Raw genomic sequence first — 209053 nt, 5'->3', positions numbered from 1 at the left:
GTGCGTATACAGGACTTACCTTTCTAAATATTAAAACTATAGCAACTATTAAACCAAATATTGCTCCACTCCAATTAATCACAGCCATTTTACTTCCCCCTTATTGTATAATGTAGTTGTATCTTTGATAATAAATTATCTCATCTAATGTTAACCATAAATTCAATTAGATAATTTTTTAAATTTGTTTTATAATAAAAATATAACGTTTTCATATCTTCTATATTAATAATAGTATTTTTATAAACCAGTTGATATTGGTTATTTAACATTTTTCATCGTTCATTTGCACAACAGTTAATGAATCTCTATCTTTTATGCTTACTGATGGAATTGCTTTTAAATAGTCTCATTAAATCATCTCCTGCTGAGCTGCAAAATTAATTTAACTCTTATGAAATATCACATATATTTTAATATTTTTAATATATATGTAAAGTAACTTACTATTTCCATTAATAAAAATTATAGTTTTTTTAACTAAATGTATTCAAAAGAAGACACAAGAAGGTTTTAATATGATCTGTAATGAAATTGTAATAATTTTGTAATCTCTTAGTTTATAATAAGTAGTATTATAAGTATATAGATTAAAAGAGGGTTTTATGGGATAGTATTCATAGTAAAATATTGTCATATAAATGACTTTTATGTAAAATAATTACATTATTATAACTATACCAAGTTTTACCTATTTTGTCATGTTTCAAAAAATGTGAATAATTTAAAATTATGGGGGGTAATTAAATTCAAAAACATATTTTGAAAGCAATAATTTATAGGGAATAAAAAATATACAATAACATTTCACTATATACAGTCATATTATATAAAATAAAATTATAAATACTAGTTAATGGAGTGGTGAATATGAAGAAAAAGAAAAGAATTAATAAAAGACCTTTAAAAATAAGTTTAATATGTAGCTGCATTTTTTTAATTTTAATAGGTACAATCATAATAGGTAAAAGTTTTACTAAAGATGAAGTTAATGCTGAACCAGTAATTGTACCAATTACTACTACGGTAACTGCTACAGCTACTTCTAAACCTAACGCTACTAGTACATTAAAGAATAATGAAACTAATAACGAACCAACAAAAAATTTCACTGTAAATAAAGAAGGGGAAAAGTATATTTATGATGCTGCAAAAGTAAGTGATATATTAAATTACAAAGGGAAAAATGATAATCAGAAAATAGCATTTCTTACCTTTGATGATGGTCCATCTACTACTGTGACACCCAAAGTACTAGATATTCTAAAAGAAAATAACGTTAAAGCAACATTTTTTTTGCTTGGTCAAAACGTAGAAGCAAATGAAAAAAGCAAAGAACTTGTAAAACGTGAATTTAATGAAGGACATGCAATCGGAAATCATACTTATAATCATAATGAACACAATGCATTATTCCCTAACAACATAATTAATGTACCTATCTTCATGAACGATGTGAAAAAAAACGATGATGCATTAAAAAATATACTTGGTCAAGATTTTAGTACAAGGATTTTAAGAGTGCCTGGAGGATATATGTCAAGAGCATATTATAGAGATCCGAATTTACCAGAGTTCGATGCAAAGCTAAAAGAAAAAAATATGATTAGTATAGATTGGAATGCAGAAATTAAAGATGCAGAAGGTAAGCCAAATAAAACTCCAGAAGAGTTACTTAACGTATTAAAGGAAGAGGTTGGAACGCAAGAAAAATTAGTTATATTGATGCATGATACTTATGGTAAAATGCAAACTGCTAATGCATTACCTCAAATTATAGAATATTTAAAAGATAAAGGATACGAATTTAGAACAATAAAATAAGCGCTAACGCGCGTAGCCGCGTTAGCACTTATTTTACTTTTTTTTGCCATTCATCCACATAACTACCTGTAGCCCATTGGGACATTACTGGCATTTCTCCTGCTTTAAACTTCAAAGTTAATGACTTTTCTCCCAGATTATATCCTTTTATAGTAAATACCATCAATTCTGTATTAGTTAGAACAACAACAAAATCTCTATTAGGAGATGAATAAGCATCCACTGCGCTTGGTACCTTTGTTTTTATTACGTTAAAAGAAGGAAACAAATTATCATAGGTAGTTAACGATTTAGGTGTAGCATAAGGAATATCAAAGTCTATAAATGAATCTCCGCTATTTGCTTGGGACATTCTTCCTCTTAGTATCCATCGTCCACTTCTTCTTATTACACACAAATTATTATCCACTTTTTCTAGTTTTTCATCTTGTGTACTTTTATTTATGTGTAAAATTGTACCTGGCAAAGTAGCTTTTTCTATTTCCCTTGGAAGTATGCTTGTAAGTTTTATAGGTTCTCCCATTAGATTATCCATTGGAAATATTTTAAGCTTATTATTAGAGTACTTCTTTTCTAAATCATTATTATTTACATCCTGCACAGTATCAGTAGAAACATAATTGCTGCCTACAAATTTAATAGCTATACTACCTTCTGTTTTAGTATACTTTATTTTTTTTGAATTTATGGGTTTGGTGGGATTAAGTAAATTGATTGGATAAGACCAAAGTATGTCCTTCGAATCTCCATTTTCTATTTTATTACTTATCCCTACCTTCCAAAACCCATCTTGCCTTGGAAGTAACAAATCTTTAGTTTCCCGAATGGGAAGAATTTTATCATTTACTGAACTAATCCATAATGTTTTATATGAATATTTACTCTGCCCATCTTCACCTTCAGGATTTTCATATCTTAGTCCAAGTAATAATCCTGACTTAGATCGTATTTCTTTTTCTGCCTTGCTGATTAAAATTTTTGTATTGTTATCTTTATTATATGAATGGGTATTAGAAGAATCTTTTGCTTTGTGAAAATATAATAAGGTACCCTCGTAGTTTTTTATAAGAGTTAACTCATCCAGTTTTATGTACTCATCAAAAAAAGTTTCATTGGAGTTAATAGTAATAATTTGTACATCAGTATTTTTTATTCCTAAGCTTTTGGCACTTATTTTTATACTATTCCAAAAATAACTTTTAGTATTCACGGACTTAACTTTATATTTAACATCCTTGGATATATTGCCATTAAACTCAACTGTATCTCCCCTAAAATAAGCAACCTTTCCAAGTAATTGTTTTGCTTTTTCATCATCAATTGTAGTGCCCCCAATAGAAACATATTTTTCTACTATCCAACTTCCTTGTATAGGCGACACAGTAAGCTTTTTATGTAATACTTGAGAACTTAAAGTTAATCCTGCATATTGACTCCATATAAAAATTATAATAGAAAATATAATAACAAATAAACATAATACTTTTTTCACCAGGAGTCACCTCTTATATATATAAATTTTATTGTTTCTTATGTCAGAGGTAAAAATATTTTAACATCTGTACCCTTACCATATTCGCTTGAAATTTCAAGTTTACCATTATGCATTTCTATAATTTCTTTGCAGAGGGAAAGTCCTATCCCATTTTGTGACATACTTGTTCTACCCTTGAAAAACTTTTCTGTGACTTTAGGCAAATCCGCCGGTGAAATTCCTATTCCATTATCCTTCACAATAATGCAAATATTATTACCATCAATACATGCTTCGAGTGTTACTTTGCCTCCTTCTTTTGTAAAGTTAAAGGCATTATCTAAAATGTTGCTAATAACTTGATTTAACCTTTTCTCATCCGCAAAAACAGGGACTAAATCCTCTTGTATTTTACAAGTAAAGTTAATATTGTGACGTATTGACTTGGGCATAAACTGTTTTTCTATGTAGGTTATAATACTTTGAATATTTACATATTCTTTTTTAAGTGGTGCTTTTCCAGATATAAATTTGGAAAAGTCCAACAATTCTTCCACCATTACTGTAAGTCTATCACTTTCTTTTTCTATAATGTTAAGTCCGACTAGAATTTCTTCCTTATCCTCTAAACTACCAGATCTAATAGTCGAAGCCCACCCTTTTATGGATGTCAGAGGAGTTCTAAGTTCATGAGAGACAGACGCAATAAATTCATTTTTTAGCTTCTGACTTTTTTGAATTTCTTCAGCCATAAAATTAAATGTATCGGATAATTCCCCAATTTCATCATTTCTTCTTTTTTCAAGTCTTTCATTAAAGTTTCCAGACGCAAATTTTTTAGCTAGGGTATTTACTTCATCTAATGGTCCCACAATAGTATTAGAGATAAATATACTAGAAACACCAGAAATAACAATTACAAGAGTTCCAACTCCAAAAAAAAGAATTACTATTTTATGAATAAGTGCATCTACCTCTGATAAAGAAGTAACAAAACGTAGTACACCCTCTATTTTATTAGCTGATTTTAAGGGATAAGAAACGTACATAAAATTTTCCTTTGTATCCTTATCTTTCTTAGTAAATGTTCCAAGTTCTCCTTGCAATGCTTTTTCCACATCATCATCTTCGATATGTTCCTTATTAAAATTACCAATGGAATCCATTAGCATCATTCCTGAGTTATCAATAATTTGGACCTCTGCAGAGGTGTTTTTCCAAAAAATATCATCATTATTCTCCACATTTTCTTTTAAGCTAGATGAAGAAAAATAATTATTATAAAAATCGACAGATCCCTTGATTTGTTTTGAAAGTAATGATTCCGTATTTTGATAGTAATATTTTTCTAAAGAAACGGTAAGAAAAACTTCTAATGTGATTACAGTGAAAACAATCACTAATAGATAACTCCAAACAAGTCTGGCTTTTATTCCCCTCAAAATATCACCTCTTTCTCCATCTATATCCAACCCCCCATACCGTCTCTATATATTCTGGCTTAGAAGGTTTAGTTTCAATTTTTTCTCTAAGGCGCCTTATATTAACATCTACAATTTTAGAGTCTCCAAAGTATTCATAATTCCATACTAAGTTTAATAAATCATCTCTACTAAAAGCTTTTTCCTCATTTTCCATAAATGTCTTCAAAATCAAATATTCTTTAGGTGTTAAATCTAGAAGTTGTTGATCTTTATATACCTTCATGGAAACAGTATCTATTATAAAGCACCCGGAGATTAATTGCTCAGGATTTTTCTCTTCACTATGATTCATTCGTCTAAGTAAAGAATTTGCTCTAGCAATAAGTTCTAAAGGATTAAATGGTTTTACCATGTAATCATCAGCACCATACTCAAGGCCCATAATTTTATCCATATCTTCTCCCCTAGCGGTAAGCATGATAATGCCTAAATTCGGGAAATCATTTCTTAACAATTCACAGGTTTTAAACCCATCCATACCAGGAAGTGTTATATCTAAAATTATTAAATCTGGTCTCTCCTCTTGGACTTTTTCTAAACCTTCTTCTCCAGATACAGCTTCAAATACTAAAAAGTTGTTTCTTTGAAAGTTAATTTTAATAAACCCTCTAATAGATTCCTCATCTTCTATAATGAGCACTTTTTTCCCCATAATTTCACCTCTTACTTTAAAATAAATATTTTAACTTCCATATTATCAGTTATGATTATAACATAATAGAGCTCCAAAATATTGTATGTGGTAATATTGTAATTACTTTGTAATACTTTTTCACGACAGTTCAAGTATCTTTAAACGATTAAAATAATGATAAAACATAATAAGTTTTATCAAAAATGCTAAAGTTATTCCATAAAACAAAGATAATATAATAGTGGAATTGCCTTTTATAAATATATTATATATAAGGAGTGACTATTAATTACATCAATACTTAAAAATGAAAGGGGAAATTGTAACATGCTTTTTAATGAAGACAATGAATCAGAATATATAATGAATTTTATTTTGGAGTTAGCTCCGGCTCTTCAGAAACTAATCCCACTAGATTGCATAATAGGAGTAAGTGACACCAAAAAATTTCTAGCAAATATATCAGGCAAAAAAATTAAAATGCCTATTGGATCTACCGGAATGGATATTCCTAAAGAAGATACAGTATATAAAGCTATTATTTCCGGAAAACCTCAAAGAGCTTTAGTACCAAAAGAAGCATTTGGTTTTGAATTTGAATCTACGGCTATTCCCATATTCGATAGCAAAAGGAACATAATAGGAGGGTTAGGCTTAGGTATTAGCGTAGAAAATCGTGATAAGCTTATAAGTACTGCTAAATTGGTTGCAGCATCCTCAGAACAAACATCAGCTACCATTGAAGAACTTGCAGCTTCTGCAGTCGAACTGTCGACCCTTCAATCATCTCTTCAAACTTTATCACATGAAATAAATGAACAAATAAATGAAACCGAAAAAATAATAGAGGTAATTCGTGGGGTGGCACATACTTCAAATATGTTAGGCCTTAATGCTGCAATCGAAGCAGCTAGAGCTGGAGAGCATGGTAAAGGATTTTCAGTAGTAGCCACTGAAATCCGTAAAATGGCTAGCAATAGTTCAAGCTCCATAGTAGATGTAGAAACCATCATAAACAATATAAAAAATAAAGTTAAAGAGATTGATGAAAAAATTGTCCAAACATCAGATATAGGGCAACAACAGGCCACTGCTACAGAAGAACTGGCCAGCAGCATGGAAGAATTAGTTATTTCAGCAGATTCCCTCAACCTAGTCGCTAATGAGGTTATTGGTTAATCCCTATAATAAAGATAGCACAAATTTTAAATTCATTCCATATAATTTGATAAAATTACATTTTTCGACAATTTTATTGTGACAATATAAGAAATATGTTATGATTCCCATGTAAGCTAACTATTACTGCTAAATAGACATAATACTAAACTAGAAATAATATTAGGAGTGATTTCATGGGATATAACGTTATAGATTTAATTAACAAGTCTATAAATATTGCTATTAGAAAAAAGGATATATATGAAAGCATAGGACAAATAAAATGTGATATTCCATTTATAGAAACAATGTCAAAGGTCTTAGCAAAAGAAATAAGCAACTCTATTAACTATTATGAGGAGTTGAAAAGTGCAGTAAGTGAATCTAACACCGAAGAAATTGATTTCTATATATATGATAAAATGTCTTTTTTAATAGATGAGTTTAATAAAAAAATATGTGCTACAGATATTAATAATATTAAAGAGTATTTAAAGTTTTCTCTTAACTTAGAGCGAGATGCAAAGTCTTTACTTATGGACATTCAAGGCAGGTTTCTTAGAGATGCAAGTGATATAAATACAAAAACATATAAAACGTTATCTGATATGATTATTAATAAAGAAAAGCTTGTTACGTCTCTTGAAAAGATTGTAAAATAACAAGGGAACTTATTGTCCCCTGTTATTTTTACCAACTAAACCTCCACCATTACCTGATGATGAACTTTGTGTTCCATGGATTGATGCTCGTCTACTATTTTTTTGCATAGAAGATTTTGCTTTTTTTTCTTCAATAACTTTCTTCATTATTTCCATATTTTTATTTATATCATTTTTCATGTTTTCACCTCTTTTTTTTATTTTTCACATCTTTAAAAATATCTTATTCCGATACCTTCTAAATTAATATTCACAATAAATACTACCAAGGTATGTCTTGTTATTTTACTGATTCATTATACCTTACAAACATTCCTTTGAATAGTACAAAATAAATTCTATTTTTCTATTAATAACTTAAATTGATTATATTGTTTTACATTTTCAAAATCTTTTTCGTTTTTTGCTTCATTTTTAATGTTTGGATTAATAGCAATAGCTAACTTCAGATACTTAACGGTATTATTAATATCACCTTTTCTTCCATAAATACTGGCTATACCATAATAAGTCCATTCATATTCTTCCAATTCCAAATCCTTTTCGTACCACTTGATAGCTTCAGTATAATATCCGTATAATTCATAAGCTAGTGCTTTATTAAATCTTGCATATCCATAATCAGGTTTCAATTTTAAGGAGTTATCAATCTGCTGCATACCTCCCTTGAAATCTCCATTATAAGCTAATGCAATTCCTTTTACAGCATATGCTTTATAAAATTTAGAATCTTCCTTTAAAACTTGGTTCTCAGTTGCAATAGCTTTCGCATATTCACCTTCAAAAAATTGGTCATATCCTATCTTCCATCTCTTTTCTAAATCTGCTTGGTTTTTAATTTCACATTCCTGTAATTGCTTATTTTTAATTTCGTTTTTATCATTTATTTCAATCACATTACTATTCTTAATTTTGGCATTGACTACTATCCCTGCTGCCATAGCACAAATAACAGTAAAAATTATTAACTTAATTTTAAATGTTTTTACTTTCACTTTCTCCACCTTCCCTCCCGGTAAGAGGTTTTACAAGCCATTTCATTTTACAACCTAGGATATATATTACTACTATAGTATCCTCAGTAGCTTTTGAAATTATGCCGATTCTCTCAAAAATAGCTTATAGTGGAGTGATTTAAATTTTAAATGGTATAAAATTATATTTCATCGAATACTGTTATACCCTATAAATGAATAAAGATTGATAAAACAATTCCAATTATTCCACAGGCTATCCATTCAATAATTTTTCTACTTAGTTTATTTTGGATTCTGTATTGTTGTATAGTTTCTTCTAATGTAATTGTAAGTTGCGAAATTTGCTGAGCCATTTCTCCAACGGTATCGTTAATTTCATCTTTTTTAACCGCACTTAGCTGTTTGCTCTTTATCTCTTCTGTTACCATAATTTCTTCTGAATTGTTGACTCTTTTAAATACCCCTAAACTAGACGAAATTATTTTTTCAGTTTTCTCTATAGAAATGATAGCCAGTACTTTTTTATTTATTTCAATAAATTCTATTGAAACAATAGGACATGGTATCAATTTTTCTTTAGCTTTATTAAAAGTTTCCATTACATCATTTTTATTACATCCATTGATTTTGCCCTTATTATTTACCCCCAAAATCAATTTACCACCTGATGCATTTGCAAAAGAAGAGATAATCTTACCTAATAAATTGGGTCCCCCACTATGATTTTTAAATTCTACTCTATCAGAGTCTCCCTTATTAATAAGATTAACAATTTCATCTTTTAAATTTTCATGGTTAATTGACAAAACTCTCACCACCTCTAAGTTACCTTTTGGATAATAATAGTTATCGTTTGAAAATAGTTCTTTACGACCATATATTATTATGTTGTTATTACTTTATAAACAAAAAAACAAAATTTAAACAATATAAAAAAAGTCTAGAAAGTGATTATAATCCCTTTCTAGACTTTTCTCAATTACTTTTTTTTAAAATATTTCTTAAACTGTAAATTAAAACCTTTAATCTTTAGAATAATTCTACTTGAGATCCACCTTCTATCTCTATTATTTGATCATTAAAACTAATCCATGCAGATTTAAAAGAAGGATTATAAACAAAATTACCTTTTGATGAAAATTTCAAATTATCAAGCAATTTCATATAATCAACTATTTCTATATTAGTTGCATACCAAATATCATCCTTATTAGATACATAGCTACAAAACTTTTCTATCAAATCCCAATTATTATCCCTATCAAATTCATAACTATGTCCCCAAACATACATAAGGTACAGATACTGTTTTTTAAATAATGGAACAAATTTTTCAGCATTTTCCATCAGATTATGGTTATGGTGACAAGTTGCTTGCCAAGCATAAAAATCATCTGGCAAATCAAAATTGTCCTTACTTCCAACTACTCTAGAATACTCAATTCCTAAGTATTTCAACATAGATTTTATATTTGAATTATATGATCCATTGGGATATGACATCCCCCTTACTGTATATCCTGCAAGCTCCTCAAGATTTTCTCTATCACCTAATGTCTGTTTTACTATTTCTTCGTTAGAACATCTAGCTATTGTTGGATGAGTTAGCGTATGTGATGAAATCTCATGACCTTCATATAGCTTTTTTACTTCTTCTTTCTTTACGTGGTCTTCTGAATCCAAGAAACCTGAATTTAAATGAAATGTACCCTTTATACCATATTTATTAAAAATCTTGACTAGCCTTTTATCAGCCAATTTTCCGTCATCATAACTCATGGTTAATGCTTTAAATTTTCCATTAGGAAAACATTTTATAATAGTATTCATTTTAAAATCCTCTCTTTTCTAATTTAATATGCCTTTTTAATAATAAGAAATATTATTTTTACTAGCCTTGTTTATTAATTTGTACTCTATTTTCATGCTCATATTTTAATAAATTGTTATTTCCCCAACACTCTTCATAATTAAATCCAGTTAAATCTTTAACTATGACTTTGATTTCTTCAGTGGCATCTTCTTTTAATCCACCATTCTTCAATCTATTTACTTCTTCTTCTAATATCATATGTGATTTTACAGTTAAGTTAAGTTTATAAGATGATATTATACCTATTATAACTAATATAATCGGAACAACTGTATACAAAATCAAAAGAGCATGTACTGTAATCTGTGGTTGAACTTTCGCACCTTTAAGAAAACCTGCTGCTTGCAAAATTAGTCCAATTATCATTACTTCAATAGTAGAAAAGATTACATCTAAGAAAGTGTTAACCCCAGCATATGCACCTTCTCTTCTTTTCCCCGTAATCATTTCATCAATGTCTGGCATAAATGTAAATAAAAATTGTGCAGCATTAACTAAGCCTGTTTTTCCAAAATTCAATGCAACGGTTAAAATAACTAGGAATATATTAGTGTTTGTAGGTCTAATTATACCAAGACTCATAAAACATACAAGAACTATTATTGTTGCAAAACCTCCTATTCTATAGGTAAATGTACCAGTTTTTTTAGCTGTTAACCATATATAAAAGGTTAAAAACATAATTCCAAAAACAAATCCGACACTAGTTGAAATTGAAACTGACTTTGGATTTAAAAGTAATACAAAAACTATAAAATAAGTATTTATTGTACCTGCTAAAGATCTAAACATTTGTTCTGATAAATACATACATAGATAAAGTCTATAGGATCTTATCTTTATAGTAGATGCAAAATCATTAATTATACCTAAAAAACCATTTTTTAATGACATTTTTCCTCTTGCAACTTTAACATTCGATTCATTTACAGGACGTTCGTATACCGACAAATAGAAACATGTGAACGCTATAAGTGATATTACATCATATATAATAGCTGCTATAAAAAACGTTCCAGCATTGTTTTGTCCAAAGACATCAAATAATTTTATTATAATCAATGAAGAAGATATACCTGCTATTGCAGCACCAATCTGATTAAAACCAATTAGTTCAGCACGTTCAACTGGATTTTCTGACATTTCAGCTGCAAAAGTTGCCTGTGGAACGGCAAGTAAAGGATTTATAAAGGACGTGATAATTATTATTGAAGCATAATAAGCTATAGGCATATTAGGTATCCAATATAACGGGAAAGTTAGTACCTTTAATGGTATTCCAATTAATAGAATACCTTTCCTTCTTCCAAATCGTTTACCATACCTTGTCTTGTACAAATTATCACTAATATATCCAACTACAGGTGTAAGCGTAGCCCCTATAAGTTTACCTATTGTAATCATCAAAGTAACTGTAACTATAGATGCATTACAAAAGGTTGTGTAAAAGTACATTTGCCAAGCATTTACTAAAACATCGCTAACACCTGCCAATTGATATGATGAAAACCCTATTTTATTTATCATTTTAAGTTTGCCATTAGTCTTTAATAACATATCCTAATCCCCTTTTTAAAAATTTTATTTTATAATTCAGTTAAATCATCTCCTGGGTAGCTGCATTATTTAATTACTCTCTAATATTATGGTGTCATACATTATAGCTGCATTACATGTTGTAAATGTGATAACGTTTTCCCCAAGGTTTAAAATATTAGAACCAAACTCCACCTCTTCTAAATGATACCAGCCACTTTTCATTGCTGACCTATAAATAGATGTATCACTAATGTAATCAGTAGATTTAACAACTTTACCATTAACTTTAACAATTAAAGTAGGCTCCACTTTTCCATCAATTTTGTTTTTAGTAGCCGATGCAATTGATATTGTAAGATAGAATCTTTTTTCATAATTTTTATCCATATTAAATTTTATATTCCAATTTCCCGGCTTTGTTTGCGCATAATACCAATCTTCACTTTCTTTACTTTTTCCTATAACATAATCTAAATTCTCAGGAACCATATCCTTCCACTTATAGTTTCTTAATTCATTTCCAAATTTAAACTCTTTCGCCGTACGATTAGCCTTTCCAATTTGCCATAGTTTATTTTTATGATATGGTGGATTCCAAATAATCTCCCCCAAATCTAAATTATCATTTCCAACAACTATATAATCTTTACTTAATTGCCTTGTAACATCACCTTTGGTAGCATAAGCATATAATGTATATGTGCCCGGTCTAACGTTATTAATTAAAAACTTACCCTCTTTATCAGATTGTGAATAGAATATATAATCACCTTTCTGCCTTATAAATTCTCCACCCGATTTAGCTAGTACTACCATAGCCTCTTCACTCGATCTATTATGAGTTATAATTAATTGCCCACTAACATTACTTCTGTCTAAAGGATATAACGGTTCATTTATACATGTATAAGGCCATTTTTTTTCTTCTGTATTCGCTTTTTTTCTAGCGTCATTAATCATTTCTTCTTCATTACCACAATTTATATAAATATACCAAGGTCCATACATCTTTTCCCAATCCGTTGGAACATTAAAATCCCCTGTTCCGAAATGAGCACCAGTCATATAATTTAATATAATAGAATCATAATGTACTAATAGCTCTTGTTTTAGAGGACCACTGGGATAGTATTCTGTACTTACTGGAATAAACCAAAATCCAAATTCCTTACCATATTGACCCCAAAAGTGATTATCTTTAAAATACCCTACATAATCATACTTAGAATATACTTTTCCATTGGTATACATTTCTCCATCTGGTAACTCATAAGTTTCATCTTGAATTTTTTTATTTTTATTCAAATAATCATGGGTTGGTTGTTTTCCCTTTCTTTCTGAATTATAAGCATGATCAAAAATATTATAATCTAATCTATACACCGTTCTTAACTCGCTTAACCTAAATTCCTTTTTTATGTTATTTTTTACAACTGCATAAGAGTAAATACCACTTTCACCTTTTTTCATAATTATGTTATATTCTATATACAATAAGCTTGTCCTATCAATATATGTTATATGCACCTCATCTTTATTATTCGTTATTACTTTTAATTCCGCTGCTTTAAAATTTCTGAATTTTCCTTCTGCATGATAATCAAGATAAAATGTATGATTTTTATCTGGATCATTATCTGCTCCATTAAGATTTTTTATTAACTCCTTATTGTTTTTAACTAAAGATGTAGCTACGGCATTTTCATTAAATTCCACAGTTAATATTCCATTTGATATTATACTTTTTAGCCCATTTACAATTAGTTTAACTTCATCATCCATTATTTCACATCCTTTAATATAATAGTTTCTTAAAATCATCATATGAATGATCTATATAACCATACCTATTTACGTAGATATTTGTTAACGTTAACATGAACTAAATAAATTAAGTCTTAATTTTACACTTCCTACAATACCCGATTTAAGTTTAGCATTACAGATTTTGTTAGCTAATGAATTCGTGACCTCAATAGTCAATATATTTAAGCCTGAACTAACATAATCTAAGATGTCAAAGATATATGGTGCCCACATTTTAATCTCTACTTCTTTTTCGTTTATGAATACTTTCACGATTTCGTGGGCTTCTTCTAGTTCGAGTTGTATTTCATTTATCCCTTCTCTATTTTCAATTACAAATTGATTGCTATATATCATGGTTCCAGAATAATTTTTAAATCCTTCCCATTCGTTCCAAGGTGTTGGTTTTCCTTCTTTTACAAGCCTATTTTCTTGGTCATAAACCTTCCAATCTGATTTTATATCCATAGTATAACAATTGCTGAATTTTTCTTTTTTATCACCAATCATTGGAACCTTCGAAGTATCTAAAACGAATATAACACTTTCTCTTCTATTTATTTCTATAGGTATTTTTATATATTCACCATTTATTTCTAATACCTTTTGTTGAAAGGTTTTCCCTTTCCATGCATCCCATTTCTCAACATATCCAATATTTTTTATATTTAAAATATCTTTTATCTTTTCTTCACCTTCATTTACAAGAACATAATAATGCACACCATCTTTAACTACGTGGCTTACTCTTAATGATTTTTGATTATGATTAGTAAACAAATCACGGCTATTTAAACCATCAATCACGTTTAATATCTCTATTGCTTCTTTAATAACTATAGTATCTTTTATTTTAATGTTATATCCCTTTGCATTGTTTATAATGATCGTTCCGCCACCCTGCGAAAATTTCTCCAATGGTTTTATTATTTCTTCAGTAACACTACTTACATCCTCAATAATAATAACCTTATATTTTTGTTTTTGAATGTAAACAGCTCCATCACTTATGTCGCATAAATCGCACATTAGCAATTCCTTTTCAAAATAATTAAATTCAATAGAATTTTCATACAACGGCTTAACGCTCTTCCAAGGCAAATTATGATTTTCACATAATACAGCAATATCCGTTACGTTGTAACTATCCGTCATTATAAAACTCATTCTCTTCATATATTGTGAAATTTGGTTGTAATACGGCCACCATATATTATTTGGTCCTACATCCGGTGGTCTTTCTCCTATTCTTCTCTGCCCTCTTATTGAATAGAAAAAAGCATGAGGATATAAAAGGTTTACACCTCTTACAAATAACCAATCCATAAACCATTTCATATCGTCAACTGCAAATGACCATTCTATTTTATTTGCTCCACAACAAGCAAAACATTCATTTCCATTTTTTCTTTTACCTCTATGTCTAGCTGAATCAGAAGTACACTTAGCCATAGTAGTATTTTCTCCCTGAATAGCCTTATTATCCTCTGGAGCTACCCATCTCCATACAATATCTTGAGCTGGCACCTGAAAATACTTAAGTAATCCAATATCATCACTTTCATGAGGATGTCCTGTAAGTTCAATATTATGTTTTTCACACCATTCGCTTATAGGTTTATAGTAAGATAACTCTAATTTTTTGTTTATGGCTCTATTATATCTAGTTTTAATATTGATATTTTCTGTAGTGCCTTCTAACCACAATGCTGGTAAATCTTCCTCTCTTCCACCCTGGTTAATATAAAATTCAAGAAACCCTCTTGTCCAAGCTATCATATTACCGTGATTACCTCTACCCATTATGTCTGGTTCATCAGTGAACACTCCTGTTATTACATTCCCAAAATATTCGCTAAATTCTTTATAATACCTCTCATGCGTTAAACTGATAAAAGATTGTACCGCATAAGGATTAAGTAAATCACTTGAAGCTGGAGCTTCTAGTTCACCATCATCCTCACCAAAATGTATTCCTCTTATAGTCCCTTCGGTATATGCCTCTACAAAAATAATTATGTACCAATCACCCAAACCTGGAGGCACAAATGTTACTTTATTATGCTTACATATTATTTTTTTTATCTGGGAACTATCAAATTTATTATCTTCAACTTTTTTAATTGCTAAAGCTGATACTAAACTTTCCCCATCTTTTTCATGAAATTCTATTATTGTTTCATTGTGACATTTATATTCAATCATTTTGAGTCCTCTGCTTGCATACTCCGGATTATTTTTTACAACCATCCCATGAGCCGACCCTGAAGGATACATAGCTTCATCATATAGTACTACCTTCATATTAAGTTTTTCTGCTTCCTCAATAGCTGAGCGCACAAAACCCATAAATTTATCTGAAAGATATTCAATATTTTTAGGTATTCCTATCCTTGGATGAATAACAAATGCACTAACTCCCTTATTTGAAAAATCATTGATTTGCCTTATAATTTCATTTTTATCTAGATCATCATTCCAAAACCAAAAAGGGATTGGCGTATATTCATTTAAAGGATTAATAAATTCATTTCGTTGATTTTCAATCATTATCAAACATCCCTTCATAATAAAATGTATTATCATCCTACATTTTTTCTAATTTTTCTTTTACTTTATATTTTATCGTGTGTTATCTATTACTTTAAACATTTATATTCCTTTATTTACACAATCATACTTTTCTTCCAACACAAAGTCAATAGTTTTTTTGTTTGTTTTGTTTGTTTTTCCTTTCTTTTCTTTGTTTTAGTCAATCATAGTAAATTTATTTTATAAAATAAATGAAAAAATCAAGAACATGTAATTTTCTACAATACCAAGAGATTACAAAAAAATTAAACGGCCTTAGCCCCATGTAATTTAGGACTTTAGCCGCTTAAGTAGTTTTTATTCTTAATTTTACACTTCCTACAACTCCTGATTTAAGTTTGGCATAACAGATTTGTTTTCCTGATTTGATTTAACTAATCTATTAGAAATTACAAAAGCAATTATAGCTGGTATAATCCATCCAAATCCTACACTAGATAGAGGAACATATTTGAAAAATCCAATGCTATTTGCTGTTAAATCATTTATAGTATTTAAAACACTTACTATTAAAACTGTGTATGTAGTTATAGTAACTACCTTATTATTTTTCACTATATCACCAAGTAAAGTAGTAACTATTAAAACAATTACAATTGGATATATGATTTTCAAAACCGGATTTGCCAATTTAATTAAACTATCAACATCCTTCGTAGCCATTACCCCACTTACTAAAGCAATTCCAATAGCAATGCTTTCGTAAGATAATTTGCCCTTGAAAAGCTTAGCAAAGAATTTTGATCCAGCTGAAAGGATTCCTATCGCAGTTGTTAAGCATGCAAGAGTAACACATAAACTAAGTATAACACTACCAATACTACCTAGGTCTAATCTAACAATTGATGTAACCAAACTAGTTCTGGATACACTTTTTGAAAACAATGTAGTTGTTTGAGTTCCAAGGTACATAAGCCCAGTATACACAAAAGATAAACCGATTAAAGACACTAAAGCTGATTTCAAAGTTATCTTCATTATATCCTTTGGGCTTTTATAACCTTTTGCTCTAATAGACGAAATAATTATTGATGAAAATATAACACCAGTCATAGCATCCATTGTCTGATATCCTTCTATTAATGCTTTTGAGAATCCACCTTCGTAAGATGTAGTTACAATTGGTCCAATAGGCTCTATTATTCCTTTAACTATAATTATAGCTAGCATTAATAAAAGTGCTGGTGTAAGTACTTTACCTATATTATCAATTATTGAAGAAGGTTTAAGCGCAAATGCAAGCACTATTACAAAAAACACTATAATTGATATATTTTGTCCAATTGATGGAAATAAGGGATGTATCCCCAGTTCGAAAGTTGTTGCGGCAGTTCTTGGAATTGCGAATAAAGGCCCTATAATAAGAACTAAGGCTATAGAGACTATTACAGAAAATATTGGGCCTACTCTATCTGCCATTTTTTTGAAATCACCATTGATTTTAGCACAAGCAATTATAGCACATATGGGAATGCCAACTCCTGTAATAAGAAAGCCTATAATTGAATACAGAATTGAATCTCCAGCTGCCCTTCCTAATGCTGGTGGGAAAATTAGGTTTCCTGCACCGAAGAACATTGCAAATAATGCAGAACCTATAACGATTGAATGTTTTGTTGAATTTTTGATTTAAATAACCTCCGTCTTAATTAACATAAATAATTTTAAAAAATTTAATCTTTATTTTATGTATAAATGTGATTTTACTATTTTAATGTTGCTTTAAATAATAATTACTTTATAATATATATTATACAACAAAAAGAACGGATGTGTTATAGTGAATTTTCCATTTAATAAAATTATATCAAAAAAAGACCATAAACCTAAACTTATGGCATTAGATTTTTTTAAATACATTGGACCTGGGTTATTAGTAACCGTAGGATTTATAGACCCTGGAAATTGGGCCGCAAACGTTTCTGCTGGTGCTAATTTTGGATATACTTTACTTTGGATGGTAACTCTTTCAACTATTATGCTTATTGTTCTTCAGCATAATGCTGCCCATCTCGGGATTGTTACAGGAAATTGCATATCAGAAGCATCTACTGCTACATTAAAACCAAGACTGAACAAATTTGTACTTGGTTCCGCTGTGCTAGCTGCAGTATCTACTGCCCTTGCAGAACTTTTAGGTGGTGCTATTGCTTTAAATATGTTATTTGGTATACCTATAAAACTCGGAACAGTGTTAGTTTTAGGTTTGATCTTATGGATGCTCTTTACAAATTCTTATAAGAAACTAGAAAGATGGATTATTGGCTTTGTTTCTATAATAGGAATATCTTTTATATTCGAATTAAGCCTTGTACATATCGAATGGGGAAAAGCTATGATAAGCTGGGTTAAACCTTCTTTTCCTAAAGGATCTATCCCAATAATAATGAGTGTTCTAGGCGCCGTTGTAATGCCCCATAATTTATTTCTTCATTCGGAAATAATACAAAGTCGTCAATGGAATCTAAAAGATGAAAATGTAATAAAAAAACAACTTAAATATGAATTTATGGATACTTTTTTTTCAATGATGGTAGGTTGGGCTATAAATAGTGCTATGATACTTATTGCCGCAGCTACTTTCTTCGCACAAAAGGTTCAAGTTACAGAGCTTAATCAAGCTCAGCAAATGCTGACGCCATTACTTGGAAGCATAGCTTCAGTAGTCTTTGCTTTAGCGCTACTCTTTGCCGGAATATCTTCGTCAGTTACTGCTGGTATGGCCGGTGGTAGTATTTTTGCGGGAATATTTGGGGAACCATATGATATTCATGATATTCATACTAAGCTAGGCGTAGGAATTACTTTAGTTGGTGCTACAATAGCTATATTTTTTATATCGGAGCCCTTTAAAGGTCTCATCTACTCACAAATGTTCTTAAGTATACAACTTCCTATAACTATATTCCTTCAGATATATTTAACTTCTTCTAAAAAAGTTATGGGCAAATATGCTAATACTAGATTTGATAAAATTACTCTTTGGATTATTGGACTTATAGTAGCTGCACTTAATATAACGCTATTATTAAGTTATATATTGTAAATTTAAATAAGAATCAAAAAAAGGCAACTATTAGTTGCCTTTAGTATTTCATTTAGTCATATAGTCTCTGGTCAAAGGTAATTCATTATTTACACCTTTTGCAAACAATATTTGATGAACATTAATATTACCACAATTAAATGATGCAGCACAGGCATTCAAATATAATCTCCACATTCTTATAAATGTCTCGTCTTTAGTCTTTTCTATTACAGGAAGAGCATTTTCAAAGTTTTCAGCCCAATGTTCAAGTGTCTTTCCATAATGCCTTCTAAGACTTTCTATATCAATTAATTCAAGTTCTAGTTCTGCTATATCTGAAATTATAGTTTTAATCGCAGGTACATGTCCACCTGGAAAAATGTATTTATCTATCCACGTATTATTACCACCTTCATTTACCGCTGTTATACAATGAAGTAAAGAAAGTCCTTTATCTTTTAATAAGTCATTTACTATATGAAAATATTCAGATAAATTTTCTAGTCCTACATGTTCGAGCATTCCTACACTAACAATTCTATCAAAACTCATATTTTTTATTTCTCTGTAATCTTGAAGTTTAACTTCTACTAAATCTTCTAGTCCCTCAGCTTTTATTCTTTCATTAGCCTTTTGTAGTTGTTCTAAACTTAAAGTAACTCCAACAGCCTTTACCTTATATTGTTTTGCTGCCCTAATTATAAGTTCTCCCCATCCACATCCTATATCAAGTAAACTTTGTCCTTCTTTTAAGTTTAATTTTGTTAAAATATGATTTATTTTATTGTTTTGAGCTTCGTCTAAAGTATCCGTATCATTTTTAAAATACCCACAGGAATAATTCATAGAATCATCAAGCCATAGTTTGTAAAAATCATTTCCAATATCATAATGAAATTGTATATTATCCTTACTTCTTTTTATACTGCTTTTAAACTTCTTTATGAGTTTTTCGTATTTTTCACTTTTACAAAGAAAGCTTTCTTCGTTATTGTATAGGGACTCTATAACCTCTTGTACATTACCCTTTATGTCTAATTTTTTTGTCATATATGCTTCTCCAAGCGTTATGGACGGATCATTTACAACATCCCCCTTTGATATCGGTTCATTAAAAATAAGTTGAAACTTACTTTCACCCTCACCGAATTTTTCTATATCCCCGTCCCAAAATTTAATTTCAAAGGGATTAGAAAATATATCTTTGAATAAAGTTTTATAAAATAATTTATCACCAACCAAAATTTATCACTCCTTAATTAAATATTAAATCTAATTTACTTATTTATTATTTTAAAAAATATAATTGTATTAGTTATGCATTTACACAAATCCACTATATCAATTTGTACAATATTAAAATATAATTAACCTTGTTCACCCCTATTTAAATTAATATAATTCTAATAATAATAGTGCTTTTTATAGTAAAATCAAAAGATTACTTAACGTTATATATATATTATCATGCTTTTTAATTTAATAATCAATATCTAATTGTACAAATAATGAACGTTAATTTTGTTTATATGCACATCGATGATTTAATTTATCGTATCTATTTTTATAACTTAAAAGGAGATGTACTTATTGGAAATCTTAAGCAGCAAATTAGCTAAAAATATTGTTGAAAGGACTATGAGCGCTGTTAATTATAATATAATTATAACCAATACATTAGGCATTATTATAGCGTCAGGAGATAAAAACAGAATTGGAGATATACATGAAGGAGCAATAATAGCACTTAAAAGAAATTCAGAATTTAGTGTTAGTGAACACGGAAGTGAGAAATTAAACGGCGTGCATTCCGGAACTAACCTAGTTATAGAATTTCAGAATAGAGTAGTTGGAGTAATTGGTATTACAGGGAAACCTAGTGATGTTTTAGGCTATGGTAAATTAATTAAAATGACAGCAGAAATGATGATTGAACAAGAACATGTATTGACAGAATTCGAAAGTAACAAGAGAATGAAGCAAGAAGTTATGCTAGCACTTATATATAATAAACAAGATTCTCTTTCTTTATTAAAAAAACATATAAAGGGATTTGAAATTCCATACAATTATCCTATGTTTATATTTATAATTGAAGTAAATTTTGACGATAATTCAGATAAAATTGATTTAAATATACTAAATGTAATAATAAACCTATTAGAAGTAACATTTATGGAATCATTAGCAACAATAATTAATTCGCAAACCATTGTTGTATTACATAAATGTCTGCATATTAACAATGAAATTGAAGATTATAATGAAAAAATAAAGGAAATCAATCAAAAAATATGTGTTCAACTAGGAATTACTGTAAAGATATCAGTTGGAAAAACGTATGACAACTTAAATGACATGTATAAATCTTATAGTATTGCTAAAGAAACACTTATATTTGGTGAAAAAATCTACCCTAACCATAATATTTATTTTTTTAATTCACTAAAATCTGAGATGTTATTCTCTCAAAACAATGAAAAATGGAAGATCGATGAATTAGCAGAAACCTACAAATTAGTAGCTTCAAATGATAATGATGGAGTATTAAGAGAAACTTTAAAAGTTTTAATAGAAGAAAATGGAGAGCTTAACAATGTATCAAATAGGTTATTCATTCATAGAAATACCATTAGATATCGTTTAAATAAAATTCACAAAATTACAAATAAAAACCCTAGAAACTACACTGACCTATTTTGGCTTTATAGTGCTATGCTTAACTCTTAATTCAACTTTATTTGAACGATAAATCGTCCATTTGTTTAACATAAATATCATAAGTGATATTCCTATGAAAATAATTGCGCTTTTCCACCATAGTTCACGATCTTGATTAATATTTGTATAATATAAATTTGAAATATAAATATTAAATATGGAATATCTATTAGCAACTGCAGTGGAAGTAAAAAGAAAATTAATTAAAAAGCCTCCAACTATGCCTCCTATACCAGTACAGAAAAAATTAGAAATTGTCATGGAACACACCCCGAAAAAAAGCGAACATGACATGCAAGTAATAACCGTCTTAAAATAGCTAATTAAAATAACTGTACCTATAACACTACCTGGTTTATCAACTAAGAATAAATCAATAAAAAATACAACACTGACCATTATAAATATAAAACATAAGTTGATGAATATTCTCCTAGCCATGATTCCCAATTTATTTCTATTAGTTAAATAAAAATTATCCATAGTTTTATGTGAATATTCTATACTGTAAATATTTGAAAATACAATTACCGATGCCCATGCTATATTCCCTAAAATTGACATGCCTATTTCTGTTACTCCCCTGTTTTCAGTAAGTATTGTGGTTATAGTAAAAATTAGTAATATAAATGCAACAGATAATTGAATTGGTGAGGCCGCTATCTTGGCATTATATTTTACAAACGCAAAAGCTCCACTCTTTTTTTGTGGTTTTGAATCTCTTACTAAGCTAGTATGAAAAAATTTAAACTTTTTACTTTGTTTTCCAGCCTCGCTAGTTCTAGCCCAAATATGACAAGATGTTAAAAGGAAAATCACACTTAAAATACAAAGCCCAATACGATTGATAATATAGGCTTGCATTTGACTATGTGGAACTAACTGATAAAAATTATCATATGATATAATTGGGGCAAGCCACATCCATTGCACTGAAGTACCATCTGATAATGTTGTTGTCATCATAGAAGATAATATAGTTATAAAAAAAAGTGGTATTGCAGCAAATCCATTTCTAAATAAAAGAGAAACTAAAACCATAAGACTTGCGTAAAATAAAATGGTTGGAACGGTATAGAATAATATATTTGTCCATAATGCACCTAGATATAAGGGCATTCCCAATTTAGAACAAAATATTATATCCCATACACTAAAAATCAGAGTATCAAATGCTATTGCAAATAAACACATTGAAAATGCACCTGCAAATTTTCCTGTAATATACGTTAAATTTGATATTGACTTTGAAAGTAACAGATCATGCAGCGATGGTTGCAGTTCCTTTTGGAAAAGAAATGCAAAAAAGAGTATAAAGATAATTGATACATACATAGCAGTATCTTGGGCATATTGACGTGCAAAAGAATTAGAAAATGTTTGATTCGTTTTATGTAAATAACTCATAAATTCAGTATATGTTGCGTCCAGTTTATCCGCACTCAATGTATAATTCTTATAAAGCATATCCTGACTGTATTCATTTTGGTTAACTGAGGGAAATTTCTGATACAGCTGGCTCTGAAGATCTATAAGACTATCCCTTGTCCATGTTTCGCGCGAGTAAATTTTTAGTGATAGCCATTTAATAATTTTATCTGAATCCTGCTTGTTATTCTCTATAAATCTATTGGAAATTCCTTTTATAAAATAGGTATTTCGATCTTTACCTGAAACAGGTATTGAAACATCACCTGCTGTACTAGAACTTAATATACTAGTTAAATCTGCTGGCGTCTTAAGTTGATAATGATTAAAATATTTAATACTAGCACCAATAGATAACACCAATAGCATACAAGTTAATAGCCAAAAGAATTTGCTTTTAGCTTGAATCTTTATTTCAAAACCAACAATTTCTAACCAAGATTTCATTTACTCACCTTCTTCTGTATTATATTTCTTACATAAATATAAGCGTCCTCTATGTTAGGATTTTCAGTTACCGAATCTTCTACTTTAAAATCACTTATAAAACGAACACATATACCTTTGCTGGTGTAAACACTATTTGTAATAGTATGTTGTTTGCTAAATTGAATTAGTTCAGCTTCATTCTGAACATTTTTTGTAAAAACATGATTGTTTGCAATATTAATTAATTCAGGAACCGATCCAGTAAATATTATTTTACTTTTTTCCATGATAGCTAGCTTATTGCAAATACTTGCGACGTCTTCCACTACATGGGTCGATAAGATTATAGTTCGCCCTTTAGAAACCTTGCTTAAAAGCATTCGAATTCTAATACGTTCTTCTGGATCAAGACCAGTAGTTGGTTCATCTACTACTAATAGTGAAGGATTATTTAGCATTGCTTGAGCTAATCCTACTCTACGCTTCATTCCGCCTGATAAATGCTTGATTTTCTTATTGGCATGTTCTTCTAGATTTGTTTCAACCAGTAATTTATCAATTTGCTGCTTCCTATCTGAAAGACTCATTAAAGATAATATTCCGAAGTAATCCAAGGTTTCACGAACTGTTAGGTTAGGATGTAATCCCAGTTCTTGAGGTAAATAACCAATTTTACATTTTATTTTTGAGGCGTTTTTTGAACTAATAATTGTACCATCCATATTAACTGTACCACTAGTTTGATTCATTAACGTTACAAGAATTCGCATTAATGTAGTTTTCCCTGCACCATTTTCTCCCAAAAGTCCAAAAACTCCTTCTCCAATGGGTAGAGATATGTCATTAAGCGCCATTGGTCCATTATTATATTGCTTTTTTAAATTAGATATTTCTATGAACATGTTTATCCCCCCTGTTTTGTCTATTCATAATTCCTATTTAGCTAAGTAATATCCGTCTTTAAATAATAAGTAATACACATTGTAATTCCAATTATAAAAGTTAAAATTGCAAGCACTATGCTTACACTTGATAATGGAATTGAATTATTTATTATCATTATATCTTGCCTATAAATATTAGTTTTGAAAGAATTGGTCATTATTTGTATAGGATAAGTAATTGGCAGGTATTCTATAATTCCTGACTTAAGCTGGGGTACACATATATTAAATACGGTTATAATCCCCCCATAAACCATTGGCAAAATAATATTTCTACTTACTTGTGCTATAAAAATAGCAATTGGTAAAATTGCATATTGGGCAACTAAAATGTATATATTTATTTTCAAATAACCTAGGACTATTCCCATAGTAAGGGGCTCATGAGGAAGTAATAACCCTGCCAAAACAGCAAATAAAAGCTGCAAAATCATAATACATGATGTCATTATTACTATAGTTAAAAACTTTGATATAAATATTTGGGGCCTGCTAATAGAATAGGAAAATAAGGTCTGAGCAGTATTATAAGAGAATTCTCTTGTGTAAATATATGAAGAAATAAATACATACATAGGCAAATTAATCAATGCTGTTGAGCTTATTTCTTCTTGAAAAAGATACATATCCCAGATTATTAAATTATACTCAGAATGCCATTTTATATATAACAATATCGGGGGAATCAAAATTATTATCGCTATGGTTAAAAACAAATATGATTTCTTTAATTTTAGAAATTCACAATGAATAAGATTAAACATTACCCTCTCCCCCTGTTAGCCTTACAAAATAATCTTCTAGATTGTCCACACTAAGCTGCATCTCATGAAGTTCCAGATCATTGTTAATGAAAAGTTTAGCTATTTGTGACCCCTTATCAAGATTTTCATAAATTCTTAGAACATTTTTTTCTAATACATCAAAATCCTTAATATTAAGTTTGTTTTCAAGCAAGAAACAAGCTTTTTTATCATCACTTACTTTTACCCTAAGATATTTTCTGTTTCTTCTCTGAAGTTCCCTATAGTCTATTTCTTCAAGTAGTTTCCCCCTATGAATAACTCCTATCTTTGTTGCTAAATATTCAATCTCACTTAAAATATGGCTTGATATAATAATAGTTATACCCTTTTTATTTTTTAGTTCTAACAATATTTCTCTAATATCTCTTATGCCAAGAGGATCTAACCCATTAGTTGGTTCATCTAAAATAAGTAGTTCTGGCTTATGCAGTATCGCCCTTGATATGCCAAGTCTCTGCTTCATACCTAGAGAATAATTTTTAACCTTTTTATTCTTAATTTCGTCATAATTTAGTCCCACTATTTCTAAGGCTTCCTTTATATACTCTATATTTTCTATACCCGCCATTCTTCTATGTATCTCTAAATTTTCCTCTGCAGTTAAATTTGGATAGAATCCAGGATACTCTATTAATGAACCTATTTTTTTATATATTTTCTTTGAATAATTATTCTGTCCAAACAGTTCAACTTCCCCTTCTGAAATTCTTATAAGTCCCATAAGCATTCTTAAAGTTGTAGTTTTTCCCGCACCATTTTGTCCTAAAAATCCATATATCTCTCCCTTTTCTATATTAATATTTAAATTATCTACTACGGACACGCCCTTGTATTTTTTAGTTAAATTATGCGTTCTTATTGCATATTCCACAAAATCACCTCATTACATATTAAAAAGGACTATGCTTTAATAATAAACCATAATCCTTAACTCTCACTAACACGCTTCTTACACGTTTCTTAACTTTTTAATAATAAATCTTAAGGAATATTCCTAAGTGTTATCTTAAACGTTGTTTTTTCATAGGGCTTACTACTAACTTCAATGGTTCCTTCATGCTTTTCTACTAGTTTTTTTACTATAGCTAAGCCCAGACCACTACCTGTTTTTCTATTATTTTTTGATTTATCCACTGAATATAAGCGTTTAAAAATATATGGTATTTCCTCCTGGGGTATTCCTCTACCCATATCCCATATTTCCAAGACCACGCTATCCATTTCCCCCTCTAAACTCACTCCAATTACTTTTCCCTCTGCTCCGTACCTTAGAGCATTAGCTATTAGATTTTGTATTACTCTATAAATAGCCCCTTCATCAGCTCGGATAAATAAATCCACACTAGAAATATCTATTACTAATTCAATACCATTAACTTCAAAATCCTTTATGAAGGATAATATACACTGTCTCATAATTTCACTGATATTAACTCTTTCAAAAGTTAGTACAACATCACTAGAGTCAAACTTTGATAAACTAAAAAATTCTTCAATTAGCCCCCTTAAGATTTCTCCCTTTGTACTTATTATCTCTAAATATTCCATGCATTCTTCATCATCTAAGCTATTATCATCCCTTAGCATTTCAATATATCCTAGCATAGTTGTGAGTGGAGTCCTAAAATCATGGGATATATTTGATATCATCTTTTTCCTAGCCTCTTCATATTGTTTATTCAATGATACTATTTTTTGAAATTCATCTATAAGTTTATTCAAATTAATAATTAAATCTTTAACTCTAGGATTATAGTCATAAATCCTAATTCTTTCATTAAAATTTCCATCCATAACTTCTTTTATATTATCTGAAATACTATGTATTTTTATATTTTGAAATACTATAACTAAAGCTAGAATAATAGTTGTGAGCACAAATATGTATATCATTTTAAACTCCCCAACCTATACCCTATTCCCCAGACAGTCTCTATATATTTGGGTTTGTCAGGGTTGTCTTCAATTTTATTTCTTAATCTCCTGATATGAACCATCACAGTATTATCATCTCCCAAATATTCTTCTCTCCATACAGAACTGAATATTTGGGACTTCGTAAAGACTTTATTGGGATTTTTAAAAAATAACTTTAATAGCTCATATTCCTTTGCCCTAAGATTAATTGTTTTGTCCTTTTTTATAGCTGTATAATTATCTAAATCAAACTTTATTTCTCCATACTCTATGATATTCCCCATAATATCATCCCTTGAACTATAATACATATATCTTCTAAGCAGAGCTTTTACTCTTGCAATAAGCTCTGCTATTGCAAAAGGCTTTACTAAATAATCATCTGCGCCAAGCCCTAAACCTATGATTCTATCACTCTCTTCGGCTTTTGCAGATACCATAAGTATAGGTACCATACTTTTCATTCGTATTCTTCTCATAACCTCTATTCCATCAATTTTGGGAAGCATTATATCTAAAATAAATAATTTAAAATTTTCTTTTCCCCAGACATTAAATGCTTCTTGTCCGTCAAATGCACATGAAACTCCATAACCTTCTTTAATCAAAGCTCTTTTTATCATATTGCTTATGTCCTTATCATCCTCAACTATTAAAATTTTAATATCTTCCATAGTAAGCCACCTCTTTTATTCTCTAATCAACCAGTTTGAGTTAAATCATCTCCTGGGTCGCTGCAATATTCAACTGTTATAATTGTAATTATATACTTAATTGGTAACAATTTAAATAATATAGAATTTAATAAAATTTAATGTGTCTAAAGTCGTAGAACCATATATAACAATAAAAACTTTATAAAATCAAAAACACTCTACCACTAATTATAATGGTATAATTTATTATATGTATGCGTGGGAGACCCATTCCCTAATACAGTAGATACAAGGAGGGGAATGAAATTAAAAATAGTGATTTGATTTATAAAACTTATTTACAGATTTTAAAAGAAGAACTAGTACCTGCAATGGGATGTACTGAACCAATTGCAATTGCATATGCGTCGGCAAAAGCTAAAGAAGTATTAGGTCATACGCCTGATAGAACTATTGTAGAAGTGAGCGGCAACATTATTAAAAATGTTAAAAGTGTTATAGTTCCTAATACAGGTCATTTAAAAGGAATTGCTGCTGCAACAGCAGCTGGTATTATAGCAGGCAACCCTGAAAAGAAACTAGAAGTTATTTCAGATGTATCTAATGAAGATAAAGAAAAAATTAAAGAATACTTATCTACTTTTCCTATAGAAGTTAAACTTATAGATACGCCATTTATATTTGATATACAGATAACTGTATTTTATAAAGAAACATATGTAAAAGTAAGAATTGTAAACTATCATACCAATATTATTTTAATTGAAAAGAATGGTGAGATACTTTACCACAAAGAATCAACATCATCAAAAGAAGAAGGTCTTAGTGGTAAAGAATTATTAAGCGTAAAAGATATTGTTGATTTTGCAGATTCTGTGGATATAAAAGATATAGAAGATATTATTGGTAGACAGATTGAATATAATTCCAAAATTGCAGAAGAAGGATTAAAAAACAGTTATGGTGCCAATATAGGAAGTGTTCTAATTTCGACATATGGCTCTGATGTTAAAGTAAGAGCAAAGGCGAAAGCAGCTGCAGGGTCAGATGCCAGGATGAATGGATGTGAACTACCTGTCATTATAGTTTCCGGTAGTGGTAATCAGGGAATGACAGCTTCACTTCCCGTCATTGAATATGGTAATGAATTAAAGGTTTCAAAAGAAAAACTTTATAGAGCTTTGGTTATTTCAAATTTAGTTACAATACATCAAAAGACTGGTATAGGAAGACTTTCAGCTTATTGTGGCGCTGTTTGTGCAGGCGCTGGAAGTGGAGCAGGCATTACTTACTTGTATGGTGGAGGGTATAGAGATATTTCTCATACAATTGTTAATGCATTATCAATAGTTTCTGGAATAATTTGTGATGGTGCCAAAGCATCCTGTGCGGCTAAAATTGCTACATCTGTAGATGCTGGAATTCTAGGCTATCATATGTTTAAGCAGGGGCAACAGTTTAAGGGTGGCGATGGTATTGTGAAAAAAGGTATTGAATCTACTATATCAAATGTAGGTAAACTTGCAAAAGAAGGAATGAAAGAAACCGACAAGGAAATCATCAAAATTATGATGGAAGATTAAAAGGTAGAGACTTTTTTAGCCTCTACCTTTTAATTTAAATTTTTCTTTTCACATATTTACTTATATTATAGGTGTTACTTAATACTCCAGAAATATTCCCATCAGAATCTACCGCTATAACTTTTAAAGTTTTGGTAGAATTTATCTTAATATATCCCCTATAAGGTGTACTTTTAGTTGTTGGAGTACTACCATCTAAAGTATAAAATGCCCTCAACGGTTGTGAATACCTAGCATAAAGTTGAACCATTATGCCCCTATTATATGAGCCTGAAGCCATACTAGCTATCGGTGTAGGTATTAATGTAGGTAATAGTGTAGGCAATGTTATAGGTGTTGTTACAGTAACTGGTACCGTAACAGGCGTAATAACAGAGGTTGTACTACTTATACCTTGTATTAAGCCATATCCGTATAAAGAATCTCTACCTACCACTCCAAGATCTGCCACATTAGTATCCAGTAATTTTCTTAATTGAACATTAGTATACTCTGGATATTTTTGTTTTAAAATAGCCAAATCCCCTGCTACAAAAGGGGTTGCCATAGATGTACCACTCATTTCTTCATATGCACCATTTAAGTAAGTACTCATTATATTAACCCCTGGTGCGCTTACTTCAACCTTATTTCCAGTTGACGAAAAATATGCTCTAGTATTTGTAGAATCCACTGCACCAACTGCAATAACGGAATCATAATTAGCAGGGTATTCAACATTAGTCCCGGTTCCTTTAGCATTTCCATCATTACCAGCTGCTGCCACTATCAGTATTCCCGCTTTATAAGCTGTATCAACAGCATTTTGTAGAGTAACATCTGACTGATCTGATCCCAAACTCATGGATATGATATCCATTTTATTTTCTATAGCCCAATCTATACCAGATATTATGTCTGAAGTATAACCAATACCCGTTGAGTCAAGTGCTTTTACAGCATATATTGACGCATCCGGTGCTACTCCTTTAACTCCACCATTTAATCCTTGACCAGCAATAATTCCTGTTACAACTGTACCATGTCCATTATCATCAGCATATGATGTTGTCTTTGAACCATTTATTACATTAGTCCCACCAGCAACTGTCAAATCCGTATGCGTAGCTACTCCTGAATCTATAATTCCAATTTTTACTCCTTTACCAGTTAATCCAGATTGAAAGGAGGCCGCTGCATTTATATCACTTATGCCCCAATCAGCATAGGTAGTTGATGACATTTTAACTACTTTATCTTCTTCAACGTAGGCTACGTTTGAATCCTTTTTTAAACTTGCAAGACTTTGGGTAGTCATATCAGCTACAACTGCATTAACATGTTTAAATTGATGTTTTAATTTTCCACTATGCTTTGCTACAGTTTGGCTTTCATTAATACTGCTTGTCTTAAATTTAACTATGTATCTTTTCGTACCACTCTGCACTGTGGTCGCCGCAAAAACTGTCCCACAAGTTAATATAATAAATAATGTTGTCGCTAAAAATATTGTAAATAGCTTTTTTGACTTCACTCTACCCCACCCCTTTAATTTCTTTTAACACTTATTACTAATAATACTAATAATACTTTATAAATGTCAAAGAAATATGTGAACATTATGTAATAATATTCTTTAACACACTCATTACTGTTACGGCTCAATAAGCAGCTGAGAAAACGATGGAATTATAACCTTAGCTTTAAATAGGTCTCCGTCAATTTCAATACTAAGTCTCCCCCCCTGAAGCTCAATGATGCTTTTAGCAATTGAAAGTCCAAGTCCTGAGCCTTCAGTGTTTCTGGACTTATCTCCCCTAATAAATCTCTCAAATATTTCTTCATTATCAAAATCCATCTCATAAGATGAGATGTTTTTCATATTTATAATTATTTGATTATCCCGTTCAATTAAATCAATATATACTCTAGTTTTAGGAAGTGTATACTTTAATATATTATTTATGAGGTTTTCAAATACTCTCCAGGTCTTTTTTCCATCTAAATTAGCATAAATCTTTTGCTTTGGAACTTTCACTTTAAATATTAAAGATGAATTATTAATTTTATCATGAAGTTCAGCTAATGATTGTTGCAAAAGTGCAGTTATATCTACTTTTTCTACATTAAGTTCCACCGCACCACTTGCCATCTTAGAAGCTTCAAATAAGTCATCTATTAGTATCTTAAGTCTCTGGGATTTCCTATCTACTACATCTATATACCCTTGTGATTCTTCTTTAGATAAACCTTCTTTTTTTAGAAAATCAACATAATTTATAATGGAAGTGAGTGGAGTTTTTAAATCATGAGATACATTAGTTATGAGTTCAGACTTAAGTCTTTCACTTTTTATCTCATTCTCAAGAGACTTTTTAAACCCAGCCTTCATATTATTTATATTGTGGGCAAGCTTAAAAAGATCTCCTCCCCCTTTTTCTACTATTGTATAATTAAGATTTCCTGAAACTATTTCTTCCGTTCCTTTTATAATACTTCTCAAAAATCTTATTTTATTAAAGGAATAAATGAATATAAATATCAAGTAACAAAGTATATACATCATCGGTATTATTATAATCCTAGGGGATAGCATGAGGGTGATATATGCTCCAAATATCGCTACTCCAGCGAACATTGTAAGTATAATAATGCCTCTTTTAGATAATTGATAAAAAGCACATTTTTTTACTTGTTCTCTAAATTCTTCTCTATTTTTATATAACCTATATGCCATAATAATATTGGAAATAGAATAAACCGTATAAAATGCCATAATAGTGAATGTGTAAAATTGTGCGTAATTATATGGTTTGTAGAAAAATGACACCTTATCTGTATATATAGTCATTATAAAAGAAAATATTATGAATATAAATATTCTCACATCTAACGGTATTTTATTGTACCTCTTTTTCAGTTTTTTAATAAAAGGCATCTGCTCTTTATTTTTCTTTAATATAAGAAAAAGCATGGTAATCCCTATAATAAATGCCACAAAGCCTATGATAATCTCTTTAATAATTCTTTGTCTCACAGAATTATAATAATTGTAATTTTCATATATATAACTCGTTTTATCTATATCCTTTGGAATAATGAAATATGCTTCTCCGCTAGTACCTACCCACTGATTTATTGTAAACATATCATTATTAATCTTTAAAGATTTATCCGGAAATTTCATACTATAAAATGCACTATTTTTTACATATAAATTTATATCTGAAACATTTACTATGTTTGTATATATAACATTGTTTTTACCCTTTGTTATATAATATTTTATTATAGTTTTCCCCTCTACAGCTCTTTTAATATTTTCATAGTCTTGATTTTTATATAGAGCAATTTTCTTTTTCGCATTATCTAACGTTTTTTCATTTTCCTTTTTAAATTCATTAAGCTCCTTATCTTTTGCATCAGTTAATCTACTAATCTCAACATTATTACCTTTTTTCTCTGCTGCTAATAGATCATTTTTATACTTATTACTTAATTGATCTTCCTTAGTTCTCAAATTAGCATCATATGTTGTTTTTGATGGCATTATTTCTTCATTTGTAACTTTTTCGTCATCTGACTTGTGTGAATAGTCTTTATATATAACATTTAACGCTTCTATATTATTAAAATAACCAACTATTTCAGTCTTGAACTCTGAACTAGTAAAATAGGGCTCCATTCTTAAATAATTTTTATTTTTTATAATATCCATTACTGACAAGTTTGAAAGAGCCAACATATATGCGCCTATAATAAAGGCTATGACCCAATATTTATTTTTCGATTTTATACCCAATCCCCCACACCACCTTTAAGTATTCAGGTTCCTTTGGATTTATCTCTATCTTCTCTCTTATTCTCCTTATATGAACTGACACAGTATTTTCTCCATTATAAAATGTTTCTTCCCAAACTCTCTCGTATATTTCTTCAATTGAAAACACTCTCCCTTTATTTTCCATCAAAAGTTTCAATATTCTATACTCTATGGGAGTAAGACTCATTTCTTTTTCATCCACTGTTACCATTTTCGAACTTTTATTTAATATAAGTCCTCGCACATTTATCTCATCATCGCATTCTTTATAATTACCAAGGCTTGTATATCTTCTAAGTCCAGATTTAACTCTTGCTATAAGTTCCATTGGATTAAACGGTTTTGTAATGTAATCATCCGCACCTATATTAAGACCTAGTATTTTGTCTGTATCTTCTGATTTAGCTGAAAGCATTATTATTGGAATATTTTTATTTTCCCTAATTTTAAAGGTAGCCTTAATTCCATCCATTCTAGGCATCATTATATCCATTAATATAAGGTGAATTTCTTCTTCTTTCAAAACCTCCAAGGCCTCTATACCATCCACCGCTTGAAACACTTTTATCCCTTCATTTTTCAAATATATCTCAATAGCTTCCCTTATTTCATATTCATCATCTACAACCAAAACATTAAATTTAGTCACTCCAATCACCCCATTATATATATATTATATATGTTAATATGAGAACTTTACAACTAAGCCTTTCTCATAAAGAATGCAAAAGGATCCTTAGCTAAACCATTAGATTTAACCGTAATGTTTATATTCCGAATGTGATAAATTTTACCCTTATAATCTTTTGCTTGATTATCACATATATATGCATAATCATAACTTCCTTCTTTTACCCATTTCATAAATACATAAGTATGAGTTGGAAAACCACTTTGCTGTCCATTAGCATCTGTAGTAAAGCATATATCTCCAGGCATTAATTTTTTATAGTTGCTTTGTTTTTTAAAACCTTTATCGGAAAGTAAAGATATCATTTGCTCTGTATTACTTGTTTCTAACGGCACGCTAAAATTGTTTTTCCTTAAAACTTCAGATAAAAAATAAACACAAGTATTTTTTGAACTGCCCTTATTTAATTTTACGGATGTATTATAAATATCTGTTCGCTTCCCTTTATCTTGTAGAAAATTATATATATTTTCGTTTAAGTGTGGATATTTATTTTGTATAATATTATTTTTTAAAAATATTACTACTATACTCGTAAAAACTAGAACAAGTAAAATGAGCATAACTTTTTTCATTTGGTATTTCCCCCTTTAATATCAGTTACTATAACCAATTATACAGGACACTTTTTACAAAATACTTATCATAATTCTTACAAATTTATTAAGAAAATGCAAATACCCCTCTTTATAGTAACAGATTTTTATAACAAATTCGCCTTGATTATAAAAACCCATATAAAGTAACTTTTAGTTACCTCATATGGGTTCTACTTAAACTTCTAAAAATGCATGATAACTACTCAACTTTTTTCCCCACTCATTTATAATTACTAATGCAGGTAGCAAATCATGACAGGTATCTGTTAAAGAGTACTCTACATGAGGTGGAATTTTATTATATTCGATTCTTTCTACAAGACCATGCTCGTGCAAAGCCTTCAAAGAACGTGTTAACATAATATTAGTGATTCCAGGTATTCTTCGTTTAAGTTCATTATATCTAACGCTTTTTTCAGAGGATAATTCCCATATAATAGCGATTCTCCACTTACCGCCAATAATCTCAAGTGCATGAACAACAGGACACTGCTTAGAATAAATATGTGGTGTTTTCTTTAGTTGATCTTTCATAAATAATACCTCCAAATTCAGGGCACAAAAATGTGCGTACTTGATATTATGTTCCTTAGTAAGATATAATAACAACATAACATATAAAGGGTTATATGTAAATGAAATAGTGAAATAGGAGCGTGTTATTTTTGAAAAAATTATTTACCGAATTTAATATTAAAAATATAAAATTGAAGAATCGTATTTGTGTTCCTCCAATGGTTGTTGGATTCAGACCTGATGGATATGTAGCAGTTGAAAATGTAGAACGTTATGAAAAGTTAGCTAAAGGTGGAGCAGGACTTATAATTCAAGAGGCTACTTGTGTTAATAATGATGGAAAATTATCTGGAAATCAACTTGGAATATGGGAAGATGATCAGATTGAAGGACTAAAAAAAATTGTAGATGTAGTTCACGAAGAAAACTGTCCAATATTTCTTCAAATTCATCATGCAGGAGTTGTTGGAATATCAAACGACCCAATGTGTCCAAGTCCTTATGAATATAAAAATTATGCAGGAAATATAGTTGTTGGACGCGTTATGACTAGTGAAGATATAAAATCTATACAAAATGATTTTGTGAAAGCTGCAGGAAGAGCTTACAAAGCCGGATATGATGGTATTGAACTTCATGGATGTCATGCATATTTAATAAGCCAATTTTTAGATAAAAAAGTAAATAAACGAACTGACAAATATGGCACTAACCCTGAAAAATTTGTGATAGAAATACTAGATGAAATTAGAAAAACAACACCGAAAGAATTTATTGTCGGAATTCGTTTGGGAGGATTTGAACCACTAATAGAAGACGGAATACATTACGCTAAAATATTAGAAAAAAGTGGAATAGATTTCCTTGACATTTCTTATGGATTTATGAGCGAACAGGAAATGCACGTAAATGAGGAATATAAATACTCTAATGCTGTTTATGCAGCCCAGAGGATTAAAGAAGTAGTTTCAATTCCAGTATTTGCAGTTGATGGAATTAATTCAGGTGAAATTGCAGAACAAATATTAACTGATACAAATGTTGACATTGTAGATATTGCTAGAGGATTTCTTATAAATCCTAATTGGGCAAATGATGCCAAGGAAGGAAAAGATACCGGCAAATGTTTGAAATGTGCAAAATGTATGTGGTTTGGTCAGTCTAAGGTTTGTGCAGGTAAGGTTATATTTGAGAAAAATAATAAATAAGATTAATAGGCTTTAGGATTGTCATCCTAAAGCCTATTATAATTTTTCTATTATTAATCTAGCCGTCTCCTAAGCTTTTTTCATCTCTACAATAATAAAATGTGAAAGCGCATCTGCCTTTATCTTTATATCCTCTTCAACAATTTCCATGGCATCTCTTTCATTTAGAATAATACCATTAATATTTGATTTTCCTTCTATTTGAACTAAATAAGCTTGCCTATCTGCTTTTACACAATAATCAATTACACTTCTCTCATCTAATTCTAATGTAAATATATTTATATCCTGGTTTACCTTTACAACTGCTTCACCTTGGTTACTTGATACCATATGAAGCCATTTGTTTTTTCTATCATTCCATTCAAATTTATATTCACCATAATTGGGTTTATGTCCTTCTTTATCAGGCAATATCCATATTTGAAGAAATCTCGCTACCTCTTTTCCTAAATTATGCTCACTGTGATAAACTCCTGTACCTGCGCTCATATATTGCACATCACCACGCTTTAGTTTACCTTTATTACCCATACTATCACCGTGAGTTAACTCTCCTTTAACAACATAGGATATAATCTCCATATTTTGATGAGGATGCATATCAAATCCAGTATTAGGATTAATTAAATCATCATTTATCACTCTTAATACTCCAAATCCCATGTTATTTGGGTTATAATACTCTGCAAATGAAAAGTGAAATTTGCTCCTTAACCATCCTAAATTACTTGACCCCATTTTTCCGCTTTCTAATTTTCTTAACATTGTAACCTCTCCTTTCAGTTTATTACTAATTAGTACTATTTAATCGAAATATATGGTGTATATATTTATACACCTGATAATTTTTTCAATAAACTTATTAAATTTATCTTTTCTTCTGATGTTAAGTTACTGAAAATTTCATTTATATTTTTTATATGTTTTGGGAATATATTGCTTATGAGGTTTCTTCCTTCCTCAGTAATACTTATCAAATTAACTCGTCGATCTTTTGGGTCAGAACATCTCTTAACAAGATTTACCTTAGCTAAATTATCTATAACAACAGTCATATTTCCACCTGTTGAAAGGATCTTATCCATTATTTCACTAATTCTTAAATCTCCTTTATGATATAATATCTCAAGCACTGCAAACTGAGAAACTGTTAACCCTCCCCCTTTGATAGTTTTATATTCTTTTTTATGAACATCATGAGTACATCTACTTAATGCTATTAATGCCTTTAAATTTAAATCTACTAATTCACCATAAGTATTTTTTTCTTTATCCATATTTATAATATACTACTAACTAGTAATATCGTCAATCTTTTTTGATTATAATAATAAAAAATAATAAATAAAATTAATTGTTTATTGACAAATTATTTATAATATGGTATATTTCATTACAACATAAATAACAAATTTGATGACGAGAAAGAGTACGTTTTAGTATCTGTTCTAAAGAGAGTTGACAATTGGTGAGAGTCAACGTTCAGTCTATAATCGAAAATCATCTCTGAGAAGTAAACCTGAAGTATAATAAGGTTTAATGGTCGTCCACCATTAAAAGGAACAGATATTGATTGGTATCTTGCTAAGTGCTATTAAAGTTAGACATTATAATTTTAATGGATTTTGGGTGGTAACACGTGCATATTTTGCTCGTCCCTTTTATAGGGACGGGCTTTTTTTATTTTAAAGGGGGTGGTTTAGTGGACAGTGACATTAGCGATATAATAACATACACAAAAAATAAAATTTTTGGAGGAATTAATATGAATAAATTATCAAGAAAAAATTTACTGCTAGTTAGTTTAATGTTATTTTCAATGTTTTTTGGAGCTGGAAACTTAATCTTCCCACCAGTCCTCGGACAAATGTCTGGTACAAATCTTTTACTTTCGCTCTCCGGCTTCCTTGCCTCGGCAGTAGGTCTACCAATTCTTGCTGTAGCTGTTGTTGCAAAAGCTGATGGTCTTCAAAATTTAGCTAGTAGAATTAATAAACCCTTCGCACTTATTTTCACATTATTAATCTATTTATCAATAGGACCATTTTTAGGCATACCTCGTGCCGCTAGTTTATCTTTTGAAACTAGCATAGCACCATTTTTACCTACATCAGTTACTGGTGGAGCTTTACCTCTTTTTTTATATACAGTGTGCTTCTTTGGTTTATCATTTTGGCTAAGTATGAATCCTAATAAATTAGTAGATCGTTTTGGAAAGATACTAACCCCTGCTATCTTAATACTAATATTTATAATATTCATAGGTAGTTTAGTTAACCCTCTTGGTAGTTTTAGTGCCCCAATTGGAGATTATGCTAGCTTCCCTGTTTTAAAGGGATTTTTGGATGGATACATGACTATGGATGCCATCGCTGCACTTAATTTCGGGATAGTTGTTGCATTAGTTTTAAAGAAACAAGGCATTACAGATAAAAAAGCTTTAAGCACTTATACAATAAAAGCTGGACTTATAGCTGGTCTTGTTTTAACTGTAATATATTTAATGCTTTCCTGCCTAGGCGCTGCTGCTCAAACTAAATTTGGCAATACAACAAATGGAGCACAAACATTAACAAAGGTAGTTTCTTATCTTTTTAATACAAATGGCCTAATAATACTTGGATTAACTTTTGGATTAGCTTGCCTTACAACCTGCGTTGGTCTTATAACATCATGCAGTGAATATTTTTCAAGGATAATTCCAAAGGTTAGTTATAAAGTTTGGGTTACTACAATAACACTATCTAGTATGCTATTTGCAAACGTAGGCTTAACTAACATATTAAAGATATCGGTACCTGTTTTATCAGCTATATATCCTATGGCAATAGTGCTTATTATACTAGCATTCACCCATAACTTATTTAAAGGTTATAACTCAGTATATTCATTCAGCATGCTATTTACTGCTGTTTTTAGTATATCTGATTCATTAAATCAAGTTGGACTTAAAATATCATTTTTAAGTTCTATGCCTTTAGCAAAACAAGGTCTTGTTTGGGTAATACCAGCTTTAGTTGGTACTCTATTGGGATTGCTATATAGCATTATAAAAGAAGTTTCTTTTTCAAAAGAAACCCCTTTAAATGAATATAACAAATAAAATAACAAGCTAATACCTACTATAGGTGTTAGCTTGTTATTTTTTATAAATATATTTAAGTTCCACCATCTAAATATTATAAGGCCAGCCCCCTTAACTTAAAAACTACATGAAGACTATTAATGACGAATTCTAAAATTTATTTTCCTTTGAGAAATCTTATAGGATAAAAACAATAAAATTATTGAGATAAGCATATATATTAATTTAACCTTTAATATTCCACCTTTCTCATAATCATAGTAAGAATATATATGTCCTAATATCCCATTTGTTTTTGTAATCTTACATCTCCATAAACCCTCTTCAATTAAGTAATAAGCAGTAATTAAACATGTACTTACTGCTATGTCTCTTGAGATAAGCAATATAAATATACTTAATGATATAACAAAAATATTAGTGGTGATTGAATATAGAAGTATTTCATTTATTGGAGGTAGTGTTTCATTTGCCCTAATCATTCCTTTATATAAAAAGTAAATATTGAAGAAGGAAATAAGATACAAAATTGTATACATTATTAATATTGAACCCAACTTCCTTATCATAAATTTGTTAGGCTTACTTCCACCAACCACTAAAGCTATTTCTTCCATGCTGTTATTAAAATCTGAACCTAAAAAGAAAAATATCAGTATTATAAATAACATTAGAAGATATACATCACAATAAACGTATAGATTTTGTGGAATTATATTTCCAACCCCTGCAGGCCCATTGTATGAAGGAATAAATTTATCTGGCATTATTCTTATAATTATATTAAAAAATAGCACAAGGTAAGTTATTATATACAGTAAATTCTTAGTTAGCATATTATTTTGAAACTTTAAATAGAATTTAATCATTTCTTTACTCCATTTCCTTTTAGCCTACTATGTATTATATACGCATCCTGTAAATTCACCTTAACTTTTACAGAATCAGGTGTTAAAGGCTCTTCACTTATATATTTTATGTGTGAGAAATTCGAAGAATTTAATGTTGTAAGAATATTACCAGAAGCATTTATTTTATTAAGTGTATCAACATCTACATCACTTTCCCATAACAATTCACTTACTTCATTTATAAAATTTTCTTTTGTACCCTTATAAATTAATTCACCTGCTTTTATTACTAGTAAGTAATTGCAATAGTATTCAATATCTTCAACTATATGAGTTGTAACTAATACTATTCTATTTTTACTTATAACTGGAAATAGTTCTCTAATAATATTTCTTTGTTCCGGGTCAAGTCCCACAGTAGGTTCATCTACTATGATTAAGTTAGGGTCACCAATGAGCACCTGTGCAAACCCTAATTTTTGTTTCATTCCGCCTGAATATTGTTTAATCTTCCTATCTATATACTCATTCATATCTAACTTATCTATAATTTCATCAAGATGTTTTTTTATGTTCTTTTTATTCCAATCAAGTTTTAAACTACCTATTATTTCTAAAAACTCTCGACCTTTTAAATTTTCATAGGTAGAAAAATCCTGAGGTAAATACCCTATATTTTTTCTTACTTCTTTTAAATCTTTTTTATAATTTAAATCATTTAAAAAAATATCTCCACCCTGAATCGCAAATAGCGTTGTTAGAAGCTTAAGTGTTGTAGTTTTACCTGCGCCATTAGGTCCGAGTATTCCTACTAGACCCTCTTTCACTTCAAAAGAAATATCTCTTAGTGCCTCTACATTTCCATATTTATAATTTAAATTACTTACATTTAAAGTATTCATTCCCACTACTCCTCACTCTATCATTCTGCTGAATATAAAAACATTTTTTCATAAGGCTTATCCATTTTAGCTTCTGGAATAAACGGTGATAGTAAAATCTTATTTATTGGGTTGTTTTTTGTTTTAAGATAATCAATTAAATCATTACATTTATCGTTGCTATTAATATATTCTTCATTACCAATAAATAAATACCCTTTATACGTTCTATCTGATATATTACCACTAATTAAAACAACTTCCCTATCTTTCCCTTGAAATTCATATTGATTTGCTTTGCTTTTTTGATTTGCTTTGCTTTTTTCATTTAGATTAGAATATATTTTGTTTTTTCCAGCATACTTTATATTTATATTATATTCTTTATCTGTATCATCGTTTAATTTTGGGTACCATTCAAAAGCATCAGCCAAAAAAAACGAATTATTCCTCACATAAAATAACTTTTGACCTTGTAACCAACTTGTGTTTATTTCTCCTTCATAAGATACTTTCATGTTTATTATTTCATTGTTTTTATATTCTCTTGGAAGCGTTACTATAAAGCTATGGTTAGTCCTTTTAAATTTCAATTTTTTTCCCTGAACTTCTATTTTGGATATATCTAATTTTTCATATAATCCTAATTCTAAAGAATTAACTCCAGATCCATTAACTTTTATCTCCATTTCACAATCATTCTTTAATTTATTAGTAATATCGAGATTCATATTATATTTATCAATATAATAGCCGCATTTATTTTCACTAAAGAAAGTTTCATGTTTATTGTTACTATATTTAGCCGCCATACCATTATTTCTTGATGTTATATCATAATAACTGGGCCTCATTAAATATATACTCCTACCCAAATATATACAAGAAATAGCAATTAAACCTAAAACACCTATCCGAAATAAAGTGTTTTTTATATTTTCCTTTTTTCTGTATTGGTAAGCATAAGGTAATATTAATAAACTAAATGAAATCATTAGCCATAAAATATTATGATATAAATAACTCTTATCATAACTTATAACATCAAAAACACCTGGAAATGTTCTTATATTAATAAGAGGAACTATAATATTTGATGTTTTATAAAAATTACATAATATTAAAAATACTAAAATTACGGATATGAACCCTATTACCTCACCCAGATACTTGCTAATAGTTTGTCCTATAAATAGCCCAACACAAGTGCATACCACTAAGAAAACTATAGTATTAATAATATATCCTATGCTTTGATACAAAAAATACCCTATAGAAACTTTACAAATAACCCCAAATACCACAAGTACTATTATATTTAAAATCAAAAGGAATCCCTCAATTATTGATAATGTTAGAAGCTTGCTTAACATTATTCTTTTATGAGAAATATCCATGATTTCAAAAATATCATTGTGACTTTGTCCAATTTTCATGCACAATAGCAAAATAGGTACCATTATCAAATTTAATGGTAGCCAAGAAAATTTAATTAACCCAACTACTGATAAAAATGTAACATCTCCTAATTTCATGCTACTTATTGTTTGCTGAATACCAAAAGCATATAAAGCAGCAATAACCCATATAAGTTTTCCTCTTTTAAAATTAGTAATTTCATATTTAATTAGAGCATTAATCTTTCTCAATGTTCTCACCTACCCTTTTACATACTTGGTAAAAGAATAGCATACCGCCCATTAACTGTCAATTGCATTATAAATATGTTATATTATATACTAATAGTATGTTTTATTGCTTTTTTATACCTATTCATTTTTAAGCGATTCAATATACTTATCTCCCCAAATTCTAAACTGTTCTAATACTGGATCGAACGCTTTTCCTAGGTCTGTTAGTGAATACTCCACCTTTGGTGGAATTTCCGAATAAACATGTCGACTAATCAATCCATAATCTTCTAACATTCTTAATTGCTTTGTTAATGTAGCCTGTGTTATATCGCCTATTCCTCTTTGTAACTCGCCATACCGTAATGCTCCATCACTCAAATGATACAAAATTAGTATTGACCATTTTCCCGAAAATATTTTTTGCGCTGTAAAATATGGGCATTTCCCAAAAAGACTATTTTTACTCTCCATCATAGTTCCCTCCATAGTATCTTTTATATACTAACATTAACAAAAGATCGTACTTGTTATTTTAGATATACATGGTATTATTAGTGTGTAATCAATCTTAACACACATATATGAGAGGAGCAACAATTATGAATAAAGCATTAGAATTTTTACAAGAAAGTGGTATTTTTTACTTAGCAACTACTGAAGGTAACCAACCAAGAGTTAGACCATTTGGTGCTGTTTTTGAATATGAAGAAAAATTGTACATTGTCACAAACAACACAAAAAAATGTTTTAAACAAATGTTAGAAAATCCTAAAGTTGAGATGTCTGGTATGAATAAAAAAGGACAATGGATTCGTGTTACTGGAGAAGTCGCAAATGATGAGAGACGTGAAGTAAAAGAATTGGCACTTCAAGCTGTTCCATCTTTAAAAACTATGTATAACATTGATGATGGAATTTTTGCAGTTTTATACTTTACAAAAGGAACAGCTACTATTTCTTCTTTTACAGCTCAGCCTGAAACATTCTCACTATATATATAAACCAATCCACCCGTAAGCCAGGTTGTTGGTTATATAAAAAAGCTATTCCAATCTTTTAAAGGTTGAAATAGCTTTTTTATTTTCTATTTCATTACTGTTTATATTGAAAATTTCTCCATTGTTCAAATGAATTAATTTAGTTGATAATTTTTTCGACCTAATTTTATCATTTAACTCGTTTATGGCTATTGTTGAATTAGCGAATTGAAATCTTTGAATAATATCTTGATGCATTGGTATTAAAAATCTTGGATTTAACTCTCTTAAACATAATAATGCACCTCTTTCTCCCATCGTCATTGGAGGAAGATAATGTGTTATAGGTAACATTGCAATATTAATTGTATACTTTTCAGATATATCTTTCATAAATTTCCCATAATAAGTATCGCCAGCAAAATATAATGTTAAATCCTCTGACTTAATGATATATCCAACCGCTGGACATATGTGATTAGCCCGTACAACAGTTATTGAAAAATCGCCAACAACAAATTTATCACCTATCCAAACTGGCTTACTCCTAAATATTAGTGGTTTTAATGACCACTTCGGAGCATATATACTACATTTATCTTTAAATTTGCTCAAAAACTTAATATCCATATGATCAAAATGATCATGACTAAGTAGAATTGCATCTAGATGCTTAATATCTTTATAATAATTGGAAACATTAGTAGTTCTTTTATATAATAGATTCCCAAAATTATTAAAATATGGGTCGAACAATATTTGTGAATTTTTACTTGATAATAATATTGTACAGTTCCCCAATAATTGTATTTTCATATTATTCCTCCTAATACAGTTTTTTTAATCTCAATTTAATTATATATCGTTTTATTCGCATATGAAACAGGTGATATAAAATCTATTCATTACATTTTAAGCACCTGTTAATACAATACAATAAACTATCTAGCATTTATTACGATACAATCATTGACGGGATTATTTATGTTATTATTTAAATAATTATTTCATATAAATACATCCTAAAATATAGTATAGGGAGGATTACATATGAATATTTCTAATTCATTAACTACAAGTCCTGCTTCTAAGGATAATATAGCGAAAACTGAAAAATCAAATAATATAAAGAAAAATAGAAATTCATCTTTGGGAGGAACTAATAAAAATAAAATATTGGACCAACTAATGAAGCAAAAACAAAATTTAACAGACAGTAAAAATGATCTTGTAGATCGAGCTTTAAAAAGTGGTGAGAGCATATCTTCAATAAAAGATAAATTGGAAAATATCGATAGTCAAATTAAAAAAATTGATGCACAAATAAGTAAAATTCAGATGGAAGATCAGCGCAAGCTTCTTGATACCGATGAAAAAAGTAAGGAAACTAAAAAGAAAAAAGAAAAATCAAAGACTAATTCTTCTAATAATATAAAAACAGATGTTGTTTGTGATCAGATGGACAGCCTGTTAAACCTTTCAGGGAATCTAGCAAAAATCCATGTTCTATCTTCTGAAAAAAAGTCTATGACAGGAGAAACAAATGTTTTGGAAAGTGAAATAAAGCTAGATATAGGGAGAGGACTAAACCCCATTGCCAAAAAAAAACAAGTTGCAAAATTAGCGGATCAAATGGTCAATATTGCTGAAAATATTGGAAACAACTTAAGTACCATAAACAATGGCCTTAAGGATATTAGAGAAAAAACCACTTCTAATGAGGTAATTGATAAAAATAAACAAAATAAAAGCACTGTTAATATAAAAGGTGAAGATAAATTATCACCACAGCAACAACAAATTGTTAAAAATATTCAGTATTATAATGATAATATGCCTGAGAATGCCACGCATGATGGCCAGAATGTAGACGCTACAGCTTAAAAATAATTCATGTTATAATAAAAGCTGAGGTGTTTCTATGTTGAAAATAGCTGTTTGTGAAGATGATCAAAATCAAAGACAAGACTTGGTGAAAATGCTTGAAAGAAATCTAAATAAAGAGCAATATGACATATCTGAATTTAGTAGCGGAGAAGAATTACTTCTTAGTATAAAAAAATTTGATATGTACTTTTTAGATATCCAAATGAATGGACTTACTGGAATAGAAGTCGCTAAAAAAATTAGGTCTATAAATGAAATTTCAGTCATTATATTTATAACAGGTTTTAAAGGCTATGTATTTGAGGCATTTGACGTAAGAGCTTTTCATTATATTTTAAAACCAGTTCAAGAAGAAAAGTTCAAAGAAATTTTACGTTCTGCTTTAACACAGTTTGAGAAGAATGATAAATTTATTATTACAAAAATTATGGGTAATCTAAATAAGATTTTTATTAAAGATATACTGTACATAGAATCAGAACAAAGAAAATTAAAGGTGCATACCACCTATAATGTAATTGAATATTATTATAAAATATCTAACATGGAACATGAACTGCAAGGGTGCGATTTTTTTAGATGTCATAAGAGTTATATTGTGAATTTAAAATATGTTCAAAGCTTTGATAGCGGCTCCATTACTTTAAGAAACTGTGAAAAAATTTATTTATCAAAATATAAGTCAGCTGATTTCTCCAGGAAATTTATGTACTATTTAAAAAATGAGGAGCAGTAACCATGGAAAATCAGCAAATATTTCAAATAGCTAATCTTTTATCTATATACTGTGTCCTACCTTTGCAATATGTAGTTGAATACTACTTTTATAAGAATTTTTTAGGATTTAAAAATAAAGCTTGGAGATTCATCTTGGGTTTTGCATTTATAACGGCAATAGACTTTTTTAGTATGAAACTACAGGGATTAATATGGCGAATACTTATATATAATGTGGTTTGGTTTATTATTATTTACATTTTATGTAATGGTGATTTTTTCATAAAGCTTTATGCTGTTCTTGTAAATGATACCATACTATTACTAATTAGCTTAAGTTTCTTAACTTTTGATTTCGGATTGATTCCTATGGTAAGTAATATGAATATATTATTTCGTGAAAATGTGATACTCTATTTCACAAAAAATGTGGTCACTGATAGCATACGCTATATAGCGCTCTTTCTATTTTTAAAAAATATTTGTAAGTTCTTAAATTTAAAAGAAAAATCAATAAATATATATCAAAGTTTATATTTACTCATTCCCTGCTTAGCAAGTTATAGCTTAGCAATTATTTTTTTTATGATTCAAACTATTAAAATTGGAGATAAACAATATTATTTACCTTACCTATTCCCTAAAATTTATTATGCGTTGCCCTTTGTAAGCTTTACATTGCTATTTTCTATAGTAATTACTGCTTATACCTTTAAAAAAATGCTAGAAGGAGAAGATGAAAAACAAAGAAATATGATTATGGAACAACAATTTAAGCTGCAGTTAGAACATAGCAAAAATATAGCACAATTTTATAGTGGCATAAGCAGTGTAATCCATGATTTAAACAATCATCTTGCTTGTTTAAAATCTTTGACTGAAGACAACAATATTGAAGAAATAAAAAAATATCTGAATAATATAGGGAATACTGTAAGTAAATTAGATTTTAAAATTAAGACAGGCAATTCTATATCTGATGCAGTAATAAATGAAAAATACAATATTGCACAAGGGGAAGGAATAGAATTTATATGTGATTTTATACTTCCTACGGAAAGCTTGTTTCAACCTATAGATTTATGTGTGATTTTAGGTAACTCTTTAGATAATGCAATAGAGGCTTGCAGAAAAATCACAGATAATACTATCGATAAAGTAATTGCGGTTAAATCTTATATTAGAGGTATGTACTTGATTATTGAAGTTTCAAATACTACTACGGGTAAACTTCAATATAGTGAAAACCAAATTACCAGTACTAAACTGGATAAACGTAATCATGGTATTGGAATTTCTAATATAAAAATGGCTATTAAAAAATATGATGGAATTATGGACATAGTACTAGAAAAGAATAAATTCAGTATGAATGTTATGATAAAGATAAGAGGCGATTAAGATCTCCTCTTATACAATCCTTTGCAAGAGTCACCAGCCACGAGTTCAAATCCATTTTTGCCAAAGTCAAAGATTCTAGCAGTTTTGCTAGGACCTGTTTAATATTTTTTTTTAATATATATGGTAACATCACAATAATTTGTAGCCTATTTCTCTAAAGCAAATTCAACCGCAGAGATAGCATGTATTGTTGTTGTATCAAAAACTGGTATATTAACATCTTCTTGCTTTATCAATAAAGGTATTTCTGTACACCCTAGCACTATTCCCTCAGCACCCTTCAATGCTAAGTTCTTTATAACACTTATATATTTTTCCTTTGAAGCCTCATTTATTATACCCTTACATAATTCATTATAAATAATTTCATGAATGATTTCTCTCTCATTTTCATCTGGAATAATTACATCAATATTACATTTCCTCTTTAGCACTTGTTTATAAAAATCTTGTTCCATAGTAAATTTAGTTCCAAGTAATCCTACCTTTTTCATTCCCTTTTCAATTATTTTTTCACCTGTTACCTCGGCTATATGTAAAACTTTTATTCCTACTTTATTCTCTATATCACTTGCCATTTTATGCATTGTATTAGTACATATTATAATAAAATCAGCACCGCCATTTTTAAGCTTTTCAGCAGCATTAACCATAATATTAGTTAATTCATCCCATTTATTTTCATGCTGTAATACTTCTATTTCTTCAAAATCTACTGAATACATTAAGCATTGTGCCGAATGAAGTCCTCCTAATTTTAATTTGACTGTTTGATTTATAATTCTGTAATATTCAAGTGATGATTCCCAGCTCATTCCACCTATTAAACCAATTGTTTTCAAATTAATTCTCTCCTCTACATTTTCAAATCATTATTATACGATTTTTTATAAATTTGTCATAAAATATTTGAAACTATTATATGCTAACCCTATAATAATTCATTACAGACATTTCTTCAAAGCCACAAACTTTGTATAAATTAAGTGCAGTGTTGTTTTTAGATTCCACATCCAACTCTACATCACTTATGTTTTCTTCCTTAATTATACGTAAAACTTCTTTTAAAGCTTGTTTCCCATAACCTTTACCTCTAAAATTTGGCAATATTCCAAAGCCACATATAAAGGCAGAATTATCGCTATGTTCTATCCTAATTTTACCTATAATAGCTTTATTTAATTCAATCATATATGTTGTCATATTTATGATTTCCTCTTCCTCTGGAAAACTTTCACCCTCTTCTGAACCATAGAAAAATATTGCATTTTGTCTCGCTATTTCCCTTTTGTCTGCTTTCTCAGCTTTTCTTAAACTGATTGAATTTATGTTTTCTAAAATAGTTTTGTTAAATAACTTCATTCTATACTCTGAAAAATCATATTTCCCACATACAGCCTTTATAAAAAAGGTTCCCGATCTAGATTTACCATCTGATAATAAAAATATATTATTAAAGTTTCTTTTCTGGCACTCCTCTGTTGCAAGTTTAAAAAGCTTTGTAAATAAGCCTTTTCTACGAAAGTCTGGATGAGTCATACCGTTAATTTCACCATTATTACCTCCAAAGCTTGAAATACCAAGGTAGGCCACTAAAACATCTTCTACATAATATAAATATTCATTAATTTCCTTTAAACCTATATAATCATTTTTGGTTACACTTACTTTATAATCTAATTCTAATTTTAAATTGGTTTTGTCTTTCAAACTACAAAGTACTTCTAGTTGATTTATTTCTTTATACTCCCTTTCTGATATGTATTGTTTTAAACAAATAGTTTGATTTAATATTTTTTCTGACATTTTCTAATCTCCTTTTTATATGAATAATTTATTTATATTAATATACAGTCAATTTTAAAATACCATATATGTTTTATAATTACAATTTATAATTTTCAATTAATTGACTAATATTAATGCCAGTACTATTATTAATATTAGTTATATTAATAATATGTTGTCAAATGTAAAATTTAATTTATTAAAACCAAAGCATATTATGATTATGAATTTGAACTGTTAATAAAAAAAGTTTTTATCTGAAAAGGGAGATATTAATGAGTAGCTTATCTGTAGTTAGAAGAAATTTAGGTAATACTTTTCCAGCACTTAAGGAAAAAAACTTTATGTATTTTTGGACCGGACAGTGTATATCTCTACTCGGCACTTGGGTGCAGCGAACAGCTCAGCAATGGTTAGTATATAGTATTACAAAATCCCCATTATTATTAGGGCTTTTAGGTGTGGCCCAATTTACCCCCGTTCTTTTCTTCTCTCTATTTGCAGGTGTGTTTATAGATAGATTTAACAAGAAAAAAGTGCTTATATTTACTCAAAGCATTTTAATGATGCTAGCATTTACACTATCCTTTCTAGTATGGAGTGGTAAAGTACACTATTGGCACGTACTTGTTATTGCAATCATAATGGGTTTTGTAAATACGCTAGATATGCCTACAAGACAATCTTTTATACCAGAATTGGTTGAAAAGAAAAACATAATAAATGCCATTGGACTAAATTCCTCTGTATTTAATATGGCAAGAATTATAGGACCCGCAATTGCAGGCTATTTAATGATACGTTTTGGAACCGCACTGTGCTTCTTTTTTAATGGTTTAAGCTTTATAGCTGTAATTATAGGTATAGTTTTGATTAAACCAACTCATTCATATATAAGAAAACAAAGTGGTAACATATTTTTAGGTATTTCTGAGGGTTTAAAATATATTATATCAAATAAAACAATTTTAGCAGCAGTGTTATCCATGTTTGCAGTAGGAACCTTCTCTATGAATTCTGATGTCATTATTCCTGTCTTTTCTACAATAGTTCTACATCAAGGAGCTGGTGGATATAGTACTCTTTTATCAGTCATGGGAGTAGGTTCTCTTATCGCCGCTTTAACCGTTATAACTACAACTAGAAAAGGTCCAAATAAGAAATTACTCTATGGTAGTTCAATATTAGTTTGTTTGTCTCAAACTGTTTTGCTATTTACACATTCTTACTTAATATCTTCTGTAATGCTTGCATTAGTCGGGTTTTTCACTGTAGCTTTTTCAACTTCAGTAAATTCAACAATCCAGTTAAACACAAGTGATGATTACAGGGGTAGAGTAATGAGCGTTTATTCCTTGGCTAATAATGGAACCACTCCTCTTGGGAATCTTTTTGCAGGCACCATTACAGAAAAATTTGGACCTAATTTAGGATTTTTCGGTTGTGGTTTCGTGGCACTAGTTTTGATGGTTACAGTACTTGGGTCATTGAAAATTAACATATTTTCAAATGCAAAAGATAAAAAATAATATACATTTTTTATGTTTTTTAAAATTAATCATAATTATTACTCCTTTAAAATATGTTTATCAATTTTATCATAACTATATTACAGCACCATAATCTATAAGTGTTTACTAAAACCTAGTTCGTTTCATACTATATGAAATCATAATTTCAATTATAAGGTATTTCATTTAAACATTTCTTTCTCAAAAACTAACTTTTTATCTTTTAATCTCGATAACAATAGTATGATTTATTTTTTTAATCTTATTTGAAGGGAGAAAACATAAAATGATTATTGGGAATATAAAAAATCCATATATAAATAATATTAGTAACCAACAACTTAAAAAGGTACTGAGTAACAATAATATTATTACCAATGCCAAAAAATCAAGTTCTGAAGAAATTATGAAACAGAAAATAAGGAATATGAATAGTCAATTGGCACTTAGTCAAAATTCAGAACAACAAATAGAAATTGGAATGTCCACTTTACAAGAAAAAGAGGTAGGATTAGACAATATAAAAGATATAGGCAACCAAATCAAAGAACTGTCAAAGCAATATGCAAGTTCTGATTTGAGTGAAAATGATAAGTCAAAAATTGAAAAGCAAGCAGATGAATTATTAAATAATTTAGGCAGTCTTATGAATCAAAAAGAAGAAAATAATATAGTAGGAGATAAGACAATTAAGATAAATGGATCTGATGGTAAAACCAGTGTTATATTGTCTAAGAGTCTTAATATAACACTTGATTTTGGAAAATTAGATGACACTAAACCAGATAATACAGACAAAACAAATAATGATAAGCACTTTTCAAACAATGTTAGTGTAACAACTTTACTTAAGAACCCTTCTATAATTGAAGAAAGAATATTAAATCCAGTTCAAAAATCTATAGAAAAAGTAGATGATGCAAAGTCAATTGTATATAGCAATTTTATGAAAGAGTACTCATCAGCAACAAGTTCAATAGATGGATTGTTTAAAATAGGTGGAATAAGTGCTTATGCAAAGGATTCAAAAATGTTACAACAGGAATCAATTTATATTAGGATGTCTGCATTATACTCTCACCCTTTAAATAAATAAAATCTCAAATATTCATAAAATATTTTCAACTTTCTCCAATCACACTTAATCAACAAACTCCATATATTATTTGTATATAGAAAACCTATCAAAGATATATAATTGTTTAGGTACATTCAAATAAAAAAATAATAAGGAGGGAATAAGATGAAAATTTGTGGGGGATGGACAATTCAAGAACCTGTTAGTAAAGAAAATAAAAAAGTACTTGATATTGCTCTAAAAGGATTCGTAGGCTCTACTTTTGAACCTATAGTAGTTGCTACTCAAATTGTAAATGGAGTTAACTATGTATTTATAGCTAAGTCTACCACTGTAACATTACCACCTAAAACTGGCCTAGTAAAAATATATGTTTCTGCAACACCTGCTGGCACGGAACCTAAGCTCGTTAATATTGAGACAATAGTATAAATAAAATATAATACAAAACAATATAGCTAGGTGATAAATATTTATTACCTAGCTATATTTCTATAAATTGCGACAACTATATTTAACTTCATTACATAATTCGCTAATATAGTGGACAAACCCTTTTACGAATCATACAGTGTTATTTTTAAAAGTATTAAGCATATATGTATTGCATGATTACATATTAATGGTAAACTTATCAGTATAGTTAAATGTTCAGAATTTATAAACATTTAAAACAAGGAGGTTTCAAATGAGCACAAAAGTCGAAATAAAGACAAAGAATGAAGTGGAGCACCATGGTGAACTCAAAAGGAGTTTACAAGCCAGGCATTTAAATATGATTGCAATTGGTGGTGCAATTGGTACTGGGTTATTTTTACTTAGTGGCGGCACAATAAGCAAAGCGGGTCCCGGTGGCGCAATTGTCGCATATTGTGTTATGGGTATTTTAGTATATTTTTTAATGACATCTCTTGGAGAGATGGCAACACTATTACCAGTTTCGGGTTCCTTTGAAACATATGCTACAAGGTTTGTAGATCCTGCATTTGGATTTGCTTTAGGTTGGAACTATTGGTTTTGCTGGGCTACATGCGTTGCTTGTGAATTAGTGGCAGGATCCATCATTATAAAATTCTGGCTTCCGAATACTAATGCAACTTTGTGGAGTGTATTATTCTTAGTTGTTCTATTTATACTTAATCTTACATCAGCAAGAGCTTATGGAGAAGGTGAATATTGGTTTTCCAGTATTAAAGTTATTACCATAATAGCATTCATAATAGTAGGTACTCTGATGATATTTGGTATAATGGGTGGTCATTCGCCAGGTTTCTCTAACTTTACACTATCTGACGTTAATGGTAATAAGGGCCCCTTCATAGGTGGCATATTTGGAATGGTAAATGTGTTTCTACTCGCAGGCTTTTCTTTCTCTGGTACTGAACTTGTAGGCCTTGCTGCAGGTGAGTGTGAAAATCCACAGGTTAATGTTCCAAAAGCCATCAAGATGGTATTCTGGCGTATCCTTTTATTTTATCTTGGTGCAATTATAGTAATTGGGTTCCTCGTTCCTTTTAATGATCCCAACCTTTTAAAAAGTGGTACAGACCAAATAGCTTTTAGTCCTTTCACTATGGTGTTTGAAAGGTCAGGCTTAGCATTTGCTGCAAGCCTCATGAATGCAGTTATTCTTACAGCTGTGCTTTCAGCAGGAAACTCGGGATTATATGCTTCATCACGTATGCTTTATTCAATGGCAAAGGAAGGAAAGGCACCTAAACTTTTTGGGAAAGTAAATAAGAGGGGGGTTCCAATGAATGCGCTTTACCTTACAACTCTTGTTGCTTGTTCAGCTTTTTTTGCATCTCTCGTTGGTGATGGTAAAATATACTATGCACTAGTTAATATTTCTGGTATTACAGCTTTCTTTGCATGGTTAGGCATAGCAATATGCCACTATAGATTTAGAAAAGCATATATTGCACAAGGAAGAAAACTTGAAGATTTAAAATATCGAGCTAAGTGGTTTCCATTCGGCCCAATTATGGCTATGATACTTTGTACTATTGTTATATTTGGCTCAAACATATGGATATTTCAAGAACCCAAATTCGATTGGTTTAGTTTTATTACAAATTATATGACTATTCCATTATTCGCAATTTTCTATTTTGGTTATAAGTTTATAAAGAAAACCAAGATAGTTCCTCTTATGGAATGTGATTTTGAACATAAAGAATATCAAGAAACAGAATAAACACTTAAAAATTAATCTATAAAAAGAAGGAGAGTTATTATGAATCCAATAACGAATATTTTAAAAGATTTTCCATTAATCATTTTAGACGGTGCATTAGCTACAGAACTTGAACGATTAGGGTGCGACATTAACGATTCTCTCTGGTCAGCAAAAATACTTGCTCAGAATCCTGAAATAATAGAGAAAGTACACTATGACTATTTTGCTTCTGGAGCTGACTGTGCAATTACCTCAAGTTATCAAGCTACTATTGAAGGATATGTAGAAAAAGGTTTCACCAAACTCGAAGCAATATCCCTTATTAAGAAATCTGCTACTATTGCTATAAAGGCTAGGGATGATTTTTGGAAGGAACCACTACATAGAATAAATAGACCACTCCCCTTAGTTGCAGGTTCTGTAGGCCCCTATGGTGCTTATCTTGCAGATGGTTCTGAATACCTTGGAGATTATGAAATTGGTGAAGAAGAATTAATTGAATTTCATAGACCACGAATAAAAATCTTAGTAGACGCAGGTGTAGATATTCTTGCTTGCGAAACAATACCTAGTCTTATAGAAGCTAAAGCTATTACTAAACTACTTAAAGAATTTCCCAATGTATATTGTTGGATGAGCTTTAGTGCTAAAAATGATTTTCAGATAAGTGATGGTACATTAATTTCTGATTGTGCCAAATATTTAGATTCCTTTACTCAAGTGGCTGCCATAGGAATAAATTGCAGCGCACCTAACCATATACAATCATTAATTGAAGAAATCAAAAACAATACAAAAAAACCTATAGTAGTTTATCCAAACTCAGGAGAAGAATATGATGCCTCTTCTAAAACTTGGCATGGTAATTCCTCTAGTGAAATTTATAGTCGTAGTGCCAAAGGCTGGTTTGACAAAGGTGCTCAGCTAATTGGTGGTTGCTGTCGAACAACCCCTGACGATATTAAAGCTATTGCTACATGGGCTCGAAAATGCAATGATTAACAAAATACATTAATATTCATTTTATACCCTATGCAAGGGAGTTTTCCGAAAGGCATCTTCCTTGTATTTTATTAACCTAAACTATTTATATTAAGATCTTTTTTATAGAATCTTCAATCCAGTCTATGTAATCTTTTTCTCTCATAATTGCACCATTTAAAACAATATACTCTCCAAATCTTGGAGAAGATACTTTTGATATATCATTTATCTTTAAAAGCTCTTTCATAGTATTTTCAAGATATTCTAATCTCTCGGAATGTTTGATTAATGCGCTTTGAAATTGTTTTACTAAATCTTCATTAGATATTTCATCACAAAAATATGCTTTAAGTCTAAAAACATCTTTAGGAGTGTGTTCTAAGGGTTCATCTTTCACTAGCCATTTTTGTAAACATACCTTTCCCTCTTGGGTTATTGTATATAATTTTTTTTCAAGTTTTTCACCTTGGATAATTATTTCATATGAAATTAGACATTCATCAGTTAATTTCCTTAATTCAGGATAGATTTGACTATGATTAGCATACCAAAACTCCACTAATCCACTATTAAATTCTTTAGTTATATCGTACCCAGTTAATGGTTTTCTATTTATCAATCCTAAAATTGCATATTTTAAAGTTCTCATTTAACAACACCTCATTCTTTCTTATAATTTTACCATAATTAATTGAAAAGTAAAGTACAACATAGTATATATAACATGTTATCATTGACATATATAAATATAAAAGCGCATAATGTATATAAAGGCATTACATAATTGTCTTACTATAGATAATTTAAGGAGGGTATATATGAACAAGTATAAAAAATTGTTTGAACCAATTAAAATTGGTAAATGTGAAATTAAAAATCGTTTTGCATTAGCACCAATGGGACCACTCGGACTAGCCGATAGTGAAGGTGGATTTAATCAAAGAGGAATTGATTATTATACCGAGAGAGCAAAAGGCGGTACAGGGTTAATTATTACAGGAGTTACTTTTGTAGATAATGAAGTTGAAGAACACGGTATGCCAAATTGTCCATGCTCTACATATAATCCAGTTCAATTTGTTAGAACAGGTAAAGAACTAACCGAAAGAATACATGCATATAATGCAAAGGTGTTTATTCAAATGTCAGGAGGATTTGGTAGAGTTACTATTCCCACTAACCTTGGGGAATTTCCACCAGTTGCACCATCACCAATTCAGCACAGATGGCTCGATAAAACTTGCCGTGCAATTACAATAGATGAAATTAAGTCTATAGTTAAAAAATTTGGAGATGGAGCTTATAATGCAAAGAGAGCTGGTTTTGACGGAATAGAAATTCATGCTGTTCATGAAGGATATCTTATAGACCAATTCGCTATGTCATTATTTAATCATAGAACTGATGAATATGGTGGAAGCTTAGATAATAGACTTCGTTTTGCTCGTGAAATAGTTGAAGAAATCAAAGATAGATGTGGAGAAGATTATCCTGTAGTTCTTAGATATTCACCAAAGAGCTTTATTAAAGATCTCAGAGACGGAGCACTTCCAGGAGAAGTATTTACTGAAAAAGGTAGAGATCTTGAAGAAGGAATTAAGGCTGCTAAATTACTTGTATCCTATGGATATGATTCATTAGACACAGACGTTGGATCTTACGATTCATGGTGGTGGAGTCATCCCCCAATGTATCAAGATAAGGGATTATACAGACCATACGCTAAATTAATGAAAGAAACTGTAGATGTACCTATTATGTGTGCTGGAAGAATGGATAATCCAGATATGGCACTAGATGCTATCGAAAATGGAACATGTGATATTATAAGTCTTGGTAGACCACTTCTTGCAGATCCTGATTATGTAAATAAATTGCGATGCAACAATCTTAAATCAATTAGACCTTGCATATCATGTCAAGAAGGATGTATGGGACGTATACAACATTATTCAATGCTTAACTGTGCTGTAAATCCTCAGGCATGTAAAGAAAAAGATAATGCACTTACACCAATATTAAAGAAGAAAAAAGTTTTAATAGTTGGAGGTGGAGTAGCAGGATGTGAAGCCGCAAGAGTTTTGACTCTTAGAGGGCACGAAGCCGTTATTTTTGAAAAGAATAATAAATTAGGTGGAAATCTTATACCAGGTGGAGTTCCAGACTTTAAAGAAGACGATATCGCTTTAGCTAATTGGTTTGAACATACATTAAAAGAATTAAAGGTTAAGGTTAATTTAAATACTGAGGTTACAAAAGATCAAATTTTAAAAGCTGATTTTGATAGTGTAATAATTGCTACAGGCTCTACTCCAAAAGTATTTCCACTTGGAGATGACGCAAAAGTATTTACAGCCGCAGATGTTTTACTAGGAAAGAAAGACTGTAAAGATACAACAGTTATAGTTGGCGGAGGATTGGTTGGATGTGAACTTGCACTTCACCTTGCTAAAGAAGGCAAAAGTGTAACTATAGTAGAGGCATTAAACAAAATACTTGCATTAAATGGACCTTTATGTTCTGCAAACAGTGAAATGCTTGAGAAATTAATTCCATTTAATAAGATTGCTGTAAAAACAAATTCAAAAGTTAAAGCATATAAAGATGGATTACTTGAAATGGAAACAGAAAATGGAATTGAGAAAATTAAATGTGATTCAGTAATACTTTCAGTAGGCTATAAAGAGGAAAATTCTTTATATAAAGAATTAGAATTTGAAGTTCCTGAAATTTATCTTTTAGGAGATGCACGTAAAGTTTCTAATATCATGTATGGTATTTGGGATGCTTATGAAGTTGCAAATCATATTTAATTAAATTATTTTTAAATTTGTACAAAAACATAAAAACTCTGAGTGCTTTAACTCAGAGTTTTTACTATAAAAGCTTCTATAAATTTTCAGCAATATTATAAATTAATTTTTCAGTTTCTTCCCATCCTAAACATGCATCTGTTATGGATTTACCGTAAGTGCCAGACCCTACATCTTGTTTACCTTCTACAATATAACTTTCAATCATAAATCCTTTTATCATTTTTTTAAGTAGAGAGTCATCTTTCCTACTCATTAACACTTCTCTAGCTATTCTTGGTTGCTCTTTGTAAAGCTTCATTGAATTTGCATGATTAGTATCCACAATAATAGAAGGATTTAAAAACTTCTGTTTTTCATATTCTTTAGCAATATTTATTAAATCTTCATAATGATAGTTTGGAATATTTTTACCATAAGAATCCACGGCTCCTCTTAAAACAGCATGTGCAAGTGGGTTTCCTGATGTTTCAACCTGCCATCCGCTATATATAAAAGTATGAGCACCCTGTGCTGCTTTAATTGAATTTAGCATTACAGTTAGATCTCCACCAGTTGGATTCTTCATACCTACAGGCATATCAATACCACTTACGGTAAATCTATGTTGCTGATTTTCTACAGAGCGAGCTCCAACTGCATGATAACTTAATAAATCTGAAAGATATGTATAGTTTTCTGGATATAACATTTCATCTGCAGCAGGCATATGATATTCACTTAATGCTTTTAAATGAAGTTTTCTAATAGCTCTTAATCCTGCATCCATATCAGGTGCTTTATTTGGGTCTGGTTGAGAGGCCATGCCTTTATATCCTTCACCAGTAGTTCTAGGTTTATTTGTATAAATCCTAGGTATAATTATTATAGAGTCTTTTACTTTTTCCTGAACTTTTGCAAGCTTCCCTATGTATTCACACACCGAGTCTTCGTTATCAGCCGAGCATGGTCCAACTATAAGTAGAAACTTATCAGATTTATTCTCAAAAACTTTCCTTATTTCAGCATCTCTGTTTTTTTTAATTTCTTTAATTTTATTTGACAGAGGCATTTCTTCCATAATTTCCTTTGAAGTAGTCATCTTTTTTATATATTTAATATTCATTTCACTTTTCCCCCACTTTGCTTATTTATTATTAACTTCACTCTTGGATTCTTAAAAATAGCCACGACATCAATAATACATTTATTGAACGATATCTGAAAGTTACGAATCATTAGTTAATAGGTCTCATTATACTTATAACTCCATACATTTTCAATTATTATTTTCTTTTTATTTTAAATTTCTGCTTTAATTATTTTTTTAATAAATAATTGCCTAAAAAATATGTATCGTATGATAGTTGTCATTTGATACATATATTGTTATAATAATTTCATTACAATTTACAAAATAAAGGAGAATAAGATGAATAGTAAAGAACATCAAAAACTAATATTAAGTATGGTTAACTTTTATAGCATATTCAATATTGAATTTATAGACCTTATCCCAGACCTTAGTAATTTAGGAGTTAGCCCTTTGCTCTCAAAAATTTTAAATACAATTCATATGGAGGGTAACACTACTTCATCATTTTTAAGCAAAAAACTTAATATCTCTTCTTCGAATGTAAGTAGAAGTATTAATACATTAAATTTAATGGGTTACATAAATAAAAGACAAGATTCTATAGATAAACGAATTACATATTTATCTCTGTCTAAAAAGGCTGTAGAACTTGTTTCTAAAACTATGTCTAATTCAGAAGAAATGCTTCTAAAAAAATTCAATGTACTATCTTCTGAAGAAATAGAAGAACTTTCTTATTCTTTTATTTCAATACAAAATCTACTTATAAAAATGCGCGATTTGAATATTAGCAATCAAAACAAATAAGGGAGTTGATTTAATAAATGATTACAAAAAGTATAAAATCAAAATTAATTATTTTAATTGGCATATTATTAATAATTATATGTTCAGGTCTAGGAATTATTTCTTACATAAATGCCTCTAATGCCTTGGTGTCAAATATAGAGAAAACACTACCACAAATAGCTACTCAAGCTTCAAACACAGTTCAAGCTTCTCTAGACAGTCAATTGAATTCAATGGAAGTAATTGCATCAACTAATAGTATTACTACACCTGAAAAAACAAAATCTATATTACAGGGTGAAACTGCCAGAAGTAAAAGTTTAAAAATGGGATATGCAGATATCCATGGCAATATTTTATATACAACTGGAGAAAAAGGTAACATAAAAGATACTATTTCATTTCAAAAATCCATTTCCGGAGGAAGTTATATAGCTGACCCCGTTGTTAACAAAGATAAAACCACAATAACTATGACATATTCAGTGCCAGTAAAAAAGAATAATTCAGTAGTAGGTGTATTAGTTTCCGTTCGAAATGGGTTAGAACTAAGTGAAATGATTAAAAAAATCACCTTTGGTAAAACTGGCAGTGCCTACATGATAAACAGTAAAAGCAATAGTATTGCTTTTATGGATAAAAACATGCCATTAAATCAATATAATTCTATAGAAGAGGCTAAAAAAAATCCAAGTCTTAACGCTATTGCAGCTATGCAAAAAAAGATGATAGCAGGACAAACAGGTTTAAGTGCATATAGTTTTGGTGAAAAAAAATCCTACGGAGGATACGCACCAGTAAAAAAAGAAAATTGGTCCATAGTAGTTATATTAGATAAAAGTGAACTATTATCAGAGCTTGATTCTTTAAAATCATCTATAGTGATGTCCTCCTTACTGTTTTTAATTATTGGACTTTTAATAGTTTATATTATTGCTCAAAGCCTATCCAAAAGAATTAAATATTCCTCAAAATCTCTAAATGTATTATCAACTGGAGACTTTACTAATGAAGTAAGTACCCTATATTTAGGTTACAAAGATGAAATAGGTGATATGGCTAATTCTATGAGCACAATGCAAACCTCAATTAAACAGATGATTACCGTTTCAAAGAAGACTTCCGCAAGTATAGATACAGACTCTACAGTATTATCTAGTATATCTCAAAAGATGGTTTCCTCATCAAATAATGTAGCCCATTCAGTTCAAGAGGTTGCTAGTGGTATCAGTGCTCAAGCAGAAGATTTAGTAGAAACAACTTATATATTAAATAGGTTTAGTAGTAAAATTGAAGATATAGTTGCATACATTGAAGATGTAGATAAAAACACTTTAACAATGAGTGGCCTTGCAACTGACAGTAGTAATAATATGAAGTTATTAATGCAGGCCGTAAATGGTATAAGTTTATCCTTTAAAGATTTATCAGATAAAATAATTACCTTTAGCAGTAGTATAAAGGAAGTTCATAGTATAATTAATATAATCAATTCTATTGCTAATCAAACTAGTCTATTAGCCTTGAATGCTTCTATTGAAGCAGCAAATGCTGGAGAAGCCGGCAAAGGTTTTTCGGTAGTTGCAAATGAAGTTAAAAAACTAGCTGAACAAACAAAGACTTCTTCAACGCATATTACTCAACTAATATCTAATATTTCCAAAAATACTGAAATTGTTACAGGAAATACTACCACTATGAAAACAGAACTTGGCGACCAAATAACCATAATAAATAAAACAATGAATTCTTTTGAAAAAATTATAGAAGTAATTAAAATTATAATTCCAAAGGTACAATCCATAAATTCATCCGCCCTAGATGTAAAAATAGAAAAAGATAACATACTTAGCAAGGTAGAAAGTGTATCTGCTCTAGCTGAAGAAATATCAGCTTCTTCTCAAGAGATAACTGCTTCTACAGATGAGATGAATAATTTAGCTGCTGAAGTAGCTTCAACAGCTATTACCTTAAATAGTATGACTAAAACCATGATTGTTCAAGAAAAGAATTTTAAAATATAATTCAATTCAATGCATACTAAAAACTGACATCTCTTTACTATTATGTCATTTTATACACACATTTATAAATATGGAAGTTATATTATAATGAAAAAAATAACGTGAAAGATAAACAAAGGAGGTAACTATTAAAAGTTACCTCCTTACTAAATAATAAAATATAAAACTTCTATAAATTTTCAGCAATATTATAAATTAATTTTTCAGTTTCTTCCCATCCTAAACATGCATCTGTTATAGATTTACCATAAGTGCCTCGCCCCACATCTTGTTTACCTTCTACAATATAACTTTCAATCATAAATCCTTTTATCATTTTTTTAAGTAGAGAGTCATCTTTCCTACTCATTAATACTTCTCTAGCTATTCTTGGTTGTTCTTTATAAAGCTTCATTGAATTTGCATGATTAGTATCTACAATAATAGAAGGATTTGCAAATTTCTGTTTTTCATATTCTTTAGCAATATTTATCAAATCTTCATAATGATAGTTTGGAATATTTTTACCATAAGAATCCACAGCCCCTCTTAAAACAGCATGTGCAAGTGGGTTTCCTGATGTTTCAACCTGCCATCCACTATATATAAAAGTATGACCATCCTGTGCTGCTTTAATTGAATTTAGCATTACAGTCAGATCTCCACCAGTTGGGTTCTTCATACCTACAGGCATATCAACACCACTTACTGTAAATCTATGTTGCTGATTTTCTACTGAGCGGGCTCCAACAGCAATGTACCCTAACAAATCTGATAGATATGTATAATTTTCTGGATATAACATTTCGTCTGCAGCAGGCATGTGATATTCACTTAATGCTTTTAAATGGAGTTTTCTAATAGCTCTTAATCCTGCATCCATATCAGGTTCCTTACTTGGATCTGGTTGAGAGGCCATACCTTTATATCCTTCACCAGTAGTTCGAGGTTTGTTTGTGTAAATTCTAGGTATAATAATGATAGAATCTTTTACCTTTTCCTGAACTTCTGCAAGCTTTCCTATATATTCGCACACCGAATCTTCGTTATCAGCTGAACATGGTCCAACTATAAGGAGAAACTTATCAGATTCATTCTCAAAAACTTTCCTTATTTCAGCATCTCTGTTTTTTTTAATTTCTTTAATATTATTGGGTAGAGGCATTTCTTCCATAATTTCCTTCTCAGTAGGCATTTTCTTTATATATTTAATATTCATATCACTTTTTCCTCACTTTACTTATTTATTATTTTGTTAAGCTAAAATTATAAGAGTATTTTTAATTCAATTTGTTATATTAATGAATTATATCACAAATTCAGTCAATTGGAAGAATATTTTCATTTTTCATTCAATTCTATGAAATATAGAGACTTAAACTTGTTTAAAATCATTAATAATTATATCAGTAGCCACCATATTTGCATTTATTATATCTTTGACCTTTGGTTACTTTACAACCTTGACAATATTGTCATTATAGTGTTAATATTGACAAAATTAAGAAAACAATAAATATAAAAAGGATGTGTAAATATGTTAAATGGCAAAAGGATTGTAGTTTGTGTTACTGGTTGTAGCCCTGCCGTGCAATCTTTGAATGTAATTAGTGAACTAAAAAAACACCATGCGGACGTATATGTTATTATGACTGAAAATGCCACAAATTTTGTTACACCACTCATGTTGCAACGAAGTGTTGATCATCCCATCCAAATACACTCCTTTGATCTCCCTAAAACATGGGACAATAGCCATAAATCACTTTCCCAAAAGACAGATTTACTTTTGATTGCTCCCGCTTCCGCTAATATTTTAGGGAAAGCTGCTAATGGAATTTCGGATGATTTACTATCAACTAAAATTATGTCCATGCGTGGACCAAAAGTCATTGCCACACATATCAACGACATGATGTACAATAGCCCAAGCGTACTTCGTAATGTGCAGACATTGAAAAATGATGGTTTTATTTTTATCGAAAATGGTAATCCGCAGCACCCGTCTTATTTTCCGGCAATTGATCGAATTGTAAATGCAGTTATAGAAATTTTAAAAGATACAGACTAAAATAAAATATAAAAAAAACAATTTGTTAATTTACCCTATCGCTAACATGCAGCAAATTAACGAATTGGGATTTCTATTGTCACCTGTGCTCCACCAGTGATAGACGAGTTAGCTATATAAAGTCTCCCACCATGCAGATTTACGAATGATTCAGTAATATATAATCCTATTCCAAAATGAATTTTTGATGCCCTGCTAGAATCACCCATGTAAAATTGTTTTGTGGCGGATTTAATATCTTCACTTGAAAAACCATTACCACTGTCTGTTGTAATGAATTTGATTTTATTATCTACTGACTTTACCTCAAAACAAATTTTCCCATTATTTGGGCAATAATTAACTGCATTTGATATGACATTCATAATTGCACGGTAAATCAATGACTTATCAATCATAATTGACTTAGGTACACCAGTTTTAATAAATTCAACTTTAAGTCCCTTTGTATTTGCAATTGCTTCAAGCTGGTCCTTAATTGTATTAATAAAATTCATAGAATCTATTTCTTCAAGTTGTAGAAATAGAGGTTTTTCTGAATTTGAAATCTCTATTAAGATTTTAATATACTTCTCAATCTGTATGCTGTTTTTCAAAATATAGTTGACGTATTCTTGCTGCTCCTCACTTATTGTTGAATCAGATAACAATTCAGTATTTCCTTTGATAATTGTTAATGGAGTTTTAAGATCATGTGCAAGAGCTGAAATTTGCTCCTTCTTTGCTCCTTCAATATTCCATTGCTTCTCTAGTGACTTTTTTAATTCCATTTTCATCTCTGATATTGATAAAAGCACATCATTAAATTCTTTAATTCCTGAATATTTTATGTCAAAGTCCAAATCCTGCTTCTTGATTTTTTCAGTAGCCTGCAATAGAGGACTTAGCTGTTTATTTAGTTTTTTTGCACATATAGCAGTAATAATAAAAACAATAAAAAAATATATTATAGCAAAAATTACAACCATGGTTTTTTCTGGATCTGGTAAATGTTTATTTAAAACCTCAGATTGATAACTCATTTGAAGATAGTACTGCAAAACACAAAACCCATCTTGCCTTTCAATAAAGTAGTAGTTCTTTTTACCTCCATTTTTTGAGTAAGTACCCTTAGCATATTCTATTGAGGTCAGCAAATCCTTACCCTCTAAATTTGTTTTTATAACTTTGTATTTTTTGTTAAGGACAACAAATTTACATCCATATGGTATCATATTCTCTGTAATTTCAGGGGCCTTTGCAAGCAATGGTTTAGCGTTTCTAGCCAAATCCTCACTGTAATTCGGTGGAAGAATCACACTTCTTTGTGCCAGACCAAAAATCCCCAAATAAAGTCCGGCGAAAACAATAAACGTAACTCCTAAAGTTAATAAATACTTAAAAAAGACCGCCTTTAACGTAAAAGCTTTTTTCATTTCCATTTGTATCCTATCCCCCATACTGTCTCAATCGGGAGCATGTTAAAAACGGCGAGTTTTGCCCGTATGTTTTTAATATGTTCCGTAATAGCTGAGCTATCACTTACACCGTCATACCCATAAACACCTTCATATATTTTATCCTTTGAAAAAACCTGTCCTTGGTTTCTTGCAAGAAATTCGCAGATATTGTATTCACTTTTAGTAAATGGAATTTTTTTATCATCCACTAAAATTTCTTTACCTGATAAATTAAACTTTACTCCCGATATACAAAGCGAACTATACTTTTCACGATTTTCTCGCCTTAAGTAAGCATTTACTCTAGCTCTAAGTTCCCCCATACCAAAGGGTTTTGTAATGTAATCATCCGCGCCAAGGCCTAGTCCGTACATAATATCTGCTTCCATAGTTTTTGCTGTAAGAAAAATAATGGGGCAGTCCACAATGCCACGATTTTCCTTACAAAAGGTAAATCCATCCATACCCGGCATCATGACATCAAGTAAAATCAAATCGAAATTTGAAAATTCACTAGTTAAAATTTTTTTAGGATTTACAACCGTAGTTACCAAATGATTATCCTTATGAAGAATATTTTTAATTAAAGCCAAAATATCAGGTTCATCATCGATAACCAGAATTTTTGCCATGTTACCAACCCCTTTATCTTTTATATAAATAGTATAACGTCAAAATATTATCAAATCAACTTCTATTATCCATAAATTTCAAAACAAAATGCTGATTCTAATTAACATATTTCCTTATTCATATGACTTTCTTCCTTCCCACTTTTTGAACCAAAACAAACTAACAACGAAGGTTATACATAGGGCAAATAACATGATAAGTGCGCCCTTTTGCATATCAAGTGCTATTTCAGCACTGAAAGCAGGATTGTTCAACTTTTCAAACATACGATGGCAAAACCTGACGCTCCATGCCCATGGAACAAAGTACCATATATAATCACCAAGACCTGTAAGCATAAGAGCAGAAATCAGACTTCCGGAAACTCCAAGCCCTGTAGATGCTCCCTTTCCAAATTGAAGACTAATGAACACATGCAAGATATAAAGAAATATGTTTCCTATAATTAATGCTACACCTGCTTTTAAATAAAATAAGTAGGGCAATACGTGAAATCCAAGTGCAAATACTCCTACAGCAATTGTAATAGAAAAAGTTCCCAATAAAATCAAAAGAATTGACTTGCTTAAATACGGAGTACATTTTGACTTTGAAGTACATAGCATTACTTGAAAATTTCCAGCTAATTCCTCCTGCTCAATAACTATCCCACTGATTAATCCTATGAGCAAAGGAAAAGCAATTGCCAGTGCCTCCAGATACGTTTCTATATCCGTGATTGAGTTTTTTGCTGTGGTATGATAATATAATAAAAATATAAATGCTCCCGCTAGTGGAATGAGTAAATGAATCCACAGAATAGAAGTATGTCTTAATTTATAAAAATCAGATTTTATACACCTAAGTAAAGCAATCATATTAATTAACCTCCTGTTTTTTAAACCAATTAGCGGTAACAATCAGTAATAAGGCAAATAGAATAAGGGACAGAATAATTCCAATTGGAATCACGCTTTGATCTAGCATTGGAGATCCTATTTCCGCTAGAGTTCCATTTGGCAAAATCCCAAGAATGGGACACATAATACGTGCTGTCCAACTATAAGGAGAAATCCACCACATTGATGTACTTACAACCATAACATTTAATACCATTCCAACTCCAACATTTATCAAAACCGTCCCTAGCATTCCCAGTTTCTTCGCTAAAAACATACAAAGTGGAATCTGCCACAAAAATGTAACTGCAATCAAAACAGCTCCGGCAAATGCACTAAAAACCGGTACGGGAGTGATCCTTAGATAACTTCCTAAAAAAATTCCAACTATAAAAACCATACATGAGAAAGTCATATAAATCCCATTTACCAAAACTTTTGAAATCCACACTTTTTTTAGAGAAATTGGCAGACCAAATACAGCCCTATAGTGTAACTTTTTTTGCTCCTTTTCGTTAGTCATTACTGCCATTATTGAAATATATCCTGGTAGTATCATCATGTACCACCAATTGAAGCTATCAGCTTCAAAATATTTTCCAGTCATAAATCCAACTAACAAAGTAACTATAGGTGCGATAAGAATCAGTTTTTTTATAAATGTTCTCTTACATTTCAAATTTTCTGCTTGTAAATATTTAAGCATTATAAATCCTCCTTCCTGTTATTTTTCACAACCTCTGTGAAAAGTACTTCCAAATCTTCTCCAGGATTAATCTTGCCGTTATACCCGAGTACCCCATTGCTTATGATACCGATATGGTCTGCAATAAGTTCAACCTCGGACAATATATGACTTGATAGAATGACCGTTATTCCCTGCTCTGGAAAAGAACGTATTAGCTCCCTTAAGTCTTGTATTCCAAGAGGATCTAGTCCATTTGTAGGCTCATCCAAAATTAGCAATTTGGGTTTGTTCAGAAGTGCAATTGCAATTCCAAGCCTTTGCTTCATTCCCATAGAAAACTGTCCTGCTTGCTTTTTCTTTGTGTTTGTCAAATCCACAATTTCCAGTACTTCTTTAATACGAGAATCTGGAAGGCCTAAAAGAATAGTTCGTACTTTAAGGTTTTCAACCGCCGTAAGATTTTCATAAAGAGGTGGAGATTCAATCAAAACTCCTATATTATAAAGATCATCTCTACTCCAAGGATGATCCTCAAAAATAATTTCTCCTGATGTTGGATGAAGCATTCCCGTAATCATTTTTAATAGAGTTGATTTTCCGGCCCCATTTGGTCCTAACAATCCATAGACAGAATTTTTCTCAATAGATAGTGAAATCTTGTTTACCGCACACTGTTTTTTAAAAGATTTGCAAAGATTTTTTGTTTGTAAAATATAATTATTCATAATCTTAATCATCTTCCTTTCATTTACTATAGTTTTATAATACTAAGAATTTATAAGGATTCTATAAGGATTTCAATATTAATATAAAATAAAAACTCCACTCCATTAATAAGTACTAATACTTATTAATGGAGTGGAGCACAGAATAATTAACTTATTATCATACATAACTTGCTATAATTATATAATAAAACTCATTACCTTTTGGGATATATCTTTCACTTTTCCCTGTAAAACATTGCTTAAGCCAAGATTTATATCTATTTTAGAAATTTCTATCCCTATAAAATAACCTTTTATATCCATATTGTACATGTTTATGAGATCCATTAACCCTAGAGAATGAATAGACATACTGTAATCCTTAGTTTTCTTTATGTCATCTAAATTTTTAAAAGTCAATGTACCTGGGACATTACCATAATACGTTGAGTCCATAATATAAAATACATCTATCTCATTTAATAAAGAGAAACAAAATTCTACATCCGTTTCTCCCATAATACTTTCAATACCTTTATCCTCTAATCTTTTCCTTATTTTATCTAAAATCAGAAGTGCTACTCCATCATCCATCATTAAACTATTACCTATAGCTATAACCTTTTTACCTATAATAGAGCTCAGCCCCTTACTTTTTCTTTTACTTGTTTCAAAATCCATTCACTTAATTCATCTATTCCATCATTTCTAGTGCAAGAAGTTTGAAAAATCTTTGCCTTATTATTCAACAATTTAATATCCTCATAAAACTCTTCTACCTTAAAATCAGTAAATGTAAGTAAATCAATTTTATTTAAAATTATCGCGCTGCTTTTTTCAAACATCAATGGGTATTTTAAAGGCTTGTCATTACCTTCTGTAACACTAAGAAGACAAATTTTAATATCCTCACCAATTTCAAATTCAGCGGGAGATACTAAACTTCCTACATTCTCTATAATAATAAGATCTATATCTCTTAAATCAAAATTTAATGATGCTTCCCTTACCTTAGCTCCTTCTAAATACGAAGTTCTAACAGTATTGACTTGTACTACTGGAACTCCATTAGCTTCAATTCTCTGTGCATCTTTAGTAGTATATAAGTCTCCTTCAATAACCGCCATATTCAAGTTTTGTTTAATCTTTGGAATTAATTTCTCAAGTATAGATGTTTTACCAGCTCCTGGAGATCCCATTAGATTTATAACAAATATGCCCTCTTCATCAAATAAATTTTTGTTTTCCGCGTGAATCTCTTCATTAGTATTTAACATATTAATACTAATCTTTATTTCGCTCATTTTACTATTCCCCTAACCATTTTATTTCAACTGGATCAAATAATATTTATATAATATGGTTCACCATATTCCGTAATAACATGTGTAGCACAAGATATGCAAGGATCAAAAGAGCGAACTATACGCCCTATCTCAGCTGGATTTTTAAGATTATCGATTTCAGTACCAATAAGAGCGCTCTCAAGGGCTCCATGTTGACCCATCTCATCTATTGGTGAAAGGTTCCAAGCAGTAGGTGTAACTATATCGCAATTTTTTATAACCCCTTTTTCTATTGTAAGAAAGTGTCCGAGAGCTCCCCTAACAGCATCACAAAGTCCTACCCCCTGTGCACTCTCTGGAATAATATACTTTTTCTGAACTGCTGGTATCGGCTCTATAGACTCAAGTATTATAAGCATTTTTTCACAAAGCTTTTTCCCCTCTAGCACCCGAGCAATAAGTCTATCCATAGTAGATATACTATTTTTATATGACCCTGATAAAATCATACGAGCAAGTGGACCAACCTGTACAACTTTACCTTCATACCTAGGTGCTTTAATAAATGTATATGCTCCCGGCTTTTTAATATCTGTTTCAGATGGATAATTTGCTGGAACCTCAGTAGGTTTAGATTCTTTATACCAAGAAAATGCTGAGCTCTCTGTTATTGCTTTTGGGTTTAAAGTAGCTGCCTCACCATCAATATAACTTGAAGGCAAAACGTACTGCATTTCTTTATTTGGTAAATCATGAAATAATCCATAGGTTAGAAGATTTTTTGTCCCACCACCAATATTGAAGTACTCTGGATAACAATGAGCTATAATATTTATATCCTCGACCATATTTTTGCACATAAATTCACTTATAGAATGTAGTATAGATTTCAATCTCATAATTTTAGAAGCATCCATATTTGCAGTTGTACCACCCACGAATACGCCGTGGGTATGTGGTACCTTCCCACCTATTAGAGCTATAATTTCATGGGCAAGACGGCTACATTCTAGCGCCTTCACATAGTCTTTATTGATTTTTTCTGTATAATTCTTAGGTATTCTAAAATCATAACCCACATTTCCTGGAGTAAGTGTTATATCTACATAATCAGGAAATACAAAAATACAAATTTGCCTCATAATATTTTGAAGAAACTCAGCCCCATGTGCAAAATCTCTGATTTTTACTCCGTTCTCATTTGGCTTTACTTTTAATGCATCTTCTAGTGCAAGACTTGCTACCAGGCCATGCGATGTAGAACATATACCACATATCCTCTGCGTAAAATATACCGCATCTAAAGGTTGACGTCCTATTAACATCTTTTCAAAACCTCTAAATTGAATTCCACCACTTTTAGCTTCTACTATTTTATTTTTCTTAATTTCAACTTCTATACTTAAAGGCCCCATAATTCTAGTTATAGGGTCTATAGTTATCTTGGTAGTCACCACAATCACCTCACTCTAAAATATATTTTAAATAACAATATTTACATAACTATGTTTAGCTCATCTCATTACTTAACAAATGGCTCTGTGCCATCCGGAAAAAATTCACTAGCACAACCTATACAGGGTGTATTAGCTTCTACTGGCCAATTGATTCTTGAATTCCATAATCCAAGTGGACAATAAGCTTTTGTAATAGGGCCTTTACATCCAACTTTTATCATACACTCTTTATCTCCTAGCTTCTGCGCAAATACTTTATTATCAAAATATGAGCGTCTTGAACAATTAGTATGATTGGTCTCTTTAAAAAACAATATTGGACGTCCTTTTTCATCTACCTCAACCTTTTTATTAAGAATAATACTAGCTATAGTTCCCATAACCCACAGTGGATTCGCAGGACATCCCGGGATATTTATTACTTCACGTCCAAGGAACCCGCCTAAACTTGTGCATCCTGTTGGATTAGGTCTAGCTGCTGATATTCCTCCGAATGAAGCACAAGTTCCAATAGCTATTATTGCTTTCGCTTTCTTTGATGCTAGACTAATAGCTTCAACTGTAGGTATCCGTACGCCTTTATATGTTGCAAATATGTTATAGAAACCCTCATCCATATTAGTTAGTGCACCTTCTACTCCTAATATAAAGTTTGTATCTAAAACTTCTAAAAACTCTTCATATGCAACTTCACCTTCTGCCTGCATAAGGCTAGGGCTAAATTTCAAATTAACCATTTCTTCCAGAAAATAAAGAACATCCGGTTGATCTGCATTGAGGAAAGAAATTATATTCCCCGTACAACCATTAGCCTCCATCCATACAAAATTAATCTTTTTAGCCTCTCCATTATGAATTTCATCTATGGCCCTATTTATAAGTCTTCTTTCATGCAAAATATTCCCTCCTATTTAACATATTCTTGGCAGCTGAATTCCAGATGGCATATCAACTAATCTTTTCCCACCTACTACTGTATTTAAATAAACCATTTGTCCTATTTCTTCCGTTACTTTTCCTATAATTGTTGCATTAACTCCTAGTGGGTGCTTTTGCATTGCACTAAGTACCTTCTGCGCGTGTGATTCCGGAACGAAAGCACAAAGTTTCCCTTCATTAGCAATATATAATGGATCGAGTCCAAGCATCTCAGTAACACCTTTTACCTCTTTTTTAACTGGTAAATTATTCTCTTCAAGGGCTATGGTTACATTGCTAAATTCACTAATTTCATTAAGCACTGCTGCGATTCCACCTCTTGTAGCATCACGAATAACGTGGATACCCCCATATGCTTCAAGCATTGTATCTACTAATGAGTTAAGGCATGCGCAATCGCTCCTTAAATCCCCAACAAGCCCAAGTTTGTTTCGTGCACACATTATTGTCATTCCATGGTCTCCCAGGGTTCCATTTACTATAACAATGTCTCCTTCTCTTGCATTGGCGCAGTTAATATTAACATTTTCATAAATTCTACCAATGCCAGAGGTGTTAATAAAAATACCATCCACATTTCCTCTTTCTACAACTTTTGTATCCCCAGCTACAATTTTCACCCCTGATTTTCTCGCTTCATTTGCCATAGACATCACAATTTGCTCTAGTTTTTTAATAGAGAAACCCTCTTCGATAATAAAAGCACTTGTTATGTAAAGTGGTTTTGCTCCACTTACTGCTAAATCATTTACAGTACCACAAACTGCTAATTTACCAATATTACCTCCATTAAAGAAAAGTGGATTTACTACAAAAGAGTCCGTTGTAAACGCAAGTTTTTTAAAATCTATTTCTAGTTGTGCTGCATCATTCATTTGATTTAAAATATCATTGCCAAAATATTTTAAAAATACTTCATTAATCAATTTATTTGATTGTAAACCGCCACTTCCATGACTTAAAGTTATAGTGTCATTCATCTAATCCCTCCTGTATTCCTTATAAGTACGTAACTATTATATAGTTTCTTTGTGATATCTATAATATGTAGCGCAGGCACCTTCTGATGAAACCATGCAGGAACCAACCGGATTTTCTGGGCTACAGATTTTTTTGAAAAGTGGACAATCCGTTGGTTTAATTTTCCCCTTAAGTATTTCTCCACATTTGCAGCCAGGACTACCATCATAATCCTCATACTCAATTTCAAAATGCTTAAATGCATCAAAATCCTCATACTTACTATTAAATTCCATGCCACTTGCATGTATTCTTCCAATTCCTCTCCAACTACTATCCACGATCCTAAATGTTTTATTCAAATATTCTAAGGCATAGGGGTTACCACCAGTTTTAACTACTCTTTTATATTCATTCATAATCCTATAATTTTTTTTGCTTATTAAATTTACTAATGTATTTAAACCTTGAAGTATATCTAATGGTTCAAACCCTGTAACTACTCCAGGAATATTATAATCCTCACTTAGAAATTCATATGGTTTCGTTCCGCTAATTACACAAATATGCCCTGGCAATAAAAAACCATCTATATTTAATTCTTTATCCTGAGCTAAAATTTTCATGACCGGTGGAACTATTTTATGGGCAATCGCAAAAAATAAATTTTTTATGTTGTTTTTTTTAGCCTCAATAACAGTAAGCGAAGTCATCGGCGCTGTGGTTTCAAAGCCTACTGACAAAAACACTACTTTTTTAGAAGGATTTTGTGAAGCCATAGTAAGACAATCCATTGGTGAGTATACTATTCTTATATCAAAACCTTTTTCTTTTTTCTTATTCAGCGATCCCTTTTTTCCAGGAACTCTCATCATATCTCCAAAAGTCGCAATAATTACATCTTTCTTTGTACTAAGTGTTAGTACAGCATCAATATAGCTCTGAGGTGTAACACACACAGGACAACCTGGCCCTGATATCAGATTTATATTTGGTGGTAGAACGTCCCTAATACCATATCTGAATATAGCCATAGTATGAGTGCCGCAAACCTCCATAATATTTATCTTTTCAGTAGAAATATTGTTTAGCTTTTCTACAAGTTTCTTAGCATATTCGATATTTCTAAATTCATAAGCAAACTCCATTTAAAGAAGCTCCTTAAAAATATTCAAAGTTATTTTTGCTTCTTCTTCATCTATAGTTTCAATTGCGCACCCTGCATGTACAAGTACATATTCATCCACGCAAACATCTGGCACAAGATGCATAAATACTTCTCGTTTCATATTGCCAATCTCTACAATTCCTTTATTCCCTTCTATTTTTAATACTTTTCCTGGGACTGCAATGCACATTCTTTTTCCTCCTTTTTCTTCTTTAATTAAATTCTCATCTGCGATGCTTTAATATTATTCAATTTTTTATTTTTAATTTTCTGCATTAACCATGAACATACTTCATCTATACCCTGATTTTTAACACAAGATGTTTCAAATATATGGGCATTAGCATTTAGGGATTTTATATCTCTATAAAACTCTTTTTTATCAAAATCAGTAAATTCTATTAAATCTAATTTATTTAAAATAATAACACCGCTTTTTTCAAACATTAGTGGATACTTCAAAGGTTTATCATTCCCTTCTGCAGTACTCAAAACACAGATTTTTATGTCTTCACCAATTTCAAATTCTGCGGGGCAAACTAAATTACCTACATTTTCTATTACAAGCAGATCAAGTTTATCAATGGTTAATGAATTTAATGCACTTTTTATCATTGACCCATCAAGATGGCAAGCTCCGCAAGTGTTGATTTGAACCACTGGAACCCCCTGTGCTTCTATCCTCTGTGCATCTTTGGTGGTATAAATATCTCCTTCTATTACAGCAATATTAATATTATCTTTAAGGTTTGTTATTATTCTTTCAAGTAGCGAAGTCTTACCTGACCCAGGCGAACTCATTAGATTTATTACATAGATCCCCTTATCATCCAGTAATTTTTTATTTTTAGCTGTTATCTCATTATTTGTTTGAAGAATGTTCGTAACTATGTTTATTTTACTCATATTTTAATCTCCTTCTATTGTATTTACATAAAGCTCATATCCACGAATAATACTAGAACAAAATTTGTTACAGCATGGACAAAGTTTATTAAAATGATCAATGTGAAATTTTTGTTTGCAATCAAAACATTCAGCTACTGCATCAACTTTCTCTATCTCTAAAGTTGATCCTTCAAGCATTGTATCAATAATACATATGTTAAATGCAAAATCTAAACATTCTGCATTAACGCCCGATAACTCACCTATTTTTAGTGATACCTTCTTAACTTTAGTTAGTTTATTTTCCTTTGCTTTATCTGTTACTATTTTAATAACATTTTCAATTATTGAAACTTCATGCATATCTATCTCCTAATTAGTTGCTATTCTTCTTAATTAATATATATGTGAAATGTTTCACTAAAATGTTTATATGCTCATTTTTGTTAACTTCTTATTTGATTATTTTCAATTATTTCATTAGCTATAATTATCTGCCCAATTGCTATTCCTCCATCATTAGAAGGTAAATCCTTATGAATATATACCTTAAACTTATTTATTTTTAGATTACGACATATCTTCTTAAGCAAAAAACAATTTTGAAAAACTCCTCCACTCAGCACGACCTCATTTATATTAAAGTTTTGTCTAATGAATTTGCACATAGTCACAGTTAAATTTACAACAGTATTTTGGAATTTTGATGTTATGATTTTAGCAGATATTCCTTCCCTTTTATCTTTTAAAACCTCGATAATTATTTCATAGGGCTCTATAATATACATATCCTGTTTTATTATTTTATAAGTATACGATTCTTCAATATCCATTTCTGATATAGCTTCAAGTTCAATAGATGCCTGTCCCTCATAGGTAACTATATCTGTAATTCCAATTATATTTGCCACAGCATCAAAAAACCTTCCCATACTTGAGGTCTCTATACAATTAATGTTTGAATTTAAAAGATTAATTATATTAATACCTTTACTACCATATAAATCATAAATAATATCATTAACTTCTTTTTTATTATTGTTTATACTTAAAGACTTATACAGATAGGAAACTCCCATTCTAAAAGGTTCTTTAATGACCTTTTCTCCTCCTGGCATTTTAATATAATCCAGATGACCTACTCTTGTAAACTTACTGTAATCACAAATCAAGAATTCACCACCCCATATTTTGCCGTCACTGCCATACCCAGTTCCATCAAAACAAACTCCAATAACTTTTTCTTTTAAATTGTTTTCAAACATGTTACTAACTATATGAGCATGATGATGCTGCACAGATACCTTAGGCAAATCATATTCTAGCGCATATTTAGTTGACATATATCCGGGATGCATATCATGAACTATAAATTTCGGTGTAAAAGAAAATATATTTTTAAAATGTTCAACATTTTCCTTGTAATGTTCATAGGTTTCTAAATTTTCTAAGTCACCATTGAATTGGCTTAAAAACAAAAATCCTTCTTTACTAATACAGAAAGTATTCTTCATACTGGATCCGCAAGCTAATATATTTTCCGTACTTTCCCATTTAAAAGGTTCTGGCACAAAACCACGAGCCCTCCTTATAATTGTTTGATTATTATTTACAATCTTTAATACGGAATCATCAACTGGGACATGTATTTTACGGTTATGCATGAGGAAATAATCTACAATACCTGAAAGGGCTTTTCTTGCAGAGTCGTCTTTATACTCTATAGGCAAACTATTAACATTTGCGCTGGTCATAATAAGAACCTTAATTTTTTCTGAAAATAATAAAATATGAATAGGTGTATATGGAAGCATTACCCCTATTGTTTTTTGATTGGGTGCAATTTTTATAGGTAAATCGTAGCCTTCCCTTTGATCTAAAATAACTATTGGTTTTTTAATTCCAGTTAGTACCTTCTCTTCTAATTGGTTAACCCAACAATATTTCTTTACTGTTTCCATATCTTTCATCATAACCGCAAGAGGTTTAAATGGTCTTTTTTTTCTCTCCCTTAAGTTACTCACGGAAGTCTCATTCAATCCATCACAAGCAAGATGAAAACCTCCTAGCCCTTTTATTGCAAATATTTTCCCTTTCATAATCATGTTTTGAGCAAAATTCATAGGATTTTCTATTTCTAACCTATTACCTTTAGAATCTTCTATCCAAAGTTCAGGGCCACAAGCCTTACATCCATTAGGTTGCGCATGAAATCTTCTATTGGTAGGATCTAAATATTCGTCATTACACTGATAACACATTTTAAAATCATTCATTGTGGTTTTGTCCCTATCATAAGGCAATTCTTTTATTATAGAAAACCTTGGGCCACAATTTGTACAATTTGTAAAAGCGTACCCACTTCTCCTATTATATAAATTTAGTATATCTTCCTCGCACTCACTACAAGTAGCTATATCTGGTGATATTAAAGTAATTTTATCTAAACTCTGTTCACTCTTTTTAATTTGGAAATTAGAGTAATTTAATACTTTATCCGCTTTCATCGTTATCTTTTCTATTCTAGAAAGTGGTGGAGGATCATTCTTAAGAGCTTGCATAAACTTGTTTATATCTTCCTCAAACCCCTCAACATCTATATAAACACCTTCAGAATTATTATTCACCCAGCCTCTTAATCCAAAAGTTTTTGCTAATTTAAATACAAATGGACGAAAGCCAACCCCTTGAACTATTCCTTCAACCACAATAAGTCTTCTCCTTTTGTCCATAATACGCACCTTTCCTATTGTATTCTTATAATTATATTTCCCCTTAAATATATGATTTTCATCTTAATAGATGTCATTTTTTTTCGATTTAGTACCATTTTTAATAATTTTTTTTGAACATATATTTTTGTAGTATTAGGGAAATATTAATATTGTATAACAAAATAAAGGAGGCGTATTTATGGACAATAATAAAAGTCACTTAAGATCTGATAAGAAAAGCAATGCTGAGCTAAGAAAGATGTTCCCACATGATGGAAGTGACATTGGAATTGAAAATGGCGAGAAAATAGACGCAAATAATGACAGATTTACTAAACGTTCTAAATTATCTCATAATAAATAACAAGGGGGATAAAATTTATGATAACAGGTATTGTAAAATGGTATGATGCTAGCAAAGGATATGGATTTATATCAGCTCAAGATGGTGAAGATGTGTTTGTTCATCATTTATCCATAAAAGAAGAAGGACCAAGGAAAGATTTACATGAGGGTGAGGAAGTTCAATTTGATGTAGTAGATGGACTAAAAGGACCTCAAGCATCTAACGTTCAAAAATTTTAATAAAATGATTTTATAGATTTGTAGTATAATATATTAGCTGTATAAAAATAGGTACAGAATTAAAATTCTGTACCTACTTTTGAGGAATCTTAAAATTTAATAAGCTCTTTGATCACCATTTAACATATTTTCAATTTCTACTGCTATTTCGCGACCTTTTTTGTATGAATTAAGTGTCTCTTTTGGTACTGAATCTTTAAATCTGTCCTCACCAGAAAGAAAATCAATTATACCTTTCTTAGCACTTGGAACATCTCCAACATGATCTATTCCATTAACTTCTTTTATTTTTGAACAATCCATAAATATTCCTCCCTTTATATCTTTTCGATATTAAATAATTATTTATACTAAAAAATCTTAATATTATAGTTATACTTCCCAATTTAAAATTTTTAATGTACTTTCATTCTTTTTAAAATCAATAAAGATATTGAATATATTTCTGCTAATAAAATTTAATATCATTTTTATTTATACCTAAAGGGAGTTCACAAAGTGAACTCCCTTTAGGTATATACTATCCGTATTTTATATGTTGTTTTACTACATGCCAAGAAATGTTAAATGATCTATTCTTATAGAAGCTGATTTTGGTGAACCCGGAGGAGTACTTCCACTATAAAAGTACATTGAATTATTAGTCGGATCAGTTCCGCTAAGTGCTTCAATTGCAGCCTTCATAGTTCCCGCCTGTGGGGTTCTATTAATGTTCCCATTAAGTACTGGTGTAAATTGATATACTCCATTTGCCTTCTCATTGATAACAGCACTTATAGAGTTTGGAAAACTGCCACTTCTAACCCTATTTACAACTACTGCACCAACAGCAACCTGAGCATTATAGGATTCTCCTCCAGCTTCTGCAGTTATTAATCTAGCTAGCAAGTCCAAATCACTTGCTGTGTATTTAATTGCTGCATTTTTGATTTCTATATTACTATCTTGTAATGTATTAAAACTAGCAGCCTTAATACTTTTGCCAGCTTGTTTTGCTGCTAAAGCTTGTCTCGCTGCAATGGCTTCATCTATTACTAGTTGTGCGCCATACTTATTTTCCAGAGCATCTAGTTTTAAAACTAATACATTTTGGTCAGATTTTTGTTTTGTCAAAATATCCAAATCCTCTTTATTATAAGCTCTTAAAGAAAGCAACTTTGTATTCCCTTTATCTAGCGCTACCTTCTTTAAATTAATTGATGCCTCTTTTGTTTTCATATCATCAATAGCCTTTTGATCGAAAGTTACTATGGTTTTGATATTTTCCAATCTAGATATAAAATCATCCATACCATCTGCACCTAGCATAATGTCTATGTAACTTGCTGACCCATTCATATATATTGCTCTCATTCTTTTATCAAAAATTATTTGTTCTGCTTTGATGTCAACCTCTGCTTTTACAAGATTTACTTTTGTTTGCTTAATATCTTTTTGCGCTATAGTTATATTTCTTTCATTCTTATTGATTTTAGCCATAATTATTTTACGTTGATTATTCATCAGCTCTGCTTTATTTTCAAGATTTCTTCTTTGAACCTGAACCTGCTGAATTTTTGCCTTATCTGACGCAGAATCCGCATATACGCTAGTAAAACTAAAACACATAATTACAACAAGTGCCATTATAACCGAATTTATTTTTTTATTCAATTCTCCATTCCCCCTACATAACATTCTATTTATACATACATTATGTTCAAAAGTTTTTATCATTTGAACATAATAACACACAGAGCTATCTTTAGCAAATATTGGCTTTTAAATTATCTCTGCATAATTTATTAGTAAAAAAGTAAGTTAAGGTGTGGAATGAACTTTGTTACATATTTAAATTGTTATTCATCAATTAAACGATACCCTACTCCAACCTCCGTTAATATGTATTGCGGCTGAGCAGGATCACTTTCTATTTTTCTTCTTATATTGGCCATGAATACTCTAAGCGAATGTGTATCATTTTCAAAATAATTTCCCCAAATCTCATCAACTATGAACTTATGAGTTAAAACTCGTCCTGAATATTTTGACATTAACTCAATTAATTTATATTCCATTGGTGTTAAATGTATTTCTTTATCTAAAATCGTAACTCTGCGTTTTTCAAAATCTATCTTTAGATTCTTAACCTCAAATACAGATAACTCATTTCCTTGTAAATTAATATTTTGATTGAAATGTCTTAGTGCCACTCTAATTCTAGCTAAAAATTCTGCTACACTAAATGGCTTAGTCAAATAATCATCTGCTCCTCTATCTAAGACCTCAACTTTTTCTCTTTCATGTCCACGAGCTGAAACGACTATAATTTTAGCTTTTGTAAATTCCCTAACCTTCTCTATAACATCGAGTCCATCAATATCCGGTAGCCCTAAGTCCAAAACTATTATATCTGGATTATGCGAAAATATAAGTGTTATTGCCGTATTCCCAGACTCAGTTTCCATACACTTATAGCCCTGTGCCTCAAGCGAAATTTTCATAAATTTTTGAATAGGTTTATCGTCTTCAACTATTAAGATCAAAGGCTTTATATTCATTACCATCACTCCTTATTATAGGTAAACTAAATTTAAAAGTTGCTCCACCGGCTGAGTTGTTAAATGCTTCCATATAACCATTATGTGCTTCTATAATAGATTTACAAATAGCAAGCCCTAGCCCTATACCTCGTTTTTTCAAGGAAATGCCATTAGTTTTGGTATAAAATCTATCAAATATATATTCTATGTCTTCTTTGGGTATCCCCTTTCCATTGTCTGATACTTCAAACAATACATTTTCTTCCTTTTGCGTGACCTTGATTTCTATAATAGAATCACTTTGTGTATATTTTATAGCATTATCAATTAAATTAATTAACACCTGTTCTATTAATAATCCATCTACAAATAATATAATCATTTTTTCTGGTAAATCTGTCTTAATATTATGCTTTCCTGAAAACTTAGTAACTTTAGATATAGATTCTGAAATAATTTCTTCAACAATCTCCACATCTTTCTTAATTTCAAGCCTACCTTCATCTAATCTCGTCATACTTAATATATTTTCAACTGAATGTACTAGCCAACTTGTATCTTCATAAATATTTTGTATAAGTTCTTTTTTTGTATCATTATCAAGCACGTCATAATTGTCACTAATAGTAGAAACCGATCCTAGTATTCCAGCTAGTGGGGTTCTTAAATCATGTGATATTGACCTCAAAAGATTGCCACGAAGCCTTTCTCTATCCTTCTCTACATTTATCTGTCTTTTCTTTTCATATAAATCTTCTCTTTCAATAGCTAAGGCCATTTGTGTAGAAACAGACTGCAGAAGAATTTTTTCATTTTCTGATAAAGCATTTTTTTCAAAACATGCTATCCCAATAACTCCAAGTATTTTGTTTTGTCCTGTAATTGGATGATAGTATCCAACACTATCTATTGGACTTTCAGCTTCAATCCCTACTGATTTACCTGTTTTAAAACATCTTTGCGCTCCTTCTACCTCAATACCTGCCTCAAAGATATTTTTATTATATTTATCATTAAACAGATAAGTATTTGGTTTTTGTAAAACGTTTTTATTATCTACAATTGCTATCATAATAGTTCTGTTAAACATATCAATTAAATTGTTACCACAAGATTCCACTACTTGTCTCTTATCTTTTCCTGTAAGCAATAAGTTGTTAATTTTATATAAAATTCGCATCCTATTTTCGCGTACAAAGGATATCTTAATTTGTGTTTTAACTCTTGAAGTTAGGGTGCTTGTAATAATTGCGGCTATCAACATAACAACAAAAGTTACTGGGTAGTCTGATCTGTAAACTAAAAAACTATAATATGGTATAGTAAAGAAATAATTAAACGCTAACACTCCAATTATTGCAGCCAAAATACCATAAACATATCCCTCAGTGTTTCTTGCTACAAATAGTACCCCTAAAATAAATACTATTATTACATTTGACTCATGAAATCCAATTTTTCTAAATATTAGAGATAACATAGTGAATAAAGTCATAATTACTATAGTTTCAAGTGCATTGGTAAATATACGTTTAATTTCTTCATACCCATCATATTTATGTTCACTAAAAGCTTTGAAAACCTTCTCGTCAAATTCACCCTTTTTCAAATCTTCCATCCCTCTCCCAATATATTTAATGCCTTTACTTTAAAAAATTCTTAGCCTAGACTAAGAATTTTTGAGTATCTACTCTTTTATTATATACGGTACAGTGAGGACTGCAACATTTCTATTTTTATATAACATGCTTTTTACAAAATATCCTGTTTGGTTATGAAGTAAGTTATGCCACCACTTAGTAATAACAAATTGTGATATTACTACCGTTACTGTTTCTCCATGTTTAGATGCACGATCCTCAGACTCTATAAAGTTCATTAATGGTTCTATAATGTCTCTGTATGCGGAGTGTTCGATTATCAATGGAATTCCCGGATTATATTCTTTCCATTTCACTTTTAGTTTTTCAGTAGCTGCGGGATCAGTTGATACATGAAATGCAACTACGTTGTTAGATAAGCATCTAGCACAGTTTAATGACTTTAAAAAAGTCTTATTTAACGTACCTAAAAGTATTATTACATGTTGATCGTTATTTGTCTTTATTCCAATATTAGGTCTTTCATCATTAGATAATTTAATTTGTTTTACTACTTTATTATAATGATTTTTTATCTTTCCCATACTGTATACAAGTACAGGTATTATAATAAAAACTAACCAAGCACCATGAACAAACTTTGTAATACCTATAAGTATTACTGTAATAAAAGTTACAATAGCACCTAATCCATTTATAACTGCCTTATGTTTCCACCCTTCTTCTTTGCTCCTTGTCCATTTTAGGAACATTCCAACTTGCGAGAGTGTAAAAGATAAAAATACACCTACTGCATATAATGGCAAAAGCAAATGAGTATCACCTTTAAACACAATAATTAAAATACCAGCTGCTACTGCAAGTACTATTATTCCATTTGAAAAACTGAGCCTCTTTCCCCTTTGTGAAAATTGCCTTGGAACATATCCATCTTGTGCCATTAAAGAAAGTAACAACGGAAGACCTGCATAAGCTGTATTTGCAGCCATTACTAAAACAAATGCAGTAGTAACTTGAATAATATAAAACATTATACCTTTTCCAAAAACTTGCTGAGCAATTTGAGCAAACACAGTCACATTCGCAGAAGGGACTGGATGATAAATTGTTGCAAGGAAGGATAACCCACCAAAAATAAAAAGAACTAAACAAGCAAGTAAAACTAAAACAGCTTTTGCATTTTTTTGAGATGGTTCTTTAAAATTAGGAATCCCATTACTTACCGCTTCAACCCCTGATAATGCAGTACAACCTGAAGCAAATGCCCTAAGAAATAGGAATAATGTTATGTCACCTATTTGCTTTGGAATTGAATACATTTGTGCTGGTAAATATCCAAAAACATAATGCCTTATAACACCAGTTATAATAAGAACTATACAAGAAACAATAAACAAGTATGTTGGAACTCCAAATATTTTAGATGATTCCTTGGTTCCTCTTAAATTACCAATTGTTAAAATTATTAGCATTACAAGAGCTATAGCTACTTTATGATTAAGTAGTGATGGAACAGCCGAAGTTATTGCAGCGGTTCCAGCACATATGCTAACCGCAACTGTAAGTATATAATCAACAGTAAGTGATGCACCAGCAATAAGTCCAGGCTTTATACCCAGATTATCCTGTGCAACTATATATGAGCCACCACCATTTGGATATGCGTCAATTGTCTGCCGATAAGATAAAACAAGTAAAATTAATAATAAAATAACAGCTACTGCGGCATAAAACATATATCTATATGCCATAAGACCTATAACTCCAATTAATACATATAAAATTTCTTCCCCTGCATATGCAACAGAAGAAATAGCATCACTAGATAATATAGGCAATCCCCAAAAAATATTTAATTTTTCTCCCTCTAACTCTTCTGTTTTAAGTGTTTTACCTATTAATAGTTCTCTAATTTTAGAAAACACAAACCCACCTCCATAATTTCAACATTATAATTATAGTCAAATTATATGTCTAATATTTTTTGTTTACCAAGATCATTTAGATAAAATTCACATTTGTTTCCATCTTTCCAGCTTATCTCAACTATATAACCCTTAACCTTAAGTGCTTCTACTATTTTTAATGTTTCATCTTTTGTAATTTCAACTAAACTATTTATATATATTGGCTTTACATAATCATATCCATTTTCTTTATAAAACTCGCGAATTGCATTTAAAACCTTCTCCATAAAAAAATCACACCCCTTATTATAATCACATTATATTATTCATGCACTTGATAGTTAAAACATTATATCAAATTCAATATATATTTTATGCTAAATTAGTATAAAGATACGCCCATTCACATAAAGATTGTGTTAAGATTTTATGATTCGACTTTATTTATTCATCATATTCCCACAAATTTCAAGTTAATTCTTTTAAGAAAAAGAAATAAAAGCCCCCTTAATCGTAGTTTTATTCTCCTACAATTAAGGGGATTTTTTCATTTGTGTATTACTTATAGATTATTTACCAACTAAACCTCCACCATTTCCTGCTCCTGAGCTTTGTGGTCCATATATTGGTGGTCTCCTAGTATTTTTTTGCTGTGAAGATTTTGCTTTCTTTTCTTCAATAATTTTTTTCATTATTTCCATGTTTTTATTTACATCATTTTTCATATTTTTACCTTCTTTTTTTTATTTTTTATAAACTTGCATTAAAAAACTAACTGCTACCTTCTAATTTAATATTAGTAATGAATATTTTTAAGGTATGTTTTATTATTTTATAATCTATTATACCCCAAAAACAGTGCTTTGAGTTATGCCTATTAACTAATATATATTTTAGTTTCGTGCATACTTAAAATAGGTACCAGGAATTATATCCTGGTACCTATTTCATATCATATTATTGTTTTAAAATTACTTAACACCTTTTATAACATCCATAGATGGTCTTCCACCTTCAAACATATTTTTAACTCTCAAACCTATAAGTGGATTTAACTCTGGATGTGTTAGAATATAAAATTTTTCTTCCTCAATTGCCTTAAATATAGTATCTCCAATTGTGTCAATTGGAATTCCACCTTTGATAACCTTATGTTTCTGGTCCTCTTCTGCTTTATACAAATCACTTTGGTAATAAGGCTGACTCATGTCATTTGCATATTTCTTTGGTCTGTGTCTTTCACAATTATCAAGATCTGTCTGAATAAACCCTGGACAGAACACAGACATTTTTATTTTGTCTGTTTGACACTGAAGATCTAAATAAGTAGATTCAGAAAGACCAACTGTTGCAAATTTGGAAGTATGGTATGCTGACATCCCATTCAGATCCAAAAGCCCAGCTACAGAAGAAGTATTTACAATATAGCACTCAGTATCCTGTTTTAGCATTATTGGAATGAATACTTTTTCCCCATGTATAGCACCCCAAACATTAGCTTTCATAATCCATTCCCAATCATTTAAAGAAAGTAACCAAGCTGGTCCTGCAACTACAACCCCCGCATTATTAAACAATAGATCTATGTGATGAAATTTTTCAAGAGCTATCTTTGAAAGCATCTCCATGTCTTCAAATTTCATGACATCCATTTCGACGGCTAGTACCTCTGCACCTTCTGCCTTAAGTTGCTTTTCCGCTCTTTTTAAGTCACTTCCATCAATATCTGCTATAACTATCTTAATTGATCTTTTTGCACATTCCTTAGCAATTGCAAGACCTATTCCATTTGCTCCACCTGTAATAACCGCTACTTTGCCTTTAAAGTCCTTCATAATACAAAGCCTCCTTAAAATCCTTCTTAAACATAACCAAGATTTTTAACCTCTTTGGCATAACAATGACTTAATTTAATATTATAAGGTGTCTTCCCACCAGTCCCATCTTGTATTGGAATAAGGTATAAATGCCATTGGATCTACTTCTTCCAAGACTTTACCCCTTAGAAGCACTGTGGTTCCTTCAGTGTATGTGCAACCTAACATCTTCACGACTTCTAATTCTGCCCAAGGGTCATGTGGCGAATCCTTAAGATTCATCTCAACTTCTCCATTTTTAAACAGTGTGTTATCCATGGTTTCCCCTTGCTCTATAAGTCGTGGTTTTAAGTCGAATCCACTGCCATCTGGCGACTTAGAATATTTGTAGTTATATATAGGTAATATGTTTCCATAATTATCACCAATTATTTTCTTGCCGTCTATATCATTGAATTTCCCATTAAGATTTGCTTTTAAACTAAAGAATTCTATTCCATTTCGAGATACACTTCCATTAACCGTATCTCCTTCTCTCTTAAGTTCAATTTCTGCCAGTTTCTTTGGAAAACCATAAATTTCTCTGCCAAGTGCCATAGCCATGCCGTCACTTACTTGCATCGAAATACAATAGGTTCCAATTTGACCATTGTAATCTGCTAATATAAGTAAAGCTGTTTCCTTATATGCAGCACAAAAATTTGTTCTAGGATAATTTGCTACAAAAGCACTTACTAAAGGTCTTTTAGCTGGTTTTAGAGGTGCTGGGAGTAACCGTGCAATAATCTCAGGCTTTGTTTCCCAATAAGCCGTAAGCATCTGCGCATCGTAAAAAGTTGTTGGTTTACTACAATATTTTTTAATGTCATTTGGGTTTTTTATAAAACTATTCATTATTGGTACCTCCCTATATTTTATGTTTCAAAATTATTTTATTAACACTTACATACTTCTATCTGTAACTCCTAATTCCTCATATATATGAATGTTTTTTCCTGGAACATGACCATCTCTAATTAAAAATATTGCAGCACCCAGCGATGCAAGTCTAGCACCAACCATATAAGCATTCATCTTTTCTACATCGATAGTTTGATCAAAATTGAATTTAATTTTAACACCCTCCATTCAAAAAATTATTTTTAAGTTATATACCTCGGTCAATTTTCATTTTCCAAGTTAAGTACCCCCCATAACTACAATATAAATCCAACCCAACCTCTTGTCTACAATCATACTTGCAAAACTGTCTAAAAAACATACACTTCTCTTTATTAGTAGTACGCCCTATACATTAAACTATAAACTATTTACAATTAATTCTTACTCTTGCCACTATAATGACACAATCAATTGTTATTATAAGTACATAGAAAGTAATTAATTTTTTTTAATTAGAGCCCCCTTTAATTAAATATAAATTTACCATAACCAAAAGAAGAACTGATATAACATAATCAGTTCTTCTTTTGGTTAAAAGTTTATACATTAGCGTTTTTTAAAGTAACAATCTATTAGGAGACTATACTGTTTTGAAAAAAGTTGTATCATATTTTCATCTTCAAAACATTTTCTTGAAGTTTTTCTGATCTTTTATTCCACCATATCCACAAGACACATAAAATGCGTGTGCTCCAGTTCTTGCTAATCCTGACACCAATCGGACGCCATATGCACCTGTATCCCATGCCCATTTTTCAACTTCATTCAGGAGCATTTTTCCAATACCATTTTTTTTGAAATCAGATGCTACAGCAATACCCATAATATTCTTCAAATGTGGTGCATATAGCAAATCATGATTATTTGCGTGAACATATCCTACTACCTTATCGTAAGCTATAGCTACATATATTTTATGGTTACTATCATTTAGTAATTGTTCTAATTTCTTTTTTGTATCTGAAGCCGGATATTCATACCCCATTTCATTTTTATTAAGTAGAGCTATATCCATGTAGTCTAACGTTGTACATTCTCTAATATTTATTTTCAAATTAACACCCCCGAGGCGATTTAATCGATATTTAAGTTGCCATAACTTGCGAAAATAAATCACAATTTTTACTTTATTATACTATTATTGCCATAGTTTAGATATAAAAATTTAATATAAATCTCCATAAAAATCATTTTTACACAAATTCGTATGAATAGACATCTGACAAACTTAAGATACTATAGTAAAATGAATATGAAATAGAAAACTTGAAGTAATCTATATGCAAAGGAAGTAGACAATGGAGAAAACTATAAAACTAAGATATCCGACATATCTTAAAGAATTTGAATGTATTGGTGGAAAGTGTAAAGACAGTTGTTGTATTGGTTGGGATATAGATATTGATAAGACCACCTTTAGGCAGTATTATAAGGTTGAAGACAAAGAAATGAAGCGCATGTTTCAGAAAAATGTACATAATAATGAGTATTACCTAAGCCCTGATGTAGATTATGGAAAAGTAAAATTAAAAAGTGGGAAAAGGTGTGCTTTTCTAGATGAAGCAAATTATTGTATAATTTATTCGAGAATTGGAGAGAAATATCTTTCAAATGTTTGCACATCTTTTCCTAGAATAACAAATATGGTAGATGGGTATTACGAAATGTCCCTTGATGTAGCCTGTCCGGAAGCTGCAAGAATTCTTTTATTAAAAGAGGAAGGAATTAAATTTAAGGAAAGTGAAGAAACTTTAGGAAAACATATAATATCAAGTGATATTGAAACTACCTCTACAGAATATAGTAACTCACCTATTAAGTATTTTAAAGAAATTAGAGACCTTAGTATTAAAATAATTCAAAATAGGAAATTTGATCTAAGTCAAAGACTTTATATATTAGGCGATTTTATAAGTACATTAGAAAAAGAGCTTAAACATAAGTATAGTAATGTACCAACATTTATTAAACAATATAATATAAATTCAGTTAACGATTCTTATAAAAAAAATAGATCAAGTTACACATTTCAGATAGATTTTTTTAAAACAATGCTAGGTTTTTTAAATGTCTCTAAAGAAGTGGACAGTCTTTCTTTTAAGGAATATACTAAGCAAATTATAGCTGGATTCAAATTTGATAACGGAGAAGACATTAGTAAACATTCTGAGCTTTACACAAAAGCATTTGAAGATTATACTGAAAATTTTATGAACAATAATAGCCATATTTTTGAAAATTATTTGGTTAATTTTATGTATAACTATATGTTTCCATTTAATGAATCGGAATCAATGTTTGATGGATATATTATGCTTTTAGTAAGATCCTCATTTATTAGGTTCTATTTAGTTGGAAGATATCTATATAATGACCAGGATAACAAAGAAGATATAGTCGAATTTATCCAAACTTTCTCGAAGACCATAGAACATCATAGGACTTATTTAACTGATTCATTAAATCATATAAAAGAACATAAATTTGATAATATGGAATTCGCTAAAAAACTTTTATAAAAAACAGGGCGAGATTTATTAATCAGGTTCAACATGTTTTTTATGATATTACTACTCAAATACAATTTTTTTTAGAAAACCTTGGATTATTATCCGATTTTATAGTTGTTTTCTATTAAATTTACAATTAGTTCTTAGTTTCGTCACTATAATGACACAAATAGTTGTTATAATAAAAACATAGAAAGAAAGTAAGTAATTGATTTTTTTAATTAGAGTCCCCCTTTAATTAATATAAATTTAATATAAAACTTTAAAAAAACTGATGTAATTACATCAGTTTTTTTCTTTGTGTAAACATCATAGAACTTTTACTATACCCAAAATACTTTGCTATTTTCTTGTAATTTGGAACATCAATACCATACTTTTCTGCAATATTTACAATATTAAAGATAAGTTCATCCTTTTCACTGCTTTTACCTGTCTTAATATCCTTTTGCATTGAAGCTGTTGTATCTGAACTAAATTCACTTAAAATTAAAAGATTTTCGTCTATAAAACCTGTGTCCAATTTAATATTTAATACAATTGCAACCTTTTGTAATTCCTTAAGTAGCAATATAAACATCCTTCTGCATTCCCCGTCCTTTTGAAATTCACCAGCTGTAGCATCATAATACGCTCCAGTCGCCGCATATGCAGATGTAAAGGAGATTTTTTTAAATATGTCACATCTTATATTATCTGAAATGATTCCATCTATTCCTGATTCTTCAAGGTCTAATTGTATTTTATGTAATAAATCCATATCCACCTTTATATTTTCTTTTGCTCCAAAAACAACTCTAAAAATCTTAATTGTCTGTGTAATCTCTCCAGGAGCTGATATGTATCCACCAACATAAATACAACCATCAAGAACAGTTATACCAGTCAAATCCTCTAATAACTTTTCTCCAGCATTTAGTGCATTCAAAATTGGAATTACAATGGTTTTTGTGTGGGAAGCCTTCTTTATAATAGAAATAGTCTCATTTAATGAGTATCCTTTAACACATAAAAAAATCACATCAAACTTACCAAGCTCTCCGCCACCATCAAATGCTTTAACATTTTTCAGATTTATTTCACCCTTTAGTGTTGAGTGAATTATAAGCCCATTTTTGTTTATAGCCTTTAAATGATCACCTCTTGCTATAAATGTAACATCTTTTCCACCACTTGCTAAATATCCTCCTATACAACCACCTGTACCACCTGTACCAATTATTAAGTATTTCATAATACACTCTCCCCCATCATATAATTAATATATTCTTTTTTAAATTTACAATTAATTCTTAATAGTGTCACTATAATGACACATATAATTGTTATTATATATATCATAGATAGTAATTAATTTTTTAATTAGAGTCCCCCTTTAATTAATATAAATTTAATATAAATCTTTAAAAGAACTGTTTAAATATAAACAGTTCTTTTTATATATACAATTAGATATTTTAATAATTTTTCACCATATTTTTTCTAGTTTGGTCTTTAATCTTAACTGTAGTCTCAGTATCCATAGGCTTAAATTATAAATCACCTTTTAAAAAAAATCAATTAAAAAGTTCCCTCAGGACATAGTCTGAGGGAACATAAAAGATAATTAAATTTTAAATTTTTGTATCATTTCTTTAAGTTCTTCAGCATGTTTTGCTTGATTTTGTGCTGTTACTGCCACTCGTTCTACAGCTTTTGTTGTTTCCTCCATACTATCTTTTATTGTTTCTGCACTTTCAGATGATCTTTGCGCTGTTTGTGCTGTATTTTGTACCGCCTCATTTACCTGATTTATTGTAGCTGTAAGTTCTTCCGACATAGAAGCTATTTCATCAGACATACTGGTTACAAATTCTGAATCATTATAATACTGTTCGCCCATCTTCTTCATAATTTTGAACTGAGGGTGTACATTATCATTTATAAAATCTAATATATCTTTGCTATTGCCAGAAAGGTTTTCAAATGCTTTCTGAACCTTTAGAATCGTTTCTTGTATACTAGCTACTGCTTGTGAAGATTCCTCTGCAAGCTTCCTTACTTCATCAGCTACTACTGCAAATCCTTTTCCCTGTTCTCCAGCCCTTGCTGCCTCTATAGCAGCATTAAGTGCAAGCAAATTAGTTTGTTCTGATATACTTGCAATGATGTCAGCCATTACCTTTATCTCTCCTACTACCTTACCATCCTCAATTGCTTTTACTCCATTCTTTTTCTTTTCATAATATATCGTTGTTGTTTCGTCAATAGATAATTCTCCTTTTTTCTGAACCTCTATAGCCCGGTCTTTAGATTTACTTGCATTATTACTTCCTTCCATGGCTTTACTTGATAATATATTAATGCTTGAGTCCACTTCTTGTATGGAAGCACTTATTTCTTCTGTTGATGCGCTTGTTTCCTGTACATCATTTGTTATATTATTTACTGCCTCTTCAATATTTTCTGCTTTTACTTTAAGCTCGATTACCATAGCCGAAAGTTCTTCACTAGATACACTCATCCCTTGTGAATTAGCTAATATACCTGTAATCAATCCAGTAAGTTCCTTTTGCATTATAAAAACTGAATTAGCAAGCTGTCCTACTTCATCTTTATGTTTTAATAATGAATCATACTTGTTATCATAAGTTAAATCAAATTTAGCTAATTTATCCATCATTTTTGATAAAGACAATATTGGATCTCCTATCTTCTTTCCGAAATATATAGAGACTATAATAGTAACTATTAACAAAACAAGTAATACAAATAAAAAAGTTGATACTAATGTTTTAATTGGCTTCATCATAACATCTACAGGTACTGAAAAACCAACTTTCCAGTTGCTTACGTTTATTTTAGATGTTACAAAATATTTATCTTTACCATCATAATCTTTTATGCTAACAAAGTTGCTACTTAAAGCTTTAGAATATTGTCCATTCATAACCTTATCAACATTTTGAAGCCCTTTATCTGTAGGTTTAAACTCTTTATTAGGATGAATAATAAAATTATTACTATCATCTATTAGAAAAGCATAACTATTTTCCATAGGCTTTGCTTTATCAAGCATTTTGGTAATTGCTCCTATTTTAACATCACAACCTACAACTCCGATTGTTTTACCATTTCTTATTACAGGTTTAGCTACTGATATCATCATTTCTTTTGTCTTACCATCTAAAAATGGTGTGGAATAAATTAATCCATTTTTTTCAATAGCGCTTTTGTACCAAACTCTTTGAGTAGAATCAAAATCTGCTGGTGCAACCCAACCACTTCCAACAAGAATTTTTTTGTTTGCAAATCCTAAATATATATCTGAAGCATACGGATTACTCTTTAACTCCTTTTGAAAGTATTTCATTATTTTTTTATTATCTACAGTATCCATACTTTCTATATAATTACCAACCCCATTAATTATTTTTCCTTGACCATCAAGCCAACCATTAATAGTTTCTGCTTCCTTCTCTGCATATATAGATATTTTGCTCTTAGTTTCATTCATTATTGAATTATAAGATATAAAGCAAGTAATTGCAGATGATATTAGTAAACTTAAAACACAGACTAAACACGTTAATAATGTTATTTTTGATTTTATGCTTTTCATATATATCTTTCCCCCTCATAATTAATTGAAAATTTAAAAACTTCTTTAATTCGCTAAAATAACTTACTAAACTAAGTTGTTCGTCAAACTAATCTTTTTTCCTTGTTCTTTGTATTAAATTCACCATTAAATATTATAATACTCTATTTATATATCGTATAACATTCTTTTACCTTTACCTCATTTTTCAAAACAATATAGTAGTTAACATTTAACTATATAAAATACACAGTTAATTATACTTGGGAACTAATTACGTTTGCATTAAGTCTTGGTGACATAATACCTATAGATTTAATAAAGTTAATCTTGTTCTATAAATTTGATATAAAAAAAAGAACTGCTGAAATTTCAACAGTTCTTTCTTTATATAAAATTGTTAGTGTGTATACCTCAATTATCAAAAGGATTATTTGACATTGCTGTAACAAATAAGTACGGAAAAGCATTTTTCAAATGCTTAATATACATAACCCATTGGCTTACACTTGCTCGGTATACCCTTTTTATATCATTTTTTATATGTTCTTTTTCATCCTCGCGTAGTTCTGATAAATTTCTTGAAGATAACTCATCTTGCAAATGAAAAACTGCCGTTAATAAATGAGTAAAAGTTTCATGCTCCAATAGATTTGGATTTTCTAATAATCTCAATAAAAACCCTCTTTTACTTAAAAGGAATTTATTCATTTCTTCTAAGTCAACTTTGTAGAATTCAATTTCATAGTCATAATTTTTACATTTTTCTAATGCTTTTTTGAAATCTCTCTCTTCCCAAGTTGGATCAACTATAAGAAAATTTGCAATCTCCTTAACTCTTGAATCAATCGCCGTAAAGTATTTTAACGTGCTAGTTCCAACTTCATTAAAAAACACGCCTATTATTAAATTTAGCTTTTCTATTAAGGCTTCCGTTTCTCTTTGCTTAATAACTCTATCAATAACTAAGGATACTAATAAAACTTGAATAGGTATAAATGCTAAATCACCTAGAAAATACAACAAAATAAGATGTGTGTCTCTAAAAAGAAAATAGTGAAAAGAATATAATACTATTGATAAAAATATCAATAATACGGAAAATTTAAAACGCCAACCCAATTTCTTCATCCTTATCCTCCTAAAATATTATTAATATTTTCTTCTCCTTCTTTTTCTTTTCTTTAAATTATTTGTTCTTATTATAAGCGCTATTCCTACTAAAACTAAAGCTAATATTCCCGCCGCCATAAGATATACAGGCATATCATTCTTTGTTAAAGCTCCGCTAAAAACTGCTGAATAAAGCTTATAAGTTTTTACTTTTCCCTTTTGCGTTAATCTCAAGGTTCCAATGCTCTCATTTCCTTTAAGACTAGAAACAGTGATATCAGATAAGTTTATATTTTCCTTCAAATCTTTTTCATTTGCATCATTCTTGTAATAACTAACATCCTCTTTAACTACTAGTGGTACACTAGCAGTTTTTTCTGGGCCAAAAAATTTAAGCGGTTTGTATTTTAATATTTCTGTTTTCACAACAGAATTGTTTGCGTGTAATACCGTCCTTTTCAAATTATAGCTATAGTTAATAATTTTTTCCATATCACTGAAGACGTAAGTATCACTTGCATCCATAACTGATCCCATAACAACGCCCATAATTTTTCTACCATTTCTTTCATAAAAAGCTACAAGACATCTGCCTGCCTTTGAAGTATACCCCGTTTTCCCACCAATACAACCATTAACACCAAGAAGTTTATTGCTGTTCTCAATTTTAAATGTTGTACCTTTTGATGTTGATAAAGTACTTTGCTTTTTATTCATTGACTCTTTTACCCAAGGATTTAAAAATGCAGATCTAGCCAATATGCTCATATCATAAGGTGTAGTATAATGATCTGGATCATGAAGACCGTTAGGAGTTACAAAATGAGTTTTAGTCATCTGTAATTTAGCTGCCTTATCATTCATCATTTTCATAAAGTTTGTAGAATTCCCAGAAATATTGTCTGCAATCATATATGCAGTGTCATTTGCTGAAAATAATAACAAACCATCCATTACATCTGCACTTGTCATGGTCTCATTAAGTCCAATTGAATGAAGATTAACATTTAATGAATCCGCTGGCTGAACTTTTGCACTTTGCGTGTATTTTATTTTATCAGTTTTTACCCTGTTCTCAGCGAGAAGTAGTGCAGTTATTAACTTTGTCATGCTTGCTGGGTACATTTGCTTGTCCACATCTTTCGCATAAATTATCTCACCAGTTGCAACATCAACAGTGATAGCTGCTTTCCCATATATTGTTGGTACATTTGTAGTGCTCGCACTAACAGTCGTAACATCAGTCGCAGCAAAAACATTTAAACTCATAGAAGATACTAGAAATAATACAATCAGAATTAAAAATCTTTTGTTTTTCAACTTTCATCTCTCCATTACTTTTATTTATTACAAATTTATTATAAAAAACAATTTGTTGTATATCATTTTACAAGACAATATTTTAGCGTATAAGCTAATATTATACCACATTTTTAAAATACTGTCATTGACATATGTTCAATTTTACTATATACTATTTAAACTATATGCTAATACATATAGTTTAAATAGTATATAAAGGGGTATAAAATAAGTGATTAAATTTTTGTTAGATCTAGGTTTAAAATTTGAAGACGTCGGTGTATTGATAAAAATCATAATAACAATATTTATAATAATGATATTTCATTTGTTAAAGAAAAGCATATGTTCATTTATTAATAAATCAAACTTTGATTCACTTAATACAATAAAATATAAAAAAACGTCTACCCTCGCCGTAAATATCTTAACAGCTGTAACTATTATACCAATATGGATGTATGAGTCTAAGGATATATTTACATTTTTAGGGATATTCTCTGCTGGACTTGCCTTTGCCTTTCGTGATCTTGTAGCAAGTTTTTTGGGATGGCTTATAATTAATACTCATAAGCCCTTTAAACTTGGTGATAGAATAAAGATTGGAGAAAGTCTTGGTGACGTCGTAGCTATAGATTGGTTTTATACTACTATTATTGAGGTCATGGAAAATGACAATAGAACATACGGACAAAGTACTGGAAGAATTACTCATATACCAAATATACAAATACTCACTGAAGACCTTATAAATGAAACTAACGCATTCCCTTTTACTTGGAATGAGCTTAAAATAAGCCTTACACTTACAAGTAATTGGAGAGAAGCTAAAAATATATTAATGTCTATTGCTGATGATAAAGTAGGAGATATAGAGCAAGAAGCAAAAGATTCGCTAAGCATAGCATCAAAAACTCTTCCTATTTATTACGAAAATCTTTCACACACAGTCTATACTTCCATGGAATCCGGAAGTGTTTGTTTAAACTTAAGGCTTATTTGCAAGGCAAGAAATTTTAGAAACTTGCAACATGCCTTAGTTGAAGATATTCTAGATGAATTTGCTAAACATGAAGACATCGAATTATTATGATTAGACTATATACACAAGGAGACAATAAATGAACACTATTAACTCACAGTTTGTTATGTCATTAAGTATTATTTTACTCGGATATTTTCTAAAGAAAGTAAATATTTTAAAGGAAAGCGATGGAGAAGTTATTTCCAGACTAATTTTTAATGTCACTCTTCCCTCCATTGTAATAAATGTTTTTAGTACAATGACTATAGACAAAAGCCTATTGCTTGTCCCTGTAATTAGTTTTATATTTGGATTACTTATGGCAGTAGTGGCCCTCATTGTATTCAAAGGAGAATCAAGGCGAGAAAAAGGAATGTTAACAATGCTAGTCCCTTCCTTCAATGTTGGTCTTTTCGCCTATCCTATAGTAGAGTCAATATGGGGAAGGTCAGGGCTCAAATACTTTGGTATGTTTGATATGGGTAATTCCTTCATTGTTTTCGCTGTTTGTTATATAATTGCAAGCATTTATTCAAGTAGTAAAGGTGAAGTGAGCTACAAAAATATTTTCGCGAAGACGATGCACTCAATACCTTTTCTTACATATATTATTACTTTAGCGATTAATCTTTTAGGCCTTAGCATTCCGAAGCCTATTATACAAATTACAGGAATTCTATCCAAAGCAAATATGCCTCTCGCATTATTGGCACTTGGATTATACCTAAGCTTTTCCTTTAAGAAGACATATTTGAAAAACATGGCCAAGATAATTGCTTTAAGATATATAATTGGATTTGGAGTAGGTATACTTATTTATAATTTAGTTCCCCTAGATCCAATGTTCAAAAAAACTATGTTAATCGGTCTTATATTACCAATAAGTTTTACAGTTATTCCTTACTCAGTAGAGTTTGACTATGATACTAGGTTTGTAGGAACTGTCAATAACTTGACAATTATAATAAGCTTTATACTCATGTGGGCGATTATTGCTTTTGTTTAGTATACAGAAATTACCTACTATATTACCAAGTTATAATCTAGATCGCAATATATATTGCGGTCCTATTTTATGATTTAATTTTTCCTACTAACTATAACAGACAACTGGGCTACCTGCCTCAATGTTGTCAAATATCGCTTTTGCTAAATAATACGGCGAATTTATGCAACCATGGGACCCATTTGACTTATATATCTTTCCTCCAAACACACTTCGCCAACTTGCATCATGAATTCCTATACCTCCGTTAAATGGCATCCAAAAAGTAACAGGGGAAGCATACCCTTGACCTATAAGAATAGCATTTTTCTCTTTATATTTTAACTTATAAATACCATCGGGAGTTCCATAATTAGAACTTATGTTACCTGTAACAATATCACCTTGAACTATCAGAGACCCATTTTTATAAAACCATAAGTGCTGAGCTTTCAGATCTATTTCTACATAGGTATCGCCAATATCATTTTTGCCATGAGCTAAAGCAGTTTGAATATATGTGGGCTCTTTTGATATAGTTTTCCCTTCTTTTATTATTGAAATCAAAGCTTGCGTTTCTTTAACACTATTAATAGACCATCCATAATCACCTCCGCCGATTTTTATTGTGTTTCCTGATGATGTAACAAAATTTCTGTTATTGCCAATTGTACTGTAATTTTGAGAAAGTACATCTATATATTTCTTTACTTCTTTTTCATTAAATGTTACTTCAAACCCCTTATCAACTGTAAGCCACTTATTTATTTCAGAACCATCTAAAACTTCCTTACTTCCCCCAAATGTATATGTAATTTTTGAAAATGCATATTTATTAAGTTTATTTTTAGCTTCGATAACTTTTGGAGAATTTAAAGTATATAATGGCTTAACATAACAATTGATTGACTCAAGATTTATTATAGTTTTCTCCTTAAGTATTGCGCCTGCCACATTATCATATAAAATATCTTTATTAACCTTATTACCACTTACTTCACATATAATTACATAACCATTTTCTGTATACTTAATGCTTGGATTTTTAGGTTCAATTATATTATTGCTATCAAAACAAGAGAGCTTATCCAATCGCTTCTTTAATAGATTCTTATCATATTTAACTCCTTCAATCATTTTAGAATCTTCTATGTTAAAGAATGCTGAAATCCATTTATAAGGATTCTGTCTATCTTTTAGTTCATTAAATTTACCATCTGAATTATACTTTAACCCAATTTCGCCTGCTTTAATTTGTTCACTTTTACCGCCTCTTTCATTTATATTTATCCTATATGTGTTAATCTCAGTTGTCATTTGTTTATTTACATCCTCCACACTTTCACATGAAACATTAATGCAGTTTATTACAGAACCAAAATAAAAATGATTCATAAAAAATATTACCATTCCAAAATATATAACAAGCAAAGTTAAAATAGAAATTATAATACCCACAACAATTTTCTTATGCTTTTTTATTAATCCTAATGTTGATTTTTCTACTTCTGTTTCCATGATATCCGCCCCTTTAAATAACAAAATAATTTAAAATTTATGATTGACCTTTTTAAATCTACATTTCAGTTTATGTAATAACCAACCAATTTAAACCAATTATTATTAATATTTTATGGCTACAAATAATGGGGCAAGGCAAGCTGATTTAATCTATTTATTAAACATAAGTTGATTTATCTTTACTCTTATGCTAATATATCATTTGGAACATTTAGGAGGCTAAATATAATTATGGGTAATGAGGAAATGTGGCTTGGCTATTGGTTAACAAAGTCAGTAAGACTTTTAAATAAATTTCATGATAATAAATTACAAAAATATGATCTTACCTCTTCACAAGTAGCAGTACTTCAAAAACTCTGGGGCGAAGATGGAAAGACTCAAAAGCAGCTTCAAGAAAACCTAGGATTAACACCAGCTTCAGTTTCTGGAATTCTAGATACCCTTGCAAATAAAGGTTTTATAGTTAGAAAGCACGATGAAATAGATTCAAGAGTTAATAGAATATACCTAACTCTCGAAGGTGCTAAACTAGAAAAACTATGTCACGACATCATCAATGAAATAGAGAAAACAATATCCGAGGGTTTCACTTGCGATGAGATAAAAATCTTTATAGCTTGGACAAAGAAAATGCATAAAAACATATGCAAAAATGATATAAAAAGTACTTTAAAATAGTTAGGAAACTAAAGAATATTAATTAAAAGGTGGTATTTTATATGGATAATTCAAATGAATTAGCGACTGAGAAGGTTGGATCCCTTCTTTGGAAATTTTCGATTCCTGCAATAATAGGAATGCTTGTAAATGCTTTGTACAGTGTGGTAGATAGAATTTTTATTGGTAGGGGTGTTCCTGACCCACTCGCTCTATCAGGAGTTGCTATAACCTTTCCGATTACAAATGTTATAATGGCCTTTGGAATGCTTGTTGGAATAGGTGGAGCTGCTGTAGTTTCTATTAAACTGGGAGAAAATAAAAAAGAAGATGCAGAAAAGATACTTGGAAATGCATTTGTACTTGTAGTTATAATGTCTATAGTCGTAAGTATTATAGGCCTTATATTTCTAGAACCAATACTAGTACTTTTGGGTGCTAGCCCAGATACAATGCCTTATGCTAAACAATTCGGATTCATAATATTACTAGGGGTTATACTTCAAAATTTAGGTTTTGGTATGAATCCATTTATACGTTCAGAAGGTAATGCACTTATGGCAATGGTTACAATGCTTATCGGTGCTATACTGAATTTTATATTAAATCCTCTATTTATTTTCGGTCTTCATATGGGAGTAGTTGGTTCAGCACTAGCTACTATAATTTCTCAAGCTGTGTGTTCTATTTGGGTTCTTTTATACTTTTTACGAGGAAAAAGCGTTTTAAAATTAAGAAGAAAAAATATGAAGTTGCAAATGAAAATTGTGAAAGAAATATTAGAAATAGGAATGTCTCCATTTGCTATGCAAATGGCTGCTGGTCTTATTACTGTAACATTTAATAAGAGCTTAAAAAAATATGGTGGTGATTTAGCAATAGGTGCTTTTTCATTAATAAATAGCATAAATATGTTGATTATGATGCCAATTTTTGGCTTGAATCAAGGAGCACAACCAATTATAGGTTATAACTATGGTGCTAAAAGTTACAAGAGGGTTAAATTAGCCTTAAAATATGCAGCTATTATAGCTACCCTTATGTCTGTTGTAGGATTTGTGATTGTTCAGCTTTTCTCAGTTCAAATCATAAGTATATTTAATAACACTGATAAAGAGCTTATAGATCTTGGTTCTAGAGGAATAAGAATATTTCTTATAATGCTTCCTTTAATAGGTTCACAAGTTGTATTTACAAATTATTTTCAGGCAGTAGGAAAAGCTAAGATTTCTATTTTTTTAAGTCTTTTAAGGCAAATTATAGTACTTTTTCCATTAATACTTTTGATGCCACATTTCTTTAAATTAGACGGAATTTGGATGGCTGGTCCAGCATCTGACTTTATCGCTTTTATAATAACAATTATAATAATAGTGTCAGAGATAAAGAGCATGAATAAGCATGAGCTAAGTTTAGAGAGAATCAATGAAAATGTTATATGAATAATTTAAGCTTCCTAAACTAGTTTCCCATATTGACCACTTACCTCACTTGAAATTTTAGATATAATAAAAAAAACAGATGCAATTTAGCATCTGTTTTTAATTTACTATTTATTTAGTTGTTTTAACAAAGTACCAAGTTGCTTAATATATTCTCCATACTTTGCCCAATCCAAACTTTTTTGAGCATCAAGTGCTTTAGTATATAAATCATTTGCCTGCTTAATTAATTTAGTCTCAGTTTGGGTTAATGGAACAGTCGTCTTAGACCCTGTTTCAGTTTTAACTACTGCATTTGGTGCCTTATAATTAAATATTTGTTCTAGTCCACTTTCAATATTATCGACCATCAGTAACTTGCTGTCGTATGAAATTATTATTTTTTTCATTTCAGGAATACTGTTTTTTCCACTAGCTCTTAAATAGACAGGTTCAATATAAAGTAACGAATTCTTTATTGGCAAAATAACAGTGTCTCCATATTGTACTTGAGATCCTCCTGTATTCCATAAAGAAAGCTGCGCTGAAATCGTAGTATCCTGACTTATCCTTTGCTTAAATTGGAACGGACTGTAAACCGTTGTCTCCGATGCCGGAAATTTATTTAGAAACAGTTTACCATAATTTTCTTCATCCATTCTAGCCCCTAAAATTGCTGTCATATTATACTTTCCCTTTACATTAAAATATTGTTGAAGTATCATCTCTTCACTATCCATTCCTGGTAATTTTTCTACAAGGTATGGCGGAATAGTTGTTTTAACATCCGCACCTACAGCAGTTGCATTCTTGGAAACATCCCAAAAATCTTCCCCATTATAAAACACTCCAGCATCAGTTACATGGTATTTACTGAGTACTGCACTTTGAATGCTAAATATATCAGATGGATACCTAAAATGTGCTTTAATGTCAGCTGGAACCTTCGACATATCCTTAAACAGTTTCGGGAATGTTTTTGCATAAGTTTGTACAATTGGATCAGTTGAATCTGATATATAAAAATTTGTACTTCCATCATAAGCATCAATTACAACCTTAACTGAATTTCTAATATAGTTTACCCCATTTTGTGGTTGTGAGTAGGGATATTTAGATGATGTTGTGTATGCGTCAATTATATAGTATATTTTTCCACCACTTACAACAACATATGGATCTTTGTCATAAGTTAAAAATGGAGCTATACTCTTTGCCCTTTCAACTATATTTCTGTTAATAAGGATTTTACTTGTACTCTTAATATCCCTTGATAGTAAAAAGTTTAACTCTCCCTTATTTATTGCAAACAAAAGTTTATTACCTAAATTCATTTTAATTCCAGCTTCTCCAACATAATTTGTTATTTTGTCGGCTCCACCTTGAGGATAATCAAACTCGCTTACCTTAGTATTTACTAATGCATAGTCATTTGTTTTTTCTCCAAAATAAATTCTCGGATTAGTTAGTTTGATATCTGTACTGTTTGCTATTGGCATATCCTTTATTACAAAATCAGGTTGCCCCTCTGTCGTAACAGCATTTACCTTACTCATTACAACACCATATCCATGTGTGTAAATCATATGAGTATTCTGCCAAGTAATTGGCTCTAATGCTTTTGAATCTATCTCCCTTGCAGCAACCAGCACTTGACTATATTTATTGTTTATTTTATATCTATCTACATCTATATCGGTAAAACTATAATAATACCTTAATATTTGAACTTGGTTATAAAATTCAAGTGCCTGTGTAGATGAATTTAATTTAATGTTATCTATTGTCTTCTTATTACTTGAAATATCCTCTTGTTTCAAATCATTTTTTATATTAAAAGGTGTTGTAGTAATATTTTCTATATTAAATGCTTTCTTTGTAAAATCAATATTATTTTGAATATATGGTTTTTCAAGTTCCTTTTGATTTGGTTTTACAATACTGCTTTGAACTACAACTGCTGATATTACTTGTACAAAACTTATCAAAACTATGGCGGCAGCTGAAATTATTATGGGCTTAACCTTTGATTTTAAAACATTTATAAATATTACAACTGCAGCAACAATGCAAGTCACAATCAGTATTTTATAAAATAGTAGTGTTACATGAATATCTGTATAGCTTGCACCGTATGCAACTCCACTAGGGCTATACACTAAATTAAATGAATTTAATAAATATCCAAGTGAAAGAAAAAATGCTATGAGTGAAGCTATTATTGCAATTTGTTTTCCTGCAAATACACTAAGTTCCTTAAATGTTGATTTAATATCATCGAAAGGATTTGCTGTTTTACCTGCGTTAAATGTATTTTTTGTTTTAAATACAAAGAATACCATTACTTTTATAATAATTAAAAGTACCAATAATGTCATTATAAAACTATATAATGATTGAATTAAAGGGAGTTTAAAAATATAAAAAGACACATCCAAATTAAAAATAGGATCTTTCACATTAAAACTAACTGCATTTATAAATTGAAGAAGCATATACCAATATGTGGATGAGAATGCAAAAGAAAATAGGAGTGAAACAAATAAATTACTTGCTATAAAAATCTTATTTTCAATAATATCCCTTTTTGTATTTACCTCTACTACTTTTTTCATATGTGCAATACTCTTTTTTATACCCTTATAGTATAATAATATACCAATATAACTAAGTATAAAAACAGGTACCATAAGCTTTAACACCGTGAGTATTTTTGTAAAGTATACTGAAAGGTAACCCATTGCATTAAACCACTCAATATTAATAATTACTTGCGCTATATTCCCTACAAAAAATAAGCATACCAAAATAATTATAATTATAAAAGATAGAATAAACTTTTTTTTCTTACTCATAAAATCACCTCTTATTTATTTTTTTTTACGTATTTTAATATATCCTATGTACATTATATCTTATATCTATCCAATCTACATTATTTTAATATTTTTTTTATAAGTTTTATTCTATTTCCATAAGGAGGGAAAATAAGTTTTATATCTATAGAAGTACTTTTCTTTAGTATACTTTTTCTATGAGAGAAGGTTTCAAAACTATCTCTTCCATGATACGCACCCATTCCAGAATTTCCAACTCCACCAAAAGGCATATTTGAACCTGCAACGTGAGATATAGTATCATTCACGCACCCTCCTCCAAAAGAAATTCTACTTAAAACAGAGGTTTCCACTTTTTTATCTTCTGTGAAAACATATAACGCTAATGGCTTTGGTCTATTATTTATCATTTCAATAACTTCTTCTAAATTCTCATATTCTAGTATTGGCATAATTGGCCCAAATATCTCATCTTGCATAACTGCATCCTGAAAGTCCACATTATCAATAATTGTTGGTTCAATGTACAAAGTACCTGCATTTGAATGTCCACCATAAATAATTTTATTCTTATCTTTCTCGATTATTGAAGCTAATCTTTCAAACTGACTACTGCTCACAATTCTGCCGTAATCAATACTTTTAGAAGCATCCTCACCATAAAAACTTATAGCTGTGCTTTTTAATTTTTCTATAAAATTTTCTTTTATATCTTTGTGCACAAATATATAATCTGGAGCTATACAAGTTTGTCCTGAATTTATAAGTTTACCCCATAATATTCTCTTAGCTGCTATTTCTAAATTAGCAGTTTTATCTACTATTACTGGACTTTTCCCACCTAGTTCAAGTGTTATAGGTATGAGATTTTCCGCAGCTGCCCTCATCACTATTCTCCCAACCTGTACACTCCCTGTAAAGAATATGTAATCAAATGCTGAATTAATAAGGGCAGAAGTAGTTTCTTTTTCCCCTTCAATAACTCGTATATAGTTTTTTTCAAAAATTTCTTCAATTATTTTTTTTACTAAACCTGAAACAGTAGGTGTATTTTCAGATGGTTTTAAAACAGCACAATTTCCAGCAGCTATAGCCCCTACTAATGGTTCAATTAAAAGCTGAAAAGGATAATTAAATGGTCCTATAATAAGCACTGTTCCATAGGGTTCATACATAATATACCCCTTAGATGGAAACTGATGTATAGGCGTCCTCACCCTTTTAGTCTTAGCCCACTTCTTTAAATGTTTTGTAAAATTACCTATACTATCCAAAATGAAACCAATCTCGGTACCATAAGCTTCAAATTCACTTTTTCCTAAATCCCTATACAATGCATTTATTATCTCTTTCTCATACTTTTTTATTACACTTTTAAGCTTCTTAAGTGCAGCTATTCTATATTCTATATTCCTTGTTTCTCCTGAAATAAAAAACTTATTATGCTCATTAAGAATACTTTCTACTATTTCTTTATTAATTTTATCCATATTAAAGCCCCCATTTGATTATTAACTTATTGTAATTATAAGTCTATACTCCTTATAACACAATTCTAGTCAAAAAAAAGAAATAAAAAGAACTAAGTTCTTTTTATTTCTTTGATTTACTTTTTATAATCAAATTAAATATAAATTAATTAACTTCTTGCAAATATCTCTTGAAATTCAACACCTTCAAGCTTTTCTTTTATTAGAAGTTCTTCTGCAACTGCGTTAAGTTTGCTTCTATTATCAGTTAAAAGCGTCAACGCTTTTGTATATGCAACATCTATAAGTTTCTTTATTTCTATATCTATTTTGTATGCTGTTTCTTCGCTGTATTTTCTATCTTTGCCCATATCTCTTCCAAGGAATACTTCATCACTACCTGAACCAAATGCTATTGTCCCAAGAGTGTCACTCATTCCATAGTCCATTACCATTTGTCTTGCGATTCCTGTGGCTCTTTCGATATCATTACTAGCACCAGTACTTATATCACCAATAACTAGTTTTTCTGCAACTCTACCACCGAGTAACCCCACAATTTCTTCTTCAAGTCTTGACCTAGACATATATGATCTATCTTCTTCTGGAAGACGCATAGTATATCCACCAGCCCTTCCTCTTGGAACTATACTTATCTGATGAACAGGATCAGAATTTGGAAGTAAATTCATGACAATTGCATGGCCTGCTTCATGGTATGCTGTAAGTTTTCTATCAACTTCACTAACAACTCTACTCTTCTTTTCAGGTCCAGCCATTATTCTTGTAGCCGCTTCTTCAAGTTCTTCCATTCCAATTAGCTTTTTATCTCTTCGCACAGTTAAAAGTGCTGATTCATTCATTAAGTTTTCAATATCTGCACCTGTAAATCCAGGTGTTCTTTTAGCAAGTACACTAAGCTTAACTTCAGGTTCAAGATGCTTATTTTTAGAATGAACTGCGAGTATTGCCTCTCTACCTTTTCTATCAGGTACCCCAACAAGAATTTGTCTATCAAATCTACCTGGTCTTAGTAGTGCTGGATCAAGTACATCTGCTCTATTGGTAGCTGCGATCATTATTATTCCTTCATTTTCTCCAAATCCATCCATCTCAACTAGAAGTTGGTTTAATGTCTGTTCTCTTTCATCATTTCCACCACCAACACCTGCACCCCTTTGTCTTCCCACAGCATCAATTTCATCTATAAAAATTATACAAGGTGAATTCTTTTTTGCCTGTTCAAATAAATCTCTGACTCTAGACGCTCCAACACCGACAAACATTTCTACAAAATCAGAACCTGAGATACTAAAAAATGGAACTCCAGCTTCTCCAGATATTGCTCTTGCAAGGAGTGTTTTACCAGTTCCTGGAGGTCCTATTAATAAGACTCCCTTTGGTATTCGAGCTCCCATTTCCATATATCTTTTAGGTTGTTTTAAGAAATCAACTATCTCCGCAAGCTCAGCTTTCTCTTCATCTGCTCCTGCAACATCATCAAAACTTACTTTTTTCTTATTAGGATCGGCAAGTTTCGCTTTACTTTTGCCAAATTTCATCACACCACCGCTTCCACCGGCGCCTTTTGACTGTTTCATAAATATAAATCCAAAACCTACAAGCATTAAAATCAATAATACATTAGGCAAGTACTGTAACCACACTGGAATAGTTGGTGGTTTTACGTATGTTTCTTCAACGCTTGCACTCTTTGGGTGATCTTTAATAAATTGAAATAGTCTGGCAGATGGAACAATTGTTTTATATGTAGATCCATTTTTTAATGTTCCCGAAACCGACATTTGATCTGTTTCAACCACAAAACTTTTTATAGTATTATTTGTCCAATTACTTTGAAATTGATTAAAATTAATAATAGTTGATTTCTGATCTGTTTTAGAAAGCATAAATACTGCAACAAGAACAAAAACTATAGTCCATGCAGCAATACCTGATCTTTTTTTCATCAGAGAACACCTCTCTTTCTCAATATATTACTTAACCTCTTATGTTCTTAGTCCTTAACTTATTGTATACTTAATCATATAAAAAATTCTATTGATTTCATAATACCTTCTACATTATATCCTTAATTGCCATAACTTCATAATAAAGTTTAATTTTTTTTAATTTTTTTTACTTATCTCATTATTTTACCCTTTCCACCCCTCCATATACTATGTTTATAAATGAGAGTATATCATAGCTATTATCAAAACACAACAGTTTCAAAACTACTTTGTTCAGTTATGTTGATATAAAATTTCCATTGTGTTATATTTATAGAAAATCGAGAACGGGGTGACAAAAATATGGATATAATAAACAAATCCGATTTTGTTGAAAATATCAAAGAAAAAATTCCAGTAAAACTTGGAAGGCCTATTGATAAGCTACGTGATCTCGCTATTCTTAGAGCAGCCTTAGAACTAGTAGCAGAGCAAGGATACGATTCTGTAACCATGGACGCTATAGCCCTACGCGCCCATGCAGGAAAAGCTACCTTATACCGCAGATGGAAGTCTAAACCATATCTTATTGCAGAAGCTATAACATTTATCATGCCCTGCGTGCAGAAGGTTGATCCTACCCGCTGTGGTGATAATTTGAGAAATTATTTATGTGAATTACTTAGCACATATTTCGGGGTAGACGACGAGGTTAGGCAAAAGGTAATGCTCTCCATCTCAACAGCAATAAGCAGGGATAAATCATTATCCGAAGCTATTCACCTAGATTGCATAACAAACCAAACATATATATTTCGTGAGGCCATAGCATGTAGCCTAAATAAAAAAATAGATGAACACCAATTGAAACTTCTCGCCGATGTAGGGCCAGCATTATTATGTTATCAACTTATATCCACAGGAAAACCAATTGAAATGAAATATGTAGAACATATTGTTGATGATTTAATAATTCCACTTATATCACTGAATAGAAATTAAAAACCTTCCTAAAATATTCATTACAAAACGATTTAAGTTCTTTACCAAATTTGGTTTTACATGTATTATTATTAAAAAGAAATATATAACTTTTCTTAATGAATACATACTTAAACACAAATGAGAGGAGATAATAAACAATGAGAATGACAAAAATAATATGTACTTTAGGCCCCGCTGTAGACGATGATATTTTATTAGAAGAATTAATACTCGGAGGTATGGATGTAGCAAGATTAAATTTTTCTCATGGCACTCACGCTGAGCAAAAAGTTAGAGTTGATAGAGTAAAAAAAGTTAGAAAAAAATTAAATATTCCAGTTCCATTATTGCTTGATACCAAAGGGCCTGAAATTAGATTAGGTAAGTTTAAAATGGGCAAAGTAACATTAAAAGAGAATAATATCTTCATACTTGTAAATGAGGATATTTTAGGAACAGATGAAAGATCAACTATTTCCCACAAAGAGTTATATAAAGATGTTAAAGTCGGAACTAAGATATTAATAAATGATGGACTTGTAGCCATAGAAGTACAAAAGGTTGTAGACAAAGACATACATTGCATAATATTAAATGGCGGTGACATAAGTAATAACAAAGGAGTCAATATTCCCGAGACAGATACCCATTTGCCTGCAATAACAAATCAGGACATTGAAGATATTAAATTTGCTATAGAAAATGAATTTGATTTTATTGCTTGTTCTTTTGTACGAAAAGCAACAGACGTAAACGAAGTTAGAAAAATATTAAAGGAATATGGTGGACAAGATATAAGGATAATTTCAAAAATTGAAAATAGAGAAGGCGTAAAGAATTTTGATGAAATACTAGCGGTTTCTGATGGAATTATGGTAGCTAGAGGCGATCTAGGCGTAGAAATACCTACAGAAGAAGTTCCTCTTGTTCAAAAAATGATAATCAAGAAATGCTATAACTATGGTAAACCAGTAATAACTGCAACTCAAATGCTAGATTCAATGATTGTAAATCCAAGACCAACTAGAGCAGAATCTAGTGATGTTGCAAATGCCGTTTACGATGGAACTAGTGCAATTATGCTTTCTGGCGAAAGTGCCATGGGTAAGTACCCCATTGAAAGTGTAAAAACCATGGTAAGAATAGCTCAAATGGCAGATGAGTCTATAGATTATGGCAGTAAACTAGCTGCAATGAAATTTGATACAATGGAAAATATCACAAATGCTATAAGTTATGCAACTTGCACAATTGCCCTACAGTTAAATGCAGTATCAATAATTTGTGCAACCCAATCTGGACAAACTGCTAGAATGATCTCTAGATTTAGGGCATCTTGTCCCATAATAGCAACTACATGGAATCCAAGGGTTCAAAGGCAGTTAGCTATTTCTTGGGGGGTGACTCCATTACTAGTTAAAGCTGCAACAAACGTTGAAGAAATGTTTGAAATTGGTGTTAAAACAGCTTTAGATATTAAGTTAGTTAAAAATGGAGATATTATTGTAATAACCGCTGGAGGACCAGTCGGAAAAGTTGGAACAACGAATATACTAAAAGTTGAAACAGTAGGCGAGTGATTTTAATTCCCTAATAATATAAAAAGCCAATCTAGATTAATACCTAGGTTGGCTTTGTTTATGGAAATATACTTACATTTATAACTTTTATCTCACTAAGTCTTCCAATTTCTTAATTGTTATTCCTTCATCGTATGTTAATAAGCAATCCTTATTAACAATAGTGTCAATGAACAATTTTCTCGCTATACTTTCTTTCAATATTTTCTCCATGCTTATTTATGCTTGTTTTAAAGTAATAGTCCCACCCTTTGATGTTATTTCACCATTATGTTTATCTCTTTTTCAATATTATCTGCAGCAATTTTTTCTTCTTCTGATATGTTCTCAATATGTATTAGACCTTCAATAAATGACTTATCTTTTATTGCACACTTTATAATTGAAATCATCTCATCCTGAGCATTCTTAATATCTAACTCACCATCTCCATCTAATACCTTACAAAATACTGCTTCACTTCTATTACCATTTTCATTAGATGCTATTGTATAGATAGGCCTTAGAATTTGTGCATCACTCTTAACAAATGTATCCGTCATTAATATCGTATATTCCATTTTAATCATTTTATTATCATGTTTTTTATGTTTAAGCAATACTATACAAACAAAAACCACAATTATAAAACCATAAATATAATTCATTGACTTCTCCCCCGATTGTTTTTGTTATATATTTTACCATTGTAGCAAAAATACTTCAATATTTTTAATCAACATTCCTACACATAAAAATAAACACCTATACCCTTATGGATATGGATGTTTTAATTTAACTTATTTCACAAAGAATTAAAAATAAATAAGAGTTCAGAAATTATATACACGCCTACTTGACAATATAGAGTAGTGGGTGTATATTTTTTCTATGCTATTAAGTAATACAAAGTAGGTGATTATTTGGCTAATTCAACGCAAATATTGAAAGGTTTACTCGAAGGATGTATTTTAAAAATTGTAAGTACCCATGAAACTTATGGTTATGAAATATGCGAAAAACTAACAGTGTATGGATTTCAAGAAGTTTCTGAAGGTAGCGTCTATCCCATTCTTATAAGACTGGAAAAGAAAAAGCTACTTTACTCTAATATGATTAAGTCCCCTTTCGGACCAATGAGAAAATATTATTATCTAACTAAAGAAGGAACTACGGAATTAGAAGATTTCATATCATCTTGGGATAAAATTAAGAATAACATTGATAATGTATTGGAGGGATAGTTAATGATGCTCGAATGGAGACTTAAAAAGCTTAGATTTAAAGAGCAAAAAAATTTAAATGGGAGTAACTTATATTTATATAGAAGCATAACTTCATATATACAGAAGAGCGAATTGGGCGGAACTGAAAAGGAAGAAATTCTTCAACAGGTCGTAGATATGATGTTACAAGCACAAATAGAAAAAAAGCCAATGGAATTAATTATTGGGAATGACTATCATGAATTTTGTAAATCAATTATTGAAGAATATAGTAGTGACAAAAGCAAAAACTACAGATTATTAGATTATATACAAAAAGGTCTATTTTACTCGATAACAAGTTCAGTTTTTTTGTGGATAGTGATTGGATTAAAAAATTCTTCATTTACCCTAGGCATAACTGTAGATATGCTTATAACAATAAGTGCTATTTCATTTATTTTAATTCCGGCAACACGAAAAAGTAGTCAAGAAAGTCCATCATTAAATTTTTGGAATAAAAAATATTACGCAATAAATAGTGGAATTACTGAACCTGGCTTTAATGGTTTTATTTTTGTGATATTTGCTATTTTATTAATAAGATTTATTCTTGGAGAGACTCTATCTACTAAAGTTTTTAGTTATACAATAACTCTACATTCAGCTACTCCATATATACTACTAATACTTTTAATAATTGGATTTATTGAAATTTATAAAAGAATGTATAATAAACGTCGATGATATCTGTCTAAATTTTTAAAATTCAACAATGTTACTAATATATGTTATATTATCCAAAACTAGTATATGAGGAGGTATGCACGTTGAATTATGACTTAATAAATTTAATGCAATTAATGTTTTTAGTGATATGTTTTACTGGCATACTATCATATACTTTATATACCTATAAAAATTTCAAAAATAAAACCAAAGAAAATATAACAAGAAGTGTTTTAATTCAGTGGCTTGGATTTATAAAAAAAGTACTTCCGGAAGATTATATTATTTATGAAAAATATGTTATATGGATATATGTAGAACGATTAAAAATTGAAATGATGTTTTAGCCAAAATTATTCGAGGGAGGATAAATATGAACATCATTTTTAATTTTTTAAGTAGTTTATTAGATTCAATTTTTAATTTTACTGGGGATTGGGGCCTGGCAATAGTTTTTCTTACCATAAGTGTAAGATTAGTACTTTCTCCAATGTCTTTCAAACAAAAAAAATCCATGCACCAGCAGCAAAAATTTGGTATAAAAATGCAAGAAATAAAGGAAAAATACAAGGATAACAAATACAGACTTGACGTCGAAGTTAAAAAACAATCTGCAGAGAGTGCAAAAAGTATGCTGGGTTGCTTAGTGACGTTGTTACAACTGCCTATAATAATGACCCTGTGGAGTGTATTTAATAAGCTTCCCGTGAGCGCTAGTACATTTCTTATACCATGGGTATCTAGTATTAAGGTCTCAGACAGTTATTTTATAGTTCCACTAATATATGTGCTTATATCGCTAACACCAAGTCTGCTTTCATATGTAACCTTACTTAAAATTGAAGGTCAGGCAACACTTAGCAAGAGTAATATAATAATAATGGCAGTAGCTGGTTTGTTTGTTGCTAAAGCAGCTCCAATCGCAGTTGGAATATACCTAATCACCACAAGTGTGTTCAACTTTCTAGAAGAGCTTATTTTTAGACTATATATAAGAAATTCAAAAATTAGGAACTAAAAATTAAGGGCTGAACAATTATGTTCTAGCCCTTAATTTTAATTTTTTGATATAAACATTATTTTAATAAGTAAACAAATGTCAAATTACCTATTACTTTAGATATTGGTTGTGGTTCAGTTAGTCCTTTAGGAACACTGCCATCATAAAAAAACAATGCATTATTTGTTGGATCGGCCCCGCTAAGAGCTTCACTCGCAGCCTTAAGCGCGCTTGCCTGTGCCGGTCTATTGATATTACCATTTAATACTGGTGTAAATTGATAACCTCCTTTTGTGCGTTCATTTATAACAGCACTGATTGAATTTGGAAAATATCCACTCTTAACTCTATTTACAACTACTGCCCCTACAGCAACTTGAGCACTATAAGATTCTCCTTGTGCCTCTGCAGTTATTAGTCTGGATAATAAGTTCAAATCACTTTCTGTATATTTTATTGCTATACGGTCTGCCTTAGCTACCGTTTTATCTTGAGCCTTTAATTTAACTTGCGATGTAGTAGAACTAGTTGTTACTGGAACCTTAATAATTTGTCCTGGGAAAATAGTATCATTCCATTTATTATTAGTTTTCCTTAAATCATTTAATGATTGTCCACATTTTTTCGCTATCACAGATAAACAATCCCCACTTTTCACAATATATGTTTTAGTTGTTAGTGAAGTTGCAAGTACATTTTGTGATGTAATTGTTGCAAAACCAATTGTTAATGCTGATGCTAAGAAAATAGATCTAATACTTTTAAATTTATTCATTTTAAGTGTCCTCCTAATGCCTTCCAGTTTAATTTGCTAATTATGGTATAGGCATATAAATTTATATAATTTTACTGCAAAATTAAATTTCGCTGTTTTATTCTAAATATCGTCATATTATACCATAATAATATAAAGATGGTATGCTAATATAATTTACTTTCTAATTTTTGTAAACTTTATATATAATATACGTTATAGTATTAATTTTATAAGAACATGACAACATACTTAATTTGAGTTAAATGGTTTACATATCTATCATATATGATAATATTAATATAAGAAGGTGATAAAATGTCATATGTATCTAATAGCAAAAAATACTTAACAATGAAATATAATAAATGCGGTAATAGCGGTTTAAAACTCTCTGCAATATCTCTTGGTTTATGGCATAATTTTGGTTATTCAGATTCCTTTGAAAACTCAAGAGCTCTAATTCATAAGGCTTTTGACCTTGGAATTACACATTTCGACCTTGCAAATAACTATGGTCCTCCTCCTGGCTCTGCAGAGGAGACCTTCGGCAAAATCTTAAAACAAGATCTTTCAGGTTATAGAGATGAACTTGTTATCTCTACGAAGGCAGGTTATACCATGTGGCCCGGTCCTTATGGTGATTGGGGTTCAAAAAAATATTTAGTCTCAAGTCTTGACCAAAGTCTAAAACGAACTGGACTCGATTATGTGGATATCTTTTATCATCATAGACCTGATCCTAATACCCCTTTAGAAGAAACTATGTCTGCTTTAGATTTAATAGTAAAACAAGGTAAAGCTCTTTATGTAGGCTTATCCAACTATAAACCAGCTGAAACCAAAATGGCTTCTGCTATACTAAAAAATTTAGGCACCCCTTGTTTAATTCACCAGCCCTCTTATTCAATGTTTAACAGATGGATAGAGGATGGTCTTCAAGATGTTCTAGAGCAGGAAGGTATCGGCTCTATAGCCTTTAAACCTCTACACCAAGGTTTACTGACTACAAAATATTTAAAAGGAATTCCTAAAGATTCAAGAGCTGCTGGCAACTCAGCTTTCTTACATTCTGAAGATATTACAAAAGAACAATTAGAAAAAGTTTCTAAATTAAATGTTTTGGCAATGGAACGTTCGCAAACTTTACCTCAACTAGCCTTAGCTTGGGTATTAAGGGGTGGACATGTTACCTCTGCACTAATAGGTGCAAGTAAGGTAAGTCAAATCGAAGATAACGTAGGTGCACTAAATAATTTAGACTTTAGTGCAGGTGAACTAGAACGTATAGAACAAATATTAGCAAACAAATAGTTATTTTTTTAAAATGGATTAAATTCACAGACTTCTATTTGTACAAATCTTAACGCTTAATTCATAAGCTTTAAGCACTTGCTTAGATTAATATGCAATATAACTTGCTTTTTGTAATAACCTGTGGTAGTATTAAGGAGTACTTAAATGAATAGTGAATAATGAAGCGCAGATATATTTCAAATATAATTTTTAAAATATAGTATTTTGTTATCAAAATTTTATTGGTTTGTTATTTCAAGTAGTTTAAGAAATAAAATTTCGGAGGTATACATTATATGAATGGTACAGTTAAATGGTTTAATGGTGAAAAAGGATTTGGTTTTATTACAGGAGAAGACGGAGTAGATGTTTTCGCACATTTCTCTCAAATAAATTCAGATGGTTACAAATCACTTGATGAAGGTCAAAAAGTTTCTTTTGACATAGTTAAAGGACCTAAAGGCCCACAAGCAGAAAATATTACTGTTCTTTAGTAGTAATATTAGACCAGTAAATAGGAAACTATTTACTGGTCTTTTTGCTTTTTGCAAAAGTCATATGCTGTGGTATTATATCACTAGCGTGTGACTTTTTTAGATTACATTTATAAAAAACACTTTATATTAATTTAAAAAGGATTTAATAGAATAATATTGAATCCTTATATATAAAAGTTTTTATATACAAATTTATGGAGGTGTATAAATGGATAAAATAAAACTCGGAAGAACAAATTTAATGGTTACTAGAAGTAGCTTTGGAGCATTACCAGTTCAGCGGGTGTCTTTTGATGAAGCAAAGAATATTCTACGAAAAGCATATGATAATGGAATAAACTTCTTTGATACAGCAAGAGCATATTCTGATAGTGAAGAAAAAATAGGTTATTCCCTAGCAGATGTTAGAGAAAATATTATAATTGCAACTAAAACCCACGCTAAAGATAGAAAAACTTTACTTGAACATTTGCAGACAAGTCTAAAAAATTTAAAAACAGATTATATAGATATATATCAATTACATAACCCTGATGTACTTCCTGATCCGAAAGACCCAGAAGGTCTCTATGCAGGACTTTTGGAGGCTAAGAAAAGGGGCCTTATTCGTTTTATAGGAATTACAAATCATAAATTGAAAAACGCAATGGATGCAGCAGCTTCAGGACTATATGACACTATACAATTTCCTTTATGTTCTTTATCTTCAGACGATGATTTGTTGTTAATAAAAGAATGTAAAAAAAGAAATATCGGGCTAATTGCAATGAAGGCTCTCTCAGGAGGTCTAATAACTGATGCATCCTCAGCCTTTGCTTTTCTACGTCAATTTGATAATGTTGTACCAATATGGGGAATACAAAGAGAAACTGAGTTAGATGAATTTATAACCCTTGAGAAAAATCCACCATTATTAGATGATATCATGTGGTCAATTATTAATAAGGATCGTAGTGAGCTTTCAGGCGATTTCTGTCGTGGTTGTGGTTATTGCCTTCCATGTCCTGCCGGAATTGAAATTCCTACTTCTGCTCGAATATCACTTCTTCTTAAAAGAGCTCCATATCAAGGATTTTTAGAGGATAGCTTTAAAGAAAAGATGGAACTTATAAATAATTGCATAAACTGTGGACACTGTAAAAACCACTGTCCTTATAAGCTTGATACTCCAAATCTTTTAAAAAGAGAACTTAAAAACTACTCTGAATTTTATGCTAAGAATAAAAATGTTTAGTTTAAAAAACTATAAATAAAAAACAGCCTCCCGTCCATTTTATAAAATGGACAGGAGGCTGTTTTTTATCTATTACTCTTTAAAGTACTCAGGATATTCTCTTAGCAATATCATTTTGTCGTCATTTACTTTTGATAAGTGCTCACCAACTATTTTTATACCTAGCTCACTATCTTTAGCCTTTATTGCATCAATAATGCCTTTATGTTGTGCAACAACAAGATCCATGTTCATACTAGATATTAAATTAAGTGCCCTTATACGATCAAAATCGCCATTCATAAAATGAATGGCATTGAAAATCCGCTCCTTTTTACATCCCTTAAAAATAAGTTCATGAAATGAATTGTCTAAATTAAATGCAGCGGTATAGTTATTTTTAAGTACACAAAATTGCTGTTGATTAATATTAGATTCTAAATCAAACAAATAACTCTCTTGAAAATCCTCGCAGGCCAATTCAATAACTGCTTGTTCAAGTTTTAACCTCATAAATCGAGCATCTTCAACACGTTTTAAATCAATATAAGAAACTTGAGTACCCTTCTGAGGATAGATTTCTAACAATTGCTCAGAAACTAATAATGAAAAAGCTTCCCTAACTGGCGTTCTACTTACATTAAGATTATTTGCAATTTCATTTTCAGAAATACTTTCTCCTGGTTTAAGATTAAGATCAATAATATTACTTCTTAGCACTCGATAAGTATAATTTTTTATAGTCTCATAAGAGTTTTTCTCTAATAGTTCAATTTTCATAATAAATTTTCCTTTATTTTAAATTACTTTAGTTTGTATAGCTAGTATGTTAGCACTATATTTTTATATTGTCAACATCAATCCTAATGCACCTTAGCACTGTATTCACCATCAAATAATTGTGTACCACAAGAAACTATAATAAAACATGTTAGATTAGCTGCAGCTTACGTTCCTTACCAGAAACTTTGCACAATTTTCTCGCCATTAGAAGCGCTTAAAAGAGGAACTGCTTTTCCAGAGCTTTATAGTCCATACGATGGAGAAGACAAAATATCTTCTAATTTAAAATAAAGTAACAAGGAGAGAACTTATGGAGAGTAAAATGGAGCTTTTAAAACAAATAGTTGCCGGCGAATTTATAAAAGAAGACCTAGCTTTGTACCTTAATACTCATCCAATGGATCAAGAGGCTCTTGCAAAATATAATTTCTATGTGGTGGAGACAAAAGGATTAAAAGATCACTATGAGATGAATTATGGAATGTTATCTGAACACGATACCCTCAGCCCTTAACCATGGCGGTGGTCAAGTAATCCATGGCCTTGGGAGACTGAATCAAATTTTAGTCTTAGAAAGGAGGATAAATAATTTATGTGGACATACGATAAGTTCTTACAATACCCAGTTAAAATTAAAAATCCAAATCCTGCAATGGCAAAAATAATTATAACTCAATATAGAGGACCAGATGGTGAATTAGGTGCCTCATTAAGATATCTAAGTCAGCGATTTCCCATGATTACTCCTCAAGCAATATCAACATGTAATGATATTGGAACTGAGGAATTGGCTCATTTAGAAATGCTTGGTGAATCTCTTAGAATCGTTCAAGATTACTTACAAGAACCTCGGCTATTTACAATGAAATAATAGCACAAATACCACATATTAACAAAAGAGAAAATGTAGATAAATAAAATCTGTGTTTTCTCTTTTATTAATTTAGATGACTCTAGAGTTAGGTTTATTTATGTTAATTTCATGTGTGTGATATAATAAAAAGGTTAGTATATATATTGGGAGATGATTGAATGATAAAAGAAAACATTAACGATTATAATTTAAGTAGTGAGTTATTAAAAGCAATTAGCTTGTTAAATTTCAAGGATTTTACAAACGTTCAAAAACAGGTTATACCTGCTGTGCTAGCACAAAAGGATGTAGTAGTAAAATCCAAAACCGGAAGTGGAAAAACAGCAGCGTATGGCATTCCCCTTTGTCAGTTAGTTGATTGGGAGGAAAATAAACCTCAGGCATTAGTAATTACACCAACAAGAGAACTCGCTATCCAAGTCAAAGAAGATATTTTTAATATAGGTAGGTTTAAAAGACTTAAAGTATGTGCAGTTTATGGAAAGTCGCCTTTCACCGATCAAAAAAAAGAACTTAAACAAAAAACACATGTAGTGGTTGGAACCCCTGGTCGCATTATGGATCATATAGAAAAAGGTACATTTGACACATCGAATATAAAATATCTTGTAATAGATGAAGCAGACGAAATGCTTAATATGGGATTCGTAGATCAAATAGAATCAATATTAAGTGGCTTATCAAAAGACCGTGTAACCATGTTATTGTCAGCTACAATGCCAAAAGACATACATAGTTTATGTAACAGATATATGAAAGATCCTATATATATTGAAATAGAGGATGAAAATAAAGCATCCGATAATATACTTCAAGAACAATATAACGTACATGAATTTGATAAAATAGATCTTTTAAGTGATTTAACCATTGTTGAAAACCCAGATAGTTGCATAATATTTTGCAATACAAAAGTTAAGGTAGATTCAGTTTATAACGACCTAATAGACCTCGAGTATACTTGCAAAAAAATACATGGGGGAATGGAACAAAGTGATAGATTAAGAGTGATGAATGATTTTAAGAAGGGTTATTTTAGATACCTTGTAGCTACAGATGTTGCAGCTCGTGGTATAGATATAGATAACATTACACTTGTAATTAATTATGATATCCCAGAGGACAAGGAAAGTTATGTCCATAGAATAGGAAGAACTGGTCGTATAGGTAAGATGGGCCGTGCTATTACTTTCGTAACAAATCGTGATAATAGATTTTTGTATGATATAGAGCAGTATATTGGTAAAGAAATTCCTTTGAAGGAAAGACCTGAATCTGAAATCGTAAATAATGCCAAAGAGGAATTTATTAATAAAATGGATACAAGACCTGTTCTTAAAGAATCAAAAGGAGCAGAACTCAGCAAAGAAATTATGAAATTACATATTAATGCAGGTAAAAAGACTAAGATGAGAGCAATGGATATCGTAGGTACCCTTTGCAGTATCGAAGGAATAACTAAAGATGATATAGGAATCATCAATATAATCGATATATCTACTTTTGTAGAAATATTAAATAATAAAGGTGAATTAGTGTTTAAAGCTCTACAAGATACACCAATAAAAGGAAGACTACGCACAGTAAGTAAGGAAATATTAGCAGACAGATATTAATATCTTAGTACCTATAGAATAGACACTTTTAAAAGAAGTGTAAAACTCTACTGGGTACTTTATTTATTTAGGATGAGCTCATCGCCTTTGAATTCTAAAATATCCCCTGGCTGACATTTAAGCTCACTACATATAGCCTCAAGGGTTGAGAATCTTATTGCCTTTGCCTTATTGGTTTTTAATATAGATAAATTTGAATTTGTAATTCCTACTCTAATTGCAAGATCCGATAAATTAATCTTCCTTTTTGCCATCATTACATCTAGATTCACTATTATTGCCATGTATTTCACCTCAATTTATTGATATATGTAATTATCTATATAGTTAAGTCATTTTCTTCTTTAACTTCAATCGCCTGCTTAAAAACCTTAGAAAGAATTAATGTAAAACAACCTGCAAAGAAAAAAATTATAAACTCAATATCTGTGTGTATTCCACTAGCATCTATTTCTATTAACTTAAAATTTAAAAATTGATTGTTAATAAAAAAATTGACCACATAACAACCTGAAACTGTAAAACACGATATAGCAACATTTCTTAAACTTTTAACATTTTTCCATACGAAAGGCGTCATTTTAACCAATGAATTTATAATACATCTAAGATAATACATTATACAAAGCAATGCAAAACCACCTAGAACAAATAGAGTACATGTAACAATATTTTTAGGATTAAATAAATTTGTTTGCTCAATTATCAAGGCCTTTCTCAGTATAAATAAATATACAATAAAACCTGTGATGATTAAAAGATCTAACATTAATTTTAATAAAGATGATAAAGAAGTTTTCCCATAATACTTCATAAAAATTTCCTCCATAACTTATATAAACTTTAAAATAATATTATCACATTAATTTTCTTTTTACAATATAGATTCACTGTTTATCAATGAATCCATACTGCAAAACATAAATTCACTCCATAAAGCATTAATTTACCATTCAGCTTTATTTAAATAAAAGTAATAATTAATATTTCAAAGAATATATTATAAAATAACACAAATTACAATTGTAAACTAAATCTTATAATTACAGTTGTAATTTAAATGGGGTGATATATCAATGTATAAAATGTCCAAAATATCAAATGCTGAATGGGAGATAATGAAAATAATATGGAATAATTCTGAAATTTCATCAATCAATATTATAAAAGAATTAAAGGATAAATCTGAGTGGAAACCAGCTACAGTTAAAAGTTTGATTAATAGATTATTAAATAAAAATATAATTGGATTTAATAAATTAGGTTATGAATATTTATATTATCCTTTGGTCTCAGAAGATGAGTGTATAAAGCTGGAAAGTTTTTCATTTGTTAATAAAGTATTTAATGGTTCTATTAAATCCATGCTTTTGACCTTCGCCCAATCAGAAGAGTTATCTGAATTAGATATAAAAGAATTAAAAGACATACTAAATGAATCAAGTAAAACGAAAGGTTGATATATATGATTTTTTTAAATGTTTTTGAAGTCATTATACTTTCCTCTCTAATTGGTAGCTTAATTGTACTAATGATATTAATTATTAAAGGAATACTTAAGAATAAATTGAATTTTACTTTTCATTATTATATATGGTTAATACTAATTATAAAATTAATAATCCCTTTTGGCCCACAAAACTCTTTAAATGTTTCTAATTTATATACCAAATTTCATGTACAGAGTACTACACATAAAAGCACACAACTAATACAAACAAATTCTTCAAGAGAAATTACAAATGTTACTTTAAGTCATTCAAAACTAACAAGTACCAATCCTTCTTCAAATGAAAATCTAACAAGTAAAACTATAAATCCACCTTTAAAATACAAAGTTAATATTGAAATTTTATTTTGTTTTATATGGATGTTTGGTTCTTTATTATCACTTTGTATATTAATTATGGGATATAAAAAGCTAAATAACATTATTAGAACTTCTATAAAAAACATAAATAATTCGCAAGAAATAATTCTAAATAAATGCACTAAAGCTATGAATATAAGCACTGATATAAAATTGTTATACTCTGAGAAAGTAAGTAGTCCTTCTTTATGTGGATTGATTAATCCCAAAATAATAATTCCAGCTAGAATAGCCGACAATGTTTGTGATAAAGAATTCAAATATATTATAATGCATGAATTAACCCATTTCAAAAATAAGGATATATTGATAAATTGGGCTATTACTTTATTGTCCGTAATCTACTGGTTTAATCCCATCTTACTATATGCTTTTCATAAAATGAGACAAGATTGTGAAATATCCTGTGATGGTAAAGTTATTTCTTATTTAGGCATTGGTGAAAATATACAATACGGAAATACAATAATAAAGGTATTGGAGCTAGGTGGCAAAAATAATAGACTTATTGGAACTACTTCAATGATTTTAAATAGTTTGGAAATGAAGAGGAGGATTATTATGATTTCAAAATATAAAAAAATAAATATTAAAGGTATATTATTGGGTGCTATCGCTTTTGTTATTATCGGCAGCCTAGGAATCGCATTAAATACTTCAAACGTAATTTCAGATAAAAATGTTGCTAAAGCAACAACATTACAAGCAAACGTACCAATAACTGCTTCTAAAAAAATAGTTGATACAACATTAAGTTCAGCGGTATCCTCTGCTAAAAAAAAGTCATCAAGTGATAACACGAATTCTATAGTACCATTTTTAGCTGATATAATAATATACAATAGTCACCCTAATGAAACCTACCCCTCTGGAATGAAAATAACTGATGTAGGTGCTTTAATAAATGCTAAACTTCTTAAAGAAGGCTTTAATAGTCATTTTATAAAAATTGATCAGCCTGTGAATTATAATAACTCATATCAAGTTGCACGTAGTATAATAACAAAAAATGTAAGTAATTATTCAAATGCTATCTTATTAGATATTCATCGAGATTCAGCAGTAAACACCACAAATCAACTCCAATTTGTACTCACTAAAAATAATCCTCGTTATGAAGCAAATAAAAAATTCGTTGATGGCTTATTAGAAAATATTAAAGATTCAAATGACGTTAAAACAGGAATATACTTTTATGAAGATGGAATATCATATTTCAATGAAGATTTATCTAACAGTTCAGCACTTATTGAGCTTGGAAATACTACGTCCAGTGACGGTGATATTAATGCTTGTGTAAAAGCACTTGTTTTCGCATTAAAGAATACTCAAAAGGTTTTACCCAACTAGTATATCCGTTTGGATATATTAGAATATAAATACATTAATAAATACTATATTGTAGCAAAAGAATAAAACCTAATAAACAGATTATTAAATGCAAATGTGGGGGGGATAAATATGAATCGTAATGCTATTAAAAAAAATAGTAAGAGCAAAATACTTTTAAGTGTTTTAACATTCCTTTTTATTTTTTTATTAGGTTTACTTTTGCCTAAGAGTGCTAATGCAACTAATGAAGGTAAATCTCAAAATTACTTTTTTATTAAGGCAATTACTAACACAGTAGCTTTATTTAATTCTCCTAGCAATGGAGAACAGGATACCAACAGTGAAATTAAATATTCAATCCTATCATTTTTAGGAATAGATATTTCCAATCCTATATCAATAATAACAAAAGAAATTGCTTATTTGGACAAAAATGAAGTTAGTACTAATGTAAACAATGAAGGGGATGATATAAACTCAATTGTTCCCTTCAAATTAGTTGAAAACCAGGTAAGTAAATCTAAAGACCCAGATGTTGTAGCAAACCTCATTAATAACGATTTGAAACAAACCCTAAATAAATCAAAGCCACGAGTACTAATATATCATTCTCATACAACAGAAGCTTATCGTACTTCTGAAAAAGATACTACTAAAACTGCTTTTAATGCGGATGAAACACTAAATGTATGTGCTGTAGGCGATGTAATAACAGAGCAACTAGAAAATAAATATGGAATTTCTGTTATACATGATAAAACTGTAAATAATGTACCTGATTATAATTCAGCATATAAAAATTCTGGAGTTAATTTGGATAAGTATTTAAAAAAATATGGAGATTTTGATTTAATTATAGATTTACATAGAGATGGCATTCCAACTTCTAGTAATAACGTACTAAAAACTAAAATAAATGGAGAAGATGTTGCTGAATTTCTATTTGTTGTTACACGTCAAAACCCTAGATATGCTAAGCAGAAAAAACTAGTAGACTCAATGGTTGGAATATCAAATAAATTATTTCCGAATCTTTTAGATCCAAGAGAAATCTATTATGCCGATTGGGGAATAAATTTCTATAATCAAGGTAGGAGTAATAATGCATTGCTTGTTGAGGTAGGAAATAATAATAATACTATATCACAGGTAAAAAACACTGGTATGTATTTATCAAGGATATTTGCAGAGCAATTAAATGGTAAAAAATAATCCTATTACCAACCATTTTGAATGTAACTTTATAAAGTTACATTCATCATTTTTTCTTAGAAACCATATAAATTATTTAATAATAAGACCAAGTATGCTTGATAATGAGATCGCTTGCGTTGTTGTAACCCTTGCACCTTTAACATCAGCAATATTTACTCCCATACCTTCAATGTTACAACTAGTAAAGTCTATTCCTTTAAGACTTGTGTAGTTCATTTGAGCCCCAAGCATATTGGACTCCCTAAATTCAACTTTTAAAAGCTTTGAATTTTGAAAATCTGAAGAACGTAATTGACACTCAAGAAACGCAACTTGCTTACAATCAGAATAATTAAAGAAAGCAAATTCACCATTACAATTATCAAAAATTACATCTCTAAAAGTTGTCTCACTTAAATTAATGCCAATAATTTTACAATTCACAAATTCAACCCTATGTAATGACGCCTCGTTAAAATCAACATTTGATAAATCACAATTTTCAAATCTTACATCTGTCATCTCTATACGTCTAAAAGTTATTTTATTAAAGATAACTTTTGTAAATATTACTTGTTTAAAATTTACTCTATCAGCTTCATGATTTTCTAAAGAGCAATCACTAACTGTTCCAAAAGAAAATATACTCTCATCCTCAATATTTTCCTTAGATAAATCTATAATATCTAAATCTGTATCAAATTTAGGTCTTATAACCTTTGTTTTTAATTTTTTCTCTTCCATATGTATTCCCTCCATTTAATCTTAAAACAAATAATTTACGGATATGCATCTCTAAATAACTACTTATTTTTTTATAATTATAATTATAATTATAGTATACTCTTTTAGTTTAATCCAAGTAAGCACAATCCTAAAACTACACTAAACAAATTAAGGCTATAAAATAACTACTCTTTTAAAGTAGCTTCTTTTATAGCCTTAAATACAAGCTTTCCCGCCTTAATAGGCCTTTCTAATATGAATAAATGTCCATATTCCTTTAGTGATATAAAAGTACTGTATTTAAACCTTTTTATTGTTTTTAGTAACTCTTCTTCACTAAAAAAGTAATCATCTTTCGCTAAAAATGCAATAACAGACATGTTATTATCTATCATTAATTCATTTTTAGAAATTTCGTTCATGCTATCACACTCCAGAAAATCTGCATGGCAAGTAGCTGACAAAGTACATATTAAATTAGGATTTAGATATTTAATATACCAAGGAGTCTTACTTATACAATTTTTCTCCATTAGTGATTTTACATTAAATATTTTAGTTTCTTTATTGTATAATCCTTTAATAACCGCCTTATCATACCTCGTAAATCTAGCGCTAGCAAATAAAATGCAAAGTTCTATATTCTTTTCTAATAGCTTTCTGTTAACGATATTTAGAAGTGTCATTCCACCAATTGAATAACCAAGCAATGTAATTTTCGCGCTGCAGTAATTTTCTTTGATTAAATGTTTTATAACATTCACTTGAAAATCAATCAAATCATTTCCATCAGTTAAAGGTTCTCCCTTAGTTAATGACTTTCCAAACCCATGTCCCGGTGTATTAATTATAATAACTTCGGTTTCCTTAAACTGCTTTGCAAATATAGCGTAATTTAATGCATAGGTGCCTGCCCCAGTAAGAATTATAACTGTATTATATCGTGGTTTAGACTCCACTTTTTTCAAACAAATAATTTCTTTATTATTAATAATCAAGTTAATCTTCTTAAGCAAAACACCCACTTAAATCCACCTCTTTTTCTATTCTATCTTTATTATGTTACCCACTATTTCTTTATATAAATCTATTTTTATAATTTATAGATTCCAACATGCTACTCGGTGCCCTCCACCTATATCTTCAAACTTAGGTTCCTCTTTTGTGCATTTTTCCGTACACTTAAAACATCTAGTATGAAAACTACACCCAGATGGTGGATTAATTGGACTTGGCACATCACCCGTTAATATTATTCTACTTTTTTTCTTAGTTGGATCTGGAATTGGAATGGCTGATAATAGTGCCTGTGAATATGGATGTTTAGGTTCATTATAGAGTATATCTCCATCTGCAATTTCAACCATTTTCCCTAAATACATTACACCAACTCTTGTACTTACATGTTTAACTACATTTAACCCATGTGCAATAAATAAATATGTTAGATCAAATTCTTTTTGCAGATCATGAAGCAAATTAAGTACCTGTGCTTGTATAGAAACATCTAATGCTGATACTGGTTCATCGCAAACAATAAGCTTAGGATTTAGAGAAAGTGCCCTTGCTATACCAACTCTTTGCCTTTGGCCACCACTGAATTCGTGTGGATATCTATTTCTATGAAAACTAGCCAGGCCTACGCAATTCAAAAGTGATAAAACTCTCTTTTCTATATCCTCTTTTCTTTCTGTTTTATTTACCCTCATAGGCTCAGCTATTATATCACCAATGTTCATCCTTGGATTTAGAGAAGAGTAAGGATCTTGAAATATAATTTGTATGTTTTTTCTCATACTCTTTTGCTCTTTTTTTAATAACTTAGCTATATCGCTTCCTTCAAAAATAACTTGACCCGATGTTGGAGTCATAAGATTAACAAGCATTCTACCAGTAGTTGATTTTCCGCAACCGGATTCACCAACCAGACCTAAGGTTTCACCCTTAAAAATATTAAATGACACACCGTCAACAGCCTTAACAAAATCTGTTGTTCCACCAAATACACCAGATTTTACAGGGAAATATTTTTTTAAATCTTTAACTTCTAATAATGGTTCCATATTTACACCTGTCCTTCCCGTTTATCACTGTATAGAAAACAACGAACTTTTCTACCTTCATATTCCACAAGCTCTGGTTGCTTAACCTTGCAAATATCCATACATTTACTACACCTATCACTAAAAGAACATCCTTTGGGCATATGTAGCGGGTTAGGTACCATCCCAGGAATCATAAATAACTGGTCAACCTTTTCATCCACCTTTGGTATGGAAAGAAGTAGACCTTGCGTATATGGATGTAACGGTTTCTCAAATAACTGAAGTGAAGTTGCTCTTTCAACGATCTTACCACAATACATTACTACAACCTTATCTGCTGTTTCTGCAACTACTCCAAGATCATGGGTAATTAAAAGAATTGCAGTGCCGAATTTATCTTTTAATTTTACTATTAATTCTAAAATCTGGGCTTGTATAGTAACATCAAGAGCAGTTGTAGGTTCATCTGCAATAAGTAATTCTGGGTTACAAGAAAGGGCTATAGCAATCATTACTCTTTGCCTCATTCCACCACTTAATTGATGAGGATAATCGTTTATTCTCTTCTCTGGAGTTGGAATCCCTACAAGCTCTAGCATCTTAACTGCCTCAGCCATTGCATCTTTCTTTTTTAATTTTTTATGCCTAGTTATAGTTTCCGCTATTTGCTTTCCTACAGTAAATACAGGATTTAAAGAAGTCATAGGTTCTTGAAATATCATCGCTATTTCATTACCTCTTATATTTCGCATTTCTTTATTACTTTTCTTTAATAAATCTTCGCCTTTAAATAAAATCTCTCCACCTATAATTTCCCCAGGTGGATTTGGTATAAGACTCAATATTGATAATGAAGTTACACTTTTACCACTACCAGATTCACCAACAATGGCCAGTATTTCACCTTTGTCCACATCAAAATCTACACCATCTACTGCATTTACGAGTCCACCTTTAACTCTAAATTGAGTTTTTAAGTTTTTAACTTCTAGTAACATTATGTTATCCCCCTTATTGATGAAGTTTTGGATCCAAGGCATCTCGGAGTCCATCACCAAATAGATTGAAAGCAAGTACAGTTATTGTTATAGCAATACCTGGAAATAGAATTATATGAGAAGCATTATAAAAATATCCTCTCCCTGCTCCGAGCATGCTCCCCCATTCTGCTTGTGGCGGTTGTACTCCAAGGCCCAAAAATCCAAGAGCCGCCGTATCTAAAATAGCGTTAGATACTCCAAGAGTCGCACGCACAATTATAGGTGAAATTACATTAGGTAATATGTGTTTAAATATTATAGCAAAATCACTATTTCCAATAACTCTTGCAGCCTGAACATATTCACTATCTTTAATTGATAATATTGAACCCCTAACAATTCTCGCATATTCAGGAATTGTAACAATACTTATTGCAATTATAGCATTATCTATCCCCTTACCTAGAACACTCATAAAAGCAATTGCTAGTAATAAAGAAGGGAAGGCAAGTATAATATCCATAAATCTCATAATTAGCATATCTACCTTGCCACCATAATATCCAGCTATGGATCCTACAACAATTCCTATAGATAAAGCTACTGCAACTGCTGTAATACCAACTCTTAAAGAAATTTTAGTACCATCTATTATCCTGCTTAAAATATCACGACCCTGCTCATCTGTTCCAAACCAATGAGCTAATGATGGTTTTTGAAGGCTTTGAGATAATTCACCTATATTCGGATTATAAGGCATAATTAATGGTCCCAAAATGGCAACAAGTACTAATATTATTATAATTACGAGCCCGACTAGAGCTGCTTTATTTTTCTTAAGCATATACCATGCATTCCCAAGTTTAGATTCTTCTTTAGGAGTGTTTTGCAATTGTACTTCTTCATTTAAATTTTGGGTTATCATTTTATATCGCTCCTCTAAGAATATTTAATCCTTGGATCTATAAATGCATAAATTATATCTACAATTAAATTAACAAGAACAAAAATTACTGCCATCATCATAACCGTACCTTGCACAACCGGATAATCTGTAACTAAAATTGCATCTACTACGTATTTACCAACCCCTGGCCATGAGAATACAGTCTCTGTTAGTACTGCTCCACCTAATAACGATCCTAGTTGAAGTCCTATTACTGTTATAATTGGAATCAATGCATTTTTCAGTGCATGTCCAAATATAACTGGTCTTTCTAAAAGCCCCTTCGCTCTAGCGGTTCTAATATAATCTTGTCTTACAACCTCAAGCATAGTAGAACGAGTCATTCTTGCAATAATCGCAGTGGATGCAGACCCAAGTGCTACTGCTGGCATAATTAGATGTTTTAAAGCACTAGAGAATGCGGCCATATTTCCAGTAGCCAAAGAATCAATTAAGTATAGGCCTGTAATTCTAATTGGTTCAAGTCCTATATCTATCCTCCCGGATACCGGCAACCAATGAAGTTGAACTGAAAAAACTAATATAAAAATTAAGCCTAACCAAAATATAGGCATTGATACTCCAAGTAGTGATACTATCATGCAAATATAATCAGCAATTGAGTTTTGTTTAATAGCAGAAATAACCCCCATAATAACTCCAAAAATAGAAGAAAATATAATAGCTGCTAATGCAAGTTCAATTGTAGCTGGGAAACGTGCCATTATTTCATCCCATACCGGAGTTTTTGACATAAGTGAATTTCCCAAATCCCCATGAAATATTCCTATTAAAAAATCCCAATACTGAAGATAAATAGGCTTATTAAGTCCAAGTTGTTCTCTTAGAGCTATAATCTGACTTTGACTTGCGTGCTGACCAAGAATTGTGGCAGCTGGATCAGTAGTAAACATGTGCATAACCAAGAAAACAAGCATTGATACTCCAACAATAACGGGTAATAGCAAAAGCAGTCTTTTAATAATATATTTAGCCATGGTTGCCTCCTCTTTTAATCTTAAAAAGTGAAACACCGCAACTTGCGGTATTCCACTTAAAAATCTTTCTTAAATAGAATTATTTATCTACACCACTAAAGAATACTGTTCCTGTTGGATGTATAGCAAAACCAGTAACCTTAGGTGAATATGCTGCAAGGGCTTGTGAATGTGATATTGGAAGCCATGGAGCATCTTTTGCTACTACTTGTTGAATTTCTTTATAAACTTTATTTCTTTCCTCTCCATTTGGTAATGCTCTGCCTTTTACAAGTAAGGCATCCACAACAGGATTGGAATATTTAGCTGAATTCAAAGTAGATTTAATTTCATGTGAATCAAGTAATGTAAGGAAGTTATCCGCATCACCATTGTCACCAGTCCAACCATAGAAGAATATATCTCCTTCTCCATTAGCAAGTTTTGCTTTGTAATCAGTCCAATTGTATGAATCGATTGTTGCTGTAACTCCAATCTTTGCCAAGTAATTTTGAACTGATTCTGCAAGTTTTTGACCACCAACTGTATTATATGGTCTAGGATTAGAATAAGTAATAATTTTAACCTTTAAATTCGATTTACCAGCATCTTTAAGCATTTGTTTTGCTTTTGCTACATCATATTTATATGGCTCAACTGTCTTATCATAACCAGGCATAAAGGATGGAAGTGGACTGTTTGCTACAGTTGAATATCCTTGATACAAATATTTAACTAATTCATCGCGATTAATTGCATGAGAAATAGCTTCCCTTAACTTAACATCATTAAATGGTGCTCTTGATGTATTAAATCCCATATAGTTGATGTTCATTCCATCACTTTGATATATTTTCATATTACTAGATTTTAATTTTGCAATATCATTAGGGTCAACTCCATCGATTATGTCTGTTCCAGCAGTCATTAAATCACTGGCACGTACTGAATTTTCTTTTGTAAACTTAAACACTATGTTATCAGCTTTTGGTTTAACTCCCCAATACGTATCATTTTTCTTAAGTTTTATTGACTGATTTTTATCCCAAGATACAAAAGTATAAGGCCCTGTACCAACTGGGTTTTCAACAAATTTAGCTCCAAACTTTTTAGCTGCTGTTGGACTTACAATCGGAGCTGCAAGACACATAGCAAGATTCGCTAAAAACGGAGTGTATTTATTTTTAAGCGTAAACTTAACTGAATAATCACCAGTTTTTTCAAGTTTTGCTACTGGTCCAAATGTGAAAGATGCATAAGGCATATCATTTGTAGCCTTTGGAGGTAATTGTCTTTCAACGTTATATATAACCGAATCTGCATTAAAAGGTGTTCCATCTTGGAACTTGACATTCTTTCTTAAATTAAAAGTATATTCTTTTCCATCAGTACTAATTTTCCAATCGGTAGCAAGACTAGGTTCAATATCAGTAGATCCATCCTTGTATTTAAGAAGACCTTCATAAACATTAACAATAACCTTAGCAGATTCACCATCATCTACATAAGCTGGATCTAATCCTCTAGGATCTGCTCCCTGAGAATAAATTATTGTTTTTGGCGTTCCCGTTTTGGTTGCGGTGGCCTTTGAACTTCCACAACCTGTAAGCGCGGTACTTAATACAAGTACCCCTGTAAGCATCATAGCAAGATATTTCCTTTTCATATTAATTTGCCCCCCTAAAATGTGTAACCTTCTTAATTTAATTACTCTAACTCTCTAAATAATTCATATTTAAAACTGAAAAATTCGTTTTGGAATCATGCATTTATTTAGCCTATTTTACCATCATATATTTATAATTGCAAGTTTTATTATTTTTAAATTCAATTAATTATTTATTGCACCCTTGCAACTATGTATATGTCATAAATTCCATTTTTATGAATTATTAATTGAGTACTGTTTTATATTTAAACGTATAATTTTGAAACTACGTTATATAAGCTATTGATAAATATGGTTTTTACTGCAATAATAAGTATGGGTTAAGATATAAATCAGAACAAAAAATTGTTATTATAATTAAACTAATATCGGAGGTAAATATATGGAATCAGTTAATATTTTAGGTACGGGGAGTGCTATGGTTACAAAATGTTATAACACTTGTTTTACCATTTCTAGCGGTAAAGAGCATTTTTTAGTAGATACAGGTGGTGGAAATACCATACTCTCAAACCTAGAAAAATTAAACATAGATATAGGCAATATCCACAATGTTTTTATATCTCATAGACATAACGATCATATTTCTGGCATTGTTTGGATCATTAGGGCTGTAGCTCAGCAAATTATGAATGAAAAATATGACGGCAATCTAACAATTTATTGCCACAAAAATAATATTGATATAATAAACACAATAAGCGACTTACTTTTAGATAAAAAATTCACAAAATACATTGGAACCAGAATACTATTTAATGAGATTTATGATAAGTGCACTGTTTCTATACTAGACTTAAATATAAATTTTTTCGATATCAGAAGTACTAAAGAACTTCAGTTTGGCTTTAATACAACACTCAAAAACGGAAAAAGTTTGGCTTTCTTCGGTGATGAACCTTACAATGAAGAGTTATTTGAATATGCTAATAATGTAGATTATCTTTTTCATGAAGCCTTTTGTTTATATTCACAAAAGGATATCTTTAAACCTTATGAAAAACATCATGCTACTGTAAAAGATGCTTGTGAAAATGCATCTAATCTAAATGTGAAAAATATAATTCTATTTCATACTGAGGATAAAAATATATTAAATAGAAGAAAACTATATACTGATGAAGGCAATAAATTCTTCGCAGGAAATATTATTGTTCCTGATGATTTAGATATTATTGAATTGTAAATTATTTAGTAAACAAAATGTTTACCATAAGTCTGTGCCCATAATATCCTAAAGATATTATGGACGCAGACTTTTTTATGCAAGAACAAATATATAACATGTTATTCTATAAAATTATATTCTAAATAAGAATACTTTTTCCATAAATAGTTCAGAATAAAAAAGAGTGATATATGCACATGGAAGGAGTAAATTATGAAAGTTGGTATTCCTAAAGGGTTATTATATTATAAATACTACCCATTTATAAACACATTTTTAAACGAACTAGGTGTAGAAATAATTACATCTACCGATACGAATAAAAATATTTTAAATGAAGGAATTAAATATTGCGTGGACGAGGCTTGTCTGCCTATAAAGATATTTCATGGACATATCTTAGATATAAAAGATAAATGTGATTTATTAATAATACCAAGATTTATGATGGTGCGCGAGCGCGAATTTATATGCCCAAAGTTTTGCGGACTTCCAGAAATGATTTTATGTAGCATACCTAATATGCCAAAAGTAATGACAGAACCTATCTATGCAACAAGCGAAAAGGAATTATATACTTGGTGCAAAAATTTAGCTAACATGATTATAAAAGACAAACGTAAAACAAAGGTTGCATTTAACAATGCTCTAGAGGAACAAAGAAAGACTAAATTTGGTATCAAAGATGAAGGCTATAAAATAACTATCGCTCTAGTTGGGCATCCATACAATCTCTACGATACCTTTATTAATATGGATATAGTAAAGAAATTAAACAAATTAGGAGTCGGGATCATAACAGAGGAATACGTTAGTGAAGAACAAATCAAATCAGAGGTAAATACTCTTTTTAAACGTCCCTTTTGGACTTTTGCATCAAATTCTTATGGCTTTACAACTAGTATATCTAAAAATAAAGAAATAGATGGTGCTATATATATATCATCCTTTGCTTGCGGAATAGACTCTGTTGTAATTGAACTTATTAAAGATAAACTTTGCGGCTTCCCTCTTTTAGTCTTAAAAGTTGATGAACATACTGGTGAAGGTGGTCTAGATACAAGAATTGAGGCCTTTATTGATATGATTGAAAGGAAAAATAACAATGAAGATAACATTTCCACATTTCGGCAACACACATCTTGCAGCTAAAGCATTATTTGATGGACTCGGTATAGAATGTATAATTGCACCATTTAGTAGTAGCGAAGCATTGGAGCTAGGCTCCACGTTTTCTCCTGAAGAAATGTGCTTACCTTATAAAATTATGATGGGTAATTATTTGCAGAGTATAAAGCTTGGGGCCGATACCATACTCCTTCCCGGAAGCTGTGGTCCTTGTAGATTTGGTGAGTACTGCGAATTGCAAATAAATGCACTTAAGAAAATGGGGCACAACTTAACTTTTATTGTAATTGATAGTCCTTTTGATATTGGCAAAAATGAATTTTTAAATCGACTATCCAAGATATCAAATAATAGTAAAGAAGGTAAATTACAAAAAATCAAGGCATTAAAAGTGGCCTACACGGTAAATGAACTTATAGATAAAATTGAAAGTAAAGTACATTATTTAACAGGATTTGAAGTTAACAAAGGTCAATTTAAAAACCTTTTAAAAGAATGTACCATAAATGCCGCGAAGGCTCCTTCACCACCACAGATGGTGAGTATTTTAAAAGAATATAATAATAAAATAGATAATGTTCCTATTAATAAAGATAAGGCCCCAATTAAAATTGCAATTATTGGTGAGATTTATACTATAATTGAGCCCTTTGCTAATCTATATATAGAAGATAAACTTATGGACTATGGAGTATCCACTAAAAGAAAACTTACTCCTACTTGGTGGATTAAAAATGCATTACTCAGCCCATTTAAACTTAACTCAATTGACATAAGAAAAGCCTCTAAAGAATATCTTCCATATTATATTGGTGGTCACGCTAGAGAATGTGTAGGAGAAGCACTTCTTTCAGAAAAAGAAAGTTTCGATGGGGCAATTCAGATTTTCCCTATGGGATGTATGCCTGAAATTGTATCAAAATCAATTCTAACTAAAATTAATAATGACAAAGATTTTCCAATAATGACTTTAATAGTAGATGAAATGACTGGAGAAGCCGGATATATTACTAGGATAGAAGCATTTGTAGATATGTTAGAGAGGAGAAAAAACAATGTATTATATGGGAGTTGATGTAGGGTCTGTAAGTACTAACATTGTACTATTAGATAATTCATTAAATGTTATAGAAAAATTATATTTAAGAACAAAAGGTAAACCTATAAAAGCAATTCAAGATGGATTAAAAATATTAAGCAATAAATATGATACTAAGCAAATAAAATCTGTTGGAACCACCGGGAGTGGAAGACAAATGGCATCTTTTTTAATAGGTGCGGACATTGTAAAAAATGAAATTACTGCTCATGCAGTTGCATCCCTTGAAATTGACAAAGAAGTAAATACCATATTAGAAATAGGTGGTCAAGATTCAAAGATAATATTATTAAAAAATGGTATAGTAACAGATTTTGCAATGAATACAGTATGCGCAGCAGGTACGGGGTCTTTTCTTGATAGGCAAGCAGAAAGGCTAGAGATACCTATTGAAGATTTTGGAGACTATGCATTAAAGTCAAAATCGCCTGTTAGAATAGCTGGAAGATGTGCTGTTTTTGCAGAATCTGACATGATACATAAGCAACAGCTTGGATATAATGAAGAGGACATAATAGGTGGGCTTTGCGAAGCAATGGTAAGAAATTATTTAAGCAACGTCGGGAAAGGAAAACAAATCCATTCAAAAATATTTTTTCAAGGTGGTGTTGCAGCGAATATTGGTATTAAAGCAGCTTTTGAGAAAGCCTTAAATACTGAGGTTTATGTCCCAGCTCATTATAATGTAATGGGCGCTATAGGGGCTGCAATACTTTCAAAGGAAAAAACCATGAGGATAGGTAAAACAAATTTTAAAGGGTTTGAAATAGCATTTAATGATTTTGTACCCAGAAATATTGAGTGCAATGGTTGTGGTAATAATTGTGAAGTAATTGCAATAAGAGATGGTGAAAAGACCGTAGGATGCTTTGGAGATAGGTGTGGCAAATGGAGCAATAAAATGGAACTCAAAAGGAGAGATATCAGATAAACATTTACCTACTATCTCTGCTTTTTTAGTATACATCAGCTGATATTCCATTTCTTCCATTTCTTTTAGCAATATAAAGTTCATTATCAACTTTTCTTATAAATTCATTTATTGTTATGTTTTCATTAGGAAAAACCGAAGATATTCCAATTGATAAAGTAATTCTATCTGAAATTTCTGAGAATTCATGTCTAATATTTAACTTTTTCAATTTACTTCTTAAATTTTCTCCAAATTTAATTGCATAATCAATTGAACTTTCTGGTAATAAAATCACAAATTCATCACCACCAAACCTTGCAACAAAATATGGTCCATTATTTAGATTTGCCAGAATACTGGCCACTCTAGCTAAGCAATTATCCCCCTCTAAATGACCAAGGTTATCATTATACTCTTTAAAATAATCTATATCAATTATTAGTAAAGCTAAACTATTTCTTTCTCTTATACTCCTCTCCCAAACATCATTTATGTATATATCAAACTTTCTCCTATTAGAAATCCCCGTTAAACTATCGTTTTCAGACAAAGATAATAATACTTTATTCAATTTTTCTAATTCAATTTGAATCTCTTTTGTTTTTTTAACCTCCGCCTCTAATTCCATTGATTTTATTGAATTATTAATTGCTATAGCAGCATAAGATGATAGTGCTTTAACCATTTCAATATGATATGGTGTAAAAGCATTTTTCCCTTTACTTTGTATTGACATTACTCCTATAATCTTCGCATTTACTATAAGAGGACAAAACATAAGTGAATTTATTTCAGCATTATAATTCAATTTTAGTTGATTATTAAATGCTCCCTCGTTAATATATTTGGGAAACTCTTTACTAACATCATTAATTATAATCAACTCACTACTCTCAATACATTTTTTTGTAAAACTTGGTTTACTTAAAAGTGAAAGAGCAGGTATGTTTTCCTTTTTGCCATTAATAATAGCGTCTAAATAATTTATCATAGAATTATTTTCATCATAAAGACCAATGCAGAAATAAGAAAAATCCATAAAATTTTTAATGCTCGAATAAAGTATATCTAATATCGAATGTTCATTTAAAGTGGAAGTTATTTTTTGTCCTAGTTCACTAATAATAGATATTTTTTCAACAAGCATTTGTAGGGATTGTGATTCTATTTTTAAGTTTTCATTTTTCTCTATAATTCTATTATTCTCTTTTTCAATTTCTAACATCTTCTTTTTCATATTTAAACTCTGAATAATATTTTTATTATAATCTTCTAAATGTTTTTTTTCATATTTATAGTGCAATTTCATATATCTAAAAGAGGATTCATATTCTCCTGACTTTTCATAAAATATTGATAACATCATCGATATTTCAGATACTTTTTCATGCTGTTTATATTCTATTGATACATTACAGGCATTTATTAATATACCAATTGCTTTTTTTATTCTTTTTCGTTCCATCATATATTCATAATAACTGAGTAATGCATCAATTTTATAACTAGGTATTGATTCTTTTTCATTCAAATTTATAGCAATATAAAAATATTCATCAGCCTTTGCGTAGTCTCCTTTTTTCCATGAAGTCTGCGCTAACAATTTATAGATATCAGCATCCGCTATAGTATAATTATACCGTTTCATATACTTTAAAGCTTTATATGAGAGAATATTTGCCTTTTCATATTCCTCTAACAAATAATAAATTTCACCTAAACTAAGGATAGTTACTCCACTAGATAAGCTATAATCCGATAAAGAATCTATGTCATACGCTCTTTCACTATAACTTAATGCTTCTTTGTATTCATTAAGTAATTTGTAATTTTCTGCAATATTATTTAAAGTAAGCATTATGGATTTTTTTGAAGTAGCCTTATTATCATATCTTTTACCTAAATCAATTTCTTTTGCAATTATTTGTGCTTTATCATAAAAGCTCATACTTTTTTCAATATCACCTAACTCACTAAATATAATACCTAACAAATTATATTCCAACCATATGAGATCACAAAATCCTTCTTCAATAAAATAATGAAGTGAAGCAAATATTAATTCTAAGGCTTTTTCATCATTCCCAATGCTATAGTAAGAATAAGCCATATATAAGTTGGCTACTTTTTCACCAAGTGTATATCCTATCTTTTCAGATAAGTGTAATGCGTCATTTGAGAATTCTATCGTCCGCTGAGAATCACTATTTTTTAGTGAATTAGCTTTTTCTAAAAGTACCTTAATTTCTCTCCTTACATAACCATCATTCATGAAATTACTCCTATTCAATATTCATAATTATTTTGAATTAAATTACTTTTACCTATTTCTTTAGTACTGCCCTTTTTTATAAATACAATGTTACCATTAAACATAAATACATACAACTTAAAAGCTACAAAATTGTAATAAATAAACATTAGGCTTACATTTTTAAATAACTACATCAAAATGAAATACATAAAAAAGAAGCCATAAGCTTTTAATTTAAGAGCTTATGACTTCCTTCTATTATTTAAATTATTTTAATAAAGATTTTATTGCAAGTAATTCCTTACTTAAATTATCATCCTTCATCATTTCAAGTACAGAATTAAGCATTACACGTACATCATGTTGTCCTTTATAAATAGGAGTAAGTCTCTTATTTAGATTTAGGAATTTATAAACAGCAATTTGTGCACCTCTTACTGAATAATCCATTGTAAATACTACGTCATCTTTTATTTCACAGAATTGTCCAAGCAATGCTAAATTAGTTGAACCTTCTGGAATATTTTGAGGTCTATCACCCTTTGCCCTAGTTAAAAATTGTGCTGTTGTAAACGGTAATATACATGGTATACAAATAGATGTTTCTATAATTTTCTTCATATCATCTTTAAAGTTTAGGTGATATAATACCTCAGCTAATATTTCCGCGCCGCTACAATCTACCATTCTCTTCTTTATAAAATCACCTTTTGCGTATGGGAATAAAGAATAACCCCAAATAATTTGTATTTCATCAGCTTGACCAATAAAATGTGGTTGATTATGCAAAACTATTGTCATGAGCCATGCAGAATCTCTAAATGTCATATGGGCACCAGTACCCGGCTGATTACCTGAGAATTCTATTATTTTCTTATACATTGTTGGATCCTTAAGTGTAACTGTGAAAGACTCCCACATTGATTCTTCAACTCGTTCATCAAAAACCTTTGGATTACCAAACTCAGGACGACCCTTTGCAATTTTCTCCCAAAGATCCCATGCTCCACCTACATGCTTGTCATTAATTATTGCCGGCTTAGTCATTGATCCAAGGCTAGTACCCGCTGTTAATGAACCAATAGTAGCAAATGCTAAATCTCCAGCGCCAACCTCTATTCTAGTTTCTTTTCCATTTTTAAGACATTTAAATGCCGTAACTGTAGTTTCAGTATCCGATGGTTTAAATTCTAAATCAGTTACTCTGCAGTTTAATTCGAAATTAACCCCTTGTGATTTTAACCATTTTGTCATAGGTAATAACATTGAATCATATTGATTATATGGTGTACGACGTATTCCAGATAAATCTTTAAGTCGTGGTAACTCTTGAATAAATCTATGAAGATATCTCTTAAGTTCTACAGCACTATGCCAAGTCTCAAATGCAAAGAGTGTAGTCCACTGAAGCCAAAAATTTGTCTTAAAGAATGCTTCTGGGAAACACTCTTTAATAGTTTTTGTTCCTAAAGAATCTTCAGAGTTAATCATTATATCCATTAATGCCATTCTATCTTCGCGGTCAAATCCCAAAGTCGATACATCTAATATATTAGCATCATTATCTATTAACCTAGCTTTTGCATGAGTATGAATCTCTTTATTAAAAGCATTAAATTCATCCATTATTGAAACCTTAGGATCAGTTAATGATGGAATGCTTTCCATTATTCCAAATGTACAAGCATAAGCTTCTCTATCAAACATTCTTCCACCACGGATTACATAACCATCCTTTGCATTACCATTTCCGTCCATACTTCCACCTGTTATGTCTAATTCTTCATATATATGAATATTTTTTCCTGGAACATGTCCATCTCTGATTAAATATATCGCAGCTGCCATTGATGCAAGTCCAGCACCAACCATATAAGCATTTGTTTTTTCTACATCAATAGTTTGATCAAAATTGAATTTCATTTTAACACCCTCCATTTTAAAATTTATGTACTCTCCTATAAAACTAATTTAAATTTACATATATCAAGTTATTAGCTTGCCATATGTATAATATAAATCTAATCACTATAATTTTATACAATCAATATCATAGGACTGTCTAAAAAATATACATATATCCTAAACTGTATACTTAAATAAAAAAATTTTTAATTTTAAATAACAAAATCATCAATTTAACCATATATTATATTGTAAATACTTTAAGGAGTTAATTTAATGTATATCGATGAAGATACTATTAAATCATTTAATTTAAATAATACTTATGAACAAGAAGCTCAATATTTTCCATTATCCTGTCCCTATAGGCAAATGAATCCTTTCCCACCATTTCCACAAGGTGGTCCCCAAGGAGGTACACCTTCAGGCAGACCACCTTCTTCAGCTCCAAACTTTACCCCGCCTGAACCTAAGGTTCAACAATTTGGTGCTACTCCCCTAGCTATAGATCAAGGTGCAATTAGGCCTTGCCTTCGTAGATTTGTATATATATGGCCCAAAAGAGGTAGAGGATTCTGGGCATGGCTTACATTTGTGGGTCCTAGATCTGTATCTGGTTTTCGCTGGTATAGAAATACTTGGAGATATTTTGGAATGGATCTTAGAGAAATTAGTAGTTTCCAATGTTTTTAAATTAGTAATTAAGGAATCGAGGAATTAATATGAACAATTTCCAACCTTTTCATGGAGTAATTACAATGATCAATGATTTTTGGATAGATGAAACTGGAAAAGATGCAGGCTGTTATAAATTAATGTCTGTAGAAAATAGATATGGAAATTTAGTGAATTTCGTAGTCGGACCGACAACTTACTTTGTGAACCACGTAATGGTGACACTCGGTGATATTGTAACTGGCTTTTATGATGCAAATGCACCTACTGTTCTCATTTTTCCACCACAATTTAGAGCAATCGTTATGGCAAAAGATTCACCTTATCAAAATGTAAAAGTAGACTATTTTAACAATAATCTTGTAAGTAACGATAATAACTTAAAATTAAACATTGCCCCTTGGACGCAGATAATACTAGAAAACGGTCAATTATTTACCAAAAGTCCAACAAACCGGAATCTAATTGTTATCTATGGTGTTACCACAAGGAGTATCCCAGCACAAACAAGTCCCTATAAAATTATTGTTATGTGTTAAATTTTTAATTAAATAAGTAAAGGAGACGCCTAGGCTCCTCCTTTACTATTTTCATAATATACATACAATTACTTAAACGCATTTAAACTCTCAAATAATTCATTAAAATTATCTTTAGCGATTACTTCTCTTTCCTTAAATGTTCCCATTTTCTCTTTAGTGAATACTTCATTATTATTTAAAGTCACAAGTGCCTCTTTTACAGTATCCTTAAAACTTGGAATCATATCTATTATTTTTTTTACTCCATACATATATTCGTCGTCATAAAGTTTAAAACATTGAAATAGACCAGATGTAAGTCTTCCATCTGAGAATATATAAATATATCTATCACTCATTTCATCTGATAAATCAACTTCAACTTTATGCTTATACAACCTAAAGATGACACTATTTTTCTCAACGAAAATAGGGAATATCATAGAAAAAAGTGCTATTGATTCTCCTTCTTCTTCAACCATTCCTGAAAAATCATTCTCATTAAGTCTCTCTACTATGTCATCAGTAAAAATACATTTCCGTATCTCTTTTCCGAGCTTACTTCTTAAATTTTGCTCTTTCTCATCTGATAATAAGTTGTCTATCGAATTAAATAATTTATTTAGTGGTCCTTTTTCTTCAACTTTTTTCATAATTACAGTGCCTCCCTAGTCATCTTCTGCGAAGCTACAAGTCATCTTCTGCGAAGCTCTTAATAAGCTTTTTACAAAACATAGTATGTTTAAAGCTGTTAATAAAATAACTTCAAAAATATCTTCCATAAAAGAGGGTATAATAGGACAGTCATAACTCCTGAAATAGCCATAGTTAAACCACTCATCGCTCCCTCAACTTCCCCTATTTCCATAGCTCTAGCTGTTCCAAGTGCATGAGCTGATGACCCCATAGCAATTCCTAGAGCAACCTTATCATTAATTTTAAAAATTTTATATAAGAACGGTCCTACAATTGAACCTATAATACCTGTAATAATTATCGCTACAACTGTAATTGATTGAAGTCCACCCAACTGCTTTGACAAAGCTATTCCTATAGGTGTTGTTATAGATTTAGGCATTAAAGATTTAATAAGTACATCTGTTAATCCAAATAATTTTGAAAGAAATACTACACTTATAAAACCAGATATGGCTCCACTAAAAATCCCTATAAGTATTGGTGTAGCATTTTCTTTAAATAACATGAATTTTTTATACATTGGCAAGGCTAACGCAACTGTTGCAGGGAATAAAAAAAATGAAATTATTTGGCCTCCCCTGTTATAATCCTCATATTTTATATGAAACTTTGTAAGAAATAATATTAATATAATAACAGCTATCATAAGTGGATTAAAAATTGAAAGTCTGCCTTTTTTCTTTATATAAAGTCCAATTTCATAAGCAATAAGAGATGTTATTACACCAAAAACTGGTGAAGTAATTAAATCATTCATGTAAACGTCCTTTCCTTAAAATTTTAACTACGAGTGCTGTTACAATCCACACTACACATGTGGAAAAAACAACTATAATCATAAATGGTATCCATTTCCCCTTTAATACCCCGAATGCCGTCATTAGACCCACTCCAGCAGGTATAAATAAAAAGGACATATTTGATAAAAGAAACTCACAAAGCTCTTCTATCATTTCAATTTTAACTATTCCTATTTGCAATCCTAAAAATAATAAAATAAGTCCAATAACAGATCCTGGAATTGGTAATTTTAATATTAGTTGTAATACAGTTCCTAAAACATATGGAATTAAAACAATCATTAATTGTCTTAAATACCTCATTCTTTCACCTACTCATTATGAAATATTGTAATACACGAAAATTGGCAACTCATTTATATGTTTTTTATTTATATAAGTATTCTCTTGTCAAAGGTAAATCGTTATTTACTCCTTTGGCGAATAATATCTGATGAAGATTAATATTACCACAATTAAATGATGCAGCACAAGAATTTAAGTATAATCTCCACATTCTTATAAAAATTTCATCCTTACTCTTCTCTATTATAGGAAGAGCATTTTCAAAGTTTTCAGCCCAATGTTCCAGCGTCTTGCCATAATGCCTTCTAAGACTTTCTATATCAATTAGTTCAAAATTTTGCTCTGCTATATCTGAAATAATAGTTTTAATTGCTGGCACATGTCCACCTGGAAAAATATATTTGTCTATCCATGTATTTGTACCGCCTTCATTTATTCCTGTTATACAATGAACTAAAGACAGACCTTTATCATTCAATAAACTATTCACTACATGAAAATATTCAGATAAATTATCTAGTCCTACATGCTCTAGCATTCCTATACTTACAATTCTATCAAAACTTAAATTTTTTAATTGCCTGTAATCTTCAAGTTTAACTTCAACCAAATCCTCTAGTCCTTCTGATTTTATTCTTTCATTTGCCTTTTCAAACTGCTCTTCACTCAAAGTAATACCAACAGCCTTCACCTTATATTGTTTCGCAGCTGTTATTATGAGTTCTCCCCAACCGCAACCTATGTCAAGTAGAGTTTGTCCTTCTTTTAAATTTAATTTTTTCAAAATATGATTTATTTTATTAATTTGAGCCTGATATAAAGAATCAGTATCATTCTTAAAGTATCCACAAGAATAGCTCATAGTACCATCTAACCATAGCTTGTAAAAATCATTACCAATATCATAATGAAATTCTATATTGTCTTTACTCCTTTTTATACTATTTTTTATCTTTTTTATTAAATGTTGATATTTCGCACTCTTTTTTAAAAAACTTTCTTTATTATTATATAAAGATTCAATAACAGACTGTACACTACCTTCTACTTCTAATTTTTTAGTCATATACCCTTCTCCGAGAGCTATTGAAGGATTATTTATAATATCACCTTTTGGTATCGGCTCATTAAGAATGATTTTAAATTTGCTCTCACCCTCACCGTACTTTTCCTCATCACCATCCCAAAACCTAATTTCATATGGATCGGAAAACATACTTTTTAATAAAGTTTTATAAAATAATTTATCTGTAATCAAAATATATCACTCCTTTATTAATTGTTTATATAGTTTTAAAAATAACAAATACTAAATAAAGTATACCATTAATTTGTTATTTTATTTTCAAAAATAATAACCTATGATATTAGGTATAACATTTTTTTACCTAGAGGTCAAAAACGAACTATCTAAAATTATAGCTTAGTAAACGGTAATCATATTTTCTTTTATACATAAACCTCTCATTTGCTTACTTTTCTAATTATTCTCTATAAGCAAATGCAATTCTTTATTTAAGGTTACTTTTTCAAGGTAACCTTTGACACCATAATGAATAAGATAATAAAGAAGAGAAATTACTTAATGGAGGAATATTAATGCAATTAAATGGTAGCAAGACTGAAAGAAATCTTCTCAGTACTTTTGCTGGAGAGTCAAGAGCACGAAATAAATATACATTTTATGCTGAAAAAGCAGAAAAGGAGGGGTATGAATATATAGCCTCTATTTTTGAAGCTACTGCAAACAATGAAAAGGCTCACGCAAGAGAAGTTTTCAATAGGTTTCTTAAGATGAATAAAAGTACAGCAGATAATTTAAAAGACTCGGCTGAGGGAGAAGCTCATGAAAGTAATAACCTATATAAACAATTTGAAAAAGAAGCCCGAGCAGAAGGCTTTACTGAAATTGCAAATTTCTATAAGGAATTACAAGAAGTAGAAGGAAATCATGAAATGAGGTTTATGAAAATATATGAAAATCTTGAAGCAGGCATGATATTTAAAAGAAACACTGATGTAAAATGGCAATGTATGAATTGTGGATATATTCATATTGGAAAAGAAGCCCCTGCCTTTTGTCCACTCTGTAAGTTCCCAAGAGCTTACTTTAAAATCTATTGTGAAGACTACAAATAGGAGGTGTGAATATGATAATTTACTATCCTACTTACTACTTAGTTCCAATAGCACCTGTAATGTTTTCCTATGAAGATGAATACAACACTCGTTGCAACTCTTTTTACAATGATGAGTTAAATGTTCCTTATAATGATGAGCACAGCGATATTTATAGCGATGACTACAGCTATGCCTCCACCATTCCTCAAAATAATGAGTACAATGACAATCATGACTCTGGGTATACTATAGAAACTAGCGAAATCTATAACACATACAGAACTATAAATGAAGATCTTTTTTACGAGGTTGATGAAGAATACGTAAATGACAGTATTAAATAATGGATATAGTTACTTGATTGTTTCAAGCAAGACTTTTAACACAATTGTTATATCATTGTGTTAAAAGTCTTTTTTCATAACAAAAACATGGATAATATTAACACAATACGTTATACTTTAATTTAAGATAAGCGTATACACTATAATTTAAAATTTTACGGTAAATCGTAAAATAATTTAGTCTATATCAATAAGGAAATAATATATTGTTAAAGGAGTGTAATTAATGAAAAGGTTTACCGATTTCAAAATAGTTCAGAAACTTGTATCAGGCTTCGTTATAGTTGCATTATTTATAGGTGTTGTAGGATTCATTGGGGTATATGGTATGAAAAGTATTAATTCAAATGTTAAAAATATCTATACTAATGATATGAAAGGTATGAAGAATATCCTTAATATAAAAGAAAATCTTTCTGAAATAAGAAGTATTACCTTGTTAATTATTGACCCTAAAAATAAGAATGATTTTAATACATACAAAGACAGTATTGCATATATAAAAACAAAAAATGATACACTTATTACAAATTATAAAACAAATATATCTACTGATTTAGCTAGAAAACAATTTACTGAGTTCGAGAAATTACTTTCACAATATCGTGTTTCAAGAGATGAATTAATTACAAATGCTGGTAAAGGTGATTATGTTAAAGCAAATACACTTTTAATTACTGCTTCTAAATTTAGAGTTGACATGGAGACAATTCTAGATAATGAGGTTAGCTTAACTGATGGTATGGCAAAAGCTGATTATGACAATAGTCAATCATCATATAATAATGCAATAGTTCAAATTATAATAATAATTGCTATAGGATTACTTGTTGCCATTACACTCGGTTTAATAATTTCTATAGGAATTTCAACGCAAATAAAAAAAGTTGTATCTGTAGCTAAAGCTCTCGGAGAAAATGATTTATCAAAAACTATTGATCTTGATAATAAGAGTGAAATTGGAAGTTTAGCGAAAGCAATAAACATAGCTATAGCAAACTTAAAAACGTTAATTAAAGAAATATCAGAAAGTGCTACTGACATTAGCACCACAAGTGAAGGACTTTCTGCTACAACAAAAGAAATATCATCGAAAATGGATATTGTCAATGAATCAGTAAGACAAGTATCACTAGGAGCAGAACAACTAAGTGCAACAGCAGAAGAAGTAAATGCGACTACAGAGAATATTGCAGAAAATGTGGCCGAAGTTACGGGGCGCGCAGTTAAAGGAAATGCTCTTGCAAATGATATAGAAATAAAAGCAATTCGGGTTAGAAAAGCTGCTGAAGATAGCTCTAATACTGCAAATGGATTATATTTGGAAAAGCAAGCAAGTATATTAAAAGCGATCGCAGAAGGTTCAGTGGTTAGTGAAGTTAAATTAATGGCGGATAAAATACAAGATATAGCAAGTCAGACTAACCTTCTTGCACTTAATGCGGCTATCGAAGCGGCAAGAGCAGGAGAAAAAGGTAAAGGCTTCGCCGTGGTTGCTGATGAGGTTAGAAAATTAGCTGAAGAGTCAGAAATCGCAGTTCAAAAAATTCAAGAGATAACAATCAGTGTTGAAAATGCATTCAAAAATCTTTCAATCAACGCACAAGATGTATTAAATTTTATTGATAATAAAGTCAAACCTGATTATAAATTATTTGTAGATACAGGTAAACAATACGGCGAAGATGCTGTAGAATTTAATAAGATATCTTCAGATATTGGAATTTCTATGAACATAGTAAATGAGACTGTATCAGAAATTCATAAAGCTATTGCGAACGTATCAAGTACAGCTGAAGAATCTGTTGCTAGTTCAGAGGAGATATTATCTAGTGTTAATGAGTCTGTTATGGCCATTCAGGAAATTACAACTGCATCCCAAAACCAAGCAATACTTGCAGAGAAACTAAATATTATGGTTAAAAAATTCAAGTTATAAAACATTTAAAAATAATTACAGATAAACTTATATTAGTCTTATCTGTTTTTCAATACAACTATATACAGTTTATTTAATCCTACCAAATTTATAAGGCAACCTCTATAGAGATTGCCTTATAAATTTGAACAAACAAAATATATTCTCTATTTTCTATTTTCTACATATATAATTGAAGGTACAGATCTTTCTCCCAAACTATCACAAGGATTGTTTATAACCTCATCATCATAAAATAATGTAGAGGATGAACCTCCATCTAAATTAGCGGCATTATAAGCTCCATGATCATATAACACGTCTTGTGCCTCTCTTAGCGTAGCCCCTAAGCTACGTATCTGTCTACCGTCAATAACTAAAAATAATATTGCCCCATCCTTTCTTTGCGCTATACATGTTCTAGGTGCAATTCCCCAACCACCATTCCCATGATTTATTGTCTTAAATCCATTAACTATCATAGCAGGACCAAAGGACACTGCCTCACTCACCCCAAATTTTATCATTTCTTTAATTGTATAAGTACCAACTAATAACTTTCCCAATTTAGTTAACGCTATAATTTCTATTTTTTCATTGTCATTGTTTATACCATTATAAACAATCTTTCCACCAGACATTATAACTCCAGCTGGATTTGCCCCAGTCCCCGTCCAAAGTGATCCCGCGCTTTTATCTGTAAACCCTCCACCATTAATGGCTGCAATGGCATTGTTACTTCTTGCAATATCACTAGTTAATTCTCCTTCCTTGCCGATCTTGCTACTATATCCCACTTTCACTCTGGTCGGATCATTAATTACTAGCAGATATCCCTTAAATTTAGTCCCTACTATTTCATACCTTGTAACACTTTTATCATTTTTATTTTTTACCTTTACGCCTGTTCCTATTCCATGTGAATTATCTTGAACTATAATATCTGCTTTCTGCTGACTCATAATTTTGTTTATTTTATCATCAGATAAAAATGATGTCACTAACCATTGTAAGGTAAAAGTAGTCATTGCAGAACCTACAACCGTAGATCTTACATTTTTAAACGGGCCATAATAAATCATAAATGGCCCTGTAATTGTTGTGAAAACAATTTGAAATATAATAAATAATAAAACTAATCTGCTTTTACTCATTTTACCTTTTTCTTTTTTATTTATTGTTTTCATACTTCCCTTCCTTTTATATAATGCTTTATTCTATAATTTTAAAGATTCAAAATAGGTAACTATAACTCTATATATTATATGATTTGTTTTATAGGTTACATGCATGTTATTTTTTATATAAACTAATATGAATTCCTATAATAAAAAGCATTCAGATAACAGACTAAGCTGTGATCTAAATGCTTTTGTACATATACCTAACTAATTTTCGATGATTTTTCATGATTAGAATCATTCGAATCATCATAAAACGACGGACTATTATCTTGTTTTACAAGAGAACTTATTATAGCTGAACTAGCTATAAATAATAACCCAGTTTGAGGTGCAATCATTGTGAAATCAACCAATCCATGCCCGATTATTACGGCTTGAATGCCTGCTAGCATTGGAACCACTCTACACTTTTGTGCATAAAGTATCTTTAAATTTCTAAATAAATTAATTTTCAAATAAGCATATATTAAAAGCCCAACGCCTCCAAGTGTTGTCATAATCGTAATCCAGATATTATGACCATGGTATAACGTTGCATAAAAGTAACCTTTCATAAAGTCTGCTCCATGCTCGGTAATTCCCATAAGCCCCCAACCTGTAAAGGGCTTAATCCTTATCATTTTTAAACATCCTTTCCATATTCCAACACGGCTAATAAATGAATCATCAAACCCATGTGCCGTTATATTTTTCGAAATCTCAGATGGCATAAAAGTAACTACAACTGTAATTATGAATATTGTTATAAACAGCCACATATCCTTTTTACTGCCTTTAAGTAGATAAAAAATGAAAAGTCCACATAATAGACCGATAAAAGCACCACGTGATCCTGTTAAATACAATGCAATAAAAAATAAGAGTGTTGCTGCTCTATAAAATAATTTTGTTTTTTTAGATTTAATACTACAAAAATAAAGACCTACAATAATCATTATGGCAAACCAATTACCGGCTACATTTGGATTTCCAAAAGTACTATATATTCTATCATTAACTACTGGCTGAGATGTAATTCGAAGAAACTTCGACCAAATATTAACATTAAAATAAACATATATAACTTTCTCAATAATTCCAAAAATAACTGAAATCAGTGAAAACGATACTAAATGCATATATATCTTTTCCACTATACTTTCATTTTTGCAATAATTTTGTAAAAAAATACTAACACATAAATACATAAAAAGAGCAAAGGATACAACAATTGATGAAAAACTATAATTTATAACTCCTACTATTAAAGACCAAATAAAAAGTAAACAAAGTCCTATGTTCCAGTGATTTTTGTGTATGCTTACTTTTTTAAATAATACCATATATAGCATATATATTATTGGTATTATGGTCGTATAAGGAGAAATAACTATTAAAAAAACTAAAATAGACATAATAAACCACCTTCACCTATAATCAAACAACTCTAACGAAAATCTCACACTTTATTTTACATTTATAAGTATTTGTTGAATTGAACTGTTATATCCTTGTTGCAAAACAATAAAAATTATTTTCGAACATAATACCCCCACTATAACTCCTGCTATAACATCCGTAGGATAATGAACATATAAGTATAGTCTCGAAAGAGCTATCAAAAATGCTATTATCATAAATACTAATTTATATTGTATAAAATATATAGAGAGCATTTCTGCAGCAGCAAAGGATGATAATGTATGTCCCGAAGGAAAAGAATAAGATGTTGGTTTCAAGTAAAAATTGCTAACATAATCCTGCTTATTGCAAGGCCTAACTCGTCGTACTATGTGTTTCATTATCCCTTCACCAACAATTGTACTTATAATTAATGTTAGAATTACTGAATTCCCAATTATCCTATATGGCTTATCTAATATTAAAGCAATAGATATTATAAACCAAATAATCCCCATATTCCCCATAAATGTAACTATAGGCATTATAATATCTAAACATCTATTTTGTCCATACTTTTTAATAAAAAATAGAATATAATCATCAATTTTTTGTATTTCATTGCCAATTTTGAGATACACCTTATCCCCTCTTTCTCCTATATTCTATCCTATGTATTATAATTCACTATAAACCTTAAAATGCTATTCCCCTTTATGCGATCCATAACATTATACTTATTACTAATTTTATTAAATGTCGTTACTCTGAACCTCATCTTCATTGTCATCATTTTTTTTTCTTTTTTCTTTTATAAACACTATAACTCCAGGCAATAATGAAATTATTATTATAGCTACTAACATATAAGAGAAATGAGTTTTTACAAATGATAGATTACCAAAGAAATAGCCTCCGCCTAAAAATAAACTTACCCATAGTCCTCCGCCAACAATATTATATGGTACAAACTTCGAATAATTCATTTCGCCAATACCAGCTACAAAAGGTGCGAAAGTTCTAATTATAGGAATAAATCTTGCAATTACTATTGTCATTGAGCCATGTTTTTCATAAAATTCCTGAGCCCTTATTAAATAATCCTTATTTATAAACCTTACTTTTTCTTTTGCGAGTATCTTTTTCCCAATCTTTTTACCAATAAAATAATTAGCAGTATCTCCTAGTATAGCCGCAAGATATGATATTATCAGTAGGGTAAATATATTCATTGATCCAATTCCCGCTAGTGCTCCTGCAGCGAATAACATTGAATCACCTGGTAAAAATGGTGTAATTACTAACCCCGTTTCAATAAATATAATTAAAAAAAGAACTCCGTATGTTAACATACCATACTGTTGAACCATTAAGGTTAAATACTTATCAATATGCATTATTACGTTTATAAAGTTGATTAAAATATCCATATTTTCTCTCCTCGTTATTAAACACTTATGTAGATGTCTTGATGCTAGTATTATATATCTATAAGATTAAAATTTGATTAAAAAATATTATTTTTTAAGATAATATCATAAATAAAATACTTCTGGCCCTCACGTACTATTACTTTAAGAAATCACTATTTTTAAATTTTATTGTAGGTAGTATGCGATAAACTTCTAATAAAATAATATTTACGGTAAGCCAAACTCCACCAAAAATGTACCCTGCATAAACATCACTTGGATATTCCATTCCAAAGAATATCGGATTTAGACCTGAAATGATGCAAATAAATAAAGTTATAATAAATGCTACCATTTTAGACCAAACTTTCTTTGCATAACGTAATATTAGATAAACAAAGAATCCATAAACAACAATTGCCATTAAAGCTTGATAACTTGGAAAAGTATATTGATTATGACTTATTAAGCTTATTGAAGAAGGTCCTAAACGCCTAAAAATATGTCTTAAAACATATTGCAGTATTTCTCCGCCCAAAATTACAATAAACAGGGACTGAATTTCAAGAATCCGGTTTGTATTTCTTCTTATAATCCATATAAACATAAAGATAGTAATTGGTACTAATACCCTCATTGATGTTGTTAGTTTAAATAACCCTATCACAAATGACCATTTAGAATTAAAAATTACTTTCACCAAATATGATACAACAATATCAAATTGATCAAATTCATGTGACAAATAATCTTGTATTACACCAATTACAAGAACTGAAAATCCTAAAAAAGTAGTTGCTACAGCTGCTATAGCAACTTTCATTTTCCCCATAGAATGAACTATGATTATAGTTTTATTTAAAACTTTATATGTATTCTCTATTATCTGTATCCTATGATTCCTATAAGCATATATAATAATTAATATTAAAGATATAATTATACTACCAATAATCAAATATTTTGATATGTACCCATGAAATTTATGCCAGTTTGGACCAAGAACTTTACCTAATGAAATAAAAGTAGTAGTCCACAAAAATGCTCCAAAATAGGCGTTACTAGCAAACCTTACATATGATATTTTTGTTATACCTGAAAAATATCCTGTAATATGTCTAACCCCAGGTATGAAATACGCTAAAATTAATAATTTATTCCCAGATGTATTAAACCACTTGGATGTCTTTTCAATTTTAGCAGGCCCAAGGTGAATATATGAACCATATTTCTCAAAAAATCTTACACCTAATTTAGTACCAACAAAATAAGATATAGTAATCCCTAGTATTACTCCAGCCGTAGCTACTAGAATACTTATACCCCAATTCATTTTAGATTGGAAAACGAGGAACCCACAATACGTCATCATTAACTCACCAGGAAGAGGAAATGCAATTAATTCAAGCACCAAAGCCATAAATAAAATGATATAACCATAATTATTAATTAATAATATTACAGAATGCAAAATCTCGCCCCCCCCATTTTAAAGATAAACTTCTTATATACTATCCTTAGAACTATGCTTTATATTATCAAATATATAAATTACTAAAGCACTACATACAAGCCCTAAAATTGCACCTACTAAAACATCTGTAGGATAATGTACATATAAATATACCCTAGAAAACGCTATCAAAGATGCTAAACTTATAATTTCAATAACATACTTTTTAAAATATTTTGCAAGCACCCCTGCAACTGCAAATGACGACATAGAATGCCCTGATGGAAATGAATAAGATAATGGCCTTTCTATTAAAAGGTTCATTGTTGATATAGTGTCTGATGGCCGCAAACGCTTAAATATGTTTTTCAGTATTTCATCACCTAAAATCGCGCTTAGGATTAACGCTGCTAGAGCCATAAACCCAACTTTTCTATATTTTTCGTTACTTATAAGTATCGATGCTATTATAATCCATATTATTCCTGCATTTCCTAAGTAACTCGATATAACCATAACTTTATCCATAATAATTCCATGCATATTATATTTTATAAACAATAGTATAGAGATATCAAATTTCTGTAGTAGGTACATCATTATCATCGTTCCTCCTTTGATTGCTAGGAGATTATATAATGTCCCCCATGTCTTATATAATACATTTGTAAGATTAAAATCACATTAAATTATCTCCTTTGGAGCTGCAATATTAGATTTAACTTAATAATTAATATTTAATATAACAGTTATCTTTGTTCCAAAACCTTCCGTGCTTTCTGCACTTATAGTTCCTTTATGTACATCCACTATTAATTTAGCAATAGATAGTCCAAGACCAGTACCACCTTTTTCTTTAGATCTAGATTTATCAACAGTATAAAATCTTTCAAATACGTTTTGTATTTCGTCTTCTGGTATTCCCATGCCACTATCACTAACGGTAATTTTTACTGTATCATAATGAATCTCTGAGCTTATATCTATTGTACCTTTTTCTGGTGTGAATTTAATACTATTATCAATTAATATCCTAAGCATCTGCTTCATCATTTTATAATCTGCAAATATACTAATGGAATCATTTTTGTAACTTGATATTATATGACTATGATCTATAAGTTTAGTTTCCCTAATCACTTCGCAAATAAGATCATTAAGCAAGAAATCTTCTTTCTCAATTTTTTGATTTCCGCTACTCCCCTTAGCAATAAACAATAATTTCTCAACTAAATTTGCCATATTACTAGTTTCTAATTTTATAGCATGAATAGATTTTTCTAAGGCTTCTCTATCATCTTTACCCCATCTATCGATTAGGTTTGCATACCCTTGGATAACTGCAATAGGCGTTCTAAGTTCATGTGATGCATCAGACACAAACTGAATTTGCCTATCAAATGATTTTTGAAGCCTATCTATCATTTTATTAAAAGTTATACCCAATCTTTTAAGTTCATCATCAGGACCCGCAACCTCAATTCTACCCAATAAATTATTAATACTAATATTATCAGCAGCTTTAGTTATTTGATCAATAGGTTCTAACATCTTTTTACTTATGATGTACCCCAATATAATTGAAGCGATCATCCCTATAAAATCAGCTATTGCCATTAAAACAAACAAAATTTGCATAAAATTATATTCATTACCCATCCACTTAACAATTTGAATATAAATTACTCCATATTTCTGGGTTTTAATTTTTAAAATTTTATATACTAAGTGTTTATCATCTTCTTTAATTTTTGTTATTTTATCAAATGGTTCTTTGCTTATAATATTATAATTAAATTCTTTTGATTTGTTTAATATTTTGCCATCTTGCTTTAGTATTCTTATTGATATATTTTGTTCTGATGTAACATCCGAAATAAGTTCTTTATCTGACAAATCTCCATGCTCATTCCGAGACACGATATTATTTAATACTATTGTTTTGACATCTTCTATTTGTTTATTTGCCTGACCGTACAAGTAGTATTTTATACCATATAGAATAGAAGCATTTAAAATAAGTAATATTAATGAGAACATTACAGCATAAATCGCCGTTAATTTCAAAGATATTTTTGCACTTTTGATCATTTTCAAATTCATAATTTTAGAACTTATAATTTTAAAATTCATAATTACTCACCTTTAACAACATATCCTACCCCCCTTACAGTGGTTATAAGTTTATCCTCAAAACCATCATCAATTTTGCATCGTAAATATCTTATAAACACATCTACAACATTAGTATCCCCTATGTAGTCATAACCCCACACATTTTCAATTAATTGTGCTCTTGTAAGTACAACATTTTTATTTATTAAAAGTATTTCTAAAAGGTCAAACTCTTTTTTTGTAAGTTCGATTTCTTTGCTGCCTCTTTTAACATTATGCGCTTTATTGTCCATAACTATGTCTTTCACTTTAATCTCATCAGTCTTATTCCCTATAGATGTAGCTCTTTGATACACCCTAATTCTTGCTAATAGTTCTTCTATTGCAAATGGTTTTGTGAGATAATCATTTGCACCTACATCTAATCCTAAAACCTTATCTGATATATCGCTTTTCGCAGTAAGCATAATTACAGGTACGAGCGACAACTGTCTTATTCTTCTGCAAACCTCAATTCCATTAAGCCCCGGCAACATAACATCGAGAAGTACTAAATTATACTCATTTTCCTCAGCTATTGTTAAACCTTCTCGTCCATCATAAGCAACATCAACTTTATATCCTTCATGACTCAATTCCATTTCAATAAATGTTGACATTAGCCTTTCATCTTCCACTAAAAGAATTCTAAAATCCTTCAAAATAGCACCTTCCTTTTACGATAATCTAGTGAGCAAACAGATTCCATATACTACTAATATACACCACCTTGCTAGTCTTAGCCATATTTATGAGTATTTCATATATGCTCGTTCTTATTAATACTATTATATTAATAAAATAAATAACATGTAAAAAATACATATGATTTCTCATATGTATTTTTACATGAAATATAAACTATGATTATTCTTCTGAAACTATCACTTTTAGCCCTACTTTTCTGATATATTAATTATCATTTGTCCTTTTTTTGAAATAGCGTCAACAGAAATATTACTTTCATCTGATTTATTACTCTTTTTTTCCTTTTGTGAAGGGTCCACATTAGAAAAATCGCCTGAATCTGCTTTACTACTCATCTGTCCTTCTTTGAGATTATCATCATCTGATTGATCACTCTTTTGTTTCTTTTTCGAAGCATCATCATCTGAAGAGTTTGAACCTACATTAGCTCCTGAAATAGCACCGTTAAAAGGGATTGTAATTTCAATAGTATTTCTGTTTTTTTCTGCTTTTTCTAAATCTTTTTCACCCATAAATATTCTCCCTTCATATATAAAACTACACTATATACATAGCGTGCATTATATAGTTTACCCATTTAATTATAAAATATAGTTTATATCGAACATATTTCATTGACTTGAAGAGTTTAATGTATTATAAATAAGATAATTATAATACTAAGCTTGATGAGATTAATAGTTATTATAGCATTAGTAACTATTACAACTACATTATACAAGGAGTGTATAAACTTGAATAATATATTGATTATTGAAGACGAGGAAAAGATCTCTGAAATACTAAAAGCATATCTTGAAAAAGAAGGCTATAGTGTACATACCACGACAAAAGGTTTAGACGCAATAAAACTTTTTGAGAAAATTGAATTTAATTTAGTTATATTAGACCTGATGTTACCAGACATATCTGGAGAAGAGGTCTGCAGCATTTTAAGAAAAATTTCTGAGGTACATATATTTATGCTTACTGCCAAAAGCACCTTAGATGATAGGATAGAAGGATTAAACCTTGGGGCAGACGAATACTTGGTTAAGCCGTTTAGTCCAAGAGAATTAACCGCAAGAGTAAATGCTTTATTTAGAAGGATTAATATAAATAAATCTGAAACAATGGTTTATGACAATGGAGATTTAGAAATTAATTATGACAAAAGAGTAGTTTTTGTGCGAGGGGAAGAAATATCACTTACTCCAAATGAATTCGACCTATTACAGATTCTTTCATCTAACGGTGGCAAAGTATTTACAAGAGAACATCTCATTGAAAGAATTATGGGAATTGATTTTCAAGGTTTTGATAGAACAATAGATGTACACATTAAAAATATACGTAAAAAGATAGAATTGGATAGCAGAAATCCTAAATATATAATAACAGTAACTAGAATCGGTTATAAATTTGGTGGTGATTAATTTATGCAAAGCATAAGAAAAAGATTAAGTATTATATTAGTATGTACATCCGTATTAGCACTCTTTTTAGCTACACTTTTTGTAAATATAGCAATTTCAAAAACTTTTAACAAGTATTTAGTTGAAATACAAACTAAGAGGGACACTGGAATAGTAAAATATTTAGAAACAGTGTACGAAAAGAATGTCAAGTGGTCAAAGACTTCTGGAATAGAAATTACACATGAAGCCTATATGAGTAATTACTGCCTCACTCTTAAGGATATAAATAAAAAAGTTGTTTGGGGAATGAATGCAAATGACATAATTAACAACACTAATACTACTATGCCCCATAAAAGTAACGGAGTATATACTTTAAGAACTCTCCAAATAAAGTATAAAGATAAAATTGTAGGGTATGTAGACATAGGACAAAATGGTCCAGTATTATTAACCAGTGATGATATCACTTTCAAGACATCAATAAACAAGGGTATTATTTTAAGTATTATACTCTCACTTTTGATAACAATATTAATTAGCTTGCTTATTTCCAAGCAATTTTCTAATCCTCTTAGGCAAGTTTCTAAAATTTCAGTTGATCTCTCAAATGGGAACTATCGCGCACGGTCGAATGACAAAAGCACCATTTTAGAGTTTGAAAATTTAAGAAATAGTATAAATACACTTGGAGAAAACCTTCAAAATCAAGATGCTATTAGAAAAAGGTTAATATCCGATATATCCCATGAAGTAAGAACTCCCCTTAATATTCTTCAAAACAATTTTGAAGCTATGATTGATGGTATTTTTCCAGCAGACAATGAAAGATTAACCTATCTTAACGATGAAGTTATTAGATTTGGAAAGCTTATAGACAATTTAAATACCTTAAAACAAATTGAAGGAGAAGAAACTGCCTTAAATATGGAAATAATCTCTTTAAAAGATATCCTCACTTTAGTCCAAAAGGAATTCGAACTAATATCTGAAAGTAAGAATATCACAATGACATTAAAATGTAGCACCAATAACCAATGTGATATTTGGGGAGACACAGATAAAATAAAACAAGTAATTATTAATTTACTTTCAAACGCGGTTAAATTTACCCCAAATCAAGGAGAAATTAATATTACTTTAAAAGAATCTAATAAAAAAATAATATTGAAAATTCAAGATACAGGCATTGGCATTAATGAAGAGGACTTACCTTATATATTTGAAAGACTCTATCGAGGAGATAAAAGTAGACATGAAATAGAAGGCTCTGGTATAGGCCTTACAATTGTAAGGAACATATTGACCCTCCACAAGGCAGACATAGAAGTAAAAAGTACAGAAGGAAAAGGTAGCGTGTTTATTTTATATTTTAATCGAGTTTTGTAATTATTATCCAAATATTCAAAGAGTCTTAAACATCAAAGTCACTTGAATTATATCCATAAGTAAGTTAAAAGGGGAGCATAATGCTTCTCTTTTTGCTTTGCAAAAAACAATTTAACATCTCTTCTACATAATATCTTCATACCCTTCTTATATACTACGTATTGTACTTACAAAATTTTAAAAAACCAGCCACTTCAAAATAATATATCAATAAATTAATAAATATAGGAAGGTGATGAAAAATTTGCAGTTTGATGATATTTATAGCCCAATAAGTAATGATCTCCTTCTTGTTGAAGAAGAACTAAAAAAAATCTGTAAAAATCTAAGTACAAATTATTTAAAAGAAATTATAGGTTATTTTTTTAAAATTCCTGGTAAAAGGCTTCGCCCTATCCTAGCTTTACTCTCGTCAGGTCTTATAGATAATAATCTACCACAAAATACTCGTAATCAGTTAATTAAATTTGCTACCGGCCTTGAACTCATGCATAGTGCTAGCTTAATACATGATGATGTCCTTGATAACGACACTCTAAGGCGTGGTCAAAAAACTCTAAATAAAATTTATGGTAATAAAATATCAGTACTGGCTGGTGATGTTGTTTATTCTTTGGCATTTTCTACTCTTGCGAATTCTCTACCAAAAGAATTTGAGCAAATTATAATTGAATTGACTGAAAACATGTGCACCGCTGAAATGATTCAAGCAGAAAATGAGTTACCAACTCGTGAAATTTATTTGAATATTATTAAAGGCAAAACAGCATTATTTATGTCTGTTAGTTGCAAAATTGCAGCATCACTCTCTGGCGCAACAAAAGAACAAATAATTGGGTTAGAAGAATATGGATTAAATTTAGGAATGACATACCAAATAATGGATGACTGTATGGATAAAGATATTTATACTAATCTAAATATTACCGCAAAAGATGCTAAATTGTATGGAGATAAAGCAATATCATCTCTTAATATATTTGAAAACTCGACCTATAAAACAAGTTTAATAAATCTTGTGAACTATATTCTTAATCTTTCCCACTAAAAAGGAAAAAACTCATAATGAAAATTTTAAATTTTCTAACTAATATTCTAAATATAAATTAAAGGAGATTTTAAAATGAAACTACTTAAAAATAAATACCTAAGTATCGTATGGACAGTACTCCGTATATGGTTAGGTTACCAATGGATTTCTGCAGGCCTTGAAAAAGTTACTGGTGGTGGATGGATTGGTAGCACTGCTGGCGCTGGTATAACCGGATTTTTAAAAGCTGCGTTAGTTAAAGCAACAGGTGCTCACCCAGCAGTTCAGTCATGGTATGCGGACTTTATAAAAAATATAGCACTGCCAAATGCTGTAACATTTAGTTATCTAGTTGCATTTGGTGAGCTTCTTGTTGGTATTAGCTTAATCCTAGGTGCTCTTACAGTTGTCGGTCTTATCGCCGGTGCACTTATGAACCTAAATTATATGTTAGCTGGCACTACTAGTACAAATCCAAATATGTATACAGTAGCATTCATACTCTTATTTGTTGGAGCTAATGCCTATACTATTGGCCTTGACCACTTTATATTACCCATTATTAAAAAAGTCTTTACCAAAAAATCAAATTCTGATCTAATCTCATCATAAAATAATTTTTTCGAAACGAAAGGGGCTCAATAAACATGAAATTAAAAACATTAAAAAACTTTGTATTTACATTAATATTAGTCTTATCAGTTTCACCCTTGGCATTTGCATCTACAACTGGTACCCAAACAAATAAAGTGGTTGATGGTGTAAAAGCTTCCTTAACCTTTAAAAATGAAAAATTGAAACCAGGAAAGAATGAATTTGCATTCTCCTTACTTGATAAAAACGAGAAGCCTTTAACCAACGCTAATTTAAAAATCACTGTAGCTATGGACAACTCTACTGATATGAAGGGTATGAGTGGCATGACAGCGGAAAATACACCCATGATTATAGATTTAAAAGAAGGTTCTAAAAAAGGCGAATATACAGGAATGGTAGACTTCAAAAGTAAGGGTCAATGGATTATTAAATCTACTTTTGATGCAAATGGACAAGCAAAGAACATTGACCTTGGTATTAATGTGCAAAGTGCAGGCCCTAACTTTCTTATACTTGGTGTATTTGCAGGAGTAGTTGTGCTAATTTTAGTTATAGCTGCTATAAATAAGAAAAAATCTATTAAATTATAGAAATGGAGGCCTGATACTAATGTCAGATATAAAAAAACAAACAAATTTTTTAAAAAATAAAACTTTAAAAAAATTTATCAAAAGCAAATGGTATCCCGGTATATTTCAGTGGCCAGTTGCACTAGTTTTTGCCTTTATAGTCTATGAATTAATAGTTGGTCCAAGCGACGCTCACGATAACTTTGGTACTGCTGGAACCTGGGTATTATGGTGGCCGCTACTGCCTATCCTTCTACTACTTTTCGGTAGATTTTGGTGCATTGTATGCCCTTTTGGGCTTCTAAATGATGTAGTTCAGAAATTTGTAGGCAATAACAAACCTGTACCAAAATTTCTAAGAAAATATGGTATTTGGATTATTGATATAACTTTTCTTATGATTACCTGGAGCGATCATGTTTGGGGTGTAGTTGAGAACCCTCGTGGCTCAGCAATACTGCTTTTAATGATAACTACCGCAGTAATATTTTCTGGTGCACTCTTTGAGAGAAGGACTTGGTGCAGATACTTATGTTTTCTTGGTGGATTATCTGGTAATTATTCAAGAGCTGGTATGGTTGAACTACGAGGGACTCCAGAAGTATGTAAAAACTGCAAAACATCAAACTGTTACAAAGGAACAAGTGAAGTTCCAGGCTGTCCTATGTTTGAGTTTCCCAAAACCATGGATAGTAGTGCAGAATGTAACCTATGTGGTAACTGCGTGAAAAATTGTCCAAACGACTCTATTAGAATAAGCCCTCGCACACCTACTAAAGAATTATGGAATATTAAGAAGCCCAAAATAGAAGTTGCATTTTTAGCCATTGTAATTATGGGTATAGTTTTTGTTCAAAACATAACCATGCTAAACATATGGGGTCAATTATTACATTCTCTTGAGAATATACTAGGAACAACTAACTATTATATAACATTTACTGTAACTTTTTTTATAGCTATGTTAATTCCTGTTGTATTACTCCTTTTAACAGGTCTTATTGCTAAAAAATTTAACAAAGCTTCCGTCATGGAAAATTTCGCAAGATTTGGATATGCTGTTATACCGTTAGACTTAGCAGGACATATAGCTCATAACCTATTTCACTTATTAGCAGAGGGCAAATCTGTGATTTATACTGCAATGGAGCTATTCGGAATGTCATCTCATGGAGCTTCAACTGCACTACTTTCTAGCCCAACTATACAAGTTCTTCAATATATTATTATTGTAATTGGAACAATAGGTTCAATATACACTGCTTACAGAATTGCGAAAAGTAGTCAAAATAAGAGAACACTTTTAGGAACATCCATAGTTTATACAATTCTAATGGTATTACTTGCAGTAGCTAACATTGTATTATTTTCTATTCCAATGGCAATGCGTATGTAACAACTAAAATGGTAAAAGGAGAGTATCTATGATTAGTGGCAATATCAAAACATGGTTAAGAGCTATAAGACCTTTTTCCTTCACTGGTTCTGTAATTCCAGTTACAATAGGCGCAATACTCGCAATTAAACAAAATAATTTTCAATTTGGTTACTTTATACTCTCTGTTGTTGCTATTTTGTTATTACACACTGCTGTTAATTTACTAAGCGATCATGATGATTATGAAAATAAAGTTGATACAAAAGATTCTTATGGTTCAAGCGGTGTTATTCTGGAGAATTTATTATCTTCCAAACAGATTCTTCGCTCTGGAATGCTTTGCTTAATACTTGGAAGTCTTATAGGATTATTTTTATCCTATGAAAAGGGTGTATTTGTATTAATATTGGGACTTATAGGTGCCCTGGGCGGCTATTCCTATACAGGAAAACCTCTGATGCTAAAATATAAGGGGCTTGGAGCTCCACTAGTATTTATTTTATTTGGTCCTTTAATGGTAATTGGTTCTTATTATGTCCAAATGCAAGACATTAGTGCTGATGTCATTCTGATTTCAATTCCAGTAGGCCTTTTAACTACAGCTATATTACACGCGAATGACATTCGCGATATAATTCACGACAAAAAAGCAGGCATAAAAACTTTATCAATATTGGTTGGCAAAAATAATGCAAAGAAAATTTATTATGGGATGCTTATTTTATCATACTTATCCCTTATAATTATGATTTTCTTCGGAGTCCTTCCACTACTTAGTTTGCCTTGTTTAATTACACTACCTATAGCATTTTCAAATTCAAAAACATTATATAATTCCGATATTTCGATTTCTGGATTAATAACCCTTGATAAGTCTACAGGAAAACTTCAAGCTCAGTTTGGAATTTTACTAATATTTTCTATACTATTAAGTTTCCTATTATAATAAAAGGAGGAAAAGACTTGAGCAAAACAAATTCTAAATATACTATCTTTACATTAATTGTAGCAATGATTCTTTGGTATTTACTTTTTGTAATAAAACCAATGAATTTTTGGTTAGAAATGAGTCTGTCAATTTCAGCATTAGTTTTAATGGCATTCATTTTTAACAAAGATATTTTTAAGCTTGGTAAATTGACCATAAGGCATATTCTAATTGGAATTTTCTCAGCTATAGCACTTTATACAATATTCTATTTAGGAAATATTGTATCAGGTTTCATATTTCCTTTTAAAGATTCCCAGGTATTATCCGTTTACAGTAATAGGTCTAATGGAAACTTAATTTGGATAGGATTACTGCTTTTATTCATAATTGGTCCAGGAGAAGAAATATATTGGAGAGGATTTATACAAAATACTCTATCACAAAAAATGGGTGATACCAAAGGATATGTAATCTCGGTTTTATTGTATGCTGGTGTTCACATAATTACAGGCAATGTGATGCTTGTAATCGCAGCATTAGTATGTGGGGTATTCTGGGGATGGCTTTATAAAAAAGAAAAAAGCTTACTTCCAGTAATTATATCCCATGCAATTTGGGACTTAACAATTTTCGTAATATTCCCCTTAATGTAAGGAGGTATAAATCTTGAAACGAGTGGCCATAAATATACATGATATATTTTCATCAATTGCCCCCAAATATGATAAATTAAATACGCTTTTGACCTTAAACATAGATAAACTTTGGAGAAAAAAAGCTATAAACCTATGCGCCATTAAAGAAAATGATAAAGTATTAGATTTATGCTGCGGTACTTGCAAAATGATAGAACTTGAATGCAAAGCAGTAGGCGTAAATACTATAGTTATAGGTCTAGACTTTAATAAAGCGATGCTTGATGTAGGTTATAAAAAGCTTAACAAATCACTAATCAATTATAAATTCGACTTAATACAGGGGGATGTCATGGATCTACCTTTTGCTGATAACATCTTTCAAACTATTACAATAGCATTTGGTCTACGAAATGTACCTGATAAAATAAAGGCTATTTCAGAAATGTATAGAGTTTTAAAACCTGGTGGAAAAGTAGTTTGCTTAGAATTATCTAAACCCAAGATTCCAGTTTTAAAAACCATATATAATTTATATTTCAATTTTGTATTACCATTTGTTGGATACTTAGGTACCCATGATAAAGCAGCTTATTACTATTTAAGAAATTCAGTTAATGACTTCATGACAAAAGATCAACTACAATGTGAATTTGAACAAATTGGTTTTGAAAGTTCTGGATTCAAATCACTAACCTTCGGTATAGCCTCAATACACTATGGTATTAAGCCATTGAATAAACCAATTTATTAATTTATGCTCTTCATATTTTCTCCACAATTATAGTTTATAATTTAGCTATATTAAGTAAATAAATTTAAACTTATTTAAGGAGGTAATTATATGTACTGTAATAGATTTTTAGGATCTGGATATGGAACTGGAGGGGGAATGTTTTTAATGATGGGCTTTGGTTTTTTGATATTTTTAGCATTTGTTTTTCTAGTTTTCAAATTAATGAAAGTTAATTCGCCTTCATCTTTATCATCAAGTAATTTGGCTTTAGATATATTAAATGAAAGATATGCTAAAGGGGAAATCAATGAAGAAGAATACACTAAAAAGAAAACAATTCTTTCTAGGAAGAACTAGGAGTATTCTCCTAAAAGAGCTAGGAGTACTATCCTAGTTCTTTTAATAGTGTGTCGAATTACATATCTAAATAATATAAACTAAATATTAATTAAGAATATTGGAGGGAAACAATGGATGGGAAAATTAAGATTTTAGTAGTTGATGATGAACAAAAGGTTCTAAATGTAATCAAAGCTTACCTAATCAAAGAAGGCTTTGAAGTTTTAACTTCTATGGATGGAGAAGATGCATTAAACATATTTAAAAATGAACCGATACATTTAATTATATTAGATTTAATGCTTCCTAAAATGTCTGGTGAAGACGTATGCAACAAAATTAGAGCTACCTCCTCAGTACCAATTATTATGCTTACAGCAAAGGCTGAAGAAGATAATAAAATAGACGGGCTTGCTATTGGAGCAGATGATTACATAACTAAACCATTTAGCAATCGAGAACTAGTTAGTAGGGTTAAAGCCATTATACGGAGAACATATAGAGATAATAATCCACTAGCAGAGCTGCTTATTATTAACAATGGTGATTTAGAAATAAATATTGATAAAAAAATAATTAAAAAACAAGGCAAAACTATTATATTAACCTCTAACGAGTTTAAAATTTTGATAGCTCTTCTTACTAACCCTGGGCAAGTATTTTCAAGAGAACAATTAGTACATAAATCTTTTGGCCTAGACTATGATGGATTTGATCGAACTGTTGATACCCACATTAAAAATATTAGATATAAAATAGAGGACGATTCAAAAAATCCAAAATATATTATTTCAATATATGGAATGGGATATAAGTTCCAGGGTTAATTACTGAAGAACTAAAAATTAGTAAATATATGAGGTGGCTCTATATGAAAATATCCTTAACAAAAAAATTGTCCTTAGGTTTTCTCCTCACTGCATTTGTATCTATACTGATTGCAGGTTTCATCTCAAATTATATGATTAGTAAAAAATTCAGCAATTATCTAATTACTGAACACAAAGCAAAAGTAGCTAAAATTGCAACTGTAATAGATGGCCTATACGATGAGAAAACAGACTTTTCAACTACTAACAGAAATGAGATATTGAAATATTCAAATGCAGAAGATTTGTATATTGAAGTGAAAAGCTCAACCGGACTTGTTGTTTTTACATCGGGAAGTTCAAATTTACAAACCAAAACAATGATGGGTTCAATGATGGGCTCAATGATGAATAATTTTTCTTCAATTAAACCAGGTCAATATACTGAAGAAAGTTACCCATTAGTTAAAAACAATAAAAAATTAGGAACTATAGTCTTTGGTTATTATGGGACCTCTTTTTTAAATGCAGGTGCACTAACTTTCAAGACAACCTTAAATCATTCTTTTTTTCTTTCTATCTTCATAGCTTTGATCATTGCATTAATAATTAGTATCTTTCTTTCAAAACAAATATCATCACCTTTAACAGAAATAACTGATACAGCTAATAGAATGCGAAATGGAAATTTAGAAGCAAGATATCATGGTGCATCTAAAACCAAAGAGATAAATGATTTGACAATTTCTATAAACTATTTAGCAGAAACTCTACAAAAACAAGAGTATCTTCGGAAACGTTTAACTTCTGATATGGCTCATGAACTTAGGACACCCCTTACCAATCTAAAATCACATATAGAGGCATTGCTAGACAAAGTTTGGGAGCCCACTGAAGAAATGCTCACAGGCTTTTATGAAGAAATACAAAGATTAATAAAATTAGTTGAGGGCCTTAACAACATATCAAAATTAGAACAGACCAATCTAAATTTAAATAAATCAGAATTCAACTTATCCTTAGAACTAAAAAAAATAATTACATGTTTTGAACCACTATATGAAACTACCGGTATAAAAATTTATTCAAATTTGATTCCAAATGTTAAAGTATTAATGGATAAAGATAAACTAAAGCAAGTAATGTATAATCTACTTTCAAATTCACTTAAATATTCCAAAATAAATGGGGAGGTTTTATTAACTCTAAAATCTGATAATGATAACATCATCATAGAAGTACATGACAATGGAATTGGTATTTCTAATAAAGATCTACCTTTCATCTTTGAAAGATTTTACAGAAGTGATGAATCTCGTGATAAAAACACTGGTGGTGCCGGCATAGGTCTAACTATTGTAAAAACTATCGTTGAGGCTCATATAGGTAGCATTGATGTTACCAGCACTTTAGGTGAGGGAAGTACTTTCACTCTTACCTTTCCTAAATCATCATTAAATCTAGATAAATAACCTATCAGGATCTAATTCTTCATATGATATATACCTTAATACTGTTAATCATTAATGCATATGTAAATAAATTCACCACCCAGATATCTTTGTTTTAAAAACACTAATTCCTTTATAAAATCTACATAACTATCTCGTATAATTTTAATTATAGATTTATATTCTAAGGATTGAAATTATATTAAAAAGTTTTAGGAGGTATTAATGTGGGTGTTAAAAAAGAAAAAATAAAAGTCTTCGGCATGACATGTACATCCTGTCAATCAAGAGTGGAAAGAGCAGTTACAAAACTCACTGGTGTTAAAAATGCTATGGCGAGTTTCAGTAGTCAATCTCTAACTGTAGAATATGATACTAATCTCTGCAATCTCGAAAAAATTAGAACTGCTATAAATGTAGCTGGTTATAGTACAAAAGATGGAAGCCTCTCTAAAATAGCAGGCATATTTATAATCGTAGTGGCAATTGTATTAATTGGCAATTCATCAAGTGGACTTGATATGACATCTAAACTAAACGGTGCTACATATTTTGTTCTATTCATTGTTGGGGTTCTTACCTCAATACATTGCGTTGGTATGTGTGGTGGAATAATGTTATCGCAAAGCATAACTAAAGATAGCAAAAGTAAATTTGATTCTGTAAAACCCGCCCTTCTATACAATGCAGGAAGAGTTCTATCCTATACAATAATCGGTGGGATAGTTGGTGCTCTAGGTTCAGTACTTTCACTATCCATAACCGCAAAAGCTGGGCTTCAAATATTTGCAGGTATGTTTATGATAATAATGGGCCTTAATATGAGTGGCTTTAGCTTATTTAGAAGACTTAACTTCAAATTGCCGTGGTCCGCTTGTTCAATTAAGAAAAAACCAAAAACCCCCTTTTTAATCGGCGCTTTAAATGGACTTATGCCCTGTGGGCCACTTCAAACAATGCAACTATATGCCCTAGGCACTGGAAGTACATTTAATGGTGCCATGTCTATGCTACTATTTTCTCTCGGCACAGTGCCTTTAATGTTGACCTTTGGAGCGTTATCAGGTTTGATTACTAAAGGATATACAAAAACTCTTTTAAAATTCAGTGGTATTTTAGTTGTGGTTTTGGGTATTGTAATGGGGACTCGCGGACTAACACTCGCTGGTATAAACGTACCGACCACAACTACCTTGATCGCTAGTTTATCTGATAATAAAATAGCATCATCACTGTCGCCTCGGTCCAATAAACCTGTAATTGAAAATGGTGTTCAAATAATAATAATGACAGCAGATGATAATGGATATACTCCAAATGGCCTATACGTACAAAAGAATATGCCTGTAAAATGGATAATTGATGGCAAATCATTAAATTCCTGCAATGGACAAATTGTTATACCTTCCTTAAACATTCAAAAGAATTTACAAGCTGGCGATAATATACTTGAATTCACACCAAAAGATAATGATATAAGCTTCAGTTGTGGAATGGGTATGATTCGTGGGGTAATTAAAGTTGTTGATAATATAAATACTGTTGACACCTCAAAACCTGATTCTTCTATTCCAACCCCATCTAGCGGTATGCCTTGCTGTAAATAACTAACTATTTAATGCATTTAATAAAAAGGTTCAAGTATTACATTTTGTGCAATACTTGAACCTTTTATAACTTATATTTATCTTAGTGGCTTAAACCCTTTTAAGCGTAATGCATTTGTTAATACTGAAACTGAGCTAAAACTCATTGCAAGCGCCGCGATAATTGGATTTAAAAGCGGACCCCCAAATAAATGTAGCACCCCCATTGCAACTGGTATTCCTAGAATATTATATCCAAAAGCCCAAAATAGATTTTGCTTGATATTTGTTATAGTTTTCTTACTTAGCTGAATAGCTGTAGGTACATCCATTAAATCACTTCTCATAAGTACTATATCTGCGGACTCCATAGCAACGTCGGTTCCAGATCCTATAGCAATACCGATATCCGCTTGTGCAAGTGCTGGTGCATCATTTATTCCATCACCGACCATAGCAACCTTTTTTCCTTCTGCTTGTAGTTTTTTAACTTCATTTGCCTTATCTTCTGGTAATACTTCAGCAAGTATTGTATCTATCCCAACTTGCCTTGCGATTGCTTCTGCTGTTCTTTTATTATCACCAGTTATCATCGCAACCTGTATTCCCATACTATGAAGCCTTTCTATAGCCTTTTTACTGTTTTCTTTAACTGTGTCTGCTACTGCAATTATGCCACTTAATTTACCTTCAATAGCTATAAACATAGGTGTCTTTCCTTCTCCTGCAAGTTTATCCGATATTTTCTCTAAATCTAATAAAGAAACATTGCTCTCACCCATAAGTTTTTTGTTTCCAAGTAATATTTTTTTACCATCTATAGTTACATCTATTCCCCTACCTGGCACAGCATTAAATTTTTCTGTCCTTTTGAAATCTAGTTTTCTTTCCTCTGCTTCTTTTACTATTGCTTCACCAAGTGGATGTTCTGAACCTTTTTCTGCAGTAGCCGCTATTACTAACAAATAGTCCTCATCAACATCAGCTACAGTAACTATATCTGTTACTTTTGGTTTCCCCTCAGTTAAAGTTCCAGTTTTATCGAATACAATAGTTTGAATTTTATGTGCTGTTTCAAGGGCCGTACCACTTTTTATAAGCACCCCATATTCTGCGCCTTTTCCTGTTCCAACCATTATAGCCGTTGGTGTTGCAAGTCCAAGTGCACAAGGACAAGCAATTACAAGCACTGAAATAAATATTGTTAGTGAAAATACTCCCGTTTGACCAGCTATTAGCCAAGATAAAGACGATATTAACGCAAGTCCTATAACCACTGGAACAAAATAGCCAGATATAATATCTGCCATTTTAGCTATTGGTGCTTTTGATCCTTGAGCATTTTCAACTAATGTAATAATTTGTGCAAGAGCCGTATCTTTACCAACCTTAGTTGCCTTAAACTTAATAGAACCATTTTTATTTATGCTTGCTCCAATTATTTTGTGTCCAATGCTTTTCTCGACCGGCATACTCTCCCCCGTAAGCATTGACTCATCTACAGATGTAGTTCCATAAACAACTTCACCATCCACAGGCATTTTCTCTCCAGGTTTTACAACAACTATATCTCCAACCTCTACTTCATCAATTGGAATTTCAACTTCTTTATCCATTCTAATTATAATTGCAGTTTTTGGTTGAAGTCCCATTAGCTTTTTAATTGCCTCGGATGTTTTTCCTTTTGTTACTGATTCTAAATACTTTCCTAAAGTTATAAGAGTTAATATTATACCTGCCGATTCAAAATACATCTCATAACCAGTATTACCAATGAATATTTCATAAACTGCAAATATACTATATAAAAATGCAGCTGATGCTCCCATGGATATTAGCGAATCCATATTAGGACTTAACCGTGCTAAAGACTTAAATCCCACTATGAAATATCTTCTACCTGTTATCATTATGGGAATAACAAGTATTAATTGTAGAGCAGCATACGCTTTAAGATGCATCATAGGATCAATGACACTCGGTAGCATCATATTCATTTTCATAAAAATCATTGGTACCATTGCAACTAGTAATAACGGCACTCCAAATATAGCAGATATTAAAAATCTATTCCATAATGCCTTTATATCCTTTTCTTTTTTCTCTTTATCAAGATCTACATTGTTTTCTTCCTCAAGAGCCTTATATCCGCCTTTTGCTATAGCCTTCTTTATATCCGAAGTTTTAACTAAAGATGGCTCAAAAGAAATCGTTAGTTTTTCAGTAGCATAATTTACATTTGATTCTATAACTCCATTGAGTTTTCTAGTTATTCTTTCTATATTTTTTGCACAAGATGCACAACTCATTCCCTCAAGTTTTAATGTTTTATTAGTCGTCTGGACTAATAATTTATATCCCGCCTTATCAACAACATTTTGTATATCAGATAATTTAATCAAAGAATCATCATAAACTATCTTTAATTTTTCTGTTGCAATATTTACACTTGACTCAGAAATTCCTGGCAATTTTTTAGTTACTCTTTCAATTGCTTTTGCACATGCCCCGCAGGTCATTCCTTCTACTTTCAATGACTTAGTTACCATATAATTCTCCTCCTTATTCCATATATTCTATTTACCAATTATTTTTGATAAAAGACCTATAATTTCATCTATCTTCTCACTACCTTTGTCATGCTCAAAGGCTTCCATAACACAGTGATTCATGTGCTGCTTTAAAATCAATAAATTAGCCTTCTTTAGGAGTGATTGTGCAGCAATAATTTGATTTGACACATCTACACAATACCTCTCATCTTCTATCATTTTGATAGTTGCTTCAATTTGTCCTTTTGATATTTTTAAAATCTTCATAGCTTCTTTTTGCTCATTATTCATTATTTATCCTCTTTCATACCCTACCCCCTAGGTGGGGGGGGTATAACTACATATTAATACTAAAAAAAAGATATGTCAACTTCTTTAAAAAATCTAACACATAAGATTATAGCTATTTTTAATAGCAAAAAACAATGCCACCTCTATCCTGAGGGGCATCACAATAATATTTTTCTTTAATTACATGTTACCACTTCTTTATGTAGGTTTCGTGAAGAAATTGTACCTTTAGAATTTATTTTACCCTTCTAGCAGTTACATAATCATTTCTTCCCAAAGCTGAAATTTTAATTACATCTCCTGTATGAGGAGCATGTATATAATTATTATCTCCAATGTACATACCCATATGATGAGGATCAGCAAAACTTCCAAAGAACACCAAATCTCCTGGTTGAAGATTATCCCTTGATACCTCTACACCATCATTTATCTGATCAAATGTAGTTCTTCCTACAGATATCCCAAAATGTGCATATACATATTGTGTGAATCCTGAGCAATCAAATCCAGAAGGTGTTGTTCCACCCCATAAATATGGCGTTCCAAGAAAATTAGAAGCGTAGGCTATTATAGCTCCTTGCGATACTGTTGCTCCGCCCCTTGAAGGCGTATATGCAGGCACTGATTTTTTTAATTCGCTTATTTTCGTTAAACTTTTATTTACTGACACTTGAGGTTCAATTATCTGCGCTGAAATGTTCTTATTACTTTTATTTTCAGTAATCAATTTATTCTGTAATTCTTTAGCAACAATTTCCTTGTTCTTTAATTGCGTTACTAATTTGTTTTGTGACTCTTTGGTAACCATTATCTTATCAATCTTCTGCTTGTTTTCTACTTGTAAACTCTGTAATGCTTCCTTTGTCTTATTCAAACTTTGTTGTTTTTCATTTAATTTTTTTTGTGATGCTTCAAACTTAACCATTAATTTTTTATCAAACTCTACAACGGTTTTTATGTTATCTACTCTTGATATAAAATCTCCAACACTCTCTGAATCCAGTATAATACTCAAATATCCATCGGATCCATTTATGTACATAACTCTCATTCTACTATTAAACAATCCCTGTTCTTTCTGCGATTCCTTTGCAACCTTTTTAACATCCACTGCGGCAACTTCAATTGACTTTTCAGTTTCAGATATTTTTCTTTTATTGTCTTCCATCTTAATCATAATCTTTTCAATTTCATTATCAAACTCTTCTATTTTCATTTCAACTTGTTCTTTCTCGGTCTTAATTATAGTTAGTGAATCTTTCTGCTGTTGTAACTTCTCATTTACTGGGGCTGCTAGTACTGTTACATTTGAAATTAAAACAAAAATTATTACAACTGCAAGGCTTCTCAGGACTGTCTTCATTATTACATCTCCTCATTTGTTTATACTTTATAAAATACAAAATAAATATATCAAAAACTTATGTGTTTATTATGAAGATTGTCGATATTTATATTTTTTTGTATTGTATCTTTATATTCTTATAATAATAAAAGTCATGTCAACCAAGAAGTACTTAATGCATTATTGAAACAAAGATCTTACCTACTATTATTCCAAGCACTGTACCACTTGCAGATAACCTGCCCCGCCAAAGTCCAATGGATTCAGGTATTATCTCTTTGCACACGGTATATAATATTAAACCAGCAGCAAATGATAAGCTAATGCAAATAATTATAGGCGATACACTATTTAAAATTCCTCCCATTAAAGCACCTATACCCATTGGTATAGATGTAAAAATTGAAAAAAGTATTATTGTATATACTTTAGCGCCCCCTTCCTTAAGATACATTCCTAAAGTTAGTCCTTCGGGTATTCCATGAAGTAGTAGAGCAATCGCTAACTGTAATCCCCTAGTATAGGAAATATTTAAGAGTGAACCTAATGCAATTCCAGCAGGTATATTATGTATTCCTGAACCTATCGCCATAAAAAGAGCTACTTTTAAATATCTCTGTTTTCCACCATCTGAATTTCCAAAATTAAGATAACTAACACCACTATCAATCAATAGTGCAGTAATAAGTCCGATAAATATACCCAGTGTTGCAATATATACATTACCATTTTCAAATGCTTCTGGAATTAAATCGAAACAAATTATAGCAAGCATAAGACCTCCAAGAAATCCCAAGACAGTACCTTTAAATCTTCTCCCATTATCTGTAGTAATAAAACAAAGTAATATTCCAATCATTGTTCCAATCCATGCAGTAAAAAAACCTATATTACTTATGTTGACAAGCAAATTAAAATTAATAAGCATCAAAAAGTCCTCCAGTTTTAAAAATAATACCATATTTAAGTCTATGCTATATAACAGATAAGTTAGAATATAGGGCAAAAATATTTTCAGAATACACTACGTACTTTTAATATTCATTAAAATAATTAATTTAATGTAAAGCATTACTTCCATTGTAAAATTTCTATAATAGTTTTAATATTATATATGGAATATATAATATTAATTGTAAAAAAGGAGCAACTACTATGATCACAAATATTGTCAAAAGTCCTAGAAATAAAAAGATAAAAAAACCGGTATCTATTATAATTGGTGTAGTCCTATTTCTATTATTACTACAAAGTATTCTTATTCATAATGCTATTTCAAAATATAAATTAAAAATATATCCACAAGTATGGGTCGAAGATACAAATATAGGTGGAAAAACTAAAACAGAAGCTAGCAATGCTATCATTCAAAAACATAATAATAGCATTGCTAAAAAAAATATAACAATAAAAATTAATAATAAACAATATACTATTGCTTTATCTAAAGTTGATATGAAATATGATTATAGTCTCGCAGTTGATAAAGCTTATGATATTGGAAGAGAAGGTAATTCACTAAAAAAATATTTTGCTATAACCTCTCCTGGCAAGAAAAATATTACACTTAATCATACATACAACTATGATATTGTAGATACAGTTCTTAATAATATTATTAAAGATAATAGTAAGAAGGCTATAGATGCCACTATTGTTAGAAACGATTTAGGAGATTTAATTGTAACTAAAGAAGAATATGGTCATAGTATAGATTCTGCTAGTCTAAAAAAGGAAATAAAAACTAAAGTTGAAAATATAAAACAAGAACAAAATTTACTAATAGAGTCTAAATTAATAAATGTTGAACCTAAAATTAAAAAAAACAATTTAAAAGGTATAAATACTTTAATATCTAGTTCTACCACTAACTTTGGCAGTTCAAATGAAAGTCGGTCAGAAAATATTCGAGTAGCTTCTGATTCTATAAACGGGCATATAGTTATGCCTAATAATACTTTTAGCTTTAATGATGTAGTTGGTGAAAGATCTGCTAAAAAAGGCTATAAGTTAGCAAAAGGAATTGTAAATGACAAAGTTGTAGATGACTTAGGTGGTGGAGTGTGCCAAGTCTCAACTACACTTTATAATGCAATACTTAGAACAAATATTGCCTCTGTGGAAAGATATCATCATAGTTTGCCTTGTAGCTATATAGGGAAAGGTCTTGATGCTACAGTCTCTTTTGGACTTCTTGATTATAGATTTAAGAATACATATTCTTATCCTATTTTTATAGAATCTGGAATTCGAAATGAAAATCTAACATTTAATGTGTACTCAAATGCAAGTCTTAGCAATAAAAAGTATAACATTGATAATGAAGTATCAGGTAACCATGTAAATGTATTTAGAATCACGTATGAAAATGGTAATAAGGTATCAAAAGTTTTGCTTTATACCGATAAGATTTCATAGATGCCTTCCCCTACTTATTTTCCTAATATTTTTTTAACAAATACACTTACTAGTTCAGGATCAAATTGATGACCTGCATTTTTTTGTAATTCTTTTATGATATTCTCCATTGATAATGCACTTCGACAACATCTATCTCTACTCATTGAATCATATGCATCTGCTATATTTATAATTCTTGACGTTATTGGTATCTCTGCTCCCTTTAATCCTTTTGGATACCCTAATCCATCCCATCTTTCATGGTGATATAATATGTATATCGCCATGTCGGACATACCATTTACTGTGTTAAGCATTCTATAACCTATTTCACAGTGACTCTTAATTTTCTTCCATTCATCACTTGTAAGTTTGCCTGTTTTATTAAATACATTTTCATGTATTGCAATTTTACCTATATTATGGAGCAATCCAACTTCCTTGAGTTCATTGACCTCATATTGAGACAAACCAAGGGCTTCTCCCATTTTCCCGCATAACTTCGAAACCTCATGAGAATGTTTTTCTTCTTCTTTATTTTCTTCATATAAGGTATTTATTATTGCCTTAATTGTTTTCACTTTCATAATCGGGCCCTCAAAAAGCTTATTATTGTACATATTATTTTCTGCATTTATTAATATTTCTTCAGTTTTTTCTTCTTTATTATTCTTTGTTTGATACCCAAAAGAAACAGATATATCAATGAAACCAACTTTTTCATTTAATGACAAAGTTTTTATTCGTTTTATAATTTCTTCTGCTATAAAAGCATCCGTTTTAGGTAATATAATAACAAACTCATCCCCTCCAAACCTAGCAATAATGTCATCAGCCCTACATCCCAGGCTTATTATTTTTGCTACTTTTTTAAGAAGTTTATCACCCATGACATGTCCAAAGGAATCATTAATAAATTTTAACCCATTTACGTCCCCCATAACAATTGTCATAGGAAGGTTCCTTTCCGTATCAAGTCTTGTTACCTCTTCTTCATAAAACCTACGATTATATAACCCCGTTAACTGATCATGGTAACTTAGATAGCAAATCTCTTTCTCCTTTCTTTTACGCTCCGTTATATCAATTGTTCTACATTCAATATATTTTTGTCCATTTAAACATAAAGTAAATGCTTTAAAATACACGGGTACTATTGTACCATCATTCTTTTGCAGTTCTGCATCAATAACACCGAATCCATCGTTTCTAGCCCTAGTAATACAATCCATGATTGCTCTATAGCTTTTTTCATCACCCTTATACCAATCCAAAAGACTCATTTTAGATAATTCCTCAGATGAGTAACCTGTTATATCCTGAAACTTTTCATTCCACCTCACTAATCTTCCTTGTTGATCATAAATATAGTGCATATCTGGTCCATTATAAAATATTGCTTCTTCTATAGTTCTTTCATGTTGTACATCCTCTTTCCTTAGCCCTTCAATTTCAGATAATTGGCTCATTTTATTTTCCTCCATTTTATCTTTCTCAAAACAATTAGCATTCTTACCTTTTTTATATTAATCTTTTTATACAATATATTCGCTACACTAAACAAATTCTACATATTTTAATAAAATAGTATTCATTTTAATTTAATAAATAATTCATTTTAGAAATAAGAAATAGCAATTTTAACACTGTATTATTCAATATTCTTTTTATCATAATTATCAGAAAATATAGATTATGCTTCAAATTAACTTGAATGAAATGTAAAAATAGGTTATAATTAAGGTACGTATTTAAAAAGAGAGGTTATTCGATGACTAAACGCTTCAAAAAATTTTACGCGAGCTTTAGTAAAGTAATTATTATAATGCTTGGCGCAACACTATATTCAATCGGCTTAGAAATATTTTTAATACCTAACAACATAATTGATGGAGGAGTAGTTGGAATATCAATTATGGCAAATCATTTTATCAGCGTACCACTTGGGCTACTTACTTTTATACTAAATATACCATTTTTTATAATTGGATATAAGCAAATCGGAAAAACATTTACCATATCAACTATCTTTTCTGTAATATGCTATTCTATAGGTGTATCTATCCTTAAGCCAATTCCCGGAATAACACATGATATACTATTGGCAGCAGTTTTTGGTGGAATACTAGTTGGACTAGGCATAGGACTCATAATGAGAAGCGGTGGATCAACCGATGGCACAGAAATCGTAGCAATAATACTTGACAAAAGAATTAAATTTTCAGTTGGAGAGATAATTATGTTCTTCAATTTCTTTATATTACTTTCAGCAGGCTTAATTTTTGGTTGGGATAGAGCTATGTATTCTCTCATAACCTATTTTATAGTAATCAAAGTTATTGACATTATAATTGAAGGTACTGATGAATCAAAAGCTGTAGTAATTATTTCAGATAAACATGAAGAAATATCTGAGGCAATAATGGCTAGACTTGGTCGAGCAATGACTTACCTTTATGGTAAGGGTGGAAAAGAAGGAGAATATAAAAATGTAATTTATGTTGTTGTATCTCGTTTGGAGATTTCTAAACTAAAATCTATTGTAAATGGATTTGATGAAGATGCATTCATAACTATAGGTAGCGTTGAAACAACTGGAAAGAGTTATAAGAAAAGAGCTATTCATTAAATTATAATTAGAAACAATGATTTTAGGAGAGTGGTTTTAAATCACTCTCCTTTTTTAATTTACATTTTAAAAATAATGTAAGCTAAATTTAAGAATGTAGTTTAAATTTCGTGATATAATATTTAAGACATAATTGTAATTAAGGCTAAATATTATTTCTACAAATTTAATAAATGAAAAATATAAGGAGTGAAACTAATGAAAACTGTTGATACTAAGGATGTAGGATTTGTTGAAGTATTTAGCATTACAATTGTAGTAGATAAACCTATTTTGGTTGGACAAGATGATATAGTTGGAAGACGTCAATTAATCCCTATTTTATCAGGTGAGGTAAATGGTCTTGGCTTTAAAGGGAAAGTACTTCCGGGAGGAATTGATAGTCAAGTTATCCGCCCAGATGGAAAATGTGAACTTTCGGCAAGATATGCTATTAAGTTAGATGATGGTGCTACAATTTACATTGAAAACAATGGAATTCGCACAGTACCATTCAAATACATAGAAGATGTAAAGGCCGGTAAATTCGTTGATCCTAGCGTTTATTATTTTCGTACAATTCCAATTTTCGAAACATACAGTGAGAAATATAAATGGATGATGAATAACATTTTCGTATGTTACGCTACTAGATTGCCAGAAAATGTCTTGTTAACATTCTATAAAGTTCTTTAGTAGATTTAGATAATATAATTGTATTTGATTTTTTTATAAAAGTATTATTAATAAAGGGTAGGTAAATTAATGAAAAAATATAAATTTAATTTGATATTAGGTATAGCCTCTGTGGGTATTTTTATACTATTAATTATATTCACACATGGTTGGATGGATTTGATTCATCAAATGAAAAACTTACATATTCAATGGCTAATTGCGGCTATTTTCTCCATGTTTTTATATTGGGTTTGTGAAGCTAGAATCTTACAAGTAACTGTATTTCTAATGAAAAAGGACTATAAATTTAAAGAAGCTTTTAAAGTCACTCTTATTGGGCAATATTTTAATTCAATTACTCCCTTTGCATCTGGTGGTCAACCAATGCAATTATATGCACTTACTAAACAAGGAGTGGCCGCTGGCAAAGCTGGTTCAGCGCTTATGATTAAATTTATTATGTATCAAGCTATATTAACTATATACTCTCTAGTTCTTATATTTTGGAAATTAGATTTTTTTAGACGAAAAACCAGCAATTTATTTTATTTAATAGGCATAGGTTTTTTAGTTCATGCTAGTGTAATTGTATGTTTAATTATTTTTTCGAAGTATCGTAAATTAACACACAAATTTATAAATATTTTATCTAAAATATTACGAAAGTTTAAATTTGTAAAAAATGTATCAAAATTAGAAGTAGATATTAACCAGAATTTAGATCAATTCCATGATAATATGCAAATAGCAAAACATAGTAAAGGATTAATTTTTGAAGCTGTTATATATACAACGCTGCAGCTAACAATATATTTTATTATTCCTTATTTTATCTATCTTAGTTTTGGAATGAAGGGTGCTAGCATTGGTAGTATGATAGCGGGAACTTCTTTCATAATGATGATAACAGCTGTTATACCATCACCTGGAGCCATGGGAGGCGCGGAAGGCGCTTTCTATATTTGTTTTAGTTTGTTTTTTGCAGCTAGTAATATAATGGCCGGTATATTGTTATGGAGGTTAATTACTTTTTACTCCTGTATAATTTTTGGGTTTTATGCACTTAAAAAGAAATAAATCAGAAAAATCATTAGCCTCGGCTAATGATTTTTAATTTCTACTCTTTTATTATATACGGCACTGTAAGCACTGCCACATTTCTATTTTTATATAATTGACTCTTTATAAAATACCCTGTTTGGTTATGAAGTAAATTATGCCACCATTTAGTAATAACAAACTGCGTTAAAACTACAGTCACTGTTTCTCCATGTTTTGAAGAACGCTCTTCTGATTGTATAAAATTCATTAATGGTTCCATTACGTCTCTATATGAGGAGTGCTCTATTATTAATGGAATTCCTGGATTATACTCTTTCCACTTTCTTTTTAATTTTTGAGTAATTTCAGGATCAGTTGATACATGAAATGCAACAACGTTTTGTGATAAACATTTAGCACAGTTTAATGCCTTTAGGAATGATTTATTTAATGTACCTAAAAGTATTATTACATGCTGATCATTATTTGTTACTGACCCAACTTTGGGTCTTAGGTCATTTGTTAATCTTATTTGCTCCACTACATGAGTATAATGTTCCTTAATCTTTAACATAAAATAAACAAGCATTGGTAATATGATACAAACAATCCAAGCACCTTGAGTAAACTTTATAATGCCTATAAGTATTACTGTAATAAAAGTTATAACAGCACCAAATCCGTTTACGGCCGCCTTAAATTTCCAACCAAGTGATTTTTCCCTTTTCCACTTTAAGAACATTCCAACTTGAGAAAGTGTAAAAGATATAAATACACCAACAGCATATAACGGTAAAAGTGCATGTGTATCGCCTTGAAAAACAATAATTAATATTGCAGAAGCTACAGCTAGTACTATTATTCCATTTGAAAAACTTAATCTTTTTCCTCTTTGAGAAAATTGCCTCGGAACATATCCATCATTTCCCATTAAAGAAAGTAATAATGGAAGACCTGCATAAGATGTATTAGCAGCCATTATTAAAATAATTGCAGTGGTAAATTGAATAACATAAAAGAAAATATTTTTTCCGAAAACTTGCTGAGTAATTTGAGCAAGTACTGTCATATGATTAACAGGTACTGCATGATAAATTGTTGCTAAGAAAGATAATCCTACAAAAATAAAAAATACTAACCCACCCAGTAAAACCAAAACAGTTTTTGCATTTTTTTGTGATGGTTCTTGAAAATTAGGTATACCATTACTTACAGCTTCAACTCCCGTTAACCCACTACAACCTGAAGCAAATGCACGAAGAAACAGAAATAATGTAATATCACCTACTTGCCTTGGCATTGAAAATAAAGGCTGTGGCGAATAACCAAAAACATAATGTCTAACAAGACCAGTAACAATAAGCACTACACAAGAGCCTATGAATATATATGTTGGAACTCCAAAAAGTTTAGATGATTCCTTCGTTCCTCTTAAATTCCCTATTGTTATAATTAATAACATTATAAGAGCTATAGCTACTTTGTACTTATACAAAAATGGCATAGCCGATGTTATGGCAGCTGTTCCAGCACTTATACTAACAGCAACTGTAAGTACATAACCTACAGTAAGAGCTGCTCCCGCAGTAAGCCCTGGGGTTACTCCCAGATTATCCTTTGCAACTATGTATGATCCTCCACCAGATGGGTAGCTATCAATGGTTTGCATGTATGAAAAAACGAGTATGAGCAATAGTAAAACAATACACAATGCAGCATAAAACATATATCTATATGCCATAGAACCCATAACTCCAATTAACACAATTAAAATTTCCTCACCTGCATATGCAACGGAGGAAACTGCATCACTGGATAATATAGGTAGTCCCCATAAAACGTTTAATTTTTCTCCTTCTAATTCTTCTGTTTTTAATGTCTTACCTATTAGTATTTCTCTTATCTTTGAAAACATAAATGCACCTCTGTAGTCTAATTTATTTATACAATATTTCTCTATTATATATTATTAATTCTAACATTTCAACCTATAATTAATCTATTTTTGACGAAATATAGCCAAATTTATACTTCTAACGGTAGATAATTAACGTTATAATTCAAATAGTCATACATGCATAATATATATGTATTTAAAGTTGCTTATTAGTCGTTTTCATGTTACTTTTCTCTAAGTGAATCAAAAAAGAATAGAGTATATGGTTAAGCCCATATATCCTATTCTTAATTATCTGTCTATGTTATTTAATTTCTTTATACTATATATTTAGTTACTATTTCATTAAACTCATCCACGTTTTGTTCCATCCAAGTAGTGAAGTCTTTGTTTGAATTATCTACGGCACTTGCAAGTTCAAATAAAAATTCTGGCACATCCACTTGTTTAATATCTCCATAAATTTTACCGAGCTTTGTTTTACCTATCCCAAGATCTCCACCAATATGTAATTCAAATACATTTGTAAGTTCATCTTGAATTTTTTTCTTTTTACCACGAAATCCAATTGTTCCTATTTCATGTACGGAGCAAGAATTAGTGCATCCGGATATATGAACAGGTGGCAATATATCTTTTGTGAAGTTCTTTTCTTTAAAATAGCTTAAAATATCCTTTAAAGTAGTCTGGCTTTCTAGTATTCCCATTTGACAAGTGGGAACTCCAATGCAGCAAGTAGAATATTCAAGTGAAGTATTTCCACCCATTCCCTCTGTTAAGTCAAGTAATATTTGTGCTTCTTTACCATTCAAATTTCTAATGTATAATCCTTCTGACATAGTTAATCTTATTTCTACATCATCCATACCTTCTATTTTATCTATTATTAGTTTTAAATACTGTGTTTTTAATTGTCCTCCCATTGGATGAACATACACACTATATAACCCATTTTGTTTTTGTGAGATTAGTCTTGGACTTTTTATAGAAGTTTCAATACCAGTCTTATCATAAACCTTAGTTTCTACCTTAATCTTCAAATTGCCTTTAGCCTTAACCTTCTCCAAATAACTGTTATAACAATTTATAAATTTCTCATCGCCCATTCTTTCCTTAATATATCTTATACGAGCTTTTCCCTTATTTACATAATCGCCTTCATTAATAAAAAGCTCAGTTAATGCTTCAACATGGTATAGAATATCCTCAGGATTTATTAATTGACCACTGGAAACAGATAGTCTTGAATTGTTTCCTATTCCACCACCTAAGTATACTTTGAAATATTGGGTGCCATTTTCAATAACCGCTAAAAACCCTAAATCAGTAGCAGTTACGTGTGACTCATCCTTGTCGTTACTTGAAAATGCAACTTTAAATTTTCTTGGTAGTTTATATGTATATATCTTATTTAAAAAATGTTTACCCACTGCAGTTGCATAAGGTGATATATCAAAAACCTCATTTTTTTCTACCCCAGATAGTGGTGATGCAGAAACATTTCTAGGATAATTACCACCTGAACCCCTTACGTATAAGTCTTTGTTTATACCTTCCTTCATAATATTACAAACTTCATCTATAGTAATTCCATGTAATTGCATTGCTTGACGAGTAGTTATATGTATATTTTCTACTTTATATCTATTTGCAAAGTCATAAATTTGTTTAAGATCCCTTATAGAAGCTATCCCAGCTGGCATTCTAAATCTTACCATAAAATCCTTGCCACTACTCTGGGCATATACTCCCATACCACCGGAAGCTCCTTTAAAATCCATCTTACTCATTTCACCACTTAAAAATTTATTACCAAGTGCTCTAAACCCTTCAATTTCAGAAAGAAGAATCTCATTTAAATTATCCATTTGTATCATTCCTTTCGTATTGCAACATCCATCTGACTATAGTATACTTGTTTTTAACCAATAAGTATAATACATGTTTTCTATAATACTTATTAGTATTACTAATAGGTAGGGTGATAATTTTGATAGAGGAATTAAAAACTTTTATTTCTGTTGTAGACAAAAAAAGCTTCACAAAAGCTGCAAGTACTATCAACATATCCCAGCCAAGTGTTAGTTTACACATTAAAATTCTAGAAAAAAAGTTTAATACAAAATTAATAGAAAGATCAAACAAACAAAGAAATATATTAATTACACAAACTGGAGAAATATTATACAAAAAGGCTAAGCAAATAATATCCCTAATTGATGACACAAAAGATGAACTTAACAATTATCATAATTCCACCTCAGGAACCTTAAAAATTGGTGCAAGTATGACAATAGGTGAATTCTTACTCCCCTCAATACTAGGAGAATTTATTAAAGAGTTTCCAAACATAAAACTAGAAGTCGCTATTGAAAACACACATAATATTTATGAAAAGTTTAAAAACTATGATATTGATATTGCTTTAATTGAAGGCAGCGTACCTGCACATAACTATACTTCTAAAAATTTTTATAAAGATACAATGGTTATTGTAACTCCAAATTCTTTTACCTATGATAAAAATATTGGACTTAACCCTAACTTGTCAAATCAAACTTGGATGCATAGGGAAGAAGGTTCTGGAACTGGTGAGTATCTAAATATATTTTTAAATACAGAAGGTATATCACCAAAGAATTTTATTATTCTTGGAAGTAATTACTCAATTAAAGAAGCTGTTAAAAATAATTTAGGTGTAACTTTTATCTCATCTTTAGTAGTTGATGATGCCGCTACTAACAATGAACTTAAAATTATAGCTACTAAAACAAAATATAATAGGTTTTTTTCTTACTTAGTTCATGAGAAAAACTTATCAAAGATTGCGACATTATTTGTTGAGAAACTAGAAAAGTTTAGTAAGCGTAATATTACATAGCTGACACTTAGCCCTACGATTACTTCCATATCCTCATATTATCTCAAATAAAAAAGCACTTCCATCCACTGCTTTGAATGTAAGTGCTTTGATACTAAAATTATTTTAATACCTCCATATTAACACAATCATCAGGATTTTCACCATTTAGGACTTTGATAATATTTTCAGCTGCAACTATTCCCATCTTTGTTCTTGTTTCCATTGTGGCTGAAGAAATACGAGGAACAATTGAAACATTGTACATATCTAGAAGTTCTGGTTCAATATTGGGTTCATATTCAAATACATCAAGTCCTGCTCCCCATATTTCACCATCTTTGAGGGCTTTAACTAATGCTTTTTCGTCAATTACTGGCCCACTACATGTATTAACAATAACTGAAGTATTTTTCATAATAGAAAATTCTTTCTCTCCTATATAATGAATGGTAGAAGATAAAAGTGGCACGTGTAATGATACAAAATCAGCTTCTTTAAGTAAATTTTCTTTATCTACATAAATAGCGCCAAGTTCTTTTTCCATTTTATGATTTCTAACTATATCAGTATATAGTATTTTCATATCAAAAGCCTTAGCTTTCTTTGCAAAGTTAAACCCAATTCGCCCTGCTCCTACAACACCTAATGTCTTGCCTGTAATTTCACGACCAAGAAACATCATAGGATCACAAGACTCATAAGCACCATTTCTTGTGAATTTATCCGCTGCCACGATTCTTCTAGACACAACCATTAGAAGTGTCCATGCAAGATCTGCAGTAGCGTCATCTAATACGCGTGGGGTGTTTGTAATTATTATTCCCTGTTTGGTAGCTGTAACTATATCAATATTGCTGTAACCCACACCATAATTAGCAAAAATTTTACATTTGTTCCCTGCTGACTCAAGTACATCTTTATCTATATTGTCAGTTAGAAGACATAAAACAGCATCCTTACCTTTTACCTTCTCAATAAGCTCTTCTCTTAATAAGCCTCTATCACAAGGATTTATTTCTACATCAAAATGCTTTCTTAAAAGTTCAATAGCCTCATCTGGAATTCTTCTTGTTACGTAAACTCTTTTTTTATCCACAGATTCCACCTCCTATAAATACTCGCCGCTTTCATTTGAAATCTTCTCAAATATAAGTTCATTTTTAAGTTTCCCTATTTCTTTTATAATCTTCATTTTTCTAAAACAATACGTTATTTTTCTTGCCTTATTTTCAGGAACTTTCAATATTTTCGCCAAATTTTTGTTTGTAAAATTTTCTGGTAATTCATCTGGTAAAAATATCAAGAAATCCTTCTCCTCTTTAAAAGTGATTTTCTCAATTACCTCTAAAAGCTTATGATCCACTATACTTATCCCTTTTCTCCTCCAACTTCCTTTACCATCCTTGCATCTTATCTCTTCTTCTTTAATCATTAAAATTTCCAATATAAAATTATCTGACCCCATTAAATCAGGTATCCTAATTAATTCATCAAATAGATCAACTAACTTACCCTTTTTAGGTGACTTTCTTCTACTAATTACTATATCAGATTTTTCTGTAGTTACTATATATTTTTCAGCAGCTATAGGGTGTACTAGCATTACCTTATTATACTTGACCAATTCTCTAAGTTTATTACGAATTGCACTAAAATTTTTTGTTTGTATTTCAATTAATGAATCTTCTCTCACTAAATCAATTACATATTTATCTAGTTTTACCTCAAATCTATCTCCATCAGTGACATACCACTGTTTAATAGATGAATGCAAAGACTTCTCATTTTTTATATTTATTCCATTTTGCTCATAAATTAAAACTTTCTCTTCTACTTGTCCCATTTCTTCTCCTACCTCTATAATAAACCTCTACAATTTTTCTTAGATTAAATAATCTGGCTTTTATAATTATGTATTAATTATAACAGAATTGTTATATAAATAGAATTTATACTGTAAAATAAAGTATGTGAATAGTAAAACTCATTAACACATATAACGAGGTAATATGCTAATAATCTATAAAGAGATAATTAATTGTGTATCAAAACATAATATAAAATAATATACTACTAAAAGGTGATGAAATATGAAAATTGTGATATTATCTGATACGCATGCAAAAAAACATAATGATAAACTTTTCAAATTAATAGACAATTTATTTAAAGAAGCTGATATGATAATTCATGCAGGTGATTATATTTCACCGAGCGTTGTATCAAAATTAAAAGAGCATGAGAATTTCGTTGGAGTATGGGGAAACAATGATAAACGTTATATAAGAGGTATATTAAATGAAAAAGAAATATTATCCATAGAAGGGTATAGAATTGGTCTGTATCATGGTCATGGCACCAGCAAAAATACACTAACCACAGCATATGATAAATTTATTAGTGATAAGGTAGATATAATAATCTTTGGACACACTCATCAACCACTTATATTAACTAAAAATAAAGTGCTTATGATTAATCCCGGTTCGCCCTCCTGCAAAAGACGTGAGCCATGGTATTCTTATGTTGTTTTAGAAATTGAAAATAAAAAAATAGATGTGCACTTAAAATTTTTCAGCTGATTTTATAAGTTCTACAACTTTCATTTTAAAAAAAGTCCTACCATACTCATAATGGTAGGACTTTTTATGTTAATATTCTTCAACTTCAGTAACTTCATATCCTGCTTCTTCAATAGCTTCTGAGATATCATTATCCGTTGTTTCATCCTCAAATTCTGCCATTGCAAATTTTTCCTCTAAATCAACTTTTACTTTAGTAGCACCAATGTCTAGTAATGCTTCCTTTACATGACTTACACAATGTGAACAACTCATTCCATCAATATATAGTTTTTTCTTCATTTAAAATTCCCCTTTCAATTGTTTAATTTATATTCCTATATGCTTAAATTTAAATTTATATATTTAAATTTATAATTATACCCTCACTAAGTTAACTTAGTTTTATATTAGTCTCTTAAATTCCATTTGTCTATATGTATTTAATAAAATCCATATTGAACTAGTAATATATGCTTTTATGTTTCATTTTACTTATTTTGTAATTGCAAACAAATTGTAGCATATCAAGTGTCACTATTCAAGTTTTTTTATACTTTATTTATTTTATTATCAGCATTCAAAACAAAATTCTATTCAAAAGCACTTAGCACTCTATCTAATATGCCATTAATGTGAGCTATAGCTATACCAAAGTTGGTAATAGGTAGTTCTACTATATTAGCTTTTTTAATCCTTGACATTAATTGTTGTCTATTAAACATACAAGCTCCACAATGAACTATTAACTTATATTCACTCAGGTCTTCTGGAAAACCACTACCTGCACAAACCGTTATATCTAGATTCCCACCGACCTTCTCGTTAAGCCATTTCGGTAGTTTCTCTCTACCTATATCACCCTCAAGTGGATGATGGGTACAAGCTTCTGCTATTAGTACCTTATCTCCTGGTTTCAATGTATCAATAGCTCTTGCTCCTTTAACTAGGGTATCTAAATCTCCCTTGTACCTCGCCATAAGTATAGAGAATGAGGTAAGTGGTACATCTTTTGGAATAATAGAATTAACTTTTTTAAATACCTGTGAGTCTGTAATCACCAAATCCGGTTTAACCTTTAGCGCAGCTAAAATATCACTTAGCTCACTATCCTTTACAACAAGAGCCATAACATCATTATCAAGTAGGTCCCTTATAATTTGAACCTGTGGCAATATTAGTCTTCCTTTTGGCGCTTGAATATCTTGTGGAGCTACAACTAATACAATTGACTTTGGCTTTACTATGTCACCTACAATTGTATTTTTCTCAAAATCAGCTGGTGCGGCATCCATAATTGCTTTTTTTAATTCATCAATATTTATTCTATCTTTAGCACTAACCTTAACAAAATCTATGTCTATTATCTTTTGGATGCTAGCAAGTTCAGTTTTCTCTAGCACTACTCCATTTTTATCGATTTTATTTATAACTCCTACTATAGGAATTTTTCTATTTTTTAAATCTTCATACCATATTTTTTCAAATATTAAATCCTTCTCATTACCATCTATAACCAAAAGAGCTAAATCTGTTTTATCCATAACTTCCTTAGTTTTTTTTATTCTAAGTTCACCTATTTCTCCATCATCATCAAGTCCTGCAGTGTCTATAATCACAACTGGTCCTATTGGAAGTAATTCCATCGCCTTGTATACTGGGTCTGTTGTGGTTCCTGCTAAACTAGAAACCAATGCAATATCTTGATTTGTAAGTGCATTAATTAAACTTGATTTTCCCACATTTCTTTTTCCAAATATAGCTATATGAAGTCTATTAGAATTTGGTGTTTGCTGCATACTATATGCCTCCTCTTTCTTATTTAGGCACCCATATAAATAATAAATAAGTGTACTAATTTGTTTTTATTATATATCGTAATTATATAAAATTCAAGTATCAATTGTTAACGATTAATTACTCATATCATATGTTATATAAGTTTAATTTTTGATTTTAAATTTTCAATTCACTATTATACTGTTTTAATAGATTTTTCTTTGGGTATACTAATATCAACAAAAACTAAAGGTGAGTGATACTATGAATTTTATGAAAAAAAATATTGTTATAATTTTTACAACCACTATTATTTGTTTCTTATTGGTATATAGTTCAAATGCAAATAGTGCTCAAAAAAGCATCCAAACATTTAACCCATCTAGTACTTCATTTAAAGATGGCGGAAACATACCTACTTCTAAATTTGTATATTTAACTTTCGACGATGGACCTACGTACGTTGTCACAGATGCACTATTAGATGTATTAAAAAGTGAAAAAGTTAAAGCTACCTTTTTTATAGTAGGAAAAGAAATTGAAGGAAAAGAATCTATCCTTAAGAGAATATATACTGAAGGTCATAGCATAGGTCTTCATACTTATAGCCATAATTTCAAAAAAATATACCTAAGTTCAGATAAATTCATTGACGAGATGGAAAAAACTTCTAATAAAATTCAAGAAATCACAGGCTTCACTTCTAAGATTATTAGATTTCCTGGTGGTAGTTCAAAACGCTTAAATTCTCTTACTTTAGAAAAGCTTCATAAAAAAAACTTTAAAATATATGATTGGAATGTTGATGCAAGTGATGGGATCAACCCCAATTTAAGTACTGCGCAACTTATTAAAAATGCAAAAATCATTAGAGGTAATGAAAACACGGCTATAATACTTATGCATTGCAATTCTAATAATAAAAATACTGTAAAATCACTGCCAAGCATTATAAAGTATTACCTTGATTCGGGTTATGAATTCAAAGCTATCACTAAAGATACTCCAGAATATTATTATAAATTTAAGAATTAAAAAAACCTCACTTTACGGTGAGGTTTTTAATATAATTGCATTAAAAACATTTTACTTACATTATTATTGCTTTTTAAATTTAAACTTACTTACCATTAAATATGATAACAAAACCATTAAACACATTGTAGGACCTAAATTTGATGCTCTATTAAACATAAAGAATGCATACAATGCTAAAAATGTGCCTGTAACAGTTATAGGGATTCCTGAAAATACCCCATCAAAATCTGTAATATTATACTTTGCAAGTCTATATGCTCCTGCTACTGGGAATACTAAAACCATCAAATACCCAATTGGTCCAAGTCCTGCAAAATTATAAATACTAAATATTAATATGGAAGGTGCAACACCAAAAGATACTAAATCACATAATGAATCTAGTTCTTTACCTAGTTCTCCATCTACATTTAAAAACCTAGCTATTTTCCCATCATATCTATCAAATATTCCTGCTAAAAGAATAAACATCGCTGCTAATTTATAATTGCTGTCGAAACTCATAAGTATAGACAAAATGCCACAAGACATATTGCTTAAGGTGAAAATGTTAGGCACCGCATTCTTTATTTTTACCATCTTTTTTACCATCTATATCACTCCTATCATTATATAATTATAACATAATGTTCGCAGTTATTCCTTAGTATTATATAACATTAATATTAAATTAACCTTAAATTTTGTTAATCTTAATATAAGCTATGATTTTTTTCATTCTATTTTACAATCAGATCGAGTTTGAAGATATTCCATAATTTTGTTTGGAGTTTCTATTTGTTTTCTTTCCATAAGCGCAGGATCAAGTTTAACATTAAAGTTATCTTCTATGGCTACAATAAGTTCAATTATCCCTAATGAATCCAATCTTCCCGTGTCAAATAAATTCACATCACTTTCTTCTCGTAAATCCTCACCAGTAATTTCTTCGAGTATACCATAAATTAATTCATTCATATAAATTCCTCCATTTAATTAAATTTTTATAACTTATCATATATAATTTAATAAAACCCTATGATAAATTACACTGTTCCTCAGAAATTTTTTTTATAATTTTATCCTTATTTAATATTCCTAGAATAACAAGCAATACCGATACCGCAACTAATGCAATGGAAAACACATAATTTCCATGATGAATATTTGAACCAATGTACACAACTGTTGCAGTACCAGGTAATCTACCTACTAGTAAAATCATAAAGAACTTCAATGATTTTATAGGTGTTAATGCTGCCATATATATCAAAATGTCTTTCGGCATTCCCGGAACTATAAACATAACAAACATAACAATAGGAAATTTATTACTACTTATTATTTTCGTCAACCATTGAGCACTTGTACGTTTCACTATTTTTTCTACAAAAGAAAATGCTATAAACCTAGTGAAATAGAAAATAATTATGCCACCAAGCATCATCCCACATGTTGAATAAAAGGTCCCTAATACACTACCATAAATATATCCACCTGCTGCCTGAATTACTTCACCTGGGATGGGCGCAACTACCGTTTGTAGTACTTGGAAAGATAAGTATGAAATTATTCCCCAATTACCCATTGAAACAATATATCGTCTAAATTTCTCAGGAGATACGGTTATTTCTATTATCCACGGTAGGTATCTAAATACAACTAGAATTGATATGATAGCTAATAGCAATACTACTAACTTCATATTCAACTTGTTTTTCAAATGCTTCATGTCATCCTCCCATTTTTAATATATTTGACAGCAGCATATTATCTTATAACATTATTAACCACTAAAATTCAGTTTACCTTATTAATTTGAATATTTACTCATGCCCATAAAGTTTAGCTAAAACTACCTTATAATCAATATACTAACATGATTCTATTATAAATTCTATATATCTACTTTTTATAAACTAATTATAAACAATGTATAAACTTTTTTAATCTCATTTCATAAAGTTTACAACTGTCAAAGAAAAAAGAGGTGCCTCTGAAATAATTTTTTAATCATTTCAGAGGCACCTCCCATTATTCTATTTTCTATTTTCTATTTTCTATTTTCTATTTTCTTTCAACAATAATTGCTGTTCCTTGACCGCCACCTATACATAATGTAGCAAGTCCTGTTTTAGAATCTCTTTTTATCATTTCATATATTAATGAAATAAGTATTCTTCCACCTGAAGCTCCTACTGGATGACCTAGTGCTAAAGCTCCACCATTAACATTTACTATTTCTGGATTTAAGCCTAAATCTTTAGCTACTGCTAATGATTGAGAAGCAAATGCTTCATTAGCCTCAACTAAATCTAAATCAGCTACAGTAAGTCCTGCTTTTTCTAATGCTTTTTTGCTTGCTGGAACTGGACCATAACCCATTATCTTTGGATCTACTCCTGCTGATGCATATGATTTTATTGTAACTAGAGGTTTAAGTCCTAATTGATCAGCTTTATCCTTTGACATCACTATAAACATAACTGCACCATCATTTATTCCTGATGCATTAGCTGCTGTTACAGTACCATCTTTCTTAAATGCTGGTTTTAATTTTCTTAATTTTTCTATAGTTGAACCAAATTTTGGAAATTCATCAGTATCAAATGTTATTGGGTCACCTTTTCTTTGAGGAATTACCACTGGAACGATCTCGTCTTTAAATTTGCCACCCTTTATAGCTGCTTCAGCTTTATGTTGACTTTTTAAAGCAAATTGATCTTGATCTTCTCTAGTGATGTTCCATTGTTCTGCAATATTTTCTGCTGTCATTCCCATATGATAATCATTAAATGCATCCCAAAGAGAATCTTTAATCATAGTATCAACTACTTTACCGTCTCCCATTCTTGCACCCCATCTATTGTTTGGAAGTGCATATGGAGCATTACTCATGCTTTCAGTTCCACCTGCTAAAACTACTTCTGCATCTCCACACATTATAATCTGTGCAGCCAAACTTACAGCTCTAAGTCCTGAACCACAAACTTTATTTATTGTAAGTGCTGAAGATGAAACATCTAATCCTGCTTTTATAGCTATCTGTCTAGCAACATTTTGTCCAAGTCCTGCTTGAATTACGTTACCTATTATAGCTTCTTCTATTAATTCTGATTTAACTCCTGATCTTTTTATAGCTTCCTTAGCTGCAACTGTTCCCATTTCTACAGCTGATACTTTTGATAATCCTCCACCAAAAGATCCTATTGCTGTTCTTGCTGCTCCTACAATTACTACTTCTTTCATATGTAACCCTCCATTAATTTATTTATTTAATTTATTATTAACATATAATAGGAATTATATAATTATTTCTTCCTATGCATATAATACTAGCAATTTTCATGCCAAGTTGTCAATCCCCCGTAAACCTCACTATAGCAACTTATTTTTTTATAACAAAATTAAATACAGCCCTTAGTGTAAACTTAGTTTACACTAATACTTATATTAATTTATCTTGTTTAAGCTTGTTAATATTATAACCTATTTGTTAAAAAAATCACTTAAAGTATTTTCAATGCATTGATATAACTATCTATTTAGTTTATCCAACAATTCTAGTTTACAATACATGTACTATTTTTCATAAAAAAATAGTACATGTAAACAAAGTTTGCATGTACACTATTGTGGATTAGTTGATTTTATTAAATTATATCGGTTTAATTTTTTATATAATCCTGCCCTACTAAGCCCCAATATTTTTGCTGCTTCTTTTTTATTTCCACTGGTATCTTTTAAACATTCCATGATAATGTCCTTTTCAATCCTTTCAACAACATCTTTCAAATAATTGTTTTCGAGCGAGTACTTCTTAATTTTACTCTTAATTATTTTTTCCGGCAAATGCTTTGGCATTATGCATATATCCTCATCAAGCAAATTAATAGCTCTTTCTATTACATTTTCAAGTTGCCTTATGTTCCCAGGCCAACTATAAGCTTTTAAAAAATCAATAGCTTCCCTAGATATACCTTCAGATTTGACATTATATTTTTTACATATTTTTATTAAAAGCTTATTTGCCAATTCCTCAATGTCTTCTCTTCTTTCCCTTAATGGCGGTAATCTTAAATGCATAACATCTAGCCTATAATACAAGTCCTCTCGAAACTTTCCATCATTAATTAACTGTTCTAAAGATTTATTGGTAGATGCTATAATTCTTACATCAACCTTAATAGCATCGTTCCCACCAACCTTCACGAGTTCCTTCTCTTGAATAACCCTTAAAAGTTTAACTTGCATATTCATAGGCATATCACCGATTTCATCTAGTAATATGGTACCACCATTTGCATATTCAAACTTGCCTTTCCTACCTGATTTTTTTGCACCGGTAAAAGCCCCTTCTTCATAACCAAACATTTCTGACTCAAAAAGTTCTGCCGGAATAGCTCCACAATTAATTTTTACAAAAGGCTTTAAGCATCTTTTACTATCATTATGGATAGAATGTGCAAAAAGTTCCTTACCAGTCCCACTCTCTCCAGTAATTAAAACGTTTGAATCTACCTTAGCAACTCTTTTGGCAAGGCCCATTACTTCTTGGCTTTTATCACTGCCTCCTATAATATTATTAAAAGTATATATTGCCTTTTGATCTGTACTTAATTCACTTTTACAGCCTTCAGCTTCCTTATCCAAAAGACATAATTTATTACTTAATATTTTAAAATTGCTCAAATCCTTAAACATTACTTTCCCAATTGCACCAACAACTTCACCATCTTTTATTATAGGTACTCTCATAGAAATCATCCTATGCCCATTTGCTTCTTGAATTTCACCAATTTTTTTTTCGCCAGTCCTTGCTACTATATGTAATTTTGTATTCTCAATAACCTCAGTTACATGTTTTCCCTCTGGATTTTCGCAATTAATAAATCTTTTATATTCATCGCTCATCATAGTTATTATTCCATTCTGGTCCACTACAACTATGCACTCATTTACAGTATTAAAAATTGTGTTTAACATCTTTTCATGTATTCTACCATCATCTTGGACGTTCATTGATAGATTATTTTGACTTTCTTCATGGAAAACTTCAAACGCACCTATAACCTCACCACTTTGAGTTATTAATTTGCGAGTTACAATAAATTTGCCCTCTTTTTTGTTTACCTCGGCCTCTTTGTTTTCAATTATACTTATTAGTTTGCTAGAGGAGAGTACATCTAAAATATATTCTCCTATGCTATTATCTGCATCAATTTCAAACATTCTTTCAGCAGCATTATTAATTATTTGAATAATGCCTCTTTTATCTATAACAACAATACCTTCATTAATGTTGCTCATAACTTCATTATAATAATCACTAATTATATCCATTTGTCACCTTCCTAAAACCTTATAACTTAATTATAAAGTTGATAGTTTTTTTTTTCAAGATATACTTAAAAATAGCGAGAATTTTTCTCGCTATTTTTAAGTATATCTTATTTTTTTATCAATTATCTACTAATTATTAATTTTTCTACTCTACTGTGATTGCATTAACTGGGCACTGTTCTTCTGCATCTTTAGCACTATTTACTAATTTTGCTGAGATTTCACCTTTAGATGCCTTTGCTTTTCCATCGTCGTCCATTGTAAAAATTTCTGGACATACTTCAGGACATAACCCACATCCTATACACGTATCCTTATCAACCATTGCTTCCATTAAAATCACTCCTTAAATCAAATTTTATTTAAATAACTACTATATATATATCTCCACAATGATATAGTAATATACTTATCTTTAAAAGTAAGTAACAATAGTTACCAAATAAAATCACTTTCTAGCTAACCTCATTCTGCAATCTTAACTTCTAATAACTTGTGTCGAATATTGTGATCCAGCTAAAAATATTGTTTCTTATTGATAATACGGTAATATGATTTAATATAAGTGTTTGAGACTGATATTGAAATTTCATGATATAATATTTAAAACACATTTATAGAATTTAGGTGTGAAACTATGATTCTAAAAAAGCAATACATATGGCTTTTTTAAACTTATATAGAAACCTTAAATGATACTTATCATTATCCTATATTTTTTGGAGGTATTACAATGAAAATAGCTGTAATAGACGCTCAAGGTGCAGGTCTTGGAAAAACAATTATAAAAAAAATCCATAAAGAAATCAATCTTAATATTTATATTATTGCACTTGGTACAAATGCATTTGCTACCTCTAATATGATGAAATCCGGTGCAAATTTGGGCATAAGTGGAGAGACAGAAATTTGCTCATTTTGCACTACAAATAAAGTTGATAGTATAATTGGGCCAATTGGCATGATTTGTAGTGGTGGAATAAAGGGAGAAATCACCCCTATGATTGCCTCATCAATATATAATATGGATTGTACTAAATATATAATTCCACTACAAAAACATGGTATTTACATACCAGGAACAAGAAATCTTCAAATAAAAGATATTATTGACGACATTATTATCGATATAAAAAATAAAATAAAACTATGATAGTAATATATAAGGATTGATTTAATTGTTAACATGATATAAACTATAATTAAATTTAATATTATAATTATGAGTAACTAAAGTATAGATTATTTTAGTTTAAAAGGGAAGACAGGTGTAAATCCTGCGCGGTCCCGCCGCTGTAAAAGAAGAGTCCTTATATAAAATGCCACTGGGAAACCGGGAAGGTACAATGGGGACAATGATGCTTAAGCCAGAATACCTTTCCATAATTACACACAATAGCTCTACGAGAGATGGAGAGGTGCTAGCAATATCTTTTTTTAGTTGCGATGATTTTAAGTCTCTTAACTCAATAGTTAAGGGACTTTTAACGTTTTAGGAAAGATTTATAGAAAATGAAATACACGGAGGTATTATATGCAAGTAATAAAAAGAGATTCGAGAAGAAAAGAATTTATACCTGAAAGAATATTAACAGCAGCTGGAAAAGCTTTTACAGAAGTATACGGGAAGGAAGATAAGAGTTTTAATAATCTTGTCTTAACCAGGGTACTTGAAACTCTTAAACAAAGAGGAGAGACTATAATTCCAATAGAAGAAATACAGGATATAATAGTTGATCAAATAAAATTATTAGATAATAAAGTAGCCCTAGCCTACATAAGTTACAGAGAAGAAAGAACTTTTGAAAGAGATAAAAAAGGAGAATTAGATAAAGAAATAGATAATATAATTAATGCAGTTTCAGAGCAGACTAATTCCAATGGAAATCTTGATGGAAGCAAAATTCAAACTATAAGAGCCTTAATTTCAAATGTTGTAGGAAGCAACTATAGTCAAAGACATAAAATACCTAAAAAATATTTGAAAAAACATAAAAAAAGTATATATATACATGATGAAACTTATTTTGGTTTACCACTTTTCAATTGTTGTCTCGTTGACTGGATTAGTATGTTCGAGAATGGATTTGACCTAGGTACAACACTTATAGGAACACCAAATTCAATTGAGACCGCAATAAATGTATTATCTCAAGTTGCGAGTCATATATCTAGTAATACATATGGGGGAACTACCTTCCCAACTTTAATAACCGGACTTACTCCTTATGCAGTTAAAAGTTTAAACAAACATAGGGTTGTTGGAAAAAAATGGATCGGCGATCCCCTTAAAATAGAAGAATATGCCTGGGATAGATTAGGCAAAGAAATAGAAGATAGCATGCAATCACTTGAATATGAAGTTCAAACATTAATGACAAGTCGTGCCGAGACTCCATTTTTAACACTTGGTATAAATAATGTAGATTTAAATGCTAGTGAAGAGGATCAAAAAATTCAAAAGATGATAACCGAGGCTATATTAAATCAAAGAATTAAAGGATTAACCGGTGGTGTAACTCCTGTATTTCCTAAGCTAGTGTATCAAAACACAAAAGGAAATAACCTTAATCCTTCCGATAAATACTACGACTTATTTAAATTAGCGGTTGTATGTAGTGCGCATAGACAATACCCTGATTATATTAATACTGATAAAGCAATTGAAGTTACTGGTGATTATAAGGAATGCATGGGGTGTAGATCTTTCCTCGGAAGTTATTTAGACGAGGCAGGTAATTATAAAACTGCTGGAAGATTTAACTTTGGAGTAATATCAATAAATCTTGTAAGACTTGCAATTGAGGCAGATAGAAATGAAGATTCATTTTTCAAATCTCTACATGAAGCTTTAAATGATTGCAAGGATTTATTAATGATAAGATATGATATACTAAAAAATGTTAAAGCAAAACAAGCACCTATACTATACATGAGTGGAGCAATTGCTAAATTAAATGCAGAAGATACAATAGAGCAATTACTTAATAATGGATATGCTTCAGCATCTATTGGGTATGTTGGATTACATAATTGTCTAACTGCACTTTACGGTAAGGGACTAGATGATAGGACTGAAGAAACCTCTAAAAGAGCAACTAAAATCATGAAATATCTCAGAGATTATTGTGATGAACAAAAGAATAAAACAAAAATAGGATTTAGTTTATATGGATCTCCTGCTGAGACTCTTGCGACAAAATTTTGCGTAGAAGATGTAAAAGATTTTGGAGTTATAGATGGCGTAAATGACAATGGATATTATGAAAATTCATTCCATTATCCGTCTAATGAATTAATATCACCCTTTGATAAATTAGATTTAGAATCAGAATCATCTTCTTTATCCTCAGGCGGCGCAATATCATTTGTAGAACTAGGAGATATGACTAAAAATTTAGTGGCACTCGAGGATATTATAAGATACTCATATGACAAGACACATTTCCTCGGAATATCCTCAATAAGTGATAAATGTTTAAAATGTGGATATACAGGAGAAATGTTTACAAAAGAGAATAGTGATACAGAATTTGAATGTCCTGTATGTAAAAATGACGATAAAATGTTATTAAGCATAATAAGAAAGCTTTGTGGATACCTTGGTAGCATCTTCGAAAGACCCGTAGTTAATGGAAAGATGAAGGAGATTAAGAACAGAAAGAATAATAAAGGATGTAATTAAATGAATTATGCTAGTATTTTCTTTGATGATACTGTAAATGGGATTGGATTTAGAACCTCATTATTCGTTAGCGGATGTGCTAAAACTCCTCCTTGCAAAGGATGCTGGAGCCCGGAGGCAAGACAATTTGATTATGGAGTGCCTTTTACCAAAGATGTTAAAGCTTCTATTTTAGAAAGCCTTAAACACCCATATGTAAAAGGATTATCAATACTCGGAGGAGAACCGATGGATAATCTTCGCGGTGGAGCTTTACTTGATTTAGTAAAAACAATAAAAACAAAGTTTCCTCACAAAACTATATTTTGTTGGAGTGGTTATACTTTTGAAGAACTTATTAAAAATCCTATAAGGTTAGAGTTTCTACAATATATAGATATGTTAAGAGATGGTGAATTCATAGAAGATCTTAAAGATATTACTCAATATTTAAGTGGTTCCAAAAATCAAAGAATGATAGCAGTTAGGGAAAGCCTAAATCAAGATAGAATTATAAAATACAGTGTTTTAGATAATTAAGATAATTTAAAAGATCCACAAGACGAAGTTTACATTCATCTTGTGGATCTTTTAAATTATTTTATATATTTAGCCACATTTTTAATGTGCTCCGCATACGTTATAGAAAATACATGTTCATCAGTTTTACTATTTAATACATAAAAAATATACTTTGTCTTCGCAGGATGCACTGCCGCATTTATCGACTTAATCCCGGGATTACATATCGGCGATGGAGGCAATCCTTTATTTAAGTAGGTATTATAAGGTGATTTTACTGCTAGGTCCTTATTATACAGCTTTTTTTTATCTCCAACTATATATATTATTGTCGCATCTATTTGAAGTGGCATCTTTATCTTTAACCTATTTTGAATAACACTTGCTATCTTTGTTCTATCTACATCTTTTCCTGCTTCTTTCTCAACTAAAGAAGCTTCTATTACAACATTTCTTATATTAAGTTTGTTTTTAATTATGTAGACTTTATTAGATTTCATATTAAACTCAAAAGTATCAAGCATTTTTTTTATAATTACTTTGCTCGTTGCATCCTTTTGAAAAGAATATGTAGCCGGAAATAAAAAACCATCTAACTTATGTTTATCATTTGGCACATCTTTTAAAAACCAATAATTATTATCTGACCAATTTTCAGCTTCCTTTATAAAATCCTTTTGTGAAACTAATCCAGACTTTTGAAGTGTCTTTCCTACTTCTTCATATGTATATCCTTCTGGCACCGTAACTTTTACAACATTAGTTTTTTTGTATAAAATATTGCCTACGTTCAATATTCCAAACGCTGCTATAACAAAAATGATAAGTACTAAAATTCTTATTCTAAATTTCATAATTTCAAGGTTCATACTCACCTTAACTAATTAAGTTGATAAAACCTAATTTCAACTCCTTTTCTCGTCAAATGTCTACTATAGTCTCTTATTTCTTCAGTTTACCCTCCATAATTTTTAGTTCTTAAAATATTATACCATTTTGACACAATATAAGTATTTAACTTATAAAATACTTTTATGTTATTTTTCCTACTATAAGTTTAAATTTTACAAATATGGTTGTAATGTAAATTCTTTTCTGAAGTTTTTATTATTATAGTTCTTCAGGAGATGATTTAATAACCCCCTCTTTATCCCACCTAAATCCAAACAAAATTAAGCCATTCTAAATTGACATTTAGAATGGCTTAATTTTACAAATAATTCTATTATATTTGTTTCCCTGTTAACTTTGCTGTTATCTTTCTATTCCTGAGGCTACTTCTTTATATATATCACTAAATGTTTTATTATCTTTTAAAGTCTGAAGATATTTCATAAATGGAATTTTTAGCTCATCCCTTTTTAAAGCGAATTCTACTGTTGCTTCAAGAAATCCTAATTTATCCCCTACATCGTATCTTCGTCCTTCAAATATATATGCATACATATCTTGCTGTGATATTAATGTTTTAAGGGCATCAGTTAATTGAATTTCTCCCCCTTTTCCAGGCAGCGTTTTATCTAATATATCAAATATTTCAGGAGTTATTATATATCTACCAAGTATAGCTAGATTTGATGGTGCTTTGTCTACTTTCGGTTTCTCAATAAGGTTATCTACTTTGTACACTTGATCACTAATTCGCGTCCCATCAACTATTCCATATTTATCTACATTTTTTCTTTCTACCTGCTGAACTCCAAGTATTGTTGTATTTCTCTCTTCAAAACAATCCATAAGTTGTTTTAGACATGGAGTCTTCGCGTCCACTATATCATCACCGAGCATTACCGCAAATGGTTCATTACCTACAAAAGCTCTCGCACAATTTATAGCATCCCCTAGACCCTTAGGTTCCTTTTGCCTTATAAAATATATATTTACCATATTTGATATATTTCGAACTTGTTTAAGAAGAATATCTTTATGCTTATTTTCAAGATCTAACTCTAGTTCTATTGATTTATCGAAATGATCTTCAATAGACTTTTTATTTCTACCTGTAATAACTAATATTTCTTCTATGCCTGATGCAACAGCCTCCTCTATAATATATTGCATTGTAGGCTTATCAACTATAGGTAACATTTCTTTAGGTAACGCCTTCGTCGCTGGTAAAAATCTTGTTCCAAGTCCTGCTGCTGGTATAATTGCCTTTTTAACTTTCATATAAAACATCTCCTTTTATATATTATTGCTTTATAAATTCAAATGAGGTTCAAGCTATTCCATTGGTTCCAGATGACGATTTGACAGTTGTACCAAAAACCCAAAATCTGTATCCTAAAAAATTAACAACCTGAGCTAAAACCATGGAAATAATTTTTGCAATTAAAGGATTCATGGAATCGTTGCTCAGTAATATACTCATACCTAATAAACTTACACCTAGGGAAGCTGAATTAACAACAGCAAACTGAACAATCTCTTTTGTCGTTTTTTTACTTGTTTTCGTATCATTAAAAGTCCAAAATTTATTTAAGAAGTAACTATTTAACGTACCGCCTGAATATGACACTATTTGACTTATAACATAGTTAACACCCAAAATACTATTAAGCACAGAGAATATTCCAAAGTCAATTACAGTATTTAACCCACCTACAAATCCAAACCTTAAAATATGTGTAAGTTTTTCATTGTTTTTTAAATTATTGTAAATATTTTTAAAAGTAATCATGTGCTTCACTCCTTCTTTAATCCTATATTTATATACTAACAAAGAAATGTATCAAAATTAGCAAATAATTATGTTAAAAATATGTTAGTTGTAACATAATTTCCTTAATTTTATTTTTTAAAAATTTTAATACCACTTATTAGTTTAAATTAAATAAATAACTATATACGAAAAAAAGTTACTATAAAAAACGAGGCCACTGAAATATATTGGTACATATAGGAAGGACACTTGAAAAAAAAGTGTTTGGATCATAGGTACTTTTTTTGTATAATTTATATATAGATAGGATGGTGGCAAATGAGTAAAATTTTATTTTCTTTTGTATATTCTAGATTTTTCTTTTCAGAATAAGCTGTATCTCCAATTACTTCATTAACATCTATACCAGCCTCACGGCTTTTTTCTATTAAGGCTATGAGCTCCTTTCCATCAATTTTTTCGCCAGTTGTAACTTTATTCGGCAAATCTTCTTTTATCTCAGGATGTACTCCGTACAATGTTTTTCTTAAATTTTTTGCACGTTTCAATAATTCTTCTCCTGCTGATTTTTGGTTATAACGTGACTTGGTATGCGTAGCATCAACTATTATTGCTTTACTTTTTAAAACTCCCTCTTTTATAGCAAGTTCTACAGTCTTGTTTATTAATAAATCCAATAAATTCATGTCTTTAAGGCGAAGCTTTCTAAATTTAGTTAATGTGCTTAAGTTTATTAAATTTGTTTCTTCTGGGCTAAATTCAGAAAATATTTAAAGGACATATCATAAAGGGTTCTTCCAACAACATCTTCATCAGACAATTCATAGATAACTTTTAAAAGCAAATATTTAAATAACATTATAGGATTAATATCTCCTCTACCCATTGATAAATTATAGTTAACAACTAATTCATCATAAACGAATGAAAAGTCAACAAGGTCATTAATTTGCTTTAAAATATTATCTTTTGGAATAATTAACGAATATAAGCTATGGTATGTATGTATTTATTTCTATTTCGAATTGTCCTTTTAGCATAATAGTTTAACTCCTTTTATTTTATTTTACTATACTAATTCGACATATCTTTTAGAATTCCTTTTTGTTTTTTAATCTTTTATATAAAAAAATCGCCATCATTAATTTGATGACGATTTTTCATATAGTTTTTCAGTGGCCTCTAAAAAAATAGTAACTTTTTTTCCTATATCATAATTTAAGGTTTAAAATAAAATATTACCTCATTATATACCCTTACTCCTATAGTTTATAAATTTTTTTTATCTTTTCTATTGAAGGTAAATCAACTACTGCGCCCATAAATTCAAGTTTAAAAGCACTAACTGCTGCTGCTAAATAAAGAGCTTGCTTAACTGTATGCCCCTTTATAATTGCTGCATAAAAACCCGACCAAAATGCATCTCCTGCACCTGTTGTATCAACTACCTTACTAGCTAATGTAGGTATTTTTATCTTTTCACTACCATTTGAAACAATGGCTCCATCTTTACCAATAGTCATTATTACAAGTTTTGCTCCTAACTTTAAAAACTTATCAATTTGATTATCAATTGTATCTTTACCAAACAATCTTTGTGCATCATCCTCAGATGGTTTTATTATATCTACATATTTAATAATTGATTTTACATATTCTATGCCATCATGACCTCTTTCCCATATCATTGGATGATAATTTGGGTCAAAAGAAATAATAATTTTATTCTTTTGGGCTATTTTAATAATTTTCTCTATGGTGTTTCTAAATGGTTGCATTGATAATGGCCAACAAGAGAAATGTACAATCTTGCTCTTTTTTATTTTTTCCTCTAGCTCTTCGTTGTACTTTACTTGAAAATCAGCATTTCTATAAAATATAGGGACCGGAGTTCCTATGCTTTTTGTTATCAAAACAATGCTAGTTGGATAATCAACTTGCTTTACCATCCCGGTATTAATATTATTATTCTTTAAGTGCTGTATTAAAAACTCTCCCAAGCCATCATTACCTACAGCACTTACAATTTGAGATTTTATTCCCAGTTTCATTGTATTCATTGCGATGTTTGCTGGAGATCCCCCAAAATACCTTTGGTAATCATTACTTTCGAAGTTGTTACTGTATTCTTTTGATATCATATCTATAAGTAGCTCACCTATTGCTAATATATCGATTTCCTTATCATAAAATTCTATTTTCTTATTAAAACTTATCATATTAATCCCCCTAAATACCCGATATCAATAGTATAGTTACAATAATTTTTATTGTTTCATCACGGTCAATTAATGTAACCCATTTCTCATAATTCCATTATACAATATTTCCATTTAACATGTCAACCGTATGACATAATTATTTTACAATATTTATTACAATGAATCTAATCGTAATTTTTTATCTAGTTAAATTCATTTAGAGAACTTTGTCTAAATTTTAAAATAGTATGTTTTTCTCCATTAACATAGCAGTCACACATTTTAGGGAAGATGCATTATTCTTTTTTAAAACGTCTTTTTAACTCAAGTATATCTTTTCTTCTCATGTATAAACTCCTCAATTTATAGACAAACCTTACGTAAATTTATAGTTGAAGTTGTTTATCTTTAGTATTTTTAAGCAAATTCGTTTCTCTCATAAAAAACCCCAGGGGACGTGAACCAATTGTAGCCACAATTTGTTTTGCTAAAGCTTTCAGCTAATGATGTAACTTTAACTAATGATGAGGATGGAGTAGTTACTTCAATAAAAAAAATATTTTGGTTGGTAAAATAATCTCATTATATTAAATTATATGAACCAACTTTCTGGTTTATTTTGAGTGAAAAAAGTGGCTGTCTCAAAATAAAATTAATTTTTATTTTGAGACAGCCACTTTTACAATGAAGAATTATTTGCTTTTTAAAATCCATATAATGCTTTGATAATCACCCTCTAAATCTGTTATGGTAAGCCCTACATACATAAGCTCATCTCCACCATAGATGTTATCTTTGCCAAGAGTTGATACGATTAGATAAATTATCTAATTCCTTAAATAATTTTTTAGTATTAACTACCCAGTCACCTAATGAACAATCATCATTATCCCTCTTTCCAAACCAGCCATCATCTAATACAAAAAGTTCAATACCAAGTTCTTTTCCAACCTTAGCAATGCTTTCTATTTTTTCAGCGTTAAAATCAAAATATGTAGCTTCCTAGTTGTTTACAAGGACAGGTCTTGTTTTATCTCTAAATTCACCTCTACATAATCTTGTGCAATAAAGTTTATGGTAGGTTCTAGACATGTCACCTAAACCATTTGAGGAATAAACCATTACAGCTTCAGGAGTTTGGTATGATTCCCATTGCTTTAAAATCCAAGAAAAATCAAAAGTATTTATTCCACTGGATACCCTGGTAGTTTCATCTTGGTCAACTTCAGCCTGAGCTAGGAAATTACCGCTGTAAACTAAAACCATATATTTCAAGAGTTTCGGCTTCAGCGTCACTTTCAACATAAGTAGCTGGTGATGTTTTTAGTGCAGGTTTTCCTTTTATAATTCTATGTGATTTATATCTAAGATCAGTTATAGTTGTGCCGTTCTCGAGTTGTACTGAATATGCTGGAGTACGAAAATCTGTATTTCCATATGCAGGATATTCCTGTGGTAAAGTATCAAGTGTAAGTAATATATCATTAGAATCTGAATTTGTTGAAAAAGCTCCTCTAGCTATACCTGATAATAGCTCCTGAACATTAACTTTTTTTATCTTTTTTCTCCAGTAAAGGTGTGAAAGATACCCATCCATATATACTTGCATAACGTAGCTTGTATTTCCTGCTTGTAAATGAAAAACTCTTGTTACTTCATTCTAAGATATACCCATGTTGTAAACCATCCTTCATAAAATAATGTATTATTTGAACATACTTCTTCTAATTTCTTGCACATACTATACGGTTGATATATATATTAGAATACTTTAACTTTGCTCTACATAATTAAATCATACTATCAGATCTTTTTAAATTTCCAGATATAGCTTTGGAAATCGCCTTGTAAACTAGGTATATTTAATCCTATAAACATTAACTCATCACCACCGAATGCTCTGTCTTTATTAGTCACTTTGTATTCAGAGTTTTTATCTAGCCCTTTTAGCCTTAAGGGCTTATAATCTACATTTGCCTCTGCTAACACTCTAAAATAATACACTATTACTTCCCCTCCATCCTCTGAAATAAACATCCAAGCTGTTTCATTACTTTCAAAAGGACTTTTTAATCTGTAGAAATCTCCAAATTGAATAGTATTTCTTATCTCCTTATAGAAATCTACTTGCTTTTTAACAGCCACTTTTTCTTTTTCACTCATCTTAGTTACATCAAGCTCATATCCAAGATTGCCTGACATAGCTACGTGTCCTCTAGTTTCTAAGCTTGTATTTCTGTAAACTTGATGATTAGGAACAGCTGACACATGGCTTCCCATTGATATTATTGGATATACTAAGCTTGTTCCGTACTGTATTTTTAAACGCTCAACAGCATCAGTATTATCACTAGTCCATGTTTGTGGCATATAGTAAAGAAATCCTGGATCAAATCTTCCACCACCACCGGAGCAGCTTTCAAATAAAATATCAGGAAAACTGCTTGTTATTTGTTCCATAATTTTATACAGTCCTAGAATATATCTGTGTGCAGTCTCTCTTTGATTTTCTGATGGCAACACAGCTGAACCTATTTCTGACATATTACGGTTCATATCCCACTTAACATAAGAAATAGCCGCTGATGAAAGAATATCTGAAACCATTTTAATTACTTCATCACAAACTTCATTTCTAGATAAGTCTAAAATTAATTGATACCTGCTTTCTGACCTATTTCTATTTGGAACATGCATGCACCAATCAGGGTGTTTTCTGTAAAGATCACTATCTGGTGATATCATTTCTGGTTCAAACCAAAGACCAAACCCCATACCTTGAGAATTTAAATTTTCAGCAATACTATTTATTCCTCCAGGTAGTTTTTCTCTATTTACTACCCAATCACCTAATGAATTTTTATCAGTATCTCTTTTCCCAAACCACCCGTCATCTAACACTAATAGCTCTATACCAAGTTCTTTTGCAGTACTAGCTATCTCTTTAATTTTATTTTCATTAAAATTAAAATAAGTGGCTTCCCAATTATTTATTAAAACAGGTCTCTCCTTATCTCTATATTTACCTCTTGCAAGCCTAGTTCTATATAATTTATGATAAGTTCTTGAAAGCTTCCCGAGTCCGCTATCTGAATAAACCATTACAACTTCAGGAGTCTGAAAACTTTCTAATGGTCTTAATATGTAACTAAAATCAAAAGGATTTATTCCTATATGCACTCTTGTTGTTTTATATTGATCCACCTCTACATTGGCTAGAAAATTACCGCTATAAACTAAACTAAAGCCAAACACTTCTCCATTATCTTCATCAGCATTTTTTCTTAGTAATGCTATAAAAGGATTTGCTTGATGACTACTAGCCCCTCTTTTGCTTTCAATAGATTGACTTCCTACCGTTATTGGTTTTCTAATAATATTTCTTTCTCTTACATGTGCCCCACACAGTTGAATCATATCAAATTCATCATCTCTAAAATCCACATTTGCACTTAGTGCTCTTAAAATCTTTAATTTTTCACTACCTTCATTAATTAATTTAACTGATCTTGTAATTGCATCATAATTTTCAAATACTGTATAACTTAATAAAACTTTTAATCCTATTATATTATCTTTAAGTATAATTTCTAAGGTCTCTGCCTCATTTTCAGATTCCACATACGTAGCCGGTAAACCTTCTAGTTTCTTCTTACCCTTATAAATATTATAACTTTCATATTTTAAATTTGTAATTGTCGATCCATTTTCAAGCTGAATTTGATAGGCTGGTGATCGTAAATCCGTGTTACCGTAACTTGGATATTCTTGTGGAATTGCATCTAGAGAAAAGTTTTCTATATTGTCAGTCCATGTAGAAAAAGCTCTATTAACAAAAGGAATCGTATAATCTAAGTTTGAACTCCTAACCTTTCTACCCCAGTAAACATGTGCTAAATATCCAGGCTCTAAAATTCTTAGAACATAACTTGTATCCTTAGCTCGTAAATGAAAAAGATTGTTGTCTTTATCAAAAAAGATTGCCATCTATTTTATCCCCCTTACTTTTTAATGTTCAAATTATTTAACACTAATATATAAATTCAAAATTAACTTTTAGAACCCGTACTTGCAACGCCTTCAATAAATTGTTTCTGAAATATAATAAATATTATTAGCATTGGCCATATAGCTATCATTGAGCCTGCCATAAGTTGAGGAAAATTTGTTGAATATTGACCTTGTAATGATGCCATTCCAGCCGCGAGTGGCATCTTATCTAATGACATGTTTACTATTAAAGGCCACATCAAATCCTTGTAAGCAAATACTGAAGTGAATATTCCAAGTGCTACTAGACCTGATCTAGTTAAAGGTAACATAACTTTCCAAAATACTTGCCATCTGTTACATCCATCTAATATTGCTGCTTCTTCTAGTTCCTTAGGTATTCCAATAAAAAATTGTCTAAGGAGAAATGTACCAAAAGCACTTATAATCCCGGGTATTATTAGAGCTGTAACAGTATTCAATAATCCAAGTTTTGAAATTATAGCATACTGCGGGATAATAAATATTTGTCCTGGTATCATCATTTGAATAAGTATTAACATAAAGAAAAAATTTTTCCCTGGAAATTCAATTCTAGCTAAAGCATACGCTGCCATGGCACTAAAGAAAACTGAACCTATAACTCTAAAAAATATCATTAGCATTGTATTTATATAGAATTTTGCAAATGGTAGTTGATTCCATACATCTATGTAATTACTCCATTTAAAACTTTTAGGCATAATAGTAACTGGTAATGACGTTGACTCTGTAAGTGTTTTTAAAGAAGTTAGTATCATCCATATAAATGGAATTAGCATTGCAATCGCACC

Annotated in this window: 195 protein-coding genes, 5 pseudogenes, 1 riboswitch and 1 other annotated feature; of the genes and pseudogenes, 76 read left to right on the top strand and 124 right to left on the bottom strand. The window is 30.3% G+C overall.

Annotation, left to right across the window (positions count from 1 at the left end):
• Nucleotides 1–870: 870 nt before the first annotated feature.
• Nucleotides 871–1824, top strand: a complete 954-nt coding sequence (locus tag KPL44_RS12490; RefSeq protein ID WP_216250621.1) for a polysaccharide deacetylase family protein — start codon at nucleotides 871–873, stop codon at nucleotides 1822–1824.
• Nucleotides 1825–1852: 28 nt separating this feature from the next.
• Here KPL44_RS12490 and KPL44_RS12485 read toward each other — a convergent pair whose 3' ends face one another.
• The 3 genes from KPL44_RS12485 to KPL44_RS12475 are packed head-to-tail and all read right to left on the bottom strand — an operon-like array spanning nucleotide 1853 to nucleotide 5434.
• On the bottom strand, nucleotides 1853–3316 hold the full coding sequence (locus tag KPL44_RS12485; RefSeq protein ID WP_216250619.1) for a hypothetical protein: 1464 nt from the start codon (nucleotides 3314–3316) through the stop codon (nucleotides 1853–1855).
• A 38-nt stretch (nucleotides 3317–3354) separates the two neighbouring features.
• Nucleotides 3355–4770: a HAMP domain-containing sensor histidine kinase gene (locus KPL44_RS12480; protein ID WP_253201746.1), complete on the bottom strand. Its 1416-nt coding sequence runs from the start codon at nucleotides 4768–4770 to the stop codon at nucleotides 3355–3357.
• The gene (locus KPL44_RS12475; RefSeq protein WP_216250616.1) at nucleotides 4745–5434 is read right to left on the bottom strand and encodes a response regulator transcription factor; all 690 of its coding nucleotides are present in this window, start codon (nucleotides 5432–5434) and stop codon (nucleotides 4745–4747) included. Before KPL44_RS12475 ends, KPL44_RS12480 begins: the two co-directional genes overlap by 26 nt.
• A gap of 309 nt (nucleotides 5435–5743) precedes the next feature.
• On the opposite strand from KPL44_RS12475, the gene KPL44_RS12470 reads away from it, so the two are divergent.
• Entirely contained in the window at nucleotides 5744–6595 is an 852-nt protein-coding gene (locus KPL44_RS12470; RefSeq protein ID WP_216250613.1) for a methyl-accepting chemotaxis protein, read from the top strand.
• A 176-nt stretch (nucleotides 6596–6771) separates the two neighbouring features.
• Complete coding sequence (locus KPL44_RS12465; protein WP_216250611.1) at nucleotides 6772–7239, top strand: hypothetical protein; 468 nt, start codon at nucleotides 6772–6774, stop codon at nucleotides 7237–7239.
• Nucleotides 7240–7248: 9 nt separating this feature from the next.
• Here the strand turns inward: KPL44_RS12465 and KPL44_RS12460 are convergent, their stop codons facing one another.
• The 8 genes from KPL44_RS12460 to brnQ (KPL44_RS12425) all read right to left on the bottom strand — a co-directional run bounded on the left by KPL44_RS12460 (nucleotide 7249) and on the right by brnQ (KPL44_RS12425) (nucleotide 17604).
• Entirely contained in the window at nucleotides 7249–7419 is a 171-nt protein-coding gene (locus KPL44_RS12460) for a hypothetical protein (protein ID WP_216123284.1), read from the bottom strand.
• Nucleotides 7420–7577: 158 nt separating this feature from the next.
• Nucleotides 7578–8243: a tetratricopeptide repeat protein gene (locus KPL44_RS12455; protein ID WP_331702051.1), complete on the bottom strand. Its 666-nt coding sequence runs from the start codon at nucleotides 8241–8243 to the stop codon at nucleotides 7578–7580.
• A gap of 179 nt (nucleotides 8244–8422) precedes the next feature.
• Entirely contained in the window at nucleotides 8423–9022 is a 600-nt protein-coding gene (locus KPL44_RS12450; RefSeq protein ID WP_216250609.1) for an AlbA family DNA-binding domain-containing protein, read from the bottom strand.
• A 223-nt stretch (nucleotides 9023–9245) separates the two neighbouring features.
• On the bottom strand, nucleotides 9246–10046 hold the full coding sequence (locus KPL44_RS12445; protein WP_216250605.1) for a polysaccharide deacetylase family protein: 801 nt from the start codon (nucleotides 10044–10046) through the stop codon (nucleotides 9246–9248).
• Between the two features lie 61 nt (nucleotides 10047–10107).
• The gene (locus tag KPL44_RS12440; RefSeq protein WP_216250603.1) at nucleotides 10108–11646 is read right to left on the bottom strand and encodes an MFS transporter; all 1539 of its coding nucleotides are present in this window, start codon (nucleotides 11644–11646) and stop codon (nucleotides 10108–10110) included.
• Nucleotides 11647–11715: 69 nt separating this feature from the next.
• Complete coding sequence (locus KPL44_RS12435) at nucleotides 11716–13410, bottom strand: polysaccharide lyase family protein (protein WP_216250600.1); 1695 nt, start codon at nucleotides 13408–13410, stop codon at nucleotides 11716–11718.
• A gap of 90 nt (nucleotides 13411–13500) precedes the next feature.
• Nucleotides 13501–15984, bottom strand: a complete 2484-nt coding sequence (locus KPL44_RS12430; RefSeq protein ID WP_253201745.1) for a glycosyl hydrolase — start codon at nucleotides 15982–15984, stop codon at nucleotides 13501–13503.
• A 360-nt stretch (nucleotides 15985–16344) separates the two neighbouring features.
• A complete protein-coding gene (gene brnQ, locus KPL44_RS12425; RefSeq protein ID WP_216250598.1) occupies nucleotides 16345–17604 on the bottom strand; it encodes a branched-chain amino acid transport system II carrier protein in 1260 nt (419 codons plus the stop codon).
• A 256-nt stretch (nucleotides 17605–17860) separates the two neighbouring features.
• Here brnQ (KPL44_RS12425) and KPL44_RS12420 point away from each other — a divergent pair, with 256 nt between their 5' ends.
• Nucleotides 17861–19072 carry an Nramp family divalent metal transporter gene (locus tag KPL44_RS12420; protein WP_216250681.1) on the top strand — a complete coding sequence of 404 codons (1212 nt, stop codon included), beginning with the start codon at nucleotides 17861–17863 and terminating at the stop codon, nucleotides 19070–19072.
• Nucleotides 19073–19120: 48 nt separating this feature from the next.
• On the opposite strand, the gene KPL44_RS12415 is transcribed toward KPL44_RS12420, so the two are convergent.
• Nucleotides 19121–20296 carry an SAM-dependent methyltransferase gene (locus KPL44_RS12415; protein ID WP_216250596.1) on the bottom strand — a complete coding sequence of 392 codons (1176 nt, stop codon included), beginning with the start codon at nucleotides 20294–20296 and terminating at the stop codon, nucleotides 19121–19123.
• Between the two features lie 348 nt (nucleotides 20297–20644).
• On the opposite strand from KPL44_RS12415, the gene KPL44_RS12410 reads away from it, so the two are divergent.
• On the top strand, nucleotides 20645–21784 hold the full coding sequence (locus KPL44_RS12410) for a sugar diacid recognition domain-containing protein (protein ID WP_216250594.1): 1140 nt from the start codon (nucleotides 20645–20647) through the stop codon (nucleotides 21782–21784).
• On the opposite strand, the gene KPL44_RS12405 is transcribed toward KPL44_RS12410, so the two are convergent.
• From KPL44_RS12405 to KPL44_RS12380, 6 genes are all read right to left on the bottom strand, one after another.
• Nucleotides 21749–23650, bottom strand: a complete 1902-nt coding sequence (locus KPL44_RS12405) for an ABC transporter permease subunit (protein WP_216250590.1) — start codon at nucleotides 23648–23650, stop codon at nucleotides 21749–21751. The two genes, KPL44_RS12410 and KPL44_RS12405, sit on opposite strands and share 36 nt — an antisense overlap.
• Nucleotides 23647–24534 (bottom strand): ABC transporter ATP-binding protein, encoded by an 888-nt coding sequence (locus tag KPL44_RS12400; protein WP_216250587.1) that lies wholly within the window; start codon nucleotides 24532–24534, stop codon nucleotides 23647–23649. The genes KPL44_RS12405 and KPL44_RS12400 overlap by 4 nt, the downstream gene beginning before the upstream one ends.
• A 41-nt stretch (nucleotides 24535–24575) precedes the next feature.
• A complete protein-coding gene (locus tag KPL44_RS12395; RefSeq protein WP_216250584.1) occupies nucleotides 24576–25340 on the bottom strand; it encodes an ABC transporter permease in 765 nt (254 codons plus the stop codon).
• Nucleotides 25333–26253, bottom strand: coding sequence for an ABC transporter ATP-binding protein (locus KPL44_RS12390; protein WP_216250581.1), 921 nt, complete (start codon nucleotides 26251–26253; stop codon nucleotides 25333–25335). The genes KPL44_RS12395 and KPL44_RS12390 overlap by 8 nt, the downstream gene beginning before the upstream one ends.
• Nucleotides 26254–26363: 110 nt before the next feature.
• Nucleotides 26364–27275 (bottom strand): sensor histidine kinase, encoded by a 912-nt coding sequence (locus tag KPL44_RS12385; protein ID WP_216250578.1) that lies wholly within the window; start codon nucleotides 27273–27275, stop codon nucleotides 26364–26366.
• A complete protein-coding gene (locus KPL44_RS12380; protein ID WP_216250575.1) occupies nucleotides 27272–27973 on the bottom strand; it encodes a response regulator transcription factor in 702 nt (233 codons plus the stop codon). The genes KPL44_RS12385 and KPL44_RS12380 overlap by 4 nt, the downstream gene beginning before the upstream one ends.
• A gap of 287 nt (nucleotides 27974–28260) precedes the next feature.
• On the opposite strand from KPL44_RS12380, the gene KPL44_RS12375 reads away from it, so the two are divergent.
• On the top strand, nucleotides 28261–29538 hold the full coding sequence (locus KPL44_RS12375; protein ID WP_331702107.1) for an L-cysteine desulfidase family protein: 1278 nt from the start codon (nucleotides 28261–28263) through the stop codon (nucleotides 29536–29538).
• Nucleotides 29539–29572: 34 nt separating this feature from the next.
• On the opposite strand, the gene KPL44_RS12370 is transcribed toward KPL44_RS12375, so the two are convergent.
• The 5 genes from KPL44_RS12370 to KPL44_RS12350 form a co-directional block, all read right to left on the bottom strand.
• On the bottom strand, nucleotides 29573–31051 hold the full coding sequence (locus KPL44_RS12370; RefSeq protein WP_216250570.1) for a S8 family serine peptidase: 1479 nt from the start codon (nucleotides 31049–31051) through the stop codon (nucleotides 29573–29575).
• Between the two features lie 120 nt (nucleotides 31052–31171).
• Nucleotides 31172–33319 carry a HAMP domain-containing sensor histidine kinase gene (locus tag KPL44_RS12365; protein ID WP_331702064.1) on the bottom strand — a complete coding sequence of 716 codons (2148 nt, stop codon included), beginning with the start codon at nucleotides 33317–33319 and terminating at the stop codon, nucleotides 31172–31174.
• Nucleotides 33297–33989, bottom strand: coding sequence for a response regulator transcription factor (locus KPL44_RS12360; RefSeq protein ID WP_216250568.1), 693 nt, complete (start codon nucleotides 33987–33989; stop codon nucleotides 33297–33299). The genes KPL44_RS12365 and KPL44_RS12360 overlap by 23 nt, the downstream gene beginning before the upstream one ends.
• A 53-nt stretch (nucleotides 33990–34042) precedes the next feature.
• A complete protein-coding gene (locus KPL44_RS12355; RefSeq protein WP_216250566.1) occupies nucleotides 34043–34606 on the bottom strand; it encodes a hypothetical protein in 564 nt (187 codons plus the stop codon).
• A 198-nt stretch (nucleotides 34607–34804) separates the two neighbouring features.
• The gene (locus KPL44_RS12350; protein WP_216250565.1) at nucleotides 34805–35164 is read right to left on the bottom strand and encodes a winged helix-turn-helix transcriptional regulator; all 360 of its coding nucleotides are present in this window, start codon (nucleotides 35162–35164) and stop codon (nucleotides 34805–34807) included.
• Between the two features lie 131 nt (nucleotides 35165–35295).
• Between KPL44_RS12350 and KPL44_RS12345 the strand changes: the two genes are divergently transcribed.
• Nucleotides 35296–36354 carry an NADH:flavin oxidoreductase gene (locus KPL44_RS12345; protein WP_216250563.1) on the top strand — a complete coding sequence of 353 codons (1059 nt, stop codon included), beginning with the start codon at nucleotides 35296–35298 and terminating at the stop codon, nucleotides 36352–36354.
• Nucleotides 36355–36423: 69 nt separating this feature from the next.
• Here KPL44_RS12345 and KPL44_RS12340 read toward each other — a convergent pair whose 3' ends face one another.
• Both KPL44_RS12340 and KPL44_RS12335 read right to left on the bottom strand, forming a co-directional pair.
• Complete coding sequence (locus tag KPL44_RS12340; RefSeq protein WP_216250561.1) at nucleotides 36424–37122, bottom strand: pirin family protein; 699 nt, start codon at nucleotides 37120–37122, stop codon at nucleotides 36424–36426.
• A 65-nt stretch (nucleotides 37123–37187) separates the two neighbouring features.
• Nucleotides 37188–37634, bottom strand: a complete 447-nt coding sequence (locus tag KPL44_RS12335; protein ID WP_216250559.1) for a MarR family winged helix-turn-helix transcriptional regulator — start codon at nucleotides 37632–37634, stop codon at nucleotides 37188–37190.
• Nucleotides 37635–37764: 130 nt separating this feature from the next.
• Nucleotides 37765–38020, top strand: a binding site (T-box leader).
• A 102-nt stretch (nucleotides 38021–38122) separates the two neighbouring features.
• On the opposite strand from KPL44_RS12335, the gene brnQ (KPL44_RS12330) reads away from it, so the two are divergent.
• The gene (brnQ, locus tag KPL44_RS12330; RefSeq protein ID WP_216250668.1) at nucleotides 38123–39460 is read left to right on the top strand and encodes a branched-chain amino acid transport system II carrier protein; all 1338 of its coding nucleotides are present in this window, start codon (nucleotides 38123–38125) and stop codon (nucleotides 39458–39460) included.
• A gap of 119 nt (nucleotides 39461–39579) precedes the next feature.
• Here the strand turns inward: brnQ (KPL44_RS12330) and KPL44_RS12325 are convergent, their stop codons facing one another.
• From KPL44_RS12325 to KPL44_RS12310, 4 genes are all read right to left on the bottom strand, one after another.
• Nucleotides 39580–40209, bottom strand: coding sequence for a hypothetical protein (locus KPL44_RS12325; protein ID WP_216250558.1), 630 nt, complete (start codon nucleotides 40207–40209; stop codon nucleotides 39580–39582).
• A 98-nt stretch (nucleotides 40210–40307) separates the two neighbouring features.
• Complete coding sequence (locus KPL44_RS12320) at nucleotides 40308–41195, bottom strand: ABC transporter ATP-binding protein (RefSeq protein WP_216250556.1); 888 nt, start codon at nucleotides 41193–41195, stop codon at nucleotides 40308–40310.
• Between the two features lie 20 nt (nucleotides 41196–41215).
• The gene (locus KPL44_RS12315) at nucleotides 41216–42823 is read right to left on the bottom strand and encodes an ABC transporter permease (protein WP_216250553.1); all 1608 of its coding nucleotides are present in this window, start codon (nucleotides 42821–42823) and stop codon (nucleotides 41216–41218) included.
• 120 nt (nucleotides 42824–42943) lie between these two features.
• A complete protein-coding gene (locus tag KPL44_RS12310; protein ID WP_216250666.1) occupies nucleotides 42944–43279 on the bottom strand; it encodes a winged helix-turn-helix transcriptional regulator in 336 nt (111 codons plus the stop codon).
• Between the two features lie 128 nt (nucleotides 43280–43407).
• Between KPL44_RS12310 and KPL44_RS12305 the strand changes: the two genes are divergently transcribed.
• The gene (locus tag KPL44_RS12305; protein WP_216250551.1) at nucleotides 43408–43809 is read left to right on the top strand and encodes a pyridoxamine 5'-phosphate oxidase family protein; all 402 of its coding nucleotides are present in this window, start codon (nucleotides 43408–43410) and stop codon (nucleotides 43807–43809) included.
• 42 nt (nucleotides 43810–43851) lie between these two features.
• Here KPL44_RS12305 and KPL44_RS12300 read toward each other — a convergent pair whose 3' ends face one another.
• Nucleotides 43852–44601: an MBL fold metallo-hydrolase gene (locus KPL44_RS12300; protein WP_216250547.1), complete on the bottom strand. Its 750-nt coding sequence runs from the start codon at nucleotides 44599–44601 to the stop codon at nucleotides 43852–43854.
• Between the two features lie 234 nt (nucleotides 44602–44835).
• Here KPL44_RS12300 and KPL44_RS12295 point away from each other — a divergent pair, with 234 nt between their 5' ends.
• From KPL44_RS12295 to KPL44_RS12285, 3 genes are read left to right on the top strand one after another with little or no spacing between them, the layout of a single operon-like run.
• Nucleotides 44836–45669 carry a hypothetical protein gene (locus KPL44_RS12295; RefSeq protein ID WP_216250544.1) on the top strand — a complete coding sequence of 278 codons (834 nt, stop codon included), beginning with the start codon at nucleotides 44836–44838 and terminating at the stop codon, nucleotides 45667–45669.
• Between the two features lie 37 nt (nucleotides 45670–45706).
• Complete coding sequence (locus KPL44_RS12290) at nucleotides 45707–46408, top strand: LytR/AlgR family response regulator transcription factor (protein ID WP_216250542.1); 702 nt, start codon at nucleotides 45707–45709, stop codon at nucleotides 46406–46408.
• A 2-nt stretch (nucleotides 46409–46410) separates the two neighbouring features.
• Nucleotides 46411–47790, top strand: coding sequence for a sensor histidine kinase (locus KPL44_RS12285; RefSeq protein ID WP_216250540.1), 1380 nt, complete (start codon nucleotides 46411–46413; stop codon nucleotides 47788–47790).
• A 146-nt stretch (nucleotides 47791–47936) separates the two neighbouring features.
• Here KPL44_RS12285 and KPL44_RS12280 read toward each other — a convergent pair whose 3' ends face one another.
• Both KPL44_RS12280 and KPL44_RS12275 read right to left on the bottom strand, forming a co-directional pair.
• On the bottom strand, nucleotides 47937–48632 hold the full coding sequence (locus KPL44_RS12280) for an aspartate/glutamate racemase family protein (RefSeq protein WP_216250537.1): 696 nt from the start codon (nucleotides 48630–48632) through the stop codon (nucleotides 47937–47939).
• Between the two features lie 76 nt (nucleotides 48633–48708).
• Nucleotides 48709–49596, bottom strand: coding sequence for a GNAT family N-acetyltransferase (locus KPL44_RS12275; RefSeq protein WP_216250535.1), 888 nt, complete (start codon nucleotides 49594–49596; stop codon nucleotides 48709–48711).
• Between the two features lie 257 nt (nucleotides 49597–49853).
• Between KPL44_RS12275 and KPL44_RS12270 the strand changes: the two genes are divergently transcribed.
• From KPL44_RS12270 to mmuM, 5 genes are all read left to right on the top strand, one after another.
• A complete protein-coding gene (locus tag KPL44_RS12270) occupies nucleotides 49854–51107 on the top strand; it encodes an MFS transporter (RefSeq protein ID WP_216250533.1) in 1254 nt (417 codons plus the stop codon).
• Nucleotides 51108–51375: 268 nt separating this feature from the next.
• Nucleotides 51376–52185, top strand: coding sequence for a hypothetical protein (locus tag KPL44_RS12265; RefSeq protein WP_216250531.1), 810 nt, complete (start codon nucleotides 51376–51378; stop codon nucleotides 52183–52185).
• A gap of 147 nt (nucleotides 52186–52332) precedes the next feature.
• Nucleotides 52333–52599 carry a hypothetical protein gene (locus tag KPL44_RS12260; RefSeq protein ID WP_216250529.1) on the top strand — a complete coding sequence of 89 codons (267 nt, stop codon included), beginning with the start codon at nucleotides 52333–52335 and terminating at the stop codon, nucleotides 52597–52599.
• Nucleotides 52600–52855: 256 nt separating this feature from the next.
• Nucleotides 52856–54364, top strand: coding sequence for an amino acid permease (locus KPL44_RS12255; protein WP_216250526.1), 1509 nt, complete (start codon nucleotides 52856–52858; stop codon nucleotides 54362–54364).
• Between the two features lie 39 nt (nucleotides 54365–54403).
• Nucleotides 54404–55348 (top strand): homocysteine S-methyltransferase, encoded by a 945-nt coding sequence (mmuM, locus tag KPL44_RS12250; RefSeq protein WP_216250524.1) that lies wholly within the window; start codon nucleotides 54404–54406, stop codon nucleotides 55346–55348.
• Between the two features lie 85 nt (nucleotides 55349–55433).
• On the opposite strand, the gene KPL44_RS12245 is transcribed toward mmuM, so the two are convergent.
• Nucleotides 55434–55979: a PadR family transcriptional regulator gene (locus tag KPL44_RS12245; RefSeq protein WP_216250522.1), complete on the bottom strand. Its 546-nt coding sequence runs from the start codon at nucleotides 55977–55979 to the stop codon at nucleotides 55434–55436.
• A gap of 169 nt (nucleotides 55980–56148) precedes the next feature.
• Here KPL44_RS12245 and KPL44_RS12240 point away from each other — a divergent pair, with 169 nt between their 5' ends.
• Nucleotides 56149–58143 (top strand): oxidoreductase, encoded by a 1995-nt coding sequence (locus tag KPL44_RS12240; protein WP_216250519.1) that lies wholly within the window; start codon nucleotides 56149–56151, stop codon nucleotides 58141–58143.
• Between the two features lie 76 nt (nucleotides 58144–58219).
• Here KPL44_RS12240 and KPL44_RS12235 read toward each other — a convergent pair whose 3' ends face one another.
• The gene (locus KPL44_RS12235) at nucleotides 58220–59248 is read right to left on the bottom strand and encodes a 3-deoxy-7-phosphoheptulonate synthase (RefSeq protein WP_216250516.1); all 1029 of its coding nucleotides are present in this window, start codon (nucleotides 59246–59248) and stop codon (nucleotides 58220–58222) included.
• 306 nt (nucleotides 59249–59554) lie between these two features.
• Between KPL44_RS12235 and KPL44_RS12230 the strand changes: the two genes are divergently transcribed.
• The gene (locus tag KPL44_RS12230; protein ID WP_216250513.1) at nucleotides 59555–60025 is read left to right on the top strand and encodes a MarR family winged helix-turn-helix transcriptional regulator; all 471 of its coding nucleotides are present in this window, start codon (nucleotides 59555–59557) and stop codon (nucleotides 60023–60025) included.
• Nucleotides 60026–60042: 17 nt separating this feature from the next.
• Entirely contained in the window at nucleotides 60043–62031 is a 1989-nt protein-coding gene (locus KPL44_RS12225) for a methyl-accepting chemotaxis protein (protein WP_216250510.1), read from the top strand.
• Between the two features lie 169 nt (nucleotides 62032–62200).
• On the opposite strand, the gene KPL44_RS12220 is transcribed toward KPL44_RS12225, so the two are convergent.
• Nucleotides 62201–63229 (bottom strand): 3-deoxy-7-phosphoheptulonate synthase, encoded by a 1029-nt coding sequence (locus KPL44_RS12220; RefSeq protein ID WP_216250507.1) that lies wholly within the window; start codon nucleotides 63227–63229, stop codon nucleotides 62201–62203.
• Between the two features lie 318 nt (nucleotides 63230–63547).
• Here KPL44_RS12220 and KPL44_RS12215 point away from each other — a divergent pair, with 318 nt between their 5' ends.
• A complete protein-coding gene (locus KPL44_RS12215; RefSeq protein ID WP_216250504.1) occupies nucleotides 63548–64081 on the top strand; it encodes a flavoprotein in 534 nt (177 codons plus the stop codon).
• Between the two features lie 56 nt (nucleotides 64082–64137).
• Here KPL44_RS12215 and KPL44_RS12210 read toward each other — a convergent pair whose 3' ends face one another.
• The 15 genes from KPL44_RS12210 to hypF form a co-directional block, all read right to left on the bottom strand.
• A complete protein-coding gene (locus KPL44_RS12210; RefSeq protein WP_216250502.1) occupies nucleotides 64138–65502 on the bottom strand; it encodes a sensor histidine kinase in 1365 nt (454 codons plus the stop codon).
• Entirely contained in the window at nucleotides 65493–66152 is a 660-nt protein-coding gene (locus KPL44_RS12205) for a response regulator transcription factor (protein WP_216250499.1), read from the bottom strand. Before KPL44_RS12205 ends, KPL44_RS12210 begins: the two co-directional genes overlap by 10 nt.
• Before the next feature lie 114 nt (nucleotides 66153–66266).
• A complete protein-coding gene (locus KPL44_RS12200) occupies nucleotides 66267–67010 on the bottom strand; it encodes a lantibiotic immunity ABC transporter MutG family permease subunit (protein ID WP_216250497.1) in 744 nt (247 codons plus the stop codon).
• 1 nt (nucleotide 67011) lies between these two features.
• Entirely contained in the window at nucleotides 67012–67737 is a 726-nt protein-coding gene (locus KPL44_RS12195) for a lantibiotic immunity ABC transporter MutE/EpiE family permease subunit (protein WP_216250494.1), read from the bottom strand.
• Nucleotides 67737–68444 carry a lantibiotic protection ABC transporter ATP-binding protein gene (locus KPL44_RS12190; RefSeq protein WP_216250491.1) on the bottom strand — a complete coding sequence of 236 codons (708 nt, stop codon included), beginning with the start codon at nucleotides 68442–68444 and terminating at the stop codon, nucleotides 67737–67739. Before KPL44_RS12190 ends, KPL44_RS12195 begins: the two co-directional genes overlap by 1 nt.
• A 180-nt stretch (nucleotides 68445–68624) precedes the next feature.
• A complete protein-coding gene (locus KPL44_RS12185) occupies nucleotides 68625–69107 on the bottom strand; it encodes a hydrogenase maturation protease (protein ID WP_216250489.1) in 483 nt (160 codons plus the stop codon).
• The gene (gene hypB, locus KPL44_RS12180) at nucleotides 69068–69730 is read right to left on the bottom strand and encodes a hydrogenase nickel incorporation protein HypB (RefSeq protein ID WP_216250486.1); all 663 of its coding nucleotides are present in this window, start codon (nucleotides 69728–69730) and stop codon (nucleotides 69068–69070) included. The genes KPL44_RS12185 and hypB (KPL44_RS12180) overlap by 40 nt, the downstream gene beginning before the upstream one ends.
• 35 nt (nucleotides 69731–69765) lie before the next feature.
• A complete protein-coding gene (locus KPL44_RS12175; RefSeq protein WP_216250484.1) occupies nucleotides 69766–71166 on the bottom strand; it encodes a nickel-dependent hydrogenase large subunit in 1401 nt (466 codons plus the stop codon).
• A gap of 68 nt (nucleotides 71167–71234) precedes the next feature.
• Nucleotides 71235–72065, bottom strand: a complete 831-nt coding sequence (locus KPL44_RS12170) for a hydrogenase small subunit (RefSeq protein WP_216250481.1) — start codon at nucleotides 72063–72065, stop codon at nucleotides 71235–71237.
• A gap of 15 nt (nucleotides 72066–72080) precedes the next feature.
• Nucleotides 72081–73088 (bottom strand): hydrogenase expression/formation protein HypE, encoded by a 1008-nt coding sequence (hypE, locus tag KPL44_RS12165; RefSeq protein WP_216250478.1) that lies wholly within the window; start codon nucleotides 73086–73088, stop codon nucleotides 72081–72083.
• Nucleotides 73089–73124: 36 nt separating this feature from the next.
• Nucleotides 73125–74216 (bottom strand): hydrogenase formation protein HypD, encoded by a 1092-nt coding sequence (hypD, locus tag KPL44_RS12160; RefSeq protein WP_216250475.1) that lies wholly within the window; start codon nucleotides 74214–74216, stop codon nucleotides 73125–73127.
• Complete coding sequence (locus tag KPL44_RS12155) at nucleotides 74217–74426, bottom strand: HypC/HybG/HupF family hydrogenase formation chaperone (RefSeq protein WP_216250472.1); 210 nt, start codon at nucleotides 74424–74426, stop codon at nucleotides 74217–74219.
• A 26-nt stretch (nucleotides 74427–74452) separates the two neighbouring features.
• Nucleotides 74453–75142, bottom strand: coding sequence for a hydrogenase nickel incorporation protein HypB (gene hypB, locus KPL44_RS12150; protein ID WP_216250469.1), 690 nt, complete (start codon nucleotides 75140–75142; stop codon nucleotides 74453–74455).
• 3 nt (nucleotides 75143–75145) lie between these two features.
• Nucleotides 75146–75487 (bottom strand): hydrogenase maturation nickel metallochaperone HypA, encoded by a 342-nt coding sequence (gene hypA, locus KPL44_RS12145; RefSeq protein WP_216250465.1) that lies wholly within the window; start codon nucleotides 75485–75487, stop codon nucleotides 75146–75148.
• A gap of 83 nt (nucleotides 75488–75570) precedes the next feature.
• Complete coding sequence (gene hypF / locus KPL44_RS12140; protein WP_216250462.1) at nucleotides 75571–77856, bottom strand: carbamoyltransferase HypF; 2286 nt, start codon at nucleotides 77854–77856, stop codon at nucleotides 75571–75573.
• A gap of 181 nt (nucleotides 77857–78037) precedes the next feature.
• Here hypF and KPL44_RS12135 point away from each other — a divergent pair, with 181 nt between their 5' ends.
• Nucleotides 78038–78202, top strand: a complete 165-nt coding sequence (locus KPL44_RS12135; RefSeq protein WP_216250459.1) for a hypothetical protein — start codon at nucleotides 78038–78040, stop codon at nucleotides 78200–78202.
• Nucleotides 78203–78219: 17 nt separating this feature from the next.
• A complete protein-coding gene (locus tag KPL44_RS12130) occupies nucleotides 78220–78423 on the top strand; it encodes a cold-shock protein (RefSeq protein WP_216250457.1) in 204 nt (67 codons plus the stop codon).
• A 96-nt stretch (nucleotides 78424–78519) separates the two neighbouring features.
• On the opposite strand, the gene KPL44_RS12125 is transcribed toward KPL44_RS12130, so the two are convergent.
• The 11 genes from KPL44_RS12125 to KPL44_RS12075 all read right to left on the bottom strand — a co-directional run bounded on the left by KPL44_RS12125 (nucleotide 78520) and on the right by KPL44_RS12075 (nucleotide 88266).
• On the bottom strand, nucleotides 78520–78726 hold the full coding sequence (locus KPL44_RS12125; RefSeq protein ID WP_216250454.1) for a hypothetical protein: 207 nt from the start codon (nucleotides 78724–78726) through the stop codon (nucleotides 78520–78522).
• 243 nt (nucleotides 78727–78969) lie between these two features.
• Nucleotides 78970–80076, bottom strand: coding sequence for a coiled-coil domain-containing protein (locus tag KPL44_RS12120; RefSeq protein WP_253201744.1), 1107 nt, complete (start codon nucleotides 80074–80076; stop codon nucleotides 78970–78972).
• Between the two features lie 185 nt (nucleotides 80077–80261).
• Nucleotides 80262–80963, bottom strand: coding sequence for a response regulator (locus KPL44_RS12115; RefSeq protein ID WP_216250451.1), 702 nt, complete (start codon nucleotides 80961–80963; stop codon nucleotides 80262–80264).
• On the bottom strand, nucleotides 80932–82563 hold the full coding sequence (locus KPL44_RS12110) for a DUF4118 domain-containing protein (RefSeq protein WP_216250448.1): 1632 nt from the start codon (nucleotides 82561–82563) through the stop codon (nucleotides 80932–80934). The genes KPL44_RS12115 and KPL44_RS12110 overlap by 32 nt, the downstream gene beginning before the upstream one ends.
• 69 nt (nucleotides 82564–82632) lie before the next feature.
• Nucleotides 82633–84471 (bottom strand): APC family permease, encoded by a 1839-nt coding sequence (locus KPL44_RS12105; RefSeq protein WP_216250445.1) that lies wholly within the window; start codon nucleotides 84469–84471, stop codon nucleotides 82633–82635.
• A 41-nt stretch (nucleotides 84472–84512) separates the two neighbouring features.
• The gene (locus KPL44_RS12100) at nucleotides 84513–84740 is read right to left on the bottom strand and encodes a hypothetical protein (protein ID WP_216250442.1); all 228 of its coding nucleotides are present in this window, start codon (nucleotides 84738–84740) and stop codon (nucleotides 84513–84515) included.
• Nucleotides 84741–85022: 282 nt separating this feature from the next.
• Nucleotides 85023–85178 carry a hypothetical protein gene (locus KPL44_RS12095; protein WP_162855514.1) on the bottom strand — a complete coding sequence of 52 codons (156 nt, stop codon included), beginning with the start codon at nucleotides 85176–85178 and terminating at the stop codon, nucleotides 85023–85025.
• A gap of 246 nt (nucleotides 85179–85424) precedes the next feature.
• Complete coding sequence (locus tag KPL44_RS12090) at nucleotides 85425–86288, bottom strand: SDR family NAD(P)-dependent oxidoreductase (protein ID WP_216250439.1); 864 nt, start codon at nucleotides 86286–86288, stop codon at nucleotides 85425–85427.
• 81 nt (nucleotides 86289–86369) lie between these two features.
• Nucleotides 86370–87164, bottom strand: a complete 795-nt coding sequence (locus KPL44_RS12085) for an acetoacetate decarboxylase family protein (RefSeq protein ID WP_216250436.1) — start codon at nucleotides 87162–87164, stop codon at nucleotides 86370–86372.
• A gap of 48 nt (nucleotides 87165–87212) precedes the next feature.
• Nucleotides 87213–87398 carry an oleate hydratase gene (locus tag KPL44_RS12080; RefSeq protein WP_216250434.1) on the bottom strand — a complete coding sequence of 62 codons (186 nt, stop codon included), beginning with the start codon at nucleotides 87396–87398 and terminating at the stop codon, nucleotides 87213–87215.
• A gap of 433 nt (nucleotides 87399–87831) precedes the next feature.
• Nucleotides 87832–88266, bottom strand: a complete 435-nt coding sequence (locus KPL44_RS12075) for a GNAT family N-acetyltransferase (protein WP_253201743.1) — start codon at nucleotides 88264–88266, stop codon at nucleotides 87832–87834.
• Between the two features lie 244 nt (nucleotides 88267–88510).
• On the opposite strand from KPL44_RS12075, the gene fliB reads away from it, so the two are divergent.
• Nucleotides 88511–89731 (top strand): flagellin lysine-N-methylase, encoded by a 1221-nt coding sequence (fliB, locus tag KPL44_RS12070; RefSeq protein WP_216250430.1) that lies wholly within the window; start codon nucleotides 88511–88513, stop codon nucleotides 89729–89731.
• Between the two features lie 271 nt (nucleotides 89732–90002).
• On the opposite strand, the gene KPL44_RS12065 is transcribed toward fliB, so the two are convergent.
• From KPL44_RS12065 to KPL44_RS12050, 4 genes are all read right to left on the bottom strand, one after another.
• Nucleotides 90003–90956: a ketopantoate reductase family protein gene (locus KPL44_RS12065; RefSeq protein WP_216250428.1), complete on the bottom strand. Its 954-nt coding sequence runs from the start codon at nucleotides 90954–90956 to the stop codon at nucleotides 90003–90005.
• A gap of 372 nt (nucleotides 90957–91328) precedes the next feature.
• Nucleotides 91329–93323, bottom strand: coding sequence for a methyl-accepting chemotaxis protein (locus tag KPL44_RS12060; RefSeq protein ID WP_216250424.1), 1995 nt, complete (start codon nucleotides 93321–93323; stop codon nucleotides 91329–91331).
• 393 nt (nucleotides 93324–93716) lie between these two features.
• The gene (locus KPL44_RS12055; protein WP_216250423.1) at nucleotides 93717–94433 is read right to left on the bottom strand and encodes a hypothetical protein; all 717 of its coding nucleotides are present in this window, start codon (nucleotides 94431–94433) and stop codon (nucleotides 93717–93719) included.
• A gap of 21 nt (nucleotides 94434–94454) precedes the next feature.
• Nucleotides 94455–95735, bottom strand: a complete 1281-nt coding sequence (locus tag KPL44_RS12050) for a serine hydrolase (RefSeq protein ID WP_407935004.1) — start codon at nucleotides 95733–95735, stop codon at nucleotides 94455–94457.
• A 214-nt stretch (nucleotides 95736–95949) separates the two neighbouring features.
• On the opposite strand from KPL44_RS12050, the gene KPL44_RS12045 reads away from it, so the two are divergent.
• Together KPL44_RS12045 and KPL44_RS12040 are read left to right on the top strand one after the other, a co-directional pair.
• Nucleotides 95950–96810 (top strand): mechanosensitive ion channel family protein, encoded by an 861-nt coding sequence (locus KPL44_RS12045; RefSeq protein WP_331702076.1) that lies wholly within the window; start codon nucleotides 95950–95952, stop codon nucleotides 96808–96810.
• 28 nt (nucleotides 96811–96838) lie between these two features.
• Entirely contained in the window at nucleotides 96839–97747 is a 909-nt protein-coding gene (locus KPL44_RS12040) for an AEC family transporter (RefSeq protein ID WP_216250420.1), read from the top strand.
• Nucleotides 97748–97834: 87 nt separating this feature from the next.
• Here the strand turns inward: KPL44_RS12040 and KPL44_RS12035 are convergent, their stop codons facing one another.
• Nucleotides 97835–99244, bottom strand: a complete 1410-nt coding sequence (locus tag KPL44_RS12035) for a L,D-transpeptidase family protein (RefSeq protein ID WP_216250412.1) — start codon at nucleotides 99242–99244, stop codon at nucleotides 97835–97837.
• A gap of 234 nt (nucleotides 99245–99478) precedes the next feature.
• Here KPL44_RS12035 and KPL44_RS12030 point away from each other — a divergent pair, with 234 nt between their 5' ends.
• Both KPL44_RS12030 and KPL44_RS12025 read left to right on the top strand, forming a co-directional pair.
• A complete protein-coding gene (locus KPL44_RS12030; protein ID WP_216250409.1) occupies nucleotides 99479–99928 on the top strand; it encodes a MarR family winged helix-turn-helix transcriptional regulator in 450 nt (149 codons plus the stop codon).
• Nucleotides 99929–99969: 41 nt separating this feature from the next.
• A complete protein-coding gene (locus KPL44_RS12025) occupies nucleotides 99970–101349 on the top strand; it encodes an MATE family efflux transporter (RefSeq protein WP_216250407.1) in 1380 nt (459 codons plus the stop codon).
• A 107-nt stretch (nucleotides 101350–101456) separates the two neighbouring features.
• On the opposite strand, the gene KPL44_RS12020 is transcribed toward KPL44_RS12025, so the two are convergent.
• The 3 genes from KPL44_RS12020 to ftsH form a co-directional block, all read right to left on the bottom strand.
• Complete coding sequence (locus KPL44_RS12020) at nucleotides 101457–104183, bottom strand: UPF0182 family protein (RefSeq protein ID WP_216250404.1); 2727 nt, start codon at nucleotides 104181–104183, stop codon at nucleotides 101457–101459.
• Between the two features lie 80 nt (nucleotides 104184–104263).
• Nucleotides 104264–105655 (bottom strand): aldehyde dehydrogenase, encoded by a 1392-nt coding sequence (locus KPL44_RS12015; protein ID WP_216250402.1) that lies wholly within the window; start codon nucleotides 105653–105655, stop codon nucleotides 104264–104266.
• 149 nt (nucleotides 105656–105804) lie between these two features.
• On the bottom strand, nucleotides 105805–107604 hold the full coding sequence (gene ftsH, locus KPL44_RS12010) for an ATP-dependent zinc metalloprotease FtsH (protein ID WP_216250400.1): 1800 nt from the start codon (nucleotides 107602–107604) through the stop codon (nucleotides 105805–105807).
• Between the two features lie 345 nt (nucleotides 107605–107949).
• On the opposite strand from ftsH, the gene KPL44_RS12005 reads away from it, so the two are divergent.
• Both KPL44_RS12005 and pyk read left to right on the top strand, forming a co-directional pair.
• Nucleotides 107950–108588, top strand: coding sequence for a TetR/AcrR family transcriptional regulator (locus tag KPL44_RS12005; RefSeq protein WP_216250397.1), 639 nt, complete (start codon nucleotides 107950–107952; stop codon nucleotides 108586–108588).
• A 140-nt stretch (nucleotides 108589–108728) separates the two neighbouring features.
• Nucleotides 108729–110150: a pyruvate kinase gene (gene pyk, locus KPL44_RS12000; protein WP_216250395.1), complete on the top strand. Its 1422-nt coding sequence runs from the start codon at nucleotides 108729–108731 to the stop codon at nucleotides 110148–110150.
• An 87-nt stretch (nucleotides 110151–110237) separates the two neighbouring features.
• On the opposite strand, the gene KPL44_RS25795 is transcribed toward pyk, so the two are convergent.
• Both KPL44_RS25795 and KPL44_RS11995 read right to left on the bottom strand, forming a co-directional pair.
• Nucleotides 110238–110363, bottom strand: a complete 126-nt coding sequence (locus KPL44_RS25795) for a hypothetical protein (RefSeq protein ID WP_301182963.1) — start codon at nucleotides 110361–110363, stop codon at nucleotides 110238–110240.
• A 44-nt stretch (nucleotides 110364–110407) separates the two neighbouring features.
• Complete coding sequence (locus KPL44_RS11995) at nucleotides 110408–110797, bottom strand: hypothetical protein (RefSeq protein WP_216250392.1); 390 nt, start codon at nucleotides 110795–110797, stop codon at nucleotides 110408–110410.
• Nucleotides 110798–111052: 255 nt separating this feature from the next.
• Here KPL44_RS11995 and KPL44_RS11990 point away from each other — a divergent pair, with 255 nt between their 5' ends.
• The 4 genes from KPL44_RS11990 to KPL44_RS11975 all read left to right on the top strand — a co-directional run bounded on the left by KPL44_RS11990 (nucleotide 111053) and on the right by KPL44_RS11975 (nucleotide 113081).
• The gene (locus KPL44_RS11990; RefSeq protein WP_216250389.1) at nucleotides 111053–111373 is read left to right on the top strand and encodes a PadR family transcriptional regulator; all 321 of its coding nucleotides are present in this window, start codon (nucleotides 111053–111055) and stop codon (nucleotides 111371–111373) included.
• 3 nt (nucleotides 111374–111376) lie between these two features.
• Nucleotides 111377–112081 (top strand): DUF1048 domain-containing protein, encoded by a 705-nt coding sequence (locus tag KPL44_RS11985; protein ID WP_216250385.1) that lies wholly within the window; start codon nucleotides 111377–111379, stop codon nucleotides 112079–112081.
• 83 nt (nucleotides 112082–112164) lie between these two features.
• Complete coding sequence (locus tag KPL44_RS11980; RefSeq protein ID WP_216250381.1) at nucleotides 112165–112410, top strand: hypothetical protein; 246 nt, start codon at nucleotides 112165–112167, stop codon at nucleotides 112408–112410.
• A gap of 26 nt (nucleotides 112411–112436) precedes the next feature.
• On the top strand, nucleotides 112437–113081 hold the full coding sequence (locus KPL44_RS11975) for a YidC/Oxa1 family membrane protein insertase (RefSeq protein WP_216250379.1): 645 nt from the start codon (nucleotides 112437–112439) through the stop codon (nucleotides 113079–113081).
• Nucleotides 113082–113139: 58 nt separating this feature from the next.
• Here the strand turns inward: KPL44_RS11975 and KPL44_RS11970 are convergent, their stop codons facing one another.
• Nucleotides 113140–113838 carry a cell wall hydrolase gene (locus tag KPL44_RS11970; RefSeq protein WP_216250376.1) on the bottom strand — a complete coding sequence of 233 codons (699 nt, stop codon included), beginning with the start codon at nucleotides 113836–113838 and terminating at the stop codon, nucleotides 113140–113142.
• Between the two features lie 297 nt (nucleotides 113839–114135).
• On the opposite strand from KPL44_RS11970, the gene mgrA reads away from it, so the two are divergent.
• From mgrA to KPL44_RS11955, 3 genes are all read left to right on the top strand, one after another.
• Nucleotides 114136–115131 carry an L-glyceraldehyde 3-phosphate reductase gene (gene mgrA / locus KPL44_RS11965; protein ID WP_216250373.1) on the top strand — a complete coding sequence of 332 codons (996 nt, stop codon included), beginning with the start codon at nucleotides 114136–114138 and terminating at the stop codon, nucleotides 115129–115131.
• 278 nt (nucleotides 115132–115409) lie between these two features.
• Complete coding sequence (locus KPL44_RS11960; protein WP_071611355.1) at nucleotides 115410–115607, top strand: cold shock domain-containing protein; 198 nt, start codon at nucleotides 115410–115412, stop codon at nucleotides 115605–115607.
• Nucleotides 115608–115818: 211 nt separating this feature from the next.
• Complete coding sequence (locus KPL44_RS11955; protein ID WP_216250370.1) at nucleotides 115819–116844, top strand: aldo/keto reductase; 1026 nt, start codon at nucleotides 115819–115821, stop codon at nucleotides 116842–116844.
• A 72-nt stretch (nucleotides 116845–116916) separates the two neighbouring features.
• Here the strand turns inward: KPL44_RS11955 and KPL44_RS11950 are convergent, their stop codons facing one another.
• On the bottom strand, nucleotides 116917–117603 hold the full coding sequence (locus tag KPL44_RS11950) for a GntR family transcriptional regulator (RefSeq protein ID WP_216106296.1): 687 nt from the start codon (nucleotides 117601–117603) through the stop codon (nucleotides 116917–116919).
• 99 nt (nucleotides 117604–117702) lie between these two features.
• On the opposite strand from KPL44_RS11950, the gene KPL44_RS11945 reads away from it, so the two are divergent.
• The 4 genes and pseudogenes from KPL44_RS11945 to KPL44_RS11930 all read left to right on the top strand — a co-directional run bounded on the left by KPL44_RS11945 (nucleotide 117703) and on the right by KPL44_RS11930 (nucleotide 120096).
• Nucleotides 117703–117897 carry a spore coat associated protein CotJA gene (locus tag KPL44_RS11945; RefSeq protein WP_216250650.1) on the top strand — a complete coding sequence of 65 codons (195 nt, stop codon included), beginning with the start codon at nucleotides 117703–117705 and terminating at the stop codon, nucleotides 117895–117897.
• A 19-nt stretch (nucleotides 117898–117916) separates the two neighbouring features.
• Entirely contained in the window at nucleotides 117917–118120 is a 204-nt protein-coding gene (locus KPL44_RS11940; protein WP_253201742.1) for a spore coat protein CotJB, read from the top strand.
• A 78-nt stretch (nucleotides 118121–118198) separates the two neighbouring features.
• Nucleotides 118199–118417, top strand: a pseudogene (locus tag KPL44_RS11935) (manganese catalase family protein); the annotation flags it as partial.
• 221 nt (nucleotides 118418–118638) lie between these two features.
• A complete protein-coding gene (locus KPL44_RS11930; protein WP_216250367.1) occupies nucleotides 118639–120096 on the top strand; it encodes a DEAD/DEAH box helicase in 1458 nt (485 codons plus the stop codon).
• A 59-nt stretch (nucleotides 120097–120155) separates the two neighbouring features.
• On the opposite strand, the gene KPL44_RS11925 is transcribed toward KPL44_RS11930, so the two are convergent.
• Both KPL44_RS11925 and KPL44_RS11920 read right to left on the bottom strand, forming a co-directional pair.
• Complete coding sequence (locus KPL44_RS11925) at nucleotides 120156–120380, bottom strand: helix-turn-helix domain-containing protein (protein WP_216250364.1); 225 nt, start codon at nucleotides 120378–120380, stop codon at nucleotides 120156–120158.
• Nucleotides 120381–120415: 35 nt separating this feature from the next.
• Nucleotides 120416–120910, bottom strand: coding sequence for a DUF2975 domain-containing protein (locus KPL44_RS11920; RefSeq protein WP_216250363.1), 495 nt, complete (start codon nucleotides 120908–120910; stop codon nucleotides 120416–120418).
• 262 nt (nucleotides 120911–121172) lie between these two features.
• On the opposite strand from KPL44_RS11920, the gene KPL44_RS11915 reads away from it, so the two are divergent.
• The 3 genes from KPL44_RS11915 to KPL44_RS11905 all read left to right on the top strand — a co-directional run bounded on the left by KPL44_RS11915 (nucleotide 121173) and on the right by KPL44_RS11905 (nucleotide 124510).
• On the top strand, nucleotides 121173–121556 hold the full coding sequence (locus KPL44_RS11915) for a BlaI/MecI/CopY family transcriptional regulator (protein WP_216250361.1): 384 nt from the start codon (nucleotides 121173–121175) through the stop codon (nucleotides 121554–121556).
• Between the two features lie 5 nt (nucleotides 121557–121561).
• Nucleotides 121562–123316 (top strand): M56 family metallopeptidase, encoded by a 1755-nt coding sequence (locus tag KPL44_RS11910; protein ID WP_216250357.1) that lies wholly within the window; start codon nucleotides 121562–121564, stop codon nucleotides 123314–123316.
• A 111-nt stretch (nucleotides 123317–123427) separates the two neighbouring features.
• Nucleotides 123428–124510 (top strand): stage II sporulation protein P, encoded by a 1083-nt coding sequence (locus KPL44_RS11905; protein WP_216250354.1) that lies wholly within the window; start codon nucleotides 123428–123430, stop codon nucleotides 124508–124510.
• 72 nt (nucleotides 124511–124582) lie between these two features.
• Here the strand turns inward: KPL44_RS11905 and KPL44_RS11900 are convergent, their stop codons facing one another.
• From KPL44_RS11900 to KPL44_RS11870, 7 genes are all read right to left on the bottom strand, one after another.
• The gene (locus tag KPL44_RS11900) at nucleotides 124583–125236 is read right to left on the bottom strand and encodes a pentapeptide repeat-containing protein (RefSeq protein WP_216250351.1); all 654 of its coding nucleotides are present in this window, start codon (nucleotides 125234–125236) and stop codon (nucleotides 124583–124585) included.
• 167 nt (nucleotides 125237–125403) lie between these two features.
• Nucleotides 125404–126243, bottom strand: coding sequence for a serine aminopeptidase domain-containing protein (locus KPL44_RS11895; RefSeq protein WP_216250348.1), 840 nt, complete (start codon nucleotides 126241–126243; stop codon nucleotides 125404–125406).
• A 75-nt stretch (nucleotides 126244–126318) separates the two neighbouring features.
• Entirely contained in the window at nucleotides 126319–127281 is a 963-nt protein-coding gene (locus KPL44_RS11890; protein ID WP_216250345.1) for an ABC transporter ATP-binding protein, read from the bottom strand.
• Nucleotides 127282–127283: 2 nt separating this feature from the next.
• Nucleotides 127284–128261, bottom strand: a complete 978-nt coding sequence (locus tag KPL44_RS11885; protein ID WP_216250342.1) for an ABC transporter ATP-binding protein — start codon at nucleotides 128259–128261, stop codon at nucleotides 127284–127286.
• Nucleotides 128262–128274: 13 nt separating this feature from the next.
• On the bottom strand, nucleotides 128275–129168 hold the full coding sequence (gene nikC / locus KPL44_RS11880; RefSeq protein ID WP_216250341.1) for a nickel transporter permease: 894 nt from the start codon (nucleotides 129166–129168) through the stop codon (nucleotides 128275–128277).
• 14 nt (nucleotides 129169–129182) lie between these two features.
• Nucleotides 129183–130187, bottom strand: a complete 1005-nt coding sequence (locus KPL44_RS11875; protein WP_216106312.1) for an ABC transporter permease — start codon at nucleotides 130185–130187, stop codon at nucleotides 129183–129185.
• Between the two features lie 79 nt (nucleotides 130188–130266).
• A complete protein-coding gene (locus KPL44_RS11870; protein ID WP_216250338.1) occupies nucleotides 130267–131832 on the bottom strand; it encodes an ABC transporter substrate-binding protein in 1566 nt (521 codons plus the stop codon).
• 385 nt (nucleotides 131833–132217) lie between these two features.
• Here KPL44_RS11870 and KPL44_RS11865 point away from each other — a divergent pair, with 385 nt between their 5' ends.
• From KPL44_RS11865 to KPL44_RS11850, 4 genes are all read left to right on the top strand, one after another.
• On the top strand, nucleotides 132218–133021 hold the full coding sequence (locus KPL44_RS11865) for an MBL fold metallo-hydrolase (RefSeq protein ID WP_216250334.1): 804 nt from the start codon (nucleotides 132218–132220) through the stop codon (nucleotides 133019–133021).
• 195 nt (nucleotides 133022–133216) lie between these two features.
• A complete protein-coding gene (locus KPL44_RS11860; RefSeq protein WP_216250331.1) occupies nucleotides 133217–134155 on the top strand; it encodes an acyl-CoA dehydratase activase-related protein in 939 nt (312 codons plus the stop codon).
• On the top strand, nucleotides 134109–135206 hold the full coding sequence (locus KPL44_RS11855; protein WP_216250329.1) for an acyl-CoA dehydratase activase-related protein: 1098 nt from the start codon (nucleotides 134109–134111) through the stop codon (nucleotides 135204–135206). The genes KPL44_RS11860 and KPL44_RS11855 overlap by 47 nt, the downstream gene beginning before the upstream one ends.
• Nucleotides 135187–136161 (top strand): acyl-CoA dehydratase activase, encoded by a 975-nt coding sequence (locus tag KPL44_RS11850; protein ID WP_216250327.1) that lies wholly within the window; start codon nucleotides 135187–135189, stop codon nucleotides 136159–136161. Before KPL44_RS11855 ends, KPL44_RS11850 begins: the two co-directional genes overlap by 20 nt.
• 25 nt (nucleotides 136162–136186) lie before the next feature.
• Here KPL44_RS11850 and KPL44_RS11845 read toward each other — a convergent pair whose 3' ends face one another.
• On the bottom strand, nucleotides 136187–138415 hold the full coding sequence (locus tag KPL44_RS11845; protein WP_216250324.1) for a sensor domain-containing diguanylate cyclase: 2229 nt from the start codon (nucleotides 138413–138415) through the stop codon (nucleotides 136187–136189).
• 249 nt (nucleotides 138416–138664) lie between these two features.
• The gene (locus KPL44_RS11840; protein WP_216250321.1) at nucleotides 138665–140320 is read right to left on the bottom strand and encodes an oleate hydratase; all 1656 of its coding nucleotides are present in this window, start codon (nucleotides 140318–140320) and stop codon (nucleotides 138665–138667) included.
• 258 nt (nucleotides 140321–140578) lie between these two features.
• Between KPL44_RS11840 and KPL44_RS11835 the strand changes: the two genes are divergently transcribed.
• The gene (locus tag KPL44_RS11835) at nucleotides 140579–140995 is read left to right on the top strand and encodes a hypothetical protein (protein WP_216250318.1); all 417 of its coding nucleotides are present in this window, start codon (nucleotides 140579–140581) and stop codon (nucleotides 140993–140995) included.
• Between the two features lie 29 nt (nucleotides 140996–141024).
• The gene (locus tag KPL44_RS11830; protein ID WP_216250315.1) at nucleotides 141025–141516 is read left to right on the top strand and encodes a hypothetical protein; all 492 of its coding nucleotides are present in this window, start codon (nucleotides 141025–141027) and stop codon (nucleotides 141514–141516) included.
• Between the two features lie 68 nt (nucleotides 141517–141584).
• Here the strand turns inward: KPL44_RS11830 and KPL44_RS11825 are convergent, their stop codons facing one another.
• The 4 genes from KPL44_RS11825 to KPL44_RS11810 form a co-directional block, all read right to left on the bottom strand.
• Entirely contained in the window at nucleotides 141585–142151 is a 567-nt protein-coding gene (locus KPL44_RS11825) for a hypothetical protein (RefSeq protein ID WP_216250313.1), read from the bottom strand.
• 98 nt (nucleotides 142152–142249) lie between these two features.
• Nucleotides 142250–142954, bottom strand: coding sequence for an LrgB family protein (locus KPL44_RS11820; RefSeq protein ID WP_216250310.1), 705 nt, complete (start codon nucleotides 142952–142954; stop codon nucleotides 142250–142252).
• Nucleotides 142947–143300: a CidA/LrgA family protein gene (locus KPL44_RS11815; protein ID WP_216250307.1), complete on the bottom strand. Its 354-nt coding sequence runs from the start codon at nucleotides 143298–143300 to the stop codon at nucleotides 142947–142949. Before KPL44_RS11815 ends, KPL44_RS11820 begins: the two co-directional genes overlap by 8 nt.
• Before the next feature lie 64 nt (nucleotides 143301–143364).
• Nucleotides 143365–144540, bottom strand: coding sequence for an SAM-dependent methyltransferase (locus tag KPL44_RS11810; protein ID WP_301182962.1), 1176 nt, complete (start codon nucleotides 144538–144540; stop codon nucleotides 143365–143367).
• A 341-nt stretch (nucleotides 144541–144881) separates the two neighbouring features.
• On the opposite strand from KPL44_RS11810, the gene rbr reads away from it, so the two are divergent.
• The 3 genes from rbr to KPL44_RS11795 all read left to right on the top strand — a co-directional run bounded on the left by rbr (nucleotide 144882) and on the right by KPL44_RS11795 (nucleotide 147686).
• The gene (gene rbr / locus KPL44_RS11805) at nucleotides 144882–145421 is read left to right on the top strand and encodes a rubrerythrin (RefSeq protein ID WP_171296109.1); all 540 of its coding nucleotides are present in this window, start codon (nucleotides 144882–144884) and stop codon (nucleotides 145419–145421) included.
• Nucleotides 145422–145432: 11 nt separating this feature from the next.
• A complete protein-coding gene (locus KPL44_RS11800; protein WP_216250304.1) occupies nucleotides 145433–145747 on the top strand; it encodes a hypothetical protein in 315 nt (104 codons plus the stop codon).
• Nucleotides 145748–145973: 226 nt separating this feature from the next.
• A complete protein-coding gene (locus KPL44_RS11795) occupies nucleotides 145974–147686 on the top strand; it encodes a methyl-accepting chemotaxis protein (RefSeq protein WP_216250301.1) in 1713 nt (570 codons plus the stop codon).
• Between the two features lie 146 nt (nucleotides 147687–147832).
• Here KPL44_RS11795 and KPL44_RS11790 read toward each other — a convergent pair whose 3' ends face one another.
• The 9 genes from KPL44_RS11790 to KPL44_RS11750 form a co-directional block, all read right to left on the bottom strand.
• Complete coding sequence (locus tag KPL44_RS11790) at nucleotides 147833–148852, bottom strand: phosphodiester glycosidase family protein (protein ID WP_216250298.1); 1020 nt, start codon at nucleotides 148850–148852, stop codon at nucleotides 147833–147835.
• Between the two features lie 197 nt (nucleotides 148853–149049).
• Nucleotides 149050–150243 (bottom strand): O-antigen ligase family protein, encoded by a 1194-nt coding sequence (locus tag KPL44_RS11785; protein ID WP_216250296.1) that lies wholly within the window; start codon nucleotides 150241–150243, stop codon nucleotides 149050–149052.
• A 51-nt stretch (nucleotides 150244–150294) separates the two neighbouring features.
• Nucleotides 150295–150870 (bottom strand): phosphatase PAP2 family protein, encoded by a 576-nt coding sequence (locus KPL44_RS11780; protein WP_331702090.1) that lies wholly within the window; start codon nucleotides 150868–150870, stop codon nucleotides 150295–150297.
• 111 nt (nucleotides 150871–150981) lie between these two features.
• On the bottom strand, nucleotides 150982–151659 hold the full coding sequence (locus KPL44_RS11775) for a DedA family protein (protein ID WP_216250292.1): 678 nt from the start codon (nucleotides 151657–151659) through the stop codon (nucleotides 150982–150984).
• Between the two features lie 139 nt (nucleotides 151660–151798).
• Complete coding sequence (locus KPL44_RS11770) at nucleotides 151799–153112, bottom strand: VTT domain-containing protein (RefSeq protein ID WP_216250290.1); 1314 nt, start codon at nucleotides 153110–153112, stop codon at nucleotides 151799–151801.
• Nucleotides 153113–153145: 33 nt separating this feature from the next.
• Nucleotides 153146–153694 (bottom strand): phosphatase PAP2 family protein, encoded by a 549-nt coding sequence (locus tag KPL44_RS11765; RefSeq protein WP_253201741.1) that lies wholly within the window; start codon nucleotides 153692–153694, stop codon nucleotides 153146–153148.
• Between the two features lie 123 nt (nucleotides 153695–153817).
• Nucleotides 153818–155227: a sensor histidine kinase gene (locus tag KPL44_RS11760; protein ID WP_253201740.1), complete on the bottom strand. Its 1410-nt coding sequence runs from the start codon at nucleotides 155225–155227 to the stop codon at nucleotides 153818–153820.
• A gap of 2 nt (nucleotides 155228–155229) precedes the next feature.
• Nucleotides 155230–155910: a response regulator transcription factor gene (locus tag KPL44_RS11755; RefSeq protein WP_216250287.1), complete on the bottom strand. Its 681-nt coding sequence runs from the start codon at nucleotides 155908–155910 to the stop codon at nucleotides 155230–155232.
• Between the two features lie 234 nt (nucleotides 155911–156144).
• Entirely contained in the window at nucleotides 156145–156468 is a 324-nt protein-coding gene (locus KPL44_RS11750; RefSeq protein ID WP_216250284.1) for a hypothetical protein, read from the bottom strand.
• Between the two features lie 222 nt (nucleotides 156469–156690).
• Here KPL44_RS11750 and KPL44_RS11745 point away from each other — a divergent pair, with 222 nt between their 5' ends.
• The 13 genes and pseudogenes from KPL44_RS11745 to KPL44_RS11685 form a co-directional block, all read left to right on the top strand.
• Nucleotides 156691–157371 (top strand): response regulator transcription factor, encoded by a 681-nt coding sequence (locus KPL44_RS11745; RefSeq protein WP_216250281.1) that lies wholly within the window; start codon nucleotides 156691–156693, stop codon nucleotides 157369–157371.
• A gap of 3 nt (nucleotides 157372–157374) precedes the next feature.
• Entirely contained in the window at nucleotides 157375–158742 is a 1368-nt protein-coding gene (locus KPL44_RS11740) for a sensor histidine kinase (protein WP_216250278.1), read from the top strand.
• A 235-nt stretch (nucleotides 158743–158977) separates the two neighbouring features.
• Nucleotides 158978–159790: a polyprenyl synthetase family protein gene (locus KPL44_RS11735; protein WP_253201748.1), complete on the top strand. Its 813-nt coding sequence runs from the start codon at nucleotides 158978–158980 to the stop codon at nucleotides 159788–159790.
• Between the two features lie 75 nt (nucleotides 159791–159865).
• A complete protein-coding gene (locus KPL44_RS11730) occupies nucleotides 159866–160384 on the top strand; it encodes a DoxX family membrane protein (RefSeq protein ID WP_216250273.1) in 519 nt (172 codons plus the stop codon).
• Nucleotides 160385–160419: 35 nt separating this feature from the next.
• Nucleotides 160420–160959 (top strand): FixH family protein, encoded by a 540-nt coding sequence (locus KPL44_RS11725; RefSeq protein WP_216250269.1) that lies wholly within the window; start codon nucleotides 160420–160422, stop codon nucleotides 160957–160959.
• A 19-nt stretch (nucleotides 160960–160978) separates the two neighbouring features.
• Nucleotides 160979–162334, top strand: coding sequence for a 4Fe-4S binding protein (locus KPL44_RS11720; RefSeq protein ID WP_216250266.1), 1356 nt, complete (start codon nucleotides 160979–160981; stop codon nucleotides 162332–162334).
• Between the two features lie 28 nt (nucleotides 162335–162362).
• The gene (gene menA / locus KPL44_RS11715; protein WP_216250262.1) at nucleotides 162363–163262 is read left to right on the top strand and encodes a 1,4-dihydroxy-2-naphthoate octaprenyltransferase; all 900 of its coding nucleotides are present in this window, start codon (nucleotides 162363–162365) and stop codon (nucleotides 163260–163262) included.
• A 17-nt stretch (nucleotides 163263–163279) separates the two neighbouring features.
• Nucleotides 163280–163900, top strand: a complete 621-nt coding sequence (locus KPL44_RS11710) for a CPBP family intramembrane glutamic endopeptidase (protein WP_407935005.1) — start codon at nucleotides 163280–163282, stop codon at nucleotides 163898–163900.
• 10 nt (nucleotides 163901–163910) lie between these two features.
• Nucleotides 163911–164636 (top strand): bifunctional demethylmenaquinone methyltransferase/2-methoxy-6-polyprenyl-1,4-benzoquinol methylase UbiE, encoded by a 726-nt coding sequence (gene ubiE, locus KPL44_RS11705; RefSeq protein ID WP_216250628.1) that lies wholly within the window; start codon nucleotides 163911–163913, stop codon nucleotides 164634–164636.
• A gap of 90 nt (nucleotides 164637–164726) precedes the next feature.
• A complete protein-coding gene (locus KPL44_RS11700; protein ID WP_216250260.1) occupies nucleotides 164727–164975 on the top strand; it encodes an SHOCT domain-containing protein in 249 nt (82 codons plus the stop codon).
• A gap of 113 nt (nucleotides 164976–165088) precedes the next feature.
• On the top strand, nucleotides 165089–165784 hold the full coding sequence (locus KPL44_RS11695) for a response regulator transcription factor (protein WP_216250257.1): 696 nt from the start codon (nucleotides 165089–165091) through the stop codon (nucleotides 165782–165784).
• Between the two features lie 44 nt (nucleotides 165785–165828).
• Complete coding sequence (locus KPL44_RS11690) at nucleotides 165829–167238, top strand: sensor histidine kinase (protein WP_216250255.1); 1410 nt, start codon at nucleotides 165829–165831, stop codon at nucleotides 167236–167238.
• A 206-nt stretch (nucleotides 167239–167444) separates the two neighbouring features.
• Nucleotides 167445–168818: pseudogene (locus KPL44_RS11685) on the top strand (urease accessory protein UreH domain-containing protein); the annotation flags it as partial.
• An 83-nt stretch (nucleotides 168819–168901) separates the two neighbouring features.
• Here the strand turns inward: KPL44_RS11685 and KPL44_RS11680 are convergent.
• The 4 genes from KPL44_RS11680 to KPL44_RS11665 all read right to left on the bottom strand — a co-directional run bounded on the left by KPL44_RS11680 (nucleotide 168902) and on the right by KPL44_RS11665 (nucleotide 173922).
• Nucleotides 168902–171352 (bottom strand): heavy metal translocating P-type ATPase, encoded by a 2451-nt coding sequence (locus tag KPL44_RS11680; RefSeq protein ID WP_216250249.1) that lies wholly within the window; start codon nucleotides 171350–171352, stop codon nucleotides 168902–168904.
• 27 nt (nucleotides 171353–171379) lie between these two features.
• Complete coding sequence (locus KPL44_RS11675) at nucleotides 171380–171646, bottom strand: metal-sensing transcriptional repressor (RefSeq protein ID WP_071611311.1); 267 nt, start codon at nucleotides 171644–171646, stop codon at nucleotides 171380–171382.
• A gap of 235 nt (nucleotides 171647–171881) precedes the next feature.
• On the bottom strand, nucleotides 171882–173012 hold the full coding sequence (locus KPL44_RS11670; RefSeq protein ID WP_216250247.1) for a C40 family peptidase: 1131 nt from the start codon (nucleotides 173010–173012) through the stop codon (nucleotides 171882–171884).
• A gap of 154 nt (nucleotides 173013–173166) precedes the next feature.
• On the bottom strand, nucleotides 173167–173922 hold the full coding sequence (locus KPL44_RS11665; RefSeq protein ID WP_216250245.1) for a ZIP family metal transporter: 756 nt from the start codon (nucleotides 173920–173922) through the stop codon (nucleotides 173167–173169).
• Between the two features lie 227 nt (nucleotides 173923–174149).
• Here KPL44_RS11665 and KPL44_RS11660 point away from each other — a divergent pair, with 227 nt between their 5' ends.
• The gene (locus KPL44_RS11660) at nucleotides 174150–175412 is read left to right on the top strand and encodes a VanW family protein (protein WP_216250244.1); all 1263 of its coding nucleotides are present in this window, start codon (nucleotides 174150–174152) and stop codon (nucleotides 175410–175412) included.
• 14 nt (nucleotides 175413–175426) lie between these two features.
• On the opposite strand, the gene KPL44_RS11655 is transcribed toward KPL44_RS11660, so the two are convergent.
• Nucleotides 175427–176863: an HD domain-containing phosphohydrolase gene (locus tag KPL44_RS11655; protein WP_301182961.1), complete on the bottom strand. Its 1437-nt coding sequence runs from the start codon at nucleotides 176861–176863 to the stop codon at nucleotides 175427–175429.
• Between the two features lie 356 nt (nucleotides 176864–177219).
• Here KPL44_RS11655 and KPL44_RS11650 point away from each other — a divergent pair, with 356 nt between their 5' ends.
• From KPL44_RS11650 to KPL44_RS11640, 3 genes are all read left to right on the top strand, one after another.
• Entirely contained in the window at nucleotides 177220–178023 is an 804-nt protein-coding gene (locus tag KPL44_RS11650) for a YitT family protein (RefSeq protein WP_407935006.1), read from the top strand.
• A gap of 198 nt (nucleotides 178024–178221) precedes the next feature.
• Nucleotides 178222–178698 carry a DUF3237 domain-containing protein gene (locus KPL44_RS11645; RefSeq protein WP_216250238.1) on the top strand — a complete coding sequence of 159 codons (477 nt, stop codon included), beginning with the start codon at nucleotides 178222–178224 and terminating at the stop codon, nucleotides 178696–178698.
• 69 nt (nucleotides 178699–178767) lie between these two features.
• Complete coding sequence (locus tag KPL44_RS11640) at nucleotides 178768–179757, top strand: lysylphosphatidylglycerol synthase transmembrane domain-containing protein (protein WP_216250236.1); 990 nt, start codon at nucleotides 178768–178770, stop codon at nucleotides 179755–179757.
• A gap of 40 nt (nucleotides 179758–179797) precedes the next feature.
• Here KPL44_RS11640 and KPL44_RS11635 read toward each other — a convergent pair whose 3' ends face one another.
• Both KPL44_RS11635 and KPL44_RS11630 read right to left on the bottom strand, forming a co-directional pair.
• On the bottom strand, nucleotides 179798–181636 hold the full coding sequence (locus tag KPL44_RS11635) for an APC family permease (protein WP_216250231.1): 1839 nt from the start codon (nucleotides 181634–181636) through the stop codon (nucleotides 179798–179800).
• Nucleotides 181637–181935: 299 nt separating this feature from the next.
• Nucleotides 181936–183486, bottom strand: a complete 1551-nt coding sequence (locus tag KPL44_RS11630) for a nitrite/sulfite reductase (RefSeq protein ID WP_216250229.1) — start codon at nucleotides 183484–183486, stop codon at nucleotides 181936–181938.
• Nucleotides 183487–183608: 122 nt separating this feature from the next.
• Between KPL44_RS11630 and KPL44_RS11625 the strand changes: the two genes are divergently transcribed.
• Entirely contained in the window at nucleotides 183609–184499 is an 891-nt protein-coding gene (locus KPL44_RS11625; RefSeq protein WP_216250226.1) for a LysR substrate-binding domain-containing protein, read from the top strand.
• 100 nt (nucleotides 184500–184599) lie between these two features.
• On the opposite strand, the gene KPL44_RS11620 is transcribed toward KPL44_RS11625, so the two are convergent.
• Entirely contained in the window at nucleotides 184600–185577 is a 978-nt protein-coding gene (locus KPL44_RS11620) for a 2-hydroxyacid dehydrogenase (protein ID WP_216250224.1), read from the bottom strand.
• A 12-nt stretch (nucleotides 185578–185589) separates the two neighbouring features.
• Nucleotides 185590–186324 (bottom strand): hypothetical protein, encoded by a 735-nt coding sequence (locus tag KPL44_RS11615; RefSeq protein WP_216250221.1) that lies wholly within the window; start codon nucleotides 186322–186324, stop codon nucleotides 185590–185592.
• Between the two features lie 247 nt (nucleotides 186325–186571).
• Here KPL44_RS11615 and KPL44_RS11610 point away from each other — a divergent pair, with 247 nt between their 5' ends.
• Nucleotides 186572–187063 (top strand): metallophosphoesterase family protein, encoded by a 492-nt coding sequence (locus KPL44_RS11610; RefSeq protein WP_216250218.1) that lies wholly within the window; start codon nucleotides 186572–186574, stop codon nucleotides 187061–187063.
• Between the two features lie 69 nt (nucleotides 187064–187132).
• Here KPL44_RS11610 and KPL44_RS11605 read toward each other — a convergent pair whose 3' ends face one another.
• Nucleotides 187133–187345, bottom strand: a complete 213-nt coding sequence (locus tag KPL44_RS11605) for a heavy-metal-associated domain-containing protein (protein WP_216250216.1) — start codon at nucleotides 187343–187345, stop codon at nucleotides 187133–187135.
• A gap of 290 nt (nucleotides 187346–187635) precedes the next feature.
• Nucleotides 187636–188841, bottom strand: a complete 1206-nt coding sequence (gene hydF / locus KPL44_RS11600) for a [FeFe] hydrogenase H-cluster maturation GTPase HydF (RefSeq protein ID WP_216250213.1) — start codon at nucleotides 188839–188841, stop codon at nucleotides 187636–187638.
• Between the two features lie 244 nt (nucleotides 188842–189085).
• On the opposite strand from hydF, the gene KPL44_RS11595 reads away from it, so the two are divergent.
• A complete protein-coding gene (locus KPL44_RS11595) occupies nucleotides 189086–189856 on the top strand; it encodes a polysaccharide deacetylase family protein (RefSeq protein ID WP_253201738.1) in 771 nt (256 codons plus the stop codon).
• 63 nt (nucleotides 189857–189919) lie between these two features.
• Here KPL44_RS11595 and pssA read toward each other — a convergent pair whose 3' ends face one another.
• From pssA to KPL44_RS11565, 6 genes are all read right to left on the bottom strand, one after another.
• Nucleotides 189920–190438, bottom strand: a complete 519-nt coding sequence (pssA, locus tag KPL44_RS11590; protein WP_216250624.1) for a CDP-diacylglycerol--serine O-phosphatidyltransferase — start codon at nucleotides 190436–190438, stop codon at nucleotides 189920–189922.
• Nucleotides 190439–190573: 135 nt separating this feature from the next.
• Complete coding sequence (locus KPL44_RS11585) at nucleotides 190574–190816, bottom strand: phosphopantetheine-binding protein (protein WP_216250211.1); 243 nt, start codon at nucleotides 190814–190816, stop codon at nucleotides 190574–190576.
• 58 nt (nucleotides 190817–190874) lie between these two features.
• Complete coding sequence (locus tag KPL44_RS11580; protein WP_216250209.1) at nucleotides 190875–191570, bottom strand: TVP38/TMEM64 family protein; 696 nt, start codon at nucleotides 191568–191570, stop codon at nucleotides 190875–190877.
• Between the two features lie 335 nt (nucleotides 191571–191905).
• Complete coding sequence (locus tag KPL44_RS11575; RefSeq protein WP_216250207.1) at nucleotides 191906–193087, bottom strand: acetyl-CoA C-acetyltransferase; 1182 nt, start codon at nucleotides 193085–193087, stop codon at nucleotides 191906–191908.
• Nucleotides 193088–193468: 381 nt separating this feature from the next.
• A complete protein-coding gene (locus KPL44_RS11570; RefSeq protein ID WP_216250198.1) occupies nucleotides 193469–195181 on the bottom strand; it encodes a sigma 54-interacting transcriptional regulator in 1713 nt (570 codons plus the stop codon).
• Nucleotides 195182–195326: 145 nt separating this feature from the next.
• Nucleotides 195327–195515 carry a ferredoxin gene (locus tag KPL44_RS11565; RefSeq protein WP_216250193.1) on the bottom strand — a complete coding sequence of 63 codons (189 nt, stop codon included), beginning with the start codon at nucleotides 195513–195515 and terminating at the stop codon, nucleotides 195327–195329.
• A gap of 399 nt (nucleotides 195516–195914) precedes the next feature.
• Between KPL44_RS11565 and KPL44_RS11560 the strand changes: the two genes are divergently transcribed.
• The 3 genes from KPL44_RS11560 (at nucleotide 195915) to nrdG (ending at nucleotide 199385) form a co-directional block, all read left to right on the top strand.
• Entirely contained in the window at nucleotides 195915–196334 is a 420-nt protein-coding gene (locus KPL44_RS11560) for a DUF3842 family protein (RefSeq protein ID WP_216250190.1), read from the top strand.
• A 54-nt stretch (nucleotides 196335–196388) separates the two neighbouring features.
• A riboswitch (cobalamin riboswitch) is annotated at nucleotides 196389–196579 on the top strand.
• Between the two features lie 136 nt (nucleotides 196580–196715).
• Nucleotides 196716–198866 (top strand): anaerobic ribonucleoside-triphosphate reductase, encoded by a 2151-nt coding sequence (nrdD, locus tag KPL44_RS11555; RefSeq protein ID WP_216250187.1) that lies wholly within the window; start codon nucleotides 196716–196718, stop codon nucleotides 198864–198866.
• Complete coding sequence (nrdG, locus tag KPL44_RS11550) at nucleotides 198867–199385, top strand: anaerobic ribonucleoside-triphosphate reductase activating protein (RefSeq protein ID WP_216250184.1); 519 nt, start codon at nucleotides 198867–198869, stop codon at nucleotides 199383–199385.
• 56 nt (nucleotides 199386–199441) lie between these two features.
• Here nrdG and mltG read toward each other — a convergent pair whose 3' ends face one another.
• The 10 genes and pseudogenes from mltG to KPL44_RS11500 all read right to left on the bottom strand — a co-directional run.
• Entirely contained in the window at nucleotides 199442–200236 is a 795-nt protein-coding gene (gene mltG / locus KPL44_RS11545; RefSeq protein WP_216250180.1) for an endolytic transglycosylase MltG, read from the bottom strand.
• A gap of 385 nt (nucleotides 200237–200621) precedes the next feature.
• Nucleotides 200622–201536 carry a UTP--glucose-1-phosphate uridylyltransferase GalU gene (galU, locus tag KPL44_RS11540; protein ID WP_216250177.1) on the bottom strand — a complete coding sequence of 305 codons (915 nt, stop codon included), beginning with the start codon at nucleotides 201534–201536 and terminating at the stop codon, nucleotides 200622–200624.
• A gap of 49 nt (nucleotides 201537–201585) precedes the next feature.
• Entirely contained in the window at nucleotides 201586–202047 is a 462-nt protein-coding gene (locus tag KPL44_RS11535) for a GtrA family protein (RefSeq protein ID WP_216250174.1), read from the bottom strand.
• Nucleotides 202048–202379: 332 nt separating this feature from the next.
• Nucleotides 202380–203038 (bottom strand): annotated as a pseudogene (locus KPL44_RS25340) (transposase); the annotation flags it as partial.
• Nucleotides 203039–203291: 253 nt separating this feature from the next.
• A complete protein-coding gene (locus tag KPL44_RS11520) occupies nucleotides 203292–204248 on the bottom strand; it encodes a carbohydrate kinase family protein (protein ID WP_216250165.1) in 957 nt (318 codons plus the stop codon).
• Between the two features lie 197 nt (nucleotides 204249–204445).
• Nucleotides 204446–204577: pseudogene (locus KPL44_RS25335) on the bottom strand (DUF4317 family protein); the annotation flags it as partial.
• A gap of 345 nt (nucleotides 204578–204922) precedes the next feature.
• Nucleotides 204923–205018: a GH36 C-terminal domain-containing protein gene (locus KPL44_RS26070; RefSeq protein WP_367302945.1), complete on the bottom strand. Its 96-nt coding sequence runs from the start codon at nucleotides 205016–205018 to the stop codon at nucleotides 204923–204925.
• 13 nt (nucleotides 205019–205031) lie between these two features.
• Nucleotides 205032–205890 (bottom strand): annotated as a pseudogene (locus KPL44_RS11510) (alpha-galactosidase); the annotation flags it as partial.
• Nucleotides 205891–206033: 143 nt separating this feature from the next.
• On the bottom strand, nucleotides 206034–208217 hold the full coding sequence (locus tag KPL44_RS11505; RefSeq protein ID WP_216250161.1) for an alpha-galactosidase: 2184 nt from the start codon (nucleotides 208215–208217) through the stop codon (nucleotides 206034–206036).
• A gap of 62 nt (nucleotides 208218–208279) precedes the next feature.
• On the bottom strand, nucleotides 208280–209053 hold a 774-nt coding region (locus tag KPL44_RS11500), incomplete at its 5' end, for a carbohydrate ABC transporter permease (protein ID WP_216250158.1).

It is taken from the genome of Clostridium sp. DSM 17811 (assembly GCF_018861905.1).
GTDB lineage: Bacteria > Bacillota > Clostridia > Clostridiales > Clostridiaceae > Clostridium_AD > Clostridium_AD frigoriphilum.
This window is presented reverse-complemented; position numbering and strand designations above follow the sequence as displayed.

What these genes read in the sequence shown, in the direction of transcription:
- KPL44_RS12490 (WP_216250621.1), top strand. Translation starts at nt 871, where the DNA reads ATGAAGAAAAAGAAAAGAATTAATAAAAGACCTTTAAAAATAAGTTTA.
- KPL44_RS12475 (WP_216250616.1), bottom strand. Translation starts at nt 5,434, where the DNA reads ATGGGGAAAAAAGTGCTCATTATAGAAGATGAGGAATCTATTAGAGGG.
- KPL44_RS12470 (WP_216250613.1), top strand. Translation starts at nt 5,744, where the DNA reads ATGCTTTTTAATGAAGACAATGAATCAGAATATATAATGAATTTTATT.
- KPL44_RS12465 (WP_216250611.1), top strand. Translation starts at nt 6,772, where the DNA reads ATGGGATATAACGTTATAGATTTAATTAACAAGTCTATAAATATTGCT.
- KPL44_RS12460 (WP_216123284.1), bottom strand. Translation starts at nt 7,419, where the DNA reads ATGAAAAATGATATAAATAAAAATATGGAAATAATGAAGAAAGTTATT.
- KPL44_RS12445 (WP_216250605.1), bottom strand. Translation starts at nt 10,046, where the DNA reads ATGAATACTATTATAAAATGTTTTCCTAATGGAAAATTTAAAGCATTA.
- KPL44_RS12440 (WP_216250603.1), bottom strand. Translation starts at nt 11,646, where the DNA reads ATGTTATTAAAGACTAATGGCAAACTTAAAATGATAAATAAAATAGGG.
- KPL44_RS12435 (WP_216250600.1), bottom strand. Translation starts at nt 13,410, where the DNA reads ATGGATGATGAAGTTAAACTAATTGTAAATGGGCTAAAAAGTATAATA.
- KPL44_RS12430 (WP_253201745.1), bottom strand. Translation starts at nt 15,984, where the DNA reads ATGATTGAAAATCAACGAAATGAATTTATTAATCCTTTAAATGAATAT.
- brnQ (WP_216250598.1), bottom strand. Translation starts at nt 17,604, where the DNA reads ATGTTCTTCGGTGCAGGAAACCTAATTTTCCCACCAGCATTAGGAAGG.
- KPL44_RS12420 (WP_216250681.1), top strand. Translation starts at nt 17,861, where the DNA reads ATGGCATTAGATTTTTTTAAATACATTGGACCTGGGTTATTAGTAACC.
- KPL44_RS12405 (WP_216250590.1), bottom strand. Translation starts at nt 23,650, where the DNA reads ATGAAATCTTGGTTAGAAATTGTTGGTTTTGAAATAAAGATTCAAGCT.
- KPL44_RS12400 (WP_216250587.1), bottom strand. Translation starts at nt 24,534, where the DNA reads ATGTTCATAGAAATATCTAATTTAAAAAAGCAATATAATAATGGACCA.
- KPL44_RS12395 (WP_216250584.1), bottom strand. Translation starts at nt 25,340, where the DNA reads ATGTTTAATCTTATTCATTGTGAATTTCTAAAATTAAAGAAATCATAT.
- KPL44_RS12385 (WP_216250578.1), bottom strand. Translation starts at nt 27,275, where the DNA reads ATGATATACATATTTGTGCTCACAACTATTATTCTAGCTTTAGTTATA.
- KPL44_RS12380 (WP_216250575.1), bottom strand. Translation starts at nt 27,973, where the DNA reads ATGGAAGATATTAAAATTTTAATAGTTGAGGATGATAAGGACATAAGC.
- KPL44_RS12355 (WP_216250566.1), bottom strand. Translation starts at nt 34,606, where the DNA reads ATGAAAAAAGTTATGCTCATTTTACTTGTTCTAGTTTTTACGAGTATA.
- KPL44_RS12350 (WP_216250565.1), bottom strand. Translation starts at nt 35,164, where the DNA reads ATGAAAGATCAACTAAAGAAAACACCACATATTTATTCTAAGCAGTGT.
- KPL44_RS12340 (WP_216250561.1), bottom strand. Translation starts at nt 37,122, where the DNA reads ATGTTAAGAAAATTAGAAAGCGGAAAAATGGGGTCAAGTAATTTAGGA.
- KPL44_RS12335 (WP_216250559.1), bottom strand. Translation starts at nt 37,634, where the DNA reads ATGGATAAAGAAAAAAATACTTATGGTGAATTAGTAGATTTAAATTTA.
- brnQ (WP_216250668.1), top strand. Translation starts at nt 38,123, where the DNA reads ATGAATAAATTATCAAGAAAAAATTTACTGCTAGTTAGTTTAATGTTA.
- KPL44_RS12325 (WP_216250558.1), bottom strand. Translation starts at nt 40,209, where the DNA reads ATGCCAGATAAATTTATTCCTTCATACAATGGGCCTGCAGGGGTTGGA.
- KPL44_RS12320 (WP_216250556.1), bottom strand. Translation starts at nt 41,195, where the DNA reads ATGAATACTTTAAATGTAAGTAATTTAAATTATAAATATGGAAATGTA.
- KPL44_RS12310 (WP_216250666.1), bottom strand. Translation starts at nt 43,279, where the DNA reads ATGGAGAGTAAAAATAGTCTTTTTGGGAAATGCCCATATTTTACAGCG.
- KPL44_RS12305 (WP_216250551.1), top strand. Translation starts at nt 43,408, where the DNA reads ATGAATAAAGCATTAGAATTTTTACAAGAAAGTGGTATTTTTTACTTA.
- KPL44_RS12300 (WP_216250547.1), bottom strand. Translation starts at nt 44,601, where the DNA reads ATGAAAATACAATTATTGGGGAACTGTACAATATTATTATCAAGTAAA.
- KPL44_RS12295 (WP_216250544.1), top strand. Translation starts at nt 44,836, where the DNA reads ATGAATATTTCTAATTCATTAACTACAAGTCCTGCTTCTAAGGATAAT.
- KPL44_RS12290 (WP_216250542.1), top strand. Translation starts at nt 45,707, where the DNA reads ATGTTGAAAATAGCTGTTTGTGAAGATGATCAAAATCAAAGACAAGAC.
- KPL44_RS12285 (WP_216250540.1), top strand. Translation starts at nt 46,411, where the DNA reads ATGGAAAATCAGCAAATATTTCAAATAGCTAATCTTTTATCTATATAC.
- KPL44_RS12275 (WP_216250535.1), bottom strand. Translation starts at nt 49,596, where the DNA reads ATGTCAGAAAAAATATTAAATCAAACTATTTGTTTAAAACAATACATA.
- KPL44_RS12270 (WP_216250533.1), top strand. Translation starts at nt 49,854, where the DNA reads ATGAGTAGCTTATCTGTAGTTAGAAGAAATTTAGGTAATACTTTTCCA.
- KPL44_RS12265 (WP_216250531.1), top strand. Translation starts at nt 51,376, where the DNA reads ATGATTATTGGGAATATAAAAAATCCATATATAAATAATATTAGTAAC.
- KPL44_RS12260 (WP_216250529.1), top strand. Translation starts at nt 52,333, where the DNA reads ATGAAAATTTGTGGGGGATGGACAATTCAAGAACCTGTTAGTAAAGAA.
- KPL44_RS12255 (WP_216250526.1), top strand. Translation starts at nt 52,856, where the DNA reads ATGAGCACAAAAGTCGAAATAAAGACAAAGAATGAAGTGGAGCACCAT.
- mmuM (WP_216250524.1), top strand. Translation starts at nt 54,404, where the DNA reads ATGAATCCAATAACGAATATTTTAAAAGATTTTCCATTAATCATTTTA.
- KPL44_RS12245 (WP_216250522.1), bottom strand. Translation starts at nt 55,979, where the DNA reads ATGAGAACTTTAAAATATGCAATTTTAGGATTGATAAATAGAAAACCA.
- KPL44_RS12240 (WP_216250519.1), top strand. Translation starts at nt 56,149, where the DNA reads ATGAACAAGTATAAAAAATTGTTTGAACCAATTAAAATTGGTAAATGT.
- KPL44_RS12235 (WP_216250516.1), bottom strand. Translation starts at nt 59,248, where the DNA reads ATGAATATTAAATATATAAAAAAGATGACTACTTCAAAGGAAATTATG.
- KPL44_RS12230 (WP_216250513.1), top strand. Translation starts at nt 59,555, where the DNA reads ATGAATAGTAAAGAACATCAAAAACTAATATTAAGTATGGTTAACTTT.
- KPL44_RS12225 (WP_216250510.1), top strand. Translation starts at nt 60,043, where the DNA reads ATGATTACAAAAAGTATAAAATCAAAATTAATTATTTTAATTGGCATA.
- KPL44_RS12220 (WP_216250507.1), bottom strand. Translation starts at nt 63,229, where the DNA reads ATGAATATTAAATATATAAAGAAAATGCCTACTGAGAAGGAAATTATG.
- KPL44_RS12215 (WP_216250504.1), top strand. Translation starts at nt 63,548, where the DNA reads ATGTTAAATGGCAAAAGGATTGTAGTTTGTGTTACTGGTTGTAGCCCT.
- KPL44_RS12210 (WP_216250502.1), bottom strand. Translation starts at nt 65,502, where the DNA reads ATGGAAATGAAAAAAGCTTTTACGTTAAAGGCGGTCTTTTTTAAGTAT.
- KPL44_RS12205 (WP_216250499.1), bottom strand. Translation starts at nt 66,152, where the DNA reads ATGGCAAAAATTCTGGTTATCGATGATGAACCTGATATTTTGGCTTTA.
- KPL44_RS12200 (WP_216250497.1), bottom strand. Translation starts at nt 67,010, where the DNA reads ATGATTGCTTTACTTAGGTGTATAAAATCTGATTTTTATAAATTAAGA.
- KPL44_RS12195 (WP_216250494.1), bottom strand. Translation starts at nt 67,737, where the DNA reads ATGCTTAAATATTTACAAGCAGAAAATTTGAAATGTAAGAGAACATTT.
- KPL44_RS12190 (WP_216250491.1), bottom strand. Translation starts at nt 68,444, where the DNA reads ATGAATAATTATATTTTACAAACAAAAAATCTTTGCAAATCTTTTAAA.
- KPL44_RS12185 (WP_216250489.1), bottom strand. Translation starts at nt 69,107, where the DNA reads ATGGATTTTGAAACAAGTAAAAGAAAAAGTAAGGGGCTGAGCTCTATT.
- hypB (WP_216250486.1), bottom strand. Translation starts at nt 69,730, where the DNA reads ATGAGCGAAATAAAGATTAGTATTAATATGTTAAATACTAATGAAGAG.
- hypE (WP_216250478.1), bottom strand. Translation starts at nt 73,088, where the DNA reads ATGAATGACACTATAACTTTAAGTCATGGAAGTGGCGGTTTACAATCA.
- hypD (WP_216250475.1), bottom strand. Translation starts at nt 74,216, where the DNA reads ATGGAGTTTGCTTATGAATTTAGAAATATCGAATATGCTAAGAAACTT.
- KPL44_RS12155 (WP_216250472.1), bottom strand. Translation starts at nt 74,426, where the DNA reads ATGTGCATTGCAGTCCCAGGAAAAGTATTAAAAATAGAAGGGAATAAA.
- hypB (WP_216250469.1), bottom strand. Translation starts at nt 75,142, where the DNA reads ATGAGTAAAATAAACATAGTTACGAACATTCTTCAAACAAATAATGAG.
- hypA (WP_216250465.1), bottom strand. Translation starts at nt 75,487, where the DNA reads ATGCATGAAGTTTCAATAATTGAAAATGTTATTAAAATAGTAACAGAT.
- hypF (WP_216250462.1), bottom strand. Translation starts at nt 77,856, where the DNA reads ATGGACAAAAGGAGAAGACTTATTGTGGTTGAAGGAATAGTTCAAGGG.
- KPL44_RS12135 (WP_216250459.1), top strand. Translation starts at nt 78,038, where the DNA reads ATGGACAATAATAAAAGTCACTTAAGATCTGATAAGAAAAGCAATGCT.
- KPL44_RS12130 (WP_216250457.1), top strand. Translation starts at nt 78,220, where the DNA reads ATGATAACAGGTATTGTAAAATGGTATGATGCTAGCAAAGGATATGGA.
- KPL44_RS12125 (WP_216250454.1), bottom strand. Translation starts at nt 78,726, where the DNA reads ATGGATTGTTCAAAAATAAAAGAAGTTAATGGAATAGATCATGTTGGA.
- KPL44_RS12115 (WP_216250451.1), bottom strand. Translation starts at nt 80,963, where the DNA reads ATGAATATAAAGCCTTTGATCTTAATAGTTGAAGACGATAAACCTATT.
- KPL44_RS12110 (WP_216250448.1), bottom strand. Translation starts at nt 82,563, where the DNA reads ATGGAAGATTTGAAAAAGGGTGAATTTGACGAGAAGGTTTTCAAAGCT.
- KPL44_RS12100 (WP_216250442.1), bottom strand. Translation starts at nt 84,740, where the DNA reads ATGGAGAAGGTTTTAAATGCAATTCGCGAGTTTTATAAAGAAAATGGA.
- KPL44_RS12095 (WP_162855514.1), bottom strand. Translation starts at nt 85,178, where the DNA reads ATGAAAAATGATGTAAATAAAAACATGGAAATAATGAAAAAAATTATT.
- KPL44_RS12090 (WP_216250439.1), bottom strand. Translation starts at nt 86,288, where the DNA reads ATGAAGGACTTTAAAGGCAAAGTAGCGGTTATTACAGGTGGAGCAAAT.
- KPL44_RS12085 (WP_216250436.1), bottom strand. Translation starts at nt 87,164, where the DNA reads ATGAATAGTTTTATAAAAAACCCAAATGACATTAAAAAATATTGTAGT.
- KPL44_RS12080 (WP_216250434.1), bottom strand. Translation starts at nt 87,398, where the DNA reads ATGGAGGGTGTTAAAATTAAATTCAATTTTGATCAAACTATCGATGTA.
- fliB (WP_216250430.1), top strand. Translation starts at nt 88,511, where the DNA reads ATGGAGAAAACTATAAAACTAAGATATCCGACATATCTTAAAGAATTT.
- KPL44_RS12065 (WP_216250428.1), bottom strand. Translation starts at nt 90,956, where the DNA reads ATGAAATACTTAATAATTGGTACAGGTGGTACAGGTGGTTGTATAGGA.
- KPL44_RS12060 (WP_216250424.1), bottom strand. Translation starts at nt 93,323, where the DNA reads ATGAAAAGCATAAAATCAAAAATAACATTATTAACGTGTTTAGTCTGT.
- KPL44_RS12055 (WP_216250423.1), bottom strand. Translation starts at nt 94,433, where the DNA reads ATGAAGAAATTGGGTTGGCGTTTTAAATTTTCCGTATTATTGATATTT.
- KPL44_RS12040 (WP_216250420.1), top strand. Translation starts at nt 96,839, where the DNA reads ATGAACACTATTAACTCACAGTTTGTTATGTCATTAAGTATTATTTTA.
- KPL44_RS12035 (WP_216250412.1), bottom strand. Translation starts at nt 99,244, where the DNA reads ATGGAAACAGAAGTAGAAAAATCAACATTAGGATTAATAAAAAAGCAT.
- KPL44_RS12030 (WP_216250409.1), top strand. Translation starts at nt 99,479, where the DNA reads ATGGGTAATGAGGAAATGTGGCTTGGCTATTGGTTAACAAAGTCAGTA.
- KPL44_RS12025 (WP_216250407.1), top strand. Translation starts at nt 99,970, where the DNA reads ATGGATAATTCAAATGAATTAGCGACTGAGAAGGTTGGATCCCTTCTT.
- KPL44_RS12020 (WP_216250404.1), bottom strand. Translation starts at nt 104,183, where the DNA reads ATGAGTAAGAAAAAAAAGTTTATTCTATCTTTTATAATTATAATTATT.
- KPL44_RS12015 (WP_216250402.1), bottom strand. Translation starts at nt 105,655, where the DNA reads ATGGATAAAATTAATAAAGAAATAGTAGAAAGTATTCTTAATGAGCAT.
- ftsH (WP_216250400.1), bottom strand. Translation starts at nt 107,604, where the DNA reads ATGAAAAAAAGATCAGGTATTGCTGCATGGACTATAGTTTTTGTTCTT.
- KPL44_RS12005 (WP_216250397.1), top strand. Translation starts at nt 107,950, where the DNA reads ATGGATATAATAAACAAATCCGATTTTGTTGAAAATATCAAAGAAAAA.
- pyk (WP_216250395.1), top strand. Translation starts at nt 108,729, where the DNA reads ATGAGAATGACAAAAATAATATGTACTTTAGGCCCCGCTGTAGACGAT.
- KPL44_RS25795 (WP_301182963.1), bottom strand. Translation starts at nt 110,363, where the DNA reads ATGGAGAAAATATTGAAAGAAAGTATAGCGAGAAAATTGTTCATTGAC.
- KPL44_RS11995 (WP_216250392.1), bottom strand. Translation starts at nt 110,797, where the DNA reads ATGAATTATATTTATGGTTTTATAATTGTGGTTTTTGTTTGTATAGTA.
- KPL44_RS11985 (WP_216250385.1), top strand. Translation starts at nt 111,377, where the DNA reads ATGATGCTCGAATGGAGACTTAAAAAGCTTAGATTTAAAGAGCAAAAA.
- KPL44_RS11975 (WP_216250379.1), top strand. Translation starts at nt 112,437, where the DNA reads ATGAACATCATTTTTAATTTTTTAAGTAGTTTATTAGATTCAATTTTT.
- KPL44_RS11970 (WP_216250376.1), bottom strand. Translation starts at nt 113,838, where the DNA reads ATGAATAAATTTAAAAGTATTAGATCTATTTTCTTAGCATCAGCATTA.
- mgrA (WP_216250373.1), top strand. Translation starts at nt 114,136, where the DNA reads ATGTCATATGTATCTAATAGCAAAAAATACTTAACAATGAAATATAAT.
- KPL44_RS11960 (WP_071611355.1), top strand. Translation starts at nt 115,410, where the DNA reads ATGAATGGTACAGTTAAATGGTTTAATGGTGAAAAAGGATTTGGTTTT.
- KPL44_RS11955 (WP_216250370.1), top strand. Translation starts at nt 115,819, where the DNA reads ATGGATAAAATAAAACTCGGAAGAACAAATTTAATGGTTACTAGAAGT.
- KPL44_RS11950 (WP_216106296.1), bottom strand. Translation starts at nt 117,603, where the DNA reads ATGAAAATTGAACTATTAGAGAAAAACTCTTATGAGACTATAAAAAAT.
- KPL44_RS11940 (WP_253201742.1), top strand. Translation starts at nt 117,917, where the DNA reads ATGGAGAGTAAAATGGAGCTTTTAAAACAAATAGTTGCCGGCGAATTT.
- KPL44_RS11930 (WP_216250367.1), top strand. Translation starts at nt 118,639, where the DNA reads ATGATAAAAGAAAACATTAACGATTATAATTTAAGTAGTGAGTTATTA.
- KPL44_RS11925 (WP_216250364.1), bottom strand. Translation starts at nt 120,380, where the DNA reads ATGGCAATAATAGTGAATCTAGATGTAATGATGGCAAAAAGGAAGATT.
- KPL44_RS11920 (WP_216250363.1), bottom strand. Translation starts at nt 120,910, where the DNA reads ATGAAGTATTATGGGAAAACTTCTTTATCATCTTTATTAAAATTAATG.
- KPL44_RS11915 (WP_216250361.1), top strand. Translation starts at nt 121,173, where the DNA reads ATGTATAAAATGTCCAAAATATCAAATGCTGAATGGGAGATAATGAAA.
- KPL44_RS11910 (WP_216250357.1), top strand. Translation starts at nt 121,562, where the DNA reads ATGATTTTTTTAAATGTTTTTGAAGTCATTATACTTTCCTCTCTAATT.
- KPL44_RS11905 (WP_216250354.1), top strand. Translation starts at nt 123,428, where the DNA reads ATGAATCGTAATGCTATTAAAAAAAATAGTAAGAGCAAAATACTTTTA.
- KPL44_RS11900 (WP_216250351.1), bottom strand. Translation starts at nt 125,236, where the DNA reads ATGGAAGAGAAAAAATTAAAAACAAAGGTTATAAGACCTAAATTTGAT.
- KPL44_RS11890 (WP_216250345.1), bottom strand. Translation starts at nt 127,281, where the DNA reads ATGGAACCATTATTAGAAGTTAAAGATTTAAAAAAATATTTCCCTGTA.
- KPL44_RS11885 (WP_216250342.1), bottom strand. Translation starts at nt 128,261, where the DNA reads ATGTTACTAGAAGTTAAAAACTTAAAAACTCAATTTAGAGTTAAAGGT.
- nikC (WP_216250341.1), bottom strand. Translation starts at nt 129,168, where the DNA reads ATGATAACCCAAAATTTAAATGAAGAAGTACAATTGCAAAACACTCCT.
- KPL44_RS11875 (WP_216106312.1), bottom strand. Translation starts at nt 130,187, where the DNA reads ATGGCTAAATATATTATTAAAAGACTGCTTTTGCTATTACCCGTTATT.
- KPL44_RS11870 (WP_216250338.1), bottom strand. Translation starts at nt 131,832, where the DNA reads ATGAAAAGGAAATATCTTGCTATGATGCTTACAGGGGTACTTGTATTA.
- KPL44_RS11865 (WP_216250334.1), top strand. Translation starts at nt 132,218, where the DNA reads ATGGAATCAGTTAATATTTTAGGTACGGGGAGTGCTATGGTTACAAAA.
- KPL44_RS11860 (WP_216250331.1), top strand. Translation starts at nt 133,217, where the DNA reads ATGAAAGTTGGTATTCCTAAAGGGTTATTATATTATAAATACTACCCA.
- KPL44_RS11855 (WP_216250329.1), top strand. Translation starts at nt 134,109, where the DNA reads ATGAAGATAACATTTCCACATTTCGGCAACACACATCTTGCAGCTAAA.
- KPL44_RS11850 (WP_216250327.1), top strand. Translation starts at nt 135,187, where the DNA reads ATGTATTATATGGGAGTTGATGTAGGGTCTGTAAGTACTAACATTGTA.
- KPL44_RS11845 (WP_216250324.1), bottom strand. Translation starts at nt 138,415, where the DNA reads ATGAATGATGGTTATGTAAGGAGAGAAATTAAGGTACTTTTAGAAAAA.
- KPL44_RS11840 (WP_216250321.1), bottom strand. Translation starts at nt 140,320, where the DNA reads ATGAAATTCAATTTTGATCAAACTATTGATGTAGAAAAAACAAATGCT.
- KPL44_RS11835 (WP_216250318.1), top strand. Translation starts at nt 140,579, where the DNA reads ATGTATATCGATGAAGATACTATTAAATCATTTAATTTAAATAATACT.
- KPL44_RS11830 (WP_216250315.1), top strand. Translation starts at nt 141,025, where the DNA reads ATGAACAATTTCCAACCTTTTCATGGAGTAATTACAATGATCAATGAT.
- KPL44_RS11825 (WP_216250313.1), bottom strand. Translation starts at nt 142,151, where the DNA reads ATGAAAAAAGTTGAAGAAAAAGGACCACTAAATAAATTATTTAATTCG.
- KPL44_RS11820 (WP_216250310.1), bottom strand. Translation starts at nt 142,954, where the DNA reads ATGAATGATTTAATTACTTCACCAGTTTTTGGTGTAATAACATCTCTT.
- KPL44_RS11815 (WP_216250307.1), bottom strand. Translation starts at nt 143,300, where the DNA reads ATGAGGTATTTAAGACAATTAATGATTGTTTTAATTCCATATGTTTTA.
- rbr (WP_171296109.1), top strand. Translation starts at nt 144,882, where the DNA reads ATGCAATTAAATGGTAGCAAGACTGAAAGAAATCTTCTCAGTACTTTT.
- KPL44_RS11800 (WP_216250304.1), top strand. Translation starts at nt 145,433, where the DNA reads ATGATAATTTACTATCCTACTTACTACTTAGTTCCAATAGCACCTGTA.
- KPL44_RS11795 (WP_216250301.1), top strand. Translation starts at nt 145,974, where the DNA reads ATGAAAAGGTTTACCGATTTCAAAATAGTTCAGAAACTTGTATCAGGC.
- KPL44_RS11790 (WP_216250298.1), bottom strand. Translation starts at nt 148,852, where the DNA reads ATGAAAACAATAAATAAAAAAGAAAAAGGTAAAATGAGTAAAAGCAGA.
- KPL44_RS11785 (WP_216250296.1), bottom strand. Translation starts at nt 150,243, where the DNA reads ATGTCTATTTTAGTTTTTTTAATAGTTATTTCTCCTTATACGACCATA.
- KPL44_RS11775 (WP_216250292.1), bottom strand. Translation starts at nt 151,659, where the DNA reads ATGGATATTTTAATCAACTTTATAAACGTAATAATGCATATTGATAAG.
- KPL44_RS11765 (WP_253201741.1), bottom strand. Translation starts at nt 153,694, where the DNA reads ATGATGTACCTACTACAGAAATTTGATATCTCTATACTATTGTTTATA.
- KPL44_RS11760 (WP_253201740.1), bottom strand. Translation starts at nt 155,227, where the DNA reads ATGAATTTTAAAATTATAAGTTCTAAAATTATGAATTTGAAAATGATC.
- KPL44_RS11750 (WP_216250284.1), bottom strand. Translation starts at nt 156,468, where the DNA reads ATGGGTGAAAAAGATTTAGAAAAAGCAGAAAAAAACAGAAATACTATT.
- KPL44_RS11740 (WP_216250278.1), top strand. Translation starts at nt 157,375, where the DNA reads ATGCAAAGCATAAGAAAAAGATTAAGTATTATATTAGTATGTACATCC.
- KPL44_RS11735 (WP_253201748.1), top strand. Translation starts at nt 158,978, where the DNA reads ATGAAAAATTTGCAGTTTGATGATATTTATAGCCCAATAAGTAATGAT.
- KPL44_RS11730 (WP_216250273.1), top strand. Translation starts at nt 159,866, where the DNA reads ATGAAACTACTTAAAAATAAATACCTAAGTATCGTATGGACAGTACTC.
- KPL44_RS11725 (WP_216250269.1), top strand. Translation starts at nt 160,420, where the DNA reads ATGAAATTAAAAACATTAAAAAACTTTGTATTTACATTAATATTAGTC.
- KPL44_RS11720 (WP_216250266.1), top strand. Translation starts at nt 160,979, where the DNA reads ATGTCAGATATAAAAAAACAAACAAATTTTTTAAAAAATAAAACTTTA.
- menA (WP_216250262.1), top strand. Translation starts at nt 162,363, where the DNA reads ATGATTAGTGGCAATATCAAAACATGGTTAAGAGCTATAAGACCTTTT.
- KPL44_RS11700 (WP_216250260.1), top strand. Translation starts at nt 164,727, where the DNA reads ATGTACTGTAATAGATTTTTAGGATCTGGATATGGAACTGGAGGGGGA.
- KPL44_RS11695 (WP_216250257.1), top strand. Translation starts at nt 165,089, where the DNA reads ATGGATGGGAAAATTAAGATTTTAGTAGTTGATGATGAACAAAAGGTT.
- KPL44_RS11690 (WP_216250255.1), top strand. Translation starts at nt 165,829, where the DNA reads ATGAAAATATCCTTAACAAAAAAATTGTCCTTAGGTTTTCTCCTCACT.
- KPL44_RS11680 (WP_216250249.1), bottom strand. Translation starts at nt 171,352, where the DNA reads ATGGTAACTAAGTCATTGAAAGTAGAAGGAATGACCTGCGGGGCATGT.
- KPL44_RS11675 (WP_071611311.1), bottom strand. Translation starts at nt 171,646, where the DNA reads ATGAATAATGAGCAAAAAGAAGCTATGAAGATTTTAAAAATATCAAAA.
- KPL44_RS11670 (WP_216250247.1), bottom strand. Translation starts at nt 173,012, where the DNA reads ATGAAGACAGTCCTGAGAAGCCTTGCAGTTGTAATAATTTTTGTTTTA.
- KPL44_RS11665 (WP_216250245.1), bottom strand. Translation starts at nt 173,922, where the DNA reads ATGCTTATTAATTTTAATTTGCTTGTCAACATAAGTAATATAGGTTTT.
- KPL44_RS11660 (WP_216250244.1), top strand. Translation starts at nt 174,150, where the DNA reads ATGATCACAAATATTGTCAAAAGTCCTAGAAATAAAAAGATAAAAAAA.
- KPL44_RS11655 (WP_301182961.1), bottom strand. Translation starts at nt 176,863, where the DNA reads ATGAGCCAATTATCTGAAATTGAAGGGCTAAGGAAAGAGGATGTACAA.
- KPL44_RS11650 (WP_407935006.1), top strand. Translation starts at nt 177,220, where the DNA reads ATGCTTGGCGCAACACTATATTCAATCGGCTTAGAAATATTTTTAATA.
- KPL44_RS11645 (WP_216250238.1), top strand. Translation starts at nt 178,222, where the DNA reads ATGAAAACTGTTGATACTAAGGATGTAGGATTTGTTGAAGTATTTAGC.
- KPL44_RS11640 (WP_216250236.1), top strand. Translation starts at nt 178,768, where the DNA reads ATGAAAAAATATAAATTTAATTTGATATTAGGTATAGCCTCTGTGGGT.
- KPL44_RS11635 (WP_216250231.1), bottom strand. Translation starts at nt 181,636, where the DNA reads ATGTTTTCAAAGATAAGAGAAATACTAATAGGTAAGACATTAAAAACA.
- KPL44_RS11630 (WP_216250229.1), bottom strand. Translation starts at nt 183,486, where the DNA reads ATGGATAATTTAAATGAGATTCTTCTTTCTGAAATTGAAGGGTTTAGA.
- KPL44_RS11615 (WP_216250221.1), bottom strand. Translation starts at nt 186,324, where the DNA reads ATGGGACAAGTAGAAGAGAAAGTTTTAATTTATGAGCAAAATGGAATA.
- KPL44_RS11610 (WP_216250218.1), top strand. Translation starts at nt 186,572, where the DNA reads ATGAAAATTGTGATATTATCTGATACGCATGCAAAAAAACATAATGAT.
- KPL44_RS11605 (WP_216250216.1), bottom strand. Translation starts at nt 187,345, where the DNA reads ATGAAGAAAAAACTATATATTGATGGAATGAGTTGTTCACATTGTGTA.
- hydF (WP_216250213.1), bottom strand. Translation starts at nt 188,841, where the DNA reads ATGCAGCAAACACCAAATTCTAATAGACTTCATATAGCTATATTTGGA.
- KPL44_RS11595 (WP_253201738.1), top strand. Translation starts at nt 189,086, where the DNA reads ATGAATTTTATGAAAAAAAATATTGTTATAATTTTTACAACCACTATT.
- pssA (WP_216250624.1), bottom strand. Translation starts at nt 190,438, where the DNA reads ATGGTAAAAATAAAGAATGCGGTGCCTAACATTTTCACCTTAAGCAAT.
- KPL44_RS11585 (WP_216250211.1), bottom strand. Translation starts at nt 190,816, where the DNA reads ATGAATGAATTAATTTATGGTATACTCGAAGAAATTACTGGTGAGGAT.
- KPL44_RS11580 (WP_216250209.1), bottom strand. Translation starts at nt 191,570, where the DNA reads ATGAAGCATTTGAAAAACAAGTTGAATATGAAGTTAGTAGTATTGCTA.
- KPL44_RS11575 (WP_216250207.1), bottom strand. Translation starts at nt 193,087, where the DNA reads ATGAAAGAAGTAGTAATTGTAGGAGCAGCAAGAACAGCAATAGGATCT.
- KPL44_RS11570 (WP_216250198.1), bottom strand. Translation starts at nt 195,181, where the DNA reads ATGGATATAATTAGTGATTATTATAATGAAGTTATGAGCAACATTAAT.
- KPL44_RS11565 (WP_216250193.1), bottom strand. Translation starts at nt 195,515, where the DNA reads ATGGAAGCAATGGTTGATAAGGATACGTGTATAGGATGTGGGTTATGT.
- KPL44_RS11560 (WP_216250190.1), top strand. Translation starts at nt 195,915, where the DNA reads ATGAAAATAGCTGTAATAGACGCTCAAGGTGCAGGTCTTGGAAAAACA.
- nrdD (WP_216250187.1), top strand. Translation starts at nt 196,716, where the DNA reads ATGCAAGTAATAAAAAGAGATTCGAGAAGAAAAGAATTTATACCTGAA.
- nrdG (WP_216250184.1), top strand. Translation starts at nt 198,867, where the DNA reads ATGAATTATGCTAGTATTTTCTTTGATGATACTGTAAATGGGATTGGA.
- mltG (WP_216250180.1), bottom strand. Translation starts at nt 200,236, where the DNA reads ATGAACCTTGAAATTATGAAATTTAGAATAAGAATTTTAGTACTTATC.
- galU (WP_216250177.1), bottom strand. Translation starts at nt 201,536, where the DNA reads ATGAAAGTTAAAAAGGCAATTATACCAGCAGCAGGACTTGGAACAAGA.
- KPL44_RS11535 (WP_216250174.1), bottom strand. Translation starts at nt 202,047, where the DNA reads ATGATTACTTTTAAAAATATTTACAATAATTTAAAAAACAATGAAAAA.
- KPL44_RS11520 (WP_216250165.1), bottom strand. Translation starts at nt 204,248, where the DNA reads ATGATAAGTTTTAATAAGAAAATAGAATTTTATGATAAGGAAATCGAT.
- KPL44_RS11505 (WP_216250161.1), bottom strand. Translation starts at nt 208,217, where the DNA reads ATGGCAATCTTTTTTGATAAAGACAACAATCTTTTTCATTTACGAGCT.